We start from the raw sequence: 230,686 nt of genomic DNA, 5'->3' as shown, positions 1-230,686 counted from the left end.
ACATTAGTTTAACTATCAAAATTTTACATGTCAATTTATAAAAAAGAAAAAAGATGGAAAAATACCATCTTTTTTCTATATTTAAACCGTTTTTAATTGTTCACTCTCATCCTCTTCATCTGGCTGGATGAAAAAGAGGACCAAAAATAGTGAAATGAGACTGCAAATGGTCGAGAGAATAAAAACAATGGAGTCCCCTTTATCCATTAGATAGGCAAATATCGGAGGTCCTAAAGCAACACCGATAAAACGCATACTGCTATAAAATGACGTAATGGTACCGCACTGCTCTTTTTCAATTCCTTCTGTAATCAGCGCATCAAGTGCAGGCAGCACAATACCGATGCCCACTCCGCCAATGCTTAAACAGATAAACAATACGAAAAAGCTGTGATTCCACCATAAAAAAATATAAGAAAGTGATAACAAAGCCATCCCTACGATTAAAAAGATTCTCATTTTTCCTTTTTCTTTTCCAATCGTTTTTCCAGCAATGTAGGAACTGATTGATAGAAAAAGGAGCGGAATACTCAGCAGGAGTCCTTTTTTAACGCCCTTTATTTGATAAGCTGCCTCTAGGTTATCGGATAAGTAAAAAAGCACACCAAAAAGAAGAAACATAATAAAACCGCCAATAGCAAAAATGGCATAAAGCCAGCGTCCCTCATGCTTAAAAATGGTCTTTGTTGATTTTAAAAATTCTTTAAATGTAGGCGGATCCTCCTCTTTTTTCGCCGACTCTACCATGAACAGTACCATGAGAAAGCTGATGATCGAAAAGAACGGAATGAACCAAAACGGCACAAACCAAAACCATGAAGCAAGAAGTGCCCCAATAATAGGGCTTAGTACCTTACCTGCTGTATTAGAGGTTTCAATGGCGCCAAGTCCTGCACTGACCTCTTCGTCATCATGAAACAAATCTCCAATAAACGGCATAACGACAGGTGCGGCTCCAGCTGAACCAATCCCTTGAAGGACCCTTCCAAACAGAATCCACATATAAGGTTCTTTCATGATCGTTGAGGCGACTGCTGCCACAGCTCCTCCAAGTCCGGCGATTAAAAGACACGGCAGCAGTACCTTTTTCCGCCCAATCCGGTCTGATAAGTAACCGGCGATTGGAATACATAAGATGGCTACAACCGAATATACCGTAATAATGAGAGAGACTTGAAAGGAAGTAATCGAGAGTTTCTTTTCTATCTCTGGCAATACTGGTATTAACATCGAGTTCCCTAGTGTCATGATTAGAGGCACTGATGATAATGCAATGATATTCTTTTTACTGACTGTTTTCTCGCCCAACATCATTCACCCAATTCTATATACTGTTACGTATTAGTGTGGCAAGTTTGACGAGTATTATGTATGGGCAAACAAAAAGCAGCGCCTATGGAAGCGACTGCTTATTAAAATCGTTTGCGTATGACATGAAAGCTGAATTTATCCGCTCGAAAATAATTGAGGGAGTATAAGACCGGCTGATCATCCTGATCATAGTGCATTTGTTTCAGTAATAATAACGCCGTTTCAGGGTCACAATCTAGAATCGGTGAGACCTGATCGTGGTAGCCAATTGGTTCAATGTCAGCAACTGCATATTTAATCCCGCTGTGCGGTTCTCTTCCAAACAGCTCAAAAAGAGACTCTTCTTCATGTGTAAAAGAAGCGGGAAGATGTTTGACCGGAATTTTATCTAAACAATAAACAACTGGCTGCCCATCTGCCGTTCGAACGCGTTCCATTGAAAAAATCCCATCAGATTTATCACACTGAAAACGAATGACATCATTCTCTGTCGGCTCCCCTTCTTGCGAGGATAAAAAGATGGTGCCAGGCGTCATATTGACCTGCTCAATCATTTTCGTGACACTTGTCAGCTGTTCTATGCCTGTTGAAAAAAGCGGTCTTGAATTGACGAAAGTCCCTACCCCATGCCTTCTAATTAAATACTTCTCTTCTTCTAATATACGAAGGGCCTCACGCAGTGTCGCTCTGCTCACACCTAAAAGTTTTGAGAGCTCAAACTCAGAAGGCAGTTTTTCTTTTTCAGCATATACACCTGTTTGAATATCTTCTTTAATACGGTCAATCACTTTCAAATATAAATGGCGATTGTCTGTTTTGGTCGACATGTTTTCCCTCCGTCTAATCAATGCAAATGATAAGATGAGAAATCTCTATTCCGAGATAAGTTGAACATAACTATATCATGTTTTTGCAAATAAATAAATAGTCTGACATCCAGTTAACATAATCATACTATTGTTTACTGTTTTTCAGGAAAGCTCTCTTCAATTTATGAAGAGAGCTCGTCATATTGTTCTTTTGAGAGCAGAACTTCTCTCGGTTTACTTCCTTCATACGGGCCTACCACGCCCCGCTCTTCCATTGCGTCAATGAGACGTGCCGCCCGGGTATAACCGATGCGAAATCTTCTTTGCAGCATAGAAACAGAAGCCGTTTGCATGCCGATGATCAATTCTACTGCTTCATCATACAGATCATCTTCCACAGCCGCAAGCTGATCCTGCGTTTCTTCGCTCGGAATCATTTCCTCTTGGTATTGTGCTTTTTGCTGTGTGATCACGTGATCCACAACATGTTCCACTTCTTCATCTGATAAAAAGGCGCCCTGTACACGAACCGGCTTGTTTGCACCAACAGGTAAAAACAGCATGTCCCCTCTGCCCAGCAGCTTTTCTGCGCCTCCCATATCAAGGATCGTCCTTGAATCGGTTTGTGAGGATACGCTAAAGGCAATACGGGACGGGATGTTCGCTTTAATGACACCTGTAATGACATCGACAGAAGGTCTTTGTGTGGCGATAATCAAATGAATTCCCGCAGCACGAGCCATTTGAGAAAGTCTTGTAATGGAATCTTCCACATCAGAGGAAGCGACCATCATTAAATCTGCAAGCTCGTCTACAATGACAACAATATAAGGAAGCTCTGGCTGTTTAGCATCTTCTGTTTGATTCATCCGTTTAATGTAATCATTGTATCCTTCAATATTTCTTGTCCCCGTATGCGAAAACAATTCATAGCGGCGTTCCATTTCGCTGACTACTTTTTTAAGGGCCTGCGATGCTTTCTTAGGGTCTGTTACGACAGGAGCCAAAAGATGCGGAATGCCATTATACACATTTAATTCAACCATTTTCGGATCAATCATCATCATTTTCACTTCATGAGGCTTCGCTCTCATGAGAATGCTTGTGATAATACCATTGATACACACACTTTTTCCGCTTCCAGTCGAACCTGCTACAAGCAAATGCGGCATTTTGTTCATTTCAGCAAGAACAGCTTCACCCGAGATATTACGGCCAAGTCCAATGAGGAGCTTAGCATTTGGACGGTCATTTTGCTTCGATTCTAATACCTCTTTTAATGAAACCATAGCAATTTCTGCATTCGGAACTTCGATGCCGATGGCTGATTTGCCAGGAATCGGCGCCTCAATACGAATGTCCTTTGCTGCAAGGGCAAGGGCTAAATCATCACTTAGATTGACGATCTTGCTGACCTTCACGCCGACATCTGGATATACTTCATATTTGGTCACAGCTGGACCTAAATGAACCTGTGTGACTTTTGCTTTCACACCAAAGCTTTGAAATGTTTTTTCAAGCTTTCTGGCATTTTCATAAATATTTTTCTTATCTGTTTGCTGACCTGAATGTTGAGGCTCTGCCAAAATATCAAGTGACGGCAATTCATAATCTTTGTTTTCAAGTTCTGTAAATGTCATCGGAGGCGCCTCTTTTGGTTCATCGGCTGTATCTGATTGAACTGGTGCACTTTGCACAGAGTCCTGAAGAGGCGCTGTCTCTTTTGCTGTCTCTTTTGCCGCCTGCTTGTTTTGAACCGTCGGGGTGAGAATGTCATCTCTATCTGCAAAGCTTGAAATAATCGGCTGGCTATTATCAGAAGACGGCGTTTCCTCTTCGATCAAGATCAGATCATCCTCGTCTTCTTCTTGATTGCGTGAACGTTTTTTCTTTTCACCTGTTTTCTGAGAGGACGCGCTCTTTTTCGCCTGCCTGATTCCTTTCATATCTTCCACAAAGGCTTTCCACTGCTTCACCATAAATTGTGATACAGGAATCGTCACTTTTTTCACCATTTCCTGAAGGGATCGGTTTGTAATCAGGACAATTCCAATCAGCATCAGAACAATCGCCATGATTTGCGAGCCTGCTTGCGCAAATAAGAAATAAGAAGCAGCAAACAAGATGGCGCCGATCATGCCGCCCCCTAAATCAGGCGATCCTGTTTCACCTTTCATATCCATCAAGAAAAGCTCAAATGTATTTCTAATCACACTTTGAGAGCCAATGACGCCAGCAGATGAAAGATGCTGAAAGAGCTTCACATGTGACAAAAGCAAGATACTCGCAATGATGCAGTAGAGACCTGCTTTTCTTCTTGTTAAAATATCTGGAATTTGTTTTTTCCAGAAAATCGTCACACCAAAAAGAAATAATCCGATAAGACAGAGAATGAACCATTCACCTGCAAAGAATCGGAATAGATGTACAAAGGTTTGTCCAACAACGCCCAGCTGTAAAATGGCAATGATCGCTATGGCAATACAGACTAACCCATTTAATTCATATTTCAGTTTTAGCTGTTTATTTTGTTTTTTTCTCGTTTTCCGTTTTCTCTTTTTAGCCATACTCATCACCTTACTACGAAAGAAAATATAACCTACCGAAAGATCAGAAAGAAAGCAGCCTGGTTTTGGCTGCATCTTGTTGTAAGTTTTCCCTTTATTATAGCATAGAATCATTCATATGAGTCGGTTTGATTGGTGCCTAAATGTAACTTCAATCGCTTGCCTGGTGCAAGCTCTTGATTGAGAAAATCCATTGGATTGGTGCTCATGACTTGAACGATTTCTGCTTCATCTTCTTTCATTTCAACCATCACTGGCACACCTTGAATGTTTACCTGCTGGAGTTTGCGTTCTCCCTGTTCCTCAGCGTAAATGGCTTCATATGGCATAGGCGTATATAAAATCATTGGATCAGCCCCTCGTTTTGAGATGCCCTGTCTCCGATAAGTTCGTTCAACTTTTTAATTGCTTGTCCTACACCGCCCACTTCATTCATGAGTCCGTATTCTGCTGCCTCATGACCAACGACATTTGTTCCGATGTCTCTCGTCAAATTGCCTTTTGAGAACATGAGCTCCTTAAACTTCTCTTCTGTAATGTTGGAGTGGCTTGTGACAAAGTTAATGACTCTTTCCTGCATTTTATCTAAGTATTCAAAGGTTTGCGGAACACCAATCACAAGACCTGTTAAACGCACAGGATGAATGGTCATCGTAGCTGTTTCTGCAATATACGAATAGTCACACGATACAGCAATCGGGACACCTATCGAGTGGCCGCCGCCAAGCACAATCGAAACAGTTGGCTTTGATAAAGAAGCAAGCATTTCCGCAATCGCAAGTCCCGCTTCAACATCTCCCCCTACTGTATTTAAGATGATCAGAAGACCTTCTATTTTAGGGTTTTGTTCAACGGCTACGATTTGTGGAATGACATGTTCGTATTTGGTTGTTTTATTTTGCGGTGGAAGCTGCATATGGCCTTCAATTTGTCCAATAATGGTGAGGCAATGGATATTTGTATCTTGCGGCAGCTGCGGAACGGCTGTTTCACCAAGCTGCTGTATTTTGCTCATAATACTGTCTTTTTCTTCTGGCTTTCGCTCAGGCTGCTGTTCATTCTTTTCGTCCATTTGTCTCCATCCTTTCCTCAAACTCTTCTCCTATTATGAACAAATAGGGCATATTCCATCCGCATTCCTCATGCCACATCAAAAAAGCCCAAAGAGCTTATGCTCCTTGGGCTTAGCGTGTAGACAAACCCTCGCATTCGTTGTCAGTCCTGCGCTTCGGTGCTCACGAATGTCAAATTCGCTCCGCTCCGGTGCTCGTCCTTTCTAGACTGCAAAGGTTTTCTATCACGCTAAAAAGAAGACAAAGTGCTAAAATAAAGTTCATTTTAGCACTTTGTCAACAATCTAAAGCCCAAAGAGCTTATGCTCCTTGGGCTTTATCATCACACTTCCATAATAATTGGAATGATCATCGGCTTACGTTTTGTTTTTTCATATAGGAATTGATTTAGCACATCGCGCATGGATTGTTTCAATGTTGACCATTCAACAATTGAGTTTTCCGTTTGCTCTTTGACAATCCCTTTGACCATTTCTGTTGCTTTCACAATCAGCTCTTCGGATTCTCTTACATAGACAAATCCTCTTGTGATGATTTCAGGTCCAGAAATTAATTGTTTCTTTTGCTTATCGAGCGTAATGACAACAATCAAGATGCCGTCTTGAGACAATAGACGTCTATCGCGTAACACGATGTTTCCGATATCACCAACACCAAGACCATCGATCAAAATGTTTCCTTGGTGAACTTTTTCACCGATTTTTACATTCTGTCCTCTAAACTCAACAACATCGCCTTTATCAATCAAGAAAATGTCACTGCGTTTCATGCCTACTTCTTCAGCAATACGAGAATGTGCTTTTTGCATACGATATTCGCCATTCACCGGAATTAAATACTTCGGTTTTAGTAAGTTCAGCATTAGCTTTAACTCTTCTTGGCAGCCATGTCCAGATACATGTACACGTTTTTGCGCAAAAATGACTTGTGCTCCGCTTCTTGTAAGGAAATCCACTGTTTTAGAATATGTGAGTTCTTGTCCAGGAAGAGGTGTAGATGCAATCACAACTGTATCATCTTTTTCAATATGAAGCTGTTTGTGATTTTGCTTCGCCATTTTTGTTAAAGCAGCAAGCGGCTCTCCGTGGCTTCCAGCGGTCAGAATAACTACGTCGTTTTTCGCCATTTTCTTCACTTCTTGAACGGGTACAAATAATTCTTCGTCTGCTGTAACATAACCAAGCTTGATCGCCAGCTGAAGGGTTGTCATCATATTTTTCCCTGCAACTGCAAGCTTACGGCCATTTTGATTTGTTGCATTAATGATTTGCTGCACGCGGTTAATATTAGATGAAGACACAGCAACAATCACACGATTTTCAGCATTGTACATCGCATTTGAGATTTCGTCTTGGACGAGCGCCTCAGAAGGTGTATAGCCTGGTTTTTCAGCATTTGCACTGTCTGAAAGTAGTGCTAAAACGCCGTTGTTCCCAATTTTCGCAATCTCTCCGATGTCACAGGCTTGGTTAAGCGCTGGGGTTTGATCAAATTTAAAATCACCTGTGCATACGATTGAACCAAGAGAGGTTTTGAAGCTGATCCCAACTGAATCAGGAATGCTGTGATTCGTTCTAAAGAACGATACTTTTGTTGTTTCAAAAGTAATGACTGATTTTGCATGTACCTCACGCAAATCAGCTTTTTGATTGAAGCCATACTGCTTTAATTTTTCTCGAAGTAACGCAAGGGTCAGCTTCGTTCCGTAGACTGGTACAGACAATTTGCTCAAGCAATGGAATACGCCTCCGATTGCTTCATCATGTCCGTGGGTAAGAAAAATTGCTTTCACCCGATCAGCACGCTCTGTTAAATAAGAGATATCAGGAATGACGACGTCAATGCCCAGCATTTCATTTTCTGGATGCATTAAACCTGCATCTACTACATATATGTCCGAATCAATCTCAATGACATATAGGTTTTTTCCGATTTCTCCAACGCCTCCGAGTGCAATAATTCTTACGTTCTCTGTATTTTTCTTTTTCAAAATTCTTATCCTCCTAGTCTCAAGCCCGTCCATCATCGCTTAATGCTATTATAACTGAATCTAATTTTAGAAAACAAGATGAAGTCACATTTTAAGAAAGTGTTTATGTATAAAAAACGGTCATACTCAGGGACATCTGAGAATGACCGCTTACGAAATCTTTTGTTTTGATCAGCTGTTTAAAACGCTGCTTAAATCCAGTCTCTCTTCTTCTGACAAAGGCAAAAGCGGAAGACGAACAGATCCGACGTCTAGTCCTTTCAGCTGAAGGGCTGTTTTGACAGGCGTTGGATTTGGTGCTGAGAAAAGCTGTTTCATGATTGGAAGCAGCTTTTGATGGATCAATGCTGCATTCGCTGTTTGGCCTGAAGCATAGCTTTTCAGCATTTGCTGCATATCCAGTCCTACGATATGAGACGCAACCGAGACAACTCCTTTTGCACCAACAGATACAGCTGGAAGTGTTAAGCTGTCGTCCCCTGAATATACGTCGAAATCTTCTGGCGTCTCTGCAATGATTTTTGTCATAGCATCAAGATCGCCGCTTGCTTCTTTAATGGCAACAATGTTAGGTATTTGCGCAAGCTTAATCGTTGTTTCTGGTGCTAATGAAGCTGCCGTTCTTCCTGGTACATTGTAAAGCATGACAGGAAGAGATGTAGACTCGGCAATGGCTTTAAAGTGTGCATACATGCCTTCCTGTGATGGCTTGTTGTAATAAGGTACGACAAGCATCACTGCATCAACGCCCGCTTCTTCTGCTTTTTTCGTTAGTTTGATAGACGCATTTGTATTATTACTGCCTGTTCCTGCAATGATTTTACAACGACCATTTGCTAATTTGACCGATTGCTGAAAAAGAGCGACTTTTTCTTCATTCGATAAAGTTGGCGATTCGCCTGTTGTCCCTGCAACGACTAAGGAGTCACTGCCGTTTTTTAACAAGTAATCAATGAGAATTGATAGCTTTTGGAAATCGATGTTGCCCTTTTTATCAAAAGGTGTAATCATAGCTGTTGCGATATTTCCGAAATTCATTTTTTTCACCTCATCATGATTCAATCACATTTATCTTGAAAGTTCAAACACTTCATGCAGGGCATTGACAGCCGCTCTCATGTTTTCTTCGTTCACTAACACCCAAATGGTCGTATGACTGTCAGCCGATTGTAAAATCGGAATGTTTTGCTCGGATAGAGCTGTTACAATTTTAGATGTGACACCTGGTACACCCATAATGCCTGCGCCAACAGCTGATACTTTCGCACAATTTGTTGTCACAATTGGTGTATAGCCAAGATCTTTTAGGATCGACGTTGCCTTTTCAGTCATTGCACCTGTCACTGTATACACAATTTCACTCGGTGTGATGTTGAAGAAGTCGACACTGATTTGTGCGTTTGCCATTGCTTTGAAGACCTCTGTTTGTACGCTGTACTGACCTTCTTTTGCAGGGACTTTGATTTGTGTCACATCATTGACATGTGCAATACCCGTAATGAGGCGGTCATACACATCATGGCTCATTTTATCGGAGTAGTGTGATGTAACGAGTGTGCCCTCATCATCAGAGTATGTTGAACGGACCCTCATTGGTACTTTTGCCTGCATCGCAATTTCGACAGCTCGCGGGTGAATGACTTTTGCCCCTTGATATGCGAGGTTGCAAATTTCCGTATATGTCACGACTCTCAGCGGTTTTGCATTTTCAACAATGCGGGGGTCTGCTGTCATAACGCCTTCTACATCTGTAAAAATATCAATAAAGTCCGCCTGCAATGCAGCGCCTAAAGCAGCAGCGGACGTATCACTGCCACCTCGTCCGATTGTTGTCACGTCTCCATTTTTCGCAGCTCCCTGGAACCCAGCGACAACGACAACATCATGTTCAGAGAGTGCTGCCTCCAGACGTTCGCACTTCATGTCAATAATTTTCGCACTTGTATGCTCCTTATCTGTCACAAAGCCCGCCTGAGCTCCAGTCATCGCTACAGCCTTTAGCCCGTTTTCATTCAGCATACTTGAAAACACAACAGCTGAGATATTCTCTCCGCAGGAAACAAGCAAGTCTTTTTCTCGATTTGTCATATGCTGCGCGCTGCCGTAAAGCAGACCAAGCAGCGTATCTGTCGCATAGGGATCGCCTTTTCGTCCCATTGCAGAAACGACAACAACCGACTTATAGCCTTTCTCTTTTGCAGATAAGATATGTGCAAGTGCCCTTTTTCTACCTTGATCATCTTTGACAGATGTACCGCCAAATTTTTGGACAATTATTTTCACTGTTTTCACTCCAAGTTCATTCTGACGTAACAGAAGAGAGCAGGCGAAAGATGCCTAACTCTCTTCTGTTCGTCCTCATCATCCATTGAATGTTAAACTAATTTTAATGCTTTTAAGCTTTCTGCAATTTGAACTGAGTTCCATGCAGCGCCTTTAAGCAGGTTATCAGATACAATCCACATATGGAACCCGTTTGGACGGTCCAAATCTTTCCGAATGCGGCCGACAAATACGTCGTTTTTCCCAACAGCATCTGCAGGCATTGGATAAATTTGCTGAGACGGATCATCTTGCAGCGTAATTCCTGGTGCATCTTTTAGAATTGATTTGAGGTCTTCCACTGTTGCATCATTTGATTCTAGTTCGACGTAGACAGATTCTGAATGACCTGTTTCAATTGGAAGCCTTACGCATGTTGCCGCTACTTCCAGCTCAGGCATATGCATGATTTTTTTCGTTTCATTGATCATTTTCATTTCTTCGAATGTATAACCGTTGTCTTGGAATTTATCAATTTGCGGGATCGCATTAAATGCAATTTGATAAGGCATGACTTCTGGTGTTACATCCTCTTTATTTAAAATGGCTTGTGATTGGCTGTATAGTTCGTCAATGGCTTCATGTCCCGCACCTGATACTGCTTGATACGTAGAGACAATGACTTTTTTCATTCCATATGCCTGACGAAGCGGTTCTAATGCCGCTACCATTTGAATCGTTGAACAGTTAGGGTTTGCAATGATCCCTTGATGATCATGCAAATCTTTTTCGTTTACCTCTGGTACGACAAGAGGGATGTTTTCGTCCATACGAAAAGCACTTGTGTTGTCAACAACAATCGCACCTCGTTTGACTGCTTCAGGAGCCAGCGCTTTAGAAACATTTCCTCCAGCACTGAATAATGCGATGTTCACTCCTTCAAAGCTTTCAGGTGTTGCTTCCTGAACAGTGTACTCTTGACCTCTGAATGTCACTTTTGTTCCAGCAGAACGTTTTGAGGATAGTAGAGTAAGTGTATCCATTTCAAAATCTCTGTCAGCTAGTGTTTTTAACATTTGTTGACCGACAGCTCCAGTCGCTCCAACTACAGCTACATGCAATCCTCTTCCCATCAGTAAAACTCCTTCCGACCCATCCATGATTCTTTTCTTTCGGATGGCCATCCTATGACTTTTTACATTTTATTTTACCATAGAAAAGCAAGGCTTGAAGCATCTTTTTTGAATCTTTCATGATTTTCTAGTGAATCTATTATTCGTTTGGTCCAATTAAAATTGGTTGAATTTGTCTATGCTGGAGTGCCTCTTCTACTGTTTGAGATAGCAGATCCATGTTCGCGACCATAGAAGTCGGTTTTTTGAATGGATCATCCTGACCAAACGGAATAAAGAAAATATTCTTTGTCGACATCAGCCTCATCAGATTTGTACCATTTAAACCTAACGCATCATTTGTTGAGATACCTAAAACGACTGGTCGATGATTCCGTATGGTTGCTTTAGCAGCCATTAAAACAGGACTGTCTGTCATGGCATTTGCAAATTTCGCCATCGAGTTACCAGTTAGAGGAGCAATGACCATACAATCAAGCGGCAGCTTAGGCCCGAGCGGCTCTGCTTTCACGATTGAGTCAATCGCTTGAAAACCAGTCAGCTTCTCAATCCGGTCGATCCACTCGGCTCCATCTCCAAATCTCGTATTCGTGCTCTGCACCGTGTACGACACCACTGGACGCACCTCTGCCCCTTCTTTTACAAGCGCTTCGATTTGCGGAAAAACAGCTTCATACGTACAGTGGGAACCTGTTAAACCAAAGCCGATTCTTTTCCCTTTTAATGTTGTCATGATTCCATCCCCCTTTTTTCCTCCGCAAGTTCACATAAAAGCCCGGAAAGCACTTTTGCAATGATTTGTCCTGCTGTTTTTGGTGCAACAATCCCCGGGAGTCCTGGTGCAAGAAGTGCCTTCACTCCGTGCTTTTGTGCAAAGTCAAAGTCTGTTCCGCCTGGGCGTGAGGCGATATCCAAAATGAGTGTCTTTGGTGTCATGCTGACGATGACAGATGAATCTAATACAAGACTTGGAATGGTATTGATGATAATATCAACATCCGTTACTTCCTCTTTTAACTGGTCCATTGAAAATGGATTAAGCCCCATCTCAAATGCCCGTGCTAAATGTGCTGTGTCTGCCGCCCCTACTTTTACGTCTGCCCCTAGTGCCCGAAATGTGCGGGCAATGGTGAGTCCTGTTCTTCCAAGTCCGAGAACAGTGACATGAGACCCGTGAATCGTATAGTCCGTTTGCTGAATGGCCATCATGATAATTCCTTCAACTGTTGGAATAGAGTTATATATGGCAATATCATCTCGCTCAAACAGCTTCACAAGCTTCCGGTTCACCTGCTTTGCCAGATTGTCTAAGTACGTATTTGAAATACCTGAGTACAAGATACAATGGGCAGGGGTTCTTTCTAAATATTTAGCTTCCAGCAAGACCTGCTCGTTTGAAAAAACGGTAGCAACAGCGCCTTCATCCGTTGTCCCAGATACTGGCAGGATCATACTATCTACTTGTTCGAATGGAAGTTCAGACATTTTCAGCTTTTCAGCACCGATAAATCCATGATCCAGCTGGTCAAATCCAACCAAAAATACTTTGGCATGCTGCTGTGACAACTTGCGAATAATTTCAAGCTGCCTTGCATCTCCCCCGATCACCGCAACCGTTAAACCGCTCAACATACTGACCGTTCACCTTCTTTATTTAAAAAAGTCTGTAATATTTTCTGAATCTCCCTTTCAGCATATGAGGAGAGGATTCAGCCTGTGAACGAATCAGAGAGAGAAAAGAAAAAGAGCACCCATTATTGCGGGTGCTCTTTTTCTCCGTGCGGCTGAAGTTCTTCAGGCACATCGAGAATGATCATATCTGATCCTATTTTTTGAATGTGATTCCACGGGACGCGGATGTCATTTCCTTGTTTTCGAAAGCCAAACCACTTCACGGAAGGTATAATGAGTGCTGTAATTTGACCGTCCTGTTCATTGATTTCAAGGTCGGTTTGTCCAAGCACGCCAAGCCGCTCCGCTCTTTTAATATCGACGATCTCTTTTCCTGACAGTTCACTCAGCCTCAAAATCGCATCACTTCCCTTCCGTATCATATATGCAGCAAAAGGAAGAAATAGACCGTCCTGCTCTTTTCAAGTTATGTATGATGTGAGTTGGTATACCAAACAGGCTTAAGTTGATGAAAGCAATTATGATCTTTTAGCATTCTCTCCACTCGTTTCACCATGTCTTTTACATGTCCCGGATCATAGGAAAGCGTCCAGATGATAGATGAAAAGCAGCTCATTGCTGTATAGATGGAAAAAAGAAGCCAAAAATCGTTTGTAGACTGCGTACTCACGTATTGATCCAGTTGTCCAGCTGAGAACGGAATGCTGCTTTCTCGACTAAATAAGGACAATTTATAAAAGTCATGAACCGGGTCGCCCCAGTCGGATTGATCGAAATCAATCACACCGGCATATTGATTACCTTGTATGATGATATTCCCTAAATGAAAATCATCATGCTGGAACTGGTTAGGCCTCTCTTTTACCGCATCAACATTCGACTTGATAAAATCTAATACAAACTGATCATTGGAAAACGTCACGCCACTTGATTGATAGGCATGTACATACCGTTCATGTTTTGCCATGACTTTCTCATCCCACGGACGAACATGAGAAGGTGCACGGCATGTATGCATCAAACTTAGCTCTCTCGCTGCCCGCCTCCCGATTTCATACTGCTCTTCATTTGTAAGTAGATGGATGGAGTCTCTAGCATTCTCGCCTTCGATAAAGGAGAAAATACGATAGGTACAGTTTAGTTCAGCACTCATTCCAATCTCAATCACTTCAGAACAAAGAATCCCTCGATCTTTTAACTTCCGCTGAAATGATGCTTTTCTTTTATAGCGTGAATACGTTTGAATGTCTGATAACTTAAGCACCAGCTTTTCACTAGATGATATTGTAACCAAAAAGGTGCGATCTCCCGAAAAACCAGATGTCAAGGCTTGGAAAGAAATAGCTTGTGTCAGAAGTGGAGAGAGCTGTTTCAGCTTTTCAAGTTCCATGAAAGCAGAACCCCTTTCTTCTTTACCTACAATAAAACGGCAGACTTTTTTGAGTCTGCCGTGTTGTTTACATTATGATGGCTGATCACCCGTCGGACTAATAAGCGAGAGCGCATAATCTTCTGTAAAAATGCGTTTAGATAAGTTATTCACGCCGTCTAATGTGACGCTGTTGATTTCATCAATAATTTCATCGAGTGTCCGATGTTTGCCAAGGAGCAGTTCATTTTTACCGTTTCGGCTCATTTTGCTGTTTGTGCTTTCAAGGCTGAGCATAAGGTTGCCTTTCATTTGCTCCTTAGAGTTCTCTAGTTCTTTCTGCGTGATTCCCTCACGTTTTAAGACGTCTAATGTTTGTAAGATGGTCTCAGAGAGCAGGTTTAGCTGTTTCGCTCCAGTTCCGCCATAAATCGTCAGCATTCCATTATCTGCAAATGAACTGTGATAGCTGAAGACGGAATAAGCAAGTCCTTTGTCCTCTCTTACATCTTGGAATAATCGGCTGCTCATGCTTCCGCCAAGAACATTATTTAAGACGATTAAGTCATAGATGCCCTTATCTCCAGCTGGAAGGCCATTAAAGCCCAGGCATAGGTGCGCTTGTTCCGTTTCCTTTTTGCGTGTGAGCTTGCCATAATGAAATGCTGGAGCTTCTACAGGCTGCTTTTTCCCTTTTCCTTCATAAGAACCGAACAGCTTTTCAACCTCGCGAATAAAGGTCTCATCTACGTTCCCTGCAACTGAGATCACGACGCGGTCCGGGGTATAGAATTCATCCATGTATTTTCTAAGCGAGTCTCCGTTAAAGGTTGAGAGTGTTTCCTCTGTTCCTAAAATTGGATATCCTAATGAATGATCACCATAAATGGCTTTGCTTAATAAATCATGAACGATGTCATCAGGAGTATCCTCATACATTTTAATTTCTTCGTACACCACATTTTTTTCTTTTTTCAGCTCTTCTTCATCAAAAGCTGAGTGAAAGAACATGTCGCTTAATACATCGAGGGCGTAGCCAGCATGTGAATCAAGCACCTTCGCATAGTAGCAAGTGTATTCTTTTGATGTAAAGGCATTCACCTGACCACCAATGCGGTCAAAGGATTCTGCGATATCACGTGCAGATCTTGTCTTTGTTCCTTTAAAGAACATATGCTCTAAAAAGTGTGAGATTCCATTAATTTCAGGTGTCTCATGTCTAGAGCCTGTTCCAATCCAGACGCCAATTGCGACAGACCTTACAGTGGGATTGTTTTCGAGTACAATTCTTACTCCGTTTTGGCATGTATACGTTTTGACCAAGTTTTGCTCCTCCTATTCAACAAACAGATCGCATCACGGATGTCTTTTTTCACTTAGGAGGTCAGAAACCGTCCCTAATTCATATCCTCTTTCTTTAATTTGAGTGATAAGTGCGTCAAGACTTTTCGCTGTTGCATCTGTTGGATGCATTAATATCATCGCCCCATTGTGAATTTTCCCAAGCACCCGCTTTTGTAAAATAGCCGGGGATGGTTTTTGCCAGTCGATGGTGTCTACTGTCCACATAATGGTTTCCATGCCTTCTTGTTTGGCAAGCTTGACTGTTTCTTCTTTAAAGCTGCCGCTTGGAGGCGCAAACCATTTTGGTTTCTTCCCAAGGGATTCTTCAATTTGGCGATTTGTTTTCGTTATCTGCTCTAATGCTCGTTCTCTTGTCAGTGTGCGCATATCTGGGTGATTGTATGAATGATTTCCAATTTCATGACCATCTGCCGCGATTTTTTTAGCAAGCTCTGTGCTTTTTTTCACCCATTTGCCTTCTAAGAAAAAGGTCGCCTTGACTTGATGCTTATCCAGCGTCTTTAACATGTTGATTAAATGCTCGTCACCCCAAGCTACGTTGATGAGGAATGCATTCATTTTTTTATCTGGATGCCCTTTATAAATGGGCTCTGCACCAAGCTCATGTAAATGAATAGATGGTTTTGTTTCATTAAAAACAAGCAACTTTTCATCGAATGACCCCTGTTTCTTCATTTTTTCATAAGAGGCATCGATATCAACTGTCTGTCCATTTAAGCCAGGCATCTTTTTCCACACTTTATCAATCTTAGCATTTTGCGCCTTTACTTCATAGTCAGAAGACTTCGATTCAATTTCCTGAAATAAAATATCTTTTGAAACAGATGCAACTTCGGCATGCTCTTTCATTGATTCAATATATGTAACAGCAGCCGGCTGCTTCATCGTTTGATATGACACGAGCAGTAAAAATACAAACACAATGAATGGTAACGTTTTTTTCAATGGTTGTCCCTCCCCTATATCACAAATTATGATGGCGAGAAACAAGCTAGAACTATTGTTAGCGCAAGAAAAGAAAGAAGCCTGGCACGGATACCTGGCTTCTAACACATTTTATTTGATCTCATTAAGACTGCTTTTCTTCTTTTTCCTTTTCTTCACGTAAAACAGCTTTTCGAGAAAGGTTCACACGGCCTTGTTTATCGATTTCAGTGACTTTGACAAGTAATTCATCGCCAAGTTTCACGACATCTTCTACTTTGCCAACACGCTCAAGCGCAAGCTCAGAAATATGAACAAGTCCATCTTTTCCACTGAAGATTTCAAGGAAGGCACCGAATTTTTCAATGCGTTTGACTTTACCTAGGTAAAGCTGTCCTACTTCAACTTCTCTCACAAGATCTTCAATGATTTTCTTCGCTTTTTGGTTCATATCTTCTTCTGTAGAAGAAATAAAGATTGTACCATCTTGTTCAATATCGATTTTCACACCGGTATCTTCAATGATTTTATTGATTTGTTTACCGCTTGGTCCAATGACATCGCGAATTTTATCCGGATTGATTGTCATCGTTAAGATTTTAGGTGCATAACGAGACAATTCTCCTCTAGAAGCAGGAATTGTCGACAGCATACTGTCTAAAATTTCCATTCTTCCTTTTTTCGCTTGTTGAAGAGCCTCTTCTAAGATGTCTTTTGACAAGCCATCGATTTTGATGTCCATTTGAAGGGCTGTGACACCTTTTGATGTACCTGCCACTTTAAAGTCCATATCTCCAAGTGCATCTTCCATTCCTTGAATGTCTGTCAGCACTGTGTAGTATTCCCCAGATTTCACAAGTCCCATTGCAATCCCTGCAACTGGTGCTTTAATTGGAACACCCGCATCCATCATCGCAAGTGTGCTTGCGCAAATACTTGCTTGTGAAGTAGATCCGTTAGATTCTAATACCTCTGAAACGAGGCGAACCGTATAAGGGAAATCTTTTTCGGATGGAATGACTGGTTCTAGTGCACGTTCACCTAGTGCACCATGTCCGATCTCACGACGGCCTGGACCGCGCATTGGACCTGTCTCACCAACACTGAATTGCGGGAAGTTGTAATGGTGCATGAAGCGTTTTGATTCTTCAACACCTAGACCATCAAGAATTTGCACATCGCCAAGTGCACCTAATGTACAAATACTGAGCGCCTGTGTTTGTCCTCTTGTAAATAGGCCTGAACCGTGCGTTCTTGGCAGAAGTCCTACTTCTGAAGAAAGTGGACGGATTTGATCTACGCCGCGTCCATCTGGACGTACTTTCTCTTCAGTGATCAGACGGCGAACTTCGTTTTTGACAAGCTTGTTTAATACATCTTTCGCTTGTTTAATCGTTGCTTCGTCACGTTCTTCTGCTTCAAACTTCTCAACTACAGCTTTTTTCACAGCACTGATCGCATCCTCACGCGCATGCTTCTCATGTACTTGAATCGCTTTCAGCAGGTCAGCTTCAGCAAGTGCTTTTACTTCGTCTGCTAACGTTTGATCTACTTCATATAAAGGAATATCGATTTTTTCTTTACCGACTGCCTTCACAATTTCTTCTTGGAATTCGATTAAGCGTTTGATCTCTTGGTGACCGTACATGATCGCTTCAAGCATTGTCTCTTCTGGTACTTCATCAGCACCAGCTTCTACCATGTTGATTGCATCTTTTGTTCCGGCAACCACAAGATTGATGTCACTTTGTTCAAGCTGCTCCACATTTGGGTTAATGATCAGCTTTCCATCCACTCGTCCTACTGTAACGCCGGCGATTGGTCCCTCAAATGGAATGTCAGACACACATAAAGCTAAAGATGAGCCAAACATTGCAGCCATTTCAGATGAACAATCTTGATCCACACTCATGACGATACTAATGACTTGTACTTCGTTTCTAAATCCATCTGCAAACAGCGGACGAATTGGTCTGTCAATTAAGCGGCTCGCAAGGATAGCCTTTTCACTTGGACGGCCTTCTCTTTTAATGAAGCCGCCAGGAATTTTACCTACTGCGTATAGTCTTTCTTCGTAGTTCACAGTGAGCGGGAAGAAATCAAGTGGTTTTGGTTCTTTAGAAGCTGTTGCTGAGCTAAGCACAGCCGTATCTCCGTAGCGTACGAGGACCGCTCCGTTTGCTTGCTTTGCAAGCTGGCCAGTTTCAACTGTCAGTTGACGTCCAGCCCAGTCTATGGTGAAGACATGTTTCTCTTGTCCCATTCTGAGATAAACTCCTCTCTTATCGTAAAATTTTAGTTAGTTCTTATTATGAACAAAATGATTTTCACATATCAATGTGAAAGCTGTATGTAGAAGGGTATTTGCCATTCTTTCAACATTTTAACCATAAAATATTAGTGATTATACGATAAAAAAGCGGGAATCCTCCCGCTTTTTACGATTATCGACGTAAGCCTAGTTTGTTAATTAACTCACGGTAACGAGTTACGTCTTTATTACGTAGATACGTAAGAAGATTACGACGTCTACCTACCATTTTCAAAAGACCGCGACGTGAGTGGTGATCTTTCTTATGAGTACGTAAATGCTCGTTCAAGTTGTTAATTGATTCTGTTAGGACAGCGATCTGAACTTCTGGAGATCCAGTATCAGATTCGTGTGTTTTGAACTCATTAATTAATTGCGTTTTACGCTCTTGAGTAATTGCCATCCTGTTTCACCTCCAAATCATGTTAGCCCCATCTACCTCGCAGCCGTCGGTGAAGTCGGCCTGCCAAGTAAGTGGTTTTAAAGCTACAGGAATAATCATACTAAAAATATGCTGAATTTGCAAATGGTAGAGCAGTTTTTCTATGATTTTTTTGTTTGCTTATGCTGATCTTGAAAAAACTGAATCGCTTCTTCTTTATCTTGACTGATTTGAGCCGTCAGCTCCTGGATTCCATTAAATTTTCGTTCACTGCGAATGCGCTTGAACCATTGTAATTTAATCGGCTGGCCATATATTTCTTCGTTAAAATCAAAGAGGTTTACTTCAATGGCAGGCTGATCAGGACGTTTTTCATAAAATGTTGGTTTATAGCCGACATTACAAACACCGTCATAAACTTTACCTTTTACTTCTGCTCTTACTGCATATACCCCTGTTGGCGGAATAATGTATTCAGCAGATAAGCCGACATTAGCTGTCGGAAACCCGATCGTCCGTCCGCGTTTGTCTCCATGGATGACAATGCCGCGAAGCTGATAAGGTTTTCCTAAAAGCTCGCTCACATATTCAACATCCCCATTTTTTAATGCGGAACGGATGAGAGTGGAGCTGACTTTTCGGTCTTGATTGGACAGCTTAGGTACGATGGTTGCATTGATACGGCCTTTTCCGTATTCGTCGAACGTTTCCATTGTGCCTGCACCAAAACGGCCAAACGTAAAATCAAACCCCGCTACTGCGTGCTTCACATTCAATTCATCCAAATATTGATCCACAAATTCTTGAGGAGATAGAGCTGCAAAGCTCTCGCTGAATTGTACGATGTATAAATAGTCAGCGCCCAGCTGTTCGATAAAATCAATTTTATCCTCAAGCGGTGTAATTAAGTCTTTTGGTTCCCGTGCCTTTTGCAAAACATGTGATGGATGCGGATGAAAGGTCATGACTGCTAAGGCCAATCCTTCTTTTTCCGCAATGCTTTTCGCTTCGTCAATGACTTTTTGATGCCCGAGGTGAACACCGTCAAAGTACCCTAAAGCCATAACAGACGGGACTTGATCCTTTTGATTCAATGTATGTGGGTGTGAAATATGTATAGTCTTCACGAGATGTCACCTTTTCTTTAAGATTGCTTGTCCTGAGATAAGATCTTCGCCGGCTTCATCAGGTTCTGTTTGGTCGGGTGCTTCATATATATCGCCAGACAACGGCCTGAAGGAGCAAAAACAGCGACACGATCCGCCTCTGCGAAATGAGCAAATTCATCAGGCATTGGCAGGACTGCACCGTTTTCCACTTTACTTGCTAATGTATCATTTATCTCCCATTTCGGCAAATGATTGAGCGCACGCTCGATCGGAACAAGGTGCTCATCTACAGTTCCTTCCTCGCTTATATCTCGCAGCTCATCCAGCGTGATACATTCATCAAGTGTAAAATCACCAGACCCTGTACGAATGAGATGTGACATGTGGGCTGGAAACCCTAGTTTCTTCCCGATATCAACCGCTAAAGTCCTCACATACGTTCCCTTTGAGCATAGAACGGTAAACCTAAATGACACGCTACCATCCTCATATGTGACAGGTGTAGTCCGCTCGATACGGTGAATAGTAATTTCTCGGCTCGGCCGCTCAATTTCAATGCCTTCTCTTGCATATTCATAGAGCTTTTTCCCGCCAATTTTCACAGCAGAAAACATGGGAGGAATTTGTTCAATGGTTCCTTCAAACTGCTTCAGCGCCTCATCAATTTCTTTTTCTGAGATCGGTTTTTCCACTTTTTTTTCTTCTACGATCTCACCTGTTTGGTCTTCTGTTGTTGTAGAAAAGCCAATCGTGATTTCCGCATCATACGTTTTCGATTTATCTGTTAAGTATTCTACAATCTTCGTTGCTCTTCCGATACAAATAGGCAGAACACCTGAAACCTCTGGGTCGAGGGTGCCTGTATGGCCGACTTTTTTTGTGTGCAAAATTTTTCTTACTTTAAACACACAGTCGTGTGAGGTCATGCCTCTTTCTTTATGTAATAAAAGAACACCATTTATCATCTGCGTTCTCTCCTTTCATAAACGATGAAAAAGGACAGACGATCATCGCCTATCCTTATTTCAACATCTTATTCGTGATCTTTTGTGTTTAATTCAGCAATCAGGCTTTCAATTCGATTTCCGTAATCTACAGATTCGTCGAATTCAAAATGCAGTTCTGGTGTTTTGCGAAGTCTGATTCGATTGCCAATTTCAGAGCGGATGTACCCTTTAGCCTTTGCAAGACCTTTTAAGGTTTCCTCTCTTTTCTTCTCGTCGCCAAGAACAGAAATGTAGACTTTGGCAATTTGCAAATCACCGGATACTTCGACATCAGTTACAGTCAAAAAGCCGATTCTTGGATCTTTTAGCTTTCTGCCTAAGATGTCGCCCAATTCTTTTTTCATTTGCTCACCCACACGGGTTGCTCTCATACTCATGATCTTATCACCTCTAATTAAAACCACTCAGTTTTCGTGATCGTTCGTTCAATTTCAGGAAAAGAATCGATAAAGCTTAATACACGCTGAAGCTCCTTTTCCACTTGAACCCGAGATGAGGAAATCACGGCGATTCCGATTGATGTACGCTGCCATGTATCCTGGTAATCCATTTCAGCAATGGTTACATTGAATTTATGACGCGTTCTTGTCAATATTCGCTGAAGAACCGCACGTTTTTCCTTCAGTGAGGATGCATCATAGATCATGCACTCACATTCGGTATAACCGATCATTTTCTTTCGATTTCTTGCATAACGAATGATTCCATGACATCACCTTCACGGATATCATTGTATTTCTTAATGGTAATACCACATTCATAGCCTTGTGAAACTTCTTTCACATCATCTTTAAATCGTTTTAACACGTCAACTTCGCCTTCAAAAATAACGACGCCGTCACGGATTAAGCGGATTCCGCTATCTCTTGTAATCGTTCCTTCAGTTACATAGCCGCCAGCAATTGTACCGATTTTAGATACTTTGAACGTTTGACGAACTTCAACTTGACCGATGACTTTTTCTTCATATTCAGGGTCAAGCATTCCTTTCATCGCAGCTTCAATTTCATCGATGACTTTATAGATAATGCGGTGCAAGCGGATATCTACGTTCTCTGTTTCAGCTGTGCTCTTCGCATTTCCATCAGGACGTACGTTAAAGCCAATCACGATAGCATTAGAAGCACTTGCTAAAATGATGTCTGATTCTGTAATCGCTCCAACACCCGTATGGATGATTTTCACTTTTACGCCTTCGACTTCAATTTTTTGAAGAGCTGCTGTTAATGCTTCAGCAGAGCCTTGTACGTCTGCTTTCACGATCAAGTTGATATCTTTTACGTCACCTTGTTTGATTTGCTCAAATAGGTCGTCTAGAGATAATTTTGCTTTATCTGAACGCTGTTCGTCCAGCTGTTTAGAAGCACGCGCCTCACCGACTTGACGAGCTGTCTTTTCATCTTTGAATACAAGGAACTGATCCCCTGCATTCGGTACATCGTTTAAACCAGTGATTTCAACAGGTGTAGATGGTCCTGCTGTTTTCACGCGGCGGCCGATGTCATTGACCATTGCACGTACACGGCCAAATGTATTTCCGACAACGATTGGGTCACCTACATGAAGTGTACCTGTTTGAACAAGAAGGGTTGCAACAGAACCTCTTCCTTTATCAAGCTCAGCCTCGATGACAGTCCCTTTTGCCGCACGATTAGGGTTGGCTTTCAGTTCTGCTACTTCGCTGACAAGAAGGATCATTTCGATCAATTCGTCAATGCCTTCACCTGTTTTCGCAGATAGTGGAACGAAAATGGTTTCGCCGCCCCAAGCTTCTGGTACAAGACCATGCTCAGTTAATTCCTGCATCACGCGGTCAGGGTTCGCTGTTGGTTTGTCAATTTTGTTAACAGCAACAATGATTGGCACTTCTGCCGCTTTCGCATGGTTAATCGCTTCAATTGTTTGAGGCATGACACCATCATCTGCTGCAACGACTAGAATTGTCGTATCCGTTACTTCGGCACCACGTGCACGCATCGTTGTAAATGCTGCGTGTCCAGGTGTATCAAGGAACGTAATTTTTTTGCCGTTTTCTTCAATTTGGTATGCACCGATATGCTGCGTGATTCCACCTGCTTCGCCTTCGACGACTTTTGTCTTACGAATGCTGTCAAGAAGAGTTGTTTTCCCGTGGTCAACGTGTCCCATGATCGTTACAACTGGAGGGCGTACTTGCATATCTTCTTCTTTATCTTCAACTTCATACTTTTCAAGTTCAGTTTCTTCTAAAATAATGACTTCCTCTACTGGAACACCATATTCAGAAGCGATTAATTCAACTGTATCTTTATCAAGTTCTTGGTTGATCGTTGCCATGACACCAAGCATCATCAGCTTTTTGATGATTTCAGCTGTTTCTTTTCCAAGCTCATCAGCCAGCTGGCCGACAGTCATTGAATTTGTAAATTCAATTTTTTCAGGAAGCTCTTTTTTAGGCTTCACAGGTCTAGCTTGCTGATGCTGCGATTTGTTATTTCCACCGCGTTTATTTTTGTTTTTATTTTGGTTGTTGTTTTTTTTGTTTTTATTAAATTGATTATTCTGCACGTCATTCTTCTTTCTATCATTGTTTTTGTTAGATGATTGTTTTTTTTGTTCTGCGGGTTTCTCGTTAGCTGTCTCTTTTGCTTTGGCTTTTTTATAGATAGCGTCTAGCTTTTTCACAGTGTCGTCTTCAAGCGTCGCCATGTGGTTGTTCACTTCCACGTTCATATCCTTAAGCGCTGCTATAATATCTTTACTTGAAACATCTATGGCTTTTGCGTATTCATATACTCTCACTTTAGCCATTCGTTCACCCCCAAATAAATTAATCGAGCAAGCTTATGAGCTTCTTAGCGAAGCCTTGGTCAGTGACAGCGACAACTACGCGAGCTTCTTTCCCAATAGAACGTCCGAGAACGGAACGGTCTTCAACTTTTCTAACCGGAACATTATAAAATTTGCATTTGTCAGATACCTTTTTCTCTGTGTTAGATGAGGCATCTGCTGCAAGAAGAACCAGCTTAGCACGCGCATGTCTAATTTCTTTGATCACCAGATCTTCTCCTGACACGACTTTACGAGCTCGATTTGCTAGACCAAGCAAAGGATACCATTCAGATTCATTCATTAGGTTTTTTCACCTTTTCAGCCAGTTCTAGTAATTCTTCAAATATGTGTTCGTCAATCTGTGTCTGAAATTGCTGCTGTAAACTGCGTTTGTTTTTTGCCGCAAGAATGGTTTCTTTATCGAGAGAAAGGTAAGCTCCGCGTCCGTTCATTTTTCCGGTAGCGTCAACAGACACTTCTCCTTCTTTAGAACGAACAACACGGATCAGTTCTTTCTTTGGTTTCATTTCTCCCGTCACGACGCATTTTCTAAGCGGGATTTTTTTTCGGCTTTTCACCTTTAATATCACCTCTTATTCGTCAGATTCCTCAGCTACTGGTTCAGCCTCTAAGAAAAGAGATTCAGAGTCTTCAGTTCTTGGGAAAATACCGAGTTCCCTTGCATCTGTTTCGCTTTTAATGTCGATTTTCCAGCTAGTCAGCTTCGCTGCAAGGCGGGCATTTTGACCTCTTTTACCAATCGCTAATGACAGCTGATAATCAGGGACAATGACTGTTGTCGCCTTGTCTTCTTCATTCACAATGACATCAAGTACTTTTGATGGACTGAGCGCATTGGCAACAAATTCAACCGGGTCATTAGACCAATGGACAATGTCAATTTTTTCGCCTTTTAGCTCATTGACAATTGCTTGTACACGCTGACCTTTTGGTCCAACACAGGAGCCAACTGGATCAACATCAGGATCATCTGTACGAACAGATATTTTAGAACGGTCCCCAGCTTCTCTAGCAACCGATTTAAGCTCTACAGTACCATCATAAATTTCTGGTACTTCAATTTCAAATAAACGCTTTAAAAGACCTGGATGTGTTCTAGACACATAAATTTGTGGTCCTTTTGTTGTTTTTTCTACTTTTGTAATGAACACTTTAATGCGGTCATGTGGTTTGTATTCTTCATTTGGCATTTGTTCATTGACAGGAAGAAGGGCTTCGATTTTGCCAAGTGACACGTAAATAAATTTACTGTCAATCCGCTGAACGATTCCCGTCATAATGTCTTCCTCGCGGTCGATGAACTCAGTGTAGATCACACCACGCTCTGCTTCTCTCACTCGCTGCGTCACAACTTGTTTCGCTGTCTGAGCTGCAATGCGTCCGAAGTCTTTTGGTGTGACTTCAATCTCAACGACGTCACCAACCATGTAATTCGGGTTAATATTGGCTGCATCATCTACTGAGATTTCAAGGCGAGAATCATACACTTCATCTACAACATCTTTTCTTGCGAACACACGAATCGTTCCCGTTTCACGGTTTAAATCAACACGAACATTTTGTGCTTGATTAAAATTACGCTTATATGCAGAAATGAGTGCAGCTTCTATCGCTTCAATTATAATTTCTTTACTAATACCCTTCTCTTTCTCAAGAACAGTCAGGGCATCTAACAACTCACTACTCATTTTTATGGTTCCCCCTTATATCAATGAAAAGGTTAATTGAACGAAACTGCTAATCTTGCGTTAGCTATTTTTTCGTATGGAATATTGATCTCTTTCTTTCTTGTCTTGATCTTCACTGTCACTGTTGCAATCTCACCATCAAAGCTTGTAAGCTCACCTTCAAATGCTTTTTCACCATCAATTGGTTCATATGTTTTCATGAAAACATTTTTTCCAAGTGCTTTTTCAAAATCAGCTTTTTTCTTTAATGGGCGCTCCGCTCCAGGAGAGGACACTTCAAGAAAGTAGTTTTGGCTAATCGGATCTGCCTCATCAAGCTTTTCGCTCAAGGCTTCGCTCACTTTGGCACACTCTTCGATATCGACACCTTTATCAGAGTCAATAAACACGCGAAGGAACCAGTTTTGACCCTCTTTGACAAATTCAACATCAACGAGTTCAAGCTGTAAGCCATCTAAAATTGGCTGCACCATTTCGCTTACAACATCCACTACTTTTTTGCTCATTCTCTTCCTCCTTGTGCTTTCGATAAACGCTCTTATCAATCATTCTGCATAAAAACCCTGCTTTATGTGAGCAGGGGGAGCAGAAAACGGATGAATAATGTCGAGACAAAAATTGCCTGTTCAATACAAAAGAGCGGGTTTCCCCACTCTTGTCTCGGTAATCGTTAGCATTTCCATAAAAACTATACCATATCCAATTTTTTTATGCAAATGAAGTTCCTCCTTATAATAGGTACTTGCTCAACGATTACTGCAGCATGTTCAGTACCATTAATACCTCTCTCTTCCTTTATATATAAACGGAAAGCCACTATGAATAGAGCGGACTGGTAATAATGCACCTGAATGCAATGAGCGAAGAACAGAGCTCCCCTATGAAAGAAAGTAACATCTACACTAAGCCATCTCTATTTCCAAAAAACATTTTGTATGACACAGTATGGTTATTTATATAGAAGCAAAGAGTGTATCAGTAAACAGCCACTTTCAAATTTTTCATCCCCCCCCTAATGGATAAGTACTTTAACGTTAAAGAAATAAGCACTTTGCCTTTGCTCACTCACTTCAGAGAACCGCGTTCTAATTTTTAGGGAATAGCAATGTAAAGATCATTCATATTGAACTCCCCGAAGAGCAGGCGGAGACTGAACGGATAACCTTCATATTATACATAGAGAAAGAACCATGTTTATATGGAATGAATTTATCCAGACTGTTTAATCAGCCATGCATGTAAAAGTAAAGGTGTCTTCTGTGCTGAACTGCTATGTTCATCTGGAACCTGCCTTAAGGTGTGCTGTAAATTTTCATTTCCTATTAACGATAAAAATTCCATACTAAATGGGCTGAATCCTCCAATTATAGAAGTACCAATCTTATACTTTACATCTTTTCTAGGTTGGGTTATATAGGTGAGTAACTGCTCGAACTCAGATAATGTCAATGAGGCGTGATATTGATCATATAAATACAGTTCTTCTTCTTTGTTCTGAACTGAACTCATTCCACTTTCTATACTATCTCGATTTAAATCAACTATATAAATAATAGATTCATTTGATAAATAAGGAAGGAACTGTTCTAATAATGCTACAGGATCTTCAAATAGCCCAAAACACAGATGTATTAAAATCGCATCATAACTTTTCGCATGTGATGAAAAATTTTCGATATCTGTACAAATAAAATTAGCTTTTATATTCAATTGATTTGCACAATGTATGGCTTCCTCTGATGAATCAATTCCTGTCAAATCAGCTAGAGGTAATTGCTTAGATAAATACTCAAGCATCTGCCCTTGTCCACATCCTATATCTAAAATAGAGGCAGGCTTTTTTTTGAATGTTAGTTGATAATAAGAAATGAAAGTTTCAGCTGATAGACATCGAGTAAATGGCGTTTCTCGATTATCATAATTTGAACTTATTTTTCTTTTTTCTGGATCCAAAAACCATGACTGAGCCAGCGCTCTTTTTCCTTTAAGCTCTTTCATCTTTTCTAGTATTATCACAGGGTTTACCACCTTTATAAAAGCCTCACCAATCAGTTTCAGATAATACGGGAGGTTTCGTTTTGAAGTTGTTTATTTTGAGAGGTTGAAAAAAATGAATGAACAGATTATGTGAAATATGAAATGCTATCGCTGCTAGAATACCAAATGTTAAGTATGAAATAACTGTGATGAATGTAAAAAGCGACATATAAGCAATAGACTTAACACCGCCTATTGGTATATGCAGCAAGATAAATCCTATTGAACTGATACAAATCGATACCGCCACAGATTCCACAGAATTTGTTAGTAATAATAACGGAAGAAAGAACCGCCAAATCAATTCTTCTGATAGAGCAGTTAATGGAAGAAAAAAGATTGAATCAACATTGACAGCATATCTGCCTCTAAATGCAACAACTTTGTTTTTTAATTTCCATAGAACTGACGGTAATAGGACACCTAATAAAAAGAAGAATAAAATACCATACACATTTTTATTATTAGAAATTTCAACTAAGAGCTCTTGAGAAAATGCTCCACAGCATATAGAAGCTCCGATTATCGTGAATCCATCATAGCTCCTCTGAGGAGTGATATATGTTATTAACTTTCGATCGGATATTGGTTTATCTCTCTTGATTTTGATAACCATTTTAGAGCTTAAGGGACCCAAAAAGTGAAGGAGGATCCCTAAAGCTGCTACCATTGAAATCATCTATTTAAGTACCCGCAATCAATGTATAAATTGGAGCGTCATCTACTCCATTAAATCCACCGATCAGTTCCATTAACTCATCATCGATAAACCCTCCGAATGGTCGGCTATTAATCTTCTGTGCAGTAGATAGCAAAATCATATTTTGCATGACATGTCCTGCCTCCATAAAAACGAAGCGATAAGAACGATGTCCATACTTAAATCGAGAACGCCAAAAATTCGCTGAAATGACTACGGCAAATGCAAAATCTTGAACGGATTCTTCTTGTAACATTATTTTCTCAAATTCTTTTTCAGAGTAATCACCCATTTTAGTCAATCCTTTTCTATACGGATCGAAATGATAAATACCTTTGTCTAAAGAATCCACTTTGTTGGCTACAATAAATAGATCTAGAGGATAAAGTGCCCCGCCAGATGGTATAGGGCGTCTAGGTCCTTCTTTACGCTCTACCAATCCATAACTCTTCTGTAAAACTGTTGAGAGTTGTTCTAATGAAACACTCCCCCCGCTAAAATAATCTGCACTTCTTCGTTCCTGAATGACATCGTCTAAAGATATATTTGTATTTAATGGTTTAGGTAGTAAAATTAAAGGCAGGTCATCAAATCTTTTACTTGCATGTGTAGCAATCTTTTGCAAAGTTTGAGATCGCAGCAGCCCTGCAACACCGGGTGCGTCCCATGCCATTGAACCCCTATAGATTTTTGTTGCCTCAAACCAATTTTCAGAAGGATCATCAAACCGTAATGCTTCGTTTCCATACACAACATCAGCCAAATTAGTAGCATGTCTTTCAATACTATTCATATATTTAATCACCTTTCTACGATATTAAGGAAATGGATGCGGAATTGGATTCAGTTCTTCTAACTTAAAAGGTTTATCTACTAAACCTAAATGATAAGAATGTTTTAAAATTCGTTCTCCGCCCAACATTCTACCTCTATAAAGAACGTCAATCGGTTTATATCCAGGAATAATTGATTTTACGACATAGGCACCAGCATCTTTTATATCAGGGCTGGTTAAATCAAAAGTTGCCACATGATATCCTTGTTTTGATAAATGACTGACAAGGTTAGTCCATAGAATGTCTGGAGAACGATCATCAAACGGTGCATAGTCTTTAACGTCCACTAATTTCTCACTTGCTGTTAAAAAATCAGCTTCTTTCACAATAGCTGTTCCCGCATAGAGTTTAATATGATCTTCAAAACTGTTAATATCTCGATGATAATCTACATCCACTAAGGCGTTCCCTAATCGTTGTTCTGTTTTTACCCAAGTTCTTGTATACATTCCCTCTATCGCAGCTTTCTCACATGCTCTTTCAATTGAATGAGCAGAGGCCGCGCCAATAGCAAATGGAGCTAAATCTGTATGAGGATTTCTTATCACTGCCAAAATAGTAGGAACACCAGAAAAAATGCTCATGTCTACTAAATGCAAATCAAGAGAAGTAGGTTTAATATATCTTTCATAGAAGTGTTTTAATCTAGGTGAGGTATTAATATCGATCTGCGGTAAACTTAACTTATTGTACCAAGTAAGCATAAATGCATCTCTTTCAATTGTTTCAAATAAACCTGAGATTGCCGCTTCTTGATATGTAATACCACAAGCTAGTCCATTACTAGTTGCATGACCAATATTGGGGTCTCCTGGCCACTCAGTATAGTTTGCAATATGAATTAATTGAGCAGGCGTCCAAACTTCTTCATTATTTTCAGCAATATGACCTTTTCTCCACCATAATTTTGTATCTTCATTCCATCTATCATGAGGAAAATTCGGGTCTTCATATTGAGTGACAGCATACATCTCCCACTTATCAAAGCCAATTACTGATTTGCCTTCATTGATTAAGTCCTTTTGAGTACCAAAACATACAATATCAGAGTTTAAAGGTAAATAAGCGGCACTATATCTTTCCACCGTTTCACCTATAGCTGCTAATCTGGCTGCAGCTGGATTAGCAGATCCTCCCCCATTATATGAATTAGACGGTACCCCAAATAAAATATTGCTGTCTGTACCATGCGCTCCATATGAATGACCCCATATATCATCAACGTCTCTGAGTTTTCTATACTCTCTACGGACTATCCCAACATAAGGATCTGCCAATTGGTCGAGTATTTCCCATGACTCTTCTAACGTTGTCCATTTATTAGCCATAATTAATTATTCACCTCACCATGAAACCAAACTTGAGGAAAACCTGTATCTGCAGCTGGGGAACACTTCGGGCATCTAGGTACTCTATAGACACGATGATGATTAAATGAGACACCTTTATCATCTAAATTAATTGTTGTAAATCCACCTGGTATTGCACTTGGTGCGTAATCTTTTAGTGTGAGCCATTCTAAAATTAAATTACTTGCAATTCCGATTTGAACTAAATGAATCGGCATATGATAAACCGGTTTCTTTTCAGGATTTATAGGCTTTATTTTCATTAAGTCTGAACGCAATACTTCGTCAGAAAAGTTTGCTGACTTTCGAAGGTTATAGCAATGTAAACAAGCTGATTGATGTGGTATGAAAAATGGACCTACCCAAGATGTCTGTCCATCATATGGCACAATGCTCAACCAAGGTATGTGGTCTTCTAATGCTAGATCATTTATTTCTTCAAAAATCGGGTCTAAATGAGAGTTGCCAATAGCAACCCTGATATCCGGCTGCTTATTTAATTCTCCTTTAAGCACTACATGTAGCCCTGCCTCTTGCAAATGACGAATAAATTCAGCAGCAACTGGATTATGATCTCGCGTAATAACTTCAACAATTCCTGTTTTTAAACGATCTAGTATATCTTCAACCAATACTTGTCCACCGGCTCTTTCATAAGACAAAAGCGCCGTCAAATCAAAGTTCATATCCGTCTTAACACACATTCCGTTTGTAACTAAAAATTCGAGGACATGTTTTAATTGATCACTCTCTACTTCGAAATTCTCCTCTAGTTCTTTAATCGAAACCCCATTATCTTCCGTGAGATAATTAGAAATTTCTTGAATAAATTCAATAATTCCGTCACCTTCAATTTTGGTGACAGTTTGCGCTTTTAAACCAATCAAACTGTCTTCTAGTTTACCTAGCGTAATGTGTGGTGCTAATTTATACCTCGTCATTTCTTGGTCTTTGACAAACATATATTATTCCTCCTTTAAGAATAATTAATTTGTATTTTAGATAATTGGGCCCGAGTTGGGGGGTGACCAATTATTTGTTCAAGCGTGTTCGTAAATGGCTGTAAATGTTTTGAAGAAGAAGCTTCTTGAAAACCGACTAACCATTCTAATACGTCTAAAGGCATATTGTTCTGGGACAATATTGATATGACCTCTTCTTTACTTTTACAATACAATTCAATTTTCATGTTTAAATCCTCTTCAAAAATATCCTTCAGCCTACTCATACTTACTAACTCTGGTCCTGTTAAATCATATGCCTTTCCAGCGCGATTCCTAACATCCTGTTTAGGGATCAAACATGCCTTTACAACATCTTTTGTATTGATCCAATTAACTCCCTCGGGAGAAAATGCAGTTATTAATTTACCAGTAGCACCTGCCCATCCTCTATAAAGTTCTATATTAATATCAAGCGGTGAAGTCCTATAAAGTATGCTATTCTGATAGATTTTCAATAATTCACTTTCAAGAGAACCTAGTTCATCCTCGACAGTATGCCTTCTATTAGATAAAATAATCGTTTCCGTTTGAAAATCAGTATTATTTATAAAGAATTCTTTGTCATAACTAACAGCCCCGCCCAAATCAATTATTTGAACAGGATAGTCTTCATACTCAACTTTCATCTTCTCTAAATAGGCTTTTATTGGTTCTCTAATCCCGACATAATGAATACTCATAAAGATCCCCTCCCTCTTTTCTCTTTCCTGATTATCAGTGAATGGTGAAAATCTAAATTAATCAAACTTATAATAGAAATAGTAATCTTCTATTTGAGTTCTTCATAACATAGTAACCTCAACTTTTTTCATACATTTAATTAACTTAATATCTAAATACCCAAAACATTTGATTCAAATTAACACCAACCTTTAATCCAAAAATAACATAAAGACCATATAAAACCTCAAAATACATTAAATTTTAAATATAGTATTATTTTCCATAGTCATATTAAACCACATTTTTTCAGTGGTATCAACGGACTTTTCAGAAAATATAAAACTTTCACACTCACATATTGACAAATAAAGACTTATGAACCATCATATGTAATATATCAACTACATATCTATGTTGATAAATTTTAACTAAGGAGGTCTTAAAGATGACTAAAATTACAATCCCAACTGCTTTGGCTGCTAAGGTACATGGGGAAGGTCAACATTTATTCGAACCAATGGCTGCGCGCTGCACTTGCACAACAATCATCTCAAGTTCTTCAACTTTCTAATCAACTTTAGTTTTTTCGACATATCATTGAAAAGATCGCTCGCCCACCTAGCGAAGCAGACTTAGCTAGGTGGGTGGGCATTTTTTATTTGAAAATAGAAGTTTCCACGTTTATTTTGCTTAACGAAAACCTTGCATCCAGTTAATGGGACAGCAAGAGATAGTGAATAAAACAAAAAAGGCTATTGAGATTTTTCTCAATAGCCCCCACTGTATTAAATATCGATTACTTCCACACCGCTTAAATCTGCCCCTTCTCCTTCTAAAATATGATAAGTCATTTTATCCATTGTCACTCCAATAAAGTTTAATTTTTTAATCGTACATGATTTAAAATTAACATTGATTAATTTAGAATTCTCAAAAGTAATGTTTTTAAAATAACAATTTTCAAATAAAACATTTATTAAAGATGATTCATCAATACTAATGTTGGGTAAATGACAGCCATATAAGGATGAATTCGTTATCTCACAATGTTCAAAATGAGATTGAGTCAAATCACTCTTTTCAAAGGTAGATGAGGAAATTTTAGAATGGCTAATATTAACTTTTCTCAGATAGCACCCATTAAAATCTGAATGGCTCATTACTTTTTGTACAATCGATAGCCCCTTAAAATCGCATAACTTATATTTAACATTTATAAACGTTAACCAATCTAAATCAGCATTAACAAATATTTTTTTCACATGCTCTACGCGGTTATGATCATCAATTACTAATGTATGATTATCAATGCTTATTTCGCCTGATTTCAGCTTTTCAATAAGCATATCCTGAACCTCTGCATCTTTTAATCCATCATTTTCGAGTTTTAATTTAACATTTCCAAGCAGCTCTAATAATTCTTTTTTCTTTTCTTCATATGTTTTGTCTTTTTTATATGGCCGAAAACAACTTTCAACATACAGTTCTAACTCTTCACTTAACATTGACTCACTCCTTTTTTTCAGACAGCATACAAGCATTGATTTTGCGGTGCATAACATTTAGCTGAAATTTTTAGAGACTAGCCTCTTGCTCGCTTTATATATTTTTTATAGCCAACCAACGAAAGAATAAACCCTAACAGTGTATAGCCTATAAGGACTGCTGTTACTAAGATCAAATTCTCTCCCCCTGGTAGTGTTGATACTGATTGCACTAAACCTTGATGTGCCCAATACTGCGGGAAGAGCATACCAATTATTTTGAGATAACTAGGTAATTGATCAAATGGAGTCCATAAGCCACAAGCAACTGCTGTCCCTAAAGCAATCATGTTTGTCATCACTAGGCCTGTATTCTCAGTTTTAGCAAATGCGGCGATGGCAACTCCCCATGAAGTCACTTGCATTGATAATAGAACAACTACTAAGAAATACGAGCTGTATTGTGTTATTTCAATACCATATAAATAAACCCCTAAAATGGTTAACAACAAAACTTGAAATAAGATAATGATAAAAAATGGAACGCACTTTCCCAGAAAAAAATGATGCGGCTGTAAAGGAGTGCTTGCTAGCCTTGCCACAATTCCTTTCTCACGATCTTTTACAAAACTAATGACAATTGAAATAATGACAAATGTGGAGAAAAACACGCTCATCCCTGTCACTGATTGAGAAGCAACTAATGTTTTTTGTGCTTGAGAACTACCTGATGTAAATAATTCTATTAAAAGAATAATTGAAGCAACTGGTAATAAAATGGTCCAGAACAACAATGATCGATCTTTCACCTGTTTTATAGATTCGATGCGGACTAATGGCCACATAAAAATCACTCCCGTTATATTAATTTGATTCCCTTCTATATAACTCTTAAATAATCACATTTTTTATTTATTTTACCATTTGTGGATGTGACGAATTAGAATTAGTCACATAATGTTGACTAATTACGTATGATTTTAAATCACGGTACACACAAATTAATTCTGTTCGTTAGATTTATGCTCTTTCTACATCAGTTACTCTTTTAAGTTATTTTAATTGAAAAAAATACGAGAGTGCTTTTCATTCATAAAGACATTTTATTGTAATTGATCCCGTAAATCTGTTCCTGTTAATTGAAAAAAGACATCTTCAAGTCTCGGTCTGTACAAAGATAATTGTTGGGGAACCAATGATTCCTTTTTACTCAGTTTAGCCAAATCTTCTAAAGTATCTAATGGTTTTGTAGTTTTAACTAACACTCCACCTTGATGAGTAACAAAATCATACCCGAGACTAGTTAATGTTTTATTAGGAATCATAGATTCAAAAAAGATAGATGTTTCTGCGTAGCGATTCAAAAGCTCATCTATTTTGCCTTCTTCAACAATGTTCCCTTTATCAATGAAAGCCACATAATCACATAAACTCTCTATTTCCTCCATATAATGACTAACATAGATAATAGTTCTTCCCTCTTCCTTCAATTTGTTAATGATGTCGAAAATATAACGTCTTGATTGAGGATCTACCCCCACTGTCGGTTCATCTAAAAGAATTAACTTAGGAGCATGCATTAGAGCGCAGCCAATATTCAAACGACGTTTCATTCCTCCTGAAAAGCTTTCAACTATATCATTTGCTCTTTCCCACAATCCTACATCTTTTAGTGTTTTTTCTACTCTTTCTTCTAATGATTTCCCTTTCAAACCATAAATTTGTCCAAAAAACTCCATATTTACTTTAGCTGTTAATTTTTCCTCTAAGCTGATGTCTTGCGGGATGTAGCCGAGCGCACTCTTAGACTCACCAACATGCTCAACTCTGCCTTCATAAGATTTAATAATGTGAGATATAATTTTCATCAAGGTTGATTTACCAGAACCATTTGGACCTATTAATCCATAACAAACTCCTTCTGGAATTGTTAATGTAATACTTTTTAACGCTTGGGTAGTCCCGTATTTTTTACTGACGTTTTCTATTTTCAACATTCGGCACTCTTTCCTTCCATGTCATTTATTTTTTAAAATGGCTTCAATAACACTCAAATATTCTTTGTAGGCGTGCTCTCCTAAATCTGTTATACTAACGATTGTTTTTGGTTTTTTATCCACAAATGTCTTTGTAATTAGCACATAGCCTGCATCCTCTAATTTTTTTAAATGCGAGCCCAAATTACCGTCTGTTACAGATAAAGAGGCTTTTAAGAAGCTAAAATCACATTTTTCATAAATCATTAATAAACTCATAATCCCTAACCGAACTTTTGGATGGATTAAATCATTTAAACTATTGACATTACTCATTTCCTTGTCCTTTTCTTTTTAAAATCACACCAGTTAATAACAAACTTCCTCCACCAATAAAAGCGAAGATAATGTTCATTAAACTAGGAAATAATAAAAATGTAGTTACACCTAAAACACTTAGCCAGAACCCCATAATAAAGATCTCTTTAGCCAGAACAATACCTAAGAGTAAATACATGATAGAAACCAATAAAACAACATAAAAGGGTAAATTATTTAATGTATATGGTAATAAACCAACACATATTAAAAAAATAAAGATACCTAAAATAATTCCAAGACCAAGCCATGTGTATTGTAATTGAGTTCTTAAAAACAAGGGCATTGGTATCATTTTCTTTTGTTTAAAATATGTAGTTAAAGTGATAACCCAACCCGCAATGCCTAAAATAAGCCAAAAGACACCTGCAGTTATTGAATTAGCAAAAAGTAAAGGTATTGAATATCCCATTATCCAAATGAGGCCCCAAATGATAAAATAAATACTGGTTTGTTTACAATACTCTGTTTTATAGTTTGTAATCGTCTTGATATGAGATAAATTCTCTAATATTTCTGAATTATTGAATTTTTCATTAGTCATAAATAAACTCCTCTTCCACAAAGAACTCTGTGATACAGAGTATAGATTTAAATTTCCATTTAGTCAAGTTATTGGAAATACTTTTTTTATGAATTAAAATAAAAAATAGATATAACCACCTCCTTCCTAACGAATCTCCAAATACCTTCTGCTTCTTGATCGTTTCTGAAAACCTCAATGGTTGGTCTCATAAACGCTTCTTTTTTAAGAAATTTAAATATAGAAAAGGTGATAAACAAGCATTTTAAATTTTCTATTTGGAAAGTAAGAACTACTAATTGGAGTGAGCTATATAAACAGTTCCTTATTCAGCAGGCATTCGTCATCGATTCTTTTCTTTCATTCTTTTCGCATGTTCACTAATAAGTGCTGCCTCCCTGCTCCCTTTTATAATGCGGAAACCGTCATAATCCGGATAGAGCGAGTCATCGTCCTGAATGCTTGTTAAAATCCAAAATTGACTGCCAGCCCCTCCGAGCCGCTCTACCGCTGACAGCCAGCTCTGATATACGTCAGGACGAGCTGATTGATTTTGATAGCCAAACTCTTCTAGCACAACTGGCTTTCCGATTGACTTCCCGCGGGTGATATGGTCTTCGATCCATTTCACTCCCCAGGCAGCAGACTTGCTCCAGTGATCTGGGTACAGATGATAGGTTCCATAATCGATATTAGGAAGAGATGTTAAACGGTCCCAATCGACGCCTTCTCCTCCACCGTAAAACCAATCTTCATGTCCTGGTATGCGAAAGAATCCTTCATCTCCTACTGCAACAAGATGGTGACGATCCAGCGATTTGATCCATGTACTCATTTCATCTGCCCATTTGACTAGTACATTTCCCGTTGGATCTGACTGCATCCGCGGCTCGTTGGCTAATTCCCAAGTCATAATAGCTGGATCGTCTTTATATTGAACACCTGTATACGTATTGGTTCTTTCTAATACATAGCGCACATAATTTTTGTAAGCTTTTTGAATACGAGGATCTGTATAGAAGGCATCATGCGATCCTGCCCCGAACCACTTCACATATTGATTCATACCGCCAAAGTCATCCCAATTGTTCACTAGTGGGATCACAAGCTTTATTCCTTCCTGTCCTGCTTTATAAATCGCATAATCTAGTTTTTGAAAACCAGATTCTTCATAGACGCCTGGACTAGATTGTAAGACTGAGTTTTCTTGAGGAGCCCCGTCGTGAAAGCCCCAAATCCGTATGACCTTTAAATTCATTGCTTTCATATCATCGAACACAGCATCTACCATTTTTTTAGATTTGTAATGGAAATAGTAATTATTTGTGCCGGCGAAGTAAAATGGTTGATTGTTCAGCGTAAATTGTGTACCAGACGTCTGCACATAAGCAGCGGCCTTCATCGTAAGCGAAAACCAGCCAGACCATATAGCGGCTATAAGTATGAAGCAAGACACTCTTTGAGCCCACTTTTTCATTTACATTCTCCTCACAATCTATCTCTATCCTTCTTGAGGCAGGATCATATCTAGTTGAAACGGTGTTTGTTCATTTGAATCAAGTTCAATCGTCTGCTGTTTGAGCATTTTATTTTCTTTACCGATTTGAATCTCATATGTTCCGTGAAATGCTGGACATTTCACATGGCCATTAGCATCGGTTTTTTCAACTCTTTGGGTCGTCCACTCATTTAGAAGCTTTTCATAACGTCGTCCTGCTTCATTTAAAGACCAATCATAATTCACGATGGCTGCATGTTCACCTCTCCAATGGGCACCTGCCCAAAATCCCCACATCAGCACTCCTTTTACGGCTGGATGACTAAATGCGACGCGATATAAAGCTTCCAGGTTATCCGCTCTTCTATTAGGGTCAGGGTGAACAGAATCGTACTCTGTGACCCATATTGGAAGACCGAGCTCAGCCAGCACATCGAGCCTCTCTTTAACAATGACTGGATCGACCCGTTCTTCAAAATGGCCTTGAACCCCAATCGCCTCAATAGGTGCGCCTAACTGACGCAGTTCATTGATATGCGCTTTATAGGCATGGTGTTCACCATAAGAGATCACATTATAATCATTCACAAACAATAGTGCTTGAGGGTCAATTTTTTTCGTTTCTTCATACATCCACTTCCAAATATTTTTCCCAAAGCGATCTTTAAAAAATGAACCATGCATCATTTCATTGTTTACATCCCAATGACGGAACCTTCCCTTAAAGTGATTGCCCGCATGCTCAAGCCGGTTTTTCATGGCTTCATATACTTCGTGATTCGGCAGTGACCTTAGCCAGCTTGGATTCGCATCCTCTACCTCCCAAAATAAAGCGTGCCCCCTCACTGGAAGCTGATGTCGATCTGCAAAATTCAGCATCGCATCTGCTTTTTCGTAGGTGATTTTCCCTCTTTCTGGCTCATTCGCATACCATTTTGCTTCATTCTCAAAAACAGCCCAATTAAAATGCTTCACGAAAAAATCAGCATATTGTTGATTAAATAACACTTGATCATTCATCGCTGAACCAAAGGCGAATTCATGTCTGATTTGCTTTATTTCAACCTCTATTCCTGTTATTGGCTTTTTTTCGCCGTTTGTCACGTTGATCACAAGATCTCTTTGTCTATGCTCTGAGATTCGATCATCCGCCTCTTTTTTCCACATCAGATTTCCCTGCCCGTTTTCGCCCCTATTGAATGAATGATGAAGAAAGCTTCTTTCTTTGACCATGTGAAATCACCCTTATCTTCATTGGATTCATATTACCTATTCAAACTGCCGGTCAGAAGCCGGCAGCTTGATTTTAACCTCTTAGTTGATCAGACGATGGTATTCAGCATAGGCAGTGGCCATATCCACTTGAGACCAGAAGCGGTGATAAGTGAAAACTGGTGCGCCATTCTCCCATTTGCCTGTAGCTTCATTAAATGAAGACTGATATTTACTTTCGAGTGAAGACCATGCTGGATCTTGTTTAATCTTCGGACGAAGATCAGCAAAACTCGCATAGACCCCATTCCCTCCTCGCTGCGGGTCAGAAGGAATGGTGCTGGCTCCAGGAATTTGATTTCCTTGACCAAATGTCCCGTTCCATCCATTTGGGAAATACACTTCTTTTCTAAAGAAACGGTCATAGTCTTCTCTATCTTCCTCTGTCACTATGCCGACGCCATCATTGTAATTCCATGCAACCTCTAGGAGCTGCGCGGCTGCATCTTTCGCTCTTGCACCAAGCGCTGTATAATCACCTGTTTCCTGCTTTGTGGCTGCAGCAAAGAATATCAAAGCTTTGGCTAGACTTCCTAATACGCCCGTATCCTGAGTCGGATCTTTAGTTACAGCTGTTAAATTTGGATTTCCTGTTGCAGACTGGAACCCGTTCCAAGTATCAGGCTGTCCGCTCCAAGCAATATTTCCAGGAAGCCAAAACTCTCCAGGCGCACTTGTTGTAGCAACCGAAACATTCGTTCCTCCTAGAATTCTCTGTCCTTGCTCATCTAAGAAATAACCCTCTTCATCTGACACAGGACGGCTGCCAATAAAAATGTAATCTAAAGCATAGCTGACCCATTTTGTTATGACAGATTTGGCCATTTGGACATTTTCAGATGTTTTGTCGCCATCTTTTACAAAAATATAATAAAGCTCTGCTACGCGCTCCATTGGCCACGCCTGCATTCCAAACCAGTTATTTGAAGGCGGGTCAAGGTAAACAGGTGCATCTTCATATGCCATATCATAAAAAGTACTTCTTCCTGCTGGATAAGCGCTATAGTCTCCATTCCAGCTATTGGTTGCGCCTCCTGCTATGGCTCCTTCTTTCGATTGAAGCCATACGTAAAATTCAAGCTGTCTCTTTAGTGTTTTTTCCCAATCGCTTGCCCCTGTTGCTGAAGATGGCTTTAAGCCTCCTTTATCTGAGGATAAAGCATAAGCAGCGACAGGATTTTGATATCCTTGATGACAATGGCTCGCTCCGATACGCCATGACCAGTTTGCATACTCCCCAAGTCCTCCGCCCCAAGAGGTATACCATGCAATTAAGTAATGACAGGCACCCTTTCCGTTTCCAGGATACGGATTCCCCTGCTTCCCGCTTCCAATCGTTTGAAAATATTTATCGTACATGCCGTAACGGAGGAAATCCCCCATTTTTTTCGCTTTATCAAGATAAGCTGACCGATTATAGCCGAGCTCCTTTGCCCAATACATCGCTTGTATCGCGCGCGCATCAGCATCCGTTGCATTCGTATAGCGCCACTGGGCAGCTGGAGCTTGATTTTCTTTTGTGAACAAGCTCATAAAGCCTTCATTCGGCTTACCAAAAGATTTATCGTCCTGTGATGGATGAGGGATGGACTCCCACACAGATTCTTGCGGACCACGCTGGAATGTGTTCACATAGGCGGCTGTATGTGATGGGTTGAGCAAGTTGCCATAGCCATACCAGTTATCTACGTCAAGGAGCCAGTGCATTAAATACGTTTCATTCGTCCCATAGGTTGATTTCAATTCACTATCAATTGGATCTTGACCAGCAGGACGAGCACCGGTCAACTGGCTTGGGTATTGATCCGGAAATGGTTTCTCTGCTGCGTATGTGGCTGGGCTGGACGGATTGTAAGCGTTCATATGCGGCTGCTCATCATGTCCATCTTCATTGACTGGGATGATGTACTTCTCCATATTGTCCCAAGCTGCCTCTAATTTGCTCCAGTCCCCTGTGTAATGTCCGTACAGCACCTCAAGCCACAGCCAATAGCTATATGCTTCTGAAGTTGTCATATGCCCGTAATCAGGTGCTTCGCAAATCAGTGTCTCGATTGAATGATACGGAATTCCTTCTGGTGAAAAATATCCATTCGCATCGCTTTTGATTTGATGATAAAGCGTTAAAAACCGTTCTTTGTTTGACAAGTCCTTCACCCTTTCAATAAAATCGTTGATTTTTATTTGTCTGGAAGTGTGCCAAATACTAAAACACCATCGTCAAAGACAGGAATCTTTGTTGTTTTTTGCATATTGGATGTTAATCCTTGATAGGAATAATCATTTGAGGCATCCCATATATTCGATCCATTTGGAGCAGATAATCGAAATTGTATTTCCTTCTTATGCTCAGATTCTCCTCTAGGAGAAATAGCAACGCCCGTAAAATCGATTTCTGCAAAATAGACGCGGCTTGATGCGTCATATACTTTTAAAGGCGATAAGGAAGCGCCTTCATTGTAGGCTGCTGTCACTTGAATATCCTTTTCAGTGAATCCCTTTGCAAAGACCTCGCTCAGATTGACGTAATATCTAAAAGATAGTGTTTGACTGCTTCTTGCCGGCCAGCCGGACCTGTTGTACAACACTGCTTTCACTTGAGTAGATGTTGTATCGTTATGCATCACAGCTGCCTCTACAAAAAACTCATCCTCCACTTGTTCTTTAGGCGGGAAATTTGGCAGCTTTGATTGCCCTTCACCAAACAGCTGCACCATTTTGGCGATATTTCCAGTAAAGGCGGCATTATAATCGGTCGCCACCTCGTTAGATATATAATCAGAGATGTCATCATCATATTGATCCTGTGCATTAGGACCCCCTACAAGCGCTCCATAAAGAGTGTGCCGGTGAGATGGAGGATTTGTCAGCTGGTTAGACCATGAGCCATGTGCAGTACGGTGGTGCGGGTGCTTCGGCGGATTCTGGCCAAACCCAACGACGTAGCTTCTATTCAGCGGATTATCACCTAACATATAGTGGGTTTGCTTAATCGCAAACGATTGGTATCGATTTTTCTTTTCTTGATCAGATACCCAATCAGCATAGACAAAGGCTAAAAATGCTGCATTGGCGGCATAACGAAGTGAACCCCATTGATCCAGCCATGCCAAACCGCCAGGCGTATAGGTGATTCTTTCTACTTTTCCATTTTGAACAAGACCTGTGGTCCAGTAATCAAGATTGCGCTCTGTCGATTCTATAAATCTGTTTTCTTTCGTAATTCTTGCTAGTAAGATTTGTGAAGCAAAAAAAGTATTGTCCCATGACATGGTAAACGTATAATCCCAATCCTTCGGCCATTCCTCTACCGCTTTTAATGCTTTGTTTAAATAGGTTTCTTCATTTGTCGCCAAGTACAGCCAGATTCCACCCCAAATAAGTTCGTCAACATAGCCGCTCCAGGAGTTGTAAAATGGCTGCGCATTGGTGACACAATCTGTATATTTGCCGCGATACCTGTCAGCAAATGCATATAGCTGTTTGGCGTGTGTTAAAAGCTTTGCTGCATAGGACGCATCTGTTTCTTTAAAAATGATAGAACCTGCTGCTAAAGCCGCCGCAGTTTGTGCAGCTACTTCTGTGCCAGGACAATGTTCATCAATTTTAAAAGCTGGCCGGTTCATCGGCATCACTTCTGCTGGTCCCCACCAAGCATGATCGGCGTTTCCATCACCTACTTGCGCCCAAAATTCATTCGGTCCTGTATGTGCTTTCAAAAAATAATCTGTTGCCCACTTGATTTGATCTAAGATCTCATCAAGCAATTCTGCTTCTTCATAAGCTTCCCGGTATTCATATACTGTCCATGCAAGCACGGCTGCTGAGTAAGCCATCGGAAGTCCAAATTTCACATGATCTCCTGCATCATACCAGCCGCCAGTTAAGTCATGCCCAACATCCTTCCCGTCCTCTAGTCCAGAATCTCCCCGCCAGTTAAGGCGATTACTTTCCGGAAGCCGGCCTGACCGCTGCGCTTCATAAAACAGCATGGATTTTTGTAGAACCTCTACATAGTTGTAAGATGCCATTATTCTATTGCTCACCCCTTCTTTTTAGTGAAACATTTGATCAATAGACGAACCGCCTCCTTTTTATATTTCGTTTCGTGATCTGTACAGTTTTGAAAAGAATCAAATAGGTTTCAAAAATAAGCATAGTAAACAGCAATCAGCTTTACGCTCATCGAAGGTTTTCTCTTGATTCTCCTTCTGACTGTACCCAGAATGATCATATGTCACTTAAGAACATTTCAGACGGCGAAATTCTCTTTTGAGCTCTATTTGGGTAGAAAGAATGACATACAATCTCTTCTCTTAAAACATCACGCTAAATCAAGATATATGAACGAATAAGAAAATAATTCCAATTGGTAAGAAATCTTTATTAGTTAACATAATAAAATTATTGTATATAAAGAAAGAACGCCCTTTTAGGGCGCTCTTATTTATCACATTAAAATAAAGAAAGCTGGTTTTGATCAGGAAGTGCTTCTAAACAGCCTTGACGATCTAAATATTCAAGGATGGTCTTCGACACTTTTCCGCGTTTTTGTAAATCTTCTTTTGAGAGGAATTCCCCATCTTGCCGCGCGCGGACAATATTTAACGCAACGTTTGTACCGAGGCCAGGGATGGAGTTGAATGGCGGTATTAATCCGTCTCCATCAATGATAAACTCTGTTGCACTTGAGCGGTAAAGGTCAACTTTTTTGAAGTGGTAGCCTCTTTCACACATTTCAAGGGCAAGCTCTAGTACAGTTAATAGGTTCTTTTCTTTCGGTGATGCATCTAAACCTTTTGAATTAATATCGTCCATAACAGCTCGAATCGCATTCGATCCTTTTGTCATCGTTTCAATATCAAAGTCATCCGCACGAACGGTAAAGTAAGCCGCATAGTACAGGAGTGCATGATGCACCTTGAAATAAGCAATACGAACAGCCATTAACACATAAGCAGCCGCGTGGGCTTTAGGGAACATGTATTTGATTTTTTTACAAGAATCAATATACCAGTTTGGTACATTATTATTCTTCATTTCTTCTTCCCATTCAGGAGGAAGTCCTTTTCCTTTACGAACAGATTCCATGATTTTAAAGGCAAGTGACGGCTCTAAGCCTTGATAGATGAGATAGACCATAATATCATCACGGCACCCAATTACTTCACTTAGTTCACACGTTTTATTGTGAATGAGCTCTTGCGCATTTCCGAGCCAAACATCCGTACCGTGTGATAGTCCAGAAATCTGAACAAGCTCTGAGAAAGTCGTTGGTTTTGTATCCTCTAGCATTTGCCGAACAAATCTTGTCCCAAATTCCGGGATACCGAGTGTGCCTGTTTTACAGCCAATTTGCTCTTCTGTGACACCTAGTGGCTCTGTCCCTTGGAAAATCTTCATGACTTCAGGATCATCTGTTGGAATCGTTTTTGGATCAATTCCGCTTAAATCTTGAAGCATACGAATGACCGTTGGATCATCGTGCCCAAGAATATCAAGCTTCAACAAGTTATCATGGATCGAATGGAAATCAAAATGTGTCGTCTTCCAATCGGAACCTGTCGCATCTGCTGGGTATTGAATAGGTGAGAAATCGTAAATGTCCATATAATCAGGCACTACGATAATCCCGCCTGGATGCTGGCCTGTTGTCCGTTTTACTCCTGTACAGCCTTGTACAAGCCGGTCGATTTCAGCGCCTCTCATATGAAGGTTATGATCCCCTGCATAGCCTTTTACGTAACCATATGCTGTTTTTTCTGCAACGGTACCAATCGTACCTGCTCGGTATACATAATCTTCACCGAACAACTCTTTCGTATAGTTATGTGCGATCGGCTGATATTCGCCTGAGAAGTTCAAGTCAATATCAGGGACTTTGTCTCCTTTAAAACCTAAGAACGTTTCAAACGGAATATCATGGCCATCTTTTTTATACGGCGCTCCACATTCTGGACAGTCCTTATCAGGAAGGTCAAAGCCTGAACCAACAGATCCGTCATTAAAGAACTCAGAGTGCTTACAGCTTGGGCATACATAATGAGGTGCAAGTGGATTCACTTCAGTAATCTCTGTTAATGTCGCAACAAGAGATGAGCCGACAGATCCCCTTGAACCAACGAGATATCCATCATCAAGTGATTTTTTTACGAGCTTATGAGAGATTAAGTAAATAACGGCGAAGCCATGACCGATAATACTTTTTAATTCTTTCTCGATGCGGTCTTCTACGATTTTCGGCAAATCATCTCCGTAGATGCTGCGCGCCATTTGATAGCTCATTTCCCGTATTTCTTCATCTGCACCTTCAATTTTTGGTGTGTAAAGATCATCTTTAATAGGTTTAATGCTTTCGACCATCTCAGATACTTTTTGCGTATTTGTTACGACGATCTCTTTCGCTTTTTCGTCTCCTAGGAAGGAGAAGGCTTCGAGCATTTCATCTGTCGTTCTAAAATGAACTTTTGGCAGTTCATGGCGGTTCAGCGGATTCGCTCCACCCTGTGATGAAATTAAGATTTTACGATAAATTTTGTCCTCTGGATGCAGGTAATGTACATTTCCTGTCGCCACAACTGGTTTATTCAGCTTTTCGCCAAGCTTGACAATATTTGTGATGATTTCTTTTAACGCACGTTCATCTCGAACAAGCTCAAGCTGCAGCAGGTGCTGATACACTTCTGGCGGATGTACTTCTAAATAGTCATAAAATGCTGCAATGTCTTCCACCTCATCAGGGGACTTTTGCATCATTCCTTCAAATACCTCACCCTTATCACAAGCAGACCCAACAATTAAACCTTCTCGATATTTCTCAAGCTGAGAGCGCGGAATACGCGGGACCCGGTAGAAGTAATGAATATGAGAAAGTGAAACAAGCTTAAATAAATTCTTAAGACCTGTCTCATTTTGAGCAATCAAAGTCGCATGGTAAGGACGTGAACGCTGGTAAGCATTCGACTGCCCCATGTTTTCATTCAATTGATCGTGATAGGCAATCTCTTTTTCAGCCGCATCTTTTAGCATCTTCAGCATGAGATAGCCTGTCGCCTCTGCATCATAAATCGCCCGGTGATGCTGCGTCAGTTCAATATCGAACTTTTTACAAAGGGTGTTCAGCCGGTGATTTTTAAATTCTGGGTAAAGGAACCGGCCAAGTTCAAGTGTATCAATGACAGGGTTTGACGCTTTATCTGTTTTTAACAGGCGTTTATACGCTGCATTTAAAAAGCCCATATCAAAGCTCGCATTGTGCGCAACAAGGATATCCTGTCCAATCCATTCTTTGAAATCCCGTACGACGTCGACGACATCTGGTGCATCTCTCACCATATCATCGGTGATACCTGTTAATTCGATGGTGGTCGCTGATAACGGGTGATGGGGATTTGCAAATGCCTCAAAGCGGTCAATAATTTCCCCGCCTTTTATTTTCACTGCTGCAAGCTCAATGATCGTGTCATAAACAGCTGAAAGTCCAGTTGTCTCGACGTCGAATACGACATACGTCGCATCCTCTAACAAGCGGTGCTCTGGGTTATATGCAATCGGTACCCCGTCGTCTACTAAGTTGATTTCCACACCGTACATCATTTTGATGCCATGCTTTTTACTTGCTGCATACGCATCTGGGAAGGATTGTACAACGGCATGATCTGTCAGGGCAATTGCTTCATGTCCCCATTTTTTTGCTTGTTCAACAAGTCTGCCAATGCCAGTGACAGCATCCATTTGGCTCATAGGGGAATGTAAATGAAGCTCCACACGCTTTTCACCCTCAGTTGCTGTATCTTCTTTCAGCTGCGGTTTCATTTCATTGACATCATTAGCGATCATGACAAGATCTCTGACAAACGTATCATTTTGAATGCTTCCTCTTGCTTTCACCCACATGCCTTTTTTCAATGATTTCATCAGCTGAGCATCTTCTTTTTCTCTTGCAAACATTTTGATCAAAATACTGTTTGTATAATCTGTGATCTTAAAGATACAAAGCGTTCTCCCGCTTTTCAGCTCACGCGTTTCTGCATCGAATACGTAGCCTTGAACGGTAATTCTTCTTTCCTCGTCCATGATACTATCAAGCGTACGAATTTCTTCATTGTCTTTGATTTGATAGCCAATCATCAGAGGGCCTGACGGAGCTTCATTCTGCTCCTCACTTTCTTTCTTCTCCATCTCAGTGAGGGCTTGCATGGCTCTTTCTTGATCTTCAGCAAACTTTTGTTCTCTGAACTTCTGAATCTCTTGATCTGATACAAAAATTTCTGTATCGAATTGCAGCTCTGGAAAGCCCACTTGTTTAAATGCGGCCTGGAGCATCGTGCTGTACTTCTTCTTAATAGCGAGTGCCTCTGTTTCGCTTTTCGTTTTAATGATGATTTTATGTCCAGACAGCGATGGTTTTTGCTGCTGAAGCAAGCTGATGATTGGGGGAGAAATTCCTTGAAGTTCTTCCACACAATGTGACCAGTACGATTGCACGAGTTCTTCAGATATGTGCGGATCATTCACTTCAATCGTACAAGTGATTTGTGCAATATGTGAAAATGCATTTGTCAGCCTGCTGAGAAACATGGCGTATACTTTGTAAGGCAAAAGCGCCTTAAATTTAAAAAGGAAATGCCAAGTTTTCGTCGCCTTATGCACCGTCAATTTGACGATTTCTCCTTCTTCAAAGTAACGACTGAGGTCATCATCTGTCATTTGAATCTGATTGAGTAATATATGAAATTGCCGCCGTGTGATCGGTAATTGTTCATCCAAGACAGGACCCTCCTTTTGTCAATCAGAAAGGTACCTCTTTTCTACAGGAGGTACCTTCATTTTTTTGTTCGTTTTATGCTTGGCGTATAAATGAAATCAGATCATCAACAGATACTTCATGTGAATCACCTGATTTTCTAAACTTCACTTCTACTATACCTTCTTCTGAACGTTTTCCGCAGCTAATACGAATTGGCAGTCCAATTAAATCACTGTCTGCAAATTTTACTCCTGCACGCTCCTGGCGGTCATCGAAAAGTACGTCGAAACCTTCATCTTCTAATCGCTCGTACAACGTTTCAGCCAGTTCTTTCTGCGCATCGTTTTTCATATTTAATGCAAGGAGGTGAAGGTCATATGGTGCCACTGTTTCCGGCCAAATGATTCCTTTCTCATCGTGATGCTGTTCAACAATCGCTGACAGCGTTCTAGAGATGCCGATGCCATAGCAGCCCATAATCATTGGCTGCGCACGACCATTCTCATCGAGGTACGTTGCATCCATCGACTCAGAATAACGAGTGCCCAGTTTAAAGACTTGTCCTACTTCAATCCCTTTTGCAAACTGGATTGTGCCTTCCCCATCTGGAGAAACATCTCCTTCTTGAATCAAACGAAGATCTGTGAATTCTTTTACTGACACGTCACGTGCAGGATTGACATTGACATAATGATAATCCGCTTCGTTTGCACCAGCGACTGCATTTGTCATTCCCTTCACAGCAAGGTCCGCATAAATATCGACTTCTGCTTCCAGTTTAACAGGTCCAACAAATCCAGGCTCAGTTCCAATGACTTCTAGCACTTCTTCACGTGAAGCAAGCTCGACAAGCTGTGCTCCTACCAAGTTTTTCACTTTCACATCATTTACTTCATGATCGCCTCTAGTAAGGATCAGAACATACGCATCATCTGCTTTAAACAAAACAGATTTAATGCAAGCAGAAGGATCAACTTCTAAAAATCCAGCCACATCTTGAATGGTTTTCACTTGCGGTGTGTGGACTTTTTCAAGTTCTTTGAAGTCCGCAGGATTTGCTTCTTCTCCGTGGTATACAGCCTCAGCCATTTCAATGTTTGCAGCATATGAGGAAGTATCAGAATAAGCGATGGTATCCTCTCCGACTTCTGAAAGCGCCATGAACTCATGCGTATCTTTTCCTCCCATTGCCCCAGAATCTGCAATGACTGGTCTAAAATTGAGACCCACTTTTGAGAACACATTAGAGTAAGCCGTAAACATTTTGTTGTATGTCTCATCAAGGCTTTCTGGTGAAGAATGGAATGAGTATGCATCCTTCATGATAAATTCACGTCCGCGCAGCAGTCCAAAGCGTGGTCTCTGTTCATCACGGAATTTTGATTGAATTTGATATAAAGTTAAAGGAAGCTTCTTATACGATTTCACTTCGCTGCGTACTAGTGATGTGATCACTTCTTCGTGGGTTGGGCCAAGCGCAAATTCGCGGCCATGGCGATCCTTCATACGCATCAGTTCTGGACCGTATGTATACCATCTTCCTGACTCTTGCCACATTTCTGCCTGCTGCAGCACTGGCATTAACAGCTCAGCTGCGCCTGCCTTTTCCATTTCCTTGCGGACGATCGATTGAATATGCTGAATGACTTTATGCGCAAGCGGCAGATAATGATAGATTCCACTTGTATTTTGTCTAATAAACCCAGCTCTTACTAAGAGTTGATGACTTTTTGCCTCAGCATCTGCCGGCACCTCTCGAAGAGTTGGAATGAAAGTCAGGGATTGTCTCATGTCGTTACACCTCATTTATGAAATAGGACTTCTCACAAAAACTCTTGTTTCCCGGAATGAGAAACAAGAGAGAATGGTTTTTATAAAAATAACCGCTGAATGTCATTCCACGTTACCACTAACATTAACAGCATGAGGAAAGCAACACCGATAAAGACAACAAGTGCTTCCTTCTCACGATTAATTGGTTTACCGCGAATGGCTTCAACAAATAAGAATAGTAAACGTCCTCCGTCTAATGCAGGAATCGGTAACAAATTCACGATGCCTAGGTTGATACTGAGGAACGCCGCAAACTGCATTAATGTTAACACACCTTGTTTGGCTACTTCTCCTGTCATGTCATAAATTCCAACAGGACCTGCTAACATGTCTAGTGAAAATTGTCCTGTGACAATTTTTTGCAAGTTCGTTAAGATCAGACCTGCCGTTGAAATGACAGTTGTTCCAGAAGATGAAATAACTTTCAAAAATCCATTTTCCGTTGGCGGATATGATCCGAAACGGCCAATGCTTTTCCCATCTGCTTTTACAGCTTCTGGTACAACCTGCACAGTACTTTCTTTGCCGTCTCGGTCAATGACGACATTCATTTTTTTCTCAGGGTTCTTTTGAACTGTTTGAACGACGTCTGTCCAAGAATTCATTTTCTCGCCGTTAATGGACACGATGTGATCTCCCTGCATGAGTCCAGCCTCAGCCGCCCGGCCGTCTTTCGTCAGCTTACCGAGTACAGGATCATCAACGGTAACCCCTTGAATAAAACCTAAAGCAACCAAAATCACATACGCCAGGATAAAGTTCATAATCGGTCCAGCTGCGATGGCTTTAATTCGCTGCCAAACTGTTTTTGAACCAAATTGACGATTGTATGGTGCAATTTGAATTTCTTCACCATCTGCAATATAGAAGCTTGTTTGACTGACATTGTAGCCAGTCAGAATATCTTCATTTCCAGCTTCATATCCCGAGATTCTCATAGCATGATCTAAATCAATCTGCTCAACTTCGATGACAAGTGCATCAGGATATTTTTCTTTATCATTTAAAATGATCTTTTCTACTTCATTTTGCTCATTGAATAAGAGCCCCACTGTATGACCTGGTTTAATTTCGATAACTTCAGGGTCCTCTCCAGCCATTTTAACAAATCCGCCAATAGGGAGAAGTCTAATGGTATAAACGGTTTCTTTTCGTTTAAAGGAGAAAATCTTCGGCCCAAAACCAATTGCGAACTCGCGGCATAAAATCCCCGCGCGCTGCGCCATAATTAAATGGCCAAGCTCGTGGAAAAAAACGAGCGTTCCAAAAATAATAATAAACGCAATCACTGTATTCACGAACATACCACCTTATGTGAGGATTGATTGAACAAAGTCTCGTGTATCTTTGTCCACTTCATGGATATCTTGCAAACTAGGCGTTGAAATCACATGATGTCTGATTAGTGCCTTTTCAATCAATTCTTCAATTTGCAGGAACGTTACTTTGCCTTTCAGAAATGCATCGACTGCCATTTCATTTGCTGCATTAAGTACAGCAGGCATTGTCCCTCCTATTTTACCTGATTCATAAGCAAAATGTAAGCAGCGATACCTGTCAAAATCCGCTTTTTGGAAATTCAATTGTCCAATCTCCCAAAGGTTCAATGATTTCGCTTCTTGTAACGGCGCCCTGTCAGGGTATGTGAGTGCATATTGAATAGGCACTCTCATGTCAGGTGTCCCTAACTGAGCAATGACGCTTTTGTCGTGAAATTCCACCATCGAATGGATAATGCTCTCTTTATGTAGCAGCACATCAATTTGTTCATAAGGGATATCAAACAACCAATGTGCCTCGATCACCTCGAGCCCTTTATTCATCATCGTCGCTGAATCAATGGTGATTTTCGCTCCCATCGACCAGTTCGGGTGGTTCAGCGCTTCTTCAACCGTAACACCTTCAAGTTCAGTTCGTTTTTTATCTCGGAAACTACCACCTGAAGCTGTCACGATTAAGCGTTCAATATTTTTAGCTTGTTCACCTTGCAGGCATTGAAAAATAGCGGAATGCTCACTATCGACAGGAAGTAAAGGTACATCATATGTTTTAGCGTACTCTTTTACTATATGACCAGCCGTCACAAGTGTTTCCTTATTTGCGAGAGCAATCGTCTTTTTTTGTTCAATGGCCTTTAATGTTGGAACAAGTCCAACACTCCCTACAAGTGCATTGACCACTACGTCCACTGCATCATAGGTCGCTGCCTCGATGTTGGCTTCATCACCAGCAGCCAGCTTCACATCGTATGCAAATGAATGATTTTTTAGCATGTGATAGGTTTCTTCGTCTACACAGCCGACGAATTCAGGCTGAAAGCGCTCAATGATCGGAATCGCCTTTGCTATATTTCTGCCAAATGTCATGGCTTTCAGCTTAAACTTGTCCGGGTGCTGACTGATCACATCTAACGTTTGTTCTCCAATTGATCCTGTTGCGCCTAATAGCGAAATATATTTCAAATTGCCACTCCTTCTCTCGTTCAATAAGTTTCTATGAGGTTAGCTGGCAAACGTTGCGAGCAGTAAGTATAAAAACGGCAGAACGAATAAAAAGCTGTCAAACCTGTCCAAAATCCCGCCATGGCCAGGGAGAATTGTCCCTGAATCCTTCACGTGATAATGACGCTTTAAAGCAGATTCCACAAGGTCGCCTAGCTGTCCAAAGATACTGAGTAAAAGAGTAATAAACATCACAAGCAGATATGATGGCAAAAATCCTGTAACCGCCTGAAACACAAGTGACAACACGACCGCTGTGACGATTCCGCCGATAAATCCTTCTACTGTTTTGTTTGGGCTGATTTCTGGCCAAAGCTTTCGTTTCCCCATAGATTTCCCAATAAAATAGGCTCCTGAGTCAGTAGACCAAATAATCACTGCTGCGAAGAAGATCGCACTCATGCCATATAAGCCTCTAATTTGGATAAAATAATAGAAACTAACGCCAATATATAATGTGGCTAATACAACAAAAGCAACCTCATCGAATGTGAAAGAGTTTTTGCTCAAAACTGTATAAGTTAAAAGTATTAAGACTGCAAATAAAGCAATCTGCATTTTTGATGCGTCCACGTTTGGGAAGAAGCTGTTGTCTCCGCCCATTAAAAGCCAAAGCAATATTAAGCTGACAATACCAGGAAAGCTGAAAATCGAGATCTTTTTCATTCTTAAAAGCTCAAAGAGAGCGACACTTCCCATTAAATAAATCAGCAGGGTAAATGGCATCTGTCCATATATAACTGCTAGCAAAAAGACTGCAGCTGCCAAAACACCCGTCAAAATTCTTTGTTTCATCTGCACCACCCTCTAAATTCCACCGAACCTCCGGCCGCGGCGCTGGTACTCCCCGATAGCGCCTATAAGGTGCTCATCAGAAAAGTCAGGCCAAAGCACATCCGTAAAGACAAACTCGCTGTACGCAATTTGCCAAAGCATAAAGTTGCTTAATCTAATTTCTCCACTCGTGCGAATGAGCAAATCCGGATCTTGAAGAGATTCTGTCATTAAATAAGCTGAAAACATCTCTTCTGTGATGTCTTCTGCTCGAAGCTTACCTTCTTTGACCTTTTCAGAAATTTGTCTGCATGCGGAGACGATTTCTGTGCGCCCACCATAGTTGAGCGCAAAGTTCAAAATGAGTCCGTCGTTGTTCGCCGTACTCTTTACTGCGTTCTCTACCGCTTTTTTCGTATGCTGCGGGAGGCCGTCTGGATCACCTGTTAAACGCACACGGACATTTTCTTCGATGAGTTCAGGCAGGTAGATGTTTAAAAATTCTTCAGGAAGTTTCATTAAAAAGTCTACTTCTAATTTTGGACGTTTCCAATTTTCCGTAGAGAAAGCATACAAAGTCAGCACTTTGACATTCAGCTCATTTGCAAGCTTTGTCATGCGCTTGACGACTTTCATTCCTTCATGATGACCTGCTACCCGTGGAAGAGCACGTTTTTTCGCCCATCTTCCGTTCCCATCCATGATAATGGCGATATGTTCAGGAATTTCTCCATTTAATATGTCTTCTTTTGTCAGGCTTTCTAAGTTGGAAGCTGCTGTTTGCTGATTCTTCCAATTTTTGAGTATATTGAGCATGAGATTCCTCCATCACCCAAAAAGGTTGCGTTCCCGCTAAATAATATAGTCATCAACAGTATTAACAAAAAAACCCCCTGTAAACATGAAGAGGGTCTTTTCACTATTATCTATTGTACATAGTTTTTTCTTAAACTTCCATGATTTCTTTTTCTTTATCTTTCGTCACGTCATCAATTTTAGCGACATATTCATCTGTCAATTTTTGAACATCCTCTGTCGATGATCTTAATTCATCTTCAGTGATCTCCCCATTTTTCTCAAGCTTTTTCAAATCATCGTTTGCATCACGACGCACGTTACGAACAGCTACTTTTGCTTCTTCTGAGTATTTTTTCACGACTTTCACAAGCTCTTTACGTCTTTCTTCTGTCAGCGCAGGAATCGCAATGCGGATCACATTTCCGTCACTTGTTGGCGTGATGCCAAGGTCAGACTTTTGGATCGCTTTTTCGATATCACCGATTGCTGTTTTATCGTAAGGTGTGATAATCAGCATACGTGCTTCTGGCACTGTGATCGACGCAATTTGGTTAAGCGGTGTTTGTGCACCGTAATAATCCACTGTCACTTTATCAAGCAGTGAAGCATTTGCACGGCCAGCACGAACAGTTGCAAGCTCACGTCCGTAGGCTTGTACGGCTTTTTCCATTTTTTCTTTCGTTTGGTTCAACACTTCTTTTGACACGTTATTTCCCCCTCACGATCGTTCCGATTGATTCGCCGTTTACGGCACGTTTAATATTTCCTTCTTCCATAATGGAGAAGACGATTAATGGAATGTCATTGTCCATACATAATGAGGACGCAGTAGAATCCATTACAGCAAGCCCTTCTTTAAGTACATCAAGGTATGAAAGCTTATCATATTTTACTGCATCCGCATCTGTACGAGGATCAGCACTGTAGACACCATCTACATTATTTTTCGCCATTAAAATGACATCTGCTTCAATTTCTGCTGCACGAAGTGCTGCCGTAGTATCTGTAGAGAAATAAGGGTTTCCTGTTCCTGCAGCAAAAATGACGACACGTTTCTTTTCAAGATGACGGATCGCTTTTCTTCTTATGTATGGTTCTGCAACCTGTCTCATTTCGATAGAGGTTTGCACTCTAGACTGAATGCCAAGCGTTTCTAGGCTGTCCTGTAACGCCAGTGAGTTCATCACTGTTGCCAGCATCCCCATGTAGTCTGCTGTTGCACGGTCCATTCCTAGATCACTGCCTGTCTTTCCGCGCCAAAGGTTTCCTCCGCCTACAACGACTGCAACTTCAACATCGAGCTCTGCAATTTCTTTTACTTGCTTTGCAATTGATTGAATGACAGTTGGGTTAATTCCATTTCCAGCATCACCCGCTAGTGCTTCGCCACTTAGCTTCAGTACAATGCGATTATATTTCGGTTTGCTCATGATAACCTCCAAGTGTAAACTATACCGTCTCTTATTATGCGTAAGAAACTGTCTTTTGTAAATCAATATCCTCTAAAAAATAGGGAACACAGTGCTTGTGCTCCCTAAAAAAGCCCCAGAGAGCTTTTCAAACATTATTTTTTCACTTGGCTCATAACTTCTTCAGCAAAGTTGTCTTGACGTTTTTCGATACCTTCGCCCACTTCATAGCGAACATAAGTTTGAACAGTTGCGTTTTTCGTAGCTACAACTTGTTTCACTTTTTCATCTGGGTTTTTAACGAACGCTTGGTCAAGTAAGCAAATTTCTTCGAAGAATTTGTTTAGACGGCCTTCTACCATTTTAGCTACGATGTTTTCAGGCTTTCCTTCTTGAAGCGCTTGCTGTGTTAATACTTCACGCTCACGGTTTGCTTCTTCTTCTGACACTTGGTCACGAGAAATGTATTTAGGGTTTACAGCTGCAACGTGCATTGCGATGTCTCTTGCAAGCTCTTCGTCAGTTGTTCCATTAAGAACAGCTAACACACCGATACGTCCGCCCATGTGCAGGTAAGAACCGAATGCAGCATTATCTTCTTTTGTGATAACAGAGAAACGGCGTAGAGTGATTTTCTCTCCGATTTTCGCAATTGCAGATGTGATATGCTCTTCAACTGTAGAACCGTTTTCCATTTTAGAAGCATGAGCTTCTTCAATTGTTGCAGGTTTAGCAGCAAGCAAATGATCAGCAAGTTCGTTAAGAAGTGCTTGGAATCCTTCGTTTTTCGCAACGAAATCAGTCTCAGAGTTCACTTCTAGGATCACGCCTGTGTTGCCGTCAGTTTTGATAAGAGTTAATCCTTCTGCCGCAATACGGTCTGCTTTTTTCGCAGCTTTTGCGATTCCTTTTTCTCTTAGAAGGTCGATTGCTTTCTCGATGTCACCATCAGTTTCTGTTAACGCTTTTTTACAGTCCATCATACCTGCACCAGTTTTTTGACGCAGTTCTTTAACTAATTGAGCAGTAATTGCCATTTTACATTTCCTCCTTCTATGTTAAAACACGGATTACTAGGTGAAAAAAAGGTGATAAAAGGCATTTCCCTCTTATCACCTTTTGAATAGGTTACGCAGTTGTTGTTTCAGTTTCTGTCGTTTCTTCTACAACAGCTTCTTCTTCGCCTTGTTTAGACTCAAGAATCGCATCTGCCATTTTAGCAGTTAGAAGTTTTACAGCACGGATTGCATCATCGTTTGCAGGGATCACAACATCAATTTCGTCTGGATCACAGTTTGTGTCAACGATACCGATGATTGGGATATTCAATTTACGAGCTTCTGCAACTGCAATACGCTCTTTACGAGGGTCGATAATGAAAAGTGCATCCGGAAGACTCTTCATGTCTTTGATTCCGCCTAGGAATTTTTCAAGACGCTCTAATTCTTTTTTCAGTTGAACGACTTCTTTCTTAGGAAGAACTTCGAACGTACCGTTTTCTTGCATTTTTTCAATATCTTTTAAACGTTTAATACGTTTTTGGATTGTTTCAAAGTTTGTTAAAGTTCCACCAAGCCAGCGTTGGTTCACATAGAACATACCAGAACGGATTGCTTCTTCTTTCACTGAATCTTGTGCTTGCTTTTTCGTACCAACGAAAAGGATTTTTCCTCCGTCAGCAGCAAGGTTTTTCGTGAAGTTGTAAGCTTCTTCTACTTTTTTCACCGTTTTTTGAAGGTCGATGATGTAGATACCGTTACGCTCTGTAAAGATGTAACGCTTCATTTTTGGGTTCCAACGGCGAGTTTGGTGACCGAAGTGAACACCAGCTTCTAGCAATTGTTTCATAGAAATAACTGACATTTTGTTGCCTCCTAATATAATGGTTTTTTTTCCTCCGCTTAAGTCATGTTCACATAAAACTGCGCCACGGCAGCACCTTCATACGAATCATTAAGCGTGTGTATTTAACACCAAGAAATAATATAACACATGATGGACTGACAATCAAGAATCCTTTACAGCTTTCCGCTAAATTTTAATAAAAGCTCGATTTCTGTCTTGCCAGTTTTCATTTCTTTCGCTATTTCTTCTAGTGACCGCCCTTCATCATATAGGGTCTTCACTTGGTCCTCGAATGTTTCTTCTATTTCACTTTTAGAAGGCAGAGAAGCCTCTGTTTCAAGTTGTGGAACGGGTTCGTTTACCTTCTCTTCCTGCACCTCAACTTCGCTAAGGAGAGCCGACAGGTGCTCTGGTACGGGATCTTCACTTTCGACCGATTGCTGGGATTCAATTGGTGGTTGTGGCTGCTTTGGTGTCTGAAGATCCGATTTCAGCTCTTCAGCAGAAAAATCAGGGGAAGCGGCTGCCACTTTTGATAGTTTGTCATTCTCTTCTTTGACCTCCATCAAAAATGCAGCCAGGGTATTTTCCGTTTCTTCTAGAAGTTCTCGCTGCTTTTGTTCTGTTGCCTTCAGCGAATTCATTCTCGTATATAAAATAATCACAAAATAAATAAGTGCAGCATGAAGCATGAAGCTAATCAGCCATAACATATTTTTTCACTCACTAACTCTTTAAGATTGAATGGCTTTATCAAGCAGATGCTTAAGCTTGAACAAGGCCTTTGAATGAATTTGCGAAATGCGCGAAGTAGATAAATTGAGCACTTGACCGATTTCCGTTAATGTCAGTTCTTCTTTATAGAAAAGACTGATCACAAGCTTTTCTTTTTCTGAAAGCTCTGTGATTTTTTCAGAAAGCTGTTCAATTAATTCATCTTTCAGCATTTTCTCTTCTGGAGTCACAGACTTCTCGTCGCGAATCATGACTTGGACGTTCTCTCCGTCTTCTTGATCATGCAGCTTCTCATCGATTGAGAGCAGATTTGCAAAGAATCCTTCATTCATCGTTGTGACGACATCCTGTTCACTCATGCCGAGTTCCTCAGCCACCTCTGTCGGCGTCACATTACGCAAATAACGCTGTTCAAGCTTTTCAATAGCTGCTTCTACTTTTTTTGTTTTTTCTCTTGATGTACGAGGCAGCCAGTCCTCTTTACGAAGACCGTCGATAATGGCCCCGCGGATTCTGAAGGATGCATATGTATCAAACTTCAGATCTCTTCCGGGATCAAATTTTTCAAGGGCATCATATAAACCGAGCATCCCTAGACTGATCAAGTCTTCTTTATGCACTGACTTCGGGAGACCGATGGAAATTCTTCCAACATGATATGTGACGAGCGGCATATAGCGGCGCATAAGATCATCTCCAGCAGCTGGGTCTTTCCACTCTTTCCATCTAGCCCATAGCGCCTGATCTTCGTAATTTAAGGATTGCATCTTTATCCCCCTATACTTCCTTAGTTATATCTTCATAATGCCTTGCTTCACAGTACGGATCTCAAGCTCTGCCGTAAGCGGATCGAATTCGATCGTGCGGCCACTGTTTCCGCCTGTATCCTCACTAATAATCGGGATATGATGAAGAGACAGATGTTCTTTTACAGCTGAAACGTTTCTAGGTCCAATTCTCATTAGATCATTGGTTGACTTAAACTTAAACATTTCCGCCCCGCCAGCAAGTTTTGCCTTTAGCGCATGTTTGCGTGCGCCTGCTTTTACGAGCAGATCAATTGTATGCTTGACACCTGTATCTGCATATTTAGCCAAGTTCTCCACCGCCCCTTTTGAAAGAGAGGAATCTGGAAGCATAACATGGACAAGGCCTGCCAGCTTTTTGTCTTGATCAAACAAGACAAGCCCTACGCAGGAACCAAGACCGGATGTCCGAATGCGGTCCGGTGATTTAACAAGCTGAACATCCGCAATACCAACCTTTACAACTGCCGGAATTTGCACGTTCATTATAGGTTACCTAATGCTTTGAATAGTTTTTCGAATGATTCAAAGTCTGGTAATAGAAACATATTTCCTTTCAGCTCTTGCTTATTTTGATCATCAAAAATAGATGTATCAATCACAATCGCCTGATCCCCAAGAGGACTGAATTGTATCAACCCTTCACTAATGACAGCCCCGAACATATCGAGCGTGACATCTGGAACACTTGGGTAAAGCTGCAATTTGGTTAAATCGGCAAGGGCTGATAAATAAGAACCCGCTAAAATATTTCCAAGTTCATGAAGTGCTGAAGTCCCCATCTCATGTTCATGAATCGTATCAATATCAAATGCCGGATCCTGGACAAGCTCTCTTACAAATTGCTCTGCTTGCTCAAACGGCATAATGAAAAAGATTGAGCCGGTTAAATCCCCTTCCATTCGCAGGAAAATACTTGCAACAGGAAGGTCTGCACCGCCAAAGAAATCCATTAAATCTTCAAACGAGAGAACCTTGACAAAAGGAACAGCCATATCGATTTTTCGATCCAATAGGTTGGCAAGAGCAGACGCTGCGTGGCCTGCCCCGATATTCCCAACCTCTCCTAAAATATCTAGCTGTTCATCTTTAATTTCGTTGAAAATGCTCATTTCACATCCCCCTTAATGAACAGGTGCACCTTGAACGCTCTTGTCGAGGACAGCACCGGCATGAATGATATTGAAAAGACGCTGATCATGCTTAATGATACCTGTCACCCATGACTGTCCTTCTTTTTCAGCTGATTCAGGAGAAGATTCTACTTCTTCCTGATGGACGGTTATGACATCATTTGCTTCATCAACAATCCAGCCGACTTCAATGTCACCAACTTGTACAATGATCATTCTTGTTTCATCTGTAATTTCGTTGTCAGTAGAACCAAGTCTGACTCTCAGGTCAATGACAGGTGTCACAACACCGCGTAAATTAATAACACCGCATATATAAGGGGCAACGCCAGGAACTCTTGTCGGCTGCTGCCATTTTTCAATGGACTTTACTTCTGATACTGAAATGGCGTATTCTTTTTTGTTTACGATAAACACAATCATCTTTTCGCCAGTTTTGATATCTGTACTCATTTCAGACCGCTCCTCTATTGTTTTTTACTTGATCAGTGCATTACAGTCAACGATGAGTGCAACTTGACCGTCACCTAGGATCGTTGCGCCGGATATCGCAAATACGTTTGGCAGATAATCTCCTAGTGATTTCAATACAACCTCTTGCTGACCAATAAATGAATCGACCACAAATGCTGTCAGCTTGTCTCCTTTACGAACAACAATGATGTGCAGTTCTTCCTCTAATTCATTCGCATTTGGTACGTGGAATTGTTTCTTCAAGTACACGACCGGTACGATAAATCCGCGGAAATCAATCACTTCACGATCATGCGTTTGCAGGATGTCACTTTTCTTAATGACAGCCGTTTCAATAATAGAAGAAATCGGAATCGCAAATGTTTCCTCTTCTAGTTTTACAAGAAGAACGGAAATAATCGATAATGTAAGCGGAAGCTGGATCGAAAATAGTGAACCTTGTCCTTCTGTTGAGTTAATGCTTACAGATCCGCCAAGTGATTCCAGCTTGTTTTTCACAACGTCAAGACCTACACCGCGGCCTGAGATGTCAGAAATCGTATCAGCTGTAGAGAATCCTGCTGCAAAGATCAATGAATCAATTTGATGATCTTCAAGTGTTTCTGCTTCTCTTTCTGTGATAACCCCGCGCTCTAATGCTTTTTCAAGCACCTTTTTACGGTTAATCCCGCCGCCATCATCTTCTACTTCAATGAAGACATGGTTTCCGCTATGGTACGCTTTTAATAGAACCGTACCTTTTTCCGGCTTGCCTTTTTTCACACGTTCTTCTGGTGATTCAATCCCGTGATCTAGACTGTTTCTGAGTAAGTGCAAGAGCGGATCACCAATCTCGTCGATCACTGTTCGATCAAGCTCCGTCTCAGCACCCTCAATAATAAGCTCAATTTTCTTATTAAGCTCTTTCGTCAATTGACGAATCATACGCGGGAATCTGTTAAAGACAGTTTCCACAGGTACCATTCTCATGTTCAGGATGATTGATTGCAGGTCTCCAGAAATACGAGTCATTCTTTCGACTGTGTCTGTGAGTTCGTTATTTTCTAGTTCTTTCGCAATCTGTTCTAATCGGCCTCTATCAATCACAAGTTCTTCAAATAGATTCATAAGAGAATCAAGACGGTCGATGTTGACACGAATTGTTTTCGTTCCGCCGGCAGCTGCACCGTTATTGCCATTTGCTTTTGGCGCATCATTTGCTGGCGCTTTCGCAGCAGGAACGGATACTTCTTCTTTTTTCTGTTCAGGCTGCGCCTCTTGTTTTTCAGCTGGAGCTGCTTCTTCAAATGCGGAGACTTCAGAGATCTCAACCTTCTCAACCTCTGAGATCGCCGTAACGATTTTCTGTACTTCGTCCATCGGCTGTTTAGAAAGATAAGAAATGCTGAATTCAGATTCAAAATCTTCTGATTCTAACAGTTCTGCATTTGGAACGGTTTTGACAACCTCGCCTGCTTCATTTAATCTTTCAAAAATCATATAGACACGAACGGCTTTTAGTAAGCACGCTTCACTTAATGTCACGTTGAGTTCATAGCATTTGAAGCCTTGCTCTCTCGCTTCATCAAGAACTGTTCGTTCAAATTCGTTATAATCTAAGTCATTAGCAGCAGCTGATGCATCTGCTGTTTCAACGCTAGAAGCTGCCTCAGCATGGCTTCCTGTCACATCTAGCTTTTTACTAATCTCTGTGACATCACGTTTCCCGTCTCCTCCTTCTGCAATCGATTGAACCATTGCTTCAAGATGATCGAGTGCTTCGAACATCGTATCCATTGACTCAGGAGTGACAATCATTTGTTCATTACGGATAGCATCAAACATGTTTTCTAAATGATGCGTTAAGTGAGCCATATCATCAAAGCCCATCGTTGCACTCATGCCTTTCAATGTATGAGCCGCTCTGAATATATCATTCACTAGCTGCAAGTCGGTTGGGTTCTTTTCTAAATCAAGAAGTTTTTCATTACAAGTTTGTAAGTGTTCTCTGCTTTCATCTAAAAAGATATCTAAGTATTGGTTTACATCCAACGTGTTCACGCCCTCTCTTTTTTCATGGAGCTTATAATTGCATGTGCGATGTCATCCACATGCCTTGTTTCATGTGCAAGGCCTGCTTTAATGACTGATTTAGGCATTCCGAAAACAACACATGATTCTTCTTTTTCTGCAATGACTTTTGTATGACCGCTTGCGACCATTTTTTTGACACCTTCAGTACCGTCACTGCCCATACCTGTCATAATGACAGCGATTTTCTCGTAACCTTTTATGCTGCTGATGGATTCAAATAAATAGTTAACAGATGGCTTGTGCCGGCTTTCCGTGTCTTCAGGGGACAGCCTGATAACAAGTGAGCCCCCTTGGTCATGAAGTGACATATTCATTCCACCAGGAGCTATGTAAGCCACTCCATTTTTCGCGATGTCTCCATCTTGCGCTTCTTTAATCGTAATTTGTGATAAATGATCTAACCTAGTAGCAAGTGATGCCGTGAATCCTGCTGGCATATGCTGCACAATCAATATAGGTGCCTCGATGTCCTTAGGCAGTTTCGTTACGACTCGTTGAAGTGCCCTTGGTCCTCCTGTAGATGTTCCGATAGTAATAATCTTTCGGAGTGAGCTGCCTTTTACTGGTTGCAGCCGGGGTGAAGCCACTGGACTTGGCGGCTTTATCACCGGCTTAGGAGACACCTTCTCTTCAGTGCGTTTCCTTGACATTCCTGCTGCAAGTACCCGTTCTACAATTTGCCCCCTCACTTTGTGCAAATCGAGCGAAATACTTCCCGAAGGCTTTGTCACAAAGTCAAAAGCACCGAGTTCTAAGCAATGGATGGTTAAATCTTTTCCTTGCTTTGTCTGGCTTGACACCATAATCACGGCAAGGTCGTGTTCAGCCAGAATTTGTTTTAATGCTTCTGTTCCATTTAAAACAGGCATTTCCACATCTAATGTGACAACATCTGGATTCAGTTCCTTGATCCGTTTTAAGGCATCTTCCCCATTTCGCGCCGTTCCGACGACTTCTATTTCTTGCTCGGCACTTAGAAAATCACTAATGAGCTTTCTCATAAAGGCCGAGTCATCTACTACTAGCACTCTAATCATGAGTCCACCTTCCTCCTTTTAAAAAAAGAGGACAACTTATCTATAAACGTATGCTGTTCTCTCCGTGCCTCTCTTATCTGCTGATGATATAGTGTTTCTGCCAGCATCTTAATGGTTTTACTCAGCCTTGAATGAGGCTGCTTCATATAAAATGGAATTTGTTCTGATACTGCTTTAGGAACCGCAGGATCATCAGGCACAGCGCCAGCAAATACAAGTTTTCTGTGAAGAAAAGATGTGACCACTCCTGCTAATTTCCGGTAGGTTTCAGACCCTTCTGACGGCGTTTTGCACCGGTTAACAATGATTTGCACAGACCGTTCAAACTGATGAATGGCTAAGTGTTTAATCGCGCTGTAGGCATCCATGATGGATGTTGGCTCTGGCGTAGTCACAACGACGACTTCTCCTGCCGATAAGACAAAAGGCAGCTGATCTTTTGACAAGCCGGCTCCCATATCGAAGAAAATACAATCGAAGTCCTGCATCATTCTTTCCATCTCTTCCAAAAAGAACGACCATTGATCTTTATCTAAAGAAAACAGCTGTTCAAGCCCGCTTCCGCCAGAAATGTAATATAGGTTATCCGTTCCTTTTGTCATGGCTGCTTGGAAGGATTTTTTTCTAACGAGAACATCTAATATAGAACTAGTCGATGTTTTCCCTAGTAAAATATCAATATTCCCCATCCCAAAATCAAGATCAATCACTAACACTCTTCTCTCTGTACTTGCGATAGACAGTGCCATATTCAGGGTCAAATTCGATTTACCTACCCCGCCTTTACCGCTCATGACGGCAATGGTTTTGGCCTGTCCGCTGACGTTAGGAGGAGCCGGTGTGATCATTTGACTCTGCTGAACTAGTTTTCTTAACCCTTCTGCTTGGTCGGGTTTCATGATTGTAAAACCATCCTTGTTAGTTCAAGAGGCGAGCCTTCAAGAATATCCTCAGGCACATTTTGACCATTTGTTAAAAAACCAAGTTTGATTTGAGAGTCAGCAATGATTTGAAAAATGGTTCCCATCGTGTCCGTTTCATCTACTTTTGTAAAAATGAATTGATTGATTGGAACGTGTTCAAAGCGTTTGACCATGGCTTTCATGTCTTGATACTTCGATGTAGCACTCATCACGAGAAAACTTTGAATGCTCTCATCAAATGGAATAATGTCGGTCAGCTCTTTGATATACGCTTCTTCTTTAAAGTTACGACCTGCTGTATCGATGAAGATATGATCATACTCTTTAAAGGTCTCTTGGGCTTTTACAAAATCCTCTCTTGAATAACAAACCTCAAGCGGTGCATTCAGCAGTTCAGCATATGTTTTCAGCTGTTCGATCGCTGCAATCCGGTACGTATCGGTTGTAATAAAAGCGATTTTCTTTTGCTGCTGAATGGCCGTTTTAGCAGCCAGCTTTGCAATCGTTGTCGTTTTACCAGCTCCAGTGGAACCGAACAAAACAATGTATTTTGAAGAAATCATCGGCTCATCAGAGGTTTTAGCTGGAAGCATATCTGTCAGCAGTTGTTCAAGTTCTTTTTTTATGTGATTTTCTTTAACCGCACCCTTTGTTAAAAGACCCTTCAGGCATTCGTCTCGTATGGCATCATCAAGTCCTTGATCCTTTAGCTTTTGATCGATTGCTATGAGAGGATCAGGCAGAATACCCGCATGCCGTTCATTCCTTACATATTCTAAAGACTGGGGATGAGAAGGCGCTGGTTTCGCCGCCTTGGGAGCAAATGAAGGCTCTTCGGGCAGCTTTTGAACTTGTTCCTTTTTTGGTAATACTGGAAGAGGCGGCGCAGGGTTTAACCCTTTACCAGCTCTTTCCTCGAAATCTTGATCCAGCACTGCAATCACTTCGACCATTTGCTGTTTCTTCAAACCGAACAGTTTGCGTTTGACAACGGTTTTAGAATTTAAAATAACGGCATCTTTCCCAAGCTGCTGCCTGATTTGAATCGTTGCCTCCTGCATAGAATTTGCTGTAATTTTTTTCATTTTCATTAGATATCCACCACTCCGATGCTCTGTACTTCCACATTCGCTTCTAGTTCGTTATAAGATAGTACCGGTAAATCTGGGAAATATCTTTCTAACAACTGCTTAACGTACATTCTTATAGGAGGTGAGCATAATAGAACCGGCGTTTCCTGCCGAAGCGAAAGCTGTTCAATTTCTCTCGCCACTGATTGAATCACACTTTCAGAGGATTCTGGATCTAACGATAAGTAGTTTCCATGCTCTGTCTGCTGAACGCTGTCTGCAATCACCTTTTCTACTCGGCCTGAGCATGTCACAACTTTAAGTGATTCATTTTCTCTTGCATACTGTGCGGTGATCTGTCTTGCAAGCGCCTGTCTAACATACTCTGTTAATAAATCTGTATCAGTCGTTAATTTTCCGTAGTCTGCAAGCGTCTCAAAAATGGTGACAAGGTTTCGGATAGAGACCTTTTCTTTCAGCAGCTTCGCCAGTACTTTTTGAATATCACCGACTGCCAGCGGATTTGGTGTTACCTCATCCACTAAGACAGGATAACTTTCTTTCAGATGATCGATTAATTGCTTCGTTTCTTGGCGTCCGAGCAGCTCGTGTGTGTTTTGTCTAATCTTCTCTGTGATGTGAGTAGAGACAACAGACGCTGGGTCCACAACCGTATAGCCTAGCATCTCAGCCTGATCTTTTTCTGCTTCTGATATCCATTTAGCCGGCAGGCCAAAGGATGGTTCGATTGTTTCAATTCCTTCAATCGGATCATCATCAGGCGTTGGGGACATCGCTAAGTAGTGATCAAGCAGCAGCTCACCTTTTGCTACTTCGTTCCCTTTAATTTTCAACCGGTATTCATTTGGGTTCAGTGCAATATTGTCCCTGATCCGGACGACTGGAATGACAAGACCAAGTTCGAGGGCAAGCTGCCTTCGGATCATCACAATTCGGTCTAACAGGTCACCGCCCTGGTTTGCATCAGCGAGCGGGATGAGGCCGTAGCCAAATTCAAATTCAATGGCATCCATTTGCAGGAGATGAATGACACTTTCTGGACTTTTCATCTCTTCTACCTCTGCCTGTTCCTCCAGTACCTCTTCAATTTCTTCTTGGTCTTGTTTGTTTTTCGACATCAAGTATGCGCCGAGGGCAAGTAAACCTGCGATCGGTCCTGTCAAAAGTACGCCGATTGGCGTAAACAGCCCAAGAAGGAAGATCGTGCCTGCTGTGACGTAAAGCATAGCAGGGAATGCAAACAGTTGTTCAGTGATATCTGAACCAAGGTTCCCATTAGAAGCAGCCCTTGTGACGACAATCCCTGTTGCTGTTGAAATGAGAAGTGCAGGAATTTGTGAAACAATCCCGTCTCCTACCGTTAATAGCGTAAAGTGGGAAGCTGATTCTTGAATCGACATTCCTTGCTGAAGCATCCCAATAATGATTCCAAAAATAATATTAATAATGACGATGATAATACCTGCGATGGCGTCCCCTTTAACGAACTTACTTGCACCATCCATCGCTCCATAAAAGTCTGCTTCTCTCGCTACTTTTTCACGGCGGTTTCTTGCTTCACTTTCTGTCAGCATACCTGCATTTAAATCTGCGTCAATACTCATTTGTTTACCTGGCATCGCATCGAGAGTAAATCTTGCCGCAACCTCTGATACACGCTCTGCCCCTTTTGTGATAACGATAAACTGAATGATAATCAGGATAAGGAAAACAACGAGACCAACGAGGATATTTCCTCCAACAACAAATGAACCGAACGTTTCTACAACCTTTCCAGCATCTCCTGTTGAAAGAATAGAACGTGTTGTAGAGATGTTAAGCCCTAAACGAAACAGCGTTAAGAGCAAAAGCAATGATGGAAAAATTGAAAATTGCAGTGGTTCTTGCATGTTCATTGTGGTGAGAAGCACGATAAGCGCAAGAGAAATATTAATAATGATTAAAATACTTAATAGCATTGGCGGAAACGGTATGACCAGCATCGCCACAATTAAAATAACACTGAATAAAACAGATAAATCTCTTGCTGACATGCCTGTTCTCTCCTTTTAAAACCAAAAATTCATAAAATCTTTTGTTTCGTTTTATAGACGTAAGCTAAAATTTCTGCGATGGCCTTAAAGTATTCTTCCGGTACCGCTTGGTCGATGTCGACCTGATCATAGAGCGCGCGGGCGAGCGGCCGGTTTTCTACGGTCATGATATCGTGCTCTTTCGCAATCGTTCTAATTTTTAAAGCCAAAATATCCGTTCCTTTTGCCACAACAAAGGGCGCGTCCATTTTTTCTTCATCATACTTTAAAGCAATGGCATAGTGGGTTGGGTTTGTAATGATGACGTCCGCTTTAGGGACTTCCTGCATCATCCGTCTCATGGCCATTTCCCGCTGACGCTGTTTAATCTTTGATTTGATGAGCGGATCACCCTCTGATTTTTTATACTCATCTTTGATGTCTTGTTTGGACATCCGCAAGTTTTTTTCATAATCAAATTTCTGATACATATAATCAAGCCCTGCTAAAATCAGAAGAGCACCAGCAGCATACAGCCCCATAATTAAGGTCATATTTGCAACGAAATGAAGGGTTTCCTCTGCTGTTAATAAAGGAAGCCGCAGAATTTCGTCAAAGTGCATCCAAAGAGCAATAAATGTCGCAAAGCCTACAAAGCCAATTTTCAAAATGGATTTTAATAGCTCTACGAGGGCTCGAATACTGTATATCCGTTTAAACCCTTTGATTGGGTCAAGCTTTTCTAATTTCGGTTTGATCACTTCTGGTGAAAAGAGAAAGCCGACTTGTAAATAGTTACTGATAATGCCCGCCAGCATACCAACACCAAGGATTGGCATGAGGAGGAGCCCTGTTTCCTGAAGCAATTCCAAGAATAATTGATGAATATTAGATGTGCTAACCTTCATTAGCATGGTTGTTGAATAAAAACGTTCTATGAGCGCGATAATCCGCTCTTTCATAAAAGGCCCAATAAAAAAGAATGATAAAAAGATTAATAGAAATGAGATGGCTGTATTGACGTCGGTGCTTTTGGCAACCTGTCCTTTTTTACGTGAATCCCGCCTTTTTTTCGGCGTTGCTTTTTCTGTTTTTTCACCTGCGAAAAATTGCAAGTCTAGTCTAAGCCTTGTCATCATGACGAACCACCGACCAATGCTAAGAAATTCCTCATGGTGAGTACAATCGTTTCAAATGTATTTTGGACAACACCGAAGATGACGCCCATACAGATGATGATCATAATAAAACTCACACCCATTTTAATAGGAAGTCCAACCACAAATACGTTCATTTGCGGAACTGTACGTGCCACAATCCCCAGCGCCAAATCGACTAAAAACAGACTTGCCACGACAGGTGCCGAGATTTGAAAGGCGATGATAAACATTTGGTTGAAGCTCTTTGCGATAAAGTAAGCAAAGGATTCACTGCCGAAATTCAATGCGTATTGATCAACTGCAATGTATTGAAAGCTGTAATAGATTCCATCAAGCAGCAGGTGATGTGCGTTTGTTGCCAGCATCAACAGCAATGTGACCGTATAAAAAAACTGTCCCATCAGCGGCGTCTGCGCCCCTGTTTGCGGATCAATAATATTGGCAATCGCAAAACCCATTTGAAAATCAATGAATGAGCCGGCAATTTGAACAGCGGACACCATGATGTATGCAATCAGCCCAAGCAGAAGTCCGACCATTGCTTCTTTCACCGCAAGCATCATATAAAGACCGTCTATGTCGAGTGCTGGCGGTTCTTTTATGGTGCTAAAACTAATGACAGCTAAAAACAGTGAGAATCCAACTCTGTGTACAGCCGGGATCGTTCTATGCGCTAAAAGCGGTACTGTCACAAAAAAAGCGGTGATCCGAATAAAAACTAAAAGAAAAGCAGGGAATAATTCTATAATTGACATCGCTTATTAACCTGCAAATCGATCTAAATTCGAGAACAGCTCTGTCGTAAAGGACACGATTGTTGAAAGCATCCATGGACCAAACACAACAAGTCCAATGAGTACTGCAACAATCTTAGGAATAAACGCAAGCGTCTGTTCTTGAATTTGGGTTGTCGCCTGAAACACACTGACAATCAGTCCCACAATGAGCGCAAGCGCTAGAAGCGGCCCACTCACAAGCAATACCACATACACTGATCTTTCAGCCATCGTAATGACAAATTCTGAACTCATGTTTTAAGCACCTACTCTAAAAGCTTTGCAGCAAAGATTTAACGATCAAATACCATCCATCGACTAAAACAAATAACAATATTTTGAAAGGGAGCGATATCATAACCGGCGGAAGCATCATCATCCCCATTGACATCAGAACACTTGCGACCACCATGTCAATAATTAAAAATGGAATAAAGATCATAAAACCAATTTGAAATGCCGTCTTTAATTCTGAAATGGCAAAAGCGGGAACCATCGCCGTTAAAGGAATATCTTTAATCGATTCAGGTGTATCCATTTTTGCGTAGCTAAGAAATAAAGCCAAATCTTTTTGTCTTGTATGTTTACTCATAAACTCTTTAATAGGCACTTCGGCTTTTTCATACGCCTGATTTAACGTGATGTCATCATTTAAAAGCGGCGTCAGCGCCTCTTTATTAATCTGTGAGAACGTGGGTGCCATGATAAAAAATGTGAGAAACAACGCAAGTCCAACAAGCACTTGGTTTGGCGGCATTGAGTTGGTTGCAAGTGATGTTCTGACGAATGAAAGAACAATTACAATCCGTGTAAAACACGTCATTAAAATGAGAATGCCCGGTGCAACCGAAAATACTGTTAAAAGTAAAAGAAGACGGACAGATGTGCTGATGTTTCCTGCACCGCTGGAATTAAATAAATCAATAAACTCATTCATTTTGTTTCGGGCCTTTCTTTCTGACTTCTGATTGGGTCTTTTTCAATTCGGCTAGCTGCGCCTTTAAATTGGCTGAAAAAGAAGAAGTGGTCGGCTGATCATGTTTCTTTATCTGCGATGTGAATTTTTGAACCATTTTTGGTAAATCGGTTTTGCTTTCCATCGCTTCTTCATATTGTTTCACGATCGCTTCACATTCTTGTTCATCATCAATTTCTTTTAGCAGCTGGATTGAGTCTGCTACGCCGACAACTAATACTCGTTTTCCCACTTTGATCAGCTGGACTGAACGGTTTTGTCCGACTGTCGTTCCGCCGATATTTTCAACATAGCGAAATGGTTTGAGTAAGCGGTTTTGCTTACCAACAAATCTCACTAAACCATAAATAAGCAGGATGACAAAAAGTAAGGCACCAATCATTTTGACAAAATCCATAATGGAGACAGAAGAAGAGGGAACTTCTTCTGCCGGATTCGTTTGATTGTCAGTGGTTTTCTTCTCTGTATCCTTTTTGCTTTCTTTCTCACCTTTGAGCCAGTCATTCACTGTGCCATTCTCAGGATCTTTCGTTTCGGCAAACAGTGAGGCAGGCTGCATCGTCAAGAAAAGCATAAAACTGATCATTGCTATACATATCAAACGTTTTTTCAACAAATCTTACACCCTTTTTTAGCCTAACGTTTTATTAATTGCTTCAAGTACGCGGTCTGCCTGGAATGGCTTCACGATAAAGTCTTTTGCACCTGCTTGGATCGCGTCAATAACCATTGACTGCTGCCCCATTGCAGAACACATGATGATTTTTGCAGAAGCATCGATTTGTTTAATTTCTTTTAGTGCAGTGATTCCGTCCATTTCTGGCATTGTGATATCCATTGTGACAAGATCAGGAGATGTTTCCTTATATTTTTCAACTGCTTGTGCGCCGTTTTCTGCTTCTCCTACTACATCAAATCCGTTTTTTACAAGAATATCCTTGATCATCATTCTCATGAATGCTGCATCATCTACGATTAATACCTTAGTAGCCATTTACTTATTCTCTCCCTGTATGTTTGTTTATTTTAAATTAGAAAGTCTTTCTGACTGGCTTAAAATGTCAGTCACACGAACACCAAAGTTCTCATCAATGACAACGACTTCCCCTTTGGCGACGATTCGTTTGTTAACTAGGATGTCTACTGGCTCACCAGCAAGTTTGTCCAGTTCAATGATACTTCCTGCTGAAAGCTCAAGAACTTCTTTTACACTGCGCTGAGTTCTTCCAAGTTCCACCGTAATGGAAAGCGGAATGTCCATCAGCATGTCAAGGTTTCCAAGCTGGTTTGTTGTATGCTGAGGCTCACTGAACGATTCAAATTCAACTGGCGCCACATTTACAGGTGCTGCCGGCTTTGGCTTCGCCTGTCTTTTCGGCGGTGCTGCTTGCTGCGCTGGGGCAGACTGCGTTTGCGGAGCTGCCGGCTGAGGTTCAGGTGCACTCACTTCTTCTTGAACCGGCTCTTCTTCTTGCGCAGGATCTGTTAATTCTGCGATTAAATCCTTCGCAAATGTAATAGGATAAAGCTGCATAATATTTGAATCGATGAGTTCACCTATTTTTAATCTGAAGGATACTTTGACAAGCATTTCTTCAGCTGGAATGCGGTCTGTCCCTTCTCCTTCTTTCACATCAAGTAATTCGACGCGCGGCGGAGAAATATCAATCTTTTTATTAAAGACAGTCGACATGGATGTCGCAGCAGAACCCATCATTTGGTTCATTGCTTCTTGTACTGCACTTAAGTGAATTTCGCTTAAAGAAGGGTCAGCATTTGTCCCGTCTCCGCCCATCATTAAGTCCGCAATAACTGCTGCATCTGTTTGCTGGACGACAAGCAGGTTACTTGCGCTGAAGCCTTCCGTATAATTCACTTCAATAGCAACATACGGATGAGGAAATTCCTCATTCAGCATACTTTTTTGAATCACTGTAACAGTTGGAGTTGTAATCTCCACTTTTTGATTTAATAGGGTTGAAAGTGCTGTTGCAGAGCTGCCGAATGAAATATTTCCGATTTCTCCAATAGCATCTTGCTCCATTGCAGAAAGGACTGTATCAGGCTCTATATCGTCATTGCTGCCTCCTTTAAGGAGCGCATCGATTTCGTCTTGTGATAATTTACTTCCGTTATTCTCCATCTTCTTCACCTCTTATGTCGTGATCTAGAATTTGAATCGCCTGTTTCCGATTCACGCGGCCGGCCTGTCCCAAGAATTTCGGTTTATTTCCGACCATAACAGTAAGAGGCGCATTTACTGGTTTGTCCAAGGCAATACAATCACCAATTTCCAAATTCAAAAACTCTTCCACCGTCATTTCCGATTGTCCCAGCTCTGCGACTACCGGTATTTTTGCCTTCATAATCCGTTTTTCAATGGCCTTTGTTTCTTGCTGTTTTGGTTCATTTCGTTCAGACTGCATCCAGTAGTGTACAGACAGCTTCGGAATAATAGGCTCTAATACAACGTGAGGAATACATAGGTTAATAACCCCGCTTACCTCGCCAATCTGTGTATTAAGAGAAATGACGACAACTGTTTCGTTTGGTGACACCATTTGAACAAACTGGGGATTTACCTCGAAATCTGCCATTTCAGGCTCGATGTCGGTTATGGACTGCCACGCTTCTCTGTAATTTTCCAAAGCTCCCTCAAACATGTTTGAGATAATCTTTGTTTCAATTTCTGTAAGTGATTCTGTCTTATTATGACTAATGCCAATCCCGCCCATCAGCCTGTCCATCATCGCATAGCCGATTGTTGGGTTTACTTCAAGCATGATTCTTCCTTCAAGCGGGCTGACATAAAATAAGTTTAATAATGTCATATTAGGAATCGAACGAATAAATTCTTCGTATGGTACTTGGTCAACCGAGCTGACAGTAATTTGAATATATGATCTTAGCTGCGCTGAAAAATGCGTGGTGAGCAGTCTAGCGAAGTTATCATGAATCCTTGTTAAACTTCGAATCTGGTCTTTTGAAAAGCGCAGTGCACGTTTAAAGTCATACACCTTCACTTTTTTCGTCGTTTCCTCTTTTTTCAGCTCTTCTGCATCCATTTCGCCTGTTGAGATGGCGGATAATAATGCGTCGATCTCATTCTGGGAAAGCACTTCTCCTGACATTTCTTCACCTCCATCGCGTTAATTAATCGCCTCTATTGCAGATTAAAGGAGGTTATATATACTTCTTTCACCTTGCCATCTTGCAAATAGTTATTCACTTTGTTTTTGACTTGTGTTTTAAAATGTTCTCTGCCTTTTTTGCCATCAAGTTCATCTGCATTCGTGTCTGATAAAATGTCGATTACAGCATCTTTTACCTGGAAACTTCTTTTCTCAAGCTCTGATTTTGCTTTTTCAGAGTCCGTTTCAATATTCAGGACAAGTTTGACAGCATTTCCTTCAGACTTTAAATTGGTGATAATCTCAGGAATTTCAACAGAAGCTTTTACGACTTCATCTGCTGTTGGCTCTTTTTCAGCTTTTGCTTCGTCTGATCCATTCAGCAGAAAAAAGATGCCTGCTCCAATTCCGACGATGGCAATAACCATGATTAGCATTACTACGACTAATTTCTTCTTCATTCAAACTCCTCTATTCCTTGATTCAATGAAATGACTTGGATTTTTCTGTAGAAAGAAATGATTTTCTCTTGAAGCTGCTCTTCATCTTCTTTCACAACGAATTTCTTTCCATTGGCCAAAGTAATGGTCGTGTCTGGAAAACTTTCGATTTGCTCGATATGGAGAGCGTTCAGCATAAATCCTTTGCCATTTAATCTTGTCACTTCAATCATATTAAGCAGAGAAGCGAGCATCCGCTCCCCCTACCTCCTATCGTTTCAGATTCACAAGCTCTTGCAGAATTTCATCAGATGTTGTAATCGTCTTTGCATTCGATTGGAATCCACGCTGCGCGATAATCATTTCGGTAAACTCGTCTGTTAAATCAACGTTTGACATTTCAAGTTTCCCTGTTTGAAGTTCACCTGTTCCTTGACTTCCAGGAGCAATGGCATTACTTGGCGCACCGGAACTGAGCGTTTGGCGGTATAGGTTATCCCCAACTTTGTCTAATCCTCCTGCATTACTGAATGACACAAGTGATACTTGCCCAACAGTACGAGAAACGTTGTTCTCAACAACAGAAACGGTCCCATCTGGCCCAACACTGACACTTGACACATTGTCGCTTGGAATGTTGATTCTTTGCCCATCCATGCCAAGTAGATAGTTTCCATCAGGTGTTGCCAAATCCCCATTTGAATCAGGTTTGAAGTTCCCTGTTCTTGTAAATAGGATTTCACCTTGCTTTTGAATACGGAAAAATCCATCTCCATTAATATAGAAATCAAATGGTTCGTCTGTATTTTGAGAAGAACCTGATTTCATGATTTTATCAATAGAAGATAAAGATGATCCTAAACCAATTTGTTTTGAGTTGATTGAACCAGAGTTGTTCGTTGGTCCACCTGAGCTTGAAATGGTTTGGCTGACCATATCTTTAAACGTGATACGGCTTTTTTTGTATCCGTGTGTATTGACGTTGGCTACGTTGTTGGCTACCACATCTAATTTTGATTGGAAGTTTTTCATTCCGCTAATTCCTGAGTAAAGTGAGCGTAACATTTATTTTCCTCCTCGAATTACTTCGTTTTTTCTCCAACTGCTGTAACATCCCAAGGGCTGATTTTCGTTCCATCTTCTAAAACAAGTAAGTATTCATTGTCTATGTTTTTAACAGACTTCACAGTGCCCGATATCTCTTTATCATCCAATTTGCCCGATACTTCTTTACCAATCCAGCCTACATACGTCGTAAACGGATCTTGGTGTGCAACAAATGTAGACATGAGCTGATTTAGTTTGGTGATCGAATCGTTCATATTGGTTTGCTGTTCTAAAGATGAAAATGTCGCCAGCTGCGTGACAAACTCACGGTCATCAAGTGGGTTTGTCGGATCTTGGTTTTGAAGCTGCGTGAGCAAAATTTTCAAGAATTGATCTTTGCCAAGCGTATCTGTTTTCTTTTCTGCTTTTGAAGAAGTGTCTGCTTGTGCGGCTGTTCTATTCGTAGCATCAACTGTTGCCATTAGATCTCCTCCTCTTCTTCATCTGACCCAACAAGAGCATCCAGTACATCTTGGAATTCTGTTTCCTGTTCATCAGTCTGCTGGAAATTCTGTCCTTTTGGCTGCTGCTGCTTGTTTTCTTCACTAAACTGTCCAAATAACGGCTGCTCATTTGATTGAAGCGGTATATGGAAACGGTCCACTTGAACCGACATATTTGGAAGCGCCTGCTTGAGCTGCGGCAGATGATGCTCTAACAGCTCTTTCGCTGCTTGCGTCGAGGCTGTAATTTTACTCGCATACATACCGTTTTGCTTCGTTAGCTGAATGGTAATGAATCCAAGATTTTCAGGATTTAATCGAACGGTAAAGCGTCCGCTTGAATTACCAAACGGCGTGAATTTCATTTGCTTCCACGTGTTTAGAATTTGCTGATCAACCGTTCCTGGCTTTTCATCAGTCGTTTGTGTCTGCTGAACAGGAGCCGCTGACTGCAGTTGGAAAAACTGCTTATGACCTGGCAGAAGCGAGTGGGTCATTATTTTTTCAGAAGCTGGTGCAGCAGCGCTTTGTCCTTTAACGACCTCTTTTTTGATGAGCCACTCAAGAGATGCATTCCCTTTTGCCGGAGAAGCGAGTGTAGATTCTTGTTTTGGAGAGATTAGTTCCTTCAACTCTCCTAGTGAAATTTTCCACTCTTTGTCAGACCCTTTCGCATTGGCCATCATATGGTCGATTAGCTGATTAAAGTGCTTTAGCTCACTTTGAGTCATCGAATTCAGCTTTGGCGCTGAACCCTGCGAGAAGAACTGCTCTTTTACTTGCTGAATGAGTTTTTCATCTACCCCGTTTTTAGAAAGAAAGTGGATAAAGTCTTGACCTTTCCCTTCAATATCCTGCACAAGTTTCGCATCAAAGCTGAGCGGCTGTTGATTGAGCAATTGATAGATGAAAAAGTGGACTTGTATGAGCTGTTCATTATGTTCAGAACCTGGCTTTTCAGCTTGATCACCGTAAATGGAAGATTCCATTTTTTGAAATAATTCTTCAAGTGATTTGAGATCAGATGATTCAAGCGTTTGACCTTGTAGTGTTTGAAGCGCACTTAGTAAGTCTGCGCTCATTCCTTCTTCAGGTGATTGCATCCATTTTTCAACAATTTGCATCGCATCATTGATAGAAAGAGAGGCAAGAGCGGCTGTTTCAGCATGAACAGGGCCGCTTTGAGCGCCTGCTCCGCTAAGCAATTGTTTAAACAAACCGCGTGCAGATGCAGCGCCGTCTCCTTTTAGCCCTGAGAGACCTTGAGAAGATTGCTGTAAGGCTCCAATATCCAATAGCTTCACTTATTGTCCACCCCCATTTTCACTTTCTTCTTTTTTGGCAAGCTCTTTTGTAAACGTTGCTGCCTTCTGAGGTGTCAGTTTTGCTAATATGTCTGTCAGTTTATTTTTGCTCAGCTCTTCAAGGATTTTTAACGCCTCTTTATCACTTAATTCTGATAAAATTTTGGCGGATTTCCCTGGGTCCATGCTTTCATAAATGCTGGCGACCTTTCCTTTTGTCTGCTGATTAGAGGAAGCCGCTGCATCAGGGGAGGTCCCTGCTGAGTTATTATCTGACGTGTTATTTGATGAGCTGTTATTCGATGAACTGTCATTGGCAGACGTATTCTTTGCATCATTTTCAGATGTTTTTTCAAGTGAATTGATTTTTTGATTCAGTCTTTTAATCTCTTCATCACTTGTTTTCAAATCTTTTTGTGCAATTTCGAGCTCATTCTTTTGCTCTTTAATGGTCTTTTTCAGTTCTTTCAACTCTGCATCGCTTTGATCATTAGGTGAAGATGACGTTTTTGAGGTGTCATCTGAACCAACCAAACTGCTGATCCCAGGAATGTTTTGGAGCGGTTTTTTTAGATCAAAACCTGCCATATAAAGGATCGTGCCAGTGACAATCACAAGCACAATCAATGGGATGATGACAATAAACAAGATCCATTGAAATTTTCCGCCGCCTGATTCCTTCGTTTTTTCCTTCTTAGGCATTCATCTCGACTCCTAATGTCCTTGAAACATGAATTGGCTGATAGAGATATCATCCATTTCTTTCATTTCAATTGCCTTATGTTCAAGGGAGAACTTTTCAAATTGCTTTTCTTTCATTTTTTCAAACTTTTTAAACTCAATGTTTTTTTCAGTTAAATCAGATTGTTTTTCATTCATTTGATGGCGTTTCATGATCACAAGCTGCTGATAATGCTGAATGGTGTTATCTAAGTTGGTCACAAATTGCTGGTAATGACGCATTTCTTGAACACTCATTCCACTTCTCAGCTTTTCTTCTTTGCTTTTTTCCATTAGCTCTTTTTTACTCATATTTTCATAGAGTTTTTCAGCGACTTGCTCAAATGCCGAAACGGATTGTTGGTACGCTGCGAGTGACTTGTCTTTTTCACTTTCTTTCAGTTCTAAGAGCTTTTGAAATTTGTATTGATATCTCACTGTTTTTGTCAATCCTCTCTATTCATCAAACTGAGCAATAAACTCACACTGTCTTCAATAGATACAGCCTCTTCTACATCCTGCTTCAAAAATGAAATCAGATGAGGATAAGCCTGCATGGCCTCATCAATATCTTTGGAGGAGCCTTTTTTATATGCTCCAATATTAATGAGGTCTTCAGCGTTTTGATAAGTGGACAAAAGCTGGCGGAACCGGTTAGCCGCTTCCTTGTGATCATGACTTGCGATATTACTCATGACACGGCTGATACTTTTCAAAATGTTAACAGCGGGAAATTGTCCTTTGTTGGCTAAAGCACGATCAAGTACAATGTGCCCGTCAAGGATCCCCCTCACTGTATCAGCGATCGGCTCGTTCATATCGTCTCCATCAACAAGCACTGTGTAAAACGCTGTGATGGAACCAAGCTGATTTGTCCCAGTTCGTTCGAGCAATTTTGGCAGTATAGCGAACACTGAAGGTGTATATCCTTTTGTTGTTGGCGGCTCGCCAGTTGCGAGTCCTATTTCCCTTTGCGCCATGGCGACCCTCGTAACAGAATCCATCATGAACATGACATTTTTGCCTCTGTCCCTGAAATACTCCGCAATAGCTGTTGCTGTATACGCAGCTTTCAGTCTCGTCAGTGCAGGCTGGTCAGAAGTAGCAACGACAACAATTGATCGCTTCAGTCCTTCAGAACCTAAATCCTTTTCAATAAACTCACGAACTTCACGGCCACGCTCTCCAACAAGGGCAATGACATTCAGGTCTGCTTCTGTCTGCTTTGCAATCATCCCCATTAAGGTACTTTTTCCAACACCACTTCCGGCAAAAATCCCGATCCTTTGACCAGTGCCAACTGTGAGCAAACTATCAATGACTCTAACACCGACACCCATCTTTTCTCGAATAGGCGGCCTGTCCATTGGATTTGGGGGTGACTGATCTGTCGAAACAGGTGCAAGTCCTTTTGGAAGCATACTGCCATCAAGCGGATCACCGAAGGCATCAACGACTTCACCAATTAATCCAGTCCCTACTTTGACCTTCAGCGACTCACCCGTCGCTTCAACAAGACTTCCTGGTGAAATATTGGATGCTTCTACATAAGGCATGAGCAAAATGTTTTCATCTCTAAACCCTACGACCTCTGCTTTTATCGGATGGTGCTTGCTCCCTTTTTTATGAATGAGACAAACATCACCGATCGAACTCTCCGGCCCCTTAGATTCAATCATGAGCCCAACCACTCGATTGACTTTACCAAATCGTTTATAAGGATCGGCAGTTTCAATCGTTTCTTTTAGTACATCCATTTTCATTTGTGATCACCTGAATCAATGACTTCTAATAATTTTTCTTTCAACTGATTCATTTGGGTATCAACACTCGCTTCCACTTTTCCAAAACTTGTTTCTACGTAACAAGTTCCTTTTGGCGCTTTTTCATCCGAGTAAATGGCAAGGTGTGTATCCTTTTGAAGGATTCTAATCAATTCGTCTTTATATTCCATCACATGCTCGTAATGTTCAGGGTCAACATAGATGGAAATATCATCATATTCTTTCACTTCTGAAATGACCTGCTTCACAAGAGCCAAAAATGGATCTTTCGTGTCCTCAGCTGCATTCCAAACGCGTTTGGCGAGTTCAAAAGCGAGTTCTACAATTTGCTCAGCAGAGCTTTCAATTTTTTCTTCGTAATCCTGCCTTGCAAGACTGACGATGTCATTTGCTTGATCAAGAATAGCTTGGTACTGCATATTCGCATCTGCTTCGCCCTTTTGGAAGCCTTCTTGATAACCTGCTTGTTTCGCTTCTTCAATGAGCTGCATTCTTTCCTCTTCAAAATCAGTCCGGCGCTGATTGATTTCAGCCATTGTTTTTTCCAGCTCACTGTTTGCTTGTTCTAATATGCGGCTCGCTTGATCTTCTGCATCACTGAGTACTAGCTGCGATGCTTCAGTTTCATTGACAAGCTCTTCTTCGTGATGTTCTCTTTTAAAGTTTACTTGCTGTAAAGGAATCGTTTGCCGCCCTTGTTCAGGAATAACAGATGTTTCATGTTTGATAATCCTAGACAATGATATCGTCTCCTCCGCCTCGAGCTATGACGATTTCTCCAGCTTCCTCAAGTCGTCTTACGATGCTGACAATACGGGTTTGTGCTTCCTCGACATCTCTAAGCCGGACAGGCCCCATAAACTCCATTTCTTCTTTGAATGTTTCGACCATCCGCTGTGACATGTTGCGGAAGACAATTTCTTTGACTTCTTCGCTTGCCACTTTGAGTGCGAGCAATAAGTCATCATTTTCAACATCTCTGATGACACGCTGAATCGCTCTGCTGTCAAGAGTGACAATATCTTCAAAGACAAACATACGTTTCTTAATTTCATCAGCAAGCTCTGGATCTTGAATTTCAAGTGTGTCTAAAATGGTTTTCTCAGTAGCACGGTCTACACCATTTAGCACTTCTACAACCGCTTCGACTCCGCCCGTTTGCGTATAGTCCTGCGTAAAGGTTGAAGAAAGCTTTTGTTCAAGAATACGCTCCACCTCATTGATGATCTCTGGAGATGTACGGTCCATTAAGGCAATACGTCTCGCAACCTCAGTTTGTACTTCCTCGCCTAACTCAGATAAAATTTGCCCAGCCTGCACTGGATCCAGGTAGGAAAGGATAAGTGCTATCGTTTGTGGATGCTCATGCTGGATAAAGTTTAAAATTTGTTCTGGGTCAGCCTTTCGAGCAAAATCAAATGGTTTCACTTGAAGAGAGGATGTTAGCCTGTTTAAGATGCTGTCCGCTTTATCCTCACCAAGCGCTTTTTCAAGCACTTGTCTTGCGTACATAAGACCGCCCTGCGATATGTAGTCCTGCGCGATGGCAATGCTGTGAAACTCTTCGATGACTTCATCTTTTTTAGCAGTATCTACACTTCGTACATTGGAAATTTCTAATGTTAATTTTTCTATTTCGTCTTCAGACAGATGTTTGTATACAGATGCTGACACGTCTAGCCCTAAGGAAATCATTAGGATTGCTGCTTTTTGTCTGCCTGTTAGTCGATTTGGATCTTTTCTCGACATGTGTATTCCTCCTAATCCTCGGACAGCCAGCTGCGTAGCAATTTAGCAAAGTCTTCTGGTTTTTCTTTTGCCATTTTTTCAAGCTGATTTTTTCTCACCATTTCTTCTGTTTCTGGTTCAGTGTCGATATCAGGAACATCGATTGGTGTACGTTCATCAAACTCAAACTCTTCTTCCTCATCTCTTCTACGCTTGCGTACAAGAAGAATGATAAGAGCGATAATTGCAAGTAGAAGCACACCGCCTACAATATAAACCCAAATTGGAATATTGTTTGAAGGGTTATCTGCCGCAGTTTGCTGTTTACCGTCTAATTTTGATACAGATAAAACGATTTTGTTATCTAAGTCGGCTTGAGTGAGCGCTTGACCATTTGTGTATTCTTTATCAATCGATGTGCTAATGATCGTTGAAAGAATCTTTTTGATATCATCTTGTCTTTCAGCCGTTAAAGAGTTTACATCGTTTGCAGTTGGTGGTTCGACCAATGCTTGAATGCCAACATCTCTAATTTTATAAGGGCTTTCTTTGATATCTTTATGAATGCGGTTGACTTCATAATTGATGCGATCTTCGCTCTTTTCGTAATCTCCGCTTCCATTCGCTCCATCGGCACCTTGATAATTTGTGACATCATCGTCACCTGTTCCAGCGGTGCCTCCAGCTGCTGCGCCGTTACCTGAATAAGTTTCAGCAATCTTTTCAGCGCTGACAGCAATCCCCTGCATGTTTTCTTTATCAACAGGTTCTACTAGGTCTTCTTTTCTTTTTTCTTCAGTAAAATCAATGTCTGTTGTGACCGATACAGCCACTTTATCTTGACCCATCATTGTTCCGAGCAGCTGCTGAATTTTTCTTTGAAGATTCTTTTCGATTTCCTCTTTTTTCTGCTGCTGTGCATCCATTCCACTTGCATAGGAATCGGAGCTGGTGTTTAAGTCGTAGTAGTTGGAATCTTGGTCCATAATGACAATGTTTTCTGTTTTTAAATTCGGCACACTTTTTGAAATAAGATGATAAAGGCCTTTTACTTGCTGCGGTGTGAGCGTGTAGCCCGGCTCAACTTGCAGCACTATGGATGCTGATGCATTACTTTGCTCTTCTCCAACAAAAACGGAATCTTTTGGCAGGTTAATCATCACTTTTGAATCTTTAATCCCATCAATTGTGTTGATCAGATTGGATAGTTCTGTCTGAGTTGCGTCTACTTTCAGAACATCAAATTCATTATCTGTTAAACCGAAGCCTGAATTGTTTGCAAAGAAGGAATAATCAATGTTGCCTGTCTTAGGGAGCCCTTCGGATGCGAGTGTTACTTTTAAAGAATCTGCTTGCTTTTCTGGAACGAGAATCGTTGTTCCATTGTTTGCAAGTTCCGATTTAACGTTTTTGCCATCTAGTTCCTGTTTGATTTGTCCAGCTTCTGCCTCAGACAAGTCTCTAAAGAGCGGAACCATTTTTTCAGAAGAAGCAAAGATGCTAACAACCGTAATAATGATTGCTAGGGCAGCAACGCCGCCAATCATGAGTATTTTTTGTAATTTTGATCGATTTCGCCAAAACTCAACTGTTTTTGTTCTTAATTGCATTAAAGTACGATTCATCTTAACCCCCGGTCATTCCATTCAGTCTTTTTTTGTCCACCAGCACCTCCTACATCTGCATTCTCATAATCTCTTGGTACGCTTCGACTGCTTTATTTCGAAACTCTGTTGCAGCTGTGAGTGTGACACTCGCTTTTTGTGAAGCAATCATGACTTCATCGAGATTGACATCTTTTCCTTGTGCAAGCGCATTTGTATACTGGTCTGATTTCAGCTGTGATTGATTTAATGCCTCAATGGAATTCTTCAGCACATCAGAGAAATTCGTTTGACTTTTAGGTGCAGCCGCCTGAATGGGCGTTGCATTCGTCAATTCACTTGCTTGCTGAGCAGTTTGAAGCTGGAAAGGAGATATTGCATTAACCAATTGTTTTCACCTTACTTTCCTATTTCTAAAGCTTTCATCAGCATGCTTTTATTCGCATTTAGAGCAGTCACGTTTGCTTCATATGATCTTGAGCTGCTGATGAGGTCGACCATTTCTTTTAATGGATCGACATTTGGTGTTTGAACATATCCATTTTCATTGGCATCGGGATTTGTAGGATCATATTGAAGGTTGAATGGAGTTTCGTCTTCAGTAATCTTTGTTACTTTGACGCCGTTTCCTAATTTGCCGCTCGAATTCATACTTGAGTTCAATATAGATGAAAACGATTCACCTGACGGCTGTAATGTGACAAGCTTACGTCTATAAGGCTCCCAGTTGCCATCAACCTGTTTAGCTCTTGTCGTATCCATATTTGCAAGGTTTGAGGATACAACGTCCATTCTGAGCCTCTGTGCCGTTAATGCTGAGGCCGAAGCGTTCACTCCTGAAAAGATCGACATCACTTACCTCCTGTCAAAACTGTTTTAAGAGAATTGAATTTCCCGCTCATTCTTTCCACCAGCGCATTATACTGAATTTGGTTTTTAGCGAGTTCACTCATCTCTTGATCAATATCGACATTATTTCCGTTTTCTTGATAAGAAGTACGGTTGCTCGAAACAACTGAATAATTAGACCCTGTTTTTGAAAAATCAATGTGACCTTGGTATGTTTTTTTAGCATCTAATTTGATTGACGCATCATTTAGCATGTCATGGAATGCGACGTTTTTCGACTTGTAGTTCGGTGTATCTATATTCGCGATATTATTGCTTATGACTTTTTGCTTAACATTCGCTCTGCCCAAGGCATTCTCAAGGTTGCTTATCGTTCCAGAAAATATATCCAAAACCATATACCTCCAATCATATGTATTTCATTCCATTTAATCATGTCGAGATTTGTAAAACCATATGTTCATTGTAAGAAATAATAGGATTAAAGTCTATGATGTATATGTAAAAAAAACTCGTAATATATATCTATTTTACGAATAGGTATAAAGGCCTAGATTCAAAGCACTACAGATTTGTAAGGGGTTTCTTGGAAAAAAGAGTGACATTTTTCGGACAAATCCTCATTTTTTCACATAAAAAAACCCTTTTCAGCATTTATTTCGGCCAAAAAGGGTTTTTGATTAATGAGATTTTAAATTTTCGAGTTCAATTAAAAATTTGTTGTTTAACACTTTGATGTACGTTCCCTTCATTCCAAGAGAACGAGATTCGATTACGCCTGCACTTTCTAACTTACGTAAGGCGTTTACGATCACTGAACGCGTAATCCCTACACGATCTGCAATTTTACTTGCGACAAGAAGACCTTCGTTTCCATCCAGCTCTTCAAAAATGTGCTCAATCGCTTCAAGCTCACTATATGAAAGAGAGCTAATCGCCATTTGGACAACCGCTTTGCTTCTTGCTTCTTCTTCGATTTCCTCTGCTTTCTCGCGAAGAATCTCCATTCCAACAACTGTTGCCCCGTATTCAGCAAGAATTAAATCATCATCTGTGAATGTATCTTGTAAGCGGGACAGGATTAACGTACCTAAACGATCTCCTCCGCCGATAATTGGGACAATTGTTGTTAAGCCTGATTGGAATAAGTCACGGTTCTCAATAGGGAAAGCTGTATATTCACTGTTAATATCAAGGTTTGAAGACGTTTCAGGGACATTGAATAGACTCTTTGTATATTCCTCAGGGAACTGACGATCTTCAAGCATTTTTTTCATACGTGCATTTTCGATCTGCTGATTAATGGAGTAGCCAAGAAGCTTTCCTCTTCTGCTTAATACGAAAATGTTTGAATCAATGACATCTCTCAGTGTTTCTGCCATTTCTTTAAAATTAACTGGTTTCCCCGCTGCATCTTGCAGCATTGAGTTAATAATCCTTGTTTTTTGTAGTAACGCCATAATAATGATCCTCCTAGATTACTTTATTCATTTGTTAAAGTATAAATTGACTTAAATCTTTGTTATTTGCAATCTTTCCTAGCTTCTCTTCGACATACTGAGGGGTAATGGTCACTGTCTCCATCGTAATATCAGGCGCCTCAAATGAAAGCTCTTCAAGCAGCTTCTCAAGTATGGTATGAAGCCTTCTTGCACCGATGTTATCTGTCTCCTGATTGACATGATAAGCCACTTCGGCAATCTTATGAATAGCATCGTCAGAAAATTCAAGAGATATACCTTCTGTTTCAAGTAAAGCTTTATATTGCTTTAATAATGCATTATCTGGTTCCGTTAAGATTTTCACAAAGTCTTCTATACTTAATTTATCTAATTCTACACGGATTGGGAAACGTCCCTGAAGCTCCGGAATCAAATCTGATGGCTTTGCCATATGAAATGCACCTGCTGCAACAAACAGCACATGATCAGTTTTAACGGCACCATATTTCGTCATCACAGTTGAACCTTCTACAATCGGTAAAATATCACGCTGAACCCCTTCACGAGAAACATCTGCAGATGATGCACCACCGCTTTTGGCAATTTTGTCGATTTCATCGATAAAAATAATTCCTTGCTGCTCTGCTTTGTAGACCGCTTCCTGACTGACTTCATCCATATCAATCAGTTTTGAAGCTTCCTCAGCCGTTAACGCCTTTCTTGCTTCTCTGACAGTCAGCTTTCTGCGTTTTTTCTTTTTAGGCATGAGATTGCCGAGCGCATCCTGCATGTTCATACCCATTTGCTCCATACCCGAGCCTTGAAGCATATCAAACATGGAAGGCTGCTGTTCTTCTACTTCAATCGTGACGTAATGATCTTCAAGTTCTCCCATAGCCAGCTGATGAGCGATTCGCTTTCTTGTCGATTCGAGTTCCACTTCTTCATTTGAATGATCTCGATCACGGTCATCTTCATCAGAACCGCCAAACAGCATCTCAAAAGGATTTTTCACAGACTGGCTCTTTTTCTTACCAGGAACAAGTAAATGAACAAGACGTTTATTTGCTTGTTTTTCTGCTTCTTCTTGAACATCTTTCATCTTTTCTTCTTTGACAAGTCTAATCGCTGTTTCAACTAAATCTCTCACCATGGACTCTACGTCACGGCCGACATAACCCACTTCAGTAAACTTCGTCGCTTCCACTTTAATAAAAGGCGCACCAGAAATTCGAGCAATTCTGCGGGCAATTTCTGTTTTCCCCACACCTGTTGGGCCGATCATTAAAATGTTTTTAGGAACGACTTCATCCTTTAGCTTATCATGTAAAAGACTTCTTCTGTAACGGTTTCTTAAAGCCACCGCCACTGCTTTTTTCGCATCAAGCTGACCAATGATGTATTGATCAAGCTTTTCAACTATCTCTCTTGGGGTAAACGGCTTTTTCTCCATACGTCTCATGTCCTTTCTATTCAAGCTCTTCTAAAGTGATTTGATCGTTCGTGTAGACACAGATTTCTCCGGCCGTTTCAAGAGCGGCCTTTGCAATTTCTCTCGCTGTGAGATGATCACCTGCATGGGTTTTGAGAGCTCTCCCGGCGCTAAGCGCATAGTTGCCGCCTGAGCCAATGGCCAAAATCCCATCATCTGGTTCAATGACCTCTCCAGTTCCAGAGACGAGCAAAATACTTTCTTTATTCATGACGATGAGCATAGCCTCAAGCTGCCTTAGCATCTTGTCACTTCGCCATTCCTTCGCTAGTTCTACGGCTGCCCGCTTTAAGTTACCACCATATTCTTCAAGCTTTGTTTCAAACTTTTCAAAGAGTGTAAAAGCATCTGCTACTGAACCTGCAAAACCTGCAAGCACCTTGCCTCCGAAAAGACGGCGCACTTTTTTTGCTGTGTGTTTCATCACGACAGCCTGCCCGAAAGTAACTTGACCGTCGCCAGCCATTGCACTTTTTCCTTTATGTTGAACGGCAAAGATGGTTGTTGCATGAAATGATGACATGAAAAAACCTCCTTTTAGGATCGTTTAAAAGCCCTTGGGTGATGAGACATGTACGTGTTTCTTAAAGAATCTTTTGATACATGCGTGTACACCTGTGTAGATGATAAATTTGAATGACCGAGAAGTTCTTGAACACTTCTCAAATCTGCTCCCTCGTTTAAGAGATGCGTGGCAAAGGTGTGCCTCAACATGTGAGGATGGATATGTAATGTACCTGACGCCTTTTTCATTAATTCAGTGAGAATGAATCGAACACCTCTGTCTGTAAGAGGCGTCCCGCGCTGATTCAAAAACACATGAGTATCAGCGCGGTCTTTCCCCTTAGCTTTCAGCTTCTGCCTTCCATCCTCTAAATAAGTAATGAGCGCTTCATGAGCATATGACCCGAAAGGAACATACCGCTGCTTGCTGCCTTTCCCATGAACAAGCACTGTATCCATCGATAAATCAAGATCAGATTCTTTTAATGAACATAACTCACTGACCCTCATACCTGTTGCATAAAGAAGTTCTAAAATGGCTTGATTTCTTTGCCCAAGTGGTGTGCTGACATCAGAAACTGTAAAAAGCTCTTTTAGTTCCTCTTCATACAAAAATGAAGGAATCCGCTTATCCTGCTTTGGTAAGCTAACGAGTAAAAAAGGATTTTCTTTCACAAGCTGTTCTCTTAATAAAAATTTATAAAAGCTGCGAAGCGCAGAGACTTTCTTACTAATCGTTCTTCTTGTCAGGCCTTTTTCATAAGCTTCTGTTAAATAAATTCTCGTATCTTGATAGGATACCTCTTCAAAACCGTCTATTCCTTGAATGTTCATAAATCTGACAAACTCTTCAATGGCTTCTGTATATCCTGAGATCGTTAAAGCTGAATAGTTTTTTTCAATTTGCAGATATTCAATGAATAAGTGGACAAGACGCTGTTTATTCGTCATTTTTACACCTCTTTAAGGCTTTTAAATGGTATCACATATCTTGCTTTCCGTGCAATGTTTTACTACAGAGATTTCGAAATAGTTTGAATAGTTTCGATTGCACGCTTAGCGTACTCTGCATAACGTTCTTGTTTGTTTTTAATTCGAACTCCTAGATCTTTCAGCAAACCAAAATTCGCATTCATCGGCTGGAAGCTTTTCTTGTTTGTCGATGTGATGTAGTGAGCCATACTGCCAATCGCCGTTTCCTCCGGAAGTGTCACAAGCTCTTCTCCTTTGACAAAACGAGCGGCGTTAATACCTGCCACTAGTCCCGACGCTGCGGACTCGACATACCCTTCAACGCCTGTCATTTGTCCGGCAAAGAATAGATCATCTCTATTTTTAAACTGATAAGTCGGTCTTAAAAGGCTTGGCGAGTTAATAAATGTATTACGGTGCATCACGCCGTAACGGACAATCTCTGCTTCTTCAAGACCTGGAATCAAACGGAATACTTCCTTTTGATCGCCCCACTTCAGATGTGTCTGGAAGCCAACGATGTTATATAAAGTACCTGCTGCATCATCCTGTCTTAATTGAACAACAGCGTAAGGTCTTTTGCCTGTTTTCGGATCTTCAAGTCCTACTGGCTTCATCGGACCAAACAGCATCGTTTTCTTTCCTCTTTTCGCCATGACTTCAATTGGCATACAGCCTTCAAAGAAGATTTCTTTTTCAAATTCCTTTAATGGTACAGTTTCAGCAGAAATGAGCGCCTCATAAAAACGATCGAATTCTTCTTCTGTCATTGGACAGTTTAAATAAGCAGCTTCTCCTTTGTCATAGCGAGATTTCAAGTACACCTTATCCATATCAATGCTGTCTTTCTCTAGAATAGGTGCTGCTGCATCGTAGAAATAGAGATATTCTTCTCCTGTTAACGATTTTAATTCTTTGGAAAGTGCTTCAGATGTCAGCGGGCCAGTCGCGATAATTGTCGGACCTTCTGGAATGCTCTGCACCTCTTCTTGAAAGACAGTAACATTCGGATGATTTTTCACGCGGTCTGTCACGTTTGCTGCAAATTCATGACGGTCTACTGCAAGCGCGCCGCCAGCAGGAACTGAGCTTTCATCTGCTGCTGCGATGATGGCTGAATCTAAATGACGCATTTCTTCCTTTAATACACCTACTGCATTTGTCAAAGCATTCGCACGCAGTGAGTTGCTGCATACAAGCTCCGCAAATTTATCTGTGTGGTGAGCCGGCGTTTGTTTCACAGGTCTCATTTCATATAAATTGACTTTAATGCCTCGTTTAGCGATTTGCCATGCTGCTTCACTTCCAGCTAAACCGGCTCCGATCACATTTACAAATTGACTCATTGTACAACTCTCCTATTTCGTAAGGTCTGTTTGATGACATAAAAAAGCAGGTGAACAAGGCTGCTCACCGCTATTTTTGTTGTTCCTCTTTATAATCACAGTTCACACATTGAACTTGAACGCCTTTTTTCAGCTTTTTCTCTACAAGCATATTTTCGCATTTTGGACACTTTCTTTCAATTGGTTTGTCCCAAGAGACGAATTCACACTCTGGAAAACGATCACAGCCGTAAAAAATGCGGCGTTTCTTCGATTTTCGTTCAACAATGTTTCCTTCATGACAAGACGGGCATTTGACACCGATATCTTTGACAATTGGTTTTGTGTTACGGCAGTCAGGAAAGTTAGAGCAAGCCATGAACTTACCGTATCGACCCATTTTGTACACCATCGGATGTCCGCACTCTTCACAATCAACTCCGGCGTATTCCGGCTCAATCTCAACTTCTTGCATCTCTGCTTCAGCTTTTTCTACCCGTTTTGCAAAGTCTTGATAGAAGCTGTCGATAATACGAACCCATTCGATCGTACCTTCTTCAACGCTATCAAGTTCCTTTTCCATTTTCGCTGTAAATTCAACGTTAATGATTTCAGGGAAGAATTCAATGATTAAGTTGAGTACAATCTCTCCAAGCTCTGTCGGAGTAAATCGTTTATTATCAAGTGCGACATAGCCGCGCTTTTGAATCGTATCTAATGTTGGTGCATACGTAGATGGACGGCCTATACCGAGCTCTTCAAGTGTTTTGACCAATCTTGCCTCAGTGTAACGCGGAGGCGGCTGTGTGAAGTGCTGTTCAGGTTCGATATCTTTTGAAAGAACTGTATCCCCTTCTTTGAGATCAGGAAGCATTTTGTCCTTTTCCTCTAGCTGGTCGTCCTTTCCTTCCACATAAACCTTCATAAACCCAGGAAATTTCACTTTACTGCCATTCGCACGGAAAGTAAGACCGTTATGATCAAGATCCACACTCATTGTATCAAGAACAGCCGGCGCCATTTGGCTTGCCACGAATCGTTCCCAAATCAATTTATACAGACGAAGCTGATCGCGGCTTAGCACATGCTTGACATCTGCCGGTTTTCTTAACGTAGAAGTCGGGCGGATGGCTTCGTGAGCATCTTGTGCATTTTCATTCTTTTTGGCCGGTCGTTTTGTTGTGTTTAAGAAATTCTTGCCGTACGTCTGATCAATGAAAGCAGATACTTCTTCAATCGCCGTATTGGAAATACGTGTTGAGTCCGTTCTCATATATGTAATGAGACCGACTGTACCTTCTTTACCAAGATCAATTCCTTCATATAATTGCTGTGCAATCATCATTGTTTTTTTCGCACGGAAGTTTAATTTTCTTGCAGCTTCCTGCTGTAAAGTAGAAGTCGTAAACGGAACGGCTGGATTACGTTTCCGCTCTTTTTTCGTTACTTTCTCTACAGAGAATTTGCTTCCTTTTAATTTCGAAAGGATTTCTTTTACATCTTCTTTTGTTTTCAATGGATGTTTTTTACCATTGAGGCCAAAGAAACTCGCTTCGAAGCTTTCTTTTCCTTTAAGGAATGTACCGTCAATAGTCCAGTATTCTTCTGGTTTAAATTCATTAATTTCATTCTCGCGATCAATAATCAGGCGGAGTGCAACTGATTGAACACGTCCGGCACTTAAGCCCTTTTTCACTTTCTTCCATAAAATCGGACTGATTTTATACCCAACGAGACGATCTAAAATCCGTCTTGCCTGCTGCGCATCAACTAAGTCCATATTGATCATACGTGGATGCTTAAAGGAATCCTTAATCGCATCTTTTGTAATCTCGTTAAAAACAACGCGGCATTCAGAAGAGAGGTCAAGGTCAAGGCTGTGTGCTAAATGCCAAGCAATCGCTTCTCCCTCTCTATCGGGGTCAGCTGCGAGATAGACTTTTTTTGCTTTTTTCGCCGCTGTTTTTAATTCTTTTAAAACCGGGCCTTTCCCGCGAATCGTAATATATCTCGGTTCGAAGTCATGCTCAGTATCAACACCGAGCTGACTTTTCGGTAAATCCCTTACGTGCCCCATTGAAGCTTTTACTTTATACTTTTTTCCTAAATAACGCTCAATCGTTTTCGCCTTTGCTGGCGACTCAACGATGACTAAATAATCAGCCATACTCAAAATCCCCCTTAAGAGGTGTTCTCTCTTTATACATTTCACAATTCATATTTATGTTAATTGCACCTATCTAACAGGCAATCATTAAAAATTCTTTATGATGAACATCATTATAAACACGAAAAACAAAGTGTAAACTTAAATCCTCACTATTATTAAATATTCCGATGTCTTTTGTCAAACGATATTTTTATGTTGGTTCAGTATATTGAACGCTGCGGAAGGAGAATTCCTCTAAAATATCTTTTGTTGAATGAACAAGCTTTGCTCCCTGCTGAATGAGTCTTGCCGGACCTGTGGAATTAGGATCAAAGATGGATCCAGCAACTGCAAATACCTCTTTTCCTTGCTCAAGTGCTTGATAGGCTGTAATAAGAGAACCGCTCTTTTCTTTGCACTGTATCACGATGGTTCCTTTCGTCAGTGCACTAATTAAACGATTTCTCATTGGAAAATGCCACTTTTCTGGTTTGACATAAGGAGGATGCTCTGACAAAAGCAAATGATGCTCGCCCATGTATTGAGCCATTTGCTCATGCTCTTTTGGGTATAAATGCTGAAAACCGCCTGCTATAATGCCGATCGTTTTTCCTTTTTTTCTGATGCACTCTTTATGTGCAAGTCCATCGATTCCTTTAGCTAAACCACTGACAATCATCCAATCTTCCTTTACAAGCTCACCAACAATTTTCTTCACACATGCTTCTCCATAAGACGATGGAACTCGCGTGCCGACTACACCTAAACTTTTTTCTTCATTTAAATATGATACGTTTCCTTTTAGGAATAACACAGGGGGAGGATCATAAATATTTTTTAGTGTGCTGGGATATAAGGGTGATGTGATGGGAATCATGTGAATGTTTTGCTTTAAATAGGCTTGAACGATGTGTTGAAAAATGGGGAATTCATTTTCTTCAGCTTGTTTTAAGCGGGTAAAGTCGATCGTTTGTAACGCTCGATCCTGTTTAAAATGATGTGTTTCTTCATTTATATATAGCTCAGGATCGACTTTCCACCATTTTGTTAATAATGAGGGTGAGATGAGGCCTTTTAAGCGGTGAAAAATCATTCTTTCGGACACGTTGTACATACCATTCCTCCAGTTTAAGATAGAAAGAAGAAGACTTGCCAAAGAACAAGTCTTCTTGTGTCATTAATGCGTTTTACAAGCTTCGAAGAGATTCTTCTCTTTTAATACTTTAATCAACGTTTCTCCCATGACAGATGGTGTTTCTGCCACTTCAATTCCACATTCACGCATTGTTTTTACCTTTTCATCAGCTGTTCCTTTACCACCAGAAATAATGGCACCAGCATGTCCCATACGTTTTCCTGGAGGCGCCGTTTTACCGCCAATAAAGCCAACGACTGGCTTAGTCATATTTGCTTTTACCCATTCAGCTGCTTCTTCTTCAGCCGTACCGCCGATTTCACCGATCATAATCACAGCATGCGTTTCAGGATCTTCATTGAATGCTTTTAAAACATCAATAAAGTTTGTCCCATTTACCGGGTCTCCCCCGATTCCTACAGCTGTCGATTGTCCAACACCAGCTTCTGAAAGCTGATGTACCGCTTCATATGTAAGCGTTCCAGAACGAGAAACAACACCCACATGACCTTTTTTATGAATGTAGCCAGGCATGATACCAATTTTACATTCTTCAGGTGTGATGACACCTGGGCAGTTTGGCCCAACTAGTCTTGTCTTTTTCCCTTCCATATACCGTTTCACTTTGACCATGTCAAGCACTGGAATATGTTCAGTGATACAAATGACGAGATCGACTTCTGCGTCAACAGCCTCTAAAATGGCATCTGCCGCAAATGGTGCTGGTACATAGATAACAGAAGCGTTCGCTCCAGTAGTCTGCACTGCTTCAGATACAGTATTAAATACAGGAACTCCTTCTACTTCAGTTCCACCTTTTCCAGGTGTGACACCGCCAACGATATTTGTTCCGTACTCAATCATTTGTTTTGTATGGAACAATGCGGTTGAACCGGTAATCCCCTGAACAATTACTCTCGTATTTTTATTAATAAATACACTCATTTAGGTTCCCTGCCTTTCTGCTCTACTTGACTAAAGATACAATCTTTTCTGCCCCGTCAGCCATAGACTCAGCAGAAGTGATATTTAAGCCTGAATCACTCAGGATTTTCTTCCCTAATTCAACGTTTGTTCCTTCAAGACGTACAACAAGTGGTAATGTTAAGCCGACCTGTTTCGTCGCTTCAACAACACCTTCTGCAATCACATCACATTTCATGATGCCGCCAAAAATGTTCACGAAAATCCCTTTGACATTTTGATCAGATAAGATGATTTTAAATGCTTCCGTTACTTTTTCAGCTGTTGCACCGCCGCCAACATCTAGGAAGTTTGCAGGGTCCCCGCCGTAATGCTTGATGATATCCATTGTAGACATCGCAAGTCCTGCTCCATTGACCATACAGCCAATATTTCCATCTAAAGAAATGTAGCTTAAGTCATATTTAGATGCTTCAATTTCTTTTGGATCCTCTTCATCAAGGTCACGGTATTCTAATATATCTTTTTGTCTATATAAGGCATTGCTATCAAAGTTTAATTTTGCATCAAGTGCCATGACTTTTCCATCGCCTGTTACAACAAGTGGATTAATCTCAGCAATTGAACAATCTTTTTCAATAAACGCATTGTAAAGGCTTGTCATAAACTTAACAGCTTGGCCAACTAATTTTGTTGGAATATTAATTTTAAATGCTACTTCTCTCGCCTGATAGCCTTGCAGGCCAATCGCTGGGTCGATGACCACTTTGACGATTTTTTCTGGCGTTTTTTCTGCTACTTCTTCAATTTCAGTACCGCCTTCTTCAGATGCCATCAATACAATTCTTGATGTCGCTCTGTCCAAAACTAGTCCAACATAGTATTCCTTTTGAATATCGCAGCCTTCTTCAATAAGTAAGCGTTTTATTTCGCGCCCTTCAGGCCCTGTTTGATGTGTGACAAGTGTCTTGCCGAGCAATTCCTCTGCAAACCCTTTCACTTCATCTTTCGTTTTTGCAATTTTTACCCCGCCTGCTTTACCACGGCCGCCTGCATGAATCTGTGCTTTTACGACATATACAGAGCTCCCTAGCTCTTCTGATGCTTTCACTGCTTCATCAGGTGTAAATGCTACTTTACCATTTGGAACTGAAACCCCATATTTTCTTAGGATTTCTTTTCCTTGGTACTCATGGATATTCATTTCCCATCCTCCCAACATATGTAGAAACAAAAATTATAAAATAGACTGCGCTTTCATTTTAAAGAATAAAAAAGAGAATGTCTAGGGTTCTATGTAAAATCGTAAAATCCTTCTAAACATTCAAACTTTTATTTTATTAAAAATATAAATTTTTCAGCCAAATCACTTTTTTTACCTTATTTTTTCATTTTTTGATCTAATCTGTAGATAAACGAAAAAATTTCTGCTACAGTATCGTATAACGCTTCGGGGATCTCCTCATCTAATGTTAAATGTCGCATGAGTTCGACTAAATTACGGTCTTCCTGGATTGGGACTCCCGACTTTTTTGCTTCTTCAATAATATGATCTGCCACATAGCCGCTGCCTGTTGCAACGACTTTTGGCGCTTTTTGTTTTTCTTCATCGTAATGCAGAGCGACCGCTCTTCTAAGCGGTTTTGAATCCTTCATACTCGTAAGTCCAGCCCTTTCTCGCTGATTTTATGAAAGTGTTCATCTAGAAATTGAGACGGATCTACTGGCTCTTGTCTCTTTTTTGCTGTAATTCCCGTTAAACTGTATCCTAGAGCATTTAAATTCTCCCGAACAGCCGGAATCATCGGATTAATGGTTCCTTGCAGTTCATGGGCTGTCTCGACAGTAATAGACATGACCTTTTGCTGAATCGTACAGTCTATTAAGGTTTCTTCAAGGTTTTCCATGTTTAGATAAAACATCAGGCGGCACTGAGAAATATCAATAGAGCCATCTTTTTTCTTATGTCCCTTTAGTATAAAGGTTAAATCTTGAACACTATGTTTTGAGAAAAGAGGATAGGAAACCATCATTTGACTGACGGTTTGGTTCTCCTGCTGCACAAATAACTGCCCATTCAATCTATGAAATAATTGATCCACTTCTTTTTTAACGTGCTCTGGTAAATCCGCCTGCTTCACATCATTCAGCACAAGCTTTAATTGGTGCAGCTCCTGACTTTTGACATCCTGGCTGCCTTTTTCGAGCAGTTTCAGCATACCGATTTCATCACGTACACCAATTGCCTTTTTCATCGTCATAAGTAAATCGAGCACATCAGTTTTATTGCTTAATGTTGGTTCAGTCTGCTGCACCACCTGGGCCAAAGCTTTTGCCTCTCTTTTTGACAGGAAGGGAAACTCTTTTTGAAGCACAGCTCCTTTTGCGTCAGGCTGAGATCCTGCCTGCTGGAGCCCTTGCAGCAATGCTGTGAGCTGTTTTAAGTTAGGCTCTTGCTGCCCGTCTGCACCTTGTTTCATCAAGCTTGTCAGTATCCGCTCAATTTGCTGAAGCGGAATTTGCAGCGCTGTTGGACTTGTTGACTGCTGCTGCACGTTTGTCTGAAGAACTTGGGACGGCTGACGCTCTTGTACAATTGAGGCAAGACTATTTTCTTTTTGCTGAGACGGATTGAGCGGAGTCGTTATTGGTGAATTGCCGTCTTGCTTCGCCACGCCTTCTCTCGCTGCTAGAAGGACCGATAAGAGCTTTTCTGCATGGATGGCTGTCTCTGCATCTACAACTGACCGAACGGCTTTTATAAGGGTCTGTGTGGCATCTGTGTGCTTCGGAAGCTGTGTTAATTGATTTAATAGCGCTGTTATATCCTGGTGAAGGGCAGAGGATGATTTTACGGCTAAAATAGATTGAAGCACCCCTTGCTGGATCGGTAAATCTTTCTTTAAAGCAAAGAGAAGTGCCTGGAGCCCTTTCTTCACATCAGCTCCTTGAAGCTGTTCGATCCACTTCACTGCCGTTTTTAACTCTCCTTCGTTGATGACCGGCTTTTCCTTTAAAAAAGCTGTAGCCGTCAGCATGTTTTCAATCCCATTTTTCAGTGAGAGACCTTCTAATAGTTTGGCTGCTGCATCTTTTAATGTCTTAGGATCTTGATCAAATTGCTGAACGGGTCTTAGTTTATTGAGGCTGCCTCCACCCTCTTGTTCAAATTGGAACCAATAAAACGCGTCTGCTTTAAGCTGAGCCGCCAGCTGTGCTTTTATTTTCGTTGAGCCTATTTGAACAAGGGCTGTATCATCTCCAAGCATTTTTAGTACCTTGCCGAGAATCAGCCGATGAACATTATCCTTCCCTTCGGTGTTTAATGGAACCGATTCGGCCGTATTCAGCCGGCTATTCAGTGCTGTATGTATGTCCTCAACTCTTGTCATCACAGGCAGCCTCCTTAGATTAAAATTTATGATATAACAGATTTCACCGGCGCAAACGATAATCGGTGGATTGGGGTAGCACCATGTGTTTGAATCGCAGCCAGGTGCTCTTTCGTTCCGTACCCTTTATGTTTTTCAAATTGATACTCAGGATATTTACGCCCGTACTCTTCCATCATCTGATCCCTTGTCACCTTCGCAATACATGCACCTGCTGCAATGGATGCACTTTTTGCATCTCCTTTGATGATATTCTCTTGGTGGGTAGAAAGCGGGAGTGTCATGGCATCTATGAGTAGATAATCAGGTGTATGAGTTAACTGCTCTACAGCTCTTACCATCGCCAGTCTTGATGCTTCATAAATATTGATTTCATCGATCGTAGCCGCATCAACAATGCCGATTCCGATATCAAGTGCTTCTTTTTGAATTAAATCATAATAAGCCAATCTTTTTTTCTCAGATAATTGCTTTGAGTCGTTTAAACCGAGCAGGACTGTCTCTTCCTTTAATATAACGGCTGCTGCCACAACTGGGCCGGCAAGCGGTCCTCTTCCTGCTTCATCTATTCCAGCAATACATGTGTATCCCTGCGTCTTTGCTTTGTTTTCAAATTGCAGCATGTCATGCCATGCTGCGTGAAGTGCTTGCTGCTTTTCTCTCTCTTTGTGCCACTTTTCTATCAGTTTTTGGACACTTTTTCTCGTATCATCTTTCACAAGCTCGCGAATGTATGACTCGTCGCCTGCATGCTTTTCTATTAGTTCTTTTATTTGTTTCACCGTGTACATAGGCTTTTTCGCAGCCTCCTTCTTTATATCGGCAGTTTTTCGCAAAAAATAAAGACCCGCATGAGCTGCGTGTCTTTTAGCTTTCAGGCTTCTCAAAAGTGAGGGGACCAAATTTTTCTGTTCGAATATCCCGAATAATGATTTCGGTGGTTTTGTCATAGTTTATGAATCCCCCGCTCATTAGACAGCCGCGCTTAGTGCCAATTGCATCAAACAGCTCAACCGTATCTTCAGGTATCTCCGCTAGATCATAGCGTTTTTTTAATCGCTCTGGGTAATTCTCTTCTAGAAAACGAAGTGCATACACAGCGACATCCTGTAAGTTGATGATCGAATCTTTGATCGCTCCAGTCACCGCAAGCCTGAGTCCTACCTGCTCATCTTCAAACTTCGGCCAGAGGATTCCAGGGGTATCAAGCAGTTCTAGTTCTTTCCCTACCTTCACCCATTGCTGTGATGTCGTAATACCAGGCCGGTCTCCTGTTTTGGCAATGTTCTTTTTTGCTAAACGATTGATTAAGGTCGATTTTCCGACGTTGGGAATCCCGATAATTAGTGCTCGAATTGCACGTGGTTTGACGCCTTTTGCTTTCATGCGGTCGAATTTTTCTTTTAAAATTTCTTTTGAAGTTGTGATGATCTGATTTAACCCTTGTCCATCGACTGAGTTAATGGCAAGTGACCGAACGCCTTGCTGCTCAAAGTGCGCCTGCCACTCCTTTGTCATACGAGGATCTGCTTTATCTGCTTTGTTTAAGAGCATGATTTTGGGTTTGTTTTGAAGGATTTCTTCGATCATTGGGTTTCTAGAGGACATCGGAATTCTTGCATCGGTTAATTCAAATACGATGTCGATGAGTTTTAATTTTTCTGTGACTTCACGTCTTGCTTTTGCCATATGGCCTGGAAACCATTGAATCGTCATATGTGCACCTTCTTTCTTCTACCTGTTATCTCTATACATTGTACAAAAAAAGAGCCTGTTACAGGTAACAAGCTCTTTCCTTTGATATCATTATCGTCTGATTTCTTTGATACGAGCCGCTTTACCGCGAAGTTCACGTAGGTAGTAAAGTTTCGCACGACGTACCTTACCGTGACGTACAACTTCGATCTTAGCGATTTTTGGTGTGTGTACAGGGAATGTACGCTCAACGCCTACACCGTAAGAGATCTTACGAACTGTGAAAGTTTCGCTGATTCCACCACCACGACGCTTAATTACAACACCTTCAAAGATCTGGATACGCTCACGAGTACCCTCGACAACTTTAACATGTACACGTAAAGTGTCACCAGGACGGAACGCAGGAAGATCAGTGCGTAATTGTTCTTTTGTGATTTCTTCAATCAAATGTTGCATCGTTTTCAACTCCTTCCAACAGATGCTCATGTCCTCTTTCTTCATTGCAGCGGAACATCGTTTTCAAACTTGGATCAGCAAGCCGTCCAAGTCACAAGTAGTATCATATCATACCTCTATGCCGTGTGCAATACAATCTAGTCATTATGAAGCTGCCAAAGCCATCTTTTTTCTTCATCCGTTAATGTTTTGCAAGAATCGATCAAATCTGGCCGTCTTGTATAGGTTCGCTTCAAGGATTCTTTGCGCCGCCACTCTTCAATTTTGGCATGATTTCCAGAGAGAAGCACATCCGGCACTTTTAGTCCTTTATAATCCGCTGGCCTTGTATAGTGCGGGTGCTCAAGCAGACCTGTACTGAATGAATCTTCGATGTGAGACGCTTCTTTTCCAAGCACATGAGGCAAAAGCCTGACCACACTGTCTGCAATCATCATCGCTGGCAGCTCTCCGCCTGTGAGGACGAAATCTCCGATTGAGATCTCATCTGTGACAAGATGCTCCCTGATGCGCTCATCGTAGCCTTCATAGTGGCCGCAAATGAACATAAGATGCTCTTCTTTTGCAAGTTCTTCTGCTTTCTTTTGTGTATATCTTTCCCCTTGAGGACAGACAAGAATGATTCGGGGTTTCGTGCTTGCTTTCTTTGTTAAATCTTCTACCGCATCAAATACGGGCTGCGCTTTCAGTACCATACCAGCACCGCCGCCATACGGATAGTCATCCACTGTTTTATGCTTATGATCCGAATACTCTCTAAAATTGACGACTTGAAATGAGACAGCTTCTTTCTCCTGTGCTTTTTTTAAGATCGATGAGTGAAGCACACCTTCGAACATTTCAGGAAAAAGGGTTAAGAAATCGATTTTCATTCGTCAATAAGTCCTTCCATCACTTCAATGTGTACGGTTTTGGATGAGATATCGATCTTTTTGACGACAGATGGTATATATGGAATGAGGGCATCTTTTTTGCCTTTTCTTCCAACCACCCACACATCATTTGCCCCTGGCGTAAGGATTTCTTTGATTTGGCCGATCAGCTTGTCCTCTTCATCGTATACTTCACAGCCGATGATTTGGTGGAAATAAAATTCTCCTTCGTCTAATGACCCAAGATGTTCTTTTTCTACCTTTAAGATTGATTCTTTCAAATGCTCTGCTTCATTTAATGAGTTGATTTCTTCAAATGTGAGCAAATCAAACTGTTTGTGCTGGCGATGCGATGCGACAGTCACTTTCAGCGGCTCGCTTTGACCTTGCTTAAAAATATAGAGGACGCTTCCCTTTTTGTAGCGCTCTTCTGGGAAATCTGTCTTTGACACGACACGTACTTCTCCGCGCACTCCGTGTGTATTGACGATCTTTCCAACATTCAACCATTCTAGCTCCATGTTCTCAATCACCCCTGACGTATTTCCACAATGGTGCCGTCTTTCACGACGATGACATTATCTTGCATCTTGTCATCCCATTTATCACCTATTTTTACTTCAACCAGTGCATCCACTTCTGTTTCTTTCATTTCACTTCCAAGCGGCAAAATATGCAGCTGCTCTACTTGAAAATCAATTTGCCGGATCTTCTCTTGCCTTTTATCGATCGCTTTTTGAAATTGAGGGATGGCTTCTTGCTGATGTGGTTCTTTTTCATGTTTTTTTAGTTGAAAATATAGTTGATTGCATTCACGTTCTAGTCTTTCTTTTTTCTCCAAAAAAGTCGTTAACAGTTTGTCCTTACTGCTTTCAGTTAATACTTGCATCACGGTGACATGTTGAATGATCTGCATCTTCCTTTTTGTCCCCCTATCCGAAGGCATTTGTCCTCTACAGTATAACGAAAAATAGATTTAAACGTGTAAAAAAAGGGGAGGTCCTAAGCCCTCTCCCTTTTTAGTCAGCAATCTCAAGTTGAACTTTCTTAGAAGACTCTGCACTTGCTGCAAAAATGACTGTTCGTATCGCTTTTGCTGTACGTCCCTGCTTTCCGATCACTTTTCCGGTATCTTCAGCATTGACAGACAGTGTGTAAATCACCTGCTCATCTTTTTCTAATGAAGATACGTGAATATCTTCAGGGAAATCAACAAGTGGCTCGACGATGGACACAATCAATTCTTCCAAGGACAGCTCATTCATTATTTGCTGTTTTTCGCATTATGAAATTTTTCAAGAATTCCTTGGCTTGAGAAAAGATTGCGAACTGTATCAGATGGTTTCGCACCATTTTGAAGCCATTTAAGCGCTAATTCTTCGTTGATTTTCACCTCAGCTGGTGATACCACTGGGTTGTAAGTTCCAACTGTTTCGATGAAACGACCGTCACGTGGTGAACGAGAATCTGCTACAACAATACGATAGAAAGGAGATTTTTTTGCTCCCATACGTTTTAAACGAATTTTTACTGCCATTTTACTAGCACCTCCGAAAATATTTCAACAAGATAGTATATTAACAATGATAAAAGGGTTTGTAAAGTGTTTTTTCTTAACAACGGTTTTATCATGTATAACCAATTACATAAATGGTAATTTAAAGCCCTTTTTCTTTCCTTTGGACATGTTGGTCATTTGCTTCATCATCTTTTTCATTTCATCAAATTGCTTTAAAAGGCGATTGACTTCCTGTACAGATGTTCCGCTTCCCTTTGCAATCCGTTTTCTTCGGCTTGCATTGATGACCTCTGGCTGTTCTTTTTCCTCGGTCGTCATTGATTTAATGATCGCTTCGATATGATTGAGCTGCTTTTCGTCTACTTGGACGTTTTTGAGCCCTTTCATTTTACCGGCTCCCGGCATCATTTGGATCAGTTCATCAAGTGGACCCATATTTCGAACTTGGCCAAGCTGCTCGAGGAAATCATCGAGCGTGAAGCTCATTGTCCGCATTTTTTGCTCAAGCTCTTTCGCTTTATCTTGGTCGACGTTTGCCTGTGCTTTTTCAATCAGCGTGAGCACATCTCCCATGCCAAGAATTCTTGATGCCATCCGCTCTGGATGGAATGGTTCAATCGCGTCAAGCTTTTCTCCTAGTGCAGCGAATTTAATCGGCGTATTGGTGACAGCTCGAATAGAAAGTGCTGCACCGCCTCTTGTATCACCGTCTAGTTTTGTTAGAACGACACCTGTTAAACCAAGCTGTTCATTAAAGCTTTTCGCGACATTGACAGCATCTTGACCTGTCATAGAGTCAACAACTAGGAAAATTTCTTCTGGATTTGCTACTTCTTTTACTTGCTGAAGTTCATCCATTAATTCTTCATCGATATGAAGACGTCCTGCTGTATCTAAAATGACATAATCATGGTGTTCTTCTTTCGCTTTTTCAATTGCCTGTTTGGCAATTTCGACAGGGCTGACTTGATCACCTAATGAAAACACCGGCATATCAAGCTGTTTCCCAAGCGTTTGAAGCTGCTGGATCGCTGCTGGTCGGTAAATATCAGCAGCTACCATCATCGGCTTGCGATTATGTTTTTTGCGAAGTAAATTGGCAAGCTTCCCTGTTGTGGTTGTTTTACCTGCCCCTTGAAGACCAACCATCATAATGACTGTTGGAGATTTTTTCGCTACAGCGATCTTACTCTCTTCTCCGCCCATTAATTCAGTGAGTTCTTCTTTTACAACTTTAATGACCTGCTGTCCAGGGGTAAGGCTTTTCATGACCTCTTGTCCAACTGCCCGCTCACTTACTTTTTTCACAAAGTCTTTGACTACTTTAAAATTGACGTCAGCTTCAAGAAGGGCAAGGCGTACCTCGCGCATCATTTCTTTTACATCTTGTTCTGACACTTTTCCTTTGCCGCGGATTTTTGAAATCGTCTGCTGCAGTCGGTCGGCTAATCCTTCAAATGCCATACTGTGCCGCCTCCTAATCTAATTTCTCAAGCGATTCAATTAAAGCTTCTGCTTCTTCTGTTTGCGCAGAATCAGCTACAAGCTCTCTCATTTTTTTGAGAAGTTCTTTACGCTCTTTAAATTTCTTAAACAAGAGCAGCTTTTCTTCATATTGTTCAAGCATCGCTTCAGTCCGTTTAATATTATCATAAACAGCCTGCCTTGATACTTCATATTCATCCGCAATTTCACCGAGGGAAAAATCGTCTAGGTAGTAAAGCGACATGTAGCTCTTTTGCTTTGCGGTCAACAACGATTGATAGAAGTCAAACAAGTAATTCATTCTCGTTGTTTTTTCAAGCGTCATGGGCTCTCTCCCCTTTGTTAAGTTCATTCCCTTTACATCAACTAAGTTTACACGGTTCTCTTCTGTGTGTCAAGTTTTTATCTTGTCACTTCATGAAGCTACGCATAAATAAAAATGCCAGCAGATTTGCCGGCATTTTTTTGTTAGTCTTGTTGATCAATTACGTCTGAGAATAATCCATACACATACGATTCTGCATCAAACTCTTGCAGATCGTCCACCTTTTCACCTAAACCGACAAGCTTCACAGGAATGTTCAGCTCATTTCGAATCGCAAGAACAATTCCGCCTTTTGCAGTACCGTCAAGCTTTGTTAAAGCAATCCCTGTCACATTTGTCGCTTTAGAAAATTCCTTAGCTTGTGCCATGGCGTTTTGACCCGTTGTCGCATCAAGAGCGAGCAATACTTCATGAGGTGCATCTGGAACCTCGCGTTCAATGACTCTCTTGACCTTCTCCAGTTCTTTCATCAAGTTGACTTTGTTTTGAAGTCTTCCTGCTGTATCGCAGATGAGGACATCCGCATTTTTCGCTTTTGCTGATTGAACGGCATCATAGATCACCGCTGCTGGATCAGAGCCTGCCGTTTGTTTGACGACAGGAACACCTGAACGTTCTCCCCACACTTCAAGCTGCTCGATGGCACCGGCACGGAACGTATCACCTGCTGCTAAAATGACGGATTTCCCTTCATTTTTCAGCTTATTTGCAAGCTTGCCGATAGTCGTTGTTTTTCCAACACCGTTGACGCCTACAAATAAAATGATATTCAAACGCCCGTCTTCAATGTTCAGCGCAGAGATTTGTTCCTCTCCGCTATTGTAGATATCAACCAGTTTTTCAGAAATGACCGCTTGTACTTCGCTTGGGTCTTGAATGTTTCTTAATTTCACTTCTTTTTTCAGCTCATCAATCAGTTCCATCACAGTTGTGAAACCGACATCAGCGCCGATCAGAACCTCTTCCAGCTCTTCAAAAAAGTCTTCGTCGACTTTGCGGTAGCGGGAAATCAGTTCATTTACTTTTCCTTGGAAGGAGTTTCTCGTTTTTTCGAGTCCATCTTTAAACTTTTCTGATACTGAATCGGTTTGCTGCGTAAATTTTTCTTTTAATTTCTTAAAAAAGCTCATTGGTTCAAAAACCTCCTTTAATTACTGGACAAGCTCTTTCGTTTCTTCTAGTTTGACAGATACGAGCTTAGAAACACCTGATTCCTGCATGGTCACGCCGTAGAGCACATCTGCTTCTTCCATTGTTCCCTTGCGGTGCGTAATGACAATGAACTGTGTTTCCTGGCTGTATTTCTTTAAATATTGCGCAAAACGGAAAACATTTGCTTCATCAAGCGCCGCTTCTACCTCATCTAACACGCAGAATGGAACAGGTCTCACTTTTAAGATAGAGAATAGTAAAGCGATCGCTGTTAAGGCTCTCTCTCCACCTGAAAGCAGGCTTAAGTTTTGCAGTTTTTTTCCTGGCGGCTGCGCGACAATATCAACGCCAGAGTTGAGTAAATCATTTGAATCTGTCAGCTTAAGATCTGCTCTTCCGCCGCCAAATAATGCTTGGAAAACAGATTCAAAGTGCCCGCGGATTTGAGAGAATGTCTCAGAGAAACGCTTTGTCATCTCTTGATCCATTTCTTCGATGACTTGGAATAATGTATTTTTCGCTTCTGTTAGATCATTTCGCTGTTCTGTTAAGAAAAGATAGCGTTCATTCACACGTTCATACTCGTCAATGCTGCCTAAGTTTACTGTTCCAAGCTCTTCAATGGCTAGTTTGATCAGCTTCACTCGTTTTCTTGCTTCTTCTGGCGATAACGTCAACTGATACATCTCTTTTGCTCCTTCAAATGAAAGAGCATATTCATCGTTCAAATAAGCGATCAGGTTATCGAGCTCGACTTCCATACGGCCAAGCTTAATTTCTTCATCTTTTAAGCTTGTGGTGAGCTGCTTATACAAACGTTTTTGTTCTTTAAGCTCACGTTCAGCGAATTCTAATGTTTCAGAAAGAGCGAGACGCTGCTTACGGCGCTCTGAAATGAGTGCGGTTGTTTTGTTTTTGTTTTCCAGCTTCTCTTTCGCCGCTTCTTCCAGTTGTTCGGCTCCGCTTGAACTAGATGACATTTCACTTGTTAAGAGTGACAGATCTTCTTTTGTTTCCATCAGCGTCTGTTCAGCTTCTTCTAATTCAGCCATTAAGCTCGAAAGCTTTTCTTGTTCATTCGCTAAGGACTGCTCTTTTTTGGCAAGCGAGATTTTCAGCTCAGTTAATTCAGCAGAAATGGTTTCTTTCGTTGAGCTTTGCGTCTGCTTACGCTTTGTTAATGTATTGATTTCTTGATCAAGAGCCGTCAGTTTCTCACCTATAGAGGCTTCAAGAGCGACCTGCTTTTTGTCCTTCTCCGCGAGTTCAGTAGAACGCTGCTGCAATTCTTCTTTTTCTTGATCATAGAGTTCAAGATGAGCATTGATATTTTTTTCTGCAACTTGCAGTTCGTATAGCTTCCCTTTGAGATCTTGCTGCTTTTCACGAAGCGTTTCGCCGCGCTGACGCAGTTCGTTTAATTGGCTTTCGTTTGCTCCGATCAATTGCTTCGTTTCTTTTGTTTCTTTTTCAAGGATCGTTGTTTTCTCTTCCATTTCAACGAGCTGCTTTGTTAACGTTTCGATCTCCCGGTTTCTTGAAAGAAGAGAGTTGTTCTTTTTCTTTACGCCGCCACCAGTCATTGAACCGCCGGGGTTTACGACATCTCCATCAAGGGTCACGATGCGGTAACGATGTCCAAGCATTTTTGCCAGTTCATTGGCGCCTTTTAAGTCTCTAACGATCAGCACAGTTCCAAGCAAATTCTGAATCACCTTTTGATACTTTTCGTCAAAGAAAACAAGGTGACTCGCTACGCCGATAAATGCAGCATGCTGCTCTGCTGTTTGAACATCTCTGAGCTGAATGGTTCTTTCTTTGATCACGTTCATTGGCAGGAAGGTTGCACGTCCAAAGGAATGCTGCTTTAAGTATCCAATCGCTTGTCTCGCAGCTGCTTCATTTTCTGTAACGACGTGCTGCGTGGCTGCACCCAGCGCAATTTCAATCGCTGTCTCATGCTGCTGATCCGTTTGAATCAGCTCTGCAATGGCACCATGAATACCGCCTAACCGTTCTTTTGCCTTTAAGACCTCTTTCACTCCTTGGAAAAAGCCTGAGAAGTCTTCCTGCATGGATTCAAGCATTTCTTTTTTTGATTTTGCCTGCTGTACGTATTGATAGGCTTGGTAAAGAGCCGTTTCTTTTTTCTCGTATTGACGTTTCATTTGCTCAAGCTTTTGTTCTGCTTCTCTAAAGCGTTTTACTTGAGCCAGAATGTCTTCTTCCAGTGCTGAAAGCTGCTGCTCAGCTTCTGTTTTCTTTTCTTTAACAGACACTCGTTCTTCGATATGTTTTTGGTTATTTTGCGTCAGCCGCTCTAGCTGCATCGCTGCTTGGCGCTGCTGTTCTTCTAGTAATTTACGTTCATTACGGATGGAAGCCTGTTCATTGAGCAGATCAAAATAATCGCTTTTCAGCTGTTCAATTTGACCTTCCACATCTTCACTATGAAGCGACAGTTGATGCTGCTTTGTGTTCACTTCATCTTTTAGCTGCTGCACTTCTTTTTGCAGGCTGTCACGCGTGATTTTCTGCTGCTCAATCTTTTCGGTTAACAGCGCTTGCTTTTCAGTTAAACGAACGAGCGTTTCCTCAAGCTGTCCTTGGTTTGCGGCCGCATTTTTTTTCCGCTCTTTTAGCACTTCTTTTTTTCCTTCAAGCTTTTCTAATTCCTCACTTGTGAAAAGAAGAACTTCTTGCAGGTCATTAATTGATTCGTCAAGCGCTTGAATGCGGTCTCTTGACTCTTCAATTTTGGCTTCTTTTGCTTGGATATCTGTAGACTGCTTCATTTCATCTTGTTTGAAACGCTCGACTGCTTCACCAAGTGTTGTCCATTTTTCATGAAGTGCTTCGATGTCATGGACAGTTAAGGCAATTTCCACATTTTCAAGCTCTTCTTTTTTTTGCAAATAGTCCTTTGCAATAGAGGCCTGCATTCTTAATGGTTCTACTTGGTCTTCTAGTTCATGCAGAATATCTTCTACTCGGTTTAAGTTGTCCTGCGTTTCAAACAGTTTATTCTCGGCTTTTTTCTTTCTTGTTTTATATTTCAAAACGCCAGCCGCTTCTTCAAAGATGCTTCTTCTCTCTTCTGCCTTACTTGATAGAATTTCCTCTACCTTTCCTTGGCTGATGATTGAAAAAGCTTCCTTTCCAAGACCTGAATCCATGAAAAGATCAATAATATCCTTTAAGCGGACAGATTGATTGTTTATGAGAAATTCACTTTCTCCTGAGCGATAGACCCTTCTTGTCACACTGACTTCGTGAAAATCGATCGGTAAAAAGTGATCTTCGTTATCTAATGTTAAAGTCACCTCTGCTAGATTGACTCTTTTTCTTGAGTCACTTCCTGCAAAAATGATATCTTCCATTTTTCCTCCGCGGAGGCTTTTCGCTGATTGTTCTCCAAGTACCCAGCGGATAGCATCGGTAATATTACTTTTGCCGCTCCCGTTTGGTCCAACCACAGCTGTGACCCCTTTAACAAAGTCCACGGTCACTCGCTGTGCAAATGATTTGAATCCTATCACGTCTAAACGTTTGAGGAACATGAGAGTGATCCTCCTTATGTATTTAAAGTACTATCATCTTACCATATGAAGTGAAAAAAGATGATGGAAAACAGAGTGAAATCCCCCTGAATAACGAGGGGGATTTTATTGGTTCATATGATGTTTCTGCAATTTAGCAAGTGCTTCCTGTGCAGCGTGCTGTTCTGCTTCTTTTTTAGAGCGTCCATTTCCAATTCCGAGCACTTCACCTCGAAGGGATACATTTGCTTCAAATTCCCGGTTATGTGCAGGCCCTTTTTCATGCAGGATACGGTATTCGAGCACACCTTTTCCATCGCGCTGCACAAATTCTTGCAGCTGGCTTTTAAAGTCCATGACGTGCGAGAATGCTCCATCGTTAATTTTCGGATAGACGTACGCTTCTAGGAAACGTTCAACCGGCTCAAGCCCCTGATCTAAATAAAGTGCACCGATAAACGCCTCGAATACGTCCGCTAAGAGTGCTGGGCGTTTTCTGCCGCCTGTCATTTCTTCGCCTTTTCCTAAAAGAACAAGGTCTCCGAAGGACAGCTCATGTGCTAGTGATACAAGTGACGGTTCACATACGATCGCCGCTCTTAGTTTCGTTAAATCTCCCTCGCTCATCGCTGGATATTTTGCAAATAAAAATTGAGAGATGGTCAATTCTAAAACAGCATCTCCTAAAAATTCAAGTCTTTCATTATCCTCGTATGGCTTTTTCCGGTGTTCATTCACATAAGAGGAATGGGTAAAGGCTTGATATAGAAGCTTTTCATTTTTAAATTGTACAGAAATGCGCTGCTGGAATTCTCTAAATTGCTCTAGTTTTTTGCTCTGTTTCTGTTTGTCTTTATATTGTTTTGGCATAGCAACCTCCAGGTAGGCGTAATCGCCTTTAAGGATACTGATTATATGGAGTCTCTCTTTCTACATGCAGGGAAACATTGCTCCCAGCATCTGAAAAAGGCTGACAATTGATCAGCTGAATGTGTTGAAACTAACATAAATTTTCAAAGTCCCGTCAAAAGTAGACGGGACTTTGTTACACTTATTGCTGGTTATTTATGTAGTTCACAGCGTCACCGACTGTTGCAATTTTTTCAGCATCTTCGTCAGAAATTTCCATATCGAACTCATCTTCAAGTTCCATAACTAGCTCAACTACATCAAGGGAATCAGCGCCTAAATCTTCTTTAAATGAAGCTTCCATTTTCACGTCAGCCTCATCAACGCCAAGGCGGTCTACAATAATTTTTGATACACGCTCTAATACGTCTGCCATTGCCTTTCACCTCCCCTCAAAGTATTATAGTTGAATTGTTTTTAAAAAACTAGAGAAAACCTAATGAAATTTTGATATTTCTTAGGACATGACCATTCCGCCATCTACTTGGATGGTTTGGCCTGTAATATAACCTGCTCCTTCTGAAGCTAAAAAGACAACGACGTTGCTAATATCTTCAGGTGCACCAAAGCGTGCGAGCGGAATTTGCTTGAGCATTTCCGTCTGTACATTTTCATCAAGCTTGTCTGTCATATCTGTTGAAATAAAGCCTGGTGCTACTGCATTAACTGTAATGTGACGAGTTGCCAGCTCTTTTGCTGTTGTTTTCGTTAATCCGATGACGCCAGCTTTTGCTGCAACATAGTTTGCTTGTCCAGGGTTTCCACACACACCAACGACTGAAGCCAAATTGATGATTCTTCCGCTTCTTTGCTTCATCATTTGACGTGTCACGGCTTTTGTACAGTTAAAAACACCTTTTAAGTTTATGTTAATGACATCATCCCATTCATTCTCTTTCATTCTCATGAGCAGGTTGTCCTTTGTGATCCCTGCATTATTCACAAGAATGTCAATTGAACCAAAGGTATCAATCGCTTGTTTCATCATGGCTTGTACTTCTTCAGCATTTGAGACATCAGCTTTCACAGCAAATGCCTGCTGGCCGAGTGCTTTGATTTCATCTACGACTTCATTTGCTTTTGCTTCGTTTCCAGAATAGTTCACGACAACATTTGCACCACTTTTCGCTAAATCAATCGCGATGGATCGGCCAATCCCGCGTGATGCTCCTGTTACAACGGCTGTTTTATTTGTAAGCATCAAGAATCCCCCTTCAATGTTTGAATGGCTGCTTCAATTGTTTCTTGATCTGAAACGGAAATCGTCGTCAGGCGGCGATTCACTTTTTTCACAAGACCTGAAAGCACTTTGCCAGGACCAATTTCAATAAATGTTGTGACGCCTAAATCAATAAGGCGTTCCACACTTTCTTCAAAACGAACAGGAGAATACAGTTGTTCAATCAGTTTTGTCTCAATTTCATCTCGGGAAGTCACGATGTCTGCTGTTACATTTGAGATGACCGGTGTTTTCGCATCCGCAATATCCAGCTTTGACAAAACATCCGTAAATTTTTCAGCGGCTGGTTTCATTAATGCAGAATGGAAAGGTCCGCTCACTTCAAGGGCAATTGCACGTTTTGCGCCTTTTTCTTTCGCTTTCTCTGAAGCAAGTTCTACCCCTTTTGCTGTACCAGATATCACGATTTGACCAGGACAGTTTAAGTTAGCGAGCTCTACAAGGTGACCGCTCTCTGTCACTTCTTTTGTCACTTCTTCAAGTGCCGCTTTGTCTAAGCCAAGAATTGCTGCCATGGCGCCTTCTCCTGCTGGAACAGCTTCATTCATTAATTCTCCGCGCTTTCTGACTGCATAAACAGCATCTTTAAACGAAAGTGCGCCTGCTGCAACGAGGGCCGTGTATTCACCAAGACTGTGTCCTGCTGTATAATCTACTTTGATTCCGCTCTCTTCAAATTTCTTTAAGATGGCGATACTTGTCGTTAAAAGAGCTGGCTGCGCGTTAAAGGTGAGCGTCAGTTCTTCTGCATCCCCTTCAAAAATCAGAGAAGATAAGTCAAACCCGAGGGTCTTGTCTGCTTCTTCAAAAACAGCTTTAGATACTGCTTCTTGGTCAAATAAATCTTTTCCCATGCCAATTTTTTGAGAGCCTTGGCCAGGGAATAAAAATGCAATTTTAGTCATGCTGCTTTACCTCCATTAAGACTCATTCGTTGTTTCTTTTTGGACTTCTTGATGAATGATGGCTGAAACGTCTTTTTCTACGATATCACGTGCCTGACGAATTGCATGGAAAATGGCATTTTCGTCAGAGGAGCCGTGCGCTTTAATGACAGGTGCCTTTAAACCAAATAAAGCGGCACCGCCATATTCGGAGTAATCCATTTTAGATTTCATCTGCATTAATTTCGGCTTCATCATGCCTGCTGCTATTTTTGCTGTAAAACTGGATGTTAATGTTTCTTTCAGCATTTTAAAGACAGAAAGGGCTGTGCCCTCAATCGTTTTAAGCGCAATATTTCCAGTGAAACCATCTGTGACAACAACGTCAGCAACACCTTCTAATAAGTCACGAGACTCTACATTTCCTACGAAATTCAAGTCTGATGCTTTTAATAATTCAAAGGTTTTTTTCGTTAAATCGTTGCCTTTTTTATCTTCTGTTCCTACATTTAACAGTCCAACACGCGGATTGCTCTTTGGGAAGACACGCTCTGCGTAGATTGATCCCATCATGGCATATTGCACGAGATGTTCTGGTTTAGCATCAACGTTGGCACCAACATCTAGTAACAAGAAGCCGCTGCCATCCAGTGTTGGCAAAGTTGGGGCAAGTGCCGGTCTGTCAATACCGTCAATTCTGCCTACGATAAACAGTCCAGCTGTCATGAGGGCGCCAGTATTTCCTGCTGAGATGCAGGCATCTGCTCGTCCCTCGGATACTTCCTTCGCCATTTTCACCATAGATGAATCCTTTTTACGTCTAACTGCACGCACTGGTTCATCCGTCGGTTCAATCACTTCTTTTGCATCTAAAATCGTGATGCGGTCGTTGTTTGTTATGTATGGTTTGATTTTGTTTTCATCGCCGACAAGTGTAATCTCGATATCTGAAAATGCTGTTAAGCTTTTTTGCACACCGTCAATAATGGCTTTAGGGGCATGATCTCCCCCCATTGCATCGACTGCAATTCTCATATTACGTGCCACCTTTTACTTTTGTTTTGAGCGATACATGACGAAGTCACCTGAAAAGACAACTTCCTCACCAACATAGCTGTTTACTTCAACTACGGTTCTTCCTTTTTCTTTATCATGTGAGGCTACTTTGGCTTTAGAGACGACTCTTTCGCCTTGTTTCACCTGCCTTGTAAACCTGATATTCGCTTTTGCTGTCAAAGCCAGTTCATCGTCGATGACGGCAACTGCCAGCGAATTTGCCTGGGCGAAGAGATGATGTCCCCTGGCAATTTGGTTTCGGCTGAATACATGCTCTTTTCTCACTTCTAAAATGGAAATGGCTTGGTCATCAAGTTCTACATCAATCATTTCTCCAATCACTTCATCCAGTGGAAGTGACTTTACTTCATCCTCTAATGTCTTCTCGGCCACATGCTTAATTCTTTCGCGTAATTCAGGGATCGACAGCTCTAAACGATCAAGACGAACCGTTTGTATGCTGACACCGAATTTACTTGCCAATTCTTCATCAGTAATGAATGGAGTCGAGCTGATCGTTTGCTGGAGAAGCTTTTGACGTTCTTTTTTATTTAGTTTCATATGCAGACACCATCCGTACATTTATGACTAGGTACTAATAGTAGTATATAATCTCATAGATGATAAATCAATCCTTGTTTCAAAAAGACAAGAAAATTCCTCCAGCATTTGATCAGCTTAATTTATCTCCTCCCAGCACACCGCTGTCTATCAGCGTTTGCCGGAGTTCTTTGTATTCGGGATCAGTCCAAAAGGCATCCGATTGGACAAGGTCTGCTGCATCTTTTCTAGCCGTTTCCAGCGCTCTATAGTCGTGAACCATATCTGCTACCTTAAATTCTGGCATCCCGCTTTGTTTTTTACCGAAGAAATCGCCGGGTCCTCTTAGTTCTAAGTCCTTTTCAGACAGCTCAAAGCCATCGGTTGTTTCGGACATAATCCGCATCCGCTCTTTCCCCGTTTCTGACTTCGGATCAGCCATTAAAATACAAAATGATTGATGCTCTCCTCGTCCGACCCGGCCTCTTAGCTGATGAAGCTGAGACAGTCCGAAGCGGTCTGCATCATAAATGACCATGATGGTTGCATTCGGTACGTTGACCCCGACTTCAACGACTGTGGTTGAAACAAGAATTTGTACTTCATTTGCGGTAAAGGCTCTCATGACCTGATCTTTTTCATCACTCGCCAGCTTCCCATGCATTAAGCCAATCGACCACTTGCCGCGGTATGCCTCAGTGAGCATGCTATGGACATCAAGCGCATTTTGGACATCAAGCTTGTCTGATTCTTCAATGAGCGGACAAATAATATATGCCTGTCTGCCTTTTCTCAGCTCTTTATCAACAAAAGCAAGAATTCTCTCAAGCATGTCATGCTTCACCCAATACGTTTCGATTTGTTTTCTGCCAGCTGGCAATTCATCAATGACGGAGACGTCCATTTCTCCAAAGACAGTAATCGCAAGTGTTCGCGGAATAGGTGTGGCCGTCATAAACAAGACATCCGGGTCCTGCCCCTTGCTTCTTAGTTTTTTCCGCTGCTCTACGCCAAACCGGTGCTGCTCATCTGTGATGACAAGACCGAGCTGCTGAAATTCGACTTCGTCTTGAATGAGTGCGTGCGTGCCGACTAATATGTCAATCTCGCCTTCTTTTAAACGTTCAAGCAATTCTCTGCGTCGCTTTCCTTTCACAGAGCTCGTCAAAAGGGCGATATTCAGCCCCCATTTTTCAAACAGCTGGTAAAGTGAATCGGCATGCTGTTCTGCCAAAATTTCTGTTGGGACCATTAATGCACCTTGAAAACCTGATAAATGAGCGGCATAAAGCGCAATGGCCGCAACAGCTGTTTTTCCTGAACCTACATCTCCTTGAAGCAGCCGGTTCATTCGATATGGAGACGCCATGTCCGACATGATTTCATCAAGCACTCTTGATTGTGCCTTCGTCAGCGGAAATGGCAGGCTGTTAACAAACTCAAAAACAGCCTCTTTGGAAAACGGATGCTGGATGCCTGATGTTCTCTCTCGTTCTTTCTTTCTAATCGCCTGCATCTTCAGCTGAAAGATGAGAAATTCCTCGTACACAAAACGGCGTCTTGCTTGCTTGAGCGAGTCTCTTGTTTCTGGGAGATGAATGGTTTTTAATGCTTCCTGATAGGACATGAGTTTATAGGCAGAGACAAGCTGCTTTGGCAATGGATCTTCAGCTTTGTCTGCATAAAGTGACAAGGCTTGCTTTACAAAGCGCCTCATCATTTTCACGGTCACATTTTCTTTTACTGAATAAACGGGCTCTATACTGCCATCTTGCTCGTGCGTCCCTTTTTTAAATTCCTGCACCATGATAGATTGACGGTTTTTATCCCATTTTCCTGTGACGGAAACTGTATCACCTAACACAAGGCTTCGTTTTAAATACGGGCGATTGAAACAAATCGCCGTAATGAGAAAACGCCCGACAAGCAGCCTGAATGTCAGCCTGCTTCGTTTTTTGCCATAATAGGTGAGAACGGGCTCACTATGTACTTTCCCTTCAACTGTGACACGTTCGTCATGCCTTACTTCTTCTAAGTTACGAAGCTCATAGTCGTCATATCGATAAGGAAAGTAGCCGAGTAAATCGGCTACTGTGTAGATTCCAAGTTCATTGAGTGTTTTTTCGGTTTCCTCTCCAATCCCCTTCAGGACAGAGACATTATCTTGCAGTTTCTGTATCACGAGATGAGGTCACACCTCCGAAAATCTTCTTTTCAAGCTCTCTTGCTGTCGGTGTCGCTGCGAGACCGCCTTGGGCTGTTTCGCGAAGAGCCGTTGGCATCGTTTGACCGATTTTGTACATCGCATCAATGACTTCATCACATGGAATGCGGCTTGTGATGCCGGCAAGAGCCATGTCTGCTGCAATCATGGCGTTAGATGCACCCATTGCATTTCGTTTCACGCAAGGTACCTCGACAAGTCCCGCTACAGGATCACAAACAAGTCCAAGCATATTTTTCAGTGTAATCGCCATCGCTTCTGCAGATTGCTGCGGTGTCCCGCCTGCCATCTCAACAATAGCTGCTGCCGCCATCCCTGATGCAGAACCTACCTCTGCCTGACAGCCGCCTGCTGCACCGGAAATGCTGGCGTTATTCGCCACAACAAAACCAAATGCGCCAGAAGTAAATAGGAATCTGACCATTTGTTCCTTTGTTGGCTTTAATGTTTCTTTTACTGCAAATAACGTACCTGGTACAACACCTGCTGAGCCTGCTGTAGGCGTGGCACAAATGGTTCCCATTGCAGCATTGACTTCATTTGTTGCAACTGCTTTACTGACAGCATCTAATATCGTATGACCAGACAGTGTTTTGCCTGATGCGATATAGGCTTGAAGTTTGACTGCATCTCCGCCTGTTAAGCCTGATAATGATTTCACACCCTTCAGCCCATTTTCAACGGCCTGCTCCATCACTTCTAGGTTGCGGTACATCTGGGAGAAAATTTCCTCACGTGACTTCCCTGTCACTTCCATTTCTTGCACAATCATAATTTCTGAAATGGAGGTATTCCGTTCTTCTGTTAGCTGCACGAGTTCTTTGACGTTTTTAAACATCATTCATAACCTCCTTGTTGTTACTCTGCAATTTGTGTGACTTGAATAATGTTTGGCAGCGTTTCTAGCTCTGATAGGACAGCTGGGTCAATATTTTGATCTACTTCAATCGTCATCAGTGCCTCTTGCCCGACATCTTTACGCGCCACTTCCATATGACCGATGTTGATGGCGAATTTCGCTAAGACATTGGCAACTGCCGCAATCGTCCCGTAGCGATCGTTATGAACCACAAGAATAGCAGGATGATTCCCTGAGAGCCTGAGCTCAAAGCCATTTAATTCTGTGATTTCAATTTTACCTCCGCCGATGGAAATCCCGATTAGTTCAAGGCTTCCGTTCGCATCTGAAATCTCTACTTTTGCTGTATTCGGATGCGCCGGCACCGCCTCTTCTTCTTTAAATTCAATGTCAATCTCTTTGCTTTTTGCAATATCAATCGCTGTTTTGATTCGTTCATCAAATGTATCAAAGTCAAGAACACCGCCGATAATGGCGACATCTGTACCGTGTCCTTTATACGTATCTTTAAAAGAACCATAAAATGAAACGACAATTCGTTTCGGTTCTCTTCCAAATAAGCTGCGGGCTACTCTCCCTATACGAGCCGCACCCGCTGTGTGCGAACTTGATGGCCCAATCATGACAGGTCCAATAATATCAAACACACTTCTAAATTTCATAGGTCTTCCCCTCTCATCACCACTCGCGTATGGTTTGGTTCTTTCTTTAGACTAATGGATTCATTCGTTTCCCGCAACTCATTTCACCGTTGAATGGCTAGTAAAAAATTGCAAAAGAAGAAGAAGGGCTTTATTTGCCCTTCTTTCGTTATTCAACCGCCAAAATATATGAATAAAGCGGCTGTTTTCCATCGTGGACTTCAACTTCTACATCTTCAAATGTTTCTTCAATAAAGGCTTGTAACGCATCCAGCTCATCAGATGATGCATCTTCCCCTTTAATGATGGTGACAATCTCATCATCTTCTGTCACCATTTTGGTTAGAAGTTCTTTTGCTGCATCTAATTGATTTTTCGCTGTTAACGTGATTTTCCCGTTGAACAGACCCATATAGTCACCTTTCGCAATGTCGATTCCATCAATTTGAGTATCTCTTACTGCAAAGGTAATTTGCCCGCTTTTCACATGGTCAATCGCTTCTAGCATCGCTCTTTCATTGTCTTCATTTGAAGCTGCTTCATTGAGAGAAAGAAGTGCCGACATTCCTTGAGGAACGGTCTTCGTCGGAATGACAACGACCTCACGGTTTGAGACAGTTGCCGCCTGTTTAGCTGCCATGACAATATTAGAATTATTAGGTAAGATAAAGACGGTTTCGGCATGTACGCTTTCTATTGCTGTGACAATGTCTTCTGTGCTCGGATTCATCGTCTGCCCGCCTTCAATGACGACGGAAGCTCCGATGCTTTTGAACAAGTCAGCAATTCCTTCTCCCATTGCGACACTGACCACACCAAAGCGCTGTTTTTCAGCAGCAGGTGCTTTTGGTGCAGCAGGCACATGTTCTCTTTCTTCGTTCACGATTGAGCTATGCTGCTCTCTCATGTTTTCAATTTTCATATTAATCAAGCTGCCGTAGCGCTGTGCATATGATAAAACATCTCCTGGCTGCTCGGCATGAATATGAACTTTCGCCAGTGTATCGTCAGACACCACAAGAAGTGAATCTCCGAATTCACTTAAGTCTTCTCTGAAGGCATTCTCATCAAAGGACTGTTTGTCTTCTTCAAATTTCACCATAAATTCAGTACAGTAGCCAAATTCGATATCTTCTGTGTTCATATGGCTTTGTGCACTTTTATGATGCTCTGCACTAACGAGTTCTTTTAGCGTAGGTAAAGAAGCCGATTTAGGAGGAAGCTCTTCACCTCTTAATGAAGCAAGGAAACCTTCATATACGCATAGAAGTCCTTTACCTCCACTATCGACAACACCCACTTCTTTTAAGACAGGAAGCAGATCTGGCGTTCGATCAAGTGATGCTCTTGCTTCCTCAATCGTTAACTCTAGAACGCGGTCAATTTGATCCTCTGCTGCCGAAACAGCAACCGCTTTCTTTGCTGCATCCTTTGCAACTGTTAAGATCGTTCCTTCAATCGGTTTCATCACGGCTTTATATGCTGTATCAACACCCGCCTGTAAGGCAAGAGCAAATTCTTTTGCATCAATCGTTTCTTTTTGTTCAATATGTTTACTGAAACCTCTAAAGAGCTGTGACAGGATCACGCCAGAGTTTCCTCTTGCGCCCATCAATAACCCTTTCGAGAGGGCCACGCCGACCTTCCCAATATGATCGGTGTTTGTTTCTTCAACTGCTTTTGCCCCTGAAGTCATCGACAAATTCATATTTGTCCCCGTGTCTCCGTCTGGCACTGGAAAAACATTTAACGCATCCACAATTTGTGCGTTTTGAGAAAGATGGTGAGCACCTGCAAGAATCATTTTTGCAAATGAGCGGCCATCAAGATTTCTAATAGACAATATATTTCCTCCTTACTACGGGTTCGTAACTTTTACTCCTTGTACATAAATGTTGACCGAGTCAACAGAAAGTCCAATTGTGTGATGAATCGTGTATTTGACTTTCGTTTGAACATTATGTGCGACTTCTGATATTTTTGTACCGTAGCTGACGATGATGTACATATCAATATGAATGCGGTCTTCTTTCTGACGCACAAGAACACCCCGGCTGAAGTTCTCTTTGCGGAGAATATCCGTCAAGCCGTCCTTAATTTGGTTTTTGGACGCCATGCCAACAATACCATAGCAATCGATCGCAGCGCCTCCTGCCACCATTGCAATGACTTCATTTGATATATCAATTTGTCCGTATTTCGTTCTAAGTTCAATGGACACATTGGTTCCCCCTTTTTGAGAAATTGCCCTGAGTTATCACTATTTTACTATAAGACCCTTCTTTTTAAAAGAAATCATTCAATCCGACCCAATCTTACTTATACTATAGCCTCGATTTTTTATCAAGATGTCAAGGTATTTTTCTTGAAAGAGGAGTAAACAATCCTTGCAAACCCCTTGAAGCTGTGGTAAATTATTAAAGTATCTTGAGGCATCTCTAAGTACGTATATGAAGAATATGATGATGTTTTCGCAGTTAGGAGGGAAACAAATGGCACGTAAATGCGTTATTACAGGCAGAAAAACAAAAGCTGGGAACAACCGTTCTCACGCAATGAACTCTACAAAACGTACATGGGGCGCGAACCTTCAAAAAGTTCGTATTCTAGTGGACGGTAAGCCTAAAAGAGTATATGTATCAGCTCGAGCTTTGAAATCTGGTAAAGTTGAGCGTGTATAAGCAAGAAGAGTAAACGCCTGCTACAATAAACTGTAGCAGGCGTTTTTATGTGGAAATAAAGGAGATTACTCATTAATCTTTTTTAAATGAACCAAGCATCGCACGGACAATGCCGCCAAGAAATCTAGGCAGTTTGATTGTATAAAATTTCATTTTGTCCCCCTCCTAAAAGTACCGCTTGCAGCACAATTGAGCTTAATCAGCCATCCACATTGATAGGTTGGTCAATCTTTGCTTCTTACCATTATTAATATGCCTTCATGAAAAGAAAAAGTACCATTTGAGTGGATGAGTTCGTTACTAATACATAGTGTGGAACCAGGCTCAATATGACAATTTTTCAGAGGATATTTGAAACCTTTTAATGTCAGCTTTTCAACCGATGTACCAAAGGGCAGAAACGACACATATTTTTTATCAGGGTCTTCTTTTATTTCGTATGTACCAGGACCAAACATTTGAATGATATTTTGCTTATCTACAAGAGTGATGTTCTGCTTGTGCTGAATGCCTTGATATAGAAGGTGAATATTTCCTAGAAAGTGATCAGCCCTTCCTCCTGTAATGCCGTAAATGTGAATATGCGCAGGGTGCTGGCGCATGGCCCAGTTCAGCGCAAGCTCTAAATCGGTTTCATCTTTTTCAGCCTGAAATACATTCAAGGCAGGCAATTTCTTTTTCAGCTCGCAAAGCTCTTCTTCTGTCACACTGTCAAAATCACCAAAAGCCTTGGCAGGCATGATGCCGTGCTCTAGTAAAAAGAGCGTCCCCCGGTCTACACCGACCCAGAGAATATCGTCCTGTGATGCTTCATGTTCAAGGGGCGGGATGTAATCAAAAGGACCGCCGGCTACGATATGTATGTGCATGATATACGCTCCTCTCCATGTAAAAAGAACCAAAGATCAGAGTGACTTTGGTTCCTTTTTTTACGCTTCTCGAATGGCCTGAATGGCTGCTGCACGGTTGTTTTTACCGTATATCGCTGAGCCGGCCACAAGTAAGTTAGCGCCCGCCTCTTTACAGCTCTTTGCAGTCTCTACATTGACACCGCCGTCTATTTCTATGAGTAAGTCTGATAAGCCCTTTTGTTCGCTAAGGGACTTCACTTCTTTTACCTTCGTGAGGACAGATGGAATAAACGCCTGTCCGCCAAAACCAGGATTCACCGTCATGAATAAGATAAGGTCTACATCCTCTAATACATGCTCAATCTGAGAAACAGGTGTGTGCGGGTTCAAGACGATGCCTGCTTTTACGCCTTGTTCTTTTATGTGCTGTATCGTTCTGTGCAAGTGCGGACAAGCTTCTACATGGACAGAAATAATGTCAGCACCTGCTTTTGCGAATGCAGGAATATACCGGTCTGGCTGCTCAATCATTAAGTGAACATCGAGCGGCAGCTTTGTATGCGGTCTGATCGCTTCCACAACATTCGGTCCAAATGTAATATTCGGTACAAAATGGCCGTCCATCACGTCGATATGAATGTAATCCGCTCCGCCTTGTTCCACATCACGGATATCTTTCTCCAAATTGGCGAAATCTGCTGATAAAATGGAAGGGGCAATATAAACCATGAGTTAGTACCTCGGCTTTCTGTCTTTGATTTCAGTTAAAAACTCTAAATAATGCTGATAGCGATACGCTCTGATTTGCTCTTGTTCGACCGCGCCTTTTACCGCACAGCCAGGCTCTTTCACGTGCAGACAGCCTCTAAACTTACAATCTGCACTCCGCTCTTTAATTTCTAAAAAGTAAAGGCCTAAATCTTCCGCTTCGATGCCGGTAAATTCGAGCGAGCTAAAGCCAGGTGTATCTGCAATGAGCCCTTCTGCTGTACGAATGAGTTCGACATGTCTTGTCGTATGCTTCCCCCTTCCAAGATGAGAGGAAATATCATTGGTTTTCAGCGCCAAATCAGGACTCATCGCATTTAAAAGAGAGGACTTACCTACACCAGACTGACCGGCAAATACAGTGATTTTATTGTGAAAATGCGGGGTCAGCTTTTCAATTCCGTCTCCCTCGATCGTGGATGTTACATGAACATCATATCCAATTTGCCGGTAGTCCTCTGCATAGCCTTGAATACTTTCAAGCTCTTCATCTGTTTTCAATAAGTCCATTTTTGTGATACAGATAATCGGCTTAATATCATTTGCTTCCACCAGCACTAGAAATCTGTCTAAAAGCGATGTGCTAAAGGTTGGTTCTGTCGCAGAGAAAACGAGCACCGCTTGATCGACGTTACTAATAGGCGGACGAACAAGTTCGTTTGTCCGCTCTTTTACTTCTAATAAGTAGCCTTCTTTATCGTTGTCCGCTTGATATACAACATAATCTCCAACAAGAGGTGTGATTTTGTTTTTCCGAAAAATACCTCTCGCTCTGCACTGAATCACTTTTCCACTTTCTAGAGACTCATCGAGCACATAATAAAATCCGCTTAATGCTTTAATAATTTTGCCCTCAGGCATAAAGTCCCTCCTTTATTCATCGTCAGGGTATTCGATTGTTTTAGAGCTTACGACCTTATCATCAACTGTCACTTGATAGTATCCTTTTTGACCTGGTTCAATCTTAAATTTAATGGTCCGTTCAGTTGGTGCAGTGATGTTAAAGGTTTCATATGAATCAGAAATGCTATGCTCAGCATCGTCAATGGAAATCTGAACGGTCATTTCTTGCCCTTCAGTTACTGGTTCATACGGGATGGCAATCTTTTCAGTTACCGTTTTAGCCGGTTTTTTCTTCGGTCCAAGTGAGAAGGTGATTTTAACCGTATCACCTGGTTTCACAGCAGTACCAGCTCCTGGTTCCTGCTTCATTACCTCACCTTTTGGCACATCATCAGAATACGCTTCTTTTTCATCAAGCTTTAATCCGTTATCCTCTAAATAATTCGATGCAGCCTGTTTACTATATGTCGTTAAATCCCGCAATGTAATATCGGCAGGACCTATGCTGACCGTCAACGTCACTTCTTCATCTGCTGCCACAAGCTCAGTACTCGCTGAAGGTTTCTGTTCCATGACAATCCCAGATTCGGTGTCATTATCATTTACTTCCTCCACAACAACTTGCTTAAACCCTTTTTTCTCTAATAATTCTTTTGCTTTATCAACCTTTTCACCTGTTACATCAGGTAATTCGGTCTTTTCTTTGCCAGTACTTTGGTAAAGCTGAATCTCGGTTCCTTCTTTTACCTTTGTGCCGATTTTCGGGTCTGTTTTGACGACAAGCCCTTTTTCAATTTTTTCATCAGCGATCTCAATTGGTTCAGAGGCGACGGTAAAGCCGGCTTTCTTCAAGGTGTCCTCTGCTTTTTCAATCGTCATGCCAGATACATCAGAGACCTCAACATCTTTTGGAAAGAGCAGTCCGGGAAACACAGTGATAGCTAAAATGGTCGCAGCAGTTAGAATAAACAGGATGGATGCCACAACCCAAGGCCATTTTTTTCGTTTCTTTTTCGGCTTTTGTTTCTCTTTTTTCTTCGGTTTTTGCACCGGATGGACAGCTGTTTTTTCATTGTCTTGATCGACTTGATGATCTTGAATGATTGGGATCGCTTTCGTTGCTTCATGATCCTCTTCAATGACAAAGCGTTTTTCTTTTAGTCTTGAAGGGTCGAAAGCAGTTTGCAGATCTTTTTGCATTTCAGATGCATCTTCATATCGATAAAATGGATCTTTGGCCATTGCCTTTAAAATGATGTTTTCCACGCTTTGTGGAACAGAAGGATTCCACCTTCTGACAGATGGCGGCTCTGATTGCAAATGCTTCAGCGCAACACTGACAGCTGATTCCCCTTCAAATGGCATGCGTCCAGAAATGAGTTCATAGAGCACAATTCCAAGTGAATAGATGTCTGACTTTTTCGTCGCAAGACCTCCGCGTGCTTGTTCTGGAGACAAATAGTGCACGGATCCTAGGACCGAATTTGTGTGGGTGATGGTCGCTGAGCTGAGTGCAATGGCAATCCCAAAATCAGTGACTTTAATATTTCCCATGTTGTCTATTAATATATTGTGAGGCTTAATGTCCCGGTGGACGAGCTGCTTTGCATGGGCTTCTTCCATCGCCGCAACGACTTGCTCCATAATGCGAACGGCTTCTTTCGGATGAAGCGGGCCATTGGCGTGTATGTATTCTTTCAGCGTCATCCCCTCGACATATTCCATGACAATATAATAAATGTCATCTTCTTCCCCTACATCGTAGATGCTGACAATATTTGAATGATCTAAGCTTGCGGCTGATTGCGCCTCGCGCCGGAAACGTCTAATAAAATCATCATCGCTTGCAAAGTCAAAGCGCAAAACTTTAATCGCAACTTCGCGATCTAAAATCATGTCCTCCGCCAAATAAACGTTTGCCATTCCGCCTCCGCCTATGACGCGAAGAATCTGATAACGGCCGCTGATCCGTTTTCCGATCAACACTTGCTGTCACCCTCCTCTGGCTGGGAGGAGATTTCTAACAATACTGCTGTAATGTTATCTTCACCGCCGTTGTCATTCGCTGTTTGGATTAATGCTGTTACTTTTTCATCTGGTGCGGTCGTTTGCGTTAAAATATGAATCAAATTCTCTTCTTCTACTTTATTGGATAAACCATCTGAGCAAAGCAGGATTTGATCTCCTGGGTCCACTTCAAAAGTATGTGCATCAATTTGAACGTGTTTATCTGTCCCTAATGCTTTTGTGAGCACGTTTTTTCTTGGATGATATTCTGCATCCTCTTTAGAAATTTCACCTGTTTTCACAAGCTCATTTACAAGTGAATGGTCATCCGTAAGCTGGGTCAGTGCTCCTTCTCTTAGCAAGTAGCAGCGGCTGTCTCCAATATGGGCAATTGTGACCGTTTGCAAATGAACGAGCGCACAAACAATGGTCGTCCCCATTCCTTGGCACTCCTCATTGTTTTTCGCATGTTCATATACTTGATCATTAATGTCACTAATTTTTGAGATTAACCAGCTTTCTTGCTCTGCTGGTTTTGCTGGGATTGAAGATGTTTCTTCCCAGTATTCTTTTAAAGAAGAGACGGCCATCCTGCTGGCGACATCACCAGCAAGATGACCTCCCATTCCATCTGCTACAACAGCTAGAAGGGTGTCTTCTTTTGCTTCAAAAATACCTGCATCATCTTCATTATGCTGACGGACTTTTCCTGTATCGGTTTGAAAGGCTGCCCTTATCAACATTCGTCACCTCGTCTCTTCCTGACGCTCCTTCGCTCTTAGCTGACCGCAAGCAGCATCAATATCATGGCCTTGCTCTCGTCTAATCGTTACGTTTACGCCGCGTTCTTTCAGCGTTTTTTCAAATAGGAAGATTTGTTCTCTCGGTGTTCTTACATAATCCCTTTCCGGTACATAGTTCACCGGAATGAGGTTCACGTGGCACTTGATTCCTTTTAATAAGTCTGCAAGCTCTTCTGCATGATGAACTTGATCATTTACTCCGCCAAACAGGCCGTATTCAAAGCTGACACGTCTACCCGTTTTTTGAATGTAGTATTCAATGGCTTCCATTAATTTTGGCAGCTTATATGCCTTATTGATCGGCATCAGACGGCTTCTGATCTCTGTGTTCGGTGCATGCAGAGAGACAGCAAAATTGATTTGCATTTGCTCATCAGCGAATTGATAGATCTTTGGAATGATTCCGCTTGTCGACACTGTAATGTGACGCGCGCCAATATTTAAGCCGTTGTCATGGTTGATGATTTTAAGGAAGGCAAGCATTTCGTCAAAGTTATCAAACGGTTCGCCAATTCCCATGATGACAACCGAGCTGACTCTCTCATCTGTTTCGTCAAGTGCCTGCTGCACTTTCAATACTTGAGCAACGATTTCTCCTGCTTCGAGGTTTCGTTTTAACCCGCCAAGTGTAGATGCACAGAATGTACAGCCGATTCGGCAGCCAACCTGAGTTGTGACACAGACAGAGTTGCCGTATTCGTGGCGCATCAGCACTGTTTCAATCGTATAGCCATCATGTAATTCAAATAAAAACTTGATCGTTCCGTCTTGAGACGTTTGTTTGATCACGGTTTTTAATGTGGTGATCGCAAATTGATCTTTTAATTTCTCTCTTAAATCCTTTGAAAGGTTAGACATATCGTCAAAAGATGTTACACGTTTCTCATAAAGCCACTCGAAAATTTGGGCTGCGCGGAAAGGCTTTTCGCCTTGTTCTTTTAACCATTCTTTCATTTCGTGAAGCTCAAATGAGTAGATCGACGGCATTTCTGTCTTCAGTTCTTTTCTTACTTTTTGTTCTGTCATTTTTTATCCCTTCTTTCTCATGCTGCAAATAAAGAAACCATCTGTTCCGAAATAATGAGGAAGAATTTGTACACTTCCGTTTTGAACAAACGGAGCAACCTGCTCAGGCAGCCGTTCATTAAGAGATAGATCGGGTTCGAAGTCTTGGTGTTCTTGTAAAAACGCATGAATCACTTGTTGATTTTCTGTTGGGTCCATTGTACACGTACTGTATACAAGGGTTCCGCCCGGTTTTAAAAGCGGGGCCGCTTCCTTTAAAATGGCCTGCTGGATAGCTGCAAGCCTTGCTGAGTCTTCTTGTGACTTTGTATATTTCATATCTGGTTTGCGTCTAATGACGCCAAAACCGGAACACGGTGCATCAATGAGAATACGGTCAAACGAAGCTTCGCTGTAATAGTCTGCCGCTTTCCTTGCATCAAGTGCTTTTGCCTCAATGTGAGAAAGGTTCAGACGTTTTGCTGCTTGTTTGATGAGTTTCACTTTATGTTCATGTAAATCAAGTGAAACAATTTTGCCCTCATCATTCATACGTTCTGCAATATGTGTTGATTTTCCGCCAGGAGCCGCACAGGCGTCAAGCACTGTTTCTCCCGGCTGAGGGTCGAGCGCTCTTGCGACAAGCATGGAGCTTTCATCTTGTATCGTCACATAGCCTTCTTGAAAAGAAGGGGTTGAGACGATGGACCCTTTCATGAGCTTGAGTGCATCTTGTGATAAGTCGCCAAGCTCCGTTTCGATGCCTGCATCCATTAGTTTTTGCTGCAGTGCCGTGCGGTCAATTTTCATTCGATTGACGCGAAGGGTTTGCTTTGGCGGGACTAAATGAATGCGGCACATGCTTTCTGCCGCTTCAAATCCGTACGCCTGAACCCATTCCTGCACAAGCCATATTGGGTGGCTTGTCTCAATGGACAGCCGCTTTACTGGATCTTTAATCGCATCAAATGACGGAACGCCTTCTCTTTGCAGAGAACGAAGAACACCGTTCACAAGTGCAGAAATCCCTTTGTGCCCGCGCTTTTTCGTTAGCTCGACAGCTTCATGAATGGCTGCACGATCTGGTATTTTTTCAAGGTACACCATTTGATAAAGAGACATCCGCAAAAGCTGCATCACCCATGGAGCGACCTTTTGCGGTTTTTTCACAAAGGGCGTCAGCATATAATCTAATGCCAGCTTATTTTGCAGTGTACCATATACAAGCTCTGTTAACAGCGGTTTGTCCTGATCAGCTAAGTCTTTATCTTTCATGACTGACTGCAACAGCAAATTACTGTAAGCCTGGTTTTGTTCGAGTTTGATTAAAGCGTCCAGCGCTACTTCTCTCACATTACTTTTCTTCATTCATTAACCCTAATTTCTGTCCAATTTCGATATTTGCGCCTCTTAAGAAGTCTTCGCCGCTCATTTTTTTCTTACCAGCTGGCTGCACACCTGTTAATAAAAGGCCTTGCTCATTCCCAGTTCCAATGACCGGACCTTCTTTTTGAAGCTCAATCACTTTCCCGGGTTCTTCTTGCGCTTGAAGCGGAACCTTTTTCGCTTCCCATACTTTTAGATGAGCGCCGTTCCATTCAGTATAGGCAACTGGCCAAGGATTTAGCCCGCGAACTTGGTTGTAAAGCTCTTCGCCGGTTTTTGTCCAGTCTAATCTTTCTTGCTCCCGTTTAATATTTGGTGCGTATGTGGCCGCTTCTTCATTTTGCGGAATCGGAGAAATAGACCCGCTCAGAACATTTGGCACCGTATCTTTTAGCAGCGCGGCACCTGCAACACTTAATTTGTCATGCAATGTTCCGACATTGTCTAATTCATCGATTTCTACTTCTACTTTACTGATCATGTCACCTGCATCAAGTCTTTCCACCATGTACATGATGGTAACGCCTGTTTTCTTTTTGCCTTGAAGGATCGCATAATGGATCGGCGCGCCGCCTCTTAGTTCTGGCAGCAGCGAGGCATGAACATTGATACAGCCAAACTTAGGTTCATCGAGTAATCGCTTTGGTAAAATTTGTCCAAATGCCGCTGTGACGATTAAATCCGGCTGTAAGGCAAGCACCTTATCAATTTCTTCATCAAGGCGCACCTTTTCAGGCTGCAACACAGGAATGCCGTGCTTTAAGGCTTCCACTTTTACAGGAGGCGGTGTGAGCACTCGTTTTCTTCCTTTTGGGCGGTCTGGCTGCGTGACAACCCCTACCACTTCGTATCCTTCTGTTATCAGTGTTTGCAGCACAGGTACTGAGAAATCAGGGGTTCCCATAAATACGATACGTGCCATTTTCTTCACCCTTCCATTTCCGCAAGTTCTTTTTCTGTATAAGTTTCAATGATTTTTGACGTAAATAAAATGCCGTCTAAATGATCAATTTCGTGCAATAAAGCTCTTGCTAAAAATCCGTCTGCTTCTATTGTAAATGGTTTGCCTTTCTTATCAAAGGCTTTTACCTTCACATAGTTCGGTCTCTCTACAGTGCCGTATAAAGATGGAAAGCTCAGGCAGCCTTCAATATCTGTCTGGCTTCCTTCTACTTCAAGCACCTCGGGGTTCACTAAGTCAATTCTGCCAGATTCTTCTCCGATATCTACAACAGCGATTCTTTTTGAAATACCGATTTGTGGTGCTGCTAGTCCAACTCCATCCAGCTCAAGCATTGTATCATACATATCATCCAGCAGTTTTTTAAGCTTTTTATCGAACGTCTCGACGCGCTCTGTCTTTTGTTCAAGCACTTCTGCCGGATGTATGACTATTGGTTTTACTGCCACTTACAGCCCTCCGTTTTACATCATCATATATGGATTCATATCTATTGAAATCATCAATTGTTTTTGTTCCATTTCCTTTTGATAATGGTCTTGTATTTTCCGTAGTAAACTTGCCAGTTCATTTTCCCTTTTGTATTTTATCACGCATTGATACCGATATCTATCTTTGATCTTAGCGATTGGCGATGCGGCCGGACCAAGGATTCGAGTATTCGGTGCACAGTTCATTTTTAGGAACTGGACAATTTGATCAGTGACATGTGCTGCCTTCGTCACTTCTTCGTGTGACACTGTCACCATCGCCAAAAAGTAATAAGGCGGATAGGACTGGTGGCGTCGATGCAGCATCTCCTGTTCATAAAAGGCTTCGTAGTCATGCTGCTTCGTTAATTCAATACTATAGTGAGAAGGCGTATACGATTGAATAATAACCGAGCCCGCTTTTTCATGGCGCCCTGCTCTGCCGCTGACCTGTGTGAGAAGCTGAAATGTTTTTTCACTTGAACGAAAATCAGGGATGTGAAGGGATGTATCCGCACTGAGAACACCAACAAGTGTGACATCTGGGAAATCCAGCCCCTTTGCAATCATCTGCGTCCCGAGCAAAATGTCCGCTTCTTTATTGCCAAAAGACGTAAGAAGCTTTTCGTGAGCACCTTTACGAGACGTTGTATCCACATCCATTCGGATCACACGCGCCTCAGGCAATACCTTTGTCAGTTCTTCTTCTACTCGCTGCGTGCCAGTTCCAAAATAGCGAATATGCTCACTGTGGCATTCTGGACATTCAGAAGGTACTGGAGCTTCGTGACCACAATAATGGCACTTCAGCCGTTTTTGATAGCGGTGATAGGTGAGAGAAATTTCGCAATGTGGACATTGCTCCACATATCCACAATCACGGCACATCACAAAGGATGAATAGCCTCTTTTGTTCAGAAATAAAACGGCTTGTTCTTTTCTTTCAAGCACTTCCTTTAACCTGATCATTAATTCTTCTGAGAACATGGAGCGGTTGCCATTTCTTAGTTCTTCTCTCATATCAATTAACGAAACGTGCGGCATCTGCTGCTGGTTGACGCGGTGCTTGAGCGGCAGCAATGTATAGACGCCTTTTTTTGCACGTGCATAGGTTTCAAGTGAAGGTGTTGCACTGCCTAATACGACTGGACATTGATGCCGCACTGCTCGTTCAATGGCGACATCCTTGGCATGGTAACGAGGCATTTCTTCTTGTTTATAAGAGGATTCATGCTCTTCATCTATAATAATCATGCCTAAATTTTCAAATGGAGCGAAAACAGCAGATCTTGCGCCAACGACAAGCTTGACTTCCTTGCGATGAATTTTCCGCCATTCGTCATATTTTTCTCCTGTCGATAAGCCGCTGTGAAGAACAGCCACATTTGAGCCAAATCGTTCTTTAAATCGCTGCACCATTTGAGGGGTTAACGAAATCTCAGGAACTAAAACGATCGCTTCTTTGCCTTTTTGAAGAACATGATCAATTGTCTGCAAGTAAATCTCCGTTTTGCCGCTTCCTGTCACTCCGTGCAGTAAAAAGGTTGCGTGCTGATCCTCACTGACTGCTTGATGAATATGTTTTGCCGCCTCTGTTTGCTCAGGCGTGAGATCAAGTGATGCAGATGGTGTAAACTCCCGGTCACGGTAAGGATCCCGGTAGACCTCTTCATAGCTTTCTGTTAACAGCCCTTCTTGAATAAAGGTTTTAAGCGTTTGAGAACTCGCGCCTGTTTGCTGCTGCAAGTCTTTCGCTAAAAAGGTTGCCTCTCCCGCTTGAAGCAAGTAGGAAATCAGTGCCTTTTGTTTTACCGCATTTTTCTTTAGCTGCTGCTGCTTTTCTTCAAGTTTTTCTTTCGATACAGCCAGCTGGAGCATGCGGACCTTTTTCTTTCCAGATTTTTGCGAGACATGGTATCTCACCTCTAGATGACCTTTTTGGACATGCTTTTGAATCTGTTTTAATTGTTCAGACGGGATGTCAGCATAAAGAATGCTCTCTCGCTGACCGAAAAGCTCTTTCAATGACTGCGGAAGTTCTTCCTCTGATAGCACCTGTATTTCTTTTTCATACTTTGCCTTCATGGCTGCGGGCAGCATCGATTGAAGTGCCGTAATATGATAGGACAATGTTTTTTCCGTCAGCCAGTGAGAAAGCTCCAGTAGCTCATCTGTCAGAACAGGTGATAAATCAAATAAATCGACTATCTCTTTAATGCTTCCTGTCTTGATGTCTGTTTCCTCTTTGACTTTTGTCACAAACCCTTGAATCTTCCGCGGGCCAAAGGGAACGACCACCCTCATTCCCGCTTTGACGAGATCTTTGAATCGATCTGGTACCCGGTAATCAAATGGCCGGTCAATGGCTTTCGTTGTGACATCTACGATGACTTCAGCAATCATGCGCGATCACGCTCTTTTGGAAGCAGCATTATTGCCTCCTTTAAAATTTCAAAAGCGAGGTCTTTTTTGCTCATCATTGGCAGCTCTTTTTTCGTTCCATCTGCTTTGATGATTGCTGCCACATTGGTATCTGTGCCAAAGCCTGCACCTTCTTTAGTGACGTTATTGGCCACAATCATATCTAGATGCTTGGATTCAATTTTCTTTTTCGCATAATATTCTACATCCTGCGTTTCAGCTGCAAATCCGACCAGCACTTGATGCTCTTTTCTTTTCCCCAGTTCTTTTAAAATATCTTTTGTCCGGGTGAATTCAATGTCCAGAGCGCCGGCCTGTTTTTTCATTTTATGAGCATATGTCGTGACAGGGGTGTAATCGGCGACAGCTGCTGATTTAATGACAAGATCAGCTTCCCCGTATACATCTAGCGCAGCATGATACATCTCTTCAGCTGATTCAACGTGCACTACATGTACATGGTCAGGTTCAGTTAAAGAAACAGGTCCAGAAATCAGCGTAACATCTGCACCCATTTGCTTAGCAGCCTCTGCAATCGCATAGCCCATTTTTCCACTAGAACGGTTTGTAAAGAACCGGACAGGATCGATCACTTCACGTGTAGGACCTGCTGTCACCACAACTTTTTTACCTGAGAGCGGTAAGCTTTTTGGCTCTTCAAAAAAGGCCCGGATGTGTTCCACAATTTTTTCAGGCTCTTCTAATCGCCCTTTTCCAATGTACCCGCAGGCTAAATAACCTTCACTCGGCTCAATAAACCGGTAGCCGTCTTCATATAATGTGCGAATGTTCCGTTTCACAGCCGGGTGATCATACATATGCACATTCATCGCTGGTGCGACCCATACAGGCGCTGTAGAAGCAAGCAAAGTCGTTGTGAGCATATCATCTGCAAGTCCAGCGGCCATTTTACCAATCGTATGTGCTGTTGCAGGGGCAACAAGAATGAGATCGGCCCAGTCAGCTACGTCAATATGTGCAATGACTTTTGGATTGTTTTCTTTGAATGTATCTACATATACCTCATGCCGAGACAGTGCTTGGAAGGTAAGCGGAGACACAAACTCACGAGCAGATTCCGTCATAATCACTCTTACATTTGCGCCTGCTTGTACGAGTTTACTAGTAAGTGCTGCTGCTTTATATACGGCGATTCCTCCGCTGACACCGAGCAATATATTTTTTGACTGTAACATTTGTTTGTCCCCCTTAACGGCCTTTTTCACAAATTCGTCTACAATTCAAAAAAGTCAAAACCAATCATAGTTTTGACTTTTTTGAACGTATCGTATCTGCATTGCAGAAGCGATGTGTTATTCTTGATCCTCTTTTTCAAATGTCAAAAGACCAGCGTCAATTTCTTCTAGTGCTTTGCCTACGAATTTGTAAGACTTTGTGTTTTCAATCTGCTGATCTTGATGGATCTGCATTTCACGTGCACGACGTGCCGACACTGTTACAAGTGTATATTTTGAATCAAGTTTGTTCATCAATGAGTCAATTGAAGGATCTAACATGGTTTATTCTACCCCCAGCATTTTTTTATATCTTGGTGCGACTCTGTCTCTGCGCAGGTGTTCTGCAAGGACGATCGCTTTGATTCTTTCACAAGCAAGCTCGACATCATCGTTTTCAACGACATAGTCGTAAGCATCCATCATTTCAATTTCTTCTTTCGCAGCAGCCATTCGGTTTCGAATGAGCTCCTCAGATTCTGTACCGCGAGTAATGATACGGTTTTGAAGTTCTGAAAGACTAGGCGGTGCAAGGAAAATAAAAAGACCTTCCGGGAATGCTTCTCTTACTTGAAGTGCACCTTGCACTTCAATTTCAAGGAAAACATCTTTTCCTTCGCTTAATGTCTGTTCTACATAGTCAACAGGCGTGCCGTAGTAATTCCCGACGTACTCTGCCCATTCTAACAGCTTTTTGTTTTCAATCATATGTTCAAATTCTTCCCTGGTTTTAAAGAAATAATCGACACCATTTCTTTCACCTTCACGCGGTTTGCGTGTCGTCACAGAAATAGAGTATTCAAATTTCGTATCTTCCTGGGAGAAAATGGCTTGTCTGACCGTTCCTTTTCCAACTCCCGAAGGTCCAGAGAGAACGATTAAAAGTCCTCTTTCTTTCATAATGGCGTATTACCCCTGCCCTTCATCTATGATTTCTTCTTTTACAGAAAGTCTTTGCGCGACAGTCTCAGGCTGAACGGCAGATAAGATGACATGGTCACTGTCCATAATGACAACAGCACGGGTTCTTCTTCCGTATGTAGCATCTATGAGCATGCCTCGATCTCTTGCGTCTTGTATCATTCGTTTAATCGGTGCTGATTCCGGACTGACGATCGAAATCATCCGATTCGCTGAAATGATGTTTCCAAATCCGATATTGATCAACTTTATGGTCATCTTCTTTCGTCCCCCTGTAATATAAACGTCTCTAGTCTCGCCGAAAGAGACGCACTGTAAACAGCATACACAATGACTATTCTATATTTTGCACTTGTTCTTTTATTTTTTCAATAGCACTTTTCATTTCAACCACCAGCTTTGTTAAATGGTGATGGTTCGCTTTTGATCCAATGGTGTTCACTTCACGGTTGAGCTCCTGTACAAGGAAGTCAAGTTTTCGGCCGGCAGCACCGCCTTGCAGCAAGATTTGCTGGAACTGCTGAAAATGACTTTTCAGTCTCGTAATCTCTTCTGTAATGTCACACCGGTCAGCAAAAATGGCAGCCTCTGTCGTTAGTCTGCTCTCGTCAAGCGCCTCTCCGATCCATTCTTGCAATCGCTGATTCAATCGTTCTTTGTACTGACTCACAACCTCTGGAGCAAAGACTTTGATTTCTTCTGTATAGGCCTCTAATTCAGAAAGCCTCAGTTCACAGTCTTTTTGAAGTGATGCGCCCTCTTGCTCTCTCATGAAGCAAAGCTCCTTGACAGCAGCCTCGCAAGCTTCCATCAGCAGCTGCTCTAACTGTTCATTTCGGCTGGCTGACTCTTCCACTTGAACGGCAAGCTCCAGCCCCAATAAGTCATGTGCATGCTGAATGCCTGAAATGTGATAGCGTTCTTCGAGGTCTTTTGCGGCTTTCATGTATTCATCAAGCAGCGGCCAGTCGATCTGTAAGGACCGGCTTGCTAGTTTACCGCCTTCAATCGTGACAAACAGCTCAATTCTACCGCGCTGCACGTGACGAAGAATGATTTTTTTTAATGTATCTTCGAAATATAAAAGCGGCCTCGGCAAACGGGCATGAACCTCTTTAAAACGGTGATTGACCGATTTTAGCTCAACTGACACTGTCAGTTCTCCATCCGTTTTACTCGCTTGGCCGAATCCCGTCATACTGCGTATCATGTCAAAACACCCAATTCTTTCATATTAATAAAATGAAAAAGGTAATAGCAGACACTATTACCTCAAAATTATACCATAATCAATTATTTTTTTCTTGTCAAAAGTGATCCTGCCAGTAAAAAAGTTGGCAGTGCTGACATCCCAATGATCAGCAGCCAATCAATTGGTGCAACCGCCACCGTTTTGAAAATCGGCTGAAGCGGCGGGTAATAAATGACCACAAACATGAGTAAAAGTGATGACAAAACCGCACCGATCAAATAAAGGTTCCCAAATGGATTACGTTCAAAAATGGACCGTTCACTGCGGCAGTCAAATACATGAATGAGCTGCGCCAAAACAAGCGTACTAAATGCGACAGTCTGTGCATATTGCAGGTTGTTTGGATCGCGGTGATACACAAATATAAATGCCAAAAGGGTCGCAAGCCCGATGAGGAATCCTCTTGAGATGACCTTCCAGCCAAGCCCTCTAGCAAAAATGCCCTCTTTCACATTCCGCGGCTTTCTCTTCATGACATCGCCTTCTGGCTTATCCATGCCAAGTGCCATAGCCGGCAGACCATCTGTGACAAGGTTTACCCATAAGATTTGTATAGGCACGAGCGGCAGCGGCAGCGCGAGCAGCATCGCAAATAGCATGACCAAAATTTCTCCGACATTTGATGCCAGCAAATAACGGACAAACTTACGAATGTTTTCATAAATATTCCGGCCCTCTTTAATGGCGGATTTTATGGTCGCAAAGTTGTCGTCAAGTAAAATAAGAGAAGACGCTTCTTTGGCTACGTCTGTTCCAGTGATGCCCATGGAAATGCCAATATCTGCTTGTTTAATGGCAGGCGCATCATTGACCCCGTCACCTGTCATCGCCACAACATGACCATTTTTTTGATAGGCTTTGACAATTCTCAGTTTATGCTCAGGGGAAACCCGGGCAAAGACGTATACATTTTCAGCCGTTTGCTCAAGCTCTTTGTCGCTCATCTGATCAAGCGCTTTTCCGTCGAGCACCTGTCCTTGCTTCGGTAAAAGGCTTAAGTCTTTGGCAATCGCTTTGGCCGTTTCTACGTGGTCGCCTGTAATCATGACCGTTTTAATCCCGGCATCCCGGCACTCTTTAATCGCTCGTCTGACTTCAGGGCGCGGTGGATCGATCATGCCCTCTAACCCGATCAATGTTAAATCGGTTTCAGCCTGCTTTACAGAGGTGATTTTTTCCGTCAGACCGACTTTTTTATAGGCAATGGCAATGGTTCTAAGCGCCTGTCTTGCTAAGCCTTGAATTGCAGCTTCTGTTTCTTGCCTGTGAGTGGCTGAAAAAGAAGCTGTGCGCCCACCGTGCATGATATGACTTGAACGGTTCATTAGTACATCTGGCGCACCTTTTGCAATGACATACCGCTCTTTTTGATTCGTTTCAACGACGACTGACATCATCTTTCTTTCTGAATCAAAAGGAAACTCCTCAATGACATGAAATCCAGCTTCGATGAATTGCTCTGTAAAACCCGCTTTACGTGCTGCGGTGAGAAGCGCCCCCTCTGTCGGATCTCCATCAAGCCTCATCTCCCCGTCTTTTTCAACGATGGTCGATGTATTACAAAGCGCCCCGTATAATAACACCTTTTGCAGGCTTGGGTGCTTGTCAGCATGGACGATTTCTCCGTTCAAGGTAAAGTCACCGGATGGCTCGTAGCCTGTGCCAGAAATATTCCACGTTTTCCCCTCTGCCCACACATGGGTCACGGTCATTTTATTTTGCGTCATCGTTCCTGTTTTATCTGAGCAAATGATTGACGCGCAGCCGAGTGTTTCCACCGCGGGGAGCTTTCTGACAATCGATTTTTGTTTGATCATCCGCTGCACCCCTAGGGAAAGTGCAACAGTGACGATCGCCGGCAGGCCTTCTGGAATCGCCGCAACAGCAAGAGATACTCCCGCTAGGAACATATGATACAATTCATGTCCTTGCACAACCCCGAGAACAACAACGAGCACCGTTAAAAATAAAGCAGCCACAATCAGAATTTTCCCAAGCTGCTCGAGACGTCTTTGCAGCGGCGTTTCCATATTACCTGCTGCATCCAGCATGCCGGCAATTTGTCCCATCGCCGTATTCATTCCTGTACCAATGACAACCCCTACGCCGCTGCCTCTAGTAACAAGCGTCCCCATAAAGGCCATGTTCGTCAAATCTCCGAGAGAGACATGACCGCTTGAAAGCGGACTTGCGTGTTTGACCGCTGGGATGGACTCACCAGTGAGAGCGGACTCCTCGATTTCTAAGCTCTTTGTTTCTAGTAATCTAATATCTGCCCCAATCCGGTCTCCGCTTGAAAATTTCACAATATCCCCTGGCACGAGATGTTTAGACGGGATCTTGACCCATTCATTATTTCTCCTTGCATACACGTGCGGAGTTGATAATTCTTTTAACGCTTGAAGGGATTTCTCCGCCCGGCGTTCTTGATAAAAACCGAGTACACCATTAATCAAAACAATGGCTACAATCGCAACAGCATCAATGTATTCTCCTAAAAAGGCAGAAATGATTGTTGCTGCAAGCAAGATTAACACCATGAAATCTTTAAACTGTGCTAAAAAAATGATCAGAGCCGACGCCTTTTTTCCTTCCTGCAATTCATTTGGCCCGTGTTTTTCAAGCCGCTTTTGTACATCTTTTTCTGACAGTCCGTCACCTATCGATGTATTCATTGTTTTTAATAAATCGGTTTGGTTCAGTTCATGCCAATTCATTTGACCTCGTCCACTCCTCTTTTGTTCTCTCTCATATGCAGTGTTCTATAAGCCAGTTTATTCAGACTCGTCCTAAATCATGCTATAATAATAAGACTGCCTAAAGAACGAGAAAACGGAAGGTTCTTTCAGTAGATTTGTGTGAAAGAAGAGGGTGTATCTAACATGTCATTTGACGGCATTTTTACATATGGTATGACAAATGAATTGCAAGAGACTTTAACTGGCGGGAGGATTTCAAAAATCCATCAGCCATATAAACACGAGCTGATTTTTCATATTCGGGCAAACGGGAAAAATCACAAGCTGCTTTTATCGGCTCATCCGAGCTATGCGAGAGTGCAGCTCACAGAGCATCAATACGACAATCCAAGCGAGCCGCCGATGTTTTGTATGCTGCTCAGAAAGCATCTTGAGGGCGGCTTTATTGAACGTTTTGAACAGATTGGGTTTGACCGGGTGATCGTGCTTCATGTGAGAAGCCGAAATGAAATCGGTGATGAACAGACGCGTAAGCTTTACATTGAAATCATGGGACGTCATAGTAATTTGATTCTTGTAGAGGATGGAACGCAGCAGATCATTGATGGTTTAAAACACCTTTCTCCATCTGTGAACAGCTATCGAACGGTGCTTCCTGGTCATGAATACCTTCTGCCGCCTGCGCAGCAAAAATTGAATCCTTTTGACGTGACAAAGGATGATATTTTGAAGCATTTACGCTTTCAAGAAGGAAAGATCGCGAATCAAATTGTCGATACCTTCTCTGGGGTTTCTCCGCTGTTTGCAAAGGAAGCAGTACACCGGGCCGGCCTTGCCAATCAAGAAACAATTCCAAATACACTGCTCGACATGTTCCAGCTCATTCGCATGCATTCTTTTACGCCGCAGCTCACAAGAAAAGACGGGAAAGAGTATTTTTATTTATTAGAGCTTCAGCATGTCCATGGCGAGATGAAGACATTCGACTCACTCAGCCAGCTGCTTGACCGCTTTTATTTCGGAAAAGCAGAAAGAGACAGAGTCAAACAGCAGGCGGCAGACCTTGAACGATTTGTCGTCAATGAAAAAAAGAAAAATGAAAACAAGCTGAAAAAGCTAAAAAGAACACTTGAAGAATCCCAAGATGCACACAAATATCAGCTCTATGGTGAGCTGTTAACAGCCAATTTATATGCGATTAAAAAAGGGGATAAAGAAGCGACTGTCATCAATTATTACGATGAAGACGGCGGAGAAATCACGATCCCGCTCAAAACAAATAAAACCCCTTCTGAAAATGCACAGGCATATTTCACAAAATATCAAAAGGCAAAAAATGCTGTAGAAGCTGTAAATGAACAAATTAAGCGGACACATGAAGAAATTGCTTATTTTGAAGAGCTGATTCAGCAGCTGTCCTCTGCTTCACCGAAGGATTTAGAGGAAATGAGAGAAGAGCTTGTTGAAGGAAAATATTTGCGCGCCAAACAAAAGCGCCACGCCAAAAAGAAAAAACCGGCGGCCATTCAGCTCGAAACGTATGAATCGTCCCAAGGCATACCAATTTTAGTCGGAAAAAACAACAAACAAAACGAGTATTTGACTACAAAGGCAGCTGCTCGTGATGATATTTGGCTGCATACAAAGGATATTCCTGGATCACATGTCGTCATCCGCCACCAAGCACCTGATGAACAAACGCTGCTTGAAGCGGCTCAAATTGCCGCCTACTTCTCGAAGGCAAAAGAATCCGGCTCCGTTCCTGTCGATTATACGAAAATCCGGCATGTGAAAAAACCAAACGGAGCAAAGCCTGGCTTTGTTACGTATGATCAGCAGCAAACATTATTTGTCACGCCTGACGAAGATCTTGTGCTCAAGCTGAGAAAATAAATAAAAAAGCCGATAAAATCGAGGGTCAGTCCCCGATTTTATCGGCTTTTTCTTTGTCGTTTTTTTCTTTCGATGTAAAGGGCATCAAGTGCGTCAATATCCTCTTGTTCAAGCAAGGATTCAATTGCCGCAGCCAATTGTTTTGTCCGGGCGGGGCTTGCACCGCTTGTAGAAACTGAAATCGTCACTTTTCCTGCTTTGACAACCTTCGGCACCATCACATTGCCGAGCTCAGATTGGCTCACACAATTCACGAGCTGGTGAGGCTGTGCTGTTTGTGCAATCCATTCATTTACCGAAGGGTCGTTTGTAGCAGCAACAATGAAAAACGCATCCTTTAAATCTTCAGCGTCTACTTTCTTTTCCTTCCAATTGAGCGCATATGTATCAATGAGGCGTTCCATCTCTTCAGAAATATTAGGACTCACAACGGTTATCTGGCAAGACTCCGTACACAATGCCTTTGCTCTTCTTAACGCGACAGATCCGCCGCCGGCGATGACCACTTGTTTATCGGTTAAATCAAGATGGACTGGAAGCATGGATTTCTCCTCGGAAACGAAACGCATCGTCTTTGTTTAAAATGGTTTCTTGCACGCGTTCAATATAAGCCGATTTGACATGCGGATGAAAGCCAATATACCGGCATACCTGGACATCTTTCAGCCGCTTTCTCGCCTGAGCGGCTTCACTTTCAATTTCTTTCATTAAAATCCCCGTAAACAGCAAGTAAGGAACGAGATAGACAGGCCCATCGTCATCTGCTGATAACTGCGCGAGAACATCTCGATAATTTGGCTCACATGCTGTAATAAAACACGGAAGAACCTCTGCATGCGGAAGCAGATTTCGGACATCGTCTGCAATGCCAAACACATCTCGCTTCACATCCGGATCAGAGCTCCCGCGGCCAATTAAAAGAATCCGCGCGCGCTCGCCTTGATATCCTGCTTCTTCAATTCTTGCGGCAACCGCTTTTGTTACTTCTTGATTCACGCCGATTGGCTTTCCATATGTGACCTTTACTTGCGGGAAACGCGCATGCACTTTCTCAATTTCGACCGGGATATCCGATTTGGCATGCATGGCAGTTAAAAGGAGGAGCGGGACGATTGCAATGTGTGTCGCTCCTTTTTTCACACAGGCCTCAAATCCTTCTTCTATAGAAGGGTCCGTCAGCTCTAAAAAACAAATTTCTTGTATATCTGCTTTCACTAACGGCATACAGCTTTTCATAAAAGAAATGGCCTTATCTTGTGCTTCTTTTACCCTGCTTCCATGCCCAACATAAAGGACAGCTTGTTTCATGCGGCTCCTCCCTCTCACTTGTTTTCATCAGACGAAAAGACACGATGTATGCACGTGTCTTTTCTCTATCATTCTCATTTCTCGATGAATGCAGGTTCAAACCAGTTCAGCTTTTGATGAAAATGAACGACATCTCCAACAACAATTAAACTTGGATGCTCGATCCCTTCTTTTTCAACGGTTTCAGACAGTGTCGCCACCGTGCAGCACGTTGTCTTTTGCCTTGTTGTGGTTCCCCAGTGTATAAATGCAGCGGGTGTTTCAGGGTCCCGTCCATTTTTCAAAAGCAGGCGCTGCACTCTTTCCACGTTTTTGACACCCATGTAAATCACAAGAGTATCAATCCCTGTAGCCAGCGCCTCCCACTTTTCTTCAAAATGTTCATCCTTTTGATAGTGACCCGTGACAAAAGCAACATTTGAGCTGAATTCACGATGTGTCACAGGGATGCCCGCATAAGCAGCCGCTGCAATCCCAGAAGTAATTCCTGGGACGACCTCATACGGAATTCCGTGCTCAGCTAGGCATTCGATTTCTTCACCGCCGCGGCCAAAGACAAAGGGGTCGCCGCCTTTCAGCCGAACGACAACGTTCCCTTCCTTTGCATGAGCCACAAGCGCTTCATTGATGGCTTCCTGTCTCATTGTATGATGATTTGGCAGCTTGCCGCAATAAATCAATTCCGCCTCCGGTTTGGCATGGGCGAGAATTTCTTGATTGACAAGACGATCATATAAGATGACATCTGCCCGCTGTATCGCCTTATGGGCCTTTAATGTTATTAAATCTGGGTCACCGGGTCCAGCACCCACAATGTATACTTTCCCCATCTTGCTTTTCTCCCCCTGCCATCAGGCGATTATTTCGTTGTTCCTTTTACATAATCAACAAGACGCTGTTTAGATTCCTCACGGGATAATTCCCCTGTATCTAATACGAGCTCAGGCGCAGCAGGCTCTTCATACGGTGAATCGATTCCAGTGAAAAACGGAATTTCACCGTTTCTCGCCTTTTTATATAACCCTTTTGGATCACGCTCTTCACACACGTTCAGATCACATTTGACAAATACTTCGTGAAATTCCCCATCTTCGACCAACTGTCTGACAGTGTGGCGGTCTTCTTGAAATGGAGAAATAAAAGCAGTGATGACAATCGTCCCTTGCTCCACAAATAATTTTGCTACTTCTCCGATCCGGCGGATGTTTTCTTTTCTGTCATCATCTGAAAACCCTAGATCTTTATTGAGTCCGTGCCGCACGTTATCACCGTCAAGAACTGTGACTTGGTAGCCTTGTTCAAACAGCTCTCTTGCAGCTGCATTCGCGATCGTTGATTTACCTGACCCGCTTAGACCTGTAAGCCAGATAATGCCGCTCGTATGATTGTTTTTCTGCTGATATTCTTTTTTTGTAATTGATGAATCATGCCACACGATATGTTCGTTGCTCATGTCATACCCTCCCATTAAGATACCGTCGTTTTTAATCCTTCGATTAATGTTTCAATGACTTCTTTTCGGCTGAACGTGCTTGGTGGTAATTCACCGTTTCTCAGCATTGTTCGAACCTTTGTACCTGAAAGAATGACATGCTCGCTTTTGTCGTGAGGACACGTTTTTGGAGTGGCCATCGCTTCACATGTATTACAGTAGAAACTGTGTTCAAATTTTAATGGAGTAATGCCGATTTCTTCGCTTGTAAATTGATCAAATAGTTCCTGCGCCTCGTATGTGCCGTAATAGTCACCAACACCTGCATGATCTCTTCCAACAATAAAATGGGTGCAGCCATAATTTTTCCGCACTAGCGCATGAAAAATGGCTTCCTTTGGTCCAGCATAACGCATTGCAGCAGGAAAAACACCTAAAAAGACGCGGTCTTTTGGATAATAACCGTCCAATAATACTTGATAGCTTTTCATTCTTACATCTGCCGGGATGTCGTCAGATTTTGTTTCACCGACAAGCGGATTTAAAAATAAACCATCGACTGTTTCCAGTGCTGTTTTTTGAATATATTCATGAGCACGATGAACAGGGTTTCTCGTTTGGAAACCAACAATGGTTTTCCAGCCGTTATCTTTAAAATGACGTCTTGTTTCTTCTGGCTCATACGTAAATTGAGGGAATGGTTTTTCACTGCGTTTCGTCAGTGTAATTTTTCCGCCAATGTAAGTATCGCCGCGTTCAAATAATTTTTTCACGCCTGGATGATTGCGGTCATCTGTTTTATAGACATTCACCGCTTCTTTTTCTTTATCTGGTGTGTATTGATCCTCTACTTCAATGACCCCATATACAGTTCCATTGTAGGATAAGCGCACGATATCGCCTTGATGGATTTCCGCCGCCTTTTCTTTTGTCACTGGCAGTGTAATAGGAAGAGACCAAACGACACCACTTGCTAGCCGCATACTGCTTACAACTGCTTCATAATCAGCTTTTGTTAAAAACCCTTCAATTGGACTATATCCGCCAATTGCAATGAGTTCAAGGTCTGCAAAGGAAATCGCATCTAGTTCAATTTCCTTCGCAGCCGTGCTGAGATCATATTCTTCATTTACTCGATTAATTAATACGCCACCATGTGGTGTTAAACTCATTTGTTCATCTTCCTCTCAATGTTCATATTTATTAGATGTTAATAGTCGGATTTATGGTTAAATCCCGCCGCCCTGTTCATGAATAGAGCTGCTTTCATTTTTGACTGCCTTCATCAGACTCAGCGCACCAAGTGAGGCAAGCAGTACACTCATCATGATAAAGATAGAGTAATAGTCTCCTTTTAAGAAAAGGCTCACAAGCAAATACGAGAGGCTGAGTGATAAAAAAGGTGAGACCACCCATACTTTCAGCATTTTTTTCACAACATGTTTGTGAAAAATGTTAGGCCCGCCTTTTGCCATTCCAAGCCCGATGATAGACGAGGAGGTGATTTGCGTAAGTGGAACGGGCAGCCCAAAAATAGAGCTGACGATGACAAGCCCGGCACCGGTACTCGAAAGTAAAATCCCTTCGCCTGTTTGATAGCGGGTAATTTTCTTTCCGTTTGTTTCCAGCACTCTTCTGCCTAGCAAGAGGGCCCCTGCTGCGACGAAGATTCCGCCGTAAAGTGTTCCCTGCCCAACAGACAAAACGCCTGAAGCGACGAGCGGGCCGACAGCATTTGCCACATTGTTCATACCGGCTGAAAATGCCTCTAAAAATCCGCTGAGGATTAATACGACAGATAAAATAGCTGTGCCTTTTTTAGACAGCTTCCGTTTAGGGAACATTCTGATGATTTTGACGACAGCAAAGGTAAAAAGAAAGGCAAAAAGCGGGATGATGACCCAAAATGCCACAATCACTAAAATGGATTTCACAAACAATACTTTATACGCGACTGCCACACCAACCACAGCCCCTACTGTGACCTCACTTGTTGATAAAGGAATCGCCATGAGATTCGCTATGAAAAGTGATAGTGCAGCAGAACCAATGATAATACAAACGATTTCAAGTGTAATGACTGATTCTGGCATAATACCAGAGCTGATCGTTTTGACGACCTCGCCGCCGCCAATCACTGAACCTGCTAAAATTCCCACTGCACAAAAACTGAGTGCATAAATGGGCTTTTGAATGGCACCTGATCCATACGCAATGCCCATAGAAGCAGCTGCCCCGCTTGCGCCTATGTTTAAAGCAAAGAATAGACTAAATAAAATTGCGGCGATTTCCATACGTTATGCTCCCTTACTCATGTAATCCGCACTCTGTCTTTGCTGTTCCTGACCATCTGCCAGAACGCAGATCATCTGCAGTAAATGCTGGCTGTGTACACGGTGCACAGCCGATACTTGGATATCCTTGGTCATGCAGCGGATTATAAGTAAGTTCCTCTCTAGATGCATATCTCCATATGTCCTTCCACGTCCAATGGATGAGCGGACATACTTTCACTGATTTGAATTTCTCATCCTTATTTAAGAAATTCGTCCCTGCTCGTTTTGGTGACTGCTCTCTTCTTAAACCGGAAAGCCATGCTGGATAACCAGAGAGAGCTTCTTGTAAAGGAATGACCTTACGCATATGGCAGCAGCTTTGAGGATTTGTTTTCCATAATTCATCACCGTGCTGCTCATTTTGCTGTTCAACCGTCAGCTCAGGCGTTTTCAATACAATGTCTAAACCCGGGTATCTTTCCTTTACCGCATCAATTGTGTCGTATGTTTCCTTAAAATGCAGACCTGTATCTAAAAAGACAATTCTCGCATCTTTTTTTACTTTTGCAATCAGATCAATCAGAACGATGCCCTCGATGCCAAAGCTGCACGCATACACGAGCTGGTCACCATAATGACCGTACGCCCATTTCAGTACAGACAGGGCTCCTTTATACAAATCATCCTCTTGAAATGTAATGGACGGCTCTTGCCAATTTTCATAAGTTAACATGATTTCTCCCCTTCCGGAGTACCGCTCATATTGCTAATTTCCGCACTACTTCAATCTAATTTTTTCGTTTTTTTCCACTTGAATCACTTGACCGTCCTGAACAATTAACGTAATTGAACCGAATTTCATATCCCCAATCAGTTCTTGCATATGCTTTACTAAGTCCTCATCCTGATTTTGTTTCACTTCCATCTCCTCTTCCTCCTCACCGTTAAAATAAAAAAACTTTCTTTCAGTCCGAAAGAAAGATGAGGAAGCTCACGATTTCCTTATCTTTCAAAATAGAATCATTTTGCAGGAAGTAGCACCTTGCGAATCGCAGGTTGCCGGGTTTCATCGGGCCAGTCCCTCCACCTCTCTGGATAAGAGTTTCAATTTGTCTTAAATATTAACACAATTCAAACAAAAGTCAACCCGACTTTATTGATAGGATTAGTTTTTATTAAAATTTGAGTCTATTTTACTATTTTTACCCAAATAAAAAAGCCGTGCGGGCAAGCACAGCTTTTGTTAACGATAGGAGGCTAAAATGCTCTTCATCCTAGTCCTTTCTCTTCTTTACAGACCGTTTCTTCCATCCAAGATTCAGAGGACGGATCTTGTCTCCAGCGTTTTAGTTTGTTCATCGCAGACGGCTCAATCGCTTTCAGTTCAAGTGCCACGTCTGTCAATGTGTCATAGTCTGTCAGGGTGACATACGGAATATTTTTTTCTTGAAAAGCGGCTGCTGCTTTTGGCAGTCCGTATGTGAAGATTGCGGCGACTCCTAGTACCTCGCAGCCCTCAGCTTGAAGAGCAGCGACCACTTCAAGCACACTGCCTCCTGTGGAAATAAGGTCTTCAACGACTACAACCTTTTGGCCTTTCGATACAGCCCCTTCAATTTGATTTCCTTTTCCGTGTGCTTTCGGCTTACTTCTGACATAACACATTGGGATGTTCAAGCGGTCTGCCGCTAATGCCGCATGCGGAATGCCCGCTGTTGCAGTACCCGCGACAACCTCTGCTCCCTTGAAATGAGTGAGAATCAAATCTTTTAGACCTTCCGCAATGTCGTGTCTGACTTCTGGATATGATAATGTGAGGCGGTTATCACAATAGATCGGTGATTTTATACCGCTCGCCCATGTAAACGGTTCGTCTGGTTTTAATGAGACCGCTTTGATTTGTAATAGATGTTTCGCGATTTTTGATTTCATCTGGCAGTCACTCCCACTCTTTCAAAATTTGATGATAGGCTTCTATTGGTTTATCCGCTTTTGTGATTGATCTTCCGACAACAATTTGTGAAACACCTTGCTCTTTTGCATAGGCAGGTGTCGCCACACGCTTTTGGTCATCAGTTTGATCATTTGGTAAGCGAATACCTGGCGTTACAGTGAGAAAGGAGGGTGAGATATGTTCATGAAGTGCTTTAGATTCATGAACAGAGCAAACAACCCCGTCCAGCCCACTTTCATATGCTAATTGACCGTACCGGATAACAGTCTCTTGCAACGGACGGTCAATGAGTAATTCTTTTCTCATCATGTCTTCTGACGTACTAGTCAGCTGGGTCACTGCAATAATGCCCGGACGGCTTTGTCCAGCAGGAGTCCCGCTTTCAAGTCCCTCTAATGCAGCCTGCATCATTCGTTTCCCGCCAGCAGCATGCACATTGACCAAATCAACGCCAAGTGTGGCAAGCCGGTTCATCGCTTTTTGCACCGTTGTTGGAATGTCATGTAATTTTAAATCGAGAAAAATGCGGCAATTTTTTTCTTTCAGCTCATCAAGGATGGCAGGTCCTTCTTGGTAAAACAGCTCCATGCCGACCTTCACAAATAATGGTGTCCCTTCAAAGGGATCTAAAAAGGTAAGCGCCTCCTGTCCTGAAGGAAAATCAAGCGCGATGATGGGCAAGTGCTTCATGTTTCCAGCTCCTTCCGATACATTCCTCTACAGATGAATAACCATATGCTGCTAACACATTTGGCAGCTCTTCAATGATTTCCGGACAAATAAATGGATTCACAAAATTGGCTGTACCGACAGCTACTGCACTTGCACCTGCTAGTAAAAATTCAAGTACATCTTCAGCACTTTGCACTCCGCCCATCCCGATAATCGGAATAGAAACCGCTTGACTCACCTCATGCACCATGCGCACAGCGACAGGTTTGACAGCTGGTCCTGATAATCCGCCTGTTTTATTGGCAAGGATGGGTTTCCCCGTTTTTAAATCTAAACGCATCCCAATTAATGTGTTAATCATGGTGAGTCCATCCGCTCCAGCAGCTTCAATCGCTTGAGCAATCTCTACAATATTGGCTACGTTAGGTGACAGCTTGACATAGACAGGAACAGAAGAGACTTTCTTGACTGCTTTTGTTAATGACGCCGCCATATTTGGATCTGTACCAAAGGCGATCCCGCCTGTTTTAACATTTGGGCAAGAAATATTCAGTTCAAGGGCATGAACATTTTTGGCTTGACTGATTTGCTTGGCTACTTCAACATAATCTTCGACCTGTGAGCCAGCAACATTCGCAATAATAGGTGTATTAAACTGCTCGAGCCAAGGCAATTCATTTTCAAGCACGCCTTTTAGACCTGGGTTTTGAAGTCCGATTGCATTGAGCATACCAGCTCCTGTCTCGGCTACCCTTGGTGTCGGATTGCCAAATCTCGGTTCAAGGGTTGTGGCTTTGATCATGATACCGCCCAGTAATGATAGGTCATATAAGGATGCAAATTCTCTCCCAAATCCAAAGCAGCCTGATGCAGGGATAATTGGATTCTTTAAAGATAATCCCGGTAACTCAACGTTTAGCATGACAATGCCACCTCCTCTGCTTTAAAAACAGGTCCATCAAGACAGACTTTGACGTAAGGTTTGTCGAGCTGATCGGTATGACAGACACATGCAAAGCAGGCACCAATCCCGCAGCCCATTCGTTCTTCCATCGAAATGTAGACGGGCTTATCAGGATACGTGTCTTTCAGCGCTTTTAGCATAGGTGTCGGACCGCAGGAAAGCAGCACATCAAAGCTCAGGTTTTGCTCTTTTATCACATCTGTTACAAAGCCTTTAGCACCATATGTGCCATCAACAGTTGCAATAAACGTATCGCCGAGTGCTTGAAATTTCTCCTCGTAAAATACATCCTTTTTCGATTGAAAGCCGAGGACATGCTTTACGATGACGCCTTTTTTCGTTAAACGCTTGGACAGTTCATATAGAGGCGGTACGCCAATTCCGCCGCCGACTAGTAATGCCGTCTCTCCGGGCTTGACGACTGAAGGATCATACCCGTTTCCAAGCGGCCCTAATACATCAACTGTTTCTCCCTCCCGCTTTTGGGAGAGGAGCTTTGTGCCCTCTCCTTCTGCGCGGTAAATGATGGTTGCTTCTTTTTGCTCGGCATGAATGTTGGCAATACTGATCGGTCTTCTCAGCAGCGGTGTCATGGATTCACTGACCTTTAGATGAAGAAATTGTCCAGCCGTTTGAAAGGCGTCCACAAGGTCACCTTTTAATGTCATTTCGTAAATATGATCAGCGATCTCTCGGTTCGAGACGACCGTCAAGTATGCTTTTTTCATATCGTTACTGTCACCTCAGCATTCGTTTTCACTTCTGGCATTTCATCCGCTCTAAATGTCATGCTCTCAAGCACTCGTAAAATGGCTTCTGCTGTGTCTAGGGACGTTAAGCAGGCCACTCCGTTTTCAACAGATTCACGTCTAATTCTAAAGCCGTCTCTTGCCGGCTGTTTTCCTTTTGTTAATGTGTTGATCACGAATTGGGCTTCCCCGTTTCGAATGACATCGAGAAGATTTTTGCCTTCTTCTCCAATTTTGCCGACCACACTTGATGGAATGGAGGCTTGTTTTAAATAATTCGCCGTTCCTTCTGTTGCTAAAATATGATAGCCGATCGAATGGAATCTTCTTGCGATCTCAAGTCCTTCTTCTTTATCCTTATCAGCCACTGTCAGAAGAACTGTTCCGTCTTTAGGAATTTGAATGCCTGATGCAATCAATCCTTTATATAAGGCTTTTTCGATCGTGACATCTTTCCCCATGACTTCACCTGTTGATTTCATTTCAGGCCCGAGTGTAATATCCACTCTTCTTAATTTTGCAAAAGAGAAGACTGGAACTTTGACGTACACTCCTTCTTGCTCTGTATGAAGCCCTTCTTCGTAGCCATAATTTTTGAGTTTGTCCCCCAAGATGACTTTTGTCGCAAGGTTTGCCATCGGAATGCCTGTAATTTTACTTAAGAAAGGAACCGTCCGGCTTGATCTCGGGTTCACTTCAAGTACATACACTTCACCTTTTGATAGGACAAATTGTATGTTCAAAAGCCCAATAATGTTGAGTCCTTTGGCAAGCTTGATCGTGTATTCTGCGATCTTCGCTTTGATGTCCTCAGACAATGTTTGCGGCGGATAGACCGCAATCGAGTCACCAGAGTGAACTCCGGCTCTTTCAATGTGTTCCATAATGCCTGGGATCACGACAGTTTCACCATCAGACACGGCATCTACTTCAATTTCTTTTCCTGTCAAATACTTGTCAATTAACACCGGATGCTGCGGATTGACTTTCACCGCATTCTCCATGTAGTGAAGAAGCTCTGTTTCTTGATACACAATTTCCATCGCGCGGCCGCCTAATACATAGGAAGGACGGACAAGGACTGGGTAGCCGATTTGATTGGCAATCGCTACAGCTTCAGGCACAGACGTTGCTGTTTTCCCTTTAGGCTGCGGCACACCGAGTGTTTCTAACGTTTGTTCAAACTTGTCCCGGTTTTCTGCGCGGTCTAGGTCTTCTAGAGAAGTTCCAAGAATTTTCACCCCTCTATTTGATAATTCGTCTGCTAGGTTGATCGCCGTTTGTCCGCCGAACTGAACAACGACTCCTTCAGGCTGTTCAAGGTCGATGATATGCATGACATCTTCTACAGTGAGTGGTTCAAAGTAGAGCTTATCTGAAATACTAAAGTCTGTTGAGACCGTTTCAGGGTTGTTGTTTATAATGATCGCTTCATAGCCTGCTTGTTTAATTGCCCACACAGAGTGAACAGTCGCATAATCAAATTCAACCCCTTGTCCAATTCGGATAGGACCTGAACCTAATACGATGACGCTTTTCTTGTCAGTCCGTTCTGATTCATTTTCATCTTCATACGTGCTGTAGAAATATGGTGTCTCTGATTCAAATTCTGCTGCACATGTATCCACCATTTTGTATACAGGTACAATGCCTGCTTCTTGTCTTAGCTTGTAGACATCCGCTTCGTTCATATTCCACTCGCGGCTAATGTAGATATCTGAGAAGCCTTTTTCTTTTGCTTCTTTTAATACGTCTGTATTGCCTTTGTTTTCTTTTAATGTCTTCTCAAAGACGATAATGCCTTCCAGCTTATGAAGGAAGAAGTAATCAATTTTTGAGAATTCATGTATTTGTTCGACTGTATAGCCTCTTCTAAGTGCCTCAGCGATATAAAATAATCGTTCATCTCCCGCTTTGATAATCCGCTTTTCAAGCACTTCATTTGTGATGTCTGCTTCATCTTTTAATTCAATGTGATGCACATCGGCTTCAAGTGAACGTACTGCCTTTAGAAGAGACTCTTCTAATGTGCGGCCGATCGCCATGACTTCACCAGTTGCCTTCATTTGCGTACCAAGACGTCTGTTGGCAGATTCAAATTTATCGAACGGCCAGCGCGGTATTTTAGAAACGATATAGTCAAGTGCCGGCTCGAAGGCTGCATAGGTTTTACCTGTGACTGGGTTCATCATTTCATCAAGCGTTAAGCCGACAGCAATTTTCGCTGCCAATTTGGCAATTGGATAGCCTGTCGCTTTTGACGCAAGCGCAGAGGAACGGCTCACACGCGGGTTTACTTCGATGATATAGTATTGAAAGCTGTTTGGATCAAGTGCCAGCTGAACATTACAGCCGCCTTCAATGCCAAGTGCACGGATCAGCTTAAGCGACACATTTCGAAGCAGCTGATATTCTCGGTCACTTAACGTTTGGCTTGGTGCTACAACAATACTGTCACCTGTATGGATGCCGACAGGGTCAAAGTTTTCCATGTTACAAACAACGATTGCATGGTCACCGCTGTCTCGCATGACTTCATATTCAATTTCTTTAAAGCCGGCAATGCTTTTTTCAAGTAAGCATTGTGTGACTGGGCTAAGCTTCAGACCGTTTTCAACGATTTCCTTCAGTTCTTGCTCGTTTGTACAAATACCGCCGCCCGTTCCGCCTAATGTATAGGCTGGTCTGACAATGACAGGGAAACCGATTTGATCCGTGAACGCCATCGCTTCTTCAAGGTTATGAATGATTTCACTTTCTGGTACTGGCTCATTTAGTTCATTCATTAAATTACGGAATAAATCTCTATCCTCTGCTTTTTGGATGGCTGACAGCTTTGTACCGAGTACTTCAACGCCGCATTCAGCTAATACGCCAAGCTCTGATAATTCAACTGCAAGGTTTAATCCAGTTTGCCCGCCAAGTGTTGGCAGGATCGCATCAGGGCGTTCTTTTCGAATGATTCGTGTTAAAAATTCTGGTGTCAGTGGTTCGATGTATACCTTATCAGCCATTTCTGTATCTGTCATGATGGTCGCAGGGTTAGAGTTGACAAGAACGACTTCATAGCCCTCTTCTTTTAGTGCTAAGCAAGCCTGTGTGCCTGCATAGTCAAACTCCGCTGCCTGACCGATGATGATAGGACCTGATCCGATTACTAAAATCTTTTTGATGTCTACGCGTTTTGGCATACTTCTTCCCCTTCTTTCTCAGTCGTATGAATCATTTCCATGAACTGGTCAAATAAGTAGTTTGCATCTTCTGGACCCGGTGATGCTTCTGGGTGGTACTGAACAGTGAATGCTGGTGCTTCTTTATGTTTTAATCCTTCAATCGTATTGTCGTTTAGGGCAATATGTGTGACTTCGAGCACGTCTTCGTTAATACTGCTAACCGTGTAGCCGTGGTTTTGAGACGTCAGTGTCACCTTGCCAGTTGCTAGTTCTTTCACCGGATGGTTTGATCCTCTGTGGCCAAATTTCATTTTTTCTGTGCTTGCACCGCACGCTAGAGCAAATAATTGATGCCCGAGGCATATACCAAAGAGCGGCACCTTTCCAATCAATTGCTGAATCATCTCAACGGCTTCCGGTACATCCACGGGATCTCCAGGTCCGTTTGAAAGCATGATGCCATCAGGCTTTAGCTGCAGCACTTCATCTGCAGTGATGTTGTATGGCACCACAATGACGTCGCAGTCACGTTTATTGAGCTCGCGCAAAATACCGTGCTTCATGCCGAAATCGACAAGGACAATTCTTTTTCCTCTGCCTGGGCTTGGGTACGCATTTTTCACAGATACTTGACTCACTTGATCTGTTGGCAGCTGCAATGTTTGAAGGCGGCGGACAACGTCTTCTACTCGTTCATCAGGTCCTGCAAACGCCCCTCTTAAAGTGCCTGCACTTCGAATCATTCGAGTCAGCTTCCGTGTATCGATTCCGCTCAGCCCCGGAATGTTTTTCATTTTTAAATATTCATCGAGTGAGTATGAAGAGCGCCAGTTTGAGGGCTTTTCACAAAGCTCTTTCACAATCAGCCCTTTTACAAACGGTGTGATCGATTCAAAATCATCACGGTTAATGCCATAGTTGCCAATAAGCGGGTAAGTTAGTGTGACAATTTGTCCGCAGTATGATGGATCAGATAAAATTTCTTGATAGCCCGTCATCCCTGTATTAAAGACAACTTCTCCGACTGATGGTTCTAAGCTGCCAAAGCCTGTTCCTTCGAATACTGTTCCGTTTTCTAGCACTAAGCGTCTCTTCATTTTACTAGTCTCCCCTCTTCATAAACGACTTTCCCAGATGCAAGTGTCATGACCGGCCATCCTGATACGGTCAATTTGTCAAACGGTGTATTTTGCCCTTTAGATAAGAAGCTTGTTTTATCGATTGCCATTTCTTTGTTTAAATCAATAAGTGTGATATCAGCTATGTGCCCTTCTTCAAGCTTTCCGTATGGAAGGGAAAATGCTTCTGCTGGTTTGATTGTCATATAATCAACGAGTTCTTTTAATGTCCATTCGCCTGTTTTGACAAATCGTGTATACAGAAGCGAGAACGCTGTTTCAAGTCCCACAATTCCAAACGGGGCACGCTGCATGGTTTCGTTCTTTTCTTCTTCTGTATGCGGCGCATGGTCTGTTGCGATGAAATCAATCGTTCCATCTAACAGTCCCTCGATCAATGCCTCGCGATCCTCTTTTCCTCTGAGCGGCGGGTTCATTTTATAATTTGTATCAAGACCTGGAATGTCCGTATCACACAACAGCAGGTGATGCGGTGACACCTCAGCCGTCACACGGATGCCTGCTTTTTTTGCATCGCGTACGACCCGCACAGATTCTTTCGTACTGATATGACATACATGATAATGACAGTTCGCTGCTTCTGCTAAAAGAACATCTCTTGCAATATGCACCGATTCACAAATGGACGGTATTCCGTGTAACCCATTTGCTTTTGAAAATTCTCCTTCATGAACGCATCCGCCGTAAATGAGCGAGTTATCTTCACAGTGCGCCACAATCGCTTGATCAAGACTTGCTGCCTGTTTCATCGCTTCGTACATCATGCCTGCTGTTTGGATGCCGACACCGTCATCTGTAAAAGCAAAGGCGCCTGCTTCTTTTAGTGCTGCAAAATCCGTCATCTCTTCCCCAATTTGTCTCGTTGTGATGGAGGCGTATGGCAGCACTCTTACAGATGAGGTCTCTTCGATTCGATTCAACAGCCATTCCATTTGCTCTTTTGTATCTGGAACCGGCCTTGTATTCGGCATCGCTGCAATCGTCGTATATCCGCCTCTTGCGGCTGCTTTAGAGCCTGTTTCAATCGTTTCCTTTTTCTCTCCGCCCGGCTCTCTTAAATGCACATGCAGATCGATCAAGCCTGGTGACACAAATAGCCCTGCTGCATCAATAACCTCTTCTCCGTCTTCTCTTTCTAGGTGACCAATCGCTTGAATCACTTTTCCTTTTACCCTAATATCCTGCTGCACTCTTTCACCTGTGCTTGTTAAGATAAAACCGTTTTTAATGAGATATGACATAGACAGAATCTCTCCCTTTTTGATGTAGTGTGCTATTTTGAAAAGCTCTTTTTAATACGGCCATTCGGATATAAACACCATTTTCCATTTGTTTGAAAATCCTTGACTGCTTGGACTCTACTAATGAATCATCTATTTCAACACCTCTGTTTACTGGTGCTGGATGCATAATAATCGCGCGTTCTTTCATTTTGTTTGCTCTGTCTACTGTTAATCCATAAGTTGATAAGTAATCTTCACTGCCCATTTTTTCAGCGTGCCGTTCATGCTGGATTCTAAGCAGCATCACCACATCAGATTGTGCGATGGCTTCATCTACTTGGACATACGTTCCGTGAGGGTTTTGTTCATCCTGGAAGGAAGCAGGTCCTGAAAAGAGGACTGTCGCTCCCAGCCTCGTTAAAACCTCAGCATTTGATCTTGCCACCCTGCTATGTTTGATGTCTCCATGAATCGAAATCGTTAAGCCTTCAAAGCCGCCAAACTCTTCAAAGATGGTCATGAGGTCAAGCAGTGATTGGGTTGGATGCTGCCCGCAGCCATCTCCTGCATTGATGATGGGAATTCCAACCTTCCCAATCAGCTCGTTATAATATTCATCGGTGCTGTCTCTGATCACACATGCCTTTACTCCGATCGATTCGAGTGTTTTTACCGTATCGTAAAGTGTTTCGCCCTTTTGAACGGAGGTGCTAGCCGCATCTAAGCTCAGGACATTCATCCCAAGTTTCTTCTCTGCTACTTCGAAGCTAAAACGTGTTCTTGTGCTTGGTTCAAAGAAGAGGTTTGCCACAAATTCTCCGGCTAATCCATGTTCTTGTTTCCCCTTTTTGAGTGCAGCTGCTTCTTCAATCAGCTGTAAAATCTCTTCTTTTGATAAGCTGCTCATTGTCGATAAATCATTCATTTTTTCTTCCCCCTCTAGTTTTTCATCACTTTCAGGTTCAAAAAAACCCTAAGCCTCGGCAGCTTAGGGTTCTCCAAAAGAAGCAGCGGCACTTTTGTGCATTCTGCTCCATTTAGAACCCTTGTCAGCCTCACTGGACTTCTTTTAAAAGGTTTTCTGTATTTGATTCATTTGAGTTGTCATCTTCTGCTTTTTGATGCGGCAGGATCAGATTTAACAGGACACCTGTAATCGCAGCAAGTGCCATTCCAGATAGGGTGAGATTGATTTGTTTCACCTCAATGAATGCCCCGCCAATTCCAATGACTAGGATGACTGATGCGATAATGAGATTACGCTTTTCTTCAAAATTCACCTTATGATCAATCAGAATTCTCAGGCCGCTTGAAGCAATGATTCCAAAGAGCAGGAACGAAACGCCTCCCATCACCGCGGACGGCACTGTACTGATTAATGCTGATATTTTTCCTACAAAACCGAAGCAGATCGCAAACACCGCTGCTCCGCCGATGACGAAGATACTGAACACTCTTGTGATGGCAAGTACGCCAATGTTCTCTCCATAAGTTGTTGTTGGCGGTCCGCCAATAAGTGAAGCGAAGATCGTCGCCGCACTGTCTCCTAAAATGGAACGGTGAAGACCTGGTTTTTTAATAAAATCTTGTCCTACGACCTTACTTAACACCACTTGGTGGCCGATATGCTCAGACATTGTGACAAAGGCAACCGGCACCATCACTGTGAGAATGCTTAATGTCACAGCAGGTGTATAGTCGACAAATGGCACGACGAAGTCTGGTACAGCAAACCATTTTGCGTCAATGACCGGCTGGAAGTTCACAATGCCTTGAGTTAAGGCAAAGAGATAGCCGCTGATGATGCCGATTAATACTGGGATTAAGCTAAGGAATCCTCTTAGGAAAATCATACTGATAATGGTCACAGCCAGTGTGAAGCCAGCAACCATTAAATGCTTGAGGCTGTAAACTAGCTCGGTGGCATTCGGATCAACATACATTGCCATGTTGACTGCTGTTCCAGCGAGTCCGAGTCCGATGACCATAATGACTGGTCCTACGACAACCGGCGGCAGAAGCTTCATCAGCCAGCCTGTGCCGAGCCATTTAATGAACAGGGCGATGAGTGCATAAGCGACACCCGCCATGAAGGCGCCAACCATTGCGGCTCCAGGGCCGCCCGTTGCTTTAACATTCAGTATGGGGGCGATGAAGGCAAAGGACGATCCAAGATACGCCGGAATTTGTCCTCTTGTGATAATTAAGTAAACAATCGTTCCCACACCGCTTGAGATGAGCGCGACGGCTGGACTCATATCAATGATTTTTGGTACAAGAATGGTCGCACCAAACATCGCAAACAAATGCTGAAGGCTAAGTGACAGCCATGTGAATGGTTTTGGGATATCTCGAATGCCTAAATTGGCTTTTTGCTGACTCATGATTTTCCTCCTAGATGTGTCCTTTTTCATTAAAAAAGCCTCTTTGCGAGTATGCGCAAAGAGGCCTAGAAAAACCAGACACGTCATGTTAGCCGTGTGCTCGGTGTCTCTGTTATTGCCCTCTTTGCAAACTCTCTGGAATGCATTTAAAAAGGTTATTTTTCATATATAGCGACAAGGTCGTTTTGATCTACTTCATTGAGCTGAACCATGACTGTCTCTGCTTTTGAAGTCGGAATGTTTTTCCCGATATAATCCGCTCGAATCGGCAGCTCCCGGTGTCCCCGGTCAACGAGCACAGCCAGCTGAATGGAAGATGGTCTTCCTACATCCACAAGGGCATCCATAGCGGCTCTGACGGTTCTGCCTGTAAACAGGACATCGTCAACAACAATAAGTGTTTTGTCATTAATGTCAGTTGGTATGTCTGCACCCTTTACAAGCGGGTCTTGGTTGTCTGTCTTTTTTGTCAGGTCATCACGGTATAGCGTAATATCAAGTTCACCTACAGTGACTGGATTCCCTTCAATTTGCTCGATGCGCTCTGCAAGGCGCTTTGCAAGATGTATGCCTCTTGTCTTGATCCCGGCAAGGATGACATCCTTCATCCCTTTGTTGCGCTCAATCATTTCATGTGCAATTCGGGTAAGCGCTCGTCTGATCGCTTGTTCATCAAGAATGACTGCTTTTTGTTCCATCTTTTACACCTCTTTTTGACAAATAAAAAGCCCCTTCTGCAAAGGGCAGAGAGGGGCGTTCATTTGTGCATACGCGTGCACAAATTGATCCGTTATCCTTCTCAGCCTCTCTGGACTGTTTTAAAGAATCTCAATTTCTTTGTTTATTATTTCAGAAAAAGCACGGCCTGTCAATCGTTATTTCTTAATGAATCGATAAAAGCCTGCATATCAGCTGGAATTGGTGCTGTGAACTCGATATATTCTCCTGTTCTAGGATGATCAAATCCTAAAACACCTGCATGCAGCAGCTGTCCATTAAAATCGACTGTTTTTCTCGGCCCATATTTCGGATCTCCTGCAAGAGGGTAGCCGATATATTTCATATGAACACGAATTTGGTGTGTTCTTCCTGTTTCAAGACGGCATTCGACAACCGTGAAGTCTTTAAAGCGTTCAATCACATCAAAGTGAGTAACGGCTTGTTTTGCATTTTCTTTTGTGACCGTCATGCTTTGGCGGTCTTTTTTGTCTCTGCCAATTGGTGCATCAATTGTTCCTGTATCATGCTGGATAATACCGTGGACAACAGCCGTATACTTTCTTGTAACAGTTTTAGCCACCAGCTGATTGACGAGTGACTCATGTGCCATATCGTTTTTCGCGACCATTAACAGCCCAGACGTATCTTTATCAATTCGGTGGACAATTCCAGGACGCATCACACCGTTAATCCCTGATAAGTCTTTGCAATGTGCCATCAGTCCATTTACAAGTGTTCCTGACACATGACCCGGCGCTGGATGAACGACCATTCCTCGTGGTTTATTTACAACTAACACATCTGCATCCTCATAATAAATATCAAGATCCATTGGTTCTGCTTCTACATCTAGCGCTTCCGGATCTGGAATCTCCACTTTGATTTGATCCCCAGCTTGTACTTTGTAATTGGCCTTTACTTGTTTCCCGTTTACTTCGATCAGCCCATCTTTTACCCATTGCTGGACTTGGGTTCTTGACCATTCTGGTTCTGTCGTGCTTAGAAATTTATCTAGCCGTTCACTCGTTTGTTCTTCTGAAACGGCAATATTTACTTGATTCATGTAGTTGACTCCTTATTTTTCTTTCCATCTAACAGCATTTGAATGAAGAGCAGAATAACCCCTACACAGAGAGAAGAATCTGCAATATTAAAGATTGGGTAGTGATAATCCCCAAATACGAAATGAGCAAAATCAACCACTTCCTGACGGAAAATACGGTCAATAAAGTTGCCGATCGCTCCGCCAAGCATTAAGGCCAGCGCTACTCCCAGCAGCTTGTCCTTTTGTCCATGTTTTTGTAAGTAATAAACAATTCCCGCAATAACAACGAGTGTGATCACATAGAAAAACCACATTTGCCCTTGGAGAATTCCCCATGCGGCTCCTGAATTTCGGTGAGATGTGATATAAAAGAATCCATCAATGACTGGAACAGAATCACCGAGCATCATATTTTTGACAATGAGCCATTTTGTTAATTGGTCTAAACAAATGATAACGAATGCGATTATGTAATAGAACACACACGTTCCTCCATCTTCATACTTTGATCTTTAAGCATTTTATCAAGAAAACAGGAAGGAGTAAAGAAACTTTAGTTGACAGACAAAAACCTCCCTACATGTGGAAGGCTTCAAAATGAGAATCATTCGATTCATAAGGATAAGGAGTGAATGCTTTTTTCTCGTATTGCTTATGATATAAAAAGTCGTCAGCCGTGCGGGCGGTAGGAAGAATGCTCATTTGTTCAAGCGGAATCACATCTCCTGTTGCCTCACATATGCCATAGGTTCCTTGTTCAATTTTTGCAATAGCGAGAGACACATCTTGCAGCTCTTCTTTGATGTGATAAAGAAGCGTGGTCGTTTTGACCTCATTCAATGTGACATGCTCAGCGGGTGAACGAAATGATGCGTATTCAAACAGTTTAGATTGCAGCTCTTCTTTCATTTGAAGGAGTTCCGTGTAAATCGTCTCTAGATCGCCATTCATGTCGCTATTTCAACTCCTGCCCTGTCGTGATAATCATATTGTTGCCCCGACTGGTCACTTTAAAGCCATAAGATTTTTCCTTTCGTTCTAAACGCTGTCATTTTCTCATAAAAGAAAACGCCCCGCATATGACGGGGCGCCAGCTTGTGATATCGCACTGTTATTTCTGGTAATATTTCTCCACGATTTCAGCATTTTTCAGCGACAATGTTGGGTATTTCGGATTTGCCCCAACGTCTTTTGAAATAATGCGGGAACGCTCGCACAGTTCTCCTTCTGCTTTCTGAACCACAATTCGTCCTGATGTATATTCAGGTGCTGATGTATCTGCATGCTGCTCATCTTCTACCGTTAATTCAGAGATGATAAAGAGCTGCTTCACATCTTCTTTAATGGATGCAAGAAGGTTTTTCACTTCATCTGTCGCATAAAGCGTCACACTTGCTTCAAGTGAACGTCCGATGACTTTCTCGTTACGCGCAATCTCCAGCGCTTTTAGCACATCGTCACGTACCTCCATAAAGCGGTCAAACTTCGTTTCTGTCGCTTCAGCTTGAGGAACTAGCACACCTTCTGGCATATCTGTTAACTGAACACTTGGCTCTTCAACAAAGCTTAAGTGGCTCCATAACTCATCTGCGGTATGCGGAAGAATTGGTGCAGTCAGCTTCACTAAAGCCATTAATGTTTCGTAGAAGACCGTCTGCATGCTGCGGCGGTCTGGATGATCGGCATGCTCAATGTAGACGACGTCCTTTGCAAAATCGAGATAGAAAGAGCTGAGCTCAATCGTACAGAAATTGTGAATCGCATGATAGACGACCGCAAATTCGTAATCATCATAAGCTTTTTTCACTTTATCAATCAATTTGTTTAATTTGATCATGATGTATTGATCCACTTCGCGAAGCTCTTCTACTGGCACGGCATTAACTGCTGGGTCAAAGTCAAATAAGTTTCCATGCAGGAAGCGGAAGGTGTTACGGATTTTACGATAGACTTCTGCTACTTGTTTCAAAATATCATCAGACACTGGATGATCGGCTTGATAGTTGACTGAAGATACCCAAAGTCTAAGAATTTCTGCACCAAGCTGCTTCGCGACCTTCGTTGGATCAATCGTATTGCCTAATGATTTACTCATCTTACGTCCTTCTTTATCAAGCGTAAAGCCGTGGCTTAGAACCCCTTTATATGGTGCTTTTCCAGTAACAGCAACTGCTGTTGATAAAGAGGAGTTAAACCAGCCGCGATATTGGTCAGAGCCTTCAAGGTAAAGATCTGCCGGACGGACTAGGTCATCTCTTTCTTCTAAAACAGCTTGGTGAGAAGAACCGGAATCAAACCATACATCCATGATGTCCTGCTCTTTTGTGAATTCACCATTCGGGCTGCCTGGATGTGTAAAGCCTTCTGGCAATAGCTCTTTTGCTTCTTTTTCAAACCAAATATTCGAGCCGTGCTCTCTAAATAATTGAGATACATGCTGAATGGTTTCGTCCGTGATGATCGGCTCACCATTTTCCGCATAAAAGACTGGAATTGGAACGCCCCATACACGCTGTCTTGAAATGCACCAGTCACCTCTGTCACGCACCATATTGAACAGGCGTGTTTCTCCCCATGCTGGAACCCATTTCGTTTCTTTAATATTGTCTAATAACGCTTCTCTAAAATCTTTAATGGATGCAAACCACTGAGCTGTCGCACGATAAATCGTTGGTTTTTTCGTTCTCCAGTCATGCGGGTAGGAGTGCGTGATAAAGTCGAGCTTTTTCAGCGCACCTTTTGCTTCAAGCTGTTCTGTGATGGCTTTATTGGCATCCTCGTAGAATAGTCCTTCAAAACCAGGCGCCTCATCTGTCATCACACCTTTTTCATCTACTGGACAGAGCACATCAAGACCGTATTTCATACCGACAATAAAGTCATCTTCCCCGTGGCCTGGTGCTGTGTGAACACAGCCTGTTCCCGCATCAGTTGTCACGTGGTCACCAAGCATCACAAGGGAATCTCTACCATAAATCGGATGCTCTGCAACGACGTTATCTAATTCTTTTCCTTTTAATGTTTTCACGACTTCATACTCTTCAAAGCCAAGCGTTTTTGCCACTTGTTCAACGAGCTCAGATGCGACAACATATCGCTCAGCACCTACTTGAAGAACACTGTACTCTAAGTTTGGATGAACACAAATGCCAAGGTTTGCAGGAAGCGTCCAAGGTGTTGTTGTCCAGATAATGAATTGTTCGCCGTTTTCAAGAACGCCTTTGCCATCTTTTACTTTAAACGAAACGTAAATCGATGGTGAACGTTTGTCTTTATATTCAATTTCCGCTTCAGCGAGGGCTGATTCACTTGAAGGAGACCAGTTAACAGGCTTTAATCCTTTATAGATATAGCCTCTCTTCGCCATTTCACCAAAGACAAGAATTTGCTGCGCTTCGTATTCAGGCTTTAATGTGACATATGGATTGTCCCAGTCTGCTCTGACGCCTAATCGCTTAAACTGGCTGCGCTGACCTTCAATTTGCTTCCAAGCATACTCCTCGCATAGTTTGCGGAATTCTGCTGTAGACATTTCTTTGCGTTTTACTTTTTTATTTTTAGTGAGAGCTGTTTCAATTGGCAACCCGTGTGTATCCCAGCCCGGTACGTACGGTGCATGGTACCCGTTCATTGATTTAAAACGGACGATAAAATCTTTTAGGATTTTATTGAGTGCATGCCCCATATGAATGTCACCATTCGCATATGGAGGTCCATCATGCAAAATAAACGTCGGGCGTCCTTTAGTCCGCTCTAAAACCATTTGATAGATGTCTTTCTCTGCCCATTCCTCTTGGATTTCAGGCTCTTTGTTCGGCAAGTTCCCTCTCATCGGGAATTCTGTTTTCGGCATTAATAAGGTGTCTTTGTAGTTCATACCCATTCCTCCACATGCAAATTCTGATTAAAAAACAATAAAAAAAGCCCTCTCATCCCATAAGGGACGAGAAGGCTTGTCTCGCGGTACCACCCTTTTAGACAAGCGATATGAAAGAGCCGCTTATCCACTCAAAAATCGTAACGTGATCAGACGCCTTTTCTTACTGGTTTTTCAGAAAAGGAACTAAAGGGGTGATCTCATTGCAGCGTCTCGTAATGTCAGGCTTCCACCATCCCTGATTCGCTTTATTACGCATGTGACAGCTGCGAGTGTCCCTTTCAAACGTTTATCTCTTGTTAATTTATGATGGTATTATATGCAACATGAGCACGTCATGTCAAGATGATGCGCTTATTCTTTTTCGTCAAAGACAGCGTCTACTTCATATTCCAGTAAATGATCCCAATCGTCATTTTTCAGAAGATCAAGCTGCGCTTCGATGAGCATTTGGAAGCGAGTTCTAAAGACCTTCGACTGTTTCTTCAGCTCTTCGATTTCCATTGCAATCTTTCTTGATTTTGACAGCGCTTCGTTGATAATACGGTCTGCATTTTTCTCTGCTTCACGAATAATCAATTTTGCTTCTTTATCAGAATGACGCTTTACGTCTTCCGCTGCTTCCTGCGCCACAAGAATCGATTTGTTTAATGTCTCTTCAATTGTTGCAAAATGACCTAGTCTTTCGTCAAGCTCGTTTACTTTGTCTTCAAGCTCGTTCTTTTTACGAAGTACGATCTCGTAGTCTTTACGTACTTGGCTTAAAAACTCGTTTACTTCGTCTTCGTCATAGCCGCGAAAGCTTTTTGTGAACGTTTTATTATGAATATCATTAGGTGTTAATGGCAACCTCGCCACCTCCAGATTCAAGTTCGTTATGTCAGAAGCTCAAATGTTACTTTGAATTTATCTTTTTTGGTCTTCCCATCAATCGTTTTGAGGCTAAAGCGGCCAAATCCCCGAACAGAGAGCTGATCGCCTTCACCGATTGTAAAGGAAGGGTCCTCAGTGACTTTCCAATTGACTTTGACAAGCCCATTTTTAACTAAAAGCTGTGCTTTTTGCCGAGACTGACGGCTGACAGCAGCGCATACAGCATCCAGCCGAAGTGAAGAAATGGTATCTTCTTTGATATCAGTCTTCGTGATCACTGGCTTTATTTCTGCCTGCGTGATTTCCTCTAATGAAACGGCTGCTCTGCCGACATGTGTCAGCTGCGCCCGCACAAAATCGGCGACATCACTTGTACAAATAAATTGCACATCTTCCTCTGAAAATAATAGATCTCCGAATTTTTGACGCTTCAAGCCTGTCCCAATCAATGAGCCGAGAAGCTTCGGGTGTTCTAAGGAAATAAACTTTTTCGCATAGTTCACCTGAAAATATGACAGCTCAACATCTTGAATAGAAGGTTCTAAATAATCAGGATAAATGAGAGCTCTTTTGCGCTCCGCTCCCTCATACCCGCCAAAAAACATGATCCCAAGTTCTTCGCCATGCTGGATGACGGATTCAGTAATAAATTGCTCACGCGGATCAAGAAAATCTGTTAATTTCATTCGATATTGGTCGAGTGCGATTTTTTTCCAGCCTAACACTTGGTCAACAAATGGCTGTTCGTCTTTTCTAAAATGCTGATAGATATCGCTCATTTTGTTCCCCTCTTATGTAAAAGAGCCTGGCAGTGCCAAGCCCGGCAGCCTGTTTACATGAAGCGCACAATCATATTGTAAAGACCAGTTAGTCCATATGATGATGCAAAACGAATCACAAGCAATGCCACAATCGGCGAGATGTCAATCATGCCGATTGGCGGAATAATTTTACGAAATGGTTCTAAATACGGTTCGCAAATATTTGTCAGAAAACGGCCAAACACAGTTTCTCTTGCAGATGGCACCCATGACATAAAGATGTAAATAATAATCGCGAATGAGTAAATCGTTAATACCGTTCCTAAAATATTAAAAATGAAATTTAGAATCACTATGATTTACCACCTCTGAGGTTCTTCCTCTGTCAATAGCTCTGATATTGTACCAGATACATCTACATTATCAGGTGTGCAGAGGAATATATTCGAGCCAATACGCTGGATGTCTCCACCGATTGCATAAACGGTTCCGCTTAAGAAGTCAATGATTCGCTTTGCTTGATCATGCTGAATGCGCTGCAAATTCACGACGACTGCACGTCTGTTTTTAATATGGTCTGCAATCTCCTGCGCTTCTGCATAAACACGCGGCTCACTTAACACCACTTTAGAGGATTTTTGCACGCTTTGCAAGCTGACAACATTTTGTTTTCCTGTCTGCGGACGATCTTGAAATGCTGCTTTGTCCTTCGTTCCTTTTTCTTCTTGAACGGGTTCTCTTTCTTCATCAATATATTCGTACTCATACTCTTCATCGTCGAGAGTGAAAAAGCTTTTAAACTTATTTTTTATGCTCATGTCACGCACCTCCTGTTTCATTTCCAACAAGTGAAGAGCCAATCCGAACGAATGTCGCACCTTCTTCAATTGCGATTTCAAAATCATTTGACATGCCCATCGATAAATGCTGACAAGGTGCATTTACTTGGTTAAGATGTTTTACTTCTTCTCGAAGGTTTTTTAATGTTTTAAAACAGTTTCGAACCACAGTGTGATCATCTGTAAATGGAGCCATCGTCATCAGTCCAGCAATTTCAATCTGTTTGAAATCAGCGAGCTGCTTCACAAACGGAATGACGTCTTCACTTTTCAAGCCGTGTTTTGACTCCTCAAGTGACGTGTTCACTTGTACAAAACAGCGAACTGTGTGATCCGCTCTTTTTTCAATTTCATTCGCAAGAGACATCCTGTCGAGCGAATGTAAGTAGTCAATTGTCTGAATGACAGATTTCACTTTACGTGTTTGTAAACTGCCGATGAAGTGCCAGCTAATGTTTTCATCGGTTATGGCCGCCTGCTTTTCAAGTAACCCTTGGTCACGATTTTCACCAAAATGCATAATTCCTGCTTCTTTGGCTTCTTGTGCTCGTTCAATTGAGACATACTTTGTCACAGCAACGACCGATACATCTGCTGGATGTCTACCGGCTCTTTTACATGCTTCGTTTATTTGTTCATTTATTTGTCTGAGATTCTCTCGTACATTCAATTGCACTTATGCCTCCTTAAACCCGACAAAAGACATCATACGTCCTGTTTTGCCTTGATCACGCCGGTGTGAGAAGAATAGCTGATCATTGCAGCTTGTGCACATCGAACTGACATGTATGTTTTCTTCTTTTATTCCTGCATGAAGCAATACGTTTTTGTTTAATGTTTTCAAATCAATTTTATATTGTCCTTGTGAAATCTCGGAATACACATCCTCTGTTGAAAAAGGAAGCTGTTTCACTTGATCCATGACTGCGTCATCGACTATGTAGCAGCAGCTGCCAATGGATGGTCCAATGACGACTTGGATATGATCGGCCTTGGCACCTTCTTGGCGGACCCATTCATCAACCATCTTTGCACCAATTTGCTTGACGGTTCCTTTCCAGCCGGCATGAGCCGTTCCAATTAATCCGTTTTGCGGAGCTAGAAAATAAAGCGGAACACAATCAGCGAAACAAAGAGCGAGCATCATGTTCGTCTCAGAGGTATATAAACCGTCTGTACCAGGCAGTGCCTCATGATAATGAAGACTTCCTCTTCCTCTTTGCTCCTTGGTGACTTTCAGGATGCGATCCTCGTGTGTTTGGTCTGCAAACACCCAATCAGAGAGCGGCACAGCAGCAGCATCTGCTATGACTTGACGATTCATTTGAACACTAGAAGCATCATCTCCTACATGGAGTCCAGTGTTCAATGATTGATATGGAGGTAGGCTGAAGCCGCCATTTTTTGTCGTAAATCCGGCCAATACCTCTTTTCCAGAACATGTCATGTTCGTCCAATCATGAATGGTCATTGCATATGGTGATTTCTGCTGAAAGGGGTCATATTTGTGTGTCAAAGCTGCCTCCCACCTTTCATTCATCTCTCTTTATATCGCTCCTATTTTACCACAAGACATGCATAGACAGTTAGTGGGATTCATTAAATATTACACTCAAATGTGCCCTTTCTGCAGGTTTTTTTTCAAATTGATATGAAAACGTAATCTTTTTACCCGAAAAAGACATTGTTTGCTGAGAATGGAGAGTTTGTTTTAAGGAAAAATTGAATGATTCATTGAGGAGTTATATGAATTAAGAAGACAATCGGACAAGTATCACATCTTCGCCAATTTTTACTATATTTCGCCAAGGGACGATCATTTCCTCTTCTTTTCCGAAAAATCCCATCATTTTCCCTGTGCCGCCAATAATAATCGCTTGTATTTTGCCGCTTGTCACATTAATATCAATGTCCCCAATGGTGCCTAGTTTTTTTCCGCTGGATACATCGACGACATCCTTGATTTGGAATTCAGAAATACTGATCATCTGTCCTTCCCCGCCTTTCGTTTTCTACTATAATATGTATGATGGAAAAGCAGGGACGCAGACCAATAGTTTCTTTTATCTACAATTTACTTAAATGCGGACGGCCATTTCTCCACATGACATCTACCGGACATTCAAAAAAAGAAGAAAGCAAGCCGCTTGTCATCATTTCTTTTGTTTCTCCTTGATCAAAAACAGATCCATCTTTTAATAATAAGGTGTGCTGAAAAACAGGCAGAATCTCCTCTGCATGATGGGTCGTATAGAGCAAAGTAGGCGCATCAGGCTTTGCTGCAATAAATGAGATGGTCTCCAGCACTTGCTCTCTTGCTAAAAAATCAAGACCCGTCACAGGTTCATCTAAAATCAAAAGCTGCGGATCATTCATTAAAGCCCTCGCAATCAAGACTTTTTGCTTCTCTCCCTGTGAGAGGGTTTCATATGTTCTGTTGGCATATTTGAATGAACCAAATGCTTTTAATAGATCAATGGCTTTCTCTCTCATTTCATCTGTCGGGGTTTCATAAAGCCCGATAGAAGCAAATGCGCCGCTAAGTACAATTTCAAAAGCATTGTCGTCTCTATGCAATTTCTTTTCAAGTCCCGCTGAGATGAGACCAATTTTCCTCCTGAGCTTTTCACCAAGAGCTTCCTTGCCAAAGACATGTCCCAGCACTGTCATCTCGCCTGATGTGGGGAAATAATAGGAGCAGAGCATATTTAATAAAGCGGTTTTTCCCGCACCATTTAAACCGTAAAGCACCCAGTGTTCCTGCTTGTTCACCTGCCAGTCAATAGACTGCAGCAGCCATTTCCCATTTCTTTTTAATGAAACATTCTTCAATTCAAGTGACACCATAACTTCCTCCTGATTAAAAATTCTGAATATACAAATAATGAATGTTTACAGCATATCGTAAATGCTCTTTCTGGTAAACCTCATATAAAAAAGCTGCTCCTAATTAGGAACAGCTTTTTTTACATGGTTACGAAATTTCAATTCGTACGCCTTCTTTTATATCAGGAAACGTGTGCGGGGATGCAAAAACAGCACCTGGTAATACATCATCAAACGGTTCTTGGAAGTAGATCGAAATATGGCCGAGCTCTTTAAAGTTCTCATTTGCTTTATTGCCGAGGGCTGTGATCGTGTACGTTTGATCGCCCACTTGAATGGTTCCGCCTAGCTTTAGCGGCTCTTCTTCTAGATGCTCGAACTCATGAATGACAGACATATCTCTTAATTCCTGCGGCGCTGCGGGTCCAAATAAAACAATCAGCTTATCTTCTTTAAATTGAGGGACTAAGATCCCAATTTCTTTTACGACAGATTGTGTTACCATGTATCTCGATTCCTCCTTTAATACTTAATACATACCGAAGCTGGCAACGTAAGCGATCACAACAGATAGAACCCCTGTAATAAGACGGCTATACAAAACAGCTGGTACCCCATATTGTACCGTTTCCGGCTTCGCTTCACCAAGTGACAGCCCCACTGGAATAAAATCACACCCTACTTGGCCGTTGATGGCAAATAGTGCAGGAAGTGCAAATTGAGGCGGAATGTTTCCTAGTGCAATTTGACTACCAATCAGAACACCGATGACTTGGGCAATGACTGCTCCAGGTCCTAAGACAGGTGATAGGAACGGCAGTGTACAGACCACAACGAGCAGTAAGAGCCCCCAAAGAGATCCTGCCAAAGGTGATAGAAAATGGGCAATCAGGTCACCGATTTTTGTATAATTGATAATTCCAATTAACATACTGACAAATGCCATGAAAGGAATAATGTTTTTCAAAAGCATATCAACAGAATCACGGCCGGCCTGGTAGAACGTACCGGTGACTTTCCCGATTCCGCGTGAGAATCTCATCAGGAAATTGCCTTTTTCCTGCCGCTCAATATTTTCCTCTTTCAGCTTTGCATACGTTTCTTTGAAATTCTCTTTGTCAATCGACTCACTGTTTTCCTGACCTTCTGCTTTCGCCTCACCATCAGATGCTTCTGCATAGGAAATATCTTTTTCTGTTACGCCTGATACGAAGATATCTTCTGTAATATGTTTAGCAAGCGGCCCAGAAGGAGAGGATGCCAAAACGTCTACAGTAGGAATGCGTTTCATTGGATAAAGTCCGATTCGCGCTGTTCCACCGCAGTCAATGACAACACACATCATTTCATCTTCTGGTATAGAGTTTTTAAAGCCGTCACATGCTTCTGTCCCTGTCATTTCTGCAATTTTACGTGCAACCGGGTGAATGCCTCCCCCTGTAATGGAAACAACCTTTCTTCTTTTACCAGTTGGTTCAAGCTCTAAGCCTTCTCCCCATCCGCCAGCACCTTTTGCAACAAATACTTTGTGGTTTGTCATGTCTAACCCTCCCCTATTGTGAATTCGCTTTCATTTTTCCTGCTAAATATTTTGTAATCCATTCAGTAATGATTCCGCGTAGTAAAATGACGACGATCCCGACTAAGAAGTAACGAACAGCAAGCTCTGACATTGAATATCCAGCTTCTTTAATCCCGTTCGCAATTCCTAAGTAGACAAATAGTTCTCCTGCGTTGGCATACGGGAACAGTGATGTCACCGGATGAACAAATGAAACAGCTGAATCATAGAATGCTGGTTTTTGTTTTTCAGGTAAGAAGCGGCCAAACGTATAAGCCATTGGGTTTGTCAAAATAAGAACAGATAAGATCGGCATTAACGTGTAGCGCAAAATGGTATATTTCGCTGCAAACTGAATGGCTCTATTCACTCGCTCTTCTCCAATAAATTTCATGACAGCATAAGTGAAAGTAAGTAACACAACAAGCGTTGGAACGATACCTGTAATTAGACCCATGAACTGCTTTCCGCCGGCTTCAAACATTCCGATAAAGTGCTCTCCAAACCATTGAATCCATTCCATGTTTCATCTCCCCTTTCCTTAGTTCACATTTGTTATATTTTTTTTCGAAATCGAGACAAGTGCCTGCTCAGCCGCCATGGAAAGTGCTTGCATGACAGCTGGCGCTTTTTTGCGCTTTTTCAACGTCTTCTTCATCATATGGTGCTCGTCCAGCACAGCCCCTACATGCTTGCCTTCATATGCAGGGACTTCTTTAAATTTAGATAAGATCGACACGCCGCCAAGCACATGGCATTTTTGAATGATATACGATTCATCCACAATGATGAGCGCAATGGCCCCAGGGCCAACTTTGCGCCGTTCCATTCCTGAAAATAAGTGATATCCCTGTTTCCCTCTGTAGTCATCAATTAGTGAGTCCATGCTTTTGCGGTAATACTTGATTTGGATAAAAGATAACCCATATTGCACAATGAGAATGATACAAAGTACGATTGCTAATTTTTCCATAGCTTCACGTCCTTATGATTGAAATAAGTGATCTTGTAATGAACGCAGCTTCCAGACGGTTGTGTTTGAATCAAGCTCTACATCATCATGAGTAAGGAACTGTCCTAATTTGATGTCTTTTTTCGCTACAACTTTTCCGCTGATTAAGCCAATTGGAATGTGACCATTCGTTTTCATGTCTTGATGTGTTTCAAGTACACCTCTTACGGAGTATCCGCCAATTCCGTCAAGTGATTCCCCTGCTTTAATATCTCTTTTCGCAACAGCGACTGTTTCTGAGACTGGTACACCAATCGGGTGGATCGATGAATCATGCTGTAAGACCGCTTTTGCGATCGTAACAGGTGTTTCAAGGCTCGCTAAGTGGAAAGGACGGTAAAGCGTGTAGTGAGGACCTTTTCCAACTTTTAAGTAACGAAGCTCTTCATCTACTGGCTCTAGATCACTCTTGACGATAACGAATACGCCTGGAGCAAGTCCATTTACATATTCAACGACTCCGAAGTTATCGAGCACGCCACCTTGTTGTTTTTGATTCAATTTATCTGCTACATTCTCTAAATTTGCTTCGACTCCGTGCATACCGACTTTATCTGGCAAAAGCCCTGTCGCGTTACTTAATAAGTTCATTTCTGCCATTGTTTTTGTTCCATCTTGGAAGGCAGCGAGCATATGTGCACTCATATGTTTACTATCTGCTTCTGCTTTACACGTATCTGGATTTGCTTCTGGGAAGAATGGGTTGTTCTTGCCTTTCCCAGCAACGAGCACCTCAAGTCCCATTGTTTTTGCAAATTCATATAATTCTAGTGTTGCTGCCGGTTCGTCTCCAGCTGATCCAGAGTAAACAAGCCCTGCATTTGTGAATAATTTATGCATCACCAAACCGATGGTAATATCAACTTCTACATTTAAAAGAACGAGATGTTTCTTTGAATTAAGCGCTTCCAAAGAAATGTTTGCTCCGACCTCTGGCACTCCTGTTGCATCTACGACAACTTCCACAAAATCTGATTGAATCACTTCTCTATAATCATTTGTGACGACCATTTGATGCGGCTTCGCATGCTGCTTGTAAAAATTCGCTGCCTTCTCTGCTGCACTAAGGTGAATATCACAAACACCTGCTACAATCATACCTGGGATTTTTGAAATTTGTGAAATAAGTCCAAAGCCCATTTGACCTGCCCCAATAATTCCTACTTTGATTGGATCTCCACTGCGTTCTCGAGCTAACAACTGTTGATAGATTGACATCTAAATCATCCTTTCAGGTTTTCTTGCTTCTCGGGTAGATTGCTAGAAAAATAATCTGAAACTTTTAACAAATGTTATAAAAATTAACAAAAATCTGCTTCTTGTAACATTTGTTATTTTATTTATCATTTGTTATGAACTTAGTTTATATGATGTGTCAACTTTGTGTCAAGATAAAATCGATAAAATTTTCAATCTTTTTGAGTCTAAAGACTCAAAAAAACTACCTAATCATATTAGGTAGTTACTTTAATAAGGCATCTCCTGTTCGTTCATCCGTAATTAATACATGAATTAATCCGCCTTCTAATGCTGCCCGGATCGCTTCAATTTTTTCTTCTCCTCCAGCGACACCAATGACTAGCGGGATTTCTTTCAGCTTTTGCGGGCTTATGCCCATTACCCTGTCGTTCCATGGGTGGGGATACACTTCCCCTTGGTGATCAATAAAGTTATAGCAAATGTCACCCGCTACATCCTTCGCTTGAAGAATATCCTCCTCTCCGCTTGTCATATAAGATTTCACCATCGTTGAATGCTGCGGAACCCCGCCAATCCCGACAACCGCAATATTTGATGATTCTCCTAGTTCAATCACTTTTTTGATTGACGGCTGCCGAATCAGTACATCCTTCGCTTCTTTCGTATCAAGCATGACAGGCACATGTAAAAACTCACATTTAGATTTGAGTGCCTCTGTGCATCTCGCAATAATATAATTGGCATGGATATCAACATCTTCGTTTCCCACACCCCCGACTAGCGGAACAAATGTCACGGATGGGTAGTGCTGAACTGACGTAAGCGCTTTCGCCATTTCATGCAAAGTGGTTCCTGAGGAAAAACCGATGACTTGTCCATCCTTCATGACTTTTAATAAAAAGCCTGCCGCCGCAGCGCCAATTCGGCTTTTTGTTGTTTCTTGACTGAGCGTTTCCACACAGACGACTTCTCGCAGCCCATATTTCCGCTCTATTTTTCTTTCTAATGATCCATATTGTTGATTCACTTCATCATGAATAATGATTTCCACGATTCCTGCTTCACGTGCTTTTGCCAAATATTTCGATATGAGCGAACGGCTAACCCCAACCGCTTCTGCTATTTTAGATTGAGTGGCGCCTTCTTCATAATACATATGCGCAACCTTAATGAGCAGCCTTCTTTCATCATGGAATGTCATAATAACCCTTCTTTCCGCTTAAGTGTTCCCTAACAAATGATATCTAAAATAACATTTGTTAAAAACAGATTAAATGAAAAAAATAACAGAGTCAATACTCGAGACGTGCTCTTTCCAAGAATGAAAAAAGCCGCACATGAAGTGGCGGCTTTAAAAGATGTTTTTATTCATTTGTTTAATGGCTGCTTTTTCAAGTCTTGAGACTTGTGCTTGAGAAATTCCGATCTCTTCAGCGACTTCCATTTGCGTTTTTCCTTGGAAGAAGCGTTTGCGCAGAATCATTTTTTCTCGATCATTCAATCGGCGCATACCCTCTTTTAAGGCCAATTCCTCTACCCATTGTGTGTCTTTGTTCCGATCATCACTAATTTGATCCATCACATAAATCGGATCTCCTCCGTCATTATAGATCGGTTCAAACAAAGAAACAGGATCTTGAATCGCATCTAGGGCAAAGACAATTTCCTCATGAGGCACTTCCAGCACTTTGGCAATGTCTTCTGCCGTTGGCTCCTTGCTTGTCTCACTTATCAGCCTCTCACGAACCTGAAGCGCTTTGTAGGCAATATCTCTAAGTGAACGAGACACCCGAATTGGGTTGTTATCACGCAAGTATCGACGGATTTCTCCTATGATCATAGGGACCGCGTAAGTTGAAAATCTGACATTGTGGCTTAAATCAAAATTATCAATTGATTTCATTAATCCGATACAGCCTACTTGGAAGAGATCATCCACATACTCGCCTCTGTTGTTAAAACGCTGAATCACACTTAAAACCAACCGCAAATTGCCATTGACTAGCTTTTCTCTTGCTGTATCGTCACCCTCATCCTGCAGCTGTCTGAACAATTTTCTCATCTCTTCGTTTTTCAGAACAGGCAGTTTGGAGGTGTCGACTCCGCAGATTTCCACTTTATTTCTGGACACTTTTTTCCCTCCCTACAGGAGCTGTTGTACAAAGTTCAGTATCTCCTTGGGATGGAAAAATATGCACGAGTGATGATGAGAATCATGAGAAAAGAAGTTGATACCTTTGACAGCAAAGGGACAGAGCTTTCAAAAAAATTTTTTTAGACCATTTTGTTAAATTCTTTTTGTAATCGTTTAATAATTCTTTTTTCAAGTCTTGAAATATACGACTGGGAAATTCCTAACATATCAGCGACATCTTTTTGGGTTTTTTCTTCACCGCCAACTAAACCGAATCTGAGCTCCATAATCTGCTTTTCGCGGTCATTTAATTGCTCCAGCGCTTTTTTCAACAGTTTTTTATCTACATTTGCTTCAATATCCCGTGTGATAATATCATCATCTGTTCCAAGTACGTCTGATAAAAGCAGTTCATTTCCGTCCCAATCAATGTTGAGCGGCTCATCAAACGACACTTCTGAACGAATTTTATTATTTCGGCGCAAATACATCAAAATCTCGTTTTCAATACATCTCGAAGCATATGTCGCAAGCTTGATCTTTTTTTCTGGATTAAATGTATTGACTGCCTTAATTAGACCAATAGTTCCAATACTAATTAAATCCTCAATATTAATCCCTGTGTTTTCAAATTTTCTTGCGATGTAGACCACCAACCGCAAATTTCTTTCGATCAGGATGGCCCTTGCTGTTTGATCACCTTTTGGTAATTTGACAAGCAGTTCCTGCTCTTCATCCTTTGATAATGGCGGCGGCAGCGCCTCACTACCACCAATATAATAAATCTCATCACTCTTAAGACCTAGCTTCATGAGGAGTTTATACCAGTAGTAAGTGAGTTTAAATTTTAATTTTTTCATCTTCTTCTCCCTTCTAAATGTCAAGTTGACCTCGTAAGATAAAAGACATCACCAAAACTTAAGACACCCCTTGGATGATTTTTCCCTCTAACATATCTGGATGAATGATGGATTGAAATTCCTGATCTGCTGATAAACCGCTCAGACTCATGCCTACAAAACACTTGGCTGGCTGGATCATATGCGTCTTTGAATAAATGATGACCGTATCTGGTTTTAAGCATAGAAGAAACCCGTGATCATGACCGACCGCTCGATATGGAACAAGTCTTAAACGGTCAAGAAGCGGAAATTGATCATCGAGCTTTTGCATCACTTCAACAGGATGAGACTGCTTCATAAGCTCTATAAATGGCTCTCCGCAAATGGACATGAGCTGATCTGCTTGAACGATCATCACAGGTGTTTTCGTCATAGGATCATACAGCTGATTACCGGAATCGACGAGTCCCTTTAAACGGATGATCTCCCCGTGAATGTGTATCTCCACAAGGACTTGTTCATCAAACTGTCTTTTTTTCGCACCGACCTCTCCTAATCTTTTCTTTGAAAACAGCCAAATCGCAGGAAAGCCGGTTAAAACGAAAAGCCAGCTAATGGGATCACCAAAGCCATCATTTTGTGAAATCAGCAGCCCGTCTTGAATAACAGTATTGGTTTGTAAAAACGAATGAACCCCGATCATGCCTCCTCCCATCAAAAATGTGATAAAGTAAAAAGCAAACAGGTTTTGAAAAAAGGATCGAAATCTTTGAAATCCAAAAGTAGCAAGCACGATCAAGACAGAAAAAAGCAGTTTGCCCAAAGGGTGTGACACAAACATTGCAAATGGTGTAAAGAGCAAGAGAACAATGCTCGATCCAATCAGAGCTCCTAACATATATCGCCGTTTTTTTACTTGTCGTTTGAGAATAAATGCAGTGAGTAAGAGAAGCAATAGATCAAAACAAAAGTTTAACAGCCAAATCACATCTAAATAAATGACCACCTTCTGCTCCTTTCATCTGAAACAAAGAATCAAAAGCAGTACTTGCACTTGTTTGTACCAGTATAAAACAGCCAAGAGATGGAAGTCTGTCAATTCTTGTTGGGGATGATAGAGAACTTTTGGTGGATTGTTATTGTTTTTGTCGAGGAATGAGAGCACAAAGCAAGAGAGTGTGCTTCCGGACAAGCTTTCAAACAATTATTCGAAACGAAAAAGACACGCTCCAAGGAGTCGTGCCTTTTTTTAAGGATTATTTTTCATTGATATTTAATGTGCCTGAAGCCTTTTGTCGAGTAACATTTCCATAATCATCCCGAACAATCACTTCAATTACTGCACCTTTTGCTTTGGCGGTAGAAGTAGCTGTCCAGTAGCCTTCATATGTTCCGCCGGCTACCTCACGAAGCGGAAGTTCTGTTGTATTTTGCAGCTTTGATCTCGCGTTTGTCAGCGGCATATGAATGACAAACGTTGCGTCTAGCTTTTCTCTGCTGTTAAATGAAATTTTAACAGACTCACCTGATGATAGATTGACATTCTCTGCTGGTGTCAGCTTAGAAATCTCAGGCGCTTCGTATTGAACATCGATATCGACTTTTTTAGTCGCTTTGTTTCCTGCTGCATCTTTTGCTGTAACTTTGATCGTATTTTTCCCGTTCTCAAGCAGGATTCTTGCAGAATATTTCCCATCTTTTATTGCTGCCTTTTTTCCATTCACAGTGACTTGATCAAGATGATCATCGGTTACCTTTCCTTCTACAGTGAGTGATTCTTTGTTAGATTTTTCCCCTTTTTTTGGTGTATCTATCGTTACCACTGGGGCTGTTTGATCAATGATCACCTTGACTGATTTGGATTTTTTCGTTGCGCCTTTATCCGTAACAGTGGCAGCCGTAAATACATGCTCTCCGCTTGACACTGTAACCTTCTCTTTGAAAGCACCCGACTGATCTGCTTTCACTTTGGCAATCTCTTTATCGTTTTGATAGATCGCTACATCAAGCCCTGGAGAGGCTTTACCTTCAATCTCCAGTTCATCTTTGTTCGTGATCGTTCCAGCCTTTGGAGATGTTATTTCTGGCACATCTGCTTCATATTGGACAAGCGCACGAATCATATAATTTCCCTCTTCTTTTGGAGAAGGAGAAAAGGCACCGCTTGTCAGCTGCCAGCTTCTTTCAGCATTTGGTCCATCTTCATCTGTTGCAAGGCCTGGAGATTCCGTATTCTTTTTCGTTTGAATATAGACAAGATAGAAATCTCCATCCACCGTAATGGCTTGATCTTCTAAATCTACTTTTGTCCATTCACCATTACGCAGCGCATTCGCTTTGAAAGGTCCAGCGATTTTCTTACCTGGAGCACCGTCCTTTCCGGAAGCATCATACACTTCAACCGCAAATTCATTCCCGCCAGGGGCTGGCCACTCTGTTGTCCAGAAACGGAAAAGTCCCCCTGCGACCTGCGCTTGTTTCTTCCCTTTTTCTAATGAAAATTTCACCGCCCAGCCATTACCAGGATCATAGAACGCCCGCGCATTTTCAGCTGTTCCGTCATCGTAGCCAATTTCGCCAGCAAAACCGATGAAAGGTTCCAGCTTGATTGCTTTTTCAAGCGGCTTTTCTGTCACATCAGCTGTAAACGAATATCCTTTAAACCCTTTCGCAAATACTTTGACTGTATACACACCGCTCAATGCCTCTAGAGAAAACTCACCAGATTCATCAGTTTTCACCGGCTCAACTTTCGCATCCTCTACAAGATAAACCGTAGCATCCTTTACTTTTTCACCCGTTGCTTCGCTTACAATTGTGCCAGATATCGTTCGTTTTTCTAGTGGCTGTAAGGAGAAATTTGCCTCTGCCTGATCATTTGCAGAAATATTGACTTTTTGGGTGCGTGATTCAAAGCCATATGCTTCAGCTTTCACTGTAAATTCCCCTGCACCATGAGAAAGCTGATATCTCCCTGTCGCTTCATCCGTGTACGTGGACTTGCCGCTTTCAAGAACACTGATTTCTGCCTTCATCGGAAGAGCTTTGATAGATGGGGCATCTACACTTTTTTCCTTTTTCATCTGGACATGCTTTTCTTTTATTTTAGCAGGCTTTGCACTTTTCGGATCGACGGGTTTCTTCTGCTCCTGTGCTGGCTTTTCTTTTTTGATGACGCCAAGTTGTTTCTTTGCCTTTTGAGGCAAGGCTTGATCTGTTATTTTCACATCATCTAAATAAAAACCGTCTTTTGTCACACTGCCATCCGTTCTTAGCTGAAAAATAACTCTCACGTTCTGACCTTTGTAGGCAGATAAATCAACTTCTCCTTTTGTCCATCCACTTGTTTTGCCTGTGTAGGCTGCCACTTGGACAGCATCTTCCCCCTCAGGCTGCACATGAATATGCACATAGTCATAATTTGCTTCAAGGTCATGCCAGTATTGAAATTGTAAAAAGGAGGAGCCTGACTCAGGTACAGCAATCATCGGCATAGATAAATGAGCATCTGTTTGATTTTCATAAGGACTGTCTAGGTTTGTAGCGTAGACATGATCTCCAGTAAAGGCTTGTTTCGGACCTGTGGTCGGCTTCCCCCACTGCCAAGGATCTTTTGTTCCACCACTGAACCATCCACTTGGCCAAGCTTCAAAATCTTGCGAGTAGCCAGTCGTGATGGATGTTTTAATCGGAAGCGTATACGGTTCTGATGCGGCTTCATTTTCTCCAAAATCTTTCACAATCCATCGGTACGTGACGTTTTCTCCCTCAAGTTCTGGGAGCTGGACAACATATGTCCCTTTTAAATGATTTCCATCCGTTCGTTTTGCTTGCAGCGTCTCCCTTCTCCCTTGATCCACTTGATAGCTCAAGGAGACATTTGTCACAGCTACTTCATCTTCTGCTGTAATACTAAGAGGTGTTGGCGTAGAGGCAAAAATTTCATTCGGTCCTTTATGAGAAAAAACAGGTGGTTCTGTATCTTCTCCTTCTTTTGTTACCTGCCCTTCAATCTTGCCAATTCCATCTGTTAATGCTGTGATGGCTTCTTTTGCATCAACTAATCCTGCCCCATAGCCATTGTTAGGGGATTCCGGGAATTGCTGATCTGTCAGTGGTTTTGCAGTATCAATGAGAATTTCTTCAATCTCTTCAACAGACAGATCTGACTGTACTTGGCGCAGAAGAGCCACAACAGCTGAAACATGCGGACCTGCCATCGAGGTTCCATTCCAGCCATCCTCATACCCTTTCCCTGGAATAGAAGAACGAATGTTTACCCCTGGGGCCGCAATATCTGGTTTCATGACTCCATATGGAGAGGGACCTTGCAAAGAGAAAGAACCCAGTTTGTTGTTTTGATCTGTTGCACCCGTCGCAAAGGCTTCGGGATAGTTCGCAGGATTTGCAATAGATCCCTCAACGCCAGGGTTAAATAAATCCGTATTACCAGCTGAAAATTCTGGGAAGATGTCCGCAGCTCTCCAAGCATTGACCACATCTTTATACCAATCATCAAGACCAGGCCCACCGCCCCAAGAATTATTGACCACATCTGGCGCCTTTTCTGGATGAGGGGTTCCGTTTTTATCTTTTGGAGCTAAAATCCATTCACCTGCGTCAAGCAGATCAGCATCTGATCCACCATCTTCTGAGAAAGCTTTCACCGCGATCCATTTTGCACCTGGTGCGACTCCAATTTGATTCTCTCCATTTGGCTCAGAGCCAACCATCGTTCCCGTTACATGTGTACCATGCTCTAAATCATCGTATGGCGCTTCAGAACCTGTCGTTGCATCGTACCAATTGAATTCATGAGAAGGTTCATTCGGACGTGCAGGATCAAATCCACGGTATTTTTCTTTTAATGCAGGATGATCCCATTCCACACCTGTATCAATACTTGCCACAACGGTACCAGTTCCGTCATAGCCTAAAGCCCACGCTTCTGGGGCATGAACTTGAGAAATGTTCCACTCGATTCCATCTGCTGCTTTGATTTGTTTGTTTTTCTTTGAAGTTTTCAAATCAACAGGACGATGGATTTGACGGATTTCATTTGGCAGCACTTGATCTACTTCTGGGAAGGAAGCCACCTTTTCCATGACTTCTTTCGTTCCCGTCACAGCGAGACCATTTACAATATAGTACGAATGAATATCCTTCACTTGCTTTTTCTTTTGTGCCTTTTGTAAATAAGCAAGCAGCGCTTCCTGCGTCTCTTCAGACGTCGCTCTTAGTTCTGATACGACAGCTGATCTTTTTGTGTACTGCGTTTTAGCTGCTGTTAACTTCTGTTTTTTGGCCTTTGACACAGCATCCTTCGCCACTTTTTTGACATTGGTTTGTTCCTTCATTTTGACTAAAAAGGTCACCTTGTCTTCTTGTTGAAACTGTTTCATTAATCTAGATGAGATCTTTGCTTTTGTTTTCTTGGAGGAAACAGCTTCCTCTTGATATGAGGTAGAAGTCGATTTTGCTTGAACCATCCCAAAGCTTGTCATCGTTAAAGTACCAATCACCAAAAGACTCATCAAACGATAGCCGGCGGTCTTGCGAAACTTCACTTTCAATCAAATCCCTCCTCCTCAAATGGTCAAACAGTGTATGGGTTTAACTCCTCCCTTTCCTTTGTTCATGACAAGATTCATGGTGTTCTATTTAATGTAGTCAAATAAAGTTCATCATTTTGTCGCTTTTTGTAATAGGATTTAAAAATGATTCTTTTTACTTAATCACTCTAAGTCGAAATACATATGTTGAATAAAGTAGCCCAGACAGATTTAAGACTTTTTGATTAGGAGTGATACAGGTTTCTTTATATATTGGACATGAAAAAATCCCCTTCCGGTGGAAGGGGATGAGTGATACTCGATTAGCGTTTATTACGATTGCGCAAGAACGTTGGGATATCCAGCGTATCATCGCTTGATTGTGTATTTTGTCTCGGCTGAGATGATGACTGCTGATGTTCCTCACGCTTGACTTCACGTTTTTGAGGAATGGATTGATTTTGCTTTAATCCTTGCCCTAATGGATTTCTTTGTGGTTTTGACACCTCTGGCTCTTGCTCAATAAATCCCGTTGCGATCACGGTTACCACAATTTCATCCTTCAAGTTATCATTAATGACAGAACCGAAAATCATGTTTACATCTTCATCAGATGCAGAAGCCACAATGTCCGCTGCTTCTTGTACCTCATAAAGACTTAGGTTCGTACCACCAGTAATATTCATGATGACACCTTGTGCACCGTCGATTGCCGTTTCCAGAAGTGGTGAAGAAATAGCTTTCTTCGCAGCTTCAGCGGCACGATTTTCACCAGTCGCAACACCGATACCCATAAGAGCAGAACCTTTATTGGACATGATCGTTTTCACGTCAGCAAAGTCAAGGTTGATTAAACCTGGTGTAGCAATAAGATCTGAGATCCCTTGAACACCTTGTCGTAGTACGTTATCTGCTGCACGGAATGCTTCAAGCATTGGCGTGTTTTTATCAACAATTTCAAGCAAGCGATCATTTGGAATCACAATTAATGTGTCAACTGCTTCCTTCATAGAAGCAATTCCTTCGACTGCTTGAAGCTGACGCTTTCTTCCTTCAAATGTGAAAGGACGAGTCACGACTCCAACTGTCAATGCACCAGAATCTTTTGCGATTTTTGCAATGACAGGTGCAGCACCCGTACCAGTTCCACCGCCCATACCAGCAGTAACAAAGACCATGTCTGCGCCTTTTAATACTTCTTCAATCTGTTCTTTGCTTTCCTCAGCAGCTTTTTTACCGACTTCAGGATTCGCACCTGCTCCAAGCCCTCTTGTCAGCTTAGCACCGATTTGCATTTTCGTTTCTGCTTTTGATAGATTTAACGCCTGTGCATCTGTGTTGACTGCAATGAAATCGACACCTTGTACGTCATTTTCGATCATTCGGTTGACAGCGTTATTTCCGCCTCCACCTACTCCGATTACTTTAATTGATGCTAGGCCGTCTATATTTGTTTCAAACTCCAACATGCTGAATCCTCCTAATCCGTCGAAAATCTAATTCTATTCCCAGAACATATTAAATAGTTTTTTCATTTTGCCCGGTTTTTTATTTGTCTCTTCTTGTGCTTTTTGTTTTACTTTCGGTCTTGGCTGCGCTTCTTTCACTTGTGGTGCAGAAGAAACCGGCTCCATGGACGCGCCTACTTCATGAAACGCCTCATCCGGCATTTGGAATCCAACCTGTCTGCCCTGAATCTTTGCATTGCGATAAGCAAAGTGGATCAGACCCACTCCTGTCATATACTGAGGTTCTCTCACCCCAATATAATTCGGACTTGCAATTCTAACATTGTTTTGCAAGACCGTTTGTGCAAGAGAAAGGATACCTGGTATAGCTGCCTGTCCACCTGTTAAAACGAATCCTCCAGGCAAATCATGGACACCCATATTTCTTAATTCCTCTGCCACAAAGAGCAAGATTTCTTCCAGCCGCGCCTCGATGATATTAGCCGCTTCAAGCTGTGTATACGTCTGTTTCTGATCGGTACCGATGACAGAAACTTCAAATGTTTCCTCAGACGATGCCTCATCATAAAACGCATGTCCAAATTGTTTTTTGATTCGTTCAGCTTCTTCAGTAGAAGTTCTAAGTCCTATAGACAAATCTTTTGTAATGTTCTCTCCGCCCAAAGGGATACTGTGAGTAGAATAGAGATGCCCGTTTTCAAATACGGAAATCGTTGTAGATCCGCCGCCAATATCGACGAGAGCTACCCCTAGATTTTTTTCATCTTTCGATAATGCTGCTGAGCCCGATGCGAGCGGCTGCAAGCAAATATCCATAATTTCAATTCCAGCTCTTTCTACACATCGGAGCCAGTTATGTAGAATCGTCTTAGAACCTGTAATTAACGTTCCATCCACCTCTAGCCGAACACCAAGCATTTTTTTCGGATCAGTAATCTCATCTCTTCCGTCGACGATAAATTGTCTCGGGATGACGTCTACGACGAGATGTTCTTGAGGAATAGATACTACCTGTGCAGCATCTAAGACACGTCTCACATCTTCAGCATGTATTTCTTTGTTTTCACTAGATACTGCGACCACGCCGCTCGTGTTCTGAATATGAATGTGGTTTCCGTTAATTCCGACAATCGCCTTTTGTAAAGGAAAACCTACCATTCTTTCAGCCTGTTCAAATGCTTGTCTAATAGAATGAACTGTCTCATCTATATCAACAATCGATCCTTTTTTTAACCCTTCTGAAGGGACATTTCCAACACCTATAATGTTAAGCGAATCATCCGCCATTTCTCCGACGATGACTTTTATATTGGATGTACCGATGTCAAGGCTGACGTAAATTTCATTGTTGTTCATTCTATGGCACCTCCTCACATATCAATACTTTCTATTCTATTATTTGCTGAACAACAATACAATGAATGTGTTTTTACAAGTGTGTAACAAAACTTAAAAAATCAACATTTTTTATTAGGATTACTGAAAATATTCGTTACATCATATGTATATCCTTTTTTATGACTCACTTTTTTTCTTTTTTTCTCTAGAAATTGTCCATTTTGTTAGTAGAATTCTTCGAATAACTGCTATATTTTGAAACAATCTAACGCCGAAAGCAAACATTCCGACTAAATACAAGTCTACACCAAGATGGACGCCCAGAAAAGCTAAACTTATTGCAAGTATAATATTAAAGAAAAAGCCTGATACAAACACTAGTTCATCGTATGCCCCTTGCAGATGTGCCCTGATTCCACCAATCAATGTATCAAGCGCAGCAAGTACAGCGAGGGAAAGATAATTAGAATACTCATTCGGTATCGTAAAATTTGTTAAGAAACCGATCGCAACTCCTATGATTAAGCCAAGTACAGGAAGCCACATTAAGATTTTCCCTCCTTTACATCGTCAAGAGGCTTCAACTCGTTTAACTGAATCGCACCGTCATATGCTTTTAATTGAATTTGCTGCTTCGGCTGGCTAATACTTAAGCCGAAATTTTCCTGAGCAAACAAATCACCAATATCTGATACATTTAAACGGCTGTATAATTTGTCGGCCTGGTCGCTGATCATCTTGATGGTCACTTCATCACCATCTAAGCTGTAGCCATCCATTTTCGTCGTGCCATTAATATCTCGAATCACACTTGTATTAATCACACGGTGGTCATTAATGGAAATATGTTTTGCCCCATACATATTGGCTTCGTTGATTAACTTTTTCAGAAGATCAGGTGGGATATTTTTCACTTCTTCCCCGGTCAGTTCCTTGGAGAAAAGCTGAGAGATGTCAACTTCAATTCCTTCCCCTGTCACTTCTGTAAAACCAGCCTTTTCTTTTAAATCTTTTAATGTTTTTGTCAGTTGTGCTTCTTTTGATTGATCTCCTTGATGACCATACTTTTTCAGCATTTCATCGTATTTATCAATTTCTTTCAGTAAATCCAATTCTTTACTTTTAGATGCAGATAAATCCTCTCTTAGCTCCCACACATCGCGAGTATCACGAACTTTGGGCTTTTGCAATGAATTAAATTGGATGGAGACCATGATGCCGAATATCACCATTAAGGCTGTCAAACTAAGTAAAGGCTTCTTTTTCCTCAACACCACTCACCTTTTCACTTTTAATCTTTGTGTTTTAAAAGAGGATTCATACGAATATCCTTTTTTTCAATCGTCATCGAAATGTGATCACTTGTCAGCTGATCGACTACTCCTCCTGCAATATTTAATGCAGGTATTAGCACAGCCGGATCACCAATAGCAGAAATAACAAATGGCGCTGGATGCTGAACCCCGTCAACTGTGACAACTGGGCCGTTACAATGTATGTACGATTGGTGCGTAATTCTCTGTCCATTAATAGATACAGCAGAGGCCCCTGATATAAACAGTTCGTTTATCACATGAAAAATATGGCTCTCATGAACAATGTAATTATTGACATTTTGTCCACTCGGGATATAAGATGCATCTTCAAGGGATACTTTTACCCCTTTTCCTTTTACACCGATCTCTCCTGTAAACATCCTGTATTTCTCAACATCTTCCAATACATTAAAATACTGCTCTTTTTCATTTTTCAAATTGGCCTCAGTGGCTTGAACCTGTGATTGTAGGCTATATAATTCTTTTTCAAGTTTCTGATTCGCCTTTTCTTGCTTTGTCAGCTGACTTTTCAAGGAATATTCTTTTTTCCATTGCTCTGTTCGGATGACATCTGCCTGATGCTGCTTTGTATATTGGTATGAAAAAGAAATCAGAAAACCAAGAACAAGCATTACAATTGAGAATATAACTGTTTTGCCTCTCAACGTTCATCTTCCTTTTTCTTAGATTTAAACGCTTCAAAATACGTCGCGACTTCCATATGGATTGTGCCTTTTTCAGATGGCGAAAGTTCTTTTACAATGGCAGGATAGGTTTTCATTTTATCAGCGAATGTTTTAATTGATGCAATCACGGTGTTCCCGTCATTCATATAAAATTTAACGAGCCACTGGTTTGAGCTTGTCGGCACATAATATATTTCTGAGATGAGTTCCTGAATAGAGGCTGGCAGCTGATTTAAAGTTCTAACCGTTTGCTTCAGCTTCTCTTTATTGTCCCAATCAACAAAAATAGGTCCTGCATGACTTGGTGTGACTTCTTCTGGCAATACTGTCCCATTTTCAAGAAGCTCATAGTATAGATTTCCCTTTTGAAGATAAGCAATATTGGCATATTCTTTGACAGCAATACTAACCTTATTTGGAAAATGTTTTTTAATACTGACACTTTTAATCAGTTTGTTTTGTTTAATATGATCTGCTGTTAAATCTTTATTTAAATTCCAAAACTCTGTTTCGCCTTCTTTAATCTGGGAAAGTTTCACAAGCTGTTTTGTAGGGACATGCTCGTTACCCGTAATAGTTAAAGAAGAAATTTTACTGATTGGTGTCTGCAAATAAATAATGATTAAAACCATGATAAAAAACAGTAGAATAAAAGAGATTAGTCTCCGATTCGCTTTCTGCTTCCTTTGTTCTTTAATTTTAGGAATCCGTTCTTCTATATTGACGATCTTTTCATTTTCATGATCAGGCCGCATATATATTCTTCACCCCATTCAAAGCTGCTTGTCCACACCTTTGGGTCATCATTTTGATGAGAAAACAAACGGCATTCTTCATGCCGTTTGTTTTCCTGTGATGCCATCATTCATAAAACTTGCTTTTAATTTGCTTCACCGATAATTTCTACTTCTGTATGCATATCTACATTGTAGTCATCTTTAATTTTCTTTTGGATGTACTGAATTAAGTCCAGCACGTCTTGAGCAGTAGCCCCGCCAGCGTTCACAATAAAGTTTCCATGCATGTCAGAGATTCTTGCTCCGCCAATTTGGTACCCTTTTAAATTCGCTTTTTCTACAAGCTGTCCTGCATATTCAGGCAGCGGATTTCGAAAAATACTTCCCGCACATGGTCGATTATAAGGCTGTGTTTCCTTGCGATAGTCTTTATTTTGCTGCATTTTCTTTGTGATTTTCTCGCGATCATCCTGTTTTAACTTAAACACGGCCTCGAGAACAATGCCTGGTCGTTCCTTTTGAAGGACAGACGTTCTGTAGCTAAAGTTCATCTGCTCATTTGTTAGCCATTCGATGCTTCCATCTTCAAATAAGATTCTCGCTTTCACAAGAATCTTACTGATATCAGATCCGTGCGCACCTGCGTTCATATAAACAGCGCCGCCAATAGACCCTGGAATACCAGCTGCAAATTCCAGCCCTGAAAGACCCTGCTTACTAAGAGACGTTGCAAGCCTTACAACAGAATAGCCGCCGCCAACTGTAATTTCTTCACCATTTACAGTTAAGTGATCAAGTCCAGCGCCTAACTTCAGGACGACACCGCGTATTCCTTTATCAAGTACGAGTAAATTTGATCCTCTTCCAATAACCGTCCAGTCCGCATGGTGTTTTTTTATCTGATCCATGATCGTTTTAACTGCATCAATATCTTTAGGAACGATCAATAGATCAGCCGGCCCGCCTATTTTCATTGTCGTATGATTTGCAAGCGGCTCATTTTCAAGCACTTTACCGACTTGCGCTTCTAATAATTCATTCTTCAAGTTCTCCATATTACCCTCCGCCTTACCTAATATCATTCCATCATGTAGTCGTAATTTCTTTTAATACATTATATAAACGTCCAGCCGCATCTGGTACTCCGAGTTCTTTTGTTAAACGGCTCATTTCGTTTAATTTTTCTTCATGACCAGCAATTTCATCAATGGCATGAAGGAGGCTCTCTCCAGAAAGCTCTGATTCTCTTAAAACGATTGCAGCGTCATGCTTTTCTAGTGATCTTGCATTGATTTCCTGGTGATTTGCCGTCACGTATGGACTTGGAATAAAAATAGTTGGAATTCCAAGGGCTGTCACTTCAGCAATCGTTGTGGCTCCCGCTCTTGCAACAATCACATCAATCGATTTCAAGTACTCCGGCATTTGATGCAAGAAAGGCTTTGTAATCATATTAGGTGCTGCACCTTTTTCCTTTAGTTCGTTCAGCACTTTTTCATAATGAACCTCACCTGTGATATATAAAAGCTGATAGTTCTTAGCCTTTAATTCATCTTGCATGTCAATAACTGCTCTATTAATCGGCGCAGCCCCCCGGCTCCCGCCAAAAATAAGAACCGTTTTTTTCTTTTCATCCAGCCCAAACTCCTTCAGAGATTTCCCCTCTTTTATAGAGACGACTTCAGAGGCTCTAGGGTTTCCCGTAAATACAACCTTTTCAGATGGAAAATGTGCCTTTGCTTCTTCAAAACAGATGGCTACCTTATCAACATACCTTGCTAAAAACTTATTTGTGATACCAGGCAGGCTGTTCTGTTCGTGAATAATGGTCGGAATTTTCAGCTTAGAAGCTGCATAAACAACAGGGCCGCACACATAACCACCTGTTCCAATGACCGCATCTGGCTTAAATTCCTTTAAGTAAGATTTGCTTTTTTGAACGCCTTTTAGAAACCTCATCACCGTTTTTACATTATCAAAGGAAAGCTTTCTTTTAAAACCTGAAATTTCTATGGACTTGAAAGGGATATTTTCTCTTTCTACAATTTTCTTTTCAAGTCCATTTTCAGTACCAATATATAAAAATTCTACATCAGGATGCAGTCTTTTCACTTCTTTAATAAAAGCTAAGGCCGGATAAATATGTCCGCCTGTTCCGCCTCCACTGATTACTATACGCATTATACCATTTCCCCTCAATTTTTTTCTGCTCTGAACAAAGTATAAACCCTGTTTTAAACAACAGGGCTCCGTTAAAACCTGTAAAGAAGAGGTAAAAAACATGTTTTCGGATACTAAAGCTGTCTTTTTCACTCTTCAAATCATTTTTTTGTACTTTTGCAAAATAAATGTCATCATGGTTTCATGAACTAGCAGCATTAATATCTAGCGTACCTGCTTACATTCAAGAGTACGCCAATGGCCATCAGCATTAATGTCAGTGATGAGCCGCCATAACTTAGGAATGGGAGCGTGATACCTGTCACAGGGATAAGTCCAGTAACAACTGCGATATTAATCATCACTTGAATGGCAACCATTGAAATAATGCCAACTGCTAGGAAACTTCCATATAAGTCTGGAGCTCCAAGTGCTATTCGTATGCCTCTCCATAATAGAACACTAAAGAGCAGCAAAATGAGTGATCCTCCTATAAAGCCAAGTTCTTCAGACAATATTGCAAAGATGAAGTCTGTTTGAGGCTCAGGTAAATAAAAGAATTTTTGTCTACTTTGACCGAGACCCATCCCGAACAAACCGCCTGGACCAACAGCGTATAAGGATTGAATAATTTGAAACCCACTGCCTAGTGGATCTTCCCAAGGATTTAAGTACGATGTAATTCGTTTTATGCGGTAGGGCGCTGATAAGACTAGTGCAGCAAATCCGCTGAGCCCTAAAAGACCGAGAAATATAAAGTGAGCAATTCTCGCACCTGAAACAAATATCATAATAATACAGGTTCCAACCATTACCGTCCCTGTTCCCAAATCTGGCTGCAGCATGATGATGGCAAATGCAGAAAACACAATGCCTAATGCTGGTGCGAAACCTTTACGAAAGGATGTGATATTTTTTTGTTTTTCAGATAAGAATTTTGCAAGAAACGCAATCATCGCAAGCTTCATAAATTCAGAGGGCTGAATACTAAACGCACCGACACCGATCCAGCTTCTTGATCCATTTCTCTCCATACCGATACCAGGAATAAGTACAAGCAGCAAAAGGAGAAAACAAACAGCAATCAATATCTTTGACCAAGTCCGCCACGTCCAATAATCGACTCGCATAATGAAAAACATCGCGATAACTCCGATTCCGGCAAACAAAAGCTGTCTTTTTGCAAAATAAAACGAATCATCAAATTTATACGATGCCCACACAGCACTAGCGCTGTACACCATAATTAAACCAATCGTCAATAAAAGTAACGTAATGACAACAAGCAAAAAGTCCGGAGAAGTTTTCTTATTCGTCAAGAGACCGACACCCCAAGCATAATTTCATTTGGGCTGTCAGTCATACGAGAGACAAGCCCTTATTTAAGCATATGCACGGCGTTTACAAACATGTCTCCACGTTCTTCAAATGTTTTATGCTGATCCCAGCTTGCACAAGCCGGGGATAATAAAATCACGTCTTCTTCTTCAGAAATGTTAAACGCCGCAGGTACTGCTTGTTCAACATTATCGACATGTTTTACGTGATGTATTCCCAGTTCTTCACCAAGCTTCACAAACTTAGGTGCCGTCTCACCAAATGTAATAATTCCTTTTACATTTTTCATAAAAGGTTTCAATTCATCAAATTCATTGCCCCGGTCAAGTCCGCCGGCTAATAAAATAGTCGGCTGCTCAAAAGCTGACAATGCTTTACTTGTTGCCAGTATATTGGTGGCTTTACTATCGTTATAGAATTTTCTGCTTTGAATTGTATCTACAAACTGCAGACGGTGCTTCACTCCACTAAATGTCGTGAGAACGTGTGCGATTGCTTCATTTGAACAGCCTGCATTTTTCACGACACAAATAGCTGCCAAAATATTTTCTTGGTTATGCTCACCAGGAAGAACAACATCCTTTAAATCGATGATATGTTCATTCATGTAGTAGATCGCACCATTTTTAATATACGCACCATGTTCTACTTGCTCTTTCACGGAGAAAAACACTTTTTTTGCTTTTGAAGCTTCAGCCAGTTTTACGACTGATGGATCATCGAGGTTAATGACTGCTATGTCATCATCCAGTTGATGTGCGTAAACTTTCTGCTTTGCTTTTTCATATTCATCACGAGTGTGGTGATAGTCTAAATGTGCATCAAAAATATTTAATATTAAGCTGATTTTAGGTCTGAATTCAACTGTTCCCATTAACTGAAAAGAAGAGAGTTCAGTTACGATCCACTCATCACCAGCTGCCTTTGCAGCGACTTCGCTGGCAACTGTGCCAATATTACCTGCCACTAAAGTTTTTTGACGGTCTTGTTTCAACATTTCATAAATCAAAGTCGTGGTAGTGGTTTTTCCATTTGATCCAGTAATCCCAATAAAAGGAGCTGAGGTTAAATGATAAGCTAATTCTATTTCCGTCCAAACTGGAATTTGGCGGCGAAGCGCCTCTTGAACCATCACATTTTCATATGGAATTCCTGGATTTTTAATTAAAATCGTAATTTCTTTATCATCGAACATACGAAGAGGATGGCTGCCGCAAATGACATCAATCCCCTTTTCAGAAAGAAGCTGAGCAGGTTCATTTTCTTCAAACGGCTTTTGGTCATTTACTATGACATTTACTCCATGCTCATGAAGAATTGAAGCTGCCGCATATCCGCTTTTTGCAAGACCTAATACTAGTACATTTTCGTTTTTTAACATTTGCATCTTATTCAATTATAACCACACCTCGATGTAAATTCCTAAAACAGCAAGTAATAAACCAGCTGTCCAGAAGGTGACAACTACTCTCCACTCAGACCAGCCAACTAACTCATAGTGGTGGTGAAGCGGACTCATCTTAAAGATTCTTTTTCCAGTTGTTTTAAAGGAGATCACTTGAAGAATAACAGATAACGTTTCGACAACAAATACTCCTCCAATAATGACAAGCAAAATTTCAAGCTTTGTTAAAATGGCAATCGCTACAATCGCTCCGCCTAAAGCAAGCGACCCTGTATCACCCATAAATACTTTTGCAGGATGCGCGTTAAACACAAGAAACCCTAGAACGGCTCCAGCAACAGCTACTGAAAAGATCGCTACATCGTACTGTGATTGATTCCAAGCCAGTATAGCAAAGGCTCCGAAGGCAATTGCAGCAGTTCCAGATAATAGACCATCCAGTCCATCCGTTAAGTTCACGGCATTAGAACCTCCGACAAGCATGAAAACGACAAGGATAAAGTAAGCCCATCCTAAATCAAAGCTGACATCTGTTCCTGGAATGCGAATCGTCGTTGCAAACTGATAATAATGGAAGACTGCATAAAAAATCACTGCGATCACAATTTGACCGATTAATTTCTGTTTCGATGTTAAACCTAGGTTTCGTTTCATCGCTACTTTAATATAATCATCTAAAAATCCTAATAGACCGTAGCCAAGCGTGACAAATAACAATAAAAACATTTCTGGACTAATCTCAGAAAATTTGTTGATCATCACAATCGTTGTAATTGTAATAGAAAAGATAATCATAATTCCGCCCATTGTCGGAGTACCTGATTTCTTTTGGTGAGACTGTGGTCCTTCTTCTCTAATACTTTGACCAAATTTAAGCCTTCTTAAAAACGGAATAAAAATCGGGGATAAAAGAACACTGATTAAAAATCCCATTATGATTGTAAACAATATCACCTGTTCAAGCATCGTTCTTTACTCCTTCCGAATTTCCAAAGCCGTTTTCCATCAGAAAATTACATTCATTATTAAGGTATTCATTCACGTTCTTCGTATGTTGTTTTTGTACAAAATGCTTCATTTCATTACACTCTTTTCATCATTTTAAGATTTGTTTAGATCTAAAATAGCGTCCATAGCAACCTTTGCATCATCAAAATCGTAAACTTGATCGCCGACGATTTGATATGTCTCATGACCTTTACCCGCTATTAAGACTGTATCGCCTTTTTTCGCATTGGCAATTGCAAAAAAGATGGCTTGTTTGCGATTCACAAAACTATGATAATATGCGTCTGGCACCCCATTTTCCATATCCTTTAAAATAGCTGAAGGATCTTCGCTTCTTGGATTGTCTGATGTAAATACAGGTTCATCTGCATACTTCACAGCGATTTGGGCCATTTGAGGACGCTTTGTTTTATCACGGTCACCGCCGCAGCCTATCACACAGAAAATTTTGCCCTCTGTTAATTCTCTACACGTTGTCAGGACATTTTCTAAGCTGTCAGGTGTATGGGCGTAATCGACAATAACAGGAAAATCTTGATCACAGTTCACAAGTTCAAATCGGCCTTTGACTCCCTCCAGCTCTTCAATAGCACTTACAATCGTTTCAAATGTTAAGCCAGATACGATCCCTACTGATACAGCTGCTAGGATGTTGTACACATTAAACTTACCGATGAGGGCAACTGTCACATTTTTTGTGCCAATTGGAGTGATCAAATCAAATTGAGTTCCCTTCGGTTTGATTTGAATATTCTTTGCCATCACATCTGCTTTTTGCTCTAAGCCATATGTCATGACTTCAGCAGCTGTAACTTTTTCATAATAACTCGAAGCGTCATCATCTGCATTTAAAATCGCATGCTTTGGCTTATCGTGATGAAAGGCACTGCCAAGCTGTGAAAATAGCAAGCTTTTCGCATGTTTATATTCTTCCATTGTGTTGTGGTAATCAAGATGGTCCTGCGAAAGGTTTGTGAAAACGGCAATATCATAATCACATCCATGTACCCTGCCAAGATGCAGTGCATGTGATGAAACTTCCATAATGGCTGTGTCTACATCTTGGTCAAGCATCTGTTTAAAGGTTTTCTGAAGTGTGACACTTTCAGGTGTAGTGTTTTTCACATCGAGAATGTCATCATTCACCTTCATATACATTGTACCGATTAAGCCTGTTTTCTTTTCAGCTTTTCTCATCATTTGTTCAATCATGTGTGTTGTCGAAGTTTTTCCGTTTGTTCCTGTGATCCCGATGAGATTCAGCTTATGAGTTGGCTGCTCGTAAAACGCATCAGCTATTCTTGCAAGAGCTCTTTGAGAGTGTTTTACAATAATGACTGGTACATCTGATATGTTAAGAGGGTGTTCTGCTACAATCGCTGCAGCCCCGCTTTTCACCGCTTTTTCAGCATAATCGTGTCCATCTACTGTATAGCCTTTTATACAGACAAAAAGGCTTCCTTTTTTCACCTCTCTTGAATCCATTTCAATGGAAGTGATATCAGGATTTTCGTTTATTAATTCGTCATTTTCACTTTTAAAGTATGTAAGGAGTTCTTGTAATTTCATTTCATATCAAACCTCTCAAATTCGTTCACGTGCATGTCTTGTGAAAAAAACACACAGTCTATATTTTATCGTAAAAAAAAGGATACATCCAGCGTATTCCTTAAGTTTCTCTTGGAAAAAACACACTTTAGGCTCTTTTTTTCAAACAGACCTTCTCTTTCAACAAAAAGAGGCAGCCGAATGAGTGCGGCTACCCTCTGTTCATTCTTTATTATTCATCGTTTAAGTATAATCTGATGGTGGAGCCTTCCTTGACCTTTGTCCCGGCAGCAGGTGATTGCTTCACCACTTTACTGCCCGTTCCAGAAGCATCGATCTTAAGGTTAATCAGTAAGGATTCAAGGTCTGAAACAGATCCCCCTACAAGATTCGGTACTTCAATGGTTTTTGTGTCCAGCCACTGGTACTTCTTTTCAATTTGTCCTTTTCTTTTTTTCACACCCATCTCAGGCAGGCTGTCCCGCATAATATGACCCACAATTGGTGCAGCAACTGTCCCGCCAAATTGAATAGTGCCTTTCGGGTTATCTACAGCCACATATACAACGATACTTGGATCATCAGCAGGCGCAAACCCGATAAACGACACAATGTGGTTATTTTCCATGTACTTGCCGTCTTTTACTTTCTGTGCTGTCCCTGTTTTTCCGCCAACTCGATATCCTTCAACAAATGCATTTCGGCCAGTTCCTTGAGCGACTACACTTTCAAGCGCATATCTGATTTCTTTGGATGTTTCTGCTGAAATCACTTTCTTTTTGGCAATCGGTGATTGCTTTTTCAGTACCTCTTTTGTGATTGGATCTATCCATTCTTTTGCAATGTACGGCGTGTAAAGTGTTCCGCCATTTACCGCAGCTGCTACGGCAGCTACTTGCTGTATCGGCGTAACAGATACACCTTGACCAAAGGCAGTTGTCGCCTGCTCTACAGGACCAACCCGGTCCAGCGGGAACAAAATACCTCGTCCTTCCCCTTGAAGATCGATTCCTGTTTTTTGGCCAAACCCGAAATTTTTAATATAGGAAAATAATTTATCCTTTCCTAGACGGTCGCCTAGTTCAACAAAACCGGGGTTACAGGAGTTTTGAACCACTTCTAAAAATGACTGTGATCCGTGGCCGCCTTTTTTCCAGCACCTAAGTCTTGCACCATCAACTGTCACAGAACCGCTGTCAAAAAAATGATCACGTTTTAAATTGACTTTTTTCTCTTCTAGTGCTGCTGCAAGCGTAATAATTTTAAACGTCGAACCTGGCTCATATGTGCTCCACACCGGTAGATTTCGGTTAAACACTTTCGAGTCAACTGATTGATAATCCGCTGGATCAAAATCCGGTCTGCTCGACATCCCAAGCACTTCACCGTTCTTCGGGTTCATCGCAATTGCAATCATCCCATCTGGGTTATATTTTGCCTGCGCATTGTCTAATTCCCGTTCTATAATGGTTTGCACCTTCGCATCGACAGTTAACTTCATATCAAGACCATCTTTAGGCGGTGTATAATCATCTGCTTCATCTGGCATTTTCTGCCCTTTTGCATCGGAATAGAACTTCACAGAGCCTTTTTCACCTTTTAGGTCATCATCATAATAGGCTTCCAGTCCAAGTAACCCTTGATTATCAATTCCAGCGAAGCCCAGCACATGAGAAAGAAAACTGCCAAACGGATAGTGTCTGATGCTGTCTTCTGCAACATAAACACCATCTAAATCAAGCTCTCTGACTTCTTTTGCTTTTTCATGAGATACTTTTCTCCCTTCTGGAGAAATTCGTTCGATGGATGTTTTCTTTGTGACGTGCTTGTACGCTTTCTCTTCAGACATATTCAGTACTGCCGCCAGTTTTTTGCTTGTTTCTGCCGGATCTTTAATTTGCCGCGGGACGACCAATATAGATGGGGCACTTTTGTTCGTCGCAAGCTCTACCCCATTTCGGTCCAAAATATCTCCCCTTTCTGGTTCGAACGGGAGGTTCCGGCTCCATGAATCTTTTGCTAAGCTTGTGAGCTTCTCGCCCATAATAAACTGTACATATCCTAATCTAGTATCTATGATGAAAAAAATGATCACCCCAAACAGCAGCACGAAAAGCAATCGTTTTCTCACTGTTACACTTGATACTCGCACGCCTGGTTCACTCCTTACATACATATGGCTTGTTTCCATCATATGCAGGCCCGTCCTTATGTAGAACGTCTCGTCTATCCCGCTCGGCAAAAGAAAAAACCTAGCAAGTGGTTTGCTAGGTTTTGCAGTTAATTCGGACTTTTAAATGTCACAGTGACGACTTCATCTGAAATCTCCGATCCTCTTTTCACACTTTGTTTGACAGCATATCCTTGTCCCTTTGTTTCGATATGCACACCGGAAATGGATGCATATTGAAGGACTTCCCGTCTCGACCAGCCTGTCATATCAGGCATTTTTATCGTTTTTCCTGCTGTTTTCAAGAAAACTTTCTGGCTTTCAGAGAATTCAGAGCCTGCACTTGGCCACTGTCGTTTAATGGAGAGGCCGTCGCCGATGACAACAGGCGTTAAGTTTTTGTTTTTGGCTTCTGTTTCCGCCTGCTTCACTTCTAAATCTAAGAATGAAGGCATTGTTTCTTGCTTCACTTTTTGTTCGCCTGATTTTTTATCGTCTGTTTTTGTTGGTGCAATATTTAAATATAGCAGACTATTTTTCATCACTGGGTTAAAAATTTGTGCAACTGGGGCAGAGCCAGTTTCTGTGTCAGACAGCTGCGGCTGCTGTACAGCTACATAAACGAGCAGCTTCGGATCATCTTTTGGCGCCATTCCCATAAATGAAAAGACGTAATCGTTTCTTCCTTTGAGATAACCGCCGGCACCGCCAATTTGTCCTGTTCCTGTTTTCCCAGCAACGTCAAATCCTTTGATTTGGTAAGGCTGGCCTGTTCCAATCTTCGAGGAAACCACCTCACCTAAAATGTCACGGACTTGCTTTGCTGTATCAGAGGAAATTGGCTTTCCAGCTACTGTTGGTTCGTGCTGTAAAATTGTTTTGTTTGTGTTCGGGTCTGTAATATGATCAATGACATATGGCTTCATCATCGTTCCGCCGTTTGCTATCGCTGTCGCTGCTTCTATTTGTTGAATCGGTGTAATGGCAGACGCTTGACCGTAAGCCGTCGATGCTTTGTCATATTCGTATCTGTAATTGATTTTACTAGACGCTTCGTTCGGCAAGTCAATACCTGTTTTGTCATAGAAATGGAACTTCTGCAAATATTGTTCGTAGCGCGTGAAGCCTAGTTTTTCTTTTGCCAGCTTTGCAAAAGCTACGTTAGACGAACGGAGAACACCTTCATGAAAGTCAATTTTTCCCCAGCCATTTCCATTGTTGTGGTCTCTTACAAGGCCTCCTCCTACTTTATAAGTACCAGATTGATATTTATCATTGCCTTGGTAGACCCCTTCTTGGATTGCTGCAGCAAGTGTGAAGATTTTCATCGTTGAACCTGGTTCAAACGCATATGAAATGACATCATTGTTATAATTCGTAATGTCTAATTCATTTAAATTAAAGCTTGGCCGCTGTCCCATCGCGAGCACCTTTCCCGTTTTTGGGTCAACGACTGTGGCAATGATTTTCTTCGGTTTATATTTTTTGGCAACCTGCGTCATACTTTCTTCAAGGAACGCCTGGATTTTTTGATCGATGGTCAGCGTGACATTTTTCCCATCCTTCGGAGCGACAATGTCTTCTTTACTATTTGGAAGAGCCCATCCGCTTCTGTCACTGTTATATGTCACATAGCCGTCTTTTTCTTTTAAAAATTTGTTCAGCGCCTTCTCAAGTCCCATCGCGCCTGACATGTCCTTCGTTGCCTCATCTAATCTTGCATAACCGATCAGATTCGACGCAAACATGCCGTTTGGATAATATCGCTTCGTGTCTTTTTCAAATGCGATCCCTGGAAGCTTTAGCTTTTCAATTTTTTCCTTTGTTGAAAAACTGATGTCTTTCCCAGCTTTACCAAACTCCACTTGGAACGCACCTTTAGTATTCAGACGCTTTAAAATTTCGCTTTCACTCATATCAATGACTTTTGACAGCTCTTTTGCTGTCTTTTCTTTGTCGACGACATGCATCGGGTGCTTTGGGTCGACTGTCATTTTCTTGCTCATGACCGCAATGAGCTTATAAACAGACGTATCCTCTGCAATCACATTTCCATTTCGGTCTAAAATAGACCCTCTTTTGGCTTCAAGTGTTTTCTTCGATTGATATTGTTCATTTGCCTTTGCGGCTAACACTTGGCCATCGACCGTTCCTGTAATCTGAATATAGATAAAACGTGCAAGGATGATAAAGAAAAACAGGGCGAAGCAAATACTCGCAATTGCCGCGCCTCTGTTCATCATTTTATTCTTTTTAGGCATCGCCATCTTAATCGACCTTCTTAACATCTTTCGAAATGCTTAAGCCTGCTTTTTTCGCAGTATCAATGACTCTCTCCGGTTCACTCAGCAAGTCTTTTTCTTTTTGAAGCTCAGTGATCTTCTTCGATTCTAAAGATACTTGCTGTTCTAATTTCTGGACTTCAATATTAGCGTGATAGACAGCAAAGGCTTTAGAAATGATGAGAATGGAGCTGCACATAAGAGCCATGACAAACATGACAAGTAAGATTTTTTCACCAAGTGTGATAGAACCTCTTCTTTTAATAACAACCGATTGGCCTTGCTGCTCTGTTTGATATTGTTTTACTTCTCTTTGGTAAGCCAAATTACTCATAAGAAACCTCCTTTTTATCATCATCTATGGTGTCGTTTTACTTTTTTTCTGCAATTCGGAGCTTCGCTGAACGGGCACGGTTGTTATGTTCCAGCTCTTGTTCTGATGCAACGATTGGTTTTCTCGTGATCAGCTTCAGCTTTGGTTCAAGTCCTTCTGGAATCACTGGTAGTCCGTGCGGAAGTTCTGGAAGAGAAGACATTTCTTTAAATGTACTTTTACAAATCCGGTCTTCAAGTGAATGGAATGTAATGACAGAAATTCTCCCCTTCGGATTGAGTAACTCTATTGCTTGTTCTAGTGCTTCTTCAAAAACTTTCAATTCATCATTTACGGCAATTCGGATCGCTTGAAACACTCTTTTTGCTGGATGTCCGCCAGTTCGTCTTGCAGGTGCGGGAATTCCTTCTTTGATAATGTCGACAAGCTCACCTGTAGTTTCAATTGGTCCTTTTTTTCTAGCTTCTTCAATTTTGCGTGCGATTTGCTTGCTGAATTTTTCTTCCCCATATTTGTAGAAAATCCGAACTAGATCTTCAAATGGCCATTCATTCACCACTTGTTTTGCCGACAATGCGGCTGTTTGATCCATTCGCATGTCAAGAGGTGCATCATGGTGATAACTAAAGCCTCTCTCTGGTGTGTCGAGCTGAGGAGATGAAACCCCAAGGTCAAAAATCACACCGTCTACGCTTGTAATACCTTGTTCATTCAGACGTTCTTTTAAATATCGGAAGTTGCTTTTTATGAAAAGAATGTTCGCTTTAGAATCCGCGAGCTTCTCTCGTGCATGATCCAGTGCAGCATCGTCTTGGTCAAATCCAATCAATGTACCTTTTTCTGATAGTTGAGATAGTAAATATGAGCTATGACCTGCTCCGCCTAGCGTGCAGTCTACATATGTACCGTCTTCTTTGACGTTTAAACCGTCAACTGTTTCTTTTAATAATACTGTCTCATGTTGGAACATGATGTTATGGTCCCACCTTTTTCAAATAGAAATGAATGTGTAGAAAGCTTGCTGCACAAGGGATTATTATATATCAAATCCAATCATGTTTTCAGCAATTTCAGCAAAAGAATCTTCTTGCTCTTCTGTATATTGTTCCCAGATCGACTTACTCCACAACTCAATTCGATTTGAAACGCCGATGACCACACATTCTTTTTCGAGTTTTGCATATTGGAGTAGGTTTGATGCGATGTTAATACGCCCCTGCTTGTCCAGATCGCATTCAACTGCGCCAGAGAAGAAGAACCGGGTAAACGCACGTGCATCTTTTTTCGTTAGCGGCAGTGCTTTGAGTTTCTCTTCGATTAGTTTCCACTCACTCATAGGGTAGCCAAATAAACATTGATCAAGCCCTCTCGTCAGCACAAACTGTTCTCCGAGACCGTCTCTAAATTTAGCAGGGATGATCATGCGCCCTTTTGTATCAATCGTATGTTGGTATTCACCCATGAACATGATAATCAGAGCCCCACTTTCTCACCCTTACTCTCCACTATCCACCACTTCTCTCCACAAAACTTATTTTACACTGTTTCTACATAAAAAAAAACCCTGAACTAGTCAGGGTTCATTAAAACTTTATTTCAAAGTTTGACAATTTGCTGCTTGTTTTGAAATGAAAATGGCAGATTTTTGAACGTTTTGAAGAATTCTGGACCATATTTGTTTAAAAAGTACATGATATTCCAAATTCTTTCTTGCGGGGCATCTAATGGTTTTAAGCTGTTTTCAATCCGTTCAAAATCTCGAAGGATATATCCTTCCTTCTCTTCCACACGCTGCGCCACCTTTTGATAAACAAATTGAAGCTGGTCTTCGATAAATTTGGCATTTTTATCTAGCAGCTGTTCGAAGTTTGGTTCAACCTCCAGTGCTTCTTGCCTCAGTACGCCATGAACATTCGCTAATTCACGTTTCGCCTGATCAACGGCTTGAACAAAGCTGTCTGGAAGGCTTTGCTCAAAGTGAGCCTCTTTCTTTTCTTTTACTCCGTTTGTGAGCACTTCTTCAAGAGAAAGTTCTCTGACCGGCAGCTTCTTATCGATGTGCCTTTCAAGAATGGTCACGTGCAGTCTTGGAAGAACGGGTGCCATCTTTAATTCAAAATGCTCAAAAATTCCTTTCAGTTCTCCCCAATAGTTGACTTCACCGTGGCCTGCCATAAAAGCAAGTGTTGGGAGAAGGGTTTCCTGCATTAAGGGACGCGTCACCACATTGTTGCTGAACCGTTCTGGGTGCTCCTCAATTTCCTGCAAAAGCTCTTCTTTTGTCCACGTAAGCCCCACTTCTGATATAGAAAACTGGCCGTTTTCTTTTTCAATAAGGAAACGCTCTTCATCATATTCGTAAAACAGGTTCGCCTGATTGTCACCAGCTTCTATGATAGGCTGATATCCCGCTCGTTTCATGGCAGCCTGCGTTTCATTCAAACGAGCTGTGACCGCATCATTTGTCTCAACAATATGCTTGAATAACGTACGCTCAAGTGGTTTGACGCCTAAGTCTCCTGAATTAAATAGAAGCAGTCCATCTTCTTCAAAAAGGTCGCATACAATCCATTCAAAGAAATCCGTAAATGTTTGTGATTTGCGTAAACATCGAAGAAGCTGATCAAGCAAGTCATTTGTATACGCAGATTCTTCATATGTTGAAAACACATCGCGGAGCCATTTCTCTGTTTTTTCTTGATGCAGAGGTGTTCTTTTGGCAGCAGTTTTTTTGACGTTATGTAATGGCAGCTTTTGCTTGACTGGACCTTTTTCGCCAGATGTGTAGACAAAATTAATTTCATCTACGTCATGATCCTCACCTGCTACCCAAAAGACTGGAATCACAGGAACGCCAAGCACTGATTCTTTTTCTTTTGCGAACTGAATAATGGATATGATTTTATGTATGGTATAAAGCGGTCCTGTCAGTAGGCCTGCCTGCTGTCCTCCAACCACCATGACACTCCGTTCATCACGGATCTTTTCAATGTTCTGACGCATCGCTGTCGATTCAAACTTTGCGTGGTATGCGCTCATATAATCCGCTAAAGCCTCGCGCGGGAAGCTCATTTCCATGAGATCGTCGTATCTTTTTTTCCATGTGTGCTCAGAATGTATATCATAATCAAAAAAAGCAGTCATCTCTTTTTTTTCTTCTATATAATCACGTATGAATAAATTCTGACTTCGGATGGAAAGTTCAGTCAATTGCATGTTTAGAACTTCCTTTCTTCAATAAATAGTTAGTTTCCCGAAAAAAGTATAGCATGTAAATGAGCTCACTCAAAAGATTTTGTTTGCTTTTTTTCCAATACTTCCAAGCTTCGATTGAAGAAAGTAAGATGTGGCGCCAGAATTTCTTGAGCTTGAGCCTTTTTTAAAAGATAGCCAACGATGGCTTTTCTTTCGGTTTCACGGCCTTTGACGATATCTTGAAGCATTGACGATTGATTGGCGGCCGTTTTCTTACAAATGGAAACGACGTGTGACCAGAGCCGCTCTTTTTCAGCCAGACCTAGAATGGACAATGCTTCCTCAAATGCACATTTCATCATGTATTCATATGCAGGAGTTGCGATCAATTCTCCATTTTTCACATGCAATAAAGCCGTGAGCGGGTTAATACAGACATTGACCAGCAGTTTTTCCTCCAGCACTTTTTTCCATTCATCCGTATAAATCATCTGAAATTGGGCCGGCGTTTCATTCAAAGCATTTCTCACATCAGCTGCATCCTCAGGATGAAAAGCCCCCCACTTGATGACACCAATCCCTGTATGGTTTACTGCATGATCTGATACCTTCATCGCCCCGTGCTCTACAACACCGATATATATCGAATGCGGCGTGTCCCAGTTTTCTAAATCTAATAAGTGGGCCATGCCATTTTGTAAAAATAAGATTCGTTGACGAGGTAATGTGGATAGTTCATCAAGCACCTCTTGCAGCTGGTGATATTTCACCGTCACAATCAGCAGATCAAATACTCCTGTAATCCCTGCCCTTGCCTCCGCAGACGCCAGGAATGTGTCTCCTTTTACCGTTCGCTTAATACCTGATGTTCGAATCTTCTCTGCTTGTTCTTTTCTTCTTGTCAAAACAGTGATGTCATGATGCTGTGATAAATAACTGGCACAAAGCAGACCAATCGCACCGCCGCCAATGATTCCAATGTTCAACTGCCGCACTTCCCTTTTTCTGTTTACTTCATCATATCAACCATTTTAACAGTTTCAAGCCGCGATGCAAAAAGCAGATGGCGCGCCGCGATTGAATTTTTTTAATTTAAAAACTATAATAATAAGTGTAAAAACTTTTTGAGGCGGATGGGATGAAAACGCCTTCAACGACATCACTGTCAACATTATGTGTGTAAGGGGGAAGATCATATGACACAAGTAAAACGACTTCTAATCAATTACAAAACTTTAGAGGAATTTAAACAATTTAAGGAATATGGCATACAAGAACTATCCATGCTTGAAGACCTTGAAAGTAATATGATTGAAAATGACAGCAACTCTCCATTTTACGGGATTTATTTTGGAGATAAGCTGGTTGCACGTATGAGCCTTTATCAAGTGGACGGCTCGACGACAACGTATTTTGACCACAATCATGATTATTTAGAGCTGTGGAAGCTGGAAGTGCTTCCTGGGTATCAGCGTAAAGGGTACGGCGAGGCACTTGTTGATTTCGCCAAATCTTTCGGACTGCCAATCCGGACCAATCCACGCGTCAAATCTGCTGGTTTTTGGGATAAAATGGGCTTTGAAGCGGTAAAATATGATATGGAACGCGACAAAGGTGAAAATCCACTCATCTGGGAACCTGCCCATATTCAAAAGAATACAGGTGAATCCGCTTAATCACTGATGGCAAAACGCCCCTCCTTTCTCTGTGAGGGGCGTTTTCTTATTTAGCATATTCTTTTAAGTTGATATTCTGTTTGACTCTTTCAACAATCCCAATAAGTGCCCGGTAGTCTTCTTCTGTCATTTTTAATTGCCGCTTCAAATGTTCATTTTCTTCTGTGAGCGACTTCAGTTGATGCTGCGTGTCCGCCAGTTCTTCGCGTAAATAAGCTGAGCCAGCCGGTTCTTTTTCAAGCTTCTCTAAAAACTGAATCACTTCTCGCAAGGTCAATTCAGCCTGATCTGAAGATGCCTTCTCTTCTATGGTTAGCGTATTTTGCGGTAAACCCGAGGAATGAATTCCAATCTTTTTACGCAGTTCTTTCCGCTGTTTTTTCGCCAGCTCAATGCCTGCCTGATATTGTTTTCTGACGTATGAGTTCCATCTGAATCCACATGCTGCCGCTGTTCTTGACAATGCTTTCCCGACTTCCTCAAATGCGGAAAGCTGCGTTCCTCCATCTCGAATATGCCTTAAGACGACTTCTGCTAAAAGTAAATCTTCATCTTGTGTCCATGCGTCCTGCCTTGTAATCGTCAATTGATCATCCCCCCTGAATCTGAATACCACATCATATGCGCTTACTAGAGTAGATAGACTATTTGCAGGAGAGAAACCTAAAAAATAGACAAATAAAAAAACGCAAGGGAAGATTCCCTTACGCTTTTTTATCAAGCATTAGTTGCTTTTTACGTCTTTGCCTTTGTATGTTCCGCAAGATTTGCAGACACGATGAGAAATTTTCATTTCACCGCATTCTGGGCAAGCTACCATACCAGGTACTTGTAGTTTGAAATGCGTACGACGCAATCTTTTTTTCATTTTAGAAGTTCTTCTAAAAGGTACAGCCATTATTCCCACCTCCTTAAAGAGTTAAGATTCATTATTTTCTTCTAAGAGCTTCTTCAAGCCTTCCAGACGCGGATCAATTCGGTTTTGATGTGCATCTTCCGAAATGACCGCCCAGTCATTCCCTTCCTGTGGCGCAGCACCTTTTACGTCTGTTTGGTCGCAAAAGATTTGCATCGGCACTTCAAGAAGAATTTCTTCCTTGACTATAGGCGTTAAGTCGATGATATCGTCTTCTACAACAGATACGTCTTCATCTTCTATATCGTCTGTCTTATGAAGTACAAATAGTTCTTTCGTTGAAATCGCAAATGGATAATTTACATCAACAAGCGTTCTTGAACAAGGCAGTGTCATTTCACCTGTGATGGTTAAATCAAATGCGACTTGCTTTGATTCGATCACTCCAGTCCCTTTCACCTCTACCGGTGAAATACGACGTATATCTGAATGAAGGCTAGTAAGTTCATTTAAGTCAACCGTCTCATGAAAATCGAAGCTGTTTTTAGCTTTTTGATGTAACTGATAAACTGTCCATTTCAATTGTATCACCTCTAAGAGCAACAAACATGATTATAGCTTTCATCATGCTATTTGTCAATATTTTTTCTTTACAGTCCTTTGTGATGTCAGAGCGTTGTTTGACATCAGTTCACGGAATGCCTACACTGAAAAAAATGGGCTTCATTTTTCCCTTATGCTACTGTAGCATAGACCATTTAACCATAGCAAGAAAGGCGGAACATCTATTGAAAGCAACAGGAGTTGTTGTCGAGTACAATCCATTTCATTATGGACATGCCTATCATGTTCGCCAGGCGAAAACACATACCTCCTCAGATGTAGCCATTGCCGTCATGAGCGGATCCTTTCTCCAGCGCGGAGAGCCCGCTATCGTCTCAAAATGGGCACGAACAAAAATGGCATTGCAAAACGGTGTAGACATCGTGTGTGAGCTTCCATACATATATGCAGTGCAAAAGGCAGAAACCTTTGCAAACGGCGCTGTGTCTATTCTAGATGCTTTAAAATGCCGCTCCCTTTTTTTCGGAAGTGAGGACGGAGACATCAAAGCATTTGAGCGAACAGCGCACGCTTGGCATGAGAAAAAAGAAGAAATCGACCTTTTCACAAAAGCAAAGGTAAAAGAAGGTCTTAGTTATCCGGCTGCCGCTGCCGCTGCGTTTCAAGAGGTCATTGATCCGAAACACTTACTGGATCTGTCTAGGCCTAATAACATTTTAGGCTTCCATTATGTCAAAGCCATCTTAGAGAGATCTCCTCACATAGAGCCCTTTACCTCTCAAAGAATTGCATCCGGTTATCATGATCAAGAGCTTCCTAAACATCAGAAAATCGCAAGCGCTACAAGCATCCGAAAAGCCTTAAAAGAGAATGGGTCATTTGAAACTGTCGCCTCTTATCTCCCGGCAGCCTCGCTTAAGCAATTACATGACTATTATTCTTCTTATGATCTTTTACATACGCAAGAAGACTATTTCAGCTTCTTAAAACATGTGTTTCACACAATGGATACAGCAGAACTAGAAGGCATCTATGAAATTGAAGAAGGCATCGAACACCGCATGCAAAAGGCGATCACACATGCGTCCTCCTACGAGGAATATCTATCACTTGTGAAAACAAAACGATATACGTGGACAAGGCTGCAGCGGATGAATACGCACCTTTTAATGAGGGTGAAGAAAACGGTCATGCATGAGCTGCTAAAGGAGAAACAAGCACCATACATTCGTTTACTTGGTATGTCAAAGAAAGGTCAGCAATACTTATCTCTTGTAAAAAAGGAATTGGACGTACCGCTTGTCAGCAAGCTGTCTTCCTTTTCACATCCTGCCCTTGATCTTGACATTCGCGCTTCCCGCGTCTTCAGCCTTCCCATCAGCGAACCAATGCAAACAAAGTTAACAGAAGCAGAATTTAAAACCTCACCGATCCGCTATGATGAAGAGACTGGTCTCTTCCAATCTCGATAAAAAAAGCAGCCTAAGGCTGCTCTCTGATTGTTGACAAAGGGCTAAAAGGATCTTTATTTTAGTCCTTTGTCCTCTTTTCAGCGTGATAGAAAACCTTTGAAGTCTAGAAAGGGCGAGCACCGGAACGGAGCGAATTTGACATTCGTGAGTACCGGCGCAGAGACCTGACACCGAATGCGAGGGTTTGTCTACACGCTGAGAGCAGCCTTTGATGAAGGCTGCTCTTTTTTCAATTAAGATGCTTTCTCTTTTAACTTGTTTAAATAGTTCAGTGCGTCCTGCATTGTGTCCACAGGAACGATTTTCATATTACTTTTGATATCTTTTGCTGTTTTCACTGCATTTTTGTAGTCTGAATTTGGATCACCTTTATCGTTTGGTGCAAAGAAGATATCTTTTCCTGATTTATCTGCTGCAACAACCTTTTGATCAATTCCGCCAATTGGCCCGACCGTGCCATCAGCGTCAATCGTTCCAGTCCCTGCAATCGCATAGCCATGTGTTTCGTCTTCTTTTGTCAGCTGGTTATAAATTTCAAGTGACATCATTAAACCTGCCGACGGGCCGCCGATATTTTCAATATCCACCTTAATGGAAGGCGATACTTTCACATTTCGGTCTGTAAATAATGATACGCCAATTCCGACTCGGTTCGGCTCTTCTTTAAAAGGCTTTAACTTCACTTTCTGCGTGATATCCTTGCCGTTTCGTTCAAGGACAAAACGGACAGATGTACCAGCTTTTTGACGGCTGATATACGACACCATTTTATCAGCAGAATCATACGTCTTGCCATCAACGCTTTTAATCCGGTCGCCCACTTCAATTTTGCCATAAGCAGGCATGCCTTTCATGACGTAGCTCGCATATACCCCATTAAACGTATAATCTACTTTTTTGCCTGCTTTTGTATACGCTGCAATCATGGCATTTTCTTGAGAGCTTTTCATCAGCTGAAGCTGTCTTTTCATATAATCTTCATCCGACTCTCCGTCCGCTTTAATATTTTCTTCTGGGACGATCTCGTCATATTTATTCATTTTCGCAAGTAAATACGTATACGGATTGGCTGGACCTACTTTTATCGTCATAAGAGAGAAGCTGCCCTTCTCGCCGTATCCACCGTCCACTTGAATGTGAGGGGCAATCTCTGTTGCATCACCCGGCTTTGTCACGTAATACGGCAGTTTAACAAAAGTTAAGCCAAATAAGACAAGAACAACGACAAAAAAGCTGAGCCAGCGAATATTCAATTTTTTCATTCGATTAACACTCCCATTTATCAATGACATCTTTCAGTTTACCTGCTAGTTGATCTGCGGCGAGCTCACCAGCTTCAATCATCTCCTGAACCTGGGTGAACGAACTAGAGCTAAATGTTTCAAGCCTCGGCCGGATCATGAGATCTGCATGAATGGTTTGATGACGGACCAATTCATTTTGAAGGATGTCCAAACTTTGCATAATCACATCCGATAATCTCGTCGCCTTTTCTGTTTTTTTCACCCTTGATACATCAGAGGCGATAATAAGGTCTGCGCCCATTTCTTTTAAAACAGACACAGGAATGCGGTCAACAACCGCTCCATCCACTAGCTGTCTGCCGCCCATTTCGTGAGGAACAAACACGCCTGGAATACTGATGCTTGCTCTGACTGCTTGTGAGACAGACCCTTCTTTAAACACAACCTTCTCCCCTGTTTCGAGGTCACAGGCAACCACCGCAAGGGGCATTCTTAATTCTTCGAATGTTTTCCCATATGTAAACGTGTGAATCAGCTGCAAAATTCGATTTCCTTTTAAAAGACCGATTTTTGGCAGTGTATAGTCAGCATAATACTTTCTTCTGAAGACAAGTGCAAGTTTTTTCATTTTTTCTACGTCTTGTCCTGCTGCATAAAAGCTCCCAACAAGTGCGCCAATACTGCTTCCAGCAATCATATCTACCTGTATTCCTTGCTTCTCAAGACTAGACAATACCCCGATATGCGCCATTCCCCTCGCACCCCCGGAGCCTAGTGCAAGCCCGATGATCGGTCGCTTCATGAAAATCCACCCTCCTCTTTCTATGCATATATACGAATCTATAGGTCTAAACATGCCCCTACTGCTCGTATAGTAATAGAAGACAGGCTCGGCTAGTTTCTTTTTCTAATATCACGAGCTCGCCAATAGATCATAACGGCAAGGGGCGAAATCTCCATGAAAAAATGGAACACTCTGTTCATCGCTGCTTTTTTTATTTTTTTAACAGCCACTGTGATTACACATCCACAAGCCTCTTTGCAAGCGTCGAAAAATGGACTTGCAATGTGGTGGGAGGTTGTATTTCCATCATTGCTTCCTTTTTTTATTTTGTCCGAGCTATTAATTAGTTTCGGGATTGTCAGATTTGTCGGGGTATTATTAGAGCCATTTATGCGCCCCATCTTCCGGGTGCCGGGTGTAGGCGGATTTGTACTGGCTATGGGAATGGCTTCAGGGTTTCCTTCTGGTGCGAAATTAACGACAAGACTGAGGCAGGAAAGGCAGCTGACGCGGATCGAAGCAGAGCGTCTCGTTTCCTTTACAAATTCATCAAATCCATTGTTTATTTTCGGTGCGGTGGCTGTTGGTTTTTTTCATCATCCAGCTTTAGGCATTGTACTCGCCAGCGCACATTATTTAGGGAATCTCGCTGTTGGTGTGACGATGCGGGGATATAAGGCGCGGCATGATGCACACCTAAGAAGCCGCAAGAAGTTTTTATTCCCGCCGTTTAAAGAGGCATTTAATGCTCTTCATACAGCAAGACTCGCAGAGAAAAGACCGCTCGGCCAAATTTTAAGTGATGCAGTCATGTCATCAGTCCAAACACTCTTTATGATTGGCGGCTTTATAATCTTATTTTCAGTGTTTAGCAAAATGCTGTCAGTTGTCCATGTGACAGACCTTTTATCCATCGGGCTCGGATATATGCTGCAAACGATGCATCTTCCGCCAGAATTAGACCTTGCCATGATTGCCGGTTTATTTGAAATCACATTAGGAAGCCAGATGACGGGGTCACAGGAAGTCACCCTTCTCGCTAAAACCATTGTCGTCAGCTTTATTTTAGGATTCAGCGGGTTTTCTGTTCAAGCCCAAGTCGCCGGCATTTTGGCGGCAACCGATATCCGCTTTAAACCGTTTTTCTTCGCCCGTTTGCTTCACGGAATTTATGCAGCTGTTTTTGCCTTTTTATTATTCAAGCCTCTTTATGTCTCTCGATCAGACATGGCTCTCCCAGCGGGTGCCTTTGATGCAGGGCAGCAGGTCGTCATGTTCAGCAGCGTGGTTTGGAATCAGCTTGTGACAGCTGGTCCTTTGATCACACTTTGCAGCTTGATTGTGTATATCGCACTGTACTATCGGAAATTAAAAAATGGATGAGTGCCGGGTGCACTCATCCATTAAATTTTTCCTTCAGCGCTGCTTCTACCTCTTTTGGTACAAGATCTTTGACTGCCCCATGATATTTCGCTACTTCTTTGACAATACTGGAGCTTAAGAAGGAATATTGATTGTTGGTCATCATAAAAAACGTTTCAATTTCATCGTCTAACACTTTGTTCATTGAGGTGCCTTGCATCTCATACTCAAAGTCCGTCACAGCCCTTAATCCGCGTAAAATGACTTTGGCTTCTTTTTGCTTTGCATAATCAACAAGCAGGCCGTGAAACGATTCAACTTTAATATTTGGCAGCTCCTTCGTCGCTTGGCGAATAAGCTCACACCGTTCTTCAACAGTAAATAACGGTTTTTTAGATGAGTTATTTAATACACATACATACACTTCATCAAAAATCTTTGCACCTCTTTTGATGATATCCAAATGCCCCAATGTAACTGGATCGAAGCTGCCCGGACAAACGGCTATGTTCCCCATGCTAATTTCCCCGCTTTCTATAAATCGTAATACCAGTCAATCCGTACAGTTCCTGTCTTGTGATATGAAGCTGTCCTGCTTCTTCTGGCAGCTTCACGTCTTTATCATGCTCACACACGATCACGCCGTCATCTGTTAACAAGGCGTGCTCGTCAATCATTTCAAGAAGTGCTTTTAGCTGTTGATCTTTATAGGGCGGATCAAGGAAAATGGCTTGAAAGGATTCCTCTCGTTTCACAACAGCTGCGAGTGCACGCTTTGCTTCATTTCGAAACACTTCACTTTGATCCATTAGCGACAATTGATTCAGGTTTCCTTTAATCGTCTGAATCGCCTTTATATCTCGATCAACAAATATGCAATGATCGAATCCTCTAGAAAGCGCTTCAATCCCTAAACCACCGCTTCCTGCAAATAAATCAAGAGCCCATCCGCCATCAAAATACGGGCCGATCATATTAAATATTGATTCTTTTACTTTATCTGTCGTCGGTCTTGTTGATTGACCTGGTACCGCTTTAAGTGTGCGGCCTTTTCTCGTTCCAGAGATGACTCTCATTTTTCCACCACTTTTTCTGCTTGCTTCTATTCGTCATTGTTTATGACAAAAAATTCAACATTATCTTACCACATCACTCCTCAAGGAACAATGCAATGATATTCATTCATTTTCTATGTATAGATCAAGAAATCCGGGGTCATACTACTTATAACAGCATCTGATGTGGTGCTGTTGCCAACCGCGGAGAAGACTTACGTTTCCCCATAAGTTCTTCCTCCGGTTTCTCCTCTCCCTTTGCCTTCTCCTTAATGAATCATTAAGAATAGAAGGACCCCGCGGGTGATGCCGCGGGGATTTTTTTGTGTCTTTAAAAGCCCACCTTATAATCATACTCTTTTGCTTTGTCCAATTTGGATTCGTACTCTAATTTAATAAAAGGTTTATATGAAGGCTCAACACGTTTCACAAATGGTAACGAGCTGAGTTTAGCCATATGGCGCTCAAGATCATCCATATCACAATAGATCACGGCATATTTCATTTTCCTTGAAATATAGTGAACATTCCCGAATTTTCTTAGCGCTTTTGACTGCTTTAACGAATGCAGCCAGACAACCATCCCTTGACGTTTGGTTTCCATCTTTTCACCTGCCGCTTTTCAATTCTTTTCATTCATTATGTAAAAGACGAGACATTCAAGTCTCGTCAAGATACTTTACAGCCGCAGCTGCCACCTGATCCACAGCCGCCGCCGCATGATGATAGACCATCAAAATATGGGTTCCCTGTTGGAACTTTAATATATGCTGATACAGCTTGACCGATTTCAATACTAATCTCATCTAAGATGGATTGAATCGCTGTTTCTGCTTTTTTGAAATCAACCACTGTATCGTGAAGATCTAGCTTTCTTTTGACCTCACGCATTTCCTTTGAGATCGTTCTATAGTCCGGATGATACTTGCCGAACCGCTGCACATCCTCATACTGCTCTTTTACTTTTGTAAAATGGGCAATAATTTGTTGGGCTTCTTCGTCTTGCTGGAGACGCTTAAAGCAGTTGCGGTAATGTTCAGCCTCCTCCGACTGAAGAATCATGGCAGCCAATTGATTTGCTTCCTCTTGGAGCTCCACAGATTCGATTGTCGCATACATAAATGTTGCACCTCCAATTCATAGTTTACCACGAAACCTATGGATCAGAAAATGCTTTTACGTGACAAATACATCCCATGTCTCTCTTTTCTGTTGATATTCTGGATGACGGGAATTCAGCACAACGGTCATTTTATGCTTTCCTTTTGAAAGATGCTTGACCACAAATGCCGCGGTATACTCATTCCCTGCACGTTTCCCGTCTACATACACTGTAAAATATCCCGCCTTCTCGTTCTTTTTCAGACGCTCTGGCTGAAGATGAAAATCTTGAAGTGTACTTTCTATATAGACAGACGACCCTTGCACTTTGTATTTCAAAAAGCCTTGCTGCTTCATTGCGCTTTGGGCTTGCTGCATGACTGGTACTGCTGGGTCTTGCTTAATCACTTGCTCTTCTCCATGTTGACTTTGACACCCGGTGACAAGAAAAAGCAATGCGCCTATTGACAGCATCCATTTCATCATCTGATTCTCCTTTCATCTACTTTTATAGGATGCTCAGGAAATAGACATCTTAATCAACTCAAAAAAAGCCTCAGCCGGCTCCATTTTGATTGCGCATTGCTTGGAACATTTGAATCATCATTTCAGCCATTTGGACGCTATTGCTCAACTGACTCACACGATGAGGAATGGTTTTTTCGTAAAAGTTCATTTTATCTAATTCAAAGGACGTTAGATTTTCAGGATGCCGCGTCAGCTGTCTGTACCAGATAGGACGCTGCCTTATGAATTTGATTCGCTCCTCTTCGGCCATGACAAATTCCTGTACTTCTTTTCGCACCAGAAGCATCCCCTTTCACTTAATCTTTCCTGAAGGAGAATGGGTGCTGACTGCCTCCAGATGAACCTTTCTTTGAACCATTGGATGAAAATTGGCCGAGTAAGCTTTGTAAAGAGGAAATAGACTGGCTCATTTTGTTAATCTGTTCATTCATTTGATCAGCGTCCATTTTTTTCACAGCAGAAACCATTTTAGACATGAAATCTGCTTTTCCTGTTTCACTTGGCTTAGAGGCTTTTTCTTCTTTCGCATCTTCAGATTTCGATTGCCGGTAAGGTGACCACATCTCATCTTCCTCACCAAACATGACCCAATTCTCGTATACACTTTGCCAGCTTTTTTCTTGCGATTGCACTTCTTGAATTAACTTCGGATGGCGTCTGACGAATTGTTTAAATTCATCTATGGATGTTTGTTTTTGCTTGTTTGTCATATCCTCACCCCCCATACAAATGCCTACTATACTATATACATCAGCATCTGTTTTGGTGAGCCTCTTTTTAACCATCAAAAAAGCAGCTGCGACCATGCAGCTGCTTTCGTTTAAGATGTTTTCTTGATGAAATTTTGGGTGTAATATTTTTCTTTTACTCCTACGCCAAGATGCGTGTAATCTTTATTTAATAACGCCTTCCTGTGACCTTCACTATTGAGCCAGCCCTCTACCGCTGCGGGTCCATCGACATAGTTATAAGCAATGTTTTCACCTGCGAGCTGAAAGCCCACCTCGCCTCTTTCTAACCGGTCTTTCAGCGTACCGTATTTTTTAGATTCATGGGAGAAATAATGATTCTCTTTCATGTCCTCACTATGCATGAAGGCCACTTCAGAGGTTTCATCATCCCACTTTAAGATCGGCAGGTTGTACTTATGGCGGATAATATTGGTCATATCAAAAATTTGTTTTTGACTGGAAGCTTCGATATCTTTCCACTTTTCACCTGATATCGCCTCAGGTTCTATCAATTGACCTCGATAGACCACCTCATACGGCTTTTGTTTCACAAATGTATCTGCGTTGAAGGCCCTGATACTTGAAAGGGTGCTTTCAAACTTATCCATGTAAAGCTGAACATACACATCATCTCCGACTTTCACAGTGGGTCTTGTATTCATATCATCTTCTGAGAATTCAAAGCGGTATGAATTTTGTTCATCCTCTACATGAATGTAAGGTGCAATTTGTGTTTTCTTAAATACTTCACTTGTGGCTTGACCGATTTTAAACGGTTCTACATTCAGTCCGTCTCCTGTTGCAAACAAGGTCACCACTTTACTATCCTTTACCCCTACTTGAATATAGTGCTTCTTCGATTGGTTGTAAATCCACCAGTCATAATCATATGCGGAAGGATCAATGCGATCTGGTTCTCCCAGCTGTTTAAGCACTTCGTTTGAAGATTTCCCCATAAAGGACATGAGTCCCTTTTTTGGGATGTTGATCGGCTTATCGCTAGATGTTTCTTCATTAGACACCTTCGGTTCATTGCTGTTTTCTTTTTCTGGTGAAGATCCATATTGAATAAACAGAACGTATGTTCCAGATATAATCAGGAGGATGAGGAGTGTTTTGAGCACAGTTTTCAAATAAACACCTCCGTTAAATTGGCAAGGTACAAAAAGTACCTTCTACTGTCATTTAAACAAAACTTGCTCCATTTATCAACGACAATACAGCCTATTTAACACGAATTTAAAATATGCCCCTCTTAATGAAGAAATCCTTGTCCATGATCTTGATCCTGTTGAGAGATTTCTGTCAGTGCCTCTCCCGCGCGATCATTTGATAAATCTTCGACTGATAAATCTCCTAGAGCGACAATCCCTGTTAATGCGCCGTTTTTTACAACAGGAATGCGGCGGAGCTGATGCTCTGACATGAGCCGGACAATTTCTTCAAGTGTTGCATCTTCTTCAGCTGTTAGTACTTCCTTTGTCATCAGCGAGCCCACTTCCTGTGAGTTTGGCTTTTTTTCTGCAATGCCTCTAAGCACAAGGTCACGGTCTGTCACTATCCCAACGAGCTGATCTCCGTCAACCACTGGAATGGCACCGATATCAGCATCTCTCATTTTGACTGCTGCTTCATACGTATTGTCATCTTGCTGACATGTCACTACTTTTTTTGTCATAATATCTTTGATTTTTTTCGTTTTCACGTTGATTCCTCCATCCGTTATTTTCTTTATTACTGTAACCAGCTTATAAAAGAACATACCTTTCACAGTTGAAAGTTTAACGCTTTCATACTATGATTGTCAGTAAAGGGAAAATTTATAAGGAGGGGTTTTGGGTGAAGTTTGAAGGTACGGGGATTGAAGAGGTATCAGCTGACTTAAATAAATTAGATTTCATTATGGAAAGCGAAGGATTTGTACGAGCCGATCAATGGGATTATGAGCGTGTGACATACGACAGAAAGTACAGCATGGTAGAGGGAACCTTTTATTTACGGATTTCCGGCTACGCTACTGAAGGAGATGTCGGTGCCAAAAAGGCACACATTCAGCTTCTAACACCATTACTTGGAAAACACTATTATCCACATGGCGTTGAATACGGCGAAGGCGAAGAATTCCCTAAGTCTCTCATCCAATCGAGCAAAAAAACACTTGCACAGCTGAAGGAAAAACTAGAAGCCATGACGGCTGAAGCATAAAACAAAGGGCTAAAATATTCTTTATTTTAGCCCTAGATGAAAGCACAGCCATCTGGCTGTGCTTTTTTTATTCATATTTCGGAATAAGCGCATCTGGTACGGCATCTTTCGCTCTTTCTTTTCTTGCCCAGTCAAAGAAGACAACAGCAAGAATAGAGCCGTACACAATCTCCTGAATAATTTTCATTAAAATGGCACCTAGCTGCTGATCCTCTAGCAGCGGCAAGGTGTGGAACATATCAGGGCCAGTGAGAGCAAGGCCAGCAAGCATATCACTTGGCACACATAAATGCAGTGCTTGTATCCAGGCGCCTGCATCTGAATAGGTTGCATAAATCGGTGCCTCACTAAACATGATGAGTGCGCAGGCCGGAGTCATCAATATCCCGTCTGCCATGATATATCCAAGCTTCAAAATGCCTGTGATCTGCGGCTGACTTTGGACTTTATGGACAAGCGGCCACCACATGAAAAAGGCAGCGATAAAAATAACCACCGTCATCAATGCGTGGTAAAACGGATCTGTTTTCACAAAATCAAACACAAGCGGAATGTGATACAGCGAAAACAATCCGTTAAATCCAAGCAGTGCAATTAAAGGTTTGGAAAACAAACGGAAAACAGCTTGAATACCTGGTGTTTGAATGATCCGCTCCCATATGGCTGGAGGCAATCCTGTAATAAGGAGAGGCGGGATGACTAGGTATAGCACCGCCATTTGCGCCATATGTGCACTAAACATAATATGCCCCATTAAATCAATTGGGCTCCCTTTCACAGCATATAACAGAACAAGCCCCGTCAGAAATAACGTTTTCTCTTTCACCGTCGCACGGTGCTTTCCCTTTGTCACAAGAAGCAGATAAAGAGCAGCTGCTATCACAATACAAGTCAAATAATAAGGGCTCCATAATGCCCGAAATCCGAATATTTCTAAGTTCTCCATTGCTGCGCCTCCTTCAAGGGCAAAGCGGGTTTACCACCATATAATGGTCAAAAAGGCTAATACGGTAATAAACGCAACAAACACACCTGAGTATAGAAACAAGGCGGGTGTTTCATGCCCTTTTTGGTTCATGTGCATAAAATAATAAAGCTGAAAAGCTACCTGAATGCCTGCAAGCAGTAAAATAAATGGTACTGCGAACCAATTTCCAACGTCTTCTGAGGCGATCGTTAAAAACGCAACAAATGTTAATCCAATCATCAAGCCGAAGGAAATGAGCTGATGCTTCATTTCCTCGGCATTTTTCTTTTTACGATATACAAGATCGACTTTGGACTGATTTGTGTTTTTATTTCCCATTCTTATCCCACCATTCCCATTAAATATACAACGGTAAAGATGAAGACCCACACAACATCAATGAAGTGCCAATAGAGACTTGCCACATAATATTTCGGCGCATTGTATAAATCTAGTCCGCGTCTCATATTTCGAATCATAAGAGCGGTAATCCAGCAAAGTCCGAAGGCAACGTGAGCTCCGTGAGTTCCAACAAGTGTATAGAAGGAAGAACCAAGAGCTGAGCTGGTAATCGTAAACTCATACGCATGCACATAGTGATAAAACTCATAAATCTCAACCCCTAAAAATCCAGCACCTAAAAGGACCGTGATACCAAGCCAAAGCTGCATCTTTTTAAAGGCAAAGTTTTTCATATGGTACATGGCATACACACTCGTTAAACTGCTCGTTAATAGAAGCATTGTGGCAATAAAGACAAGTGTGAGGTCAAACATATCAGTTGTTTTTGCTCCGCCTGCATTTGAGTTTTTCAGCGCCAAATAAGTGGCGAAAAGCGATGCAAACAGAACGGTTTCTCCTCCAAGAAACAGCCAGAACCCGACAAACTTATTCTTCCCTTCTAACGTGGCCTTCTCAGGAGAAGCCGGAAAGGTTTCCGCCGTCATTTTTTGTGGTTCCATTATGCTTTCACCCCTTTATCATCGTCGTCAGTCAAATCTTCTTTGTGAATATGGTATCCATGATCATCTTTCAGAGACCTAACCAGCATGGTCGCAAACGTAATGCCAAGACCAATGAAGATCACCGGAAGCCCCCAGCTGTGCTCTTGACGATACATGAAACCAAACGCTGACACAAATAGACCGAATGAGATAATGACAGGCAAGATGGAGTTATTCGGCATGTGAATATCATCGAGCGGTTCAGATGCTGTCATTCCTTTTTTACCATCCATTTTTTCAATCCATAATGGATCTAGTCCTCTAACAAGCGGAAGCTGTTTAAAGTTGTATTCTGGCGGAGGCGAAGACACTGCCCATTCAAGTGTTCTTCCATCTCCCCAAGGATCGCTCGATACACGCTCCCCTTTGGCTGTTGTCCAGATGATATTAATCAGCATGATCACAACAGCTACAAACATAAACAGTGCCCCAATCGTACTGATCAAGTTCCCAAGCTCGAGACCCTGACCTGGCAGGAATGTAAAGACCCGGCGCGGCATGCCCCATAGACCGAGAAAATGCTGGATAAAGAAAGTTAAATGGAAACCGATGAAAAACAGCACAAAGCCAATTTTTCCAAGCTTCTCATTCAGTATTTTTCCAAACATCTTCGGCCACCAGTAATGCACACCTGCTAGAATACCGAATACAACCCCGCCGATAATGACGTAATGGAAATGCGCCACAACAAAATACGTATCATGGAACTGATAATCCGCTGCAGCTGCCGCAAGCATGACCCCAGTTACCCCGCCAAGTAAGAACGACGGAATAAAGGCAACAGAATAAAGCATCGGCGTTGTAAACTTAACATTACCGCCCCATATCGTGAGCAGCCAGTTGAATACTTTAATTCCTGTTGGCACCGCAATTGCCATGGTCGCTACAGCAAAGATCGCATTGGCGATAGGTCCAAGCCCCGTAGTGAACATGTGATGCGCCCATACCATGAATCCAAGGAAACCAATCAATACAGTAGCGAACACCATGGACGAGTAACCAAACAATCTTTTTCTTGCAAACACCGGAATGATCTCAGAGAAGATTCCGAATGCCGGCAGGATCAAGATATATACTTCCGGGTGTCCGAAAATCCAGAACAAATGCTCCCAGATGATTGTATTTCCTCCAAGCTCTGGATTGAAAAAGCTCGTGTCAAACATTCTATCAAGCATCAGCATCGCAAGCCCTGCTGTCAGCGGCGGGAATGCGAATAAAATAAGTGCAGAGGCGACAAATGTCGTCCAAGTAAAGAGCGGCATTCTCATATACGTCATGCCAGGCGCTCTCATATTAATAATCGTTGCAAGAAAGTTAATCCCGGCAATCAGCGTACCAATACCCGCAATCTGCAAACCTAAAATATAGAAATCCATTCCATGCCCTTCTGAATTCAGCGTGAGCGAAGCGTATGCAGTCCAGCCAGCATCAGGTGCTCCGCCCATAAACCATCCAAGGTTTAAGAAAATTCCTCCGAAAAAGAATAACCAAAAACCAAGTGAATTCACAAACGGAAATGCTACGTCACGTGCACCAATTTGAATTGGTACAACCGCATTCATTAATGCAAATAAAAGCGGCATAGCTGCAAGGAAAATCATTGTCGTTCCATGCATCGTCATGATTTCATTGTAAACCCCTGCACTGACAAAATCACTTTCAGGGATGGCTAGCTGAATACGGATAAACATCGCTTCTATCCCGCCAACCAAAAAGAAAAATCCCCCTGCCACTAAATATAATATGGCAATTTTTTTGTGGTCAACCGTTGTCAAGTAATCCCATAAGACAGCGCCAAACCCCCGCTTTTTAGCTATTGTACTCACCATGAAATCCCCCTCTTATCTCCCATTTGCCCCTTTTCATATAGATGTCTTTCTTCACGATCCTTTAAGCAGACTATGTCTGACAGATGACGGCTTCTCGGTTGTAGAGACATATTCGGGAGCTCTTAACAAAAACTTCACATCGATCACATACCCTCTTGAATATCTGCTCTAGTTGTTACTCGATTTTAAGACCTTTTAAATACTCGTAAAGTGCATCTGCTTCTGAGTCATTTAATTTAGGGTACGTTCCTGTCATTTTATTACCTGGTTTAAAGCTTTCCGGATCTTTCAGCCATGCTTTCACATTTTCTTTGTTCATGTCTTTGATTCCAGCTACTTTCGTTCGCTCTCCGAAGGTCGCAAGGTTTGGTGCTGTCCTTGCTGCTTCCGGCCGCTTGTCACCAGGCTCTACTGCGTGACAGCTTAAGCAGTTTTTCTCTTTAAATAGCTTTTCACCCTCTAAAGCGAGATCCTTTGTGGATTCAGGCTTCTTGTAATCAGCCATTTTTTTCGTCCATCCTAAGAACTCATCTTGAGAAAGCGTTTTAACTTTAAAGTCCATTAAAGCATGTGACGGCCCGCAAAGCTCCGCACATTTCCCGTAGAAATATTCCCCTGCATCTTTCGTTCGTTTCGAGTCAAAGGTTAAATAAAATTTGTTCTCATTATCTGTGTTTGTATCAATTTTACCGCCAGCCGATGGAATCCAGAATGAGTGTTTGACATCGGATGCTTTCAGCTTAAAATACACCTTTTGATCTGTTGGTACGATCAATTCCTGACTTGTGACAATCCCATAATCAGGGTATTCAAATTCCCACCAATATAAGCTGGCCCTTACATTAACAACAAGTGTCTTTTCAGGATCTCGTTTTTTCTTATCCATAGCGCTTGTGTCCCCTAGTTCAAGCGTGTATGCAACAACAGGTACAACGAGAATAATGAGTAGAAGAATCGGAATCGCTGTCCATGTGATTTCCAAGTTGCGGTTCCCTTCCACCTGCTTTGGAATCGTATCTTCTCCCACTTTAGAACGTTTGAATTTAATGATGACGTAAAAGAAAATGATCGATACAACAATGACGACAAGAACCATAATAAGTGTACTCAGTACCGTTAGGAAAAACTGTTTATCTGCTACTTCCCCAACTGGCTTGAGTGTTGATAAGTATGGTTCACCACAGCCCGCCAAAACGAGCGTCAGTAAGAGAAACAGTGAATAAACACGCCATTTTCTTATCATAATTTGTCCCAACCCCTTTTGCTTGATCTCCTTTGCCTTTCGCTTTTTACCTCTTATTTATAAAATCACTTCTCACCCATCTATAACCCCCGCCTCTTATAAAAGCACTTACATTTCCTCTTTTCATAAAAAAATGATGTTTTTACTCAAAATACCATCTATGTATAAACAGAAAGCCGCCTAAATAGAACTGAATATCAGGCGGCTTTCATAGTTGTTAGAAAATGTTGTGTTATAAGATATAGCCATTGTTTTGATGTGATCAAAGTGTATTTCACTCTAGAATAGTGTAATAATAATCATCGCTACGAAAAAGATGGTTAAGTAGTTTAATGAATAAACGAACATGAGCGTCGACCACTTCATGATGTCTTTCATTTTAAAGCCCATAAGGCCAATAACAAGCCATCCAATATTAAGCAATGTACCAAGTGCGACAATCGGCCATCCTAATCCACCTAAGAAAAATGGAAGCGGTAGAAGACATGCTGTCCAAATGATGATCTGGCGTTTTGTGACTTCAAAGCCGTAAACAACTGGCAGCATTGGAATGCCCGCCTTACGGTAATCTTCCGTTTTCTTAATCGCAAGTGACAGGAAGTGCGGGATTTGCCAAATGAACATAATCATAAACAAAACCCAAGCCGTTGTGTCGATTGTACCTGTGACAGCTGTCCAGCCGATTAATGGCGGAACCGCGCCAGATACACTTCCGATAACTGTATTGATCGTGTAATGGCGTTTAGACCACATGGTGTAAAGAACCGCATAAGTAAAGACTCCAATAAATCCAATCACTGCTGATGTAATGGTTGTCATCAGAAGCATAATGAGTCCTAATACAACAAGCAGAATGCCAAATGCATACGCTTGCCCCGGCTGAATTTTACCTGTAACCGTCGGTCTTGTTTTTGTTCTTTCCATTAATATATCAATATCACGGTCAAACGCATTATTAATTGCGCATGAACCGGCAATAATAAGAGAAGAACCAATCATTGTTAACAGCACAATATCAAGATTTCCAAGAAAACTCATACCTGTAAAATAAAAAGCAAGCCACATTCCAGTAAATGTCGTAATGAAATTGGAATTGACGATGCCCATTTTAATCAGAGCAAGAAAATCTTTCCACGCTGTTGTTTCTTCTATTTGTCCATGAATAGCTGCTTCCGCGGCTGTTTTGGAATTTGCCAATGTGTATAACCTCCCTTGCCCAAACCTTCAAACGAACGAATGACACGTAAAATCATTACAACTCTATCATACAAGATAAACAGCTGTAAAAAAACATCCTATTAAATAATAAACGACAAACTTGAAGTTATTTGTGAACTTTTCGTGAATTTATTAGGATATATGTGTGTTTCAGAAGGCGGTGCAAAATGAAATATTCTCTCCTCTATTTCTATCAGACTGTCAAAGAAAGATCAAGCACTCTAAATCTGTAAACTTTGTGAACTAACATATCATTTTTTTGTGAACTTTGGTCATTATGAATTGCAACAGAACACGCATTTGGCTTAAACTTGAGAGCATGTGAGGTTTTCATTTACATCAGAAGTTTTTTAGAGAAGGTGAAATAATTTGATGAAATTTGCTTTAAGGCTATTGAGCGTGATCACAACGTTTGTGATGCTGATCGTGCTGATTGGCGGTGCGCTTGTGACGAAAACCGGTTCGGGTCTTGGCTGCGGTAGACAGTGGCCCCTTTGCCACGGTCGTTTCTTTCCTGAAATGAACCCCGCTTCCATCATCGAATGGAGTCACCGCATGTCAACAGGGGTTTCCACCATTCTTGTTCTGGCACTGGCGGTCTTATGCTGGAAAAAAATTAGTCCAGTATTCCGTGAAACCAAATTTTTGGTCATCATGTCCATTATATTTTTAATGCTTCAAGCGCTGTTAGGAGCTCTTGCCGTCGTATTTGGTTCTAACGCACTTGTGATGGCACTGCACTTCGGTATTTCACTCATTTCATTTGCTTCAGTATTACTGCTTGCACTTCTTGTCTTTGAAGCAACCAGATCTGAAACAAAGCTTGTGAAGCCGCTTCATATCGGCAAAAAAATGCAGTTCCATATTTATGGGTTGATTACGTATACGTATATCGTGGTATATACGGGCGCTTATGTGAGACATACAAAGTCAAGCCTTGCTTGTTCTGTCTTCCCGTTTTGTTCAAAAGACGGTGCGCTTCCAGCGTATTTTAATCAGTGGGTTCAAATGTCTCACCGAGCAGCAGCACTTCTTTTATTCGTCTGGATATTTGTCGCTATGTTCCATGCCATAAAACATTATAAAGAACAGAAGCAGCTTTATTATGGGTGGATTATCTCAGCCATTCTGATTACACTTCAAGCCATTTCAGGTGTGATGTCTGTTTATTCTCAGCTTGCACTTGGTTACGCGCTGGCTCATTCATTCTTTATTTCTTGTTTGTTTGGGGTGCTATGCTACTTCTGCTTACTTATTGCCCGGTTTAAATATGAAAGCAAAGAGCCATTTAGATAAAAATTGTATCCCCCTTTCATGTAGAGAGGGGGATTCTTTATTGTCGTTTTGCTTCTTCGAATAGCGAGATGGCTTTTTTGCGTCTTTCCTTGTGATCAACTGTCGGCAGCGGGTATGTATCACCCAGCACACAGCTCGATTTCCGTTGTTCATCTATCGGCATTTTACTTGGTTCATGAATCCATTTTTCCTCAACATGCTCTAGCTCTCGTACATATCTTCTAATATATTCCCCGCTTGGATCAAACCGCTTTGACTGGGTCGTTGGGTTAAAAATACGGAAGTACGGCACGGCATCTGTCCCAACAGAAGCTGCCCACTGAAATCCTCCGATATTCGAAGCCTCATCATAATCCACAAGCTTTTTTGCAAAATACGATTCTCCCTTTCTCCAATCAATCAAATAATCCTTTGTTAAAAATGAGGCGGTGACCATCCTTAAACGGTTATGCATCCAGCCTTCCTCATTTAACTGTCTCATCCCTGCATCAACGAGAGGAAAGCCTGTTTCACCTTTACACCATGCTTCAAACAGCGTCTCATCTTCATTCCATTTCATCCCTTGAAACGCTGAATTGATTTCTTTTTCTTTCATTTCTGGATAATGAGCATAAATCATATGGTAAAAATCTCGCCACGCCAGCTCTTTGATAAAGGTTTCTCTGCCCTCGTCTTCAAACAGTGCTTCCTCATGTACCGCATAAAAGATCGTTCGAATTGAGATAGTCCCTGTTTTCAAGAAACGTGACAGCTTGCTCGTTCCAAAAACAGATGGCATATCTCGTTTTTCATGGTAACGTGTTAGTCTTTTTTGGATAAAGTCATGCAGCGTGTTCATCGCTTTGCGTGAACCGATTTGATCAAATTTTCTTGAGCATCTCATGATTATACTGCGTAGTTTGTCATTCCCTTTGTGTGAAAGTGACTCATCACAAATCGTATGAGCGCTGCTGAGAAATGATTTGTCAACTTTTATCACAGGCTGCTTCTCTTGCTTTCGCCATGATTGATAGTATGGAGTAAACACTTGATAATGAGTGCCATCCCTTTTTAAGATATCTTGCGCCCCGTGAAGGTGTGTATCTTGCCATTTTGATACATGAATGCCCTTCTTTTCTAAAAAAGCGGTTACTTGATGGTCACGCTTTTGACCGATTCCCACTTGATCTTCATTAAAAAAGACAGCTTTGATGTCATACACATCGATAACTTGCTGAAAGGCACGCAAGACATCACCATAGAGAAGATGAACATACATTTGAGATTCTCTTGCTTTCTTGATAAAATGCGCCAAGCTTTGAAAAAAATGTTCGTTGTTTAAATCGAGGTCCATTTCAGTAAAAAATGGATCTAGATGATAAAGAGCAAATAATTTGTACTCGTGTTTTTTTGCATATGTGATCGCTTTTGATAAGGCGATATGATCATCTAATCGCATATCCCGGCGAAACCAAATCACAACAATGTTGTCCAACCTTCTTCACCTCACTCTATAGTGTAATCACTCTCACTGGCTGCTGCACATTTTAATGCGCTCAAAAAAGACACATCACGGTGGATGTGTCTCACTTCTTATTCAGGCTTTAATACGATTAACAGATCACCGGTTTGAATCGGTTCTCCATTTGTCACATGTATTTCATCTACGACCGCAGAAAATGGTGCTTGTACAGTCGTTTCCATTTTCATGGCTTCATTGATCATCAAATGCTCACCTTGTGAAATTTTCTGCCCTTTTTCCACGAGTACTTTAATGACAGTGCCTGGCATCGATGCGGCGATGTGATTTGGATTTGAACGGTCCGCCTTCATTTTTTCTTGAACGGAGGATTTGATGCTTTCATCCTTAATCACCACTTCACGCGGCTGGCCATTTAACTCAAAGTAAAGAACTCTTGTGGCATCTGGATTCGGTTCACCAATTGATACGAGTTTGACAATCAGGGTTTTTCCTTTTTCGATTTCTACCTCAATCTCTTCTCCAAGCCTCATCCCGTAGAAGAACGTTGGTGTATCAAGAACAGAGATGTCACCATAGCTTTCTGCTGTTTGGACAAATTCAGAAAAGACTTTCGGATATAAGGCATACGCAATTGCGTCTTGCTCTGTTAACGTCAGGTCATGAGATTCTTTGAACTGCTTCTTAATGTCTTCAAAGTCCACTGGCTTCAGCTTCTCACCAGGTCTGACAGTAAGAGGCTCTTCCCCTTTTAAAATCAGCTTTTGCAGCTTTTCTGGGAATCCGCCATGCGGCTGGCCTAAATAGCCTTTAAATAATTCCACAACAGAATCCGGGAAGTCTAGTGTTGCGCCTTTTTCATAAACATCTTCTTCTGTTAGATCATTTTGCACCATGTAAAGTGCCATATCTCCAACTACTTTAGAGGATGGTGTTACCTTTACAATATCACCAAACATGTCATTCACACGTCTGTACATTTCCTTTACTTCATTCCAGCGCTCGCCAAGACCGACACCTTTCGCCTGCTGCTGCAAGTTACTATATTGACCGCCAGGCATTTCATGCTCATAAATTTCTGTATGAGGCGAATTCATGCCGCTTTCAAATTCATGATAGTATTTTCTGACGGAATCCCAGTATTGAGAAAGGCGTTCGACAGATTGGACATTCATGTCTGGCTTTCTTTCATGTCCATCTAAAGCATAATAAAGTGAGCTTGCACTTGGCTGCGATGTGAGTCCTGCCATAGAGCTGACGGCAACATCCACAATATCAACACCTGCATCAATCGCTCTTGCATAGGTGAACAGTCCATTTCCACTCGTGTCATGCGTATGAAGGTGGATAGGGATCGTAAGCTCATCTTTTAAAGCAGAGACTAGCTCGTAGGCTGCCTGCGGTTTTAATAGCCCCGCCATATCTTTAATACCTAAAATATGCGCGCCGGCAGATTCAAGCTCTTTTGCAAGAGATACATAGTAATCAAGATCATATTTTGGACGAGATGGATCAAGAATATCTCCCGTATAACAAATCGCCGCCTCTGCCACTTTGCCTGATTCCCGAACAGAATCAATGGCAAGCGTCATGCCTTTGACCCAGTTTAAGCTGTCGAAAATACGGAACACATCAATGCCTGCCTCGGCTGATTCTTTTACAAATGCTTTGATCACATTATCCGGATAGTTTGTATATCCGACAGCATTTGATGATCTTAACAGCATTTGGAACAGCGTGTTTGGCACTTCTTGACGAAGCTCTTTCAATCGTTCCCAAGGATCTTCTTTTAAGAAACGGTACGCAACATCAAATGTAGCCCCGCCCCACATTTCCATACTAAACAGCTCTGGCCATAAACCTGCTGTCGGCTGGGCAACTTTCTTTAAATCATGTGTTCTGAAGCGTGTCGCAAGCAGAGACTGATGCGCATCTCTAAAGGTTGTGTCAGTTAAAAGGACGTTATTTTGTTCTTTTACCCAGTTGGCAAGTCCCTCAGGTCCATGCGTATCTAACAATTGTTTTGTCCCAGACGGAATCTCTTGATTAAGAGGAAGCTTCGGTACGTCTGGCTTGTCAAAATGAGGCTTCTTTTTCTCCGCAATACCCGGGAACCCATTAATGGTAACGTTACCAATATAAGTCAGCATCTTCGTTCCACGGTCTTTTTGCTTAGGGAAATTAAATAGCTCTGGCGTTGAGTCGATAAACGATGTATCGTATTCCCCTTTTAGGAACTTCTCATGCTTAGCCACATTTTCAAGAAATGGGATGTTAGTTTTAATCCCGCGAATCCTGAATTCTTGTAAATTTCGAACCATTTTAGCAGCCGCTTGATCAAACGTGAGCGCCCATGTAGACAGCTTGACCAATAGTGAGTCGTAATAAGGTGTAATGACCGCACCTTGGAAGCTGTTCCCTGTATCAAGACGTACACCAAATCCCCCACCTGAGCGGTAGGCCATAATTTTTCCTGTGTCTGGCATAAAGTCATTTAAAGGATCTTCTGTTGTGACCCTTGATTGAATGGCAAAGCCGTGTGTAAAGATATCTTCTTGCTTTGGAATACCAACTTCTTTGCTGTGAAGGTTATGCCCCTTTGCAACAAGAATTTGGGTTTGAACGATATCGACACCTGTGATCATTTCTGTAATCGTGTGTTCTACCTGCACCCTTGGATTGACTTCAATAAAGTAAAACTCTCCATTTGCAACAAGGAATTCTACAGTCCCTGCATTAATGTATGATACATTCTTGGCCAGCTGGACAGCTGCTTCGCAAATATCTTCACGCAATTGATCTGTTAGAGACACACTTGGCGCCACTTCAATGACCTTTTGATGCCGCCTTTGAACAGAGCAGTCACGCTCATATAAATGAATGATATTGCCGTGATTGTCTCCAATCACCTGCACTTCAATATGTTTTGGATTTTCAATCAGCTTTTCAACGTATACTTCGTCATTTCCAAAAGCAGCTTTTGCCTCTGACTTCGCACGGTCATAGGCTTCCTTCAGCTCTTCTTTTGATCTGACAATGCGCATACCCCGGCCGCCGCCGCCTAGTGAAGCTTTAATAATAAACGGGTAACCGTATTCTTCACCGAATTTTTCGACTTCTTCGACCGAATCAACTGGTCCGTCACTTCCTGGAATGACTGGAATACCAGCTTTTTTCGCTTCATCTCTCGCCTTTACTTTATCTCCAAACATATCTAAATGCTGAGAAGTTGGACCGATAAATTGAATGCCTTCCTCTTCGCATCGTCTTGCAAAATGAATGTTTTCGGATAAAAATCCGTAGCCTGGATGAATCGCATCCACGTCATTTCGTTTTGCAATTTCGATGATCCCCTCGATATCGAGGTAGGCATCAATCGGTTTTTTCCCTTCTCCAACTAGATATGCTTCATCAGCTTTATAGCGATGATAAGAGCCAGAGTCTTCTTTGGAATAAATGGCCACTGTACGTAAGTTGAGCTCTGTACAGGCCCTGAAGACTCTGATAGCGATTTCCCCTCTGTTTGCAACTAGAACCTTTTGAATTGTTCTCTGTGACATTCTCACTCCTCCATATCCCTTAAAATTTTATATGTACTCTATAATAAAGGAAGAAATGAAAACTGTACACTTTTGTTTTCTAAAGATTCAAAGTTTTCTGCAATCCATTTTTTTCAACCGATGGTCTGCTTATTGATTTTTTCTTTTTATAACGCTCTTTATATTCAGTAAACATGCTGATATTCAGCAGCATTCCCATACAGATGCTAAGTAAAATGATAGACGATCCCCCGTAGCTGATAAACGGAAGTGTCACCCCAGTAATTGGAATAAGACCTGAAACACCGCCTAAATTGATACAAGTTTGGATCGCAATCATGGAGGAAATTCCTATTGCAAGCAAACTTCCAAACGGATCTTCACACTTTCTCGCAATATAAAAACCTTTCACGACGATGAAACCAAGAAGAGCGAGAACAAAAAACACGCCGAAAAAACCAAGCTCTTCTGAGATAATTGCCATGATAAAATCTGTGTGCGGTTCTGGAAGATACCCGTACTTTTGAACACTTTCCCCTAGACCGAGTCCAAAAAAGCCGCCTGATCCAATCGCATAATATGAATTAATCAATTGATGCCCAGTAGCCCCTGCATCTTTAAATGGATCTTGGAAACTCTCAAAACGTCCGAGACGATTTTGCGTGAAAATTTTATCCCAAAAAAGAATAATAAACGGGGTCACGACGACCATCACTGCGCTAAATAGCGCCAGCAGCTTCGCAAGCGTTTTGCCGCTAAAGCCTGAGCATAAAATCATCGCAAGGGCAATCATGCCAATAATAAAGGCTGTCCCATAGTCTGGCTGCAAAATGATAAATCCGCACAGGATAGAGACAATCACGATTGGAGGCGTGACACCTCTTAAAATATGATCAATATAATGCTGCTTTTTGGCATAGACCGCAGCAAGATAGATGATGACGACAATCTTCACAAATTCAGCTGGCTGAAGACTAAAAGGGCCTAATTTGATCCAGCTTCTTGCGTTCCCTGCAACATGACCGAGAAAGTACACATAGATGAGGGAAAAAACTGAAATCAGCAGCATACCAATCTGGAATTTCTTATTTGAAAACAGCTGATATGGAACTAATGCTGTAAAGATTAAGATGGCTGCTCCAACAATCATAAATAAGAGCTGTTTCTTAAAAAAGTTATCTGGCGCGGCATCGTATCTGATAACAGATGTAATCATACTTGAGCTATATACCATAACCAAACCGAATGCGCTGATTAAGATGATGGCGAACAATAATGAGTAGTCATACGATTTTAGCATTCTCTTTAACATATAATCCTCTTCCTAACGTCTGTTTCTACTGCTTGATATCTTCTTAGCTGTTCTTATTCTACTACATTTTCTCCGTTTGATCCCGTTTTACCTCTTTTATATTGTTCGTCATTCATGAAAGAATCAAGTCCGTTTGCCGTCAATCCATAAAAGAAATGAGAGGACAAAAAAACTCAAACCTATGTTGTGGAAGTTTGAGTTTTCAATCGTTATTTTTTTGTGAACGCATCATGAAGTGCGGAAAGCTCTCTCTCAAGTTTATCGAGTAGTTTCTTGCCTTCATGTTGATCAACTAATCCAAGCCGGACAGCAAAATCAATCTCCCTCGATAATCCGAACATTTGAGTATCTAAAACCTCTTCATAAAGAGGACATTGCGGCATCGTTAAGTTGTCCATTTGCACTTGGATCAATTTTAAAATTTTATCTGCATCCAATTTTAATAAAGCCAGTGCTTTTTGCCGATGATCGACTAAAATTTCTGACGCCAAAAGTATCCCTCCGTTCCCCAGGCGAGTACCTAATTCTTCTATTTATCATAAAGCGAAACGCCCAAAATTGCAAGCAGATTTGTACAGTTCGCTTTGTAAAAATAAAAAGAAGACATTCCTCATTAAAAGATACTCATCTCATATTTTTCACTCATGAGCTCAAGCAGCTTAATCCCAGCAATACTATTCCCTTTTTCATCCAGTGCAGGACCGAAAATTCCGATCCCAAAATCATATGGTGCCGCTCCCATAATCCCGCCTGAAACACCGCTTTTAGCAGGTATGCCGATATTAATGGCAAATTCCCCGCTTGCATTATACATGCCGCACGTCACCATAAAGGTTTTACAAATTCTAGCGACATCTTTTGAAAGAATTTGCTGGCCCGTCTCTGGATGTCTGCCATCTAATGAAAAAACACAAGCAATTTTCGCCAAATCTAAGCTGTTCATCATGATGGCGCATTGTTTCGTATACACGTCCATGACCTCTTCTACGTTCCCTCTAATAATATGATATTGCTTCATATAATAGCACATAGCCCGGTTAATCATCGATGTCTCAAATTCGGATGCCGCTGTCTCTTTGCAGTATGTAATGCTTTTATCATTTGCGAGCTCTCTAATAAAGCCAAGCAGGCGGTTCAGCTGATCTTGCGGAGTCGCTCCTCTTATTAAGCTTGTGACTGCAAGCGCTCCTGCATTAATCATTGGATTCAGCGGCTTATTCGGACTTGCTGTTTCCAGCTTAATCATTGAATTAAACGGATCACCTGTAGGCTCTTGTCCAACAAATTGAAAGACTTTTTTTGGCCCTTCTTCTGAGAGTACGAGCGCAAGGGCTAATACTTTAGAAATACTTTGCAGGGTAAAGCGTTTATCTACATCTCCTGCCGAGTGGCAAGTATTACTCACATGGTACACAGCCACAGATAAATCTGTCTGATCCGCTTTGGCGAGAGCGGGAATATAGGATGCTACTTTGCCATCTTTGGCCACTTTTTTTGCTTCTTCTACAAATCGCTGAAGCTCTTCATTGTCGCGACATGCCATGCCCAATATCCTCCCTATGTTTCATGTACGATTAGTGTGTACAAGGAGAAGCATGTTTATGAAAGTGACAAAGCAGGAGAAAACTTCTATAATTTATGGTGGAAAGGGGTTGTCTTGAACATGAGTATTATTCAAATTAAGGGGAACGTAAAGTACAAGATCACCATTGATCCAAGTGTATGGATTTTTGATGACCGCAAATTTTTAATGGATTCATTTTTTGAAAACAGCGCAGCAAATGAAGAAAATCAGCTGGATCAGGAGCTTGACCAAGAGCGGGTGATCAGAGAAGGTCAAACACTTCCACCCACTTTAAAAACAGAGAAGAAGTACGAAAAGGAAAGACTCGTCACAGGCAGCTTCGGAATGAAGCTGGGTGATATGCTGAAAAATGCAGAACCGCTTGAACATGCAGATACATGCGAATTTGTCACAGAAACAGAGACAATTGCTGTTCCGCTTTCTCAGGCAATGGAAAGCATTGCACACTTCAGCCAAAATGGGAAGCCGATGACTGAAGAAGGACCAATCCACGTTTATTTCGCAGATCAGTCCAACCTCACTCAGCCGATAAAAGGTGTCAAAGAGCTCATCATTACATAAGACAGAGGGTCTGGACTACAGCAAATCAGCTGCAAGCTGTGCAAGTCCAGACCTTTCTCCTTTGACAAGCTTGACATGTCCAGATATTTGCTGTCCTTTGAACCGCTCAATGACATACGTAAGCCCATTATTTAAGCTGTCTAAATAAGGATGATCAATCTGCTCCGGGTCCCCCATCAGCACAATTTTACTTCCCTCTCCGACGCGCGTTAATAATGTTTTCACCTCGTGTTTCGTTAAATTCTGCGCCTCATCAATGATAATAAATTGATCAGGGATACTTCTTCCGCGGATATACGTTAAAGCTTCGACTTGAATAGAACCAATACCCGCCAAAATCGCATCAAGTTCACCAGGTTTTTTTGTATTAAATAAAAATTCCAGGTTGTCATAAATCGGCTGCATCCATGGTCTGAGTTTCTCTTCCTTTTCACCTGGCAAGTAGCCTAAATCCTTGCCGACAGGAACAATGGAACGGGCTACGATCAGTTTTTTAAACATGCCGAGATCCTCTGTCTGCATTAATCCGGCAGCAAGTGCAAGCAGTGTTTTACCAGTACCCGCTTTTCCGATCAATGTCACAAGCGGAATATCACGGCGCAATAGCAGCTCTAGGGCCATCGTCTGCTGAACATTTTTCGGACGGATTCCCCAAACATGCTCTTGATCATAAATAAGCCGTTTCACGTTCTCTGCTTTTTGATCAAGCATTCCTAAAGCAGAACCGCCTTCATTCCCCTTCATAATGACAAATTGATGAGGGTTTAATGGTGCACTTGTGACTTCTTTTATCGGCAATTGACTTTGCTTATAAAATGTATTCAATTGCTCGGTCGGAATATAGAGCTCATGATAGCCGTTATCAATGTCTTCGTTTTGCAGCACACGGTCACTTAAGAAGTCCTCTGCCTGAAGACCTATCGCATCTGCCTTTACCCTGACTAAGACATCCTTACTGACCAAA

At 41.7% G+C, this 230,686-nt stretch carries 228 protein-coding genes and 1 riboswitch (1 of these 229 only partly in view); of the genes, 9 read left to right on the top strand and 219 right to left on the bottom strand.

Translation table 11 applies throughout. The annotated features are described in order from the left end of the window. Positions 1–81 precede the first annotated feature (81 nt). The 32 genes from NST65_RS08135 to NST65_RS07980 all read right to left on the bottom strand — a co-directional run bounded on the left by NST65_RS08135 (position 82) and on the right by NST65_RS07980 (position 32,370). Entirely contained in the window at positions 82–1,314 is a 1,233-nt protein-coding gene (locus NST65_RS08135; RefSeq protein WP_169510834.1) for an MFS transporter, read from the bottom strand. Positions 1,315–1,412: 98 nt separating this feature from the next. Beyond that, on the bottom strand, positions 1,413–2,138 hold the full coding sequence (locus NST65_RS08130) for a GntR family transcriptional regulator (protein WP_024424122.1): 726 nt from the start codon (positions 2,136–2,138) through the stop codon (positions 1,413–1,415). Between the two features lie 164 nt (positions 2,139–2,302). Next, entirely contained in the window at positions 2,303–4,687 is a 2,385-nt protein-coding gene (locus NST65_RS08125; protein ID WP_041117428.1) for a DNA translocase FtsK, read from the bottom strand. 110 nt (positions 4,688–4,797) lie between these two features. Next, entirely contained in the window at positions 4,798–5,034 is a 237-nt protein-coding gene (locus NST65_RS08120) for a YlzJ-like family protein (RefSeq protein WP_008344712.1), read from the bottom strand. Beyond that, a complete protein-coding gene (locus NST65_RS08115; protein WP_024424124.1) occupies positions 5,031–5,759 on the bottom strand; it encodes a ClpP family protease in 729 nt (242 codons plus the stop codon). The genes NST65_RS08120 and NST65_RS08115 overlap by 4 nt, the downstream gene beginning before the upstream one ends. 323 nt (positions 5,760–6,082) lie before the next feature. After that, the gene (rnjB, locus tag NST65_RS08110; RefSeq protein ID WP_012010007.1) at positions 6,083–7,750 is read right to left on the bottom strand and encodes a ribonuclease J2; all 1,668 of its coding nucleotides are present in this window, start codon (positions 7,748–7,750) and stop codon (positions 6,083–6,085) included. Between the two features lie 171 nt (positions 7,751–7,921). Then, the gene (gene dapA, locus NST65_RS08105) at positions 7,922–8,788 is read right to left on the bottom strand and encodes a 4-hydroxy-tetrahydrodipicolinate synthase (RefSeq protein ID WP_024427012.1); all 867 of its coding nucleotides are present in this window, start codon (positions 8,786–8,788) and stop codon (positions 7,922–7,924) included. 30 nt (positions 8,789–8,818) lie between these two features. Next, on the bottom strand, positions 8,819–10,033 hold the full coding sequence (dapG, locus tag NST65_RS08100; protein WP_034281880.1) for an aspartate kinase: 1,215 nt from the start codon (positions 10,031–10,033) through the stop codon (positions 8,819–8,821). 92 nt (positions 10,034–10,125) lie between these two features. Further along, on the bottom strand, positions 10,126–11,145 hold the full coding sequence (gene asd / locus NST65_RS08095) for an aspartate-semialdehyde dehydrogenase (protein ID WP_024427010.1): 1,020 nt from the start codon (positions 11,143–11,145) through the stop codon (positions 10,126–10,128). Between the two features lie 139 nt (positions 11,146–11,284). Next, complete coding sequence (gene dpaB / locus NST65_RS08090; protein WP_025092602.1) at positions 11,285–11,878, bottom strand: dipicolinate synthase subunit B; 594 nt, start codon at positions 11,876–11,878, stop codon at positions 11,285–11,287. Then, positions 11,875–12,777: a dipicolinic acid synthetase subunit A gene (gene dpaA, locus NST65_RS08085; protein WP_234107812.1), complete on the bottom strand. Its 903-nt coding sequence runs from the start codon at positions 12,775–12,777 to the stop codon at positions 11,875–11,877. Before dpaA ends, dpaB begins: the two co-directional genes overlap by 4 nt. Before the next feature lie 122 nt (positions 12,778–12,899). Continuing rightward, positions 12,900–13,172 carry a YlmC/YmxH family sporulation protein gene (locus NST65_RS08080; RefSeq protein WP_024424130.1) on the bottom strand — a complete coding sequence of 91 codons (273 nt, stop codon included), beginning with the start codon at positions 13,170–13,172 and terminating at the stop codon, positions 12,900–12,902. 71 nt (positions 13,173–13,243) lie between these two features. Further along, a complete protein-coding gene (locus NST65_RS08075) occupies positions 13,244–14,167 on the bottom strand; it encodes an aminoglycoside phosphotransferase family protein (RefSeq protein ID WP_342489357.1) in 924 nt (307 codons plus the stop codon). Between the two features lie 72 nt (positions 14,168–14,239). Next, positions 14,240–15,469, bottom strand: coding sequence for a pitrilysin family protein (locus tag NST65_RS08070; protein ID WP_070325836.1), 1,230 nt, complete (start codon positions 15,467–15,469; stop codon positions 14,240–14,242). Positions 15,470–15,502: 33 nt separating this feature from the next. Further along, complete coding sequence (locus NST65_RS08065) at positions 15,503–16,456, bottom strand: polysaccharide deacetylase family protein (RefSeq protein ID WP_041117421.1); 954 nt, start codon at positions 16,454–16,456, stop codon at positions 15,503–15,505. Positions 16,457–16,580: 124 nt separating this feature from the next. Then, complete coding sequence (pnp, locus tag NST65_RS08060; RefSeq protein ID WP_024424134.1) at positions 16,581–18,698, bottom strand: polyribonucleotide nucleotidyltransferase; 2,118 nt, start codon at positions 18,696–18,698, stop codon at positions 16,581–16,583. Positions 18,699–18,879: 181 nt separating this feature from the next. Next, positions 18,880–19,149 carry a 30S ribosomal protein S15 gene (gene rpsO / locus NST65_RS08055; RefSeq protein WP_008354438.1) on the bottom strand — a complete coding sequence of 90 codons (270 nt, stop codon included), beginning with the start codon at positions 19,147–19,149 and terminating at the stop codon, positions 18,880–18,882. A gap of 140 nt (positions 19,150–19,289) precedes the next feature. Further along, positions 19,290–20,255, bottom strand: coding sequence for a bifunctional riboflavin kinase/FAD synthetase (ribF, locus tag NST65_RS08050; RefSeq protein ID WP_034623584.1), 966 nt, complete (start codon positions 20,253–20,255; stop codon positions 19,290–19,292). Between the two features lie 17 nt (positions 20,256–20,272). Further along, entirely contained in the window at positions 20,273–21,202 is a 930-nt protein-coding gene (gene truB, locus NST65_RS08045) for a tRNA pseudouridine(55) synthase TruB (protein ID WP_024427004.1), read from the bottom strand. Positions 21,203–21,270: 68 nt separating this feature from the next. Further along, positions 21,271–21,621: a 30S ribosome-binding factor RbfA gene (gene rbfA / locus NST65_RS08040; RefSeq protein WP_007499525.1), complete on the bottom strand. Its 351-nt coding sequence runs from the start codon at positions 21,619–21,621 to the stop codon at positions 21,271–21,273. Between the two features lie 17 nt (positions 21,622–21,638). Beyond that, entirely contained in the window at positions 21,639–21,917 is a 279-nt protein-coding gene (locus NST65_RS08035) for a DUF503 domain-containing protein (RefSeq protein ID WP_024424137.1), read from the bottom strand. Then, entirely contained in the window at positions 21,914–24,034 is a 2,121-nt protein-coding gene (gene infB / locus NST65_RS08030; RefSeq protein WP_034623586.1) for a translation initiation factor IF-2, read from the bottom strand. Before infB ends, NST65_RS08035 begins: the two co-directional genes overlap by 4 nt. A 19-nt stretch (positions 24,035–24,053) precedes the next feature. Continuing rightward, positions 24,054–24,356: a YlxQ family RNA-binding protein gene (locus NST65_RS08025; protein WP_024424138.1), complete on the bottom strand. Its 303-nt coding sequence runs from the start codon at positions 24,354–24,356 to the stop codon at positions 24,054–24,056. Beyond that, positions 24,349–24,633 (bottom strand): YlxR family protein, encoded by a 285-nt coding sequence (locus NST65_RS08020; RefSeq protein WP_024424139.1) that lies wholly within the window; start codon positions 24,631–24,633, stop codon positions 24,349–24,351. Before NST65_RS08020 ends, NST65_RS08025 begins: the two co-directional genes overlap by 8 nt. Positions 24,634–24,648: 15 nt before the next feature. Then, on the bottom strand, positions 24,649–25,764 hold the full coding sequence (gene nusA, locus NST65_RS08015) for a transcription termination factor NusA (RefSeq protein WP_024424140.1): 1,116 nt from the start codon (positions 25,762–25,764) through the stop codon (positions 24,649–24,651). A 32-nt stretch (positions 25,765–25,796) separates the two neighbouring features. Next, positions 25,797–26,270, bottom strand: a complete 474-nt coding sequence (gene rimP / locus NST65_RS08010) for a ribosome maturation factor RimP (protein WP_003211398.1) — start codon at positions 26,268–26,270, stop codon at positions 25,797–25,799. Positions 26,271–26,973: 703 nt separating this feature from the next. Continuing rightward, entirely contained in the window at positions 26,974–27,780 is an 807-nt protein-coding gene (locus tag NST65_RS08005) for a class I SAM-dependent methyltransferase (RefSeq protein ID WP_342489356.1), read from the bottom strand. Between the two features lie 25 nt (positions 27,781–27,805). Beyond that, the gene (locus tag NST65_RS08000; RefSeq protein WP_061109856.1) at positions 27,806–28,471 is read right to left on the bottom strand and encodes a CPBP family intramembrane glutamic endopeptidase; all 666 of its coding nucleotides are present in this window, start codon (positions 28,469–28,471) and stop codon (positions 27,806–27,808) included. 13 nt (positions 28,472–28,484) lie between these two features. Continuing rightward, positions 28,485–29,294, bottom strand: a complete 810-nt coding sequence (locus tag NST65_RS07995) for a SagB/ThcOx family dehydrogenase (RefSeq protein WP_034281835.1) — start codon at positions 29,292–29,294, stop codon at positions 28,485–28,487. A gap of 24 nt (positions 29,295–29,318) precedes the next feature. Continuing rightward, positions 29,319–30,665, bottom strand: a complete 1,347-nt coding sequence (locus NST65_RS07990; RefSeq protein ID WP_065214363.1) for a YcaO-like family protein — start codon at positions 30,663–30,665, stop codon at positions 29,319–29,321. 2 nt (positions 30,666–30,667) lie between these two features. Then, positions 30,668–31,648 (bottom strand): TOMM precursor leader peptide-binding protein, encoded by a 981-nt coding sequence (locus tag NST65_RS07985; RefSeq protein ID WP_034281831.1) that lies wholly within the window; start codon positions 31,646–31,648, stop codon positions 30,668–30,670. A 14-nt stretch (positions 31,649–31,662) separates the two neighbouring features. After that, positions 31,663–32,370 (bottom strand): hypothetical protein, encoded by a 708-nt coding sequence (locus NST65_RS07980; RefSeq protein WP_342489355.1) that lies wholly within the window; start codon positions 32,368–32,370, stop codon positions 31,663–31,665. A gap of 428 nt (positions 32,371–32,798) precedes the next feature. On the opposite strand from NST65_RS07980, the gene NST65_RS07975 reads away from it, so the two are divergent. Then, positions 32,799–32,924 carry a plantazolicin family TOMM peptide gene (locus tag NST65_RS07975; protein ID WP_080701195.1) on the top strand — a complete coding sequence of 42 codons (126 nt, stop codon included), beginning with the start codon at positions 32,799–32,801 and terminating at the stop codon, positions 32,922–32,924. Between the two features lie 214 nt (positions 32,925–33,138). Here NST65_RS07975 and NST65_RS07970 read toward each other — a convergent pair whose 3' ends face one another. The 85 genes from NST65_RS07970 to NST65_RS07550 form a co-directional block, all read right to left on the bottom strand. Then, on the bottom strand, positions 33,139–33,858 hold the full coding sequence (locus NST65_RS07970; RefSeq protein ID WP_164512170.1) for a pentapeptide repeat-containing protein: 720 nt from the start codon (positions 33,856–33,858) through the stop codon (positions 33,139–33,141). Positions 33,859–33,935: 77 nt separating this feature from the next. Further along, positions 33,936–34,682, bottom strand: coding sequence for an ABC transporter permease (locus tag NST65_RS07965; protein WP_024427002.1), 747 nt, complete (start codon positions 34,680–34,682; stop codon positions 33,936–33,938). 258 nt (positions 34,683–34,940) lie between these two features. Further along, positions 34,941–35,834 carry an ABC transporter ATP-binding protein gene (locus NST65_RS07960; protein ID WP_111927378.1) on the bottom strand — a complete coding sequence of 298 codons (894 nt, stop codon included), beginning with the start codon at positions 35,832–35,834 and terminating at the stop codon, positions 34,941–34,943. A 21-nt stretch (positions 35,835–35,855) separates the two neighbouring features. Beyond that, positions 35,856–36,149 carry a transcriptional regulator gene (locus tag NST65_RS07955; protein ID WP_056766457.1) on the bottom strand — a complete coding sequence of 98 codons (294 nt, stop codon included), beginning with the start codon at positions 36,147–36,149 and terminating at the stop codon, positions 35,856–35,858. Then, positions 36,142–36,735 carry a hypothetical protein gene (locus NST65_RS07950; RefSeq protein WP_056766455.1) on the bottom strand — a complete coding sequence of 198 codons (594 nt, stop codon included), beginning with the start codon at positions 36,733–36,735 and terminating at the stop codon, positions 36,142–36,144. The genes NST65_RS07955 and NST65_RS07950 overlap by 8 nt, the downstream gene beginning before the upstream one ends. 322 nt (positions 36,736–37,057) lie before the next feature. Next, entirely contained in the window at positions 37,058–38,191 is a 1,134-nt protein-coding gene (locus NST65_RS07945) for a cellulase family glycosylhydrolase (RefSeq protein ID WP_111927374.1), read from the bottom strand. Positions 38,192–38,215: 24 nt separating this feature from the next. Next, complete coding sequence (locus tag NST65_RS07940) at positions 38,216–39,445, bottom strand: endo-1,4-beta-xylanase (RefSeq protein WP_111927372.1); 1,230 nt, start codon at positions 39,443–39,445, stop codon at positions 38,216–38,218. Positions 39,446–39,526: 81 nt separating this feature from the next. Next, entirely contained in the window at positions 39,527–41,632 is a 2,106-nt protein-coding gene (locus NST65_RS07935; RefSeq protein ID WP_342489354.1) for a glycoside hydrolase family 48 protein, read from the bottom strand. A 32-nt stretch (positions 41,633–41,664) separates the two neighbouring features. Next, positions 41,665–43,515 carry a glycoside hydrolase family 9 protein gene (locus tag NST65_RS07930; protein WP_034623616.1) on the bottom strand — a complete coding sequence of 617 codons (1,851 nt, stop codon included), beginning with the start codon at positions 43,513–43,515 and terminating at the stop codon, positions 41,665–41,667. A gap of 424 nt (positions 43,516–43,939) precedes the next feature. Further along, a complete protein-coding gene (locus tag NST65_RS07925; protein WP_342489378.1) occupies positions 43,940–48,193 on the bottom strand; it encodes a PolC-type DNA polymerase III in 4,254 nt (1,417 codons plus the stop codon). A gap of 133 nt (positions 48,194–48,326) precedes the next feature. Next, positions 48,327–50,024, bottom strand: coding sequence for a proline--tRNA ligase (locus tag NST65_RS07920; protein ID WP_342489353.1), 1,698 nt, complete (start codon positions 50,022–50,024; stop codon positions 48,327–48,329). Between the two features lie 80 nt (positions 50,025–50,104). Then, positions 50,105–51,370, bottom strand: a complete 1,266-nt coding sequence (gene rseP / locus NST65_RS07915; protein ID WP_087975441.1) for an RIP metalloprotease RseP — start codon at positions 51,368–51,370, stop codon at positions 50,105–50,107. A 6-nt stretch (positions 51,371–51,376) separates the two neighbouring features. After that, positions 51,377–52,528 (bottom strand): 1-deoxy-D-xylulose-5-phosphate reductoisomerase, encoded by a 1,152-nt coding sequence (gene dxr / locus NST65_RS07910; protein ID WP_326483442.1) that lies wholly within the window; start codon positions 52,526–52,528, stop codon positions 51,377–51,379. Between the two features lie 39 nt (positions 52,529–52,567). Further along, positions 52,568–53,362, bottom strand: coding sequence for a phosphatidate cytidylyltransferase (locus NST65_RS07905; RefSeq protein ID WP_024424148.1), 795 nt, complete (start codon positions 53,360–53,362; stop codon positions 52,568–52,570). A 12-nt stretch (positions 53,363–53,374) separates the two neighbouring features. Further along, on the bottom strand, positions 53,375–54,157 hold the full coding sequence (locus NST65_RS07900) for an isoprenyl transferase (RefSeq protein ID WP_034281803.1): 783 nt from the start codon (positions 54,155–54,157) through the stop codon (positions 53,375–53,377). A gap of 130 nt (positions 54,158–54,287) precedes the next feature. Continuing rightward, positions 54,288–54,845, bottom strand: a complete 558-nt coding sequence (gene frr, locus NST65_RS07895; RefSeq protein WP_024424150.1) for a ribosome recycling factor — start codon at positions 54,843–54,845, stop codon at positions 54,288–54,290. A gap of 1 nt (position 54,846) precedes the next feature. Beyond that, complete coding sequence (gene pyrH, locus NST65_RS07890) at positions 54,847–55,569, bottom strand: UMP kinase (protein ID WP_008344767.1); 723 nt, start codon at positions 55,567–55,569, stop codon at positions 54,847–54,849. 134 nt (positions 55,570–55,703) lie between these two features. After that, complete coding sequence (gene tsf, locus NST65_RS07885) at positions 55,704–56,585, bottom strand: translation elongation factor Ts (protein ID WP_326483443.1); 882 nt, start codon at positions 56,583–56,585, stop codon at positions 55,704–55,706. Between the two features lie 91 nt (positions 56,586–56,676). After that, positions 56,677–57,411, bottom strand: coding sequence for a 30S ribosomal protein S2 (gene rpsB, locus NST65_RS07880; protein ID WP_024426991.1), 735 nt, complete (start codon positions 57,409–57,411; stop codon positions 56,677–56,679). Between the two features lie 155 nt (positions 57,412–57,566). Continuing rightward, positions 57,567–58,106, bottom strand: a complete 540-nt coding sequence (locus NST65_RS07875) for a hypothetical protein (protein ID WP_024424153.1) — start codon at positions 58,104–58,106, stop codon at positions 57,567–57,569. 21 nt (positions 58,107–58,127) lie between these two features. After that, on the bottom strand, positions 58,128–58,895 hold the full coding sequence (locus NST65_RS07870) for a FliA/WhiG family RNA polymerase sigma factor (RefSeq protein ID WP_024424154.1): 768 nt from the start codon (positions 58,893–58,895) through the stop codon (positions 58,128–58,130). Positions 58,896–58,919: 24 nt separating this feature from the next. Continuing rightward, positions 58,920–59,420 carry a chemotaxis protein CheD gene (locus NST65_RS07865; protein WP_342489352.1) on the bottom strand — a complete coding sequence of 167 codons (501 nt, stop codon included), beginning with the start codon at positions 59,418–59,420 and terminating at the stop codon, positions 58,920–58,922. Beyond that, positions 59,420–60,046 (bottom strand): chemotaxis protein CheC, encoded by a 627-nt coding sequence (locus tag NST65_RS07860; RefSeq protein WP_342489351.1) that lies wholly within the window; start codon positions 60,044–60,046, stop codon positions 59,420–59,422. Before NST65_RS07860 ends, NST65_RS07865 begins: the two co-directional genes overlap by 1 nt. A 12-nt stretch (positions 60,047–60,058) precedes the next feature. Further along, positions 60,059–60,520, bottom strand: coding sequence for a chemotaxis protein CheW (locus NST65_RS07855; RefSeq protein ID WP_024424157.1), 462 nt, complete (start codon positions 60,518–60,520; stop codon positions 60,059–60,061). Positions 60,521–60,544: 24 nt separating this feature from the next. Beyond that, positions 60,545–62,572, bottom strand: coding sequence for a chemotaxis protein CheA (locus NST65_RS07850; RefSeq protein WP_024424158.1), 2,028 nt, complete (start codon positions 62,570–62,572; stop codon positions 60,545–60,547). Between the two features lie 5 nt (positions 62,573–62,577). Beyond that, positions 62,578–63,651: a chemotaxis response regulator protein-glutamate methylesterase gene (locus NST65_RS07845; protein WP_163115147.1), complete on the bottom strand. Its 1,074-nt coding sequence runs from the start codon at positions 63,649–63,651 to the stop codon at positions 62,578–62,580. Continuing rightward, complete coding sequence (locus NST65_RS07840; RefSeq protein ID WP_125586781.1) at positions 63,648–64,553, bottom strand: MinD/ParA family protein; 906 nt, start codon at positions 64,551–64,553, stop codon at positions 63,648–63,650. Before NST65_RS07840 ends, NST65_RS07845 begins: the two co-directional genes overlap by 4 nt. Then, positions 64,547–65,665, bottom strand: coding sequence for a flagellar biosynthesis protein FlhF (gene flhF / locus NST65_RS07835; protein WP_342489350.1), 1,119 nt, complete (start codon positions 65,663–65,665; stop codon positions 64,547–64,549). Before flhF ends, NST65_RS07840 begins: the two co-directional genes overlap by 7 nt. Further along, entirely contained in the window at positions 65,665–67,698 is a 2,034-nt protein-coding gene (gene flhA, locus NST65_RS07830) for a flagellar biosynthesis protein FlhA (protein WP_034281791.1), read from the bottom strand. Before flhA ends, flhF begins: the two co-directional genes overlap by 1 nt. Before the next feature lie 29 nt (positions 67,699–67,727). Further along, positions 67,728–68,816, bottom strand: coding sequence for a flagellar biosynthesis protein FlhB (gene flhB / locus NST65_RS07825; RefSeq protein ID WP_029707677.1), 1,089 nt, complete (start codon positions 68,814–68,816; stop codon positions 67,728–67,730). Then, entirely contained in the window at positions 68,813–69,592 is a 780-nt protein-coding gene (gene fliR / locus NST65_RS07820; RefSeq protein ID WP_024426982.1) for a flagellar biosynthetic protein FliR, read from the bottom strand. The genes flhB and fliR overlap by 4 nt, the downstream gene beginning before the upstream one ends. Positions 69,593–69,598: 6 nt before the next feature. Then, positions 69,599–69,868, bottom strand: a complete 270-nt coding sequence (gene fliQ, locus NST65_RS07815) for a flagellar biosynthesis protein FliQ (RefSeq protein ID WP_003211206.1) — start codon at positions 69,866–69,868, stop codon at positions 69,599–69,601. Positions 69,869–69,884: 16 nt separating this feature from the next. Beyond that, a complete protein-coding gene (fliP, locus tag NST65_RS07810) occupies positions 69,885–70,550 on the bottom strand; it encodes a flagellar type III secretion system pore protein FliP (protein ID WP_008354479.1) in 666 nt (221 codons plus the stop codon). Continuing rightward, positions 70,543–71,163, bottom strand: a complete 621-nt coding sequence (gene fliZ, locus NST65_RS07805) for a flagella biosynthesis regulatory protein FliZ (RefSeq protein WP_231293995.1) — start codon at positions 71,161–71,163, stop codon at positions 70,543–70,545. The genes fliP and fliZ overlap by 8 nt, the downstream gene beginning before the upstream one ends. Before the next feature lie 57 nt (positions 71,164–71,220). Continuing rightward, the gene (locus NST65_RS07800) at positions 71,221–71,583 is read right to left on the bottom strand and encodes a response regulator (protein ID WP_007499584.1); all 363 of its coding nucleotides are present in this window, start codon (positions 71,581–71,583) and stop codon (positions 71,221–71,223) included. A 27-nt stretch (positions 71,584–71,610) separates the two neighbouring features. Next, entirely contained in the window at positions 71,611–72,732 is a 1,122-nt protein-coding gene (fliY, locus tag NST65_RS07795; RefSeq protein ID WP_111927360.1) for a flagellar motor switch phosphatase FliY, read from the bottom strand. Continuing rightward, a complete protein-coding gene (gene fliM / locus NST65_RS07790) occupies positions 72,722–73,720 on the bottom strand; it encodes a flagellar motor switch protein FliM (RefSeq protein WP_024424167.1) in 999 nt (332 codons plus the stop codon). Before fliM ends, fliY begins: the two co-directional genes overlap by 11 nt. Before the next feature lie 32 nt (positions 73,721–73,752). Beyond that, on the bottom strand, positions 73,753–74,181 hold the full coding sequence (gene fliL / locus NST65_RS07785) for a flagellar basal body-associated protein FliL (RefSeq protein ID WP_111927358.1): 429 nt from the start codon (positions 74,179–74,181) through the stop codon (positions 73,753–73,755). Next, positions 74,178–74,393: a flagellar FlbD family protein gene (locus NST65_RS07780; protein ID WP_008344794.1), complete on the bottom strand. Its 216-nt coding sequence runs from the start codon at positions 74,391–74,393 to the stop codon at positions 74,178–74,180. Before NST65_RS07780 ends, fliL begins: the two co-directional genes overlap by 4 nt. Positions 74,394–74,430: 37 nt before the next feature. Next, positions 74,431–75,225, bottom strand: a complete 795-nt coding sequence (gene flgG / locus NST65_RS07775) for a flagellar basal body rod protein FlgG (RefSeq protein ID WP_034281786.1) — start codon at positions 75,223–75,225, stop codon at positions 74,431–74,433. A gap of 17 nt (positions 75,226–75,242) precedes the next feature. After that, positions 75,243–75,689, bottom strand: coding sequence for a flagellar hook assembly protein FlgD (gene flgD / locus NST65_RS07770; protein WP_024426978.1), 447 nt, complete (start codon positions 75,687–75,689; stop codon positions 75,243–75,245). After that, a complete protein-coding gene (locus NST65_RS07765; RefSeq protein WP_065214353.1) occupies positions 75,689–77,014 on the bottom strand; it encodes a flagellar hook-length control protein FliK in 1,326 nt (441 codons plus the stop codon). Before NST65_RS07765 ends, flgD begins: the two co-directional genes overlap by 1 nt. Continuing rightward, positions 77,015–77,716 (bottom strand): MotE family protein, encoded by a 702-nt coding sequence (locus NST65_RS07760; protein WP_065214352.1) that lies wholly within the window; start codon positions 77,714–77,716, stop codon positions 77,015–77,017. 12 nt (positions 77,717–77,728) lie between these two features. After that, the gene (gene fliJ, locus NST65_RS07755) at positions 77,729–78,172 is read right to left on the bottom strand and encodes a flagellar export protein FliJ (protein ID WP_024424173.1); all 444 of its coding nucleotides are present in this window, start codon (positions 78,170–78,172) and stop codon (positions 77,729–77,731) included. Positions 78,173–78,180: 8 nt separating this feature from the next. After that, positions 78,181–79,497: a flagellar protein export ATPase FliI gene (fliI, locus tag NST65_RS07750; RefSeq protein WP_034281781.1), complete on the bottom strand. Its 1,317-nt coding sequence runs from the start codon at positions 79,495–79,497 to the stop codon at positions 78,181–78,183. Then, positions 79,494–80,258 carry a flagellar assembly protein FliH gene (fliH, locus tag NST65_RS07745; RefSeq protein ID WP_034281779.1) on the bottom strand — a complete coding sequence of 255 codons (765 nt, stop codon included), beginning with the start codon at positions 80,256–80,258 and terminating at the stop codon, positions 79,494–79,496. Before fliH ends, fliI begins: the two co-directional genes overlap by 4 nt. After that, positions 80,251–81,267: a flagellar motor switch protein FliG gene (fliG, locus tag NST65_RS07740; RefSeq protein ID WP_034281776.1), complete on the bottom strand. Its 1,017-nt coding sequence runs from the start codon at positions 81,265–81,267 to the stop codon at positions 80,251–80,253. Before fliG ends, fliH begins: the two co-directional genes overlap by 8 nt. A gap of 11 nt (positions 81,268–81,278) precedes the next feature. Continuing rightward, positions 81,279–82,871: a flagellar basal-body MS-ring/collar protein FliF gene (gene fliF / locus NST65_RS07735; RefSeq protein ID WP_024424177.1), complete on the bottom strand. Its 1,593-nt coding sequence runs from the start codon at positions 82,869–82,871 to the stop codon at positions 81,279–81,281. A gap of 49 nt (positions 82,872–82,920) precedes the next feature. Further along, positions 82,921–83,238, bottom strand: a complete 318-nt coding sequence (gene fliE / locus NST65_RS07730; RefSeq protein WP_034281774.1) for a flagellar hook-basal body complex protein FliE — start codon at positions 83,236–83,238, stop codon at positions 82,921–82,923. A gap of 11 nt (positions 83,239–83,249) precedes the next feature. Then, positions 83,250–83,702: a flagellar basal body rod protein FlgC gene (gene flgC, locus NST65_RS07725; protein WP_024424179.1), complete on the bottom strand. Its 453-nt coding sequence runs from the start codon at positions 83,700–83,702 to the stop codon at positions 83,250–83,252. After that, complete coding sequence (gene flgB, locus NST65_RS07720) at positions 83,702–84,091, bottom strand: flagellar basal body rod protein FlgB (protein WP_012009952.1); 390 nt, start codon at positions 84,089–84,091, stop codon at positions 83,702–83,704. Before flgB ends, flgC begins: the two co-directional genes overlap by 1 nt. 288 nt (positions 84,092–84,379) lie before the next feature. Continuing rightward, the gene (gene codY, locus NST65_RS07715; protein ID WP_007499612.1) at positions 84,380–85,159 is read right to left on the bottom strand and encodes a GTP-sensing pleiotropic transcriptional regulator CodY; all 780 of its coding nucleotides are present in this window, start codon (positions 85,157–85,159) and stop codon (positions 84,380–84,382) included. Positions 85,160–85,193: 34 nt separating this feature from the next. Beyond that, positions 85,194–86,594, bottom strand: a complete 1,401-nt coding sequence (gene hslU, locus NST65_RS07710; protein WP_024424180.1) for an HslU--HslV peptidase ATPase subunit — start codon at positions 86,592–86,594, stop codon at positions 85,194–85,196. Between the two features lie 16 nt (positions 86,595–86,610). Continuing rightward, positions 86,611–87,156, bottom strand: coding sequence for an ATP-dependent protease subunit HslV (hslV, locus tag NST65_RS07705; protein WP_034281773.1), 546 nt, complete (start codon positions 87,154–87,156; stop codon positions 86,611–86,613). A 14-nt stretch (positions 87,157–87,170) separates the two neighbouring features. Continuing rightward, positions 87,171–88,088 (bottom strand): tyrosine recombinase XerC, encoded by a 918-nt coding sequence (xerC, locus tag NST65_RS07700; protein WP_034281771.1) that lies wholly within the window; start codon positions 88,086–88,088, stop codon positions 87,171–87,173. 62 nt (positions 88,089–88,150) lie between these two features. Next, a complete protein-coding gene (gene trmFO / locus NST65_RS07695) occupies positions 88,151–89,455 on the bottom strand; it encodes an FADH(2)-oxidizing methylenetetrahydrofolate--tRNA-(uracil(54)-C(5))-methyltransferase TrmFO (protein ID WP_024424183.1) in 1,305 nt (434 codons plus the stop codon). Between the two features lie 70 nt (positions 89,456–89,525). Then, positions 89,526–91,601 carry a type I DNA topoisomerase gene (gene topA, locus NST65_RS07690; RefSeq protein WP_034281770.1) on the bottom strand — a complete coding sequence of 692 codons (2,076 nt, stop codon included), beginning with the start codon at positions 91,599–91,601 and terminating at the stop codon, positions 89,526–89,528. A gap of 193 nt (positions 91,602–91,794) precedes the next feature. Further along, the gene (dprA, locus tag NST65_RS07685) at positions 91,795–92,697 is read right to left on the bottom strand and encodes a DNA-processing protein DprA (RefSeq protein ID WP_034281769.1); all 903 of its coding nucleotides are present in this window, start codon (positions 92,695–92,697) and stop codon (positions 91,795–91,797) included. Between the two features lie 63 nt (positions 92,698–92,760). Then, positions 92,761–93,663 (bottom strand): succinate--CoA ligase subunit alpha, encoded by a 903-nt coding sequence (gene sucD, locus NST65_RS07680; RefSeq protein WP_007499624.1) that lies wholly within the window; start codon positions 93,661–93,663, stop codon positions 92,761–92,763. 22 nt (positions 93,664–93,685) lie between these two features. Beyond that, on the bottom strand, positions 93,686–94,846 hold the full coding sequence (gene sucC / locus NST65_RS07675; protein ID WP_024426972.1) for an ADP-forming succinate--CoA ligase subunit beta: 1,161 nt from the start codon (positions 94,844–94,846) through the stop codon (positions 93,686–93,688). A 176-nt stretch (positions 94,847–95,022) separates the two neighbouring features. Then, positions 95,023–95,298 carry a FlhB-like flagellar biosynthesis protein gene (locus tag NST65_RS07670; RefSeq protein WP_003211418.1) on the bottom strand — a complete coding sequence of 92 codons (276 nt, stop codon included), beginning with the start codon at positions 95,296–95,298 and terminating at the stop codon, positions 95,023–95,025. Next, positions 95,295–97,034 (bottom strand): glycosyltransferase, encoded by a 1,740-nt coding sequence (locus NST65_RS07665; protein WP_342489349.1) that lies wholly within the window; start codon positions 97,032–97,034, stop codon positions 95,295–95,297. The genes NST65_RS07670 and NST65_RS07665 overlap by 4 nt, the downstream gene beginning before the upstream one ends. Positions 97,035–97,060: 26 nt before the next feature. Further along, on the bottom strand, positions 97,061–97,825 hold the full coding sequence (locus NST65_RS07660; protein WP_034281766.1) for a ribonuclease HII: 765 nt from the start codon (positions 97,823–97,825) through the stop codon (positions 97,061–97,063). Between the two features lie 76 nt (positions 97,826–97,901). Continuing rightward, a complete protein-coding gene (ylqF, locus tag NST65_RS07655; RefSeq protein WP_024424188.1) occupies positions 97,902–98,750 on the bottom strand; it encodes a ribosome biogenesis GTPase YlqF in 849 nt (282 codons plus the stop codon). A gap of 90 nt (positions 98,751–98,840) precedes the next feature. Further along, entirely contained in the window at positions 98,841–99,188 is a 348-nt protein-coding gene (gene rplS / locus NST65_RS07650) for a 50S ribosomal protein L19 (RefSeq protein WP_008354510.1), read from the bottom strand. Between the two features lie 137 nt (positions 99,189–99,325). After that, on the bottom strand, positions 99,326–100,060 hold the full coding sequence (gene trmD / locus NST65_RS07645; protein WP_024424189.1) for a tRNA (guanosine(37)-N1)-methyltransferase TrmD: 735 nt from the start codon (positions 100,058–100,060) through the stop codon (positions 99,326–99,328). Continuing rightward, positions 100,057–100,581 (bottom strand): ribosome maturation factor RimM, encoded by a 525-nt coding sequence (gene rimM / locus NST65_RS07640; protein ID WP_024424190.1) that lies wholly within the window; start codon positions 100,579–100,581, stop codon positions 100,057–100,059. The genes trmD and rimM overlap by 4 nt, the downstream gene beginning before the upstream one ends. 8 nt (positions 100,582–100,589) lie before the next feature. Further along, positions 100,590–100,976 carry a YlqD family protein gene (locus tag NST65_RS07635; RefSeq protein WP_024424191.1) on the bottom strand — a complete coding sequence of 129 codons (387 nt, stop codon included), beginning with the start codon at positions 100,974–100,976 and terminating at the stop codon, positions 100,590–100,592. A 103-nt stretch (positions 100,977–101,079) separates the two neighbouring features. Then, positions 101,080–101,325, bottom strand: coding sequence for a KH domain-containing protein (locus tag NST65_RS07630; RefSeq protein WP_024424192.1), 246 nt, complete (start codon positions 101,323–101,325; stop codon positions 101,080–101,082). Then, complete coding sequence (gene rpsP, locus NST65_RS07625; protein ID WP_008344841.1) at positions 101,325–101,597, bottom strand: 30S ribosomal protein S16; 273 nt, start codon at positions 101,595–101,597, stop codon at positions 101,325–101,327. The genes NST65_RS07630 and rpsP overlap by 1 nt, the downstream gene beginning before the upstream one ends. A 105-nt stretch (positions 101,598–101,702) precedes the next feature. After that, positions 101,703–103,043 (bottom strand): signal recognition particle protein, encoded by a 1,341-nt coding sequence (gene ffh, locus NST65_RS07620; protein WP_034281763.1) that lies wholly within the window; start codon positions 103,041–103,043, stop codon positions 101,703–101,705. Positions 103,044–103,056: 13 nt separating this feature from the next. Continuing rightward, positions 103,057–103,389 carry a putative DNA-binding protein gene (locus tag NST65_RS07615; protein WP_012009935.1) on the bottom strand — a complete coding sequence of 111 codons (333 nt, stop codon included), beginning with the start codon at positions 103,387–103,389 and terminating at the stop codon, positions 103,057–103,059. Between the two features lie 143 nt (positions 103,390–103,532). After that, the gene (gene ftsY / locus NST65_RS07610) at positions 103,533–104,519 is read right to left on the bottom strand and encodes a signal recognition particle-docking protein FtsY (RefSeq protein ID WP_024424194.1); all 987 of its coding nucleotides are present in this window, start codon (positions 104,517–104,519) and stop codon (positions 103,533–103,535) included. A gap of 21 nt (positions 104,520–104,540) precedes the next feature. Then, positions 104,541–108,101, bottom strand: coding sequence for a chromosome segregation protein SMC (gene smc / locus NST65_RS07605; protein WP_065214349.1), 3,561 nt, complete (start codon positions 108,099–108,101; stop codon positions 104,541–104,543). Between the two features lie 105 nt (positions 108,102–108,206). Further along, positions 108,207–108,950 (bottom strand): ribonuclease III, encoded by a 744-nt coding sequence (gene rnc, locus NST65_RS07600; RefSeq protein ID WP_034281759.1) that lies wholly within the window; start codon positions 108,948–108,950, stop codon positions 108,207–108,209. Between the two features lie 181 nt (positions 108,951–109,131). Next, positions 109,132–109,365, bottom strand: coding sequence for an acyl carrier protein (gene acpP / locus NST65_RS07595; protein ID WP_008344853.1), 234 nt, complete (start codon positions 109,363–109,365; stop codon positions 109,132–109,134). An 81-nt stretch (positions 109,366–109,446) separates the two neighbouring features. After that, positions 109,447–110,190: a 3-oxoacyl-[acyl-carrier-protein] reductase gene (gene fabG / locus NST65_RS07590; protein ID WP_024424196.1), complete on the bottom strand. Its 744-nt coding sequence runs from the start codon at positions 110,188–110,190 to the stop codon at positions 109,447–109,449. Continuing rightward, positions 110,190–111,134: an ACP S-malonyltransferase gene (gene fabD / locus NST65_RS07585; RefSeq protein WP_065214348.1), complete on the bottom strand. Its 945-nt coding sequence runs from the start codon at positions 111,132–111,134 to the stop codon at positions 110,190–110,192. The genes fabG and fabD overlap by 1 nt, the downstream gene beginning before the upstream one ends. Positions 111,135–111,149: 15 nt before the next feature. Continuing rightward, positions 111,150–112,148, bottom strand: a complete 999-nt coding sequence (gene plsX, locus NST65_RS07580; protein ID WP_065214347.1) for a phosphate acyltransferase PlsX — start codon at positions 112,146–112,148, stop codon at positions 111,150–111,152. Between the two features lie 15 nt (positions 112,149–112,163). Then, complete coding sequence (gene fapR / locus NST65_RS07575; protein WP_024424199.1) at positions 112,164–112,730, bottom strand: transcription factor FapR; 567 nt, start codon at positions 112,728–112,730, stop codon at positions 112,164–112,166. A gap of 112 nt (positions 112,731–112,842) precedes the next feature. Next, positions 112,843–114,891, bottom strand: coding sequence for an ATP-dependent DNA helicase RecG (gene recG, locus NST65_RS07570; protein ID WP_065214346.1), 2,049 nt, complete (start codon positions 114,889–114,891; stop codon positions 112,843–112,845). Further along, positions 114,869–115,771 carry an L-serine ammonia-lyase, iron-sulfur-dependent, subunit alpha gene (gene sdaAA / locus NST65_RS07565; RefSeq protein WP_024424200.1) on the bottom strand — a complete coding sequence of 301 codons (903 nt, stop codon included), beginning with the start codon at positions 115,769–115,771 and terminating at the stop codon, positions 114,869–114,871. The genes recG and sdaAA overlap by 23 nt, the downstream gene beginning before the upstream one ends. A 20-nt stretch (positions 115,772–115,791) precedes the next feature. Next, a complete protein-coding gene (gene sdaAB / locus NST65_RS07560; RefSeq protein WP_024424201.1) occupies positions 115,792–116,454 on the bottom strand; it encodes an L-serine ammonia-lyase, iron-sulfur-dependent subunit beta in 663 nt (220 codons plus the stop codon). A 148-nt stretch (positions 116,455–116,602) separates the two neighbouring features. Next, the gene (locus tag NST65_RS07555; RefSeq protein WP_034281752.1) at positions 116,603–118,276 is read right to left on the bottom strand and encodes a DAK2 domain-containing protein; all 1,674 of its coding nucleotides are present in this window, start codon (positions 118,274–118,276) and stop codon (positions 116,603–116,605) included. Positions 118,277–118,291: 15 nt separating this feature from the next. After that, entirely contained in the window at positions 118,292–118,654 is a 363-nt protein-coding gene (locus NST65_RS07550; RefSeq protein WP_008344871.1) for an Asp23/Gls24 family envelope stress response protein, read from the bottom strand. Between the two features lie 271 nt (positions 118,655–118,925). On the opposite strand from NST65_RS07550, the gene rpmB reads away from it, so the two are divergent. Then, complete coding sequence (gene rpmB / locus NST65_RS07545; RefSeq protein ID WP_003212514.1) at positions 118,926–119,114, top strand: 50S ribosomal protein L28; 189 nt, start codon at positions 118,926–118,928, stop codon at positions 119,112–119,114. 72 nt (positions 119,115–119,186) lie between these two features. On the opposite strand, the gene spoVM is transcribed toward rpmB, so the two are convergent. The 17 genes from spoVM to NST65_RS07460 form a co-directional block, all read right to left on the bottom strand. After that, positions 119,187–119,267: a stage V sporulation protein SpoVM gene (spoVM, locus tag NST65_RS07540; protein ID WP_008354550.1), complete on the bottom strand. Its 81-nt coding sequence runs from the start codon at positions 119,265–119,267 to the stop codon at positions 119,187–119,189. 71 nt (positions 119,268–119,338) lie between these two features. After that, positions 119,339–119,983, bottom strand: a complete 645-nt coding sequence (locus NST65_RS07535; protein WP_034281751.1) for a thiamine diphosphokinase — start codon at positions 119,981–119,983, stop codon at positions 119,339–119,341. Between the two features lie 60 nt (positions 119,984–120,043). Continuing rightward, positions 120,044–120,694, bottom strand: coding sequence for a ribulose-phosphate 3-epimerase (rpe, locus tag NST65_RS07530; protein ID WP_041117359.1), 651 nt, complete (start codon positions 120,692–120,694; stop codon positions 120,044–120,046). Positions 120,695–120,697: 3 nt separating this feature from the next. Beyond that, a complete protein-coding gene (gene rsgA / locus NST65_RS07525) occupies positions 120,698–121,594 on the bottom strand; it encodes a ribosome small subunit-dependent GTPase A (protein WP_070325807.1) in 897 nt (298 codons plus the stop codon). Positions 121,595–121,606: 12 nt separating this feature from the next. Beyond that, the gene (gene pknB / locus NST65_RS07520; RefSeq protein WP_111927355.1) at positions 121,607–123,562 is read right to left on the bottom strand and encodes a Stk1 family PASTA domain-containing Ser/Thr kinase; all 1,956 of its coding nucleotides are present in this window, start codon (positions 123,560–123,562) and stop codon (positions 121,607–121,609) included. Beyond that, entirely contained in the window at positions 123,556–124,326 is a 771-nt protein-coding gene (locus NST65_RS07515) for a Stp1/IreP family PP2C-type Ser/Thr phosphatase (protein WP_034281746.1), read from the bottom strand. Before NST65_RS07515 ends, pknB begins: the two co-directional genes overlap by 7 nt. Before the next feature lie 3 nt (positions 124,327–124,329). Next, positions 124,330–125,412 (bottom strand): 23S rRNA (adenine(2503)-C(2))-methyltransferase RlmN, encoded by a 1,083-nt coding sequence (gene rlmN, locus NST65_RS07510; protein WP_111290877.1) that lies wholly within the window; start codon positions 125,410–125,412, stop codon positions 124,330–124,332. A gap of 3 nt (positions 125,413–125,415) precedes the next feature. Continuing rightward, positions 125,416–126,759, bottom strand: a complete 1,344-nt coding sequence (rsmB, locus tag NST65_RS07505) for a 16S rRNA (cytosine(967)-C(5))-methyltransferase RsmB (RefSeq protein WP_111927353.1) — start codon at positions 126,757–126,759, stop codon at positions 125,416–125,418. Next, positions 126,746–127,699 (bottom strand): methionyl-tRNA formyltransferase, encoded by a 954-nt coding sequence (gene fmt, locus NST65_RS07500; protein WP_034281743.1) that lies wholly within the window; start codon positions 127,697–127,699, stop codon positions 126,746–126,748. Before fmt ends, rsmB begins: the two co-directional genes overlap by 14 nt. Before the next feature lie 5 nt (positions 127,700–127,704). Then, complete coding sequence (def, locus tag NST65_RS07495) at positions 127,705–128,187, bottom strand: peptide deformylase (protein WP_025092560.1); 483 nt, start codon at positions 128,185–128,187, stop codon at positions 127,705–127,707. A 15-nt stretch (positions 128,188–128,202) separates the two neighbouring features. After that, positions 128,203–130,611: a primosomal protein N' gene (gene priA / locus NST65_RS07490; protein ID WP_111927351.1), complete on the bottom strand. Its 2,409-nt coding sequence runs from the start codon at positions 130,609–130,611 to the stop codon at positions 128,203–128,205. Further along, entirely contained in the window at positions 130,608–131,825 is a 1,218-nt protein-coding gene (gene coaBC / locus NST65_RS07485) for a bifunctional phosphopantothenoylcysteine decarboxylase/phosphopantothenate--cysteine ligase CoaBC (protein WP_111927349.1), read from the bottom strand. The genes priA and coaBC overlap by 4 nt, the downstream gene beginning before the upstream one ends. A gap of 117 nt (positions 131,826–131,942) precedes the next feature. Then, complete coding sequence (rpoZ, locus tag NST65_RS07480) at positions 131,943–132,146, bottom strand: DNA-directed RNA polymerase subunit omega (protein ID WP_003211647.1); 204 nt, start codon at positions 132,144–132,146, stop codon at positions 131,943–131,945. 3 nt (positions 132,147–132,149) lie between these two features. Continuing rightward, complete coding sequence (gene gmk, locus NST65_RS07475; protein WP_024424214.1) at positions 132,150–132,764, bottom strand: guanylate kinase; 615 nt, start codon at positions 132,762–132,764, stop codon at positions 132,150–132,152. A gap of 9 nt (positions 132,765–132,773) precedes the next feature. Beyond that, positions 132,774–133,043 carry an extracellular matrix/biofilm regulator RemA gene (remA, locus tag NST65_RS07470; protein ID WP_008344898.1) on the bottom strand — a complete coding sequence of 90 codons (270 nt, stop codon included), beginning with the start codon at positions 133,041–133,043 and terminating at the stop codon, positions 132,774–132,776. A gap of 76 nt (positions 133,044–133,119) precedes the next feature. Further along, complete coding sequence (locus NST65_RS07465) at positions 133,120–133,995, bottom strand: YicC/YloC family endoribonuclease (RefSeq protein WP_034281735.1); 876 nt, start codon at positions 133,993–133,995, stop codon at positions 133,120–133,122. 83 nt (positions 133,996–134,078) lie between these two features. After that, positions 134,079–136,754 carry a calcium-translocating P-type ATPase, SERCA-type gene (locus NST65_RS07460; RefSeq protein ID WP_101677214.1) on the bottom strand — a complete coding sequence of 892 codons (2,676 nt, stop codon included), beginning with the start codon at positions 136,752–136,754 and terminating at the stop codon, positions 134,079–134,081. Positions 136,755–136,919: 165 nt separating this feature from the next. Here NST65_RS07460 and NST65_RS07455 point away from each other — a divergent pair, with 165 nt between their 5' ends. Further along, positions 136,920–138,629, top strand: a complete 1,710-nt coding sequence (locus NST65_RS07455; RefSeq protein WP_034281729.1) for an NFACT RNA binding domain-containing protein — start codon at positions 136,920–136,922, stop codon at positions 138,627–138,629. A 38-nt stretch (positions 138,630–138,667) separates the two neighbouring features. Here the strand turns inward: NST65_RS07455 and NST65_RS07450 are convergent, their stop codons facing one another. The 59 genes from NST65_RS07450 to NST65_RS07160 form a co-directional block, all read right to left on the bottom strand. Continuing rightward, positions 138,668–139,171, bottom strand: a complete 504-nt coding sequence (locus tag NST65_RS07450; RefSeq protein WP_046310887.1) for a bifunctional precorrin-2 dehydrogenase/sirohydrochlorin ferrochelatase — start codon at positions 139,169–139,171, stop codon at positions 138,668–138,670. Continuing rightward, positions 139,152–139,937, bottom strand: a complete 786-nt coding sequence (locus NST65_RS07445) for a sirohydrochlorin chelatase (protein WP_024426950.1) — start codon at positions 139,935–139,937, stop codon at positions 139,152–139,154. The genes NST65_RS07450 and NST65_RS07445 overlap by 20 nt, the downstream gene beginning before the upstream one ends. A 74-nt stretch (positions 139,938–140,011) precedes the next feature. Next, positions 140,012–140,767, bottom strand: a complete 756-nt coding sequence (gene cobA / locus NST65_RS07440) for a uroporphyrinogen-III C-methyltransferase (RefSeq protein WP_024426949.1) — start codon at positions 140,765–140,767, stop codon at positions 140,012–140,014. A gap of 29 nt (positions 140,768–140,796) precedes the next feature. Continuing rightward, on the bottom strand, positions 140,797–141,390 hold the full coding sequence (cysC, locus tag NST65_RS07435) for an adenylyl-sulfate kinase (protein ID WP_034281722.1): 594 nt from the start codon (positions 141,388–141,390) through the stop codon (positions 140,797–140,799). Between the two features lie 14 nt (positions 141,391–141,404). Continuing rightward, a complete protein-coding gene (sat, locus tag NST65_RS07430; RefSeq protein WP_024426947.1) occupies positions 141,405–142,541 on the bottom strand; it encodes a sulfate adenylyltransferase in 1,137 nt (378 codons plus the stop codon). A gap of 57 nt (positions 142,542–142,598) precedes the next feature. Continuing rightward, the gene (locus NST65_RS07425; RefSeq protein ID WP_034281721.1) at positions 142,599–143,663 is read right to left on the bottom strand and encodes an inorganic phosphate transporter; all 1,065 of its coding nucleotides are present in this window, start codon (positions 143,661–143,663) and stop codon (positions 142,599–142,601) included. 13 nt (positions 143,664–143,676) lie between these two features. Continuing rightward, positions 143,677–144,378, bottom strand: a complete 702-nt coding sequence (locus NST65_RS07420; protein WP_024426945.1) for a phosphoadenylyl-sulfate reductase — start codon at positions 144,376–144,378, stop codon at positions 143,677–143,679. A 45-nt stretch (positions 144,379–144,423) separates the two neighbouring features. Continuing rightward, the gene (locus tag NST65_RS07415) at positions 144,424–144,570 is read right to left on the bottom strand and encodes a YezD family protein (RefSeq protein WP_073205135.1); all 147 of its coding nucleotides are present in this window, start codon (positions 144,568–144,570) and stop codon (positions 144,424–144,426) included. A 74-nt stretch (positions 144,571–144,644) separates the two neighbouring features. After that, a riboswitch (SAM riboswitch) is annotated at positions 144,645–144,747 on the bottom strand. A gap of 167 nt (positions 144,748–144,914) precedes the next feature. Next, entirely contained in the window at positions 144,915–145,577 is a 663-nt protein-coding gene (pyrE, locus tag NST65_RS07410) for an orotate phosphoribosyltransferase (RefSeq protein WP_034281719.1), read from the bottom strand. A 7-nt stretch (positions 145,578–145,584) separates the two neighbouring features. Further along, positions 145,585–146,289, bottom strand: coding sequence for an orotidine-5'-phosphate decarboxylase (pyrF, locus tag NST65_RS07405; protein ID WP_111927347.1), 705 nt, complete (start codon positions 146,287–146,289; stop codon positions 145,585–145,587). Then, a complete protein-coding gene (locus NST65_RS07400; RefSeq protein WP_065214335.1) occupies positions 146,261–147,193 on the bottom strand; it encodes a dihydroorotate dehydrogenase in 933 nt (310 codons plus the stop codon). Before NST65_RS07400 ends, pyrF begins: the two co-directional genes overlap by 29 nt. Next, positions 147,187–147,963, bottom strand: a complete 777-nt coding sequence (locus NST65_RS07395) for a dihydroorotate dehydrogenase electron transfer subunit (protein WP_065214334.1) — start codon at positions 147,961–147,963, stop codon at positions 147,187–147,189. The genes NST65_RS07400 and NST65_RS07395 overlap by 7 nt, the downstream gene beginning before the upstream one ends. Beyond that, positions 147,960–151,175, bottom strand: coding sequence for a carbamoyl-phosphate synthase (glutamine-hydrolyzing) large subunit (gene carB, locus NST65_RS07390; RefSeq protein ID WP_034281710.1), 3,216 nt, complete (start codon positions 151,173–151,175; stop codon positions 147,960–147,962). Before carB ends, NST65_RS07395 begins: the two co-directional genes overlap by 4 nt. Next, the gene (locus NST65_RS07385) at positions 151,160–152,254 is read right to left on the bottom strand and encodes a carbamoyl phosphate synthase small subunit (protein ID WP_111927345.1); all 1,095 of its coding nucleotides are present in this window, start codon (positions 152,252–152,254) and stop codon (positions 151,160–151,162) included. Before NST65_RS07385 ends, carB begins: the two co-directional genes overlap by 16 nt. Next, a complete protein-coding gene (locus tag NST65_RS07380; protein WP_111927343.1) occupies positions 152,251–153,537 on the bottom strand; it encodes a dihydroorotase in 1,287 nt (428 codons plus the stop codon). Before NST65_RS07380 ends, NST65_RS07385 begins: the two co-directional genes overlap by 4 nt. Continuing rightward, positions 153,521–154,444, bottom strand: coding sequence for an aspartate carbamoyltransferase catalytic subunit (locus NST65_RS07375; RefSeq protein WP_034281705.1), 924 nt, complete (start codon positions 154,442–154,444; stop codon positions 153,521–153,523). Before NST65_RS07375 ends, NST65_RS07380 begins: the two co-directional genes overlap by 17 nt. 130 nt (positions 154,445–154,574) lie before the next feature. Next, complete coding sequence (locus NST65_RS07370; RefSeq protein WP_025092549.1) at positions 154,575–155,903, bottom strand: solute carrier family 23 protein; 1,329 nt, start codon at positions 155,901–155,903, stop codon at positions 154,575–154,577. Between the two features lie 155 nt (positions 155,904–156,058). Beyond that, positions 156,059–156,601, bottom strand: a complete 543-nt coding sequence (gene pyrR / locus NST65_RS07365) for a bifunctional pyr operon transcriptional regulator/uracil phosphoribosyltransferase PyrR (RefSeq protein ID WP_111927341.1) — start codon at positions 156,599–156,601, stop codon at positions 156,059–156,061. Positions 156,602–156,771: 170 nt separating this feature from the next. Continuing rightward, positions 156,772–157,686 carry an RluA family pseudouridine synthase gene (locus NST65_RS07360; protein ID WP_024426940.1) on the bottom strand — a complete coding sequence of 305 codons (915 nt, stop codon included), beginning with the start codon at positions 157,684–157,686 and terminating at the stop codon, positions 156,772–156,774. Then, positions 157,683–158,150 (bottom strand): signal peptidase II, encoded by a 468-nt coding sequence (gene lspA / locus NST65_RS07355; RefSeq protein ID WP_024424236.1) that lies wholly within the window; start codon positions 158,148–158,150, stop codon positions 157,683–157,685. Before lspA ends, NST65_RS07360 begins: the two co-directional genes overlap by 4 nt. A 94-nt stretch (positions 158,151–158,244) precedes the next feature. Next, the gene (locus NST65_RS07350; protein ID WP_024424237.1) at positions 158,245–158,619 is read right to left on the bottom strand and encodes a hypothetical protein; all 375 of its coding nucleotides are present in this window, start codon (positions 158,617–158,619) and stop codon (positions 158,245–158,247) included. A 160-nt stretch (positions 158,620–158,779) separates the two neighbouring features. Next, positions 158,780–161,545 (bottom strand): isoleucine--tRNA ligase, encoded by a 2,766-nt coding sequence (gene ileS, locus NST65_RS07345; RefSeq protein WP_111927339.1) that lies wholly within the window; start codon positions 161,543–161,545, stop codon positions 158,780–158,782. 354 nt (positions 161,546–161,899) lie between these two features. Further along, positions 161,900–162,394, bottom strand: coding sequence for a DivIVA domain-containing protein (locus tag NST65_RS07340; protein WP_008344947.1), 495 nt, complete (start codon positions 162,392–162,394; stop codon positions 161,900–161,902). Between the two features lie 26 nt (positions 162,395–162,420). Next, positions 162,421–163,197 (bottom strand): RNA-binding protein, encoded by a 777-nt coding sequence (locus tag NST65_RS07335; protein ID WP_024424239.1) that lies wholly within the window; start codon positions 163,195–163,197, stop codon positions 162,421–162,423. A gap of 53 nt (positions 163,198–163,250) precedes the next feature. Continuing rightward, positions 163,251–163,532: a YggT family protein gene (locus tag NST65_RS07330; protein ID WP_024424240.1), complete on the bottom strand. Its 282-nt coding sequence runs from the start codon at positions 163,530–163,532 to the stop codon at positions 163,251–163,253. Positions 163,533–163,538: 6 nt separating this feature from the next. Then, the gene (sepF, locus tag NST65_RS07325) at positions 163,539–163,997 is read right to left on the bottom strand and encodes a cell division protein SepF (protein ID WP_024424241.1); all 459 of its coding nucleotides are present in this window, start codon (positions 163,995–163,997) and stop codon (positions 163,539–163,541) included. A 1-nt stretch (position 163,998) separates the two neighbouring features. After that, on the bottom strand, positions 163,999–164,688 hold the full coding sequence (locus NST65_RS07320) for a YggS family pyridoxal phosphate-dependent enzyme (RefSeq protein ID WP_258521787.1): 690 nt from the start codon (positions 164,686–164,688) through the stop codon (positions 163,999–164,001). Positions 164,689–164,694: 6 nt separating this feature from the next. After that, complete coding sequence (pgeF, locus tag NST65_RS07315) at positions 164,695–165,534, bottom strand: peptidoglycan editing factor PgeF (protein WP_024426938.1); 840 nt, start codon at positions 165,532–165,534, stop codon at positions 164,695–164,697. A 235-nt stretch (positions 165,535–165,769) separates the two neighbouring features. After that, positions 165,770–166,006 (bottom strand): YlmC/YmxH family sporulation protein, encoded by a 237-nt coding sequence (locus tag NST65_RS07310; RefSeq protein ID WP_008344958.1) that lies wholly within the window; start codon positions 166,004–166,006, stop codon positions 165,770–165,772. Positions 166,007–166,085: 79 nt separating this feature from the next. Further along, entirely contained in the window at positions 166,086–166,862 is a 777-nt protein-coding gene (locus tag NST65_RS07305; protein WP_041118122.1) for an ABC transporter ATP-binding protein, read from the bottom strand. A 130-nt stretch (positions 166,863–166,992) separates the two neighbouring features. Beyond that, positions 166,993–167,349, bottom strand: a complete 357-nt coding sequence (locus NST65_RS07300; RefSeq protein ID WP_111927335.1) for a PTS glucitol/sorbitol transporter subunit IIA — start codon at positions 167,347–167,349, stop codon at positions 166,993–166,995. A gap of 24 nt (positions 167,350–167,373) precedes the next feature. Further along, positions 167,374–168,384 (bottom strand): PTS glucitol/sorbitol transporter subunit IIB, encoded by a 1,011-nt coding sequence (locus tag NST65_RS07295; protein ID WP_024426936.1) that lies wholly within the window; start codon positions 168,382–168,384, stop codon positions 167,374–167,376. 13 nt (positions 168,385–168,397) lie between these two features. After that, entirely contained in the window at positions 168,398–168,928 is a 531-nt protein-coding gene (locus NST65_RS07290) for a PTS glucitol/sorbitol transporter subunit IIC (RefSeq protein WP_024424246.1), read from the bottom strand. A gap of 18 nt (positions 168,929–168,946) precedes the next feature. Continuing rightward, complete coding sequence (locus NST65_RS07285; RefSeq protein ID WP_024424247.1) at positions 168,947–169,378, bottom strand: transcriptional regulator GutM; 432 nt, start codon at positions 169,376–169,378, stop codon at positions 168,947–168,949. A 12-nt stretch (positions 169,379–169,390) separates the two neighbouring features. Next, a complete protein-coding gene (locus tag NST65_RS07280) occupies positions 169,391–170,635 on the bottom strand; it encodes an SAF domain-containing protein (protein ID WP_024426935.1) in 1,245 nt (414 codons plus the stop codon). Positions 170,636–170,879: 244 nt separating this feature from the next. Further along, positions 170,880–171,818, bottom strand: coding sequence for a sugar-binding transcriptional regulator (locus NST65_RS07275; protein WP_046310871.1), 939 nt, complete (start codon positions 171,816–171,818; stop codon positions 170,880–170,882). 150 nt (positions 171,819–171,968) lie between these two features. Then, positions 171,969–172,748 (bottom strand): RNA polymerase sporulation sigma factor SigG, encoded by a 780-nt coding sequence (sigG, locus tag NST65_RS07270; protein ID WP_024424250.1) that lies wholly within the window; start codon positions 172,746–172,748, stop codon positions 171,969–171,971. A gap of 143 nt (positions 172,749–172,891) precedes the next feature. Beyond that, positions 172,892–173,611 (bottom strand): RNA polymerase sporulation sigma factor SigE, encoded by a 720-nt coding sequence (gene sigE / locus NST65_RS07265; RefSeq protein ID WP_007499746.1) that lies wholly within the window; start codon positions 173,609–173,611, stop codon positions 172,892–172,894. A gap of 58 nt (positions 173,612–173,669) precedes the next feature. Further along, positions 173,670–174,599, bottom strand: a complete 930-nt coding sequence (gene spoIIGA, locus NST65_RS07260) for a sigma-E processing peptidase SpoIIGA (RefSeq protein ID WP_034281695.1) — start codon at positions 174,597–174,599, stop codon at positions 173,670–173,672. 250 nt (positions 174,600–174,849) lie between these two features. Further along, on the bottom strand, positions 174,850–179,160 hold the full coding sequence (locus tag NST65_RS07255; protein WP_227001730.1) for a S8 family peptidase: 4,311 nt from the start codon (positions 179,158–179,160) through the stop codon (positions 174,850–174,852). A 308-nt stretch (positions 179,161–179,468) separates the two neighbouring features. After that, on the bottom strand, positions 179,469–180,614 hold the full coding sequence (gene ftsZ, locus NST65_RS07250; protein WP_024426931.1) for a cell division protein FtsZ: 1,146 nt from the start codon (positions 180,612–180,614) through the stop codon (positions 179,469–179,471). 33 nt (positions 180,615–180,647) lie between these two features. Further along, on the bottom strand, positions 180,648–181,970 hold the full coding sequence (gene ftsA, locus NST65_RS07245) for a cell division protein FtsA (protein WP_034281692.1): 1,323 nt from the start codon (positions 181,968–181,970) through the stop codon (positions 180,648–180,650). A 159-nt stretch (positions 181,971–182,129) separates the two neighbouring features. Continuing rightward, positions 182,130–182,498, bottom strand: a complete 369-nt coding sequence (locus NST65_RS07240; RefSeq protein ID WP_003210988.1) for a small basic family protein — start codon at positions 182,496–182,498, stop codon at positions 182,130–182,132. Next, positions 182,498–183,223 carry a DUF881 domain-containing protein gene (locus tag NST65_RS07235; RefSeq protein ID WP_034281689.1) on the bottom strand — a complete coding sequence of 242 codons (726 nt, stop codon included), beginning with the start codon at positions 183,221–183,223 and terminating at the stop codon, positions 182,498–182,500. The genes NST65_RS07240 and NST65_RS07235 overlap by 1 nt, the downstream gene beginning before the upstream one ends. Before the next feature lie 20 nt (positions 183,224–183,243). Further along, the gene (locus NST65_RS07230; protein ID WP_034281688.1) at positions 183,244–183,933 is read right to left on the bottom strand and encodes a DUF881 domain-containing protein; all 690 of its coding nucleotides are present in this window, start codon (positions 183,931–183,933) and stop codon (positions 183,244–183,246) included. Next, positions 183,930–184,709, bottom strand: coding sequence for a cell division protein FtsQ/DivIB (locus NST65_RS07225; RefSeq protein ID WP_061109806.1), 780 nt, complete (start codon positions 184,707–184,709; stop codon positions 183,930–183,932). Before NST65_RS07225 ends, NST65_RS07230 begins: the two co-directional genes overlap by 4 nt. A 125-nt stretch (positions 184,710–184,834) precedes the next feature. After that, on the bottom strand, positions 184,835–185,746 hold the full coding sequence (gene murB, locus NST65_RS07220) for a UDP-N-acetylmuramate dehydrogenase (protein ID WP_034281685.1): 912 nt from the start codon (positions 185,744–185,746) through the stop codon (positions 184,835–184,837). Between the two features lie 31 nt (positions 185,747–185,777). Beyond that, on the bottom strand, positions 185,778–186,872 hold the full coding sequence (gene murG, locus NST65_RS07215; protein ID WP_046310860.1) for an undecaprenyldiphospho-muramoylpentapeptide beta-N-acetylglucosaminyltransferase: 1,095 nt from the start codon (positions 186,870–186,872) through the stop codon (positions 185,778–185,780). A 197-nt stretch (positions 186,873–187,069) separates the two neighbouring features. Further along, on the bottom strand, positions 187,070–188,170 hold the full coding sequence (gene spoVE / locus NST65_RS07210; RefSeq protein WP_024424259.1) for a stage V sporulation protein E: 1,101 nt from the start codon (positions 188,168–188,170) through the stop codon (positions 187,070–187,072). Positions 188,171–188,229: 59 nt separating this feature from the next. After that, positions 188,230–189,585 carry a UDP-N-acetylmuramoyl-L-alanine--D-glutamate ligase gene (gene murD / locus NST65_RS07205; protein WP_080701193.1) on the bottom strand — a complete coding sequence of 452 codons (1,356 nt, stop codon included), beginning with the start codon at positions 189,583–189,585 and terminating at the stop codon, positions 188,230–188,232. After that, entirely contained in the window at positions 189,586–190,560 is a 975-nt protein-coding gene (gene mraY / locus NST65_RS07200; RefSeq protein ID WP_003211854.1) for a phospho-N-acetylmuramoyl-pentapeptide-transferase, read from the bottom strand. It abuts the gene before it with no gap. A gap of 135 nt (positions 190,561–190,695) precedes the next feature. Continuing rightward, positions 190,696–192,171 (bottom strand): UDP-N-acetylmuramoyl-L-alanyl-D-glutamate--2,6-diaminopimelate ligase, encoded by a 1,476-nt coding sequence (locus NST65_RS07195; protein WP_034281683.1) that lies wholly within the window; start codon positions 192,169–192,171, stop codon positions 190,696–190,698. Between the two features lie 211 nt (positions 192,172–192,382). Continuing rightward, positions 192,383–194,302, bottom strand: coding sequence for a stage V sporulation protein D (locus tag NST65_RS07190; protein ID WP_111927331.1), 1,920 nt, complete (start codon positions 194,300–194,302; stop codon positions 192,383–192,385). A gap of 128 nt (positions 194,303–194,430) precedes the next feature. Then, positions 194,431–196,581: a penicillin-binding protein gene (locus tag NST65_RS07185; RefSeq protein WP_034281955.1), complete on the bottom strand. Its 2,151-nt coding sequence runs from the start codon at positions 196,579–196,581 to the stop codon at positions 194,431–194,433. Positions 196,582–196,588: 7 nt separating this feature from the next. Further along, positions 196,589–196,936 (bottom strand): cell division protein FtsL, encoded by a 348-nt coding sequence (gene ftsL / locus NST65_RS07180; RefSeq protein WP_024424265.1) that lies wholly within the window; start codon positions 196,934–196,936, stop codon positions 196,589–196,591. 37 nt (positions 196,937–196,973) lie between these two features. Beyond that, positions 196,974–197,906, bottom strand: a complete 933-nt coding sequence (gene rsmH / locus NST65_RS07175; protein WP_034281682.1) for a 16S rRNA (cytosine(1402)-N(4))-methyltransferase RsmH — start codon at positions 197,904–197,906, stop codon at positions 196,974–196,976. Between the two features lie 66 nt (positions 197,907–197,972). Continuing rightward, entirely contained in the window at positions 197,973–198,404 is a 432-nt protein-coding gene (gene mraZ / locus NST65_RS07170) for a division/cell wall cluster transcriptional repressor MraZ (protein WP_003211163.1), read from the bottom strand. Positions 198,405–198,532: 128 nt separating this feature from the next. Next, positions 198,533–200,152 (bottom strand): bacillithiol biosynthesis cysteine-adding enzyme BshC, encoded by a 1,620-nt coding sequence (gene bshC / locus NST65_RS07165; RefSeq protein WP_034281681.1) that lies wholly within the window; start codon positions 200,150–200,152, stop codon positions 198,533–198,535. A gap of 65 nt (positions 200,153–200,217) precedes the next feature. Then, the gene (locus NST65_RS07160; protein ID WP_034281680.1) at positions 200,218–201,117 is read right to left on the bottom strand and encodes a 2-dehydropantoate 2-reductase; all 900 of its coding nucleotides are present in this window, start codon (positions 201,115–201,117) and stop codon (positions 200,218–200,220) included. Between the two features lie 210 nt (positions 201,118–201,327). On the opposite strand from NST65_RS07160, the gene NST65_RS07155 reads away from it, so the two are divergent. Next, positions 201,328–201,807, top strand: a complete 480-nt coding sequence (locus tag NST65_RS07155) for an N-acetyltransferase (protein WP_007499784.1) — start codon at positions 201,328–201,330, stop codon at positions 201,805–201,807. Between the two features lie 46 nt (positions 201,808–201,853). Here the strand turns inward: NST65_RS07155 and gerR are convergent, their stop codons facing one another. From gerR to NST65_RS07140, 3 genes are all read right to left on the bottom strand, one after another. Further along, a complete protein-coding gene (gene gerR / locus NST65_RS07150; RefSeq protein ID WP_034281678.1) occupies positions 201,854–202,393 on the bottom strand; it encodes a sporulation-specific transcriptional regulator GerR in 540 nt (179 codons plus the stop codon). 138 nt (positions 202,394–202,531) lie between these two features. Beyond that, positions 202,532–202,705 carry a 50S ribosomal protein L32 gene (gene rpmF / locus NST65_RS07145; protein WP_008354700.1) on the bottom strand — a complete coding sequence of 58 codons (174 nt, stop codon included), beginning with the start codon at positions 202,703–202,705 and terminating at the stop codon, positions 202,532–202,534. Between the two features lie 21 nt (positions 202,706–202,726). Beyond that, positions 202,727–203,245 carry a DUF177 domain-containing protein gene (locus NST65_RS07140; protein ID WP_019743276.1) on the bottom strand — a complete coding sequence of 173 codons (519 nt, stop codon included), beginning with the start codon at positions 203,243–203,245 and terminating at the stop codon, positions 202,727–202,729. Positions 203,246–203,451: 206 nt separating this feature from the next. Between NST65_RS07140 and NST65_RS07135 the strand changes: the two genes are divergently transcribed. After that, on the top strand, positions 203,452–204,699 hold the full coding sequence (locus tag NST65_RS07135; protein WP_046312219.1) for a nucleotidyltransferase: 1,248 nt from the start codon (positions 203,452–203,454) through the stop codon (positions 204,697–204,699). A 233-nt stretch (positions 204,700–204,932) separates the two neighbouring features. Here NST65_RS07135 and NST65_RS07130 read toward each other — a convergent pair whose 3' ends face one another. Both NST65_RS07130 and NST65_RS07125 read right to left on the bottom strand, forming a co-directional pair. Continuing rightward, entirely contained in the window at positions 204,933–205,961 is a 1,029-nt protein-coding gene (locus tag NST65_RS07130) for a SepM family pheromone-processing serine protease (RefSeq protein ID WP_046310849.1), read from the bottom strand. A gap of 4 nt (positions 205,962–205,965) precedes the next feature. Further along, positions 205,966–206,745: a patatin-like phospholipase family protein gene (locus tag NST65_RS07125; protein ID WP_041117300.1), complete on the bottom strand. Its 780-nt coding sequence runs from the start codon at positions 206,743–206,745 to the stop codon at positions 205,966–205,968. 156 nt (positions 206,746–206,901) lie between these two features. On the opposite strand from NST65_RS07125, the gene ylbJ reads away from it, so the two are divergent. Next, positions 206,902–208,110, top strand: a complete 1,209-nt coding sequence (ylbJ, locus tag NST65_RS07120; RefSeq protein WP_081124350.1) for a sporulation integral membrane protein YlbJ — start codon at positions 206,902–206,904, stop codon at positions 208,108–208,110. A gap of 13 nt (positions 208,111–208,123) precedes the next feature. On the opposite strand, the gene coaD is transcribed toward ylbJ, so the two are convergent. The 9 genes from coaD to NST65_RS07075 form a co-directional block, all read right to left on the bottom strand. After that, the gene (gene coaD / locus NST65_RS07115) at positions 208,124–208,606 is read right to left on the bottom strand and encodes a pantetheine-phosphate adenylyltransferase (RefSeq protein WP_024426917.1); all 483 of its coding nucleotides are present in this window, start codon (positions 208,604–208,606) and stop codon (positions 208,124–208,126) included. 1 nt (position 208,607) lies between these two features. Then, positions 208,608–209,195 (bottom strand): 16S rRNA (guanine(966)-N(2))-methyltransferase RsmD, encoded by a 588-nt coding sequence (rsmD, locus tag NST65_RS07110; RefSeq protein ID WP_254967935.1) that lies wholly within the window; start codon positions 209,193–209,195, stop codon positions 208,608–208,610. 280 nt (positions 209,196–209,475) lie between these two features. Then, entirely contained in the window at positions 209,476–209,748 is a 273-nt protein-coding gene (locus NST65_RS07105) for a YlbG family protein (RefSeq protein ID WP_024424276.1), read from the bottom strand. 65 nt (positions 209,749–209,813) lie between these two features. Further along, positions 209,814–210,263: a YlbF family regulator gene (locus tag NST65_RS07100; RefSeq protein WP_007499807.1), complete on the bottom strand. Its 450-nt coding sequence runs from the start codon at positions 210,261–210,263 to the stop codon at positions 209,814–209,816. Between the two features lie 57 nt (positions 210,264–210,320). Next, positions 210,321–210,728 carry a hypothetical protein gene (locus NST65_RS07095; RefSeq protein WP_081124349.1) on the bottom strand — a complete coding sequence of 136 codons (408 nt, stop codon included), beginning with the start codon at positions 210,726–210,728 and terminating at the stop codon, positions 210,321–210,323. Positions 210,729–210,801: 73 nt separating this feature from the next. Then, complete coding sequence (locus NST65_RS07090; protein ID WP_024424278.1) at positions 210,802–211,050, bottom strand: YlbE-like family protein; 249 nt, start codon at positions 211,048–211,050, stop codon at positions 210,802–210,804. Between the two features lie 19 nt (positions 211,051–211,069). After that, a complete protein-coding gene (locus tag NST65_RS07085) occupies positions 211,070–211,483 on the bottom strand; it encodes a YlbD family protein (protein ID WP_024426914.1) in 414 nt (137 codons plus the stop codon). A gap of 110 nt (positions 211,484–211,593) precedes the next feature. Next, on the bottom strand, positions 211,594–212,637 hold the full coding sequence (locus NST65_RS07080; RefSeq protein WP_024426913.1) for a CAP domain-containing protein: 1,044 nt from the start codon (positions 212,635–212,637) through the stop codon (positions 211,594–211,596). A 122-nt stretch (positions 212,638–212,759) separates the two neighbouring features. Then, the gene (locus NST65_RS07075; protein WP_029707658.1) at positions 212,760–213,182 is read right to left on the bottom strand and encodes a CBS domain-containing protein; all 423 of its coding nucleotides are present in this window, start codon (positions 213,180–213,182) and stop codon (positions 212,760–212,762) included. A gap of 161 nt (positions 213,183–213,343) precedes the next feature. On the opposite strand from NST65_RS07075, the gene NST65_RS07070 reads away from it, so the two are divergent. Then, entirely contained in the window at positions 213,344–213,709 is a 366-nt protein-coding gene (locus tag NST65_RS07070) for a YugN family protein (RefSeq protein ID WP_024426911.1), read from the top strand. Between the two features lie 67 nt (positions 213,710–213,776). On the opposite strand, the gene ctaG is transcribed toward NST65_RS07070, so the two are convergent. The 6 genes from ctaG to cyoE form a co-directional block, all read right to left on the bottom strand. Further along, on the bottom strand, positions 213,777–214,655 hold the full coding sequence (gene ctaG, locus NST65_RS07065) for a cytochrome c oxidase assembly factor CtaG (RefSeq protein WP_034281665.1): 879 nt from the start codon (positions 214,653–214,655) through the stop codon (positions 213,777–213,779). Between the two features lie 30 nt (positions 214,656–214,685). Further along, positions 214,686–215,015, bottom strand: a complete 330-nt coding sequence (gene ctaF / locus NST65_RS07060; RefSeq protein WP_024426910.1) for a cytochrome c oxidase subunit IVB — start codon at positions 215,013–215,015, stop codon at positions 214,686–214,688. 2 nt (positions 215,016–215,017) lie between these two features. After that, positions 215,018–215,641, bottom strand: coding sequence for a cytochrome c oxidase subunit III (ctaE, locus tag NST65_RS07055; protein WP_087977219.1), 624 nt, complete (start codon positions 215,639–215,641; stop codon positions 215,018–215,020). Further along, positions 215,638–217,509, bottom strand: coding sequence for a cytochrome c oxidase subunit I (gene ctaD / locus NST65_RS07050; protein WP_034281664.1), 1,872 nt, complete (start codon positions 217,507–217,509; stop codon positions 215,638–215,640). Before ctaD ends, ctaE begins: the two co-directional genes overlap by 4 nt. 175 nt (positions 217,510–217,684) lie before the next feature. After that, complete coding sequence (gene coxB / locus NST65_RS07045; RefSeq protein ID WP_034281662.1) at positions 217,685–218,752, bottom strand: cytochrome c oxidase subunit II; 1,068 nt, start codon at positions 218,750–218,752, stop codon at positions 217,685–217,687. A gap of 279 nt (positions 218,753–219,031) precedes the next feature. Then, positions 219,032–219,949, bottom strand: coding sequence for a heme o synthase (cyoE, locus tag NST65_RS07040; protein ID WP_034281660.1), 918 nt, complete (start codon positions 219,947–219,949; stop codon positions 219,032–219,034). Positions 219,950–220,342: 393 nt separating this feature from the next. Here cyoE and NST65_RS07035 point away from each other — a divergent pair, with 393 nt between their 5' ends. Beyond that, positions 220,343–221,266 carry a heme A synthase gene (locus NST65_RS07035; RefSeq protein WP_034281657.1) on the top strand — a complete coding sequence of 308 codons (924 nt, stop codon included), beginning with the start codon at positions 220,343–220,345 and terminating at the stop codon, positions 221,264–221,266. A gap of 37 nt (positions 221,267–221,303) precedes the next feature. Here NST65_RS07035 and NST65_RS07030 read toward each other — a convergent pair whose 3' ends face one another. The 5 genes from NST65_RS07030 to glsA all read right to left on the bottom strand — a co-directional run bounded on the left by NST65_RS07030 (position 221,304) and on the right by glsA (position 229,119). Further along, a complete protein-coding gene (locus NST65_RS07030) occupies positions 221,304–222,740 on the bottom strand; it encodes a deoxyribodipyrimidine photo-lyase (protein WP_227001716.1) in 1,437 nt (478 codons plus the stop codon). Between the two features lie 98 nt (positions 222,741–222,838). After that, positions 222,839–226,285, bottom strand: a complete 3,447-nt coding sequence (pyc, locus tag NST65_RS07025) for a pyruvate carboxylase (RefSeq protein WP_034281655.1) — start codon at positions 226,283–226,285, stop codon at positions 222,839–222,841. Between the two features lie 79 nt (positions 226,286–226,364). Next, complete coding sequence (gene ftsW, locus NST65_RS07020) at positions 226,365–227,576, bottom strand: putative lipid II flippase FtsW (RefSeq protein ID WP_034281653.1); 1,212 nt, start codon at positions 227,574–227,576, stop codon at positions 226,365–226,367. Between the two features lie 209 nt (positions 227,577–227,785). Continuing rightward, a complete protein-coding gene (locus tag NST65_RS07015) occupies positions 227,786–228,067 on the bottom strand; it encodes a YlaN family protein (RefSeq protein WP_003212509.1) in 282 nt (93 codons plus the stop codon). Positions 228,068–228,189: 122 nt separating this feature from the next. Then, positions 228,190–229,119 (bottom strand): glutaminase A, encoded by a 930-nt coding sequence (gene glsA, locus NST65_RS07010; RefSeq protein ID WP_034281651.1) that lies wholly within the window; start codon positions 229,117–229,119, stop codon positions 228,190–228,192. Between the two features lie 120 nt (positions 229,120–229,239). On the opposite strand from glsA, the gene NST65_RS07005 reads away from it, so the two are divergent. Continuing rightward, the gene (locus NST65_RS07005) at positions 229,240–229,722 is read left to right on the top strand and encodes a hypothetical protein (protein ID WP_034281650.1); all 483 of its coding nucleotides are present in this window, start codon (positions 229,240–229,242) and stop codon (positions 229,720–229,722) included. Positions 229,723–229,737: 15 nt separating this feature from the next. On the opposite strand, the gene NST65_RS07000 is transcribed toward NST65_RS07005, so the two are convergent. After that, positions 229,738–230,686, bottom strand: partial view of a PhoH family protein gene (locus NST65_RS07000; RefSeq protein ID WP_034281649.1) — the 3' portion only. The gene runs 374 nt beyond the window's last position; only the last 949 of its 1,323 coding nucleotides appear in the window; its start codon lies off the right edge, out of view; its stop codon occupies positions 229,738–229,740.

The sequence above is a fragment of the Bacillus sp. FSL P4-0248 genome, from assembly GCF_038593305.1.
Classification (GTDB): Bacteria; Bacillota; Bacilli; order Bacillales; family Bacillaceae; genus Bacillus; species Bacillus safensis.
The sequence above is the reverse complement of the archived record's forward strand: the minus strand, read 5'-3'. Positions and strand labels throughout refer to the sequence as shown.

Coding starts and splice junctions, on each gene's coding strand:
- NST65_RS08135 (WP_169510834.1), bottom strand. CDS start 1,314: ATGATGTTGGGCGAGAAAACAGTCAGTAAAAAGAATATCATTGCATTA.
- NST65_RS08130 (WP_024424122.1), bottom strand. CDS start 2,138: ATGTCGACCAAAACAGACAATCGCCATTTATATTTGAAAGTGATTGAC.
- NST65_RS08125 (WP_041117428.1), bottom strand. CDS start 4,687: ATGGCTAAAAAGAGAAAACGGAAAACGAGAAAAAAACAAAATAAACAG.
- NST65_RS08120 (WP_008344712.1), bottom strand. CDS start 5,034: ATGATTTTATATACGCCTATGCCATATGAAGCCATTTACGCTGAGGAA.
- NST65_RS08115 (WP_024424124.1), bottom strand. CDS start 5,759: ATGGACGAAAAGAATGAACAGCAGCCTGAGCGAAAGCCAGAAGAAAAA.
- dapA (WP_024427012.1), bottom strand. CDS start 8,788: ATGAATTTCGGAAATATCGCAACAGCTATGATTACACCTTTTGATAAA.
- asd (WP_024427010.1), bottom strand. CDS start 11,145: ATGGGAAGAGGATTGCATGTAGCTGTAGTTGGAGCGACTGGAGCTGTC.
- dpaB (WP_025092602.1), bottom strand. CDS start 11,878: ATGACAACATTAAAAGGGAAAAGAATCGGCTTTGGTTTAACAGGTTCC.
- dpaA (WP_234107812.1), bottom strand. CDS start 12,777: ATGTTGAGCGGTTTAACGGTTGCGGTGATCGGGGGAGATGCAAGGCAG.
- NST65_RS08075 (WP_342489357.1), bottom strand. CDS start 14,167: ATGGAACTTGAAAAGCTGAAACAGCTCTCTCCACTTCTGACACAAGCT.
- pnp (WP_024424134.1), bottom strand. CDS start 18,698: ATGGGACAAGAGAAACATGTCTTCACCATAGACTGGGCTGGACGTCAA.
- rpsO (WP_008354438.1), bottom strand. CDS start 19,149: ATGGCAATTACTCAAGAGCGTAAAACGCAATTAATTAATGAGTTCAAA.
- truB (WP_024427004.1), bottom strand. CDS start 21,202: ATGATAAATGGTGTTCTTTTATTACATAAAGAAAGAGGCATGACCTCA.
- rbfA (WP_007499525.1), bottom strand. CDS start 21,621: ATGAGTATGAGAGCAACCCGTGTGGGTGAGCAAATGAAAAAAGAATTG.
- NST65_RS08035 (WP_024424137.1), bottom strand. CDS start 21,917: ATGATCGGTTATACCGAATGTGAGTGCATGATCTATGATGCATCCTCA.
- infB (WP_034623586.1), bottom strand. CDS start 24,034: ATGGCTAAAGTGAGAGTATATGAATACGCAAAAGCCATAGATGTTTCA.
- NST65_RS08025 (WP_024424138.1), bottom strand. CDS start 24,356: ATGAATGAATCTGAATGGTATCCTTTGCTTGGTCTAGCAAATCGAGCT.
- nusA (WP_024424140.1), bottom strand. CDS start 25,764: ATGAGTAGTGAGTTGTTAGATGCCCTGACTGTTCTTGAGAAAGAGAAG.
- rimP (WP_003211398.1), bottom strand. CDS start 26,270: ATGAGCAAAAAAGTAGTGGATGTTGTAAGCGAAATGGTGCAGCCAATT.
- NST65_RS08000 (WP_061109856.1), bottom strand. CDS start 28,471: ATGGTAGCAGCTTTAGGGATCCTCCTTCACTTTTTGGGTCCCTTAAGC.
- NST65_RS07995 (WP_034281835.1), bottom strand. CDS start 29,294: ATGAATAGTATTGAAAGACATGCTACTAATTTGGCTGATGTTGTGTAT.
- NST65_RS07990 (WP_065214363.1), bottom strand. CDS start 30,665: ATGGCTAATAAATGGACAACGTTAGAAGAGTCATGGGAAATACTCGAC.
- NST65_RS07985 (WP_034281831.1), bottom strand. CDS start 31,648: ATGTTTGTCAAAGACCAAGAAATGACGAGGTATAAATTAGCACCACAC.
- NST65_RS07980 (WP_342489355.1), bottom strand. CDS start 32,370: ATGAGTATTCATTATGTCGGGATTAGAGAACCAATAAAAGCCTATTTA.
- NST65_RS07975 (WP_080701195.1), top strand. CDS start 32,799: ATGACTAAAATTACAATCCCAACTGCTTTGGCTGCTAAGGTACATGGG.
- NST65_RS07970 (WP_164512170.1), bottom strand. CDS start 33,858: ATGTTAAGTGAAGAGTTAGAACTGTATGTTGAAAGTTGTTTTCGGCCA.
- NST65_RS07965 (WP_024427002.1), bottom strand. CDS start 34,682: ATGTGGCCATTAGTCCGCATCGAATCTATAAAACAGGTGAAAGATCGA.
- NST65_RS07960 (WP_111927378.1), bottom strand. CDS start 35,834: ATGTTGAAAATAGAAAACGTCAGTAAAAAATACGGGACTACCCAAGCG.
- NST65_RS07955 (WP_056766457.1), bottom strand. CDS start 36,149: ATGAGTAATGTCAATAGTTTAAATGATTTAATCCATCCAAAAGTTCGG.
- NST65_RS07950 (WP_056766455.1), bottom strand. CDS start 36,735: ATGACTAATGAAAAATTCAATAATTCAGAAATATTAGAGAATTTATCT.
- NST65_RS07945 (WP_111927374.1), bottom strand. CDS start 38,191: ATGAAAAAGTGGGCTCAAAGAGTGTCTTGCTTCATACTTATAGCCGCT.
- NST65_RS07940 (WP_111927372.1), bottom strand. CDS start 39,445: ATGGTCAAAGAAAGAAGCTTTCTTCATCATTCATTCAATAGGGGCGAA.
- NST65_RS07930 (WP_034623616.1), bottom strand. CDS start 43,515: ATGGCATCTTACAACTATGTAGAGGTTCTACAAAAATCCATGCTGTTT.
- NST65_RS07925 (WP_342489378.1), bottom strand. CDS start 48,193: ATGACAGATGATGACCTCAGTCGTTACTTTGAAGAAGGAGAAATCGTC.
- NST65_RS07920 (WP_342489353.1), bottom strand. CDS start 50,024: ATGAGACAATCCCTGACTTTCATTCCAACTCTTCGAGAGGTGCCGGCA.
- rseP (WP_087975441.1), bottom strand. CDS start 51,370: ATGTTCGTGAATACAGTGATTGCGTTTATTATTATTTTTGGAACGCTC.
- NST65_RS07905 (WP_024424148.1), bottom strand. CDS start 53,362: ATGAAACAAAGAATTTTGACGGGTGTTTTGGCAGCTGCAGTCTTTTTG.
- NST65_RS07900 (WP_034281803.1), bottom strand. CDS start 54,157: ATGCTCAATATACTCAAAAATTGGAAGAATCAGCAAACAGCAGCTTCC.
- pyrH (WP_008344767.1), bottom strand. CDS start 55,569: ATGAGCAAACCGAAATATAATCGCATTGTACTGAAGCTAAGTGGCGAA.
- tsf (WP_326483443.1), bottom strand. CDS start 56,585: ATGGCAATTACTGCTCAATTAGTTAAAGAACTGCGTCAAAAAACTGGT.
- rpsB (WP_024426991.1), bottom strand. CDS start 57,411: ATGTCAGTTATTTCTATGAAACAATTGCTAGAAGCTGGTGTTCACTTC.
- NST65_RS07875 (WP_024424153.1), bottom strand. CDS start 58,106: ATGTTATGGCTGATTAGCTTCATGCTTCATGCTGCACTTATTTATTTT.
- NST65_RS07870 (WP_024424154.1), bottom strand. CDS start 58,895: ATGCAATCCTTAAATTACGAAGATCAGGCGCTATGGGCTAGATGGAAA.
- NST65_RS07865 (WP_342489352.1), bottom strand. CDS start 59,420: ATGAACGTGCAAATTCCGGCAGTTGTAAAGGTTGGTATTGCGGATGTT.
- NST65_RS07860 (WP_342489351.1), bottom strand. CDS start 60,046: ATGAGCATTTTCAACGAAATTAAAGATGAACAGCTAGATATTTTAGGA.
- NST65_RS07855 (WP_024424157.1), bottom strand. CDS start 60,520: ATGAGTACAGATATCAAAACTGGCGAAAAGATGATTGTGTTTATCGTA.
- NST65_RS07845 (WP_163115147.1), bottom strand. CDS start 63,651: ATGATTAGAGTGCTAGTAGTAGATGACTCGGCCTTTATGAGAAAGCTC.
- flhF (WP_342489350.1), bottom strand. CDS start 65,665: ATGAAAATGAAAAAAATTACAGCAAATTCTATGCAGGAGGCAACGATT.
- flhA (WP_034281791.1), bottom strand. CDS start 67,698: ATGTCAGCAAGAGATTTATCTGTTTTATTCAGTGTTATTTTAATTGTG.
- flhB (WP_029707677.1), bottom strand. CDS start 68,816: ATGATGACAAGGCTTAGACTAGACTTGCAATTTTTCGCAGGTGAAAAA.
- fliR (WP_024426982.1), bottom strand. CDS start 69,592: ATGTCAATTATAGAATTATTCCCTGCTTTTCTTTTAGTTTTTATTCGG.
- fliQ (WP_003211206.1), bottom strand. CDS start 69,868: ATGAGTTCAGAATTTGTCATTACGATGGCTGAAAGATCAGTGTATGTG.
- fliP (WP_008354479.1), bottom strand. CDS start 70,550: ATGAATGAGTTTATTGATTTATTTAATTCCAGCGGTGCAGGAAACATC.
- fliZ (WP_231293995.1), bottom strand. CDS start 71,163: ATGCTTTTCTTGACGATGCAGCCTGCCTCACTGTTTGCCGAAACGAAA.
- NST65_RS07800 (WP_007499584.1), bottom strand. CDS start 71,583: ATGGCTACTAAGGTATTAATCGTAGATGATGCAGCATTCATGAGAATG.
- fliY (WP_111927360.1), bottom strand. CDS start 72,732: ATGGAGAATAACGGAAGTAAATTATCACAAGACGAAATCGATGCGCTC.
- fliM (WP_024424167.1), bottom strand. CDS start 73,720: ATGTCAGGAGAAGTGCTTTCCCAGAATGAGATCGACGCATTATTATCC.
- fliL (WP_111927358.1), bottom strand. CDS start 74,181: ATGAAGAAGAAATTAGTCGTAGTAATGCTAATCATGGTTATTGCCATC.
- NST65_RS07780 (WP_008344794.1), bottom strand. CDS start 74,393: ATGATTGAAGTGACAAGATTAAATGGCAAAGGATTTATGCTGAACGCT.
- flgG (WP_034281786.1), bottom strand. CDS start 75,225: ATGTTACGCTCACTTTACTCAGGAATTAGCGGAATGAAAAACTTCCAA.
- flgD (WP_024426978.1), bottom strand. CDS start 75,689: ATGGCAACAGTTGATGCTACGAATAGAACAGCCGCACAAGCAGACACT.
- NST65_RS07760 (WP_065214352.1), bottom strand. CDS start 77,716: ATGCCTAAGAAGGAAAAAACGAAGGAATCAGGCGGCGGAAAATTTCAA.
- fliI (WP_034281781.1), bottom strand. CDS start 79,497: ATGAAAATGGATGTACTAAAAGAAACGATTGAAACTGCCGATCCTTAT.
- fliG (WP_034281776.1), bottom strand. CDS start 81,267: ATGTCGAGAAAAGATCCAAATCGACTAACAGGCAGACAAAAAGCAGCA.
- fliF (WP_024424177.1), bottom strand. CDS start 82,871: ATGAATCGTACTTTAATGCAATTAAGAACAAAAACAGTTGAGTTTTGG.
- flgC (WP_024424179.1), bottom strand. CDS start 83,702: ATGTCGATCTTTTCAGGAGTGAACGCTTCGGCCTCAGCATTAACGGCA.
- codY (WP_007499612.1), bottom strand. CDS start 85,159: ATGGCGTTACTACAAAAAACAAGGATTATTAACTCAATGCTGCAAGAT.
- hslU (WP_024424180.1), bottom strand. CDS start 86,594: ATGGAGAAAAAGCCGTTTACCCCAAGAGAGATAGTTGAAAAGCTTGAT.
- hslV (WP_034281773.1), bottom strand. CDS start 87,156: ATGTCATCATTTCATGCAACAACCATCTTTGCCGTTCAACATAAAGGA.
- xerC (WP_034281771.1), bottom strand. CDS start 88,088: ATGACGAATAAACAGCGTCTTGTCCACTTATTCATTGAATATCTGCAA.
- trmFO (WP_024424183.1), bottom strand. CDS start 89,455: ATGAGTCAATTTGTAAATGTGATCGGAGCCGGTTTAGCTGGAAGTGAA.
- topA (WP_034281770.1), bottom strand. CDS start 91,601: ATGGCTGATTATTTAGTCATCGTTGAGTCGCCAGCAAAGGCGAAAACG.
- dprA (WP_034281769.1), bottom strand. CDS start 92,697: ATGTACAACGTGTCCGAAAGAATGATTTTTCACCGCTTAAAAGGCCTC.
- sucD (WP_007499624.1), bottom strand. CDS start 93,663: ATGAGTGTATTTATTAATAAAAATACGAGAGTAATTGTTCAGGGGATT.
- sucC (WP_024426972.1), bottom strand. CDS start 94,846: ATGAATATCCATGAGTACCAAGGAAAAGAAATCCTAAGAAAATATGGG.
- NST65_RS07670 (WP_003211418.1), bottom strand. CDS start 95,298: ATGAAGGATTCAAAACCGCTTAGAAGAGCGGTCGCTCTGCATTACGAT.
- NST65_RS07665 (WP_342489349.1), bottom strand. CDS start 97,034: ATGACAAGAGTTGAGGACATACATACAGCACTGAATAGCCGGCTGAAT.
- NST65_RS07660 (WP_034281766.1), bottom strand. CDS start 97,825: ATGTACACGGTGAAACAAATAAAAGAACTAATAGAAAAGCATGCAGGC.
- ylqF (WP_024424188.1), bottom strand. CDS start 98,750: ATGACGATTCAATGGTTTCCAGGCCATATGGCAAAAGCAAGACGTGAA.
- rplS (WP_008354510.1), bottom strand. CDS start 99,188: ATGCAACATTTGATTGAAGAAATCACAAAAGAACAATTACGCACTGAT.
- trmD (WP_024424189.1), bottom strand. CDS start 100,060: ATGAAAATCGATTTCTTAACCCTTTTTCCTGAAATGTTCGAAGGTGTG.
- rimM (WP_024424190.1), bottom strand. CDS start 100,581: ATGGAGCTAGAATGGTTGAATGTTGGAAAGATCGTCAATACACACGGA.
- NST65_RS07635 (WP_024424191.1), bottom strand. CDS start 100,976: ATGCAGATCATTCAACATGTCACCGTGATGCAAGTATTAACTGAAAGC.
- NST65_RS07630 (WP_024424192.1), bottom strand. CDS start 101,325: ATGAATGAGCTGTCCTTGGAAGAATTGATTGTGTCCATCGTCGAGCCA.
- rpsP (WP_008344841.1), bottom strand. CDS start 101,597: ATGGCAGTAAAAATTCGTTTAAAACGTATGGGAGCAAAAAAATCTCCT.
- ffh (WP_034281763.1), bottom strand. CDS start 103,043: ATGGCATTTGAAGGATTAGCCGACCGACTGCAGCAGACGATTTCAAAA.
- NST65_RS07615 (WP_012009935.1), bottom strand. CDS start 103,389: ATGACGCTTGAAAAAACAACGAGAATGAATTACTTGTTTGACTTCTAT.
- ftsY (WP_024424194.1), bottom strand. CDS start 104,519: ATGAGCTTTTTTAAGAAATTAAAAGAAAAATTTACGCAGCAAACCGAT.
- smc (WP_065214349.1), bottom strand. CDS start 108,101: ATGTTCCTCAAACGTTTAGACGTGATAGGATTCAAATCATTTGCACAG.
- rnc (WP_034281759.1), bottom strand. CDS start 108,950: ATGCCAAAACAATATAAAGACAAACAGAAACAGAGCAAAAAACTAGAG.
- acpP (WP_008344853.1), bottom strand. CDS start 109,365: ATGGCAGACGTATTAGAGCGTGTATCAAAAATTATTGTAGACCGCCTT.
- fabG (WP_024424196.1), bottom strand. CDS start 110,190: ATGCTTACAAATAAAACAGCCGTTGTAACAGGAGCATCACGCGGGATT.
- fabD (WP_065214348.1), bottom strand. CDS start 111,134: ATGACTAAAATTGCATTTTTATTCCCTGGCCAAGGCTCTCAAAAAATT.
- plsX (WP_065214347.1), bottom strand. CDS start 112,148: ATGAGAATTGCAGTCGATGCAATGGGGGGAGATCATGCCCCTAAAGCC.
- fapR (WP_024424199.1), bottom strand. CDS start 112,730: ATGAAACTAAATAAAAAAGAACGTCAAAAGCTTCTCCAGCAAACGATC.
- sdaAA (WP_024424200.1), bottom strand. CDS start 115,771: ATGTTTAAAAACGTCAAAGAACTCGTGCAGCTAACAGAAGAACGGAAT.
- sdaAB (WP_024424201.1), bottom strand. CDS start 116,454: ATGAAATTTAGAAGTGTGTTTGATATTATTGGACCTGTCATGATTGGG.
- rpmB (WP_003212514.1), top strand. CDS start 118,926: ATGGCACGTAAATGCGTTATTACAGGCAGAAAAACAAAAGCTGGGAAC.
- spoVM (WP_008354550.1), bottom strand. CDS start 119,267: ATGAAATTTTATACAATCAAACTGCCTAGATTTCTTGGCGGCATTGTC.
- NST65_RS07535 (WP_034281751.1), bottom strand. CDS start 119,983: ATGCACATACATATCGTAGCCGGCGGTCCTTTTGATTACATCCCGCCC.
- rpe (WP_041117359.1), bottom strand. CDS start 120,694: ATGGTTTATATTGCCCCTTCCATTTTATCAGCAGATTTCGCCAATTTG.
- rsgA (WP_070325807.1), bottom strand. CDS start 121,594: ATGCCTGAGGGCAAAATTATTAAAGCATTAAGCGGATTTTATTATGTG.
- NST65_RS07515 (WP_034281746.1), bottom strand. CDS start 124,326: ATGTTGATAAGGGCAGCCTTTCAAACCGATACAGGAAAAGTCCGTCAG.
- rlmN (WP_111290877.1), bottom strand. CDS start 125,412: ATGACAGAACAAAAAGTAAGAAAAGAACTGAAGACAGAAATGCCGTCG.
- rsmB (WP_111927353.1), bottom strand. CDS start 126,759: ATGAAGAAAAGTAATGTGAGAGAAGTAGCGCTGGACGCTTTAATCAAA.
- fmt (WP_034281743.1), bottom strand. CDS start 127,699: ATGGCACGTATCGTATTTATGGGAACCCCTGATTTCTCAGTACCTGTG.
- priA (WP_111927351.1), bottom strand. CDS start 130,611: ATGATTGCTGAAGTCATCGTAGATGTCACAACGAAAGCCATTGACCGG.
- coaBC (WP_111927349.1), bottom strand. CDS start 131,825: ATGTTACAGTCAAAAAATATATTGCTCGGTGTCAGCGGAGGAATCGCC.
- rpoZ (WP_003211647.1), bottom strand. CDS start 132,146: ATGTTAGATCCTTCAATTGACTCATTGATGAACAAACTTGATTCAAAA.
- gmk (WP_024424214.1), bottom strand. CDS start 132,764: ATGAAAGAAAGAGGACTTTTAATCGTTCTCTCTGGACCTTCGGGAGTT.
- remA (WP_008344898.1), bottom strand. CDS start 133,043: ATGACCATAAAGTTGATCAATATCGGATTTGGAAACATCATTTCAGCG.
- NST65_RS07465 (WP_034281735.1), bottom strand. CDS start 133,995: ATGATACGCAGTATGACGGGATTCGGCCAAGCGAGTAAAACGGATGGA.
- NST65_RS07460 (WP_101677214.1), bottom strand. CDS start 136,754: ATGAATTGGCATGAACTGAACCAAACCGATTTATTAAAAACAATGAAT.
- NST65_RS07455 (WP_034281729.1), top strand. CDS start 136,920: ATGTCATTTGACGGCATTTTTACATATGGTATGACAAATGAATTGCAA.
- NST65_RS07450 (WP_046310887.1), bottom strand. CDS start 139,171: ATGCTTCCAGTCCATCTTGATTTAACCGATAAACAAGTGGTCATCGCC.
- NST65_RS07445 (WP_024426950.1), bottom strand. CDS start 139,937: ATGAAACAAGCTGTCCTTTATGTTGGGCATGGAAGCAGGGTAAAAGAA.
- cobA (WP_024426949.1), bottom strand. CDS start 140,767: ATGGGGAAAGTATACATTGTGGGTGCTGGACCCGGTGACCCAGATTTA.
- cysC (WP_034281722.1), bottom strand. CDS start 141,390: ATGAGCAACGAACATATCGTGTGGCATGATTCATCAATTACAAAAAAA.
- sat (WP_024426947.1), bottom strand. CDS start 142,541: ATGAGTTTAACACCACATGGTGGCGTATTAATTAATCGAGTAAATGAA.
- NST65_RS07425 (WP_034281721.1), bottom strand. CDS start 143,663: ATGGAAATCGCCGCAATTTTATTTAGTCTATTCTTTGCTTTAAACATA.
- NST65_RS07420 (WP_024426945.1), bottom strand. CDS start 144,378: ATGTTAACTTATGAAAATTGGCAAGAGCCGTCCATTACATTTCAAGAG.
- NST65_RS07415 (WP_073205135.1), bottom strand. CDS start 144,570: ATGGAAGTGAAACAAAATCAGGATGAGGACTTAGTAAAGCATATGCAA.
- pyrE (WP_034281719.1), bottom strand. CDS start 145,577: ATGAAATCAAAAATCGCGAAACATCTATTACAAATCAAAGCGGTCTCA.
- pyrF (WP_111927347.1), bottom strand. CDS start 146,289: ATGAAGCACTTGCCCATCATCGCGCTTGATTTTCCTTCAGGACAGGAG.
- NST65_RS07400 (WP_065214335.1), bottom strand. CDS start 147,193: ATGCTAAACGTTGAGTTACCGGGATTATCTTTAAAGAATCCAATTATC.
- NST65_RS07395 (WP_065214334.1), bottom strand. CDS start 147,963: ATGAAAAAAGCATACTTGACGGTCGTCTCGAACCGAGAGATCGCTGAT.
- carB (WP_034281710.1), bottom strand. CDS start 151,175: ATGCCAAAACGCGTAGACATCAAAAAGATTTTAGTAATCGGATCAGGT.
- NST65_RS07385 (WP_111927345.1), bottom strand. CDS start 152,254: ATGAAGAGACGCTTAGTGCTAGAAAACGGAACAGTATTCGAAGGAACA.
- NST65_RS07380 (WP_111927343.1), bottom strand. CDS start 153,537: ATGTCATATCTCATTAAAAACGGTTTTATCTTAACAAGCACAGGTGAA.
- NST65_RS07375 (WP_034281705.1), bottom strand. CDS start 154,444: ATGAATGATTTATCGACAATGAGCAGCTTATCAAAAGAAGAGATTTTA.
- NST65_RS07370 (WP_025092549.1), bottom strand. CDS start 155,903: ATGAGTCAGCAAAAAGCCAATTTAGGCATTCGAGATATCCCAAAACCA.
- pyrR (WP_111927341.1), bottom strand. CDS start 156,601: ATGGAACAAAAAGCAGTCATTCTTGATGAACAAGCGATCAGACGAGCG.
- NST65_RS07360 (WP_024426940.1), bottom strand. CDS start 157,686: ATGAATCAAGTAAATATTGCCGTTTCAGAAGAACAAACGAGTGAACGG.
- NST65_RS07350 (WP_024424237.1), bottom strand. CDS start 158,619: ATGAATGGCGATCTAGAGACGATTTACACGGAACTCCTTCAAATGAAA.
- ileS (WP_111927339.1), bottom strand. CDS start 161,545: ATGAACTACAAAGACACCTTATTAATGCCGAAAACAGAATTCCCGATG.
- NST65_RS07335 (WP_024424239.1), bottom strand. CDS start 163,197: ATGAGCGATATCTATCAGCATTTTAGAAAAGACGAACAGCCATTTGTT.
- sepF (WP_024424241.1), bottom strand. CDS start 163,997: ATGAGCATAAAAAATAAGTTTAAAAGCTTTTTCACTCTCGACGATGAA.
- NST65_RS07310 (WP_008344958.1), bottom strand. CDS start 166,006: ATGATCAGTATTTCTGAATTCCAAATCAAGGATGTCGTCGATGTATCC.
- NST65_RS07300 (WP_111927335.1), bottom strand. CDS start 167,349: ATGGTAACACAATCTGTCGTAAAAGAAATTGGGATCTTAGTCCCTCAA.
- NST65_RS07295 (WP_024426936.1), bottom strand. CDS start 168,384: ATGACAAACCACAAAGTATTTGTTGCAAAAGGTGCTGGCGGATGGGGA.
- NST65_RS07290 (WP_024424246.1), bottom strand. CDS start 168,928: ATGGAATGGATTCAATGGTTTGGAGAGCACTTTATCGGAATGTTTGAA.
- NST65_RS07285 (WP_024424247.1), bottom strand. CDS start 169,378: ATGGAAAAATTAGCAATCGTACTTTGTATCATTCTCATTGTGCAATAT.
- NST65_RS07280 (WP_024426935.1), bottom strand. CDS start 170,635: ATGTCAATCTATCAACAGTTGTTAGCTCGAGAACGCAGTGGAGATCCA.
- NST65_RS07275 (WP_046310871.1), bottom strand. CDS start 171,818: ATGACATTCCATGATGAAAGAAGGCTGCTCATTAAGGTTGCGCATATG.
- sigE (WP_007499746.1), bottom strand. CDS start 173,611: ATGAAAAAATTAAAATTTAAACTCACTTACTACTGGTATAAACTCCTC.
- ftsZ (WP_024426931.1), bottom strand. CDS start 180,614: ATGTTGGAGTTTGAAACAAATATAGACGGCCTAGCATCAATTAAAGTA.
- ftsA (WP_034281692.1), bottom strand. CDS start 181,970: ATGAACAACAATGAAATTTACGTCAGCCTTGACATCGGTACATCCAAT.
- NST65_RS07240 (WP_003210988.1), bottom strand. CDS start 182,498: ATGTGGCTTCCTGTACTTGGCTTAATCATAGGAGTTGCGATCGGTTTC.
- NST65_RS07225 (WP_061109806.1), bottom strand. CDS start 184,709: ATGCGGCCTGATCATGAAAATGAAAAGATCGTCAATATAGAAGAACGG.
- murB (WP_034281685.1), bottom strand. CDS start 185,746: ATGGAGAACTTGAAGAATGAATTATTAGAAGCGCAAGTCGGTAAAGTG.
- murG (WP_046310860.1), bottom strand. CDS start 186,872: ATGCGTATAGTAATCAGTGGAGGCGGAACAGGCGGACATATTTATCCG.
- mraY (WP_003211854.1), bottom strand. CDS start 190,560: ATGCTTGAACAGGTGATATTGTTTACAATCATAATGGGATTTTTAATC.
- NST65_RS07195 (WP_034281683.1), bottom strand. CDS start 192,171: ATGAAATTACAAGAACTCCTTACATACTTTAAAAGTGAAAATGACGAA.
- NST65_RS07185 (WP_034281955.1), bottom strand. CDS start 196,581: ATGCCTAAAAAGAATAAAATGATGAACAGAGGCGCGGCAATTGCGAGT.
- ftsL (WP_024424265.1), bottom strand. CDS start 196,936: ATGAGTAATTTGGCTTACCAAAGAGAAGTAAAACAATATCAAACAGAG.
- rsmH (WP_034281682.1), bottom strand. CDS start 197,906: ATGTTCCAACATGAGACAGTATTATTAAAAGAAACAGTTGACGGTTTA.
- mraZ (WP_003211163.1), bottom strand. CDS start 198,404: ATGTTCATGGGTGAATACCAACATACGATTGATACAAAAGGGCGCATG.
- bshC (WP_034281681.1), bottom strand. CDS start 200,152: ATGCAATTGACTGAACTTTCCATCCGAAGTCAGAATTTATTCATACGT.
- NST65_RS07155 (WP_007499784.1), top strand. CDS start 201,328: ATGACACAAGTAAAACGACTTCTAATCAATTACAAAACTTTAGAGGAA.
- rpmF (WP_008354700.1), bottom strand. CDS start 202,705: ATGGCTGTACCTTTTAGAAGAACTTCTAAAATGAAAAAAAGATTGCGT.
- NST65_RS07130 (WP_046310849.1), bottom strand. CDS start 205,961: ATGAAAAAATTGAATATTCGCTGGCTCAGCTTTTTTGTCGTTGTTCTT.
- NST65_RS07125 (WP_041117300.1), bottom strand. CDS start 206,745: ATGAAGCGACCGATCATCGGGCTTGCACTAGGCTCCGGGGGTGCGAGG.
- ylbJ (WP_081124350.1), top strand. CDS start 206,902: ATGAAAAAATGGAACACTCTGTTCATCGCTGCTTTTTTTATTTTTTTA.
- coaD (WP_024426917.1), bottom strand. CDS start 208,606: ATGGGGAACATAGCCGTTTGTCCGGGCAGCTTCGATCCAGTTACATTG.
- NST65_RS07105 (WP_024424276.1), bottom strand. CDS start 209,748: ATGGAAACCAAACGTCAAGGGATGGTTGTCTGGCTGCATTCGTTAAAG.
- NST65_RS07100 (WP_007499807.1), bottom strand. CDS start 210,263: ATGTATGCGACAATCGAATCTGTGGAGCTCCAAGAGGAAGCAAATCAA.
- NST65_RS07095 (WP_081124349.1), bottom strand. CDS start 210,728: ATGAAATGGATGCTGTCAATAGGCGCATTGCTTTTTCTTGTCACCGGG.
- NST65_RS07085 (WP_024426914.1), bottom strand. CDS start 211,483: ATGACAAACAAGCAAAAACAAACATCCATAGATGAATTTAAACAATTC.
- NST65_RS07075 (WP_029707658.1), bottom strand. CDS start 213,182: ATGACAAAAAAAGTAGTGACATGTCAGCAAGATGACAATACGTATGAA.
- ctaG (WP_034281665.1), bottom strand. CDS start 214,655: ATGGAGAACTTAGAAATATTCGGATTTCGGGCATTATGGAGCCCTTAT.
- ctaF (WP_024426910.1), bottom strand. CDS start 215,015: ATGGGAAATAAAAACACAAATCAGTCCAAAGTCGATCTTGTATATCGT.
- ctaD (WP_034281664.1), bottom strand. CDS start 217,509: ATGGTGAGTACAATAGCTAAAAAGCGGGGGTTTGGCGCTGTCTTATGG.
- coxB (WP_034281662.1), bottom strand. CDS start 218,752: ATGATAAGAAAATGGCGTGTTTATTCACTGTTTCTCTTACTGACGCTC.
- NST65_RS07035 (WP_034281657.1), top strand. CDS start 220,343: ATGAAATTTGCTTTAAGGCTATTGAGCGTGATCACAACGTTTGTGATG.
- pyc (WP_034281655.1), bottom strand. CDS start 226,285: ATGTCACAGAGAACAATTCAAAAGGTTCTAGTTGCAAACAGAGGGGAA.
- ftsW (WP_034281653.1), bottom strand. CDS start 227,576: ATGTTAAAGAGAATGCTAAAATCGTATGACTACTCATTATTGTTCGCC.
- glsA (WP_034281651.1), bottom strand. CDS start 229,119: ATGGCATGTCGCGACAATGAAGAGCTTCAGCGATTTGTAGAAGAAGCA.
- NST65_RS07005 (WP_034281650.1), top strand. CDS start 229,240: ATGAGTATTATTCAAATTAAGGGGAACGTAAAGTACAAGATCACCATT.